Source organism: Isoptericola sp. MSGPD8_1_ISO-PGPR-S23-394 (assembly GCF_058072785.1).
This window is the reverse complement of sequence record NZ_CM176517.1, coordinates 2,891,623-3,115,229: the sequence shown is the minus strand read 5'-3', so window position 1 is coordinate 3,115,229 and position 223,607 is coordinate 2,891,623. Positions and strand designations below refer to the sequence as shown.

The following is a 223,607-nucleotide window of genomic DNA, read 5'->3' as shown; positions in this document are numbered from 1 at the left end:
GCGCCTGTTCGTCATCTTCTACACCTTCCTGAGGTATGCGTGCCGCGGCACCGGCTGATCCGGGCCGCCGTGATGTTCATTGCCGCCGCCGCCTCGATTGCCACATGTGACCGGCCAGCGTTATCGGTTCGTTACCTACAGTCATGCGTCGGCTTGTCGCGTTGGAGTCTGCCCACTGCGACACTCCGGTCACCCGGGCGCGCACCCCAGCGGTCAGCGGTCGGCTACGCCCGCGTGTCGAGCACCGACCAGAACCTCGCCCGCCAGATCGAGGCGCTCGGCAGCGTCGACCGGCTGTTCACCGAGAAGCAGTCCGGCGCCCAGCGGACCGGGCGCACCGAGCTGGCCGGGATGTCTCCTCAGCCCGGGCCGGTGACACGTGCTGGTGTCCTCCATGGACCGGCTTGCGCGTTCGATGGTCGACCTGAACCGGATCGCCTCCGAGCTCGTGGCCAAGAGCGTCGTGGTCGAGTTCGTCGCCGAGCGCGTCACTTTTCGCCCCGGCGCCACCGACGCGTTCGCCGAGTTCCAGCTCAACATCATGGCCTCGTTCGCCCAGCTCGAGCGCGCCATCGCCAAGGAGTGCCAGGCCGACGGCATCGCGGCGGCCAAGGCGCGCGGGGTCTACACCGGCCGTGCCCGCAAGCTGGACGCCACCCAGCTCGCCCAGGCGCGCGACCAGATTGCCGCCGGCGTGCCGAAGGCGCAGGTCGCTCGCCAGCTCGAGGTCGACCGCACCACCTTGTGTCGCACGCTGGCACGGGCCACGCCGCGGCCTCGCGGTCAGCTCGATGTCCTCGCGATCTCACCGAACAGGCTCGCACCGTCTGCGCAACAGGCGCAGGGGCGACCTGGACGCTGACACCGCGGGTTGAGTGCGCTGGCGCCCGGCCCTCGGCGGTCGACCAGGTCGCGGCATCGTTGCACCGCGCCATCGGTAGTGCCCTCGGTGGCGGAGATGCTGGCGCCGCGCGCGCTCCTGGACGAGCCTCGGTGGGATCGAAGGCCCGGCCGGACAGGGGTCGTCGGCAAATCAGTGGGGAGTCCGGCCCTTCTCTTCGGGCTCGGCGAGCGGGCCGCCGCGGGCGTCGAGGCGGTCCAGCAACTTCGTGAACACGTCGCCGGCGCGCAGGCCGTCGTGCTCGAACTCGTTGGTGACCCACGCACGGGCGTTGCCGACGCGGGCGGCGGTGTCCAGGGACAGGCCGGCGTCGACGAACATGTCGTCGTGGTAGACAGCTGCCTCGAGCGGCACCTCGTTCGCGGCGAGCACGTCGAGGTCGTAGAGGTTGCGCCAGTCGTCGCGTGCCGCGAGCGCCTCCGCGGCCGCGCGGAACGGACGCAGGGCGGCGACCTGGTCGAACATCCAGGGGTAGATCATCTCGCCGGTGAACAGCAGCGGCCGGGCGTCCGTGGCGAAGGTGGGATCGCCGTCGCGCACGCGCTGCGCGGCCCATGCCGTCGGACCGGTGCCCGCCTGGGCGTAGATCGACTCGTGCAGCACCGCGTAGAGGGGGTTGGTGGCGAACCCGGTGGCGGACTCCACCTCGGCGAGGAACGTGTCGGTGAGGGTGTCGCCGGCGCCCGGTGCGGACAGGTCGTCGAACGCCTCGTCGACGATCCAGTGGACGCGCTCGAAACCGGGCCCCATCCCGAACGCCATGCCGAGGGACTGGAAGCGCTCGACGCTCAGCAGGTCTCCGCCCGGCAGGCGCACGTCGCCGACGGCGATCCGGTCCGCGATCCGGCCGATCCGTTCGACGTCCTGCGGGTACCGCTCCCGGTAGAGCGCGTTCTTGGCGACGACGCGCGCTTGCGTGCGTCCGTAGACGTCGTCCGCGCTCGCGGTCAGCCCGGCCAGCCCGCCGGTGACGTACGACGCCGCCACGCCCTCCGGTGCGAGGGACAGGTAGGTGAGGGTGAGGAACCCGCCGTAGGACTGGCCGAGCGTGGACCAGCGTCGTCCGTCGTAGACCTCGCGGCGCACGTGCTCCGCGTCCAGCACGATCGAGTCCGCGCGGAAGTGGCTCAGGTGCTCCGCCTGGGTGTCCGCGTCCCCGAGCGCCTGCAGCGCCGCGGCACGCACCGCTGTCGACCGTCCGGTGCCGCGCTGGTCCAGCAGGACGACGCGGAACCGTTCGAGGGCCTTGCCGAGCCAGCCGTCGGGGCCGGTGGGGCGTGGCCCCTTGCCGCCGGGGCCGCCCTGGAGGAAGACCAGCAGCGGCAGGTCGTCCCCATGGCGCTGCGGGGCGACCACCTCGCGCACGAACAGCGAGAGGGTGCGGTCGTCGTCGGGGTCCGCCCAGTCGAGCGGGACCGTGAGGGTGCGGTCGGTGACGTGGGCGCCGGGGATGGTGTACTCGGAGGTCGAGGTGATGGCCACGGAAGCAGCCTATGCGGCTCGGCGTTGCATTCATGGAGTAGTCACTCCAATAATGAGGTCATGGCACCGACCGAGCTGCGCCAGCACCGCGCCGTCCCCGTCCTCCTGGGCCTCGCGGTCCTCGTGCTCGGGGTGGTGCTCGGGTTCGCGCTGCCACCGTTCGCACGCTGGCTGCAGGACGTCCTCGAGAGCACGCCGCTGCCCGTCCACGGCGCCGTCGGGCTGGTCGCCGACCTGTCGCCGGCCTGGTCGGTGTCGATCCTCTCGGTGCTCGGGCTCGTCGGGGGTGTGCTTCTCGCGCTGATGGCCGAGGGGGAGGCTCTGCGGCTGACGGTCGCCGCCGACCACGTCGAGCACCGCACCGACGACCGCGAGGGCTGGGTCGAGCGCGACCGCGTCACGGCCGTCCACCGCGACGGGAAGGATCTCGTGTTCCTCGGCGCGGGCGGCCGGCCCCTGGTCCGGATGGCTGCGGACAGCCTGGACGCGTCGACGCTCGCGAGCACCCTGCGCCGGCACGGCTGGCCGTGGCACGACACGGACCCGTACGAGGACGACTTCTCGCCCTGGGTCCACGGCCGCCCGGGTTTCGACGACGCCGAGCAGAGGCTGCTGCGCCAACGGCTCGACGAGCGCAAGGACGCCGCCGCCGTCGTCCGTCTGAACGACGAGCTCGCCACGGTCGGGCTGGCAGTGCGCGAGCGTGACGGCCGGCTGCAGGTCCGCCGTTGCGCAGCGGCCGAGGGTAGAGAGCCGGGCCGTGGCGCGTCCCGTTGATCCCGAGCGCCACGCGGCCCGTCGTCTCCAGATCATCGACGCCGGGCTGACGGTCTTCGCCGAGCGTGGGTACGACGGCGCCACGACCGCGCGCATCTGCCGGCGGGCCCGGATCGGCTCGGGGACCTTCTTCCACTACTTCGCCACGAAGGCGGACCTGCTGCTCGCCATCCTCGAGCTCGGCACGGTCGAGACGAGAGAACGGGCGGAGGCCCTCGAGGGGCGGACGGACGCGCTCGGCGTCCTCCTCGAGCTGGTCGGTGCGACGGCGGACGACGCGGCCGACGCGCGGATACCCGGCTTCGTCCGGGCGGTGGCCGGGGTGATGCACGTACCGCGGATCGCCGAGGCGCTGGCGGCCGACGACGCCGCCCAGCGCGAGGTGCTGCTGGTGTGGGTCGAGCGAGGTCAGGCGAGGGGCGAGGTACGCACCGACCTGACGGCCGCCCGCCTCGTGTCCTGGCTGGTGCTACTGACCGGTGGCTTCCTGGAACGGGTGGCCGTCGACGAGGCGTTCACCGCCGAGCGCGAGCGGGGCGTCCTGGTCGACACCGCCCGTGGCTTCCTGCGCGGCGGTTGAGAGAGCCGCCGCCCGCCCCGACGCGTCCCGGACGCACGACGGCGGGGACCGGCCGCGATGGCCGGCCCCCGCCGTCGGCGGTGCGGGACTACTCGCCCGAGTCCTCGTCCACCCAGTCGAAGGTCTTGGTGACGGCCTTCTTCCACTGCCGGTAGAGACGCTCGCGCTCGTCCTCCGCCATCGACGGCGTCCAGCGCTTGCCCTCGGCCCAGTTCTCCGTGACGTCGGACTCGCCCTGCCAGAACCCGACGGCGATGCCGGCCGCGTACGCGGCACCGAGCGCCGTCGTCTCGGCGACCTCGGGACGGACGACGTCGACACCGAGCTGGTCGGCCTGGAACTGCATGAGCAGCTCGTTGGCGACCATGCCGCCGTCGACCTTGAGCTCGGTGAGGTCGACCCCGGAGTCGGCCCGCATGGCGTCCATGACCTCACGGGTCTGGTACGCCGTCGCCTCGAGGGCGGCGCGGGCGATGTGGTTGCGGTTCACGAACCGGGTCAGGCCGACGAGCGCACCGCGGGCGTCCGGGCGCCAGTAGGGGGCGAACAGCCCGGAGAACGCCGGGACGAAGTACGCACCGCCGTTGTTCTCGACCTTGCTGGCGTAGTACTCGACGTCCGGGGCGTCCTCGAACAGCCCCAGGTTGTCACGCAGCCACTGCACCAGGGATCCGGTCACCGCGATGGATCCCTCGAGCGCGTAGACGGCGTCGGCGTCGCCGATCTTGTAGCAGACCGTCGTGAGCAGCCCGTTCTCCGACGGCACCTTCTCGGTACCGGTGTTGAGCAGCATGAAGTTGCCGGTGCCGTAGGTGTTCTTGGCGGTACCGACCTCGAAGCACGCCTGGCCGAACGTCGCGGCCTGCTGGTCGCCGAGGATGCCGGCGATCGGGACGCCGGGGACCATCCCGCGGGGTCGTCCGCGGCCGTACACCTCGGACGAGGAACGGATCTCCGGCAGCATCGACAGCGGGATGCCCATGTCGGTGGCGATGTCTTCGCGCCAGCTCAGGGTGTCGAGGTCCATGAGCATGGTGCGCGAGGCGTTGGTGACGTCGGTGACGTGCACGCCGCCGTCGGTACCGCCGGTCATGTTCCACAGCACCCACGTGTCTGTGTTGCCGAACAGCAGGTCGCCGCGCTCCGCGGCCTCCCGGGCGCCGTCGACGTTGTCGAGGATCCACTTGATCTTCGGCCCGGAGAAGTAGGTCGCCAGCGGCAGGCCGACGACCGACTTGTACTTCTCCGGGCCCTCGTCGCCGCCGAGCTCATCGACGATCGCCTGCGTGCGGGTGTCCTGCCAGACGATCGCGTTGTAGACCGGCTTGCCGGTGTTCTTGTCCCAGACGACGGCGGTCTCGCGCTGGTTGGTGATGCCGACCGCCGCCAGGTCCTCGTGCGAGATGTTGCCGCGGGTCAGAGCCAGCCCGACGACCTCCCGCACGTTGTTCCAGATCTGCTCGGCGTTGTGCTCGACCCAGCCGGCCCGGGGAAAGATCTGGTCGTGCTCGATCTGACCCGTCGAGACGCTGCGTCCCGAGTGGTCGAAGATGATGGCACGCGAGCTCGTCGTGCCCTGGTCGATGGCGAGGACGTAGTCGGCCATGCTGTGCTCCTTTGCGTTGACGTGAGCGGGATGAGTGGGTGGCGGGTCAGCCGAAGGCGACGGCCGAGGCGAGCAGGCCACCGAGGATGCCGCCGACGATCGGGCCGAGGACGGGGACCCACGAGTAGCCCCAGTCGCTGGAACCCTTGCCCTTGATCGGCAGCAGGGCGTGCGCGATCCGCGGGCCGAGGTCACGGGCCGGGTTGATGGCGTACCCGGTGGGGCCACCGAGGCTGGCACCGATGCCGACCACGATGAGGGCCACGGCCAGCGGACCCATGTCACCGGGCCAGTTGGCGAACGACAGCACGAGGAAGACGAGGAAGAAGGTGCCGATCACCTCGGTGACGAAGTTCCACGCGTACGAGCGGAGCTCGGGGCCGGTCGAGAAGACGGCGAGCTTCGTCGCGGGCGGCGCCTCCTCGTCGAAGTGCTTCTTGTAGGCGAGGAACGCCAGGGCCGAGCCGACGGCGGCGCCGGCGATCTGGGCCGAGATGTAGATGAACCCGTTCGCCGCGGTCACCGGGATCCCGGGGCCGAACTCGGTGGCTCCGTTGGCCCAGAGCCCGAAGGTCACGGCGGGGTTGATGTGGGCACCGGACTTGAAGGCCACGAACACGCCGGCGAACACGGCGAGGCCCCAGCCGAAGTTGATCAGCAGCCAGCCACCGTTGAACCCCTTGGTCTTGGGCAGGACGACGTTGGCGACGACGCCGGCACCACCCAGCAACAGGATCATCGTGCCCAGGAACTCGGTGATGAAGAGCTCACCTGACGACATTGTCGTACTCACCTTCTGTCGGACTTCGTTGTCGGAGCCCCGGCGGGCGCCGGGGTCGTGCAGGTCGTGCGGGGTCGTACGGCGGCCGCCCGCGGGCGACCGCCGGGTTCAGGAGCCGCGCAGCGGCTGCATCGGCGCGACGTCGGGCGCCTGCGAGCGCGCCTCCTCGGCCGAGGCGTCGTCGGACTGGCGCGCGGCCGCGTCCTCGGCGTCGGCGCGGGCCCGGTACGCCTCGATCTCGGACCGGCGCGTCTGGTCGTCCCAGCCGAGCAGGGGCGCGGCGATCTCGGCGATCTCGTCGAGGGCCGCACGGCCCTTGTCCGGCACCTCGTAGACCAGCCGCGTGCGGCGCAGGAGCAGGTCCTCCAGGTGCAGGGCGCCCTCGTGGCTGACGGCGTAGTGGATCTCGGCGCGCAGGTAGGCGGGGGCGTGCTCCAGCGGCCGGGCGAGCGAGGGGTCCTCCTCGCAGAGGGTGACCAGCTCGCGCAGCGCGGAGCCGTAACGGTGCAGCAGGTGGTCGAGCATGGCGGGGCTCCAGCGGTAGCGCTGGGACCAGGCGCGGGCCTGCCTGCGCACGGCGGACAGCCCGACGGCGCCGACGAGCGGGATCTGGTGCGTCACCGACGGCAGCGCGTGGGCACGCTGGCCGATCGCGAAGTCCACGGCGTCCTTGGCCATGACCCGGTACGTGGTGAGCTTGCCGCCCGCGATGACCGTGAGGCCCGGCGCCGGGGAGGCGACGGTGTGCTCACGGGACACCTTGGAGGAGCCGGTGCCCTCCTTCGTGCCCGGCTGCAGCAGCGGCCGCAGGCCGGCGTAGGTGCCGATGATGTCGTCCCGGGTCAGGGGGTGGGCCAGCACCGCGTTGGCGTGGTCGAGCACGTAGTCGATGTCCGTGGCCGTGGCGACGGGGTGCACCGGGTCCTGCTCCCACGGGGTGTCGGTGGTGCCGATGACCCAGTAGCGCGACCACGGGATGATGAACAGCACGGACTTCTCGGTCTGCAGGATCAGCCCCACCGTGCCCTTGATGCGCTCCCGGGGGACCACGATGTGGATCCCCTTGGAGGCTAGCACCCGCAGACCGCCCTCGTCGCCGGCGAGCGCCTCGGTGTCCTCGGTCCACACGCCCGTCGCGTTGATGACGTGCCGGGCACGCACCGGGATCTCCCGGCCGGTCTCCAGGTCGACGACGACGGCACCGTTGACGGCGCCGGTGGCGCTCTTGGTCAGGGCGACCACCTGGGTGCGGGACGCGGCGTGCGCGCCGTAGTCGGCGGCGGTGCGCACGAGCGTGCTGACCAGCCGCGAGTCGTCGACCGAGGCGTCCCAGTACTGGACGGCGCCGATGGCGGCCTCGTGGGCGAGGTCGGGGAACTTCTGCGCGATCTGGCGGCGGCTGAGGTGCCGGTGGATCGGCATCGCCCGGCGGCCCGGCGCGACGGCGGCGAGGGTGTCGTACAGGGCGATGCCGGCGCCGACGTAGGCCCGCTCCCAGACGCGGTGCTCGAGCGGGTACAGGAACGGGACGGGCTTGACCAGGTGCGGCGCGAGCTCCTTGAGCAGCAGGTCGCGCTCGGTCAGGGCCTCGTGGACCAGGGAGAAGTCGAGCATCTGCAGGTAGCGCAGGCCGCCGTGGACCAGCTTGCTGGACCAGCTCGACGTGCCGGCGGACCAGTCCTGCGCCTCGACGATCGCCGTGGACAGGCCGCGGGTGACGGCGTCGAGGGCGATGCCCGCACCCGTGACACCGCCACCGATGACGAGCACGTCGAGCTCGGTGGCGGGCTCCTGCGAGCTCTCCAGGGCTGCCAGGGCCCTGGTGCGTGACTCTGCGGTGAGTCGGGAGGCCATCGGTCGTGCTCCTCTCGGTCGGGTTCCCCACCAGAGCACCATCGCGGGAACGTTCTCGCAAGCCAGGTGCACGAACGTGCAAACCGGGTCGTCTCGCGTCATGCTGGGGCGGTGACGACCTCTCGGGAACGCGACGTGGTGATGGCCGCGACGATGTACTACCTCCAGGACATGAAGATGGAGTCGATCGCGCGCCACCTGCGCACGTCGCGCTCCACGGTCTCGCGCCTGCTCAAGCGAGCACGGGACACCGGCGTCGTCGAGATCACGCTGCGCCCGGCGCACTCCCGCGCCCCCGGGCTGGGACGCGAGCTGGCCTCGCGGCACGGCATCGAGGTGTACGTGGTGCCCGTCGCGGACTCGGCCGACGAGACCGAGCGGCTCGGCCAGGTCGCCCGGACCGCGGCTCGCCTCGTGTCGCGCTGGTTCGACTCCGACATGGTGCTCGGCGTCGCCTGGGGCACCACCCTGGCGGCGGTGGCCGAGCACCTGACGCACAAGGCCACCCGCGGCTCGTCGGTGGTGCAGCTCAACGGCGCGGCGAACACCCGCACGTCCGGGGTGAGCTACGCCGGCGGGCTGATCGACCAGATCGGGAGCGCTTTCGAGGCGAACGTGCACCACTTCCCGGTGCCGGCCTTCTTCGACTACGCCGAGACACGGGCCGCGATGTGGCGCGAGCGGTCCGTGCGCCGGGTGCTGGACGTCCAGACGCGCACCGACCTGGCGGTGTTCTCCGTGGGCGCGCTCACTGGCGTGCCCTCGCACGTGTACTCCGCCGGCTACCTCGACCCGGAGGACGTCGCGACCCTGGACCGCGCCGGGGTGGCCGGGGACGTGTGCACGGTCTTCCTGCGACCGGACGGCACCTACCGCGACATCGCGATCAACGCCCGGGCGACGGGCCCGACGCCGGACCAGCTGCGCCGGATCCCCCGGCGCCTGTGCGTCGTCGCCGGGGACAACAAGGTCGTGCCGCTGCGGGCGGCGCTCGCGGCCGGGGTGGTGACGGACCTCGTGGTCGACGAGGCGACGGCGGCCCGGCTCGCCGACTCCGGCGCGTGAACGTTCGTGCGCCCCGGCGGGTGAGCGACGTGACGCGCGGGCCGCGTCCTACAGTGGCGACGTGCCCGCAGCGAGCTTCTCCGTCCGCCCGGCCCTCCCGGCCGACGTCCGCGTCATACGGGACCTCGTCGAGCCGTACGCCGCCGAGCGGATCCTGCTCGCCAAGGAGATGGTCGGCTACTACGAGGCCGTCCAGGAGTTCGTCGTGGCCGACGCCGGCCCCGACGGCGGCGTGGTGGGCTGCGGTGCGCTGCACGTCATGTGGGAGGACGTCGCCGAGATCCGGACCCTGGCCGTCGACCCGGCCTGGACCGGCCGCGGCGTCGGTCACGCCCTGGTCACCGAGCTGATCGGCCGGGCGCGCGGCATGGGCCTGCGCCGCTTGTTCTGCCTCACGTTCGAGGTCGACTTCTTCGCGGCGCACGGCTTCGAGGAGATCGACGGCACCCCCGTCACGCACGACGTCTACGCCGAGCTCCTGAGGTCGCACGACGACGGCGTCGCGGAGTTCCTCGACCTCGCCCGCGTCAAGCCCAACACCCTCGGTAACACCCGGATGCTCCTCGAGCTCTGAGCCCGTGCGGAGGGTCCCGCTGATTCGTCACACCGGCAGCAGGTAGCGCCCCGCCTCGTCGGTCTCCGCCAGGCCGTCCTCGACGAGCCCGGCGAGGCACCGGTCGAGCTGGGCCGGTGGGCCGGCGTCGGTGAGCAGCGCGCGGGGGACCGGGGTGTCAGCGCCGCGCAGGGCGGCCATGACGCGGCCACGGACCTGCCGATCCGTCCCCTCCCAGGCCTGGGTCCGTCGTCGGGCGGCGTGCTCGTCCGCGGGGAAACCGGCGAGCCGCCAGGCGCAGGTCGACCGCAGCGGGCAGGCCTCGCACCGTGGCGCGCGGGCGGTGCACACCAGCGCGCCGAGCTCCATGGAGGCGGCGGCCCAGGCTGACGCCGTCGCGTCGTCGTCCGGCGCCAGCGAGGTGGCGAGACGGCGTTCGGCCGCCGTGTACGACGGTGCGGGCAGCGCGACGCCGGTGACGGCCCGGGCCTGCACCCGGCGGACGTTCGTGTCGACGACGACGGCACGCCGCCAGAAGGCGAACGCCCGCACCGCCGCTGCGGTGTACTCGCCGACACCCGGCAGCGCCAGCAACGAGGCCTCGTCCGACGGCACCAGGCCGTCGTGCCGGTCCACGACCGCCCGGGCGCAGTCCGCGAGCCGCAGCGCCCGGCGGGGGTACCCGAGGCGCCCCCACGCCCGCAGCACGTCGGCCGTCGGGGCCGTCGCGAGGTCGGCAGGCGTGGGCCAGCGCTCCATCCACTCCCGCCACACCGGTTCGACCCGCACGACGGGCGTCTGCTGGAGCATCACCTCGCTCACCAGGACGCCCCACGGCGTGCGGTCGGTGGCCCGCCACGGCAGTGCCCGGGCGGCGTCCTCGTACCACGCGGTGACCCGCTCGACCAGTTCCTGCACGGCGCCATTGTGCCTGGTCCGGGCCCCCGGGTGATCCCGCCGGTACCGCGGCGCGGCTTCGTGGAGGAGCGCGCGCGACGACGTAGCGTTGCCGCGGAAGGACGTGTCAGGAGGCAGGGGCGTAGTGGCGGCAGCGAAGGACCGGGGTCGGAGCGACCCCTCGCGCGGACGGCGGACGACGCCGTCGGCGCGCTCGGCGGCGGGCGGCTCCGGCGGGTCGTCGCGGTCCTCGACGTCCCGGTCGACGTCCTCGCGGTCCTCGTCGGCCCGCGGTACGAGCGGCACGGCCGCGAAGAAGTCGCCGCCCCGCAAGCTGGCGGCCAAGGGGTCGGCTACCGGGAAGGCGTCGGCCGCCAAGGGATCGACCGCGAAGAAGCCGGCGTCCGGGTCGAAGACGTCCGCCGCGAAGAAGCCCGCGTCGGCCGGACAGCGGTCGGGGCAGCGACCGGCGGCGAAGAGGTCTGGCGGCCAGCGACCGGCCTCGGCCACGAGCGGCTCGGCGAGCTCCCGCGGTGCTCGCGGCCGGACCGGCCCCGCGCCGCGCAAGCCGGCGGCAGCCCGCTCCGGGCGCAAGGTGACGACGAACGGGCTGGTCGCCCCGGGCGCGACGCCGCGCCCCCGCGCCAAGCCGTCCGCGCGCACCGCACCGCGGCCCCGGCCGAAGAAGCCGACGGCGCGTGAGCTGCGCCGTCGTCGTGCGCTGCGCAACGGGACGCTGCTCGTCCTGCTCGGCGTCGGCCTGCTCGTCGGGCTCGGCACCGCGAGCGGGTACGGGATCGGCCGGGCCGTCGACGTCGTCCGGGAGGCGTGGCCCGAGCCGCGCCCGGACCTGAGCGCCGACAAGGTGTCGCCGCCGGAGCCGATCGACCTGTTCGGCCCCGCCGAGACCTGCCTGCCGAGCGCCGTCGTCCTGGACGTCACCCCGGGCACGGGCACGCTCAGGTCAGGTGAGGTGCTGTCGTTCACGCTGCGCGTCACGAACGACGGACGGATGCCGTGCCTGCTGGACGGGCGGGGTTCCAGCATGCAGCTCGTGGTGACGGACGCCGAGGGAGAGCGTGTCTGGTCGTCCGCCGACTGCGGGAGCGCCGGCGGTGACGACCTCCTGCTCGGCGTGGGGCAGGCCTGGGACCGGACCGTGCGGTGGAGCGGGTCGTCCTCGTCGCCGGGCTGCGAGGGCAAGCGGGAGCGGGTCCCGGCGGGGGACTACTCGGCCACGATGGCCCTGGCGGACGTCCCCGACGCGGCCGGCGACCCTGCGTCGATCACCGTCGCCGAGCCGCCGGCTCCCGAGCCTGAGAAGTCGGCCGAGACCGAGAAGTCGACGGAGCCGGAGAAGTCGGCCGCGAGTGACGATGAGGACGACACCTCGAAGGACGTCGCCGACACCGAGGGTGACTCGGGCGAGACGAAGGACCCGCCGGCCGGGGACGACGAGAAGAAGGACTGATCCCTACACGTAGCGTTCGAGGATGCTGGACTCGGCCAGCCGGGACAGCCCCTCGCGGACCGCACGGGCCCGCTGGTCCCCGACCCCGTCGACGCCCATGAGGTCCTCGGCGCTCGCCGCCAGGAGCTTCTGCAGCCCGCCGAAGTGGGCGACCAGCCGGTCGATGATCGACGTGGGCAGCCGGGGTACCTTCGACAGGAGCCGGTACCCGTGGGGGGCCACGGCCGCGTCGAGGGCGACGCCGCCACCGGGCAGGTCGAGCACGCGGCCGATCTGCGACAGGTCGAGGAGCTGCGCCGAGTCGAGCGCCGCGAGATCGGCGTGGACGTCCTGGATGGTGCGCCCCGGTCGGTCCACGTCGACGTAGTCGCGCACGACGAAGTCGCGGTCGGCGCCGATCCCGCCGAGGAGCTCGTCGAGCTGGAGCCGCAGCAGCCGGCCGTCGGTGCCGAGCTCGACGACGTAGCCGTCGATCTCGTCGGAGATCCGGCGCACCATCTCCAGGCGCTGGACGACCGCGCAGACGTCGCGGATCGTGACGAGGTCCTCGATCTCGAGGGCGGAGAGGGTCCCGGAGACCTCGTCGAGGCGTGAGCGGTACCGCTCCAGGGTGGCCAGGGCCTGGTTGGCGCGCCCGAGGATCGTGTCGGAGTCCTCCAGGACGTGCCGCATGCCGCCGATGTAGATCGCCACGATCCGCATCGACTGGCTGACCGAGACGATCGGCAGGCCGGTCTGCTTCGCGACGCGCTCGGCGGTGCGGTGCCGGGTGCCGGACTCGCTCGTCTCGATCGTCGGGTCGGGCAGGAGCTGGACGGCGGCGCGCCGGATGCGGGTGGAGTCCCGGTCGAGGACGACGGCGCCGTCCATCTTGGACAGCTCGCGCAGCCGGGTGGCGGAGAACTCGACGTCGAGCACGAACCCGCCGGAGCAGATCTCCTCGACGGTCTTGTCCAGGCCCAGGACGATCAGTGCGCCGGTGCGGCCCCGCAGGATGCGTTCGAGGCCGTCCCGCAGCTCGGTGCCGGGGGCGACCGCGGCAAGGGTCTCCCGCAGCAGGGCGTCGGGGTGCGCGTTCGAGGGAGCCACCTGCGCATTCTACGACGGACTGTCCTCCCGGGGACGGGTTGTCCGCGTGGTGTCGCCCTGAGCCGCGAGCTCGACCGCCTCGGCGATGTGTCGCGCCTCGGCCAGGCGGAGACCAGCAGGTGCCTTGACGGAGGTGCCGGCCGGTACGACGGCGCGGCTGAACCCCAGCCGTGCGGCCTCGGTCAGGCGTCGCTCCAGCCCTGTCACCGGCCGGATGTCGCCCGCGAGCCCGACCTCGCCGACCGCGACCGTCCCGGCCGGCAGGGCGTCCCCGGTACGCGCCGAGACGATGGCCAGCGCGGTGGCGAGGTCCGCCGCCGGTTCCGTGACCCGGGCGCCGCCGATGGTCGAGGCGTAGACGTCGGAGTCCGCGAGCCGCAGGCCGGCGTGCCGGTGCAGCACCGCGAGGATCATGGCGAGGCGCTGGGACTCGACCCCGCTCGTCGCCCGCCGCGGGTTGGCCAGGGGGGACGGCGCCACGAGCGACTGGATCTCCAGGGCCAGCGGACGGCGACCCTCGAGCGTCACCGTGACACAGGTGCCCGGCACGCCCGCGCCGAGGTGGGACAGGAAGAGCCCGCTGGGGTCGCTGAGCCCCACGATCCCCGACTCCGACAGGTCGAAGCAGCCGACCTCGTCCGTGGGGCCGAACCGGTTCTTGACCGCCCGCACCATCCGGAGCCGCGAGTGGCGGTCGCCCTCGAACTGGCACACCACGTCGACCAGGTGCTCGAGCGTGCGGGGTCCCGCCACCGTGCCGTCCTTGGTGACGTGCCCGACCAGCAGCACCGGCACCTGACGGACCTTGGCCGCCGCGATGAGCGCGCCCGCGACCTCCCGCACCTGGCTGACGCCGCCGGGCGCGCCGTCGACCTCCGCCGAGGCGATGGTCTGCACCGAGTCGACCACCAGCAGCGCGGGGTCGGCGGCCTCCAGGTGCCCGAGCACCGTGGCCAGGTCGGTCTCGGCCGCCAGCAGGAGCGTGTCCGCCAGCGCGCCGATGCGTTCGGCCCGCAGCCGGACCTGCCCGGCCGACTCCTCGCCCGTCACGTACAACACGGGGCGGGCCACGCCGTCGGCCCCCCGGGCAGCGTTCGAGGCGACCGAGAGCAGCAGCGTGGACTTGCCGACGCCCGGTTCGCCCGCGAGCAGCACCACCGCCCCGGGCACGAGACCGCCGCCCAGGACCCGGTCGAGCTCCTCCACGCCGGTCGGGGTCGCCCGGGCGGCGTCGACGTCGATCTCCGCGATCGGGCGGGCGGCCGAGCGCACCGGGTTGACCGCCGTCGTGCGCGGTCCCGCCGAGGCCGGACCCTCCTCGGCGACGGTGCCCCACTCCTGGCACTCCCCGCAGCGGCCCACCCACTTCGCGGTGGTCCAGCCGCACTCGCTGCAGCGGAATGCCGGACGGGAGGACTTGGCGCGCGAGCGCGCGGAGGTGGTGGTGCTCACGGGGCCACGCTAGGTCCCGTCACCGACACCGGACGGAGCCCGGTCCCGACACCGGTGCCGGGACCGGTGCCGTCGCGGACGCCAGGCCGTAGGCTGCTGCGCGACACCCTCGTCGGCAGCGCCGCGCGAGGGGAGAGCAGGAGGACGTCGATGGTCGACCAGAGGCCCGGGTACATGTCCCCGGGATTCCGGACCCCGGGGGACAAGGTGCACCAGAAGAAGTCGCGGGCCGCCGTCGTCCGTCGCCGCAAGGTCGGGCTCGTCGTCGCCCTCGTGGTGATCGCGGCCGTCGCCGTGGTCACCGCGTTCGTGTGGCCGGGGTTCGCCCGCCAGGACGCGGACCCGCAGCCCGACACCACGGTGACCGCCGCCCCGCCCACGCCGACGGCCGAGCCCGCGGAGCTCCCCGAGGACGCCACCGAGCTCCTCTCCGCCCTGCCCGACGACGTGCTGCAGCTCGTCCGGCTCGACGTCGCCGAGAGCGACTGGGTCGAGGGCGCCGACGCCATCGAGGCGTGGGAGGTGACCTACGGCGACGGCTCCGACGGCGGTGCGCAGGTGGCGCTGGTGGCCGGCCAGTGGGCCGAGCCGGAACCCGCCGCCGAGGTGCACTCCGCGCTGCTGGAGGCCGCCGGCGACCCCGTCGCGGAGGGCGACGTCACCGTCGACGGCGAGACCGTCGGCCCGTACGTCGTCACGCCGGGCGCGGCCGCGGGCGAGTCCGTGGTGACCTGGCGCAACGGCACCGTGGTGTTCCAGGCGACCGGCCCCGACCAGCTCGTCCAGGACTTCTACCAGGCCTTCCCGCTGTAGGGCACCGTCACAGGAGAGAGCAGATGACCACGCAGATCGCCGGCACGAGAGTCGCCTTCCTCGGCACCGGGAACATGGCCGAGGCGGTCCTCGCCGGAGCGCTGACGTCGGGCCTCGCGCCGTCCGACGTCGTCGCCACGGTGCGCCGTCCCGAGCGCGGCGCCGAGCTCGCCGAGCGGTACGGCGTCGGGACGACGACCGACAACGCCGAGGCCGTCGCGGGGGCGAAGGTCGTCGTCGTCGGCGTCAAGCCGAAGGACGTCGCCGCGATGCTCGACGCCGTGGCGGGCTCCCTCGCCGCGGACGCCGTCGTGGTGAGCGTCGCCGTCGGCCTGCCGCTGTCGGTCTACGCCCGCCACCTGCCAGAGGGGCAACCGGTGGTGCGGACCATGCCGAACACGCCCGCGCAGGTGGGTGGCGGGGTGACCGCCGTCGTCGCGGGCCCCACGGCCGCGGAGGCGGACGTCGCGCTGGTCGAGGCCCTGCTGGGCGGCACCGGAGAGACGCTCCGGATCACCGAGAAGGAGATCGACGCGTTCGGCGCGGTCGCCGGTTCGGGGCCCGCCTACGTGTTCTACGTGGTCGACGCCATGGCCGAGGCGGGGGTCCTCCTCGGGCTCACCCGCGACGTCGCCCGCCGGCTGGCGGTGCAGACCGTGCTCGGGTCGGGCCTGCTGCTCGCCGAGACCGGCGAGCACCCTGCGATCCTGCGCGAGAAGGTGTCCTCGCCCGGTGGCACCACCATCCAGGCGTTGAAGCGCCTGGACGACGGCGGCGTGCGGGCCGCGTTCCTCACGGCGATCGAGGCGGCGCGGGACCGTTCGCGCGAGCTGGGTGCCGAGCTCGGGACGGAGCCGCAGGCTCGGCCGACGCAGCGAGGCTGAGCCGTGTCGGACGGAGCGACGTCGCGTCGTGGTCGGCGGCCCGCCGGTCATGGGACGCGCGAGCTCGTGCTCGACGCGGCCCGGGCGGAGCTCCTCGAGCGGGGCTACGACGCCGCCTCGGTCCGGGGCGTCGCGCGGCGTGCGGGCGTGGACCCCGGCACGGTGCGGCACTGGTTCGCCGGCAAGCGGGAGCTGTTGACGGCCACGCTGGGCATCTCGCCCGTCGATCCGGCGGCGATGGTGCAGGGGGCGCTGAGCGGCCCGGTCGACGAGCTGGGGGAGCGCCTGGTGCGAGGCGTCCTGGAGCTGTGGGACGGCGACGGCGGCGCGACCGTCCGGCTCGTGATGCCGGCGGTGATGGCGGATCCAGGGCTGCGGGCCCTGCTGCCGGGCTTCCTGGGCTCCGAGGTGCTCGGCCCGATCGTGGAGCGGCTCGGCGTCTCCGACGCGCGACGACGCAGCTCCCTGGTCGCCTCGCAGGTCGCCGGGGTGCTGCTGACCCGGTATCTGGTCCCGATCGACCCGCTGGCGTCGATGCCTGCCGACGAGGTCGCCCGACTGGTGGGCCCCACGATCCAGCGCTACCTCACGGGCGAGCTGGCCTGAACCTCTTGCGCGGCGGCTCTGCCAGGAGCAGAATTCACCACATGGCGAAAAAGTGGACGGGCCCGGTGGTCCGGACCCGCGGGCTGGGCGTCGAGCGCGGTGGGCGCCAGGTGGTCGACGGCCTCGACCTGGACGTTCCCGCCGGGCAGGTCGTCGGCCTGCTCGGCCCCTCCGGTTCCGGCAAGACCACGCTCCTGCGCGCTCTCGTGGGCGTCCAGGACCACGTCACCGGTGAGGCGACCGTCCTCGGTGAACCGGCCGGCACCGCGATTCTCCGACGCCGCGTCGGGTACGTCACGCAGGCGGCATCGGTCTACACCGACCTCACCGTGGCCCAGAACCTGCGGTACTTCGCCCGCCTGGCCGGCGTGCCGGCGTCGGGCACCGCGGACGCCGTCGCGGCCGCCGTCGACACCGTCGACCTCGCCGGCCACGAGGACCAGGCCGTGGGCACCCTGTCCGGCGGGGAACGCTCCCGCGTGTCCCTCGCCGCCGCGCTCGTCGGGGACCCCGAGGTGCTCGTCCTCGACGAACCGACCGTCGGGCTCGACCCCGTGCTGCGCCGCGACCTGTGGGCCACCTTCCGGGCGCTCGCCGCCGAGGGCCGCACGCTGCTGGTGTCGAGCCACGTCATGGACGAGGCCACGCAGTGCGACCGGCTGCTGCTCCTGCGTGCCGGGGCGCTCGTCGCCGACACGACCCCGGACGAGCTGCTCGCCACCACCGGGGCCCCCGACGCCGAACGGGCGTTCCTCGCGCTCGTCGACCGCTCGACCCAGGAGTCCCGATGATGCTCGTCACCGCCGGCCGGGTGCTCGCCCAGCTGCGCCGCGACCACCGCACCGTCGCCCTCATCCTCGCGCTGCCCTGCCTGCTGCTCGGGCTGATCGCCTGGATGTTCGACGGCACTCCCGTCCTCGACCAGTTCGGGCCCCTGCTGGTCGGGATCTTCCCGCTCATCGTCATGTTCCTCGTCACCAGCGTCGCCACGCTGCGCGAACGGCAGTCCGGCACGCTGGAACGCCTCATGACCACCCCCGTGCGCCAGGGGGACCTCGTGGGCGGCTACGCGCTGGCGTTCGGCGCGCTGGCGCTGCTGCAGGCGCTCGTCGTGGTCGGCTTCGCGCTCGTCGTCGGCATGGAGGTCGCCGGCCCGGTCTGGCTCGTGGTCCTCGTCGCCCTGCTCAACGCCCTCCTGGGATCGTGCCTGGGCCTCGCCGCCTCCGCCCTCGCCCGCACCGAGTTCCAGGCCGTCCAGATGATGCCCGCCCTGATCTTCCCGCAGCTCATCGTCTGCGGGCTGCTCATGCCGCGCGACCAGATGCCCGAGGTCCTCGAGTGGATCTCTCGCGCGTTCCCCCTCACCTACGCCGTCGACGCCATGCAGCAGATCGCCGCCGGTGCCGGGTGGGCCGACGTCGCCGGCGCGGTGGGGGTCACCGTCGCGTTCATCGTCGGGGCCGTCGTCCTCGGTGTCGTCACCCTGCGCCGACGGACCCCGTGAGGTTCGCGCCCGACGCGGCGCTGCCGAGGGACGTCAGGGCCTCGCCGAGAACCGCTCCAGCAGGTCCGCGTGACCCGAGCACACCAGCAGGTCGTTCGCGCTGACGCGCGTCTCCGGCGTCGCGTAGGCGAAGTCGATCCCCGGGGACTTCACCCCGATCACCGTCACCCCGTACTTCTTGCGGATGTCGGACTGCGCGAGCGTGAACCCCTGCATCTCGCGGGGCGGGCGCATCTTGACGATCGTGAACCCGTCCTCCACCTCGATGTAGTCCAGCATCTTGCCGCTGACCAGGTGCGCCACCCGCGACCCCGCGTCGGACTCCGGGAACACGACGTGGTGCGCCCCGATGCGCGTCAGGATGCGACCGTGCTCGGCGGAGACCGCCTTCGCCCAGATCTGCGGCGTCCCGAGGTCCACCAGGTTGCCCGTGATGAGCACCGACGCCTCGAGCTGCGTCCCGACCCCGACCACCACGACGCCGAAGTCCCTCGCGCCGAGCTGCTCCAGCGCCTCCGGGTTCGACGCGTCGGCCTCCACCACGGGGAGCCGGCCCGACCACTGCGCGACGAGACGGTCGTCGGTCTCCACGGCGAGCACGTCCTGGCCGAGCCGGTCGAGCGTCGTCGCGATCGCCGACCCGAACCGGCCCAGCCCGATCACGAGCACACCGGCGTCCCGCTCGGACGCCTTCTTCTCAGCCACCTGTTGTTCCTCCAGCTCGTCTCAGCGGTCTACCTGGCGTGTCTGCCGGGTGGGTCTGCGGTTTGCTTCGCTGCACCTCCGTCTCACCCGATGACCGGGCGCTCCTCGGGGAAGCGTACGACGCGCCGCCGGTCACGCAGCGCGATGGCGCCGAGGACGGAGATCGTCCCCACGCGGCCGAGGTACATCAGCGCGCACAGCACGTACTTGCCGCTGTCCGGCAGGTCCCCGGTGATGCCGGTGGACAGGCCCACGGTGGCGAACGCCGAGATGACCTCGAACAGGATCTCCGACAGCGAGAAGTCCGTGATGCTGAGCAGGGCGATGCAGGAGGCGAGCACCATCGTCGCGCCGATGAACACCACGGCGATGGAGAGTCGCAGCGTGTCGCGCGGGATGCGACGGCCGAACACGTCGATGTCCCGGTCGCCGCGGGCCTCCGCGAGGATCGCCAGGAGCATGACCGCCAGGGTGGTCACCTTGATGCCGCCCGCCGTCGACGCCGACCCGCCGCCCACGAACATCAGGGCGTCCATCACCAGCCAGGACTCGCCGTTCATCTCGCCGGTGTCGACCGTGCTGAACCCGCCCGACCGCGGCATGACCGACGCGAACGCCGCGGACAGGAGCTTCGTGGGCACGTCCTGCTCGCCGAACGTGCGCGGGTTGGTCCACTCCATCGCCCCGATGGCCACGAATCCCGCCACGAACAGCGCGACGCTCGTGCTCACGGTGAGCTTAGTGTGCAGCGAGAGGTGGCGGTACCAGCGCCGGCCGTACCTGCGCGCCTGCAGGAGATTCGCCATCACCGGGAAGCCCAGCGCCCCCACGAACACGCCCAGGCCGATCGGCACGACGACGAGCCAGTCCGAGGTGTACGGCATCAGGCCGTCGGTGGTCGGGACGAAGCCCGCGTTGTTGAACGCCGAGACCCCGTAGAAGACGGCGTGCCACAGCGCCGAGCCGAAGCTCTCGCCCAGTGCCAGGAACCGGGGGAGCAGGATCGCCGCGACCGTCGCCTCGATGCTGACCGAGACGACGACGATGAGCCGGATGAGGTAGCCGACCTCGCCCAGGCTGCTGGTGCGCACCTTGGCCTCGGAAGCCGTCAGCAGCTTCTGGGTGAGACCGATGCGCCGCGAGACGGCCATGCCGAGCAGGGAGGCGAGGGTCATCACCCCGAGCCCGCCGATCTTGATCCCGGCCAGGATGACGGCGTGCCCGTACTCGGACCAGTAGGAACCGGTGTCCACCACGACGAGCCCGGTCACGCACACCGCCGAGACCGCGGTGAACAGCGCGTCGACGAAGCGTGCCCCCTCGCCGGACCCCGTGGCCCACGGAGGCAGCAGCAGGAGGGTGAAGACGACGATGACCGCGCCGAAGACGGTCATCGCCAGGCGCGCCGGGTACTCCCGGGCCGTGCGGTCCGTCCACTCCCGGAGCGTCGCACCGCGGTCCCGCCACCTCGTCGCCACCGACCGGTTCCTCCGTCGTCTCATCCGCCAGGCGTCTGGCCCAGCCTGCCACGGGTTCGGCTACCGTGGCGGGATGTCCGTCGCCCGGCTGCTGTGGAGCCCCGAGCTCCTGACCTACGACTTCGGCCCGGGGCACCCGATGGCGCCGGCCCGGCTCGACCTCACCCTGCGGCTCGTCACGGCGTTCGGTCTGCTGGACCAGCCCGGGCTCGGCCTGGCGCCGATCCCTCCGAGCAGCGACGCGCTGGTCCGCACGGTGCACGACGCGGAGTACATCGCCGCGGTGCAGCACGCGGCGCGGACCGGCGAACCGGACCTGGCGCGCGGCCTCGGCACCGAGGACGACCCCATCTTCACCTCGATGCACGAGTCCGCCTCCCGGCTCGTCAGCGCGTCGGTGGCGGCCGCCGAGGCGGTGTGGACGGGCGAGGTGCAGCACGCGGTCAACGTCGCCGGCGGGATGCACCACGCCCGTCGGGGTGCCGCCTCGGGGTTCTGCGTCTACAACGACGCCGCGGCCGCGGTGCAGCGGCTGCTCGACCTGGGTGCCGAGCGGGTGGCGTACGTCGACCTGGACGCCCACCACGGCGACGGGGTCGAGTCGATCTTCTGGGACGACCCTCGCGTGCTGACGGTGTCGGTCCACCAGGACGGTCACACCCTCTTCCCGGGCACGGGCAACCCCGCGGACACCGGTGGCCCCGGCGCGGAGTGCTCCGCCGTGAACGTCGCCGTGCCGCCCCGTACCGACTCGGCGCGCTGGCTGCGGGCGGTCGACGCCGTGGTGCCCCTGGTGCTGCGAGAGTTCCGGCCGGACGCGATCGTGTCGCAGCACGGCACGGACGCGCACGGCAACGACCCGCTGACGGACCTGAACGTGGGGATCGACGCCCAGGTGGAGGTGGCCTCGTGGGTGCACGCGCTGGCGCACGAGCTGTGCGACGGCCGGTGGGTCGCGCTGGGCGGGGGCGGCTACGCCGTCGTCGACGTGGTGCCGCTCGTGTGGTCGGCACTGGTGGCGGAGGCGGCCCACGTGCCGATCTCGCCGGGCAGACCGCTGCCCGCGACGTGGCGCACCGCCGCCGAGGAGATGTCCGGGCTGGTGCCCGCGACGGCGCTCGGGCGCGGCGAGGTGGCATGGCGGTCCTGGAGCGAGGGCTACGACCCCTCGGACGCGGTGGACCGAGCGGTGCTGGCGACCCGCCGGCACGTCTTCCCGGGCCTGGGTCTCGACCCGTTCCTCGACTGAGCCGGAGGAGCGGAACCGCAGGTTCGATCGACAGCGGCTCGACCGACGTTCGGGGCACCGCCTCGGGTCGGGTATTCTGGGGGACGGACTTTTTCGCGTTGGTCGGCAGTGCTTGGTCCTGGGGTTCGTGCACACGGACACCGGGCACAGGATCGTCGGGACCAACCGGCCTCCATCACCGATCAGCATTGTGAGGACCTCATGGGCTCCGTCATCAAGAAGCGTCGTAAGCGCATGGCGAAGAAGAAGCACCGCAAGCTGCTTCGCAAGACGCGCCACCAGCGCCGCAACAAGAAGTGACGCCGCGCCCGCCGATGGCGGGCCGCGCGCACCGAGCCCGGACCCCGTTCAGGGGTGCCGGGCTCTTTGCGTGCCCTCAGCGTCCCCGCAGCCGGCGGCGCACGCTGCGCTGGGCGGCACGCAGCACGAGGCCCAGGACCCAGGCGGCGCCGGCCCAGGACGCCGTGCGCATCCCGCGACCTGCGACCCGCTGGCTCCGTCCGCGGAACTCCCGGATCGGCCAGCCGACCTCCTTGGCGTGCCGGCGCAGGCGGGCGTCGGGGTTGATCGGGCAGGGGTGCCCGACCGACCGCATCATCGGCAGGTCGTTGAGCGAGTCGCCGTAGGCGAACGACGCGTCGAGGTCGAGGCCCTCGCGCTCGGCGAGCTCGCGGACGGCGGCCCCCTTGGCCTCGCCGTGCATGAGGTCGCCGACGAGGGCGCCGGTGTAGTAGCCCTCGGAGTGCTCGGCGATCGTGCCGAGGCAGCCGGTGGCGCCGAGCCGGCGCGCGATGAGGCCGCCGATCTCCACGGGCGTGGCGGTGACGAGCCAGACCTCGTCGCCGGCGGCGAGGTGCTCGTCGAGGAGGCGCTTGGTGCCGGGGAAGATGCGCAGCTCCAGCACGGTGTCGTACACCTCCTCGCCGACCGCGGTGATCTCGGCGACGGAGCGGCCGGCGATGAGGGACAGCGCTCGCGTGCGGACGGTCTCGATCTGGGAGCGCGACTCGCCGAAGACGAGGTACTTCGCCTGGATCCAGCCGAAGCGCAGCAGGTCCCGGGTCCCGAAGAACTTGCGCTGGTACAGCGCCCTGGCCAGGTGGAAGGCGCTGGCGCCCCGGATGATCGTGTTGTCGACGTCGAAGAAGGCTGCTGCCGTCGGTCCGACCGGGGGCGCAGCTTGAGACGACATGCCGCCCACTGTAGTAGCGCCGATACGCTGTGCTCGTGAGCAGGACCTCGACCCGACCAGACGCGTCCCGGGTGGTCGTGTACAGCAGGGCGGACTGCCACCTGTGCGACGAGGCACGGGCGGTGGTCGCCGCGGTGTGCGCCGAGATGGGCGAGACCTGGCAGGAGATCGACATCGACGCCGAGCCCGCTCTGGTGGAGCGGTACGGCGACTACGTGCCCGTCGTCGAGGTGGACGGCGTGCAGCAGGGGTTCTGGCGGATCGACGCGGCACGGTTGGCGCGGCGGCTGGCCCGGCCCCCGGGAGGGAAGAACACGTGATCGAGATCGGCGAGGTGACGGTGCCCGCGGCGACGGTGGCGCGGTTGCCGTACTACCTGCGCGCCCTGCGGGACCTGATGCGCGAGGGGGTGGCGACGACGTCGTCGTCCGATCTCGCGGACCGGTCGGGGGTGGGGTCGGCGCAGCTGCGCAAGGATCTGTCGTACCTGGGGTCGTTCGGCACGCGAGGGGTCGGGTACGACGTCGAGTCGTTGTCGTCGTACATCGCCGCCGCCCTGGGCCTGGGGTCCGAGCACCGGCTGGCGATCATCGGCGTCGGCAACCTGGGGCACGCGCTGGCGAACTACTCGGGGTACGCCGCGCGGGGGTTCCAGGTGGTGGCGCTCCTGGACGCGGACCCTGCCGTGGTCGGTGGCCGGGCGGCCGGGCTCGAGGTCGAGCACGTCGACGGCCTGGAGCGCATCGTGGTGGAGCGGCACGTGTCGATGGTCGTGCTCGCCACGCCGGGTCCCCCGGCGCAGGAGATCGCCGAGCGCGTGGTGGGCGCGGGGGTGCGCGAGATCCTGTCGTTCGCACCCGTCGCGCTCCACGTGCCCGACGACGTCGTGGTGCGCAGCGTGGACGTCGCGGGCGAGCTGCAGATCCTGGCTTTCCACGCCGCGGCCCGCCACGCCAACGGTGTGGCGGACGGCGCGGCGAGCCAGGCCGGTCGGGCGGCGGCGCGGTAGCGCGGTATCGCTCCGCCGGGTGTCGGGTCCCGTGCACGGTCGCGTTCACGGGCGCTGCGCGCCCTCCACTTCGGGTCTGACGACCGTGCACGGGACCCGACACCCGACTTCGCCCGCGTGGTGCAGCACCTCGCGCCTCGGGGGTGCTACACCACTGGGGAGAGGTCAGCTCTGGGCGATCGCGGAGATGTCGAGCGCGATCTTGACCTTGTCGCCCACGAGGAAGCCGCCGGTCTCGAGCGCGGCGTTCCACGTGAGGTCGAAGTCCTTGCGGTTGATCTCCAGCTCGGACTCGAACCCGGCGCGGTCGTTGCCGAAGGGGTCCTTCGCGGTGCCGGCGAACTCGGTCGGCAGGGCGACCGCCTTGGTGACACCGTTGATCGTGAGGTCGCCGGAGATGACGTAGTCGTCGCCCTCGTTGTCGATGCTCTTCGAGGCGAAGGACCACACGGGGTTCTCCTCGGCGTGCCAGAAGTCGGCGCTCTTGAGGTGGCCGTCGCGGTTCTCGTCGCCGGTGTTGACCGACGCGGCGTCGAGCTCGGCGGAGACCGAGGTGGACTCGAGGTCGTCGCCGACGGTGATCTCGCCGGCGGCGATGCCGATGGTGCCGCGGACCTTGGAGATGCCCGCGTGGCGGACGGAGAAGGACGCGGTGGAGTGCGCGGCGTCGATGACGTAGGTACCGGAGTTGAGACCTGCGGGCAGCGGCGTGGCCATGAGTGATGCTCCTTGTGAGTGGCTGTCGGGTGCGATGTGGTCGCCCCACCGGGCGATTCCATCGAAATGCATGAACCGTCGGTCGTCAACGGGTATTCCCGGACCGGGGGACCGGCGTCCACGACCGTGAGGCCCGTCACGGAGGGGCTGGGACGAGCCTGGACCGGACCTGAGGACGCCTCCGGTCTGGGACACTGGGGGCCATGGCCACCACCACCGTCCATCTCCTGCGGCACGGCGAGGTCCACAACCCTGACGGCGTCCTGTACGGGCGCATCGCCGGCTACCGCCTGTCCGACCGCGGCCAGCGGATGGCCGAGCGCGTCGCGGAGCACCTGTCCGACGGCGGCCGGGACGTCGTCGCCGTCGTCGCCAGCCCGCTGCAGCGTGCTCAGGAAACGGCTCGGCCGACCGCGTCGGTGTTCGGCGTCGAGCTCGCGACCGACGACCGGCTCCTCGAGGCCGGCAACAGCTTCGAGGGCACCACGATCGGCAAGCGTCCCGGACAGCTCGCGCACCCCCGGTACTGGAAGTATCTGTGGAACCCGCTGCGGCCGTCCTGGGGCGAGAGCTACGCCGCGCAGGTCGCCCGGATGCGGGCCGCCGTCGACGACGCGCGCCGCGCCTACGCCGGACACGAGGTCGTGCTGGTCAGCCACCAGCTCCCCGTCTGGGTGACGCGGCGGGCCTTCGAGGGGCGCCGGCTCGCGCACGACCCGCGTCGCCGCGAGTGCGCCCTCGCCTCCCTGACGTCCCTGACGTTCGACGACGACCGGTTCGCCGGTCTGCACTACTCCGAGCCTGCCGGTGACCTGATCGCCGGTGCCGACCCCGTGCCGGGCGCCTGATGCGCCGCGACACCCGGTCCCACGTCGGGGCGCTCGCCCTGGCGGCCTGCCTCGGGCTGCTCGCTGCGTGCGGGCCCGCCGACTCCGGGGCGGGCGACGTCGTCGGGCAGGGCTTCGTCTCCGGCGACGGCTCCGTCCAGCAGTGGGAACCCGACGAGCGCGGCGACGCCGTCGTCGTCGAGGGCACGTCGTTCGAGGGGGACGAGGTCTCCACCGCCGACTGGGGCGGCGACGTCGTCGTGCTCAACACCTGGTATGCGGGGTGCGCGCCCTGCCGCGCCGAGGCTCCCGACCTGGTGGCGCTCGCCGAGGACCGCGCGGACGACGGCGTGCACCTGCTCGGCATCAACACCGAGGACGACGCCGGCACCGCCCTGGCCTTCCAGCGCACGTTCGACGTGGGCTACCCGTCGATCGAGGACCGCAGCGGACAGGTGGTCGCCGGGTTGTCCGGCGTCGTGCCGCTGCAGGCCGTCCCGTCCACCGTGGTGCTCGACGGCGAGGGACGCGTCGCCGCGCGCGTCGTCGGACAGGTCGCCGGCTCCACCCTCGACGGGATCGTCGACGACGTGCTCTCCGAGGACGGCGGAGACGTCGCGCAGGGTGAGGGCCGAGGGACGAGGCACTCGGCCGGAGCAGAGGCGCAGGTGTCCGCGGTGACCAGTTCCGAGGACGGCTGACCCATGGGTGAGGTCTTCGCGACGACGGCGGTCAGCGGCTCCCTGCTGCTGGCGGTGCTCGTCGCGCTGCTCGCCGGCCTGGTGTCGTTCGCCTCGCCGTGCGTCCTGCCGCTGGTGCCCGGGTACGTGGGGTACGTCGGTGGTCTCGCCGCGGCCCACGCGGGGCCGGCGCGTCCCGCGGGCTCGTCGGGCACGGCGGAGCCGGCCGGAGCGACGACGACGACGGCACCGCCGCGCGCTCCCGGCCGCGGCCGCGTCCTGCTCGGGGTCTCGCTCTTCGTGCTCGGCTTCACGGCGGTGTTCGTTGCCCTCATGGCCGCCGCAGGGGCCGTGGGCGCCTACCTGGTGCGCTACGAGGACGTGCTCGTCCGGGTGCTGGGCGTCGTCGTGATCCTCATGGGGGTCGCGTTCCTCGGCGGCATCGGGTTCCTGCAGCGGGAACGGCGGCTGCACGTCAGCCCTCGCGCGGGCCTGTGGGGCGCGCCGCTGCTCGGCGTGGTGTTCGGGCTCGGCTGGACCCCGTGCCTCGGACCTACGCTCGCCGCCGTGCAGTCCCTCGCCCTCAACGAGGCGTCGGCCGGGCGAGGCGTGGTCCTCGGGATCGCGTACTGCGTCGGGCTCGGCGTGCCGTTCCTCCTGGTCGCCCTCGGTCTGCAGTCCTCCCAGCGCATGCTCGGGTTCCTGCGCCGGCACCGGCTCGCGATCATGCGGCTCGGCGGCGGGCTGCTCGTCGCCATCGGGCTGGCCATGGTCACCGGCCTGTGGGGCTCGCTGACGAGCGTCCTGCAGAGCTGGATCAGCGGATACACGACGGTGGTGTGATGAGCGGTCGCAGCTATCGTCCCGAGGGGATCGCGGACGAGTTCACCCAGGGCGCCCGCGGCGGCGAGGCGACCGACGCCGAGGCCGGGCCGCCGGCCGGTGCGCCGCCGTCGGGCACCGCGCGGGCACCCAGGATCGGATGGCGCGGCATGCTGCGTTGGACCTGGCGCCAGCTCACGAGCATGCGCGTGGCGCTCATGCTCCTCATGCTCCTCGCCGTGGCCGCGGTGCCGGGGTCGATCCTGCCGCAGCGCAGCCAGGACCCCGCGGCCGTCCTCGAGTACCTGGGCGACTACCCCACGTCCGGGGAGTGGCTCGACAAGTTCGGGTTCTTCGACGTCTACTCGTCGGCCTGGTTCTCGGCGATCTACCTGCTGCTGTTCGTCTCGCTGGTGGGCTGCATCGTGCCGCGCACGATCGCGCACGCCAAGGCGCTGCGGAACCGGCCCCCGCGCACGCCGGCGCGGTTCGCCCGGTTCCCCGCCCAGGCGTCCGGGACGACGTCCGCGTCGCCGCAGGAGGTGACCGACGCCGTCGCGCAGCACCTGCGCGGCCGGTCGCGGTGGCTCCCGACGTTCCGCGTGGACACGGCGGACGAGGAGGCGCGCGCGGCGCGCGGCCGGGTGCCCGCCCGGCCGGCGGCCCGCACCGTGGCCGCCGAGCGTGGCTACCTGCGAGAGAGCGGCAACCTGCTGTTCCACCTGGCGCTGCTCGGCCTCGTCGTCGCCGTCGGCGTCGGACAGCTGATGCACTACCGCGGTCAGGCGATCATCACCGAGGGGCGCGGGTTCGCCAACGCCGTCGTCGACTACGACACGTTCGAGAGCGGTGCCTGGTTCCAGCCCGAGTCGCTCGTCCCGTTCTCCATGACGCTGGACGAGTTCACGTCGGAGTTCGCGACCGACGGCGCGGCGTTCGCCCAGTCGCGGGACTTCACGGCCTCGGTGACGGTGACGGAGCCGGACGGCTCGGCGTCCGAGGAGACCATCAAGGTCAACCACCCGCTGGTGATCGACGGGTCCAAGATCTACCTGCAGGGCAACGGCTACGCCCCGGAGATCACGGTGGAGGACGCCGAGGGCGAGGTCGCGTTCTCCGGACGGGTGCCGTTCATCCCGGAGGACCAGCTCTACACCTCGCGCGGCGTCGTCAAGGTCCCGGACGTCTCGGGCGGGCTCGACCAGGTGGGGCTCATCGGCTACTTCCTGCCGACGGCGGTCATCGACCCCGACGGCTCGGCCCGCTCCGTCTTCCCCTCGCCGGAGGACCCGCTGCTCGTGCTCGAGGTGTACCGCGGCGACCTCGGCCTGGACGACGGCGTGCCGCAGAACGTGTACCGCCTCGACACCGAGAACCTCACGGCCTCCGTGGACGAGGACGGCGAGCGGGTCACCCTCCTGCTCGAACCGGGGGACAGCGTCGAGCTGCCCGACGGTCTCGGGACCGTCATGCTCGGCGAGGACGTCCCGCGGTACGTCGCCCTGGACCTGCGCCACGACCCCTCCCTGGGCTGGGTGCTGGGCTTCTCCCTGGCCGCTCTCGTCGGCCTGACCGGCTCGTTGTTCCTGCCGCGCCGCCGCGTCTGGGTGCGATCCTGGGTGCACGACGGTGTCACGCACGTCGAGGTCGCGGGCCTGGCCCGCGGGGACGACCTCGGCTTGCAGCCGGAGGTGGACCGCACGCTGGCCGCGGTCCCCGAGCTCGATCCTTCGCTCGATCCCGTACCGACGCACGACCTTGAGAGAGGCTGACCATGGAGATCGCCGAGCTGAGCGACCTGCTCGTCTGGGCTGCCGCGACCGCGCTGGCCGTCGCGATGATCGCGTTCGCCGTCGACCTGGGCCGGCGCACCGACGAGCGCGTCGGCGCCCGCACGCAGGAGCGAGCGGTCGTCGGTGCCGGGCCGACGACGAGCGTGACCGCCGGCGCACCGGTCGGGGCCGAGCCGCGCCGTCGGGCCGCCGGGATCGCGATGTCCACCACCTGGCTGGCGACGGCGATGCTGCTGGCCGCGATCGTCCTGCGCGGGCTCGCCGCGGGGCGGGCGCCGTGGGCCAACATGTACGAGTTCACGATGGTCGGCTCGTTCATCGCGCTCGCCGTGTTCCTCGTGCTCAACCTGCGTCGCGACGTGCGGTTCCTCGGGGCGTTCGTCACCGGGCTCGCCGCCCTCTTCCTCGTGGTCGGCCTCAACTCGTTCCACGTCGCCGCGACCGGTGTGCAGCCGGCGCTGCAGAACTACTGGCTGGTGCTGCACGTCGGTGTCGCCATCGTGGCGACCGGCATCTTCACCGTCTCGTTCGTGATGTCGGCGCTGCAGCTCCTGCGCGACTCCCGCGATGCCGGCAGCCCGTTCCTCACCCGGCCGGGCTTCCGGTGGCTGGACCGCACCCCGGGCCCGACCGCCCTGGAGTCGATGTCGTTCCGGCTCAACGCGGTCGGGTTCGTGCTGTGGACCTTCACGATCATCGGCGGCGCGATCTGGGCGGAGGACGCCTGGGGCCGCTACTGGGGCTGGGACCCCAAGGAGGTCTGGAGCTTCGTCATCTGGGTCGTCTACGCGGCCTACCTGCACGCACGCACGACGCGGGGCTGGTCGGGGCGCCGGGCGGCGTGGTTCGTCGTGGTCGGCTACGCCTGCGTGCTGTTCAACTTCACCGGCGTGAACCTGATCTTCAACGGCAAGCACTCATACTCCGGCATCAGCTGAACCGAACCGCGAGGTAGCGCAGGCCCCCGCGAGGTGGCGCTCACGGACCGCGAGGTAGCGCGCGCCACCTCGCGGGACCGGGCGTCAGCTCGCGTCGTCGCCGCCCTCGCGGCGCTGCTGGCGGCGCTTCTCCTGCTCCAGCCGCCACAGGAAGTCCGGGTCGTCGTCCGGGGCCACCGGGCCGGACGGCCGGCGCGGACCCCGGCCGGGTCGAGCCCCGCGTCCGCCGGATCCGCCGCGGCGTCGCGACTGCTTGGTGGCGATCCAGGTGATCGGGCCGAAGATCGGCAGCAGGACGATGATGACGACCCACAACCACTTCGGCAGGCCGGCACGATCCTCCTCCTCGGACGCGGAGAGGTCGGCGAGGCTGTACACCAGCAGGCCGACGACGGCGAGGCCGACCAGGACGCGGAACATTCCTCCAGCCTAGTTCGCCCACGGACCGGCGCCGAATCGCGGCTGGTCCGGGCGGGACCGCCCGGACCAGCGACCGGGGTGCCGGACGTATCCTGGGACGGTGCCTCTCGTGATCTACACCCTGCTCCGCGTGCTGCTGTTCGCCGTCGCGCTCGGCGTCGGCTACCTGGTCGGACTGCGGAGCTGGCTCCTGGTGCTGGTGGCCGTCGTCGTCGCGTTCGCGGTGTCCTACCTGGTGCTGCCGAAGCAGAAGGACGCGGCCGCGCGCTGGCTCGCCGAGCGTGCCGAGCGTCGTCGCGCCGGCCAGGAGGGGCTGGGCCGGATCATCGACGAGGACGCCGCCGCGGAGGACTGGGACGACGATCCCGGCCGCACCGACGCGCCGAACAGGAACCTGGGCCCGCAATAGCGGCCCGTTCCGGGCCCAGCTTCCTGGTCGACGTCGGGAGGCGGGACTACAGCGCCAGGCCGAGCCCGAGCAGTACACCGTAGGCGAGCTCGAACATCCCCGTGCCGGCGAGCACCGGGACCAGCGCCCTGCCGCGTGCGCCGGCGAGCACCGGGACGGCGAGCAGCGCGGCGGGCAGCAGGAGCAGGGCGACGAGGAACGCCCACGGGTTCCAGGCCGCGCAGGCGAGCCCGAGGAGCACCGGCAGCACCACCCACAGCGCGTACAGCCGCCGGGCCCGGTGGTCGCCGAGGCGCACCGCCAGCGTCCGCTTGCCGGCCACCACGTCGGTGGGGATGTCCCGGATGTTGTTGACCATCAGCAGGGCGCAGGCGATGAGCCCCACCCCGACGGCGCCCAGCACCGCGGGCCAGGTGAGCCGGTCCGCCTGGGTGTACGTCGTGCCGAGGGCGGCCACCAGCCCGAAGAACACGAACACGCCGACCTCGCCGAGACCCGCGTACCCGTACGGCCGCTTGCCACCCGTGTAGTACCACCCGGCGAGCATGCTCACCGCGCCGACGGCGATCAGCCACCAGTGCCCGCTCACCGCGCACAGCGCCAGCCCGAGCACCCCCGCGACGCCGAACGCGCCGAACGCGGCGGCCTTGACCTGCCCCGGCCGCGCGATACCGGAGGCGGTGAGTCGCAGCGGGCCCACCCGGTCCAGGTCGGTGCCACGGACGCCGTCGGAGTAGTCGTTCGCGTAGTTGACGCCGACCTGCAGCGCGAGGGCGACGCCCAGCGCGAGCACGGCGGCCAGCCAGTCGAAGGCGTCGACCTGGGCGGCGGCACCGGTGCCGATCGCCACCGGTGCGGCGGCGGCGGGCAGGGTCCGGGGGCGCGCTCCGGCGACCCAGTCGGCCGTGGTGGCCATGCGTGCTCCTCTCAGTCGCGCGCCGTACGGGCGCGCACCAGGTCGACGACGGCGGCACGGTCGACCTTGCCGGGACCGCGCAGCGGCAGGGCGGCCACCCGCAGGATGCGGCGGGGCGCGGCGGCCGGGCCGAGTCTATCCGCGACGGTGGACCGCACCCGGGCCAGCTCGGCCTCCTCCCACGCGCCAGCCCCTGTGGGTGCACGACGCGCCGCTGCGCCGGGCGTCTCGACGGCGTGTCGTGCACCCACAGGGTCGGAGAGTACGGCCACGAGCTCCTGACCCCACTCCTCGTGGGGCACGCCGACGACGCACACCTCGGCGCCGAGCAGCTCGCCGAGCACGGACTCCACGGCCGCGGGGGCGACGTTCACCCCGCCGGTGACCACGACGTCGTCGGCGCGGCCGAGCACGCGCAGCACCCCGTCGGTCAGCGTGCCGAGGTCGCTGGTGCGGAACCAGCGCCCGTCCGCGTCGTCGTGGAACGCCGCAGCCGTGGCGTCGTCGTCACCGAGGTAGCCGGCAGCCAGCGTCGGCCCCGTGAGCTCCACCACCCCCACCGAGCTGTCAGAACGAGCAGTCGGTCTACCCCGACCGCGTTCTGACACCTCGGAGGGGGGAGCGAGCCGGGCCCGTACGCCCGGCAGCGGCACACCGTCGTACACGCACCCGCCGGCGGTCTCCGACATGCCGTAGGTGCGGACGGCCGGCACGCCGGCGTCCCGGGCGCGGTCCAGCAGCAAGGGCGGTGTCGCGGCCCCGCCGAGCAGCACCGCACCACAGCGGGCCAGCGCCTCCAGCGCGGCCGGTGCACCGCCGTCGGCGGCCTCGACCACGCGGTGCAGCTGCGTCGGCACGAGGGAGACGTGCACGGGGTCGCCGGTGGCCAGCGGGGCGGCGAGCAGGTCGGCGAGCCCCGCGGGCGTGAAGCGGCCCTCGGGGGCGACGGTCAACGGGGTGCCGGCCAGCAGCGCGCGGACGATCACCTGCATCCCGGCGACGTGCGTGGGGGGCAGGGTCAGCACCCAGCGACCGGCGGCACCGAGGCGCTCGCGGGTCGCGGCGGCGGAGGCGCGCAGCGCCGCGGCGGTCAGGGCGACCTCGCGCGGCGCTCCCGTCGAGCCGGACGTGCGCACCACCAACGCGGTGCCCGACGGCGGTGCCTGCGCCGTGAGGCGGGGCAGCGGCGCGACGGGTGGGCCGCCGTCCAGCGCACGGCGCATGTCGTCGACGAGCGCGGCCAGGTCGGGAGTGCTCACCGGCTCACGATAGGCCGCCGGGCCGCTGCCCATCTGGTCCACCCGCACAGCACGCCCGAGCGGTCTCTGGCGGGCCTGCCTGCTCCGGCGAGTTCAGGTTCCTGCCAGTGCAGGTTGTGCTGGGCACGGAATTCTGGATAAGTTCTTGCCCATTCGTCGGACGGAGGTGTCCACGATGAGTAGCACAATGGGGTGATCGCAAGTCAATGACTAGAACTGTTCCACGCACCAGTATATTTGCCTTATTCTGGCCGTCGGTCTGGGGTGTACCCATTTTCGGCTCGCTGCTCGCGGTGCTTGACATGATGGGGAAACTCGAGCTTGGCGGTCTTGTTGTGTTCCTGTATGTCGCAAGTTCTTGGTGTTTTCCGTTGGGTCTCGTGTGCCTCTTGGATCGAAAGTGGGCGTAGGCATCGCGGCGACACGAACGCAGCTTGGCGTGGGATTCTTGCTCGCCACCTCGGCGATCATCACGGTTGTCGGAGGCGTGCTCATATGGACGGTTGCTTCCTGGCTTTGGTTTGTCTTCTTGCCGGCACTGTTCGGAGTGTCGTTCGAGGTGTCGCGACGAGTGCTTGCGCGAATGTACTTGAAGGACGGTAGTGCGTGGCGAATGGGGGTTGTTCGCTAGTTCGGACCGTGGAAGTAGGAGTAGCGGTTGAGGGCTCTTGGGGGCCTGCTCCGGTTTCACGGGCAGGTGAGGTTGGTCGATCATGCCGCGTCCCGGCCCGCGGCACCCGGTGCGGGCGGGAGTGAACGATGTATATCCGAATTCGTCCGGCGGGCCACATCTCGCCACAGTTGAGGTCCTGCATTACATCAAGAGTTGGCGTTCATGTAGTCCCGAGTCGAGCGAGGAGATGCGTTGATGGAGAGCCTGGACTTCAGGATTCGAGCGCTCCTATCCATTCAGAGGTCTCTGTGGGATCTGGTTACGCCCAATCTTCGCGCCGTCGCTCTTGCCGTCGACAGGGATGTCCCGAAGATATCAGCACGGTTCGTGTTCGCGGAGGGTCCTTCCAGCGAAGATGTTCTGGACACTTCGGAGGCAGAGGCGTATACGATTGCAGATTTCGGGCCCGACATGTCGGTCAAGTTTGTTGCTGTTCAGTGCCCGACGGCGACGCCGCGCGAGGTGCTGCCGGGTGAGGAATGGGTATACCTTCGCAAGGAGGTGGCTGCACAGTAGGGGCCTGCTGGGCGGTGCCTTCTGCGAGGAGCCGCGCCTGGCGTGCCTGCCGGCCCGCTACGGACGCCTCGTGCACGGCTTGGGTCAGGCGCAGGAGCTGGCGGGCCAGGACCGCCTGGGCGACGCGGCCTCGGTCGCCGTGGGCTGCGCTGGCTAGCGGCATCGCGGCTCCCGAGAGTGCGGCCGCACCGGCCTTGGCCGGCCGCGGGGCGCCGGTAGGTCTGCGCCGAGCGCGACAGCGTCTCGGACGCCGCAGCGAAGTCTCTGGTGGTCTCCTTGGTGGCGTTCGACCACGCCGCCAGGGCGCTGGCCGTCTGGCGTGCGACCGAGGACCGCGTGGCGCGGTCCTCGACCGGGCCCGAGCGCAGCCTGTTCACCAGGGCCAGGTGACACTCAGTGCTTGGGATGCGACGGGCTGCGCCGACAAGGTCGGTGCTCACCGGACTCACGATAGGCCGCGCCGGGAGCGCGGCGTCGGGCGGACGGCCAGGCTCCGCTCGTCGGCCTGCACCGTCACGTACCGTGTGCGGCAGAACACACCGTTGGAGGACTGATGACCGCACGGTTGACGCGGCTGGCGGCGCCCGGCGCGCTCCTCGGGACCGCCCTGCTCCTGGCCGCCTGCAGCGCGGAGGAACCGGCCCCCGCGCCGACGACGACCGTCCCGGCTGCCGTCGACGGCGCCCAGAAGGCGTCGCCACCCACGCCGGAGGTGCCGACGGTGTGGCCGCTGACCGGCGTCGAGGCGGACGAGGTCGCGGACCGCCCGGCGCTGGCGATCAAGATCGAGAACTCGCGCGAGGCGCGGCCGCAGACCGGGCTGACCCAGGCCGACATCGTCTGGGAGGAGGTCGTCGAGGGCGGCATCACCCGCTACGTGGCGGTGTACCACTCGAGCATCCCGGAGACCGTGGAGCCGGTGCGCTCGGTGCGGCCGATGGACCCGGCGATCGTCGCCCCGCTGGACGGCATCCTCGCCTACTCCGGCGCCCAGCCACCGTTCATCGACGCGGTGAACGACGCCGGCACGCAGTCGGTGATCATGGACGCCGGTGATGCCGGGTTCAGCCGTGACCCGAACCGGTACGCCCCGCACAACGTGATCGGCGACCCGGAAGCCTTCTTGGCCCAGGCCGACGGCGAGCGGACGGTCCCGCCGCCGGAGCAGTTCGTGTTCGCGGACGAGCCGGGCGAGAGCACCGCGGAGACCGACGGGAAGCCGGCCGCCGGTCTGGAGGTCGTCATGTCCCGCATGCAGACCACCGGGTGGGCGTGGGACGAGGACTCGGAGACCTGGCTGCGCAGCGAGGGCACCAGCGCGTCGATGTCGACGTCGGGGGACCAGCACGCGGCGACCAACGTGGTCGTGCTCGAGACGGAGGTCGTCGACACCTCCTACAAGGACCCGTCCGGCGCGGCGGTGCCCGAGACGAAGCTCGTCGACTCCTCCGGTTCCGGTGTGGTGGCGAGCGCGGGCAGCGCGATCAAGGTCAAGTGGTCCAAGGGCGCGCTCGGCGACCCGATCGAGCTGACGGCCGGCGGCGAGGCGGTCGAGCTGGAGCCGGGCAGCACGTGGATCGGTCTGCTGCCGCAGGCCACGGGGTCGTACGCGGTCTCGCGGTGAACCGCCGGCGGCGTCGCCACGCGGGGGGCCGTCAGTAGGCGTACGGGAAGCCCGACCAGTCGGGGTCGCGCTTGGCGAGGAACGCGTCGCGACCCTCGACGGCCTCGTCCGTCATGTACGCCAGGCGGGTCGCCTCCCCGGCGAACACCTGCTGGCCCATGAGCCCGTCGTCGGCGAGGTTGAACGCGAACTTCAGCATCCGGACGGCCTGCGGCGACTTCCCGGCGATGGTCCGGGCGTACTCCACCGCGAGGTCCTCCAGCCCTTCGTGGTCGGCGACCTCGTTGACGCCGCCCCAGCTCTCGGCGTCGTCCGCCGAGTACTCCCGGGCGAGGAAGAAGATCTCCCGCGCCCGCTTCTGCCCGACCTGGCGCGCCAGGTAGGCGGACCCGTACCCGCCGTCGAACGACCCGACGTCGGCGTCCGTCTGCTTGAACTTCCCGTGCTGGCGGCACGCGATCGACAGGTCGGCCACCACGTGCAGCGAGTGCCCGCCCCCGGCGGCCCAGCCGTCGACGACGGCGATCACCACCTTGGGCATGGTGCGGATGAGGCGCTGCACCTCCAGGATGTGCAGCCGCCCGGCGCGGGCCGGGTCCACGGCGTCGGCCTCGTCACCGAGGCGGCCCGCGTCGTCGGGCGTCGTGTACTGGTAGCCGGAGCGCCCCCGGATGCGCTGGTCCCCGCCGGAGCAGAAAGCCCACCCGCCATCCTTGGGGGACGGCCCGTTGCCGGTGAGGAGCACGGTCCCGACGTCGGACGTCATGCGTGCGTGGTCGAGCACCCGGTACAGCTCGTCGACGGTGTGCGGGCGGAATGCGTTGCGCACCTCGGGACGGTCGAACGCGACCCGGACGACCGGCAGGTCGCGCACGACGGCGCCCCCTGTGTCGCGCTCCACGCCCCGGTGGTACGTGAGGTCCGTCAGGTCGTCGAACCCGGCGACCGTGCGCCAGCGGGCGGCGTCGAACGTCTCGGAGACGGGTGCGGGGAGGTCGCTGTTGCTCACGCGAGCCAGCGTAGTGCGCTCCACGGGCTGTCGGCCGCTCCGGTCCCTGTCTGCAGAGTGACGTCCAGAACCTCTGCAGAAGGCAGCCTGGATGGCCTGCAAGCACGCCGCGAGTGCTGTCTACCTCCAGAACGACGACGCCGCGCGCGGCCCTCGACGGAGATCCACGGCTCGTCATGGCCGGCGCGACACCGCATCTCCTGGACGAATGGCAGAGTCGAGCGGTGCGATGTCGTTGCGAGCACTGCTCCACGGTCGTCGTCCCTCTGGGAATGCTCGGTGTCTGACCTGCCTGCCCACAGGGTCCGCCTCACAGGTGGATGGTCACGTCACCCTCGTCACGGAGCGTGGCCACGATCTTGTCGACCGCCGCGCTCTGCTGCTCGCCCATCGCCTGCTGGGCCAGCTGGTCGCGGACGTCCTCGAAGGGCGGGATCTCGGCCTGCGAGGCACCGTCGCCACCCTGGGACTCCATCTGCCCGACGATCGTGTCGTACTGCTCGCGCAGCTCGTCCTCGCTCGGTTCCTCGACGTCCGCCTCGGCCTCGATGTAGGCGTTGACCTCGAACTGCGAGGCCGCGTCCGAACGCACCTCGTCCTCCGAGATGCCCTGCTCGCCGAGAGCGGCGATCACCTCGTCCGCGGACTGCATCCCGTTCTGCGTCGCGATGCCGTCGAGTGTGGTCTGGACGTCCTCCTCGGTCGCCTCGATGCCGGACTGGTCGGCCGCCTGCGTCAGCAGCCGGTTGCCCACCAGCTGCTCGACGACCTGCTTCTTGAGGGTGTCCTGGTCGACCTCCTGGCCGGTGCTCTGCTGGGACATCGCCGCCTGCTGCAGCTGACCCTCGTAGGTGGTGACGAACTCCTCACGCTCGACCTTCTCGCCGTTGACCTCGGCGACGACGTCGGGCACGTCCTCCAGGTCGGCCTCGGGCACGCCGGCGCCGGTCTCGGGCGCCCCGGCGCTCGGGCTGGCGCTCGGGCTGCTCTCAGGATTCTGGTCGTCGGTCTCGGACGTGCAGCCGGCGAGCGCGACGACCGCGGCCACGGAGAGCGCGACGAGCGGGCGCTTGATCGACATGGTCACTCCTCGTGATGGGTGCTGGTCGACCGACCGTAGTCACACGAACCTGGGAGCGGGTCGACCGGATGATCAGGTCCCGTTCAGGAACGGGGCGGGGCGCGGCGCCCTCGGCACTCCAAGCTCTTGCAGGGCGTGCCGAGCATCCGCGCGCGTCGTCCTGAAGATCTGCACATGCGGGAGGCACCATGGAGGCATGAACACGATGCCACCTCGAGACACCGAGGTCGCCGACCCGGACGAGGTCGTCGACGAGCTCATCGCCTACGACGCCGCCTCCTTGCGCCGTGCGACCGCCGCCACGCAGTCGGTCCCGGTGACGACGGCGCGCGGGAACCGCTGGACGTACCGCACGCCGCCCGAGGAGTTCACGGACTGACGGAGGGACCTGTGCGGCACCGGCCGCGCGGCCCGGCCCGCTCGTCCTACCCTGAGGACGTGCCTGCCACCCTCTCCGCGACGAGACAGGACCGGTTCGCCTGGTCGTCCCCGCTGCGCACCCGGTTCCGCCACCTCGACGTCCGCGACGGCGTGCTCCTGCGCGGCGAGGCCGGCTGGGGCGAGCTGAGCCCCTTCTGGGAGTACGACGACGCCGAGTCGGCCGCGTGGCTGCGCGCTGCCCGGGAGGCGGCGGACCACCCGTTCCCCGTGCCCGTCCGTGACCGTGTGCCGGTGAACGTCACCGTGCCGGCCGTCGAACCGGAGCGCGCCCGCGAGATCGTGCTCGCCTCCGGTGGCTGCCGCACGGCCAAGGTCAAGGTCGCGCAGCGCTCTGCCGGTGCCGGGCCGGGTCCGGTCGAGCCCGTCGGTGCGGAGATCGCCCGCCTCGAGGCCGTGCGGGCCGCCTTCGACGAGGCCGGGATGCCCGACGCCGCGATCCGCGTCGACGCGAACGGCTCCTGGTCGCTCGACGAGGCGCTGCACCGCATCCCGTTGCTGGACGCCGCGGCCCGCGGGCTCGAGTACGTCGAGCAGCCGTGCGCGACGGTCGCCGAGCTGGCGGCGGTCCGCCGCGGCACCGACGTGCCCGTCGCGGCCGACGAGTCGATCCGCCGTGCCGCCGACCCGCTGCGGGTGGTCCGCGAGGAGGCCGCCGACGTCGTGGTCCTCAAGGTGCAGCCGCTCGGCGGCGTCCGGGCCTGCCTGGAGCTCGCCGAGCAGGTCGGGCTGCCGGTCGTCGTGTCCTCGGCGATCGAGTCGTCCGTGGGGCTCGCGGCCGGCGTGGCGCTCGCCGCCGCCCTGCCCGAGCTGCCGCACGCCTGCGGGCTCGCGACCTCCCAGCTCCTCGTCCGCGACGTCACCGACGTCCCGCTCCTGCCCGTGGGCGGCAGCCTGCCGGTGGGTCGCGCCGCCCCGCAGGCGCAGGCCCTGTCGGCTGCCGCGGCGTCGCCCGAGCTGCGCGAGAGGTGGTTCGCCCGCCACGACCGGTTGACCGCCCTGCTGGACGCGGGGCGGGCCGCATGACCGCCGTGCCGCCGTCGGACGCGAGCCCGGCCGTGGACGCGGCGCGTGCGCTGGTCGCCGACCTCGTCGCCCAGGGCGTGGGCGACGTCGTGCTGGCACCCGGCTCGCGCTCCGCCCCGCTGGCGTACGCCCTGGCCGAGGCGGACGCGCGCGGCGACCTCGTCCTGCACGTGCGGATCGACGAGCGTTCGGCCGGCTTCCTGGCGCTCGGCCTGTCCCGCGGGTCGGCCGTCGGTCCCGTGGACGACGGCGGCGCCCCCGCCGCGCCGCGACCTGTCGTTGTCGTGACGACGTCGGGCACCGCGGTGGCGAACCTGCACCCGGCGGTCCTCGAGGCGCACCACGCCCGGCTGCCGCTGGTCGTGCTGACCGCCGACCGGCCGCACGAGCTGCGCGGGACCGGCGCGTCCCAGACCACCGACCAGGTGGGGATCTTCGGGACCGCGGTGCGCGCCGCCGTCGACGTCCCTGCCCCGGACGGCCGCCCCGGGGAGGTTCGCGACCTGCTCGCCACGGCTCGCCGGGTGCTGGCTGCCGCCCGCGGGCTGCGCGACCGGTACCCGGGCCCTGTCCACCTCAACCTGGCCTACCGCGACCCGCTGCACCCCCCGAGCTGTCAGGACGTGGGCGGTGCCAACCTCGCGGAGAGTCTGACAGCTCGCGCGACCCCCGAGCTGTCAGAACGGGGGCGACGCATACCTCGGGGAGAGTCTGACAACTCGTGGGGGGCGGTCGACGTCGTGCCGCCCGCCGCCGGCCCGGGGGCCGACCCGGCCCTGCCCGGGCACCCGTCCCGCACCCTCGTGGTCGCGGGGGACGGCGCCGGACCGGACGCCCGGCGGCTCGCCGAGGCGCAGGGCTGGCCGCTGCTCGCCGAACCCTCCTCGGGCAGCACCGGCGGACCGCTCGCCGTCGTCGCGCACCGCTCGGTGCTCGGGGCTGACGACCTGGCCGACGACGTCGAGCACGTCGTCGTCCTGGGGCACCCCACCCTGTCCCGCCCGGTGCAGCGGCTGCTCGCCCGGCCCGACGTCGCGGTCACCGTCGTCGCCCCCGGGGGCGGCCCCTGGCCGGACGCCGCCCGCAACGCGCGCCGCGTCGTCGAGTCGCTGCACGAGCGGTGGTTCGTGCCCACCGGACCGGCCGACGGCGGGGCCTTCCGTACCCGATGGCGCGCGGCCAGCGACGCCGCGGCCGCCGTCGTCGACGCGGCGACGTGCGACGAGGCCGTGGCGGACGGGCTGCTCACCGCCCCCCACGCGGCGCTCGCGGTCGCCCGCGCCGTCGTCACGGTCTCCGCCCCGCACGACGTGCTGGTGGTCGGGGCCTCGAACCCGGTCCGCGACGTCGACCTCGTGCTCGGCCTGCGGACCGAGTCGTCGCCGCTGGTCCTGGCGAACCGGGGCCTGGCGGGCATCGACGGCACCCTGTCCACCGCCGCGGGCGTCGCGGTCGGCGCCGCGCGCACCGGGCGCCGCACCCGTGCCCTCGTCGGAGACCTGACGTTCCTGCACGACGTCGGCGGGCTGCTGCGAGGCCCGGGCGAGCCCGCCGTCGACCTCGACGTGGTCGTGGTCAACGACGACGGCGGCTCGATCTTCGCGACGTTGGAGCACGGGGCGCTCGCGGCGACGGGGCCGACGGCGGCCGCGACCTTCGAGCGCGTCTTCGGGACCCCGCACGGGGCGAACCTGGCCACGCTCTGCGCCGGGTACGGCGTCGACCACCAGCTCGTCGAGGACGTCTCCTCGCTGCGGCACGCGCTGGCCGGACCCTCGCACGGGGTGCGGGTCGTGGAGGTGCACGTGCCGCGCGCCGACCGGCTCAGCGAGTCGCGCGACCTCACGGGGCGCATCCACGCCGCGGTGGTCGGCGGCGCGAGCCTCTGACGGCCTCGGTCGGCACCTGAGCGCGCACGTCTCAGGCGATTCACAGGTTCGCCCAAGGGGTGCCCCAGGGTAAGGGTGTTGTCTGGTGCCAGGACATCGAGGAGAGGGCACATGAGCACCGACAACACGTCACCGCAGAACCCGTCGAACGACGAGCACCCGGTCGAGCACCCGACCGTGCCGTTGCCGCCCGTCCAGCAGGCCCAGCCCGCGCAGTTCGCGCACCCGACGGCGCCCGCGCAGCCGACGGCACCCGTGCCGCCGGAGCAGCAGCGGACGGCCGCACCGTCGTCCCAGGGCGGCCCGCAGGCACCCACCGCGACCGGAGCGCCGTCGTCGTACCCCGGCGCCTACCCGCAGCAGCCGCCGGCACCGTACGGAGCCGCGGAGCAGCGCCCGCAGCGTCAGCGCGGGGTGTGGGTCCCGGTCGTCGCCGCCGCGGCCGGTGCCGCGGTCCTGGCGAGCGGCGCGACCTACGCGCTCACCGGCCCCCTGGCCGGGGACGACGCCTCGTCGCTCGCGGACGTCGGCACGCCCGAGCAGAGCACCACCGCTCCCGTCGCGAGCTCGTCCGACCAGAACCCCGACTGGCAGGCGGTCACCGCGGCCGTCGCGCCGTCCGTCGTCGCCATCCAGGTTGCCGGGCAGGCCGGCGGGCAGGGTGGCGGGTCCGAGGGCTCCGGCGTCGTCCTCGACGCCGAGGGGCACATCCTCACGAACAACCACGTCGTGTCCGGGGCCGCCGACGGCGCCGTCCAGGTCACCCTCAGCGACGGCCGCCTCTACGAGGCGTCGATCGTGGGCACGGACCCGACCACCGACCTCGCCGTCGTGCAGCTCGACGACGCCCCGGACGACCTGGAGCCTGCCACCTTCGGCGACTCCGACGCTGTGCAGGTGGGCGACTCGGTCCTCGCGGTGGGCAACCCGCTCGGGCTGGCGAACACGGCGACCACCGGGATCGTCTCCGCCCTGGACCGGCCCGTGGCCGCCTCGGGCGACGACTCCGGCGAGGTCGTGGTCACCAACGCGATCCAGATCGACGCCGCCATCAACCCCGGCAACTCCGGCGGGCCGCTGTTCGACGCCCAGGGCCGCGTCGTGGGCATCACGTCGTCCATCGCCACGCTCTCCGGCGGTGGGCAGTCCGGCTCGATCGGTCTCGGGTTCGCGATCCCCGTGAACCTCGGGACCGACGTCGCCGAGCAGCTCGTCGAGGACGGGACGGCCGAGCACGCGTTCCTCGGCGTCTCCCTCGGGGACGCCGCCGCGGAGGCCGACGGCGTGACGCGCCGCGGGGCCGAGATCGGCCAGGTCACGGACGGCTCGCCCGCCGCCGAGGCCGGCCTGCAGTCCGGCGACGTCATCGTGGCCATCGACGACGACGCCGTCAACGGCGCAGAGTCGCTCACGGCCTACGTGCGCGAACGGTCCGCCGGCGAGCAGGCCACGATCACGTACGTGCGGGACGGGCAGACCCAGACCGCCGACGTGACCCTCGCCGTCCGCGAGGAGACCACGGGCTCGCAGGGCTCCCAGGCCCCGGAGCAGGGCGGCCCCCAGGACGGCCAGGGCCCGCAGGACGGCCAGGGCAGCCAGGACGGGCAGGACGACTCGTCCTCCGACCCGACGCAGCCCGACAACATCCCGGGCTGGTTGCACGAGCTGTTCGGCGACTGACCCCCACCCTCCCGCGGCGCACCGGTGTCCCCCTTCGTCCGTCGCTGCCGCGGGACCGGGCCGGGCCTCCTCGGTCCGGCCGATCGCGGCTGGGTCGGCACAGTGCCGACCCGGCCGCGTCATGCGTGCGCGCCGGAGGCTGCGGTTGCGCTGCGGGCGAGTCGGCTCGTACCTCGCCGCCGCACCCTCCGCTGCACCTCCGCCTCAGGGGTGCTGGTGCGCGCCGGAGGCTGCGGTTGCGCTGCGGGCGAGTCGGCTCGTACCTCGCCGCCGCACCCTCCGCTGCACCTCCGCCTCAGGCGCCGAGGGCCCATCGCATGGGGACCAGCTTCGCCTCCGACTCGGCCAGCTCGGCCTGCGGGTCCGACGCCGCGACGATGCCGCAGCCCGCGAAGAGCCGCACGTGGCGCGGGTCGTCACCGAGCTCCGCGGACCGCAGCGCGATGCCCCACTCGCCGTCGCCGTCGGCCCCGACCCACCCGACCGGCCCGGCGTACCGTGAGCGGTCGATCCCCTCGATCTCGCGGATGAGGTCCCTGGCCGCCGTCGTCGGGGTCCCGCACACCGCGGCCGAGGGGTGCAGCGCCGCGGCGAGCGTCAGCGAGCTGGCGTGGGTCGCGGGGTCGAGCACCGCCGTGACGTCGGACGCGAGGTGCATGACGTTGGGCAGGTGCAGCACGAAGGGCGCGTCCGGGACGTTCATCGACGAGCAGAACGGTTCCAGGGCGTGGGCGACCGAGCGCACCGCGAACTCGTGCTCCTCGAGGTCCTTGGAGGACCGGGCGAGCTGAGCCGCGTGCAGCAGCGCGTCGTCGTCGCTCATGCCCGGTTCCCGGCGGATGGTGCCGGCCAGCACCCGCGACGTCACCAACCCCTTCTCGCTGCGCAGCAGCAGCTCCGGCGTGGCCCCGACCATCCCGGCCACGGAGAAGGTCCAGCACGAGGCGTAGGCCTCGGCGAGCCGCGCGAGGACCCAGCGGGGGTCGACCGGCCGTTCGGTCGTCGCGAGCACCTCGCGCGCCAGGACGACCTTCTCGAGCTCGCCCGCCTGGATGCGCTCCACCCCCTCGGCGACGACGGCGGGCCAGTCGCGGGCGGCCACCGCGCCGTCGGACAGGGTCACCCGTCCCGGGTCGCCGACCGGGGCGCGCGTCGCGCGCGCGAGGGCCTCGGAGCCCGGCGCGTCGAGCTGGTCGGCGCGGGAGATCGTCGTCATCCAGCACACGTCGCCGCGCCGTCCGACGGCCACACGGGGCACCACCAACGTGCCCTCCGGGCGGGCGCCGCCGAAGTGGTCGCCGGTGCCGCCGTCGTCGAACGCGAAGGTGCCGAACGCGACGGGCCCGGTGCCGGGCAGCCCCACCTCGTCGCGCACGACGGCGTGGTCGAGCGTCGCGCGCCAGGCCGCCTCCGCGTCGGCGAACCGGCCCGGCCCGAAGGTGTCGAGGCGGAGCACCTCGCCCCAGCCCACGATCCCGTCGCCGCGGCGCACCCACGTCAGGGGACGGGTGTCGGGAAGGAGGTCGACCAGCGCGGTGAGGTCGGCGGGCAGGCGGTCGACGCGGGTGGTGCGCACGACGAGCGGCTGCGGCTCGGGGGCCTGCGCGTGGCTGCCGGAGGACGCGCCCGACGGCGGGACCGGCGCCGGGTAGGGCGTGGCGGACATCGGTCCCAGGATACGCCGCGCACGGTGACCGGCTGGCGCGGGTGCCCGGCCGGGCGGGCCGGTCGCCGACGGCGTCAGCGTCGTCGTGGGACGATGTGGCCCATGTCCCGCGCCAGCCTGGAGAAGAACCCTGCCGAGGTCGCGTCGATGTTCGACGGGATCGCCCGGCGGTACGACCTGACGAACGACCTCATCTCGCTCGGCCAGGACCGCCGCTGGCGCCGAGCCACCGTGGCGGCGGTCGGGGCGGGGCCGGGGGAGAAGGTGCTCGACCTGGCCGCGGGGACCGGGACGTCGAGCGAGCCGTTCGCGGACGCGGGCGCCGTCGTCGTGCCCTCCGACTTCTCGCTGGGCATGCTGCGGGTCGGCAAGGAACGCAGCGCGGACCTGCCGTTCGTGGCGGGGGACGCTACCCGGCTGCCGTTCGCCGACGGCGCCTTCGACGCGGTGACGATCAGCTTCGGGCTGCGCAACGTCGTCGACACCGCGGGGGCGCTGGCCGAGATGCTGCGGGTGGTGCGGCCGGGCGGGCGCGTGGTGATCTGCGAGTTCTCGCACCCCACGTGGGCGCCGTTCCGCACCGTCTACATGGAGTACCTGATGCGCGCGCTGCCCCCCGTGGCCGCGGCCGTCACGCGCGACAAGGGCTCGTACGAGTACCTCGCCGAGTCGATCCGGGCCTGGCCCGACCAGGAGGCGCTGGGCCGGCTGATGGTGGGGGCTGGCTGGTCGCGGGTCGGCTACCGGAACCTCTCGGGCGGCATCGTGGCCCTGCACCGAGGAACTCGGCCCGCCTGACCCGTCGCGCGTCCCGGTCTGCCCCGTCCACGGTCGCCCGGCCCGACGTGGAGCGCAGCGCCCGTGGACGGGCGGGCCGGGACGCGCGGGGCGGGGTCAGCTCTTGCTGAACTCCGCGACCTTCTCCTGGACACGGGGGTCGTTCCAGGTCTCGGTGGCCCATCCCTTGGCCTGGTCGAGGGTCGAGCGGCCCTTCTCCGTGCCGAGGAAGTAGCCCAGCGCGGCGCCGATGACCAGCGCGGTGGTTGCCTTCATGGTGCGGTGCCTCCTGTGGCAGATGCGGGTGGAACGGTGCGCGGATGCGGTTCGACCGTATGCCGCCACCTGGCCCGACGCCACCCTGCACGCCAGGGAAGGGTTGCCTTCCTACACATCTGCCGAGGAACGTGACTAGAGTGACGGCTGAACGTTGTGACTGAGTTCACAAGACGTCCCCGGCAACGGAGTCGGGGTCTCTCGTCAGGGAGGTGAGGCAGTGCGTGCATCGCATCGCGACGACGCCGACGTGATCGTCGTCGGCGCCGGCCCGGCCGGTGCCTCGACCGCGCACTGGTGCGCCTCGGCGGGCCTGGACGTGCTGCTCCTCGACAAGGCGTCCTTCCCTCGCGACAAGGTCTGCGGCGACGGTCTGACGCCGCGCGCCGTGGCCGAGCTCGCCCGGATGGGCGTCGACACCCGCGCCGACGACGGCTGGATCCGCAACGAGGGCCTGCGGGTGGTCGCCGGCGGACGGTCCTGGGAGCTCGCCTGGCCCGAGCTCACGACGTACCCGGGCTACGGGATGGCGCGGTCGCGCATGTCGCTCGACCACCGCCTGGTCCAGCACGCCCAGGCCTCGGGCGCCAAGCTCGTCGAGCGCACCCGCGTCGCCGGTGCGCTGACGGACGACGTCACGGGCCGGGTGGTCGGGGTGGCGGCGCAGCCGCTCGACGGCCGCGGCCGTGCCGACGGTCCTGCGACGACCTACCGCGCCCCCGTCGTCGTCGCCGCCGACGGCGTGTCCTCCCGGTTCGCGACGACGCTCGGCATCACCCGCCGCGACGATCGCCCGATGGGCACCGCCGTGCGCACCTACTTCCGTACGGAGCAGTCCGGAGGCGCGACCACGCGCCACGAGGACGCCTTCATGGAGTCCCACCTCGAGCTGTGGGACGGCGTGCCGGGGGAGTCGAACCTGCTTCCCGGCTACGGCTGGATCTTCGCGCTCGGGGACGGCACCGCGAACGTCGGGCTGGGCTCGGTGAGCTCGACGCCCGCGCGGCAGTCCGCGACCGGGCACGACTACCGCGCGCTCATGGCCGCGTGGATGCGCAACACGCCGGCGGAGTGGGGCTTCACCGAGGAGAACCAGGTGGGCCCCGTCCGCGGCGCCGCGCTGCCGATGGGCTTCAACCGGTCGCCGATGTACTCGGCCGGCGCGCTGCTGGTCGGCGACTCCGCCGGCATGGTCAGCCCGTTCAACGGCGAGGGCATCGCCTACGCGCTGCAGGCGGGCCGCGTCGCGGCCGACGCGATCGCGCAGGCCCGCACCCGGATCACCGACGACGCCCGCGAGCGCACCCTGGCCACGTACGCCGACCGGATGCGCGACGACCTGGGCGGGTACTACACGCTCGGGCGCTGGTTCGTGCGGCTCATCGAGCACCCCGCAGTGATGCGGCTGTGCGTGCGGCACGGGCTGCCGCGCCGGGTGGTCATGCAGTTCGTCCTCAAGCTGCTCTCGGACTGCTACGAGCCCCGTGGCGGTGACTGGGTCGACCGGGTCATCGCGGGGCTCACCAGGGTGGTGCCCCGTGCGTGAGGTCGAGGAGTCCTCGCGCAGGGACGCCGAGGGACGAGGTGTGCCGGTGCGAGGCACCGCAGAGCTCTCGTGGAGGAGCTGGGCATGAGGACCGACGTGGCACGAGGGAGTGACACCGACGTGATCGATCCAGGCGAGGAGATCCGATGAGCAACCCGTACGTCCCGGTGCTGGTCCTCATGGGGATCGCGGCCGTGCTCGCCCTGGGCGGCGTGGCGGCGAGCGCCGTCATCGGTCCGAAGCGCTACAACCGCGCCAAGCTCGACGCCTACGAGTGCGGCATCGAGCCGACCCCCCACGCGATGGGCGGCGGTCGTCTGCCCATCAAGTACTACCTGGTGGCCATGACGTTCATCGTCTTCGACATCGAGGTGGTCTTCCTCTACCCGTGGGCGGTGGACTTCGCCGTCCTGGCCGGGTTCGGGCTGGCGGCGATGCTCATCTTCCTGGTGCTGATCACCGTGCCGTTCGTCTACGAGTGGCGGCGCGGCGGGTTCGACTGGGTCTGACAGGCAGTTCGGCAAGGGTGCCGCCCGCGGCGGCACCGACGCTCCGCGAAGGAGGAGACATGGGGCTGGAGGAATCGCCGTCGGGCTTCCTGCTCACGACGATCGAGGACCTCGCGGGCTACCTGCGCAAGGCGTCCGTGTGGCCGGTGACGTTCGGACTGGCGTGCTGCGCCATCGAGATGATGGCGGCCGGTGCGTCGCGGTTCGACCTGTCCCGGTTCGGCATGGAGGTCTTCCGTGCCTCGCCGCGCCAGGCGGACCTGATGATCGTGGCGGGCCGGGTGAGCCAGAAGATGGCACCCGTGGTGCGCCAGGTCTACGACCAGATGAGCGAGCCCAAGTGGGTGCTGTCGATGGGCGTGTGCGCGTCCAGCGGCGGCATGTTCAACAACTACGCGATCGTGCAGGGCGTCGACCACATCGTGCCGGTCGACATCTACCTGCCGGGCTGCCCGCCCCGTCCGGAGATGCTGATCAACGCGATCCTGGCGCTGCACCAGCAGATCCAGGACACCCCGCTCGGGGTCAACCGGGTCGAGGCGGCGAAGGCGGCGGAGGCGGCGGCCCTGGAGGCCACGCCCACCTCGCAGATGATCGGGCTGCTGCGATGACCGCGGACGACGGGCGCGAGGTCGCCCGGGGCGGCCACGACCTGCCCGAGCCGACGGCGGAGCTCGTCGCCGAGCGCACCGGCATGTTCGGGGCGCACGGCACGGGGGACACGTCGGGCTACGGCGGGCTGGTGCGCACGGTGACGATGCCGCCGGCCGCGTCGCGGCCGTACGGCGGCTGGTTCGACGAGGCGGTCGACGTCCTCGCGGAGGTCCTGGACGAACAGGGTGTCGCCTTCGCCGACGCCGTCGAGCGGGTGGTGGTCTTCGACCCGCGTCGGCGGGACGACGCCGGCCCGGGCACGGACCCGAGCGACGACGCGGAGCTGACGCTGTCGGTCGCCCGCGAGCACCTCGTGGCGGTGTGCCAGGTGCTGCGCGACGACCAGGACCTGCGCTTCGAGCTCTCGCTGGGCGTCTCGGGCGTGCACTTCCCGGACGACGTCGGCCGTGAGCTGCACGCCGTCTACCACCTGACGTCCGTGACGCACGCCCGGCGGCTGCGGCTCGAGGTGACGTGCCCCGACGAGGACCCGCACGTGCCCACCACCACGGGCGTGTACCCGACCAACGACTGGCACGAGCGCGAGACGTGGGACTTCTTCGGGATCGTCTTCGACGGGCACCCCGGGCTGGCACGCATCGAGATGCCGGACGACTGGCCGGGTCACCCGCAGCGCAAGGACTACCCGCTCGGTGGCATCCCCGTGGAGTACAAGGGCGCCACGGTCCCGCCGCCGGACACGAGGAGGCAGTACTCATGAGCGCGCCTGCCAGCGACATGCCGCGCACGCCGCCCCGTGCTCGCTCCACACGGCCGCCCGAGGAGGACTACGGTCCCGGGGTGCCGGGCTTCGAGGCCTCCGGGGGCGACTGGGACGAGATCGCCCGCGAGGCCATCGGCGAGGAGCGGATCGTCGTCAACATGGGCCCCCAGCACCCGTCGACGCACGGCGTGCTGCGGCTGATGCTGGAGATCGACGGCGAGACGGTCACGGAGGCCCGCTGCGGCATCGGCTACCTGCACACCGGCATCGAGAAGAACATGGAGTTCCGTACCTGGACCCAGGGCACCACGTTCTGCACCCGGATGGACTACCTCGCGCCGCTGTTCCAGGAGACGGCCTACTGCCTGGGCACCGAGCGGCTGCTCGGCATCACCGACGACGTCCCTGAGCGCGCGAGCGTCATCCGCGTGCTGATGATGGAGCTCAACCGCGTCGCCTCCCATCTGGTCTGCCTCGGCACGGGCGGCAACGAGATGGGCGCCACGACGGTCATGACGATCGGCTTCACGGCGCGCGAGGAGATCCTGCGGCTCTTCGAGGCGATCACGGGGCTGCGGATGAACCACGCCTACGTGCGTCCGGGCGGTGTCGCGACGGACACCCCGGACGGCTTCACCGACCAGGTGCGGGCGGCGCTGCCGAAGGTCCGCGGCTACCTGGGCCAGCTCGGCGACCTGATGCTGGCCAACCCCATCTTCAAGTCGCGGCTCACCGACGTCGGGGTGCTGAACCTGGCCGGCTGCTTCGCGCTCGGCATCACGGGCCCGGTGCTGCGCTCGGCGGGGCACCCCTACGACGTGCGCAAGACCTTCCCGTACAGCGGCTACGAGACGTACGACTTCGACGTGCCGACCGACACCGCGGCCGACTCCTACTCGCGGGTCGTGCTGCGCCTGGAGGAGTGCTACCAGTCGCTGAAGATCGTCGAGCAGTGCCTGCAGCGGCTCGACGACACCACCGGCGCCCCCGTGATGGTGGCGGACAAGAAGATCGCCTGGCCCGCCCAGCTCGCCGTCGGCGCGGACGGCCAGGGCAACTCGCTCGACCACATCCGCCACATCATGGGCACCTCGATGGAGGCCCTCATCCACCACTTCAAGCTGGTGACCGAGGGGTTCGGCGTCCCCGCCGGGCAGACCTGGCAGACGATCGAGCACCCGCGCGGCGAGCTCGGCGTGCACCTGGTCTCCGACGGCGGCACGAGACCGTACCGGGCGCACTTCCGCGACCCGTCGTTCAACAACCTCCAGGCCGTGTCGGTGCTGTGCGAGGGCGGCCAGGTGGCCGACGTCGTCGTCGCCGTCGCGTCCCTGGACCCGGTGCTGGGAGGGGTGGACCGATGACGGCCGAACCGGTGGGGGCGCGTTCTCGCACGGGCTACGACGCCGAGACGCTGGCCGCGCTGACGGCCGACGCCGAGCAGATCGTGGCCCGGTACCCCGACCCTCGTTCAGGCTTGCTGCCGCTGCTGCACCTGGTGCAGTCCGTGGACGGCTACGTGAGCCGCGACGGCATCCTGTTCTGCGCCGAGCAGCTCGAGATGACCGCGGCGGAGGTCTCGGCCGTGGCGACGTTCTACACCCAGTACAAGCGGCACCCCAACGGCACGTACACCGTGGGGGTGTGCACCAACACGCTGTGCGCCGTGATGGGCGGGGACGCGATCTTCGACCGGCTCTCGGAGCACCTCGACGTCGGGCACGACGAGACGACCGAGGACGGCTCGATCACCCTCGAGCGCGTCGAGTGCAACGCCGCCTGCGACTACGCGCCGGTGATGATGGTCAACTGGGAGTTCTTCGACAACCAGACGCCGGACTCGGCCGTCGAGGTCGCCGACCGCCTGCGGGCGGGCGAGCAGGTCGCCCCGACGCGCGGCGCGGCCAGCGTGTGCTCGTTCCGGCAGACGAGCCGGGTCCTGGCCGGGTTCACCGACGGTCGCGCCGACGAGGGCGTCGGGGCGGGAGGTCCCACCCTCGAAGGGCTGCGGATCGCGCGCGAGCAGGGGTGGACGGCGCCCTCCGCGGACCGCTCCGAGCCCGCCGGCGAGCCCGCGACCGAGGTGCCGCCGGAGACCGGCACCGCGCAGTCCAGCGCCGAGCGTAAGCCCGCGACGACGCAGGACGAGAAGCCGGGCTTGCCGGACGCCGCGGAGCCCGGCAAGGGAACGGAGGGTTCCGATGACTGACATGCTCACCCCCGTCCTCACCGAGACCTGGGACGCCGAGCGGTCCTGGAGCCTGGAGACCTACCTGGCCCACGGCGGGTACGAGGGCCTGCGCACCGCGCTCACGCGGGACCCCGCCGACCTGGTGCAGCTCGTCAAGGACTCCGGCCTGCGCGGGCGCGGCGGTGCCGGCTTCCCCACCGGCATGAAGTGGGGGTTCCTGCCCCCGCCCGACGGCGGGCCGCGCTACCTCGTGGTCAACGCCGACGAGTCCGAGCCGGGCACCTGCAAGGACATCCCGCTGATGCTGGCCAGCCCGCAGCACCTCGTCGAGGGCGTGGCGATCACCAGCTACGCCATCGGGTGCCACCACGCGTTCATCTACGTGCGCGGCGAGGTGCTGCACGTCTACCGGCGGCTGCTCGCCGCCGTCCAGGAGGCCTACGACGCCGGGTACCTGGGCACCGACATCCAGGGGTCGGGGTACGACCTCGAGGTCACCGTGCACGCCGGGGCCGGCGCCTACATCTGCGGCGAGGAGACGGCGCTGCTCGACTCCCTCGAGGGCAAGCGGGGTCAGCCCCGCCTCAAGCCTCCGTTCCCCGCCGTCGCCGGGCTGTACGCGCGGCCCACGGTCGTCAACAACGTCGAGTCGATCGCGTCCGTGCCGGGGATCGTGACCCAGGGCGCCGACTGGTTCGCGTCGATGGGCACCGAGAAGTCCCAGGGCCACGGCCTGTTCTCCCTGTCCGGGCACGTCACCCGGCCCGGCCAGTTCGAGGCACCGCTGGGCATCACCCTGCGCGAGCTGCTCGACCTGGCGGGCGGGGTGCGAGAGGGCCACGAGCTGAAGTTCTGGACGCCCGGCGGGTCGTCGACGCCCCTGTTCACCGCCGAGCACCTGGACGTGCCGCTGGACTACGAGTCCGTGGGCGCCGCGGGTTCCATGCTCGGCACGCGGGCGCTGCAGATCTTCGACGAGACGACGTGCGTCGTCCGCGCGGTGAGCCGGTGGACCGACTTCTACGCCCACGAGTCCTGCGGCAAGTGCACGCCCTGCCGGGAGGGCACCTACTGGCTCAAGCAGGTGCTGCACCGCATCGAGGCCGGTGACGGCACCGGTGCCGACATCGACCTGCTGCTCGACCTGTGCGACAACATCCTGGGGCGTGCGTTCTGCGCGCTCGGCGACGGGGCGACGTCGCCCATCACGTCGAGCGTCCAGTACTTCCGCGAGGAGTACGAGGCGCACCTCGACGGGCGCGGGTGCCCGTTCGACCCGGCCCGGTCCACCCTGTTCGACGACACGCCCCAGGCGCCGCCGGCGCTCGCGGGCGCGGGAGGCCACTGATGACCGCCACCACCGAGAAGACGAGCGCGGGCGGCCCGGCGGAGCGACCTGTCGAGACCGTGACGTGCACGATCGACGAGGTCGAGATCACCGTGCCGAAGGGCACGCTGATCATCCGTGCCGCCGAGCAGGTCGGCATCGAGATCCCCCGGTTCTGCGACCACCCGCTGCTCGAGCCGGCGGGTGCCTGCCGCCAGTGCCTCGTCGAGGTCTCCATGCCGGACCGCGAGGGCAACCTGCGGGCGATGCCGAAACCCCAGGCGTCCTGCACGATGACGGTCACCCCGGGCATGGTCGTCAAGACCCAGCGCACCTCGGCCGTCGCCGAGAAGGCGCAGGAGGGGGTCATGGAGCTGCTGCTCATGAACCACCCGCTCGACTGCCCGGTGTGCGACAAGGGCGGCGAGTGCCCGCTGCAGAACCAGGCGATGAAGAACGGGCGGGCGACCTCCCGGTTCGCGGACGTCAAGCGGACCTTCCCCAAGCCGATCCAGGTCTCGTCGCAGGTGCTCCTGGACCGCGAGCGCTGCGTCCTGTGCCAGCGGTGCACCCGGTTCAGCGAGGAGATCGCGGGCGACGAGTTCATCGCCCTGCAGGAGCGGGGCGCGGACCAGCAGATCGGCCGGTTCGACGAGGAGGTCCTCGACTTCGCGCCGCCCGGGGGCGACCGTTCGAAGGTGGTCGACGTCCCGCTCGGCATCGCCCAGCCGGACGCCTCCGGCCAGCCCTTCGCGTCGTACTTCTCCGGCAACACCGTCCAGATCTGCCCGGTGGGTGCGCTGACCGGGGCGAGCTACCGGTTCCGTTCGCGCCCGTTCGACCTGGTCTCCACGCCGGGCGTCGCGGAGCACGACGCGTGCGGGGCGGCGATCCGCGTCGACCACCGGCGCGGCAAGGTGATGCGGCGCCTGGCCGGCGACGACCCGGCCGTCAACGAGGAGTGGATCACCGACAAGGACCGCTTCGCGTTCACGTGGCAGTCCGCGCCGGACCGGATCGCGACCCCCCTGGTGCGCCAGCACGGCGAGCTGCGGCCCGCGTCGTGGGTCGAGGCCCTCGAGGTCGCGGCGCAGGGACTGGCCGAGGCCCGCGACGACGGCGGCGTCGGCGTCCTGCCGGGCGGTCGGCTGACCGTCGAGGACGCGTTCGCCTGGTCGCGGTTCGCCCGCACCGCGCTGCACACCGACGACGTCGACCAGCGGGCCCGGGTGCACTCGGTCGAGGAGGCGGCGTTCCTGGCCCATGCGGTGGCGGGGACGGGCGTCGGCGTCACGTTCGCCGACCTCGAGGCCGCCCCCGCGGTGCTGCTCGCGGGGCTGGAGGCCGAGGAGGAGGCCGGGATCACGTTCCTGCGCCTGCGCAAGGCCGCCCGGGCCGGCGCCCGCATCTTCTCCGTCGCGCCGTTCCGCAGCCGGGGTCTCGCCCGTCTCGACGGGACGCTGCTGCCGACGGCACCCGGCACCGAGGCCGACTGGCTCGGCACGCTGGCCACCCAGGCCGCCGGCGACCTGCCGCCGGCGGGGGCCGACCGCGGCTCCCTCGAGGACGTGGCGGGCGCGCTCGGCCAGGAGGGCGCCGTCGTGCTGGTCGGCGAGCGTCTCGCCGGAGCACCGGGAGGCTACTCGGCGGCGCTGCGGCTGGCCGCGGCGACCGGTGCCCGGCTGGCGTGGATCCCCCGGCGTGCGGGGGAGCGCGGCGGTGTCGAGGCGGGTCTGCTGCCCGGCCTGCTGCCCGGCGGCCGGCCGCTCGTGGACGAGGACGCCCGCGAGCAGGTCGCCGCGGCGTGGGGCGTCGACCCGTCGACGCTGCCGGAGAACCCCGGGCTGGACACGGACGGCATCCTCGACGCCCTCAGCGTCGGGCAGCTCTCCGGGGCGCTGGTCGGTGGTCTCGAGCTGGCCGACCTGCCTGACCCCGAGCACGCGCGGCGTGCGCTGGGCGCGGCCCGGTTCGTCGTCGCCCTGGAGGTGCGGCGCACCGAGGCGACCGACCTGGCCGACGTGGTGCTGCCCGTCGCCCCGCCGGTCGAGCGGGCCGGCTCGTACTGGAACTGGGAGGGTCGTGTGCGGTCGTTCGGACAGGCCCTCGACTCCTCGGCGCTGCCGGACCACCGGGTGCTCGACGCGCTCGCCGCGCAGCTCGACGTGGACCTCGGGGCGGCCGAGCCCCTGGCCGCGCACCGGGCCGTCGCGGCGTTCGGCGCCTGGAACGGTCCGCGGACGGACGCCCCCCGGGCACGGGCGGCCGAGCCGCCCGCCGTCGCCGCCGGCACGGCCGTGCTCGCGAGCTGGCACCTGATGCTCGACGACGGGGCCCTGCAGGACGGCGAGGAGCACCTGGCGGGGACGGCGAAGCGACCGGTGGCACGGATCAGCGCCGTCACCGCTGCCGGGTTCGACGTCTTCGACGGGGACCTCGTGACGGTCTCCACGGACCGCGGTGCGATCACCGTGCCCGTGGCCATCACCGAGATGGTGGACCACGTGGTGTGGCTGCCGACGGCGTCGCGGGGCTGCCGGATCCACGACGACCTGGGCGCCAGGCCCGGCGACCCGGTCCGGATCGCCCCCGCCGAGAAGGGAGCGGACGCATGATCCCCGGAGTCGCCGCGGACTTCAGTGCGGACACCCTCGTCACGAGCATCGTCAAGGCCGTGCTCGTCGTGGTGTTCCTGCTGACCAGCGTGCTCTTCGCGATCTGGTTCGAGCGCAAGGTCGTGGCCCGCATGCAGGTGCGTCCTGGCCCGAACTGGCACGGGCCCAAGGGCCTGCTGCAGTCGTTGGCCGACGCGATGAAGCTGCTGCTCAAGGAGGACCTGTCGGTCACGCGCGCCGACCGGGTGACCTACCTCCTGGCGCCGATGATCTCGGTGTTCTGCGCCCTGCTCGTCTTCGCCGTCATCCCGTTCGGTCCCAGCGTGACGATCCCGTTCACCGACTACTCGACCCCGGCGCAGCTGACGGACTTCCCCGTGGCGACCCTCTACGTCCTGGCGTGCGCGTCCATCGGCGTCTACGGCATCGTGCTCGGCGGCTGGTCCTCGGGTTCGACGTACCCGCTGCTCGGGGCGGTGCGGTCCACCGCGCAGGTCATCAGCTACGAGCTCGCGATGGGGCTGTCCCTGGTCAGCGTGTTCATCATGGCCGGGTCGATGTCGACGTCGTCGATCGTGGAGTCGCAGACGCAGCTGTGGTGGTTCCTCCCGCTGGCGCCGGCCTTCGTGGTCTACGTCATCTCGATGGTGGGCGAGACGAACCGGTTGCCGTTCGATCTTCCCGAGGCGGAGGGCGAGCTCGTCTCGGGTTACATGACCGAGTACTCCTCGATGAAGTTCGCCTGGTTCTTCCTCGCGGAGTACATCGCGATGATCAACGTCTCGGCCGTGGCCACCACGCTGTTCCTCGGCGGGTGGCGCGCCCCGTGGCCGCTGTCCACGATCGGCGACGGCGTGCTCAACACCGGCTGGTGGCCGGTGCTGTGGTTCCTCGCCAAGGTGTGGCTGCTGATGTTCTTCTTCGTGTGGGTGCGCGGCACCCTGCTGCGCCTGCGCTACGACCAGTTCATGGTGTTCGGCTGGAAGGTGCTCATCCCGTTCGCGCTGGTGTGGCTGGTGGCGCTCGCGACCTTCCAGTGGCTGGGGATCGCGGGCATCACGCGAACCCAGATGATCGTGGCGATCGTCGCGGTGGCCGTCCTGGTGATGCTGCTCCTGTGGCTGTGGCCCGACCGGAAGGTGCCCGACAGACCGGCGGACGAGGACGACGCCGGCGAACGCTTCGACGCCTTCGCCGACGGATACCCGGTGCCGCCCCTGCCCGGGCAGCGCCTGCCCGTCTCGCCGCGGGCCCGCCGCACGGTGCCCCCGGCGGCGCACGGCGAACCATCTCCGGCAGACGTCGACGCGGAGGAGACGCGATGACCGACAAGCCCTACGAGCCGCTGCGCCCGACCAAGGGTCCGGTGGGGGAGTTCTTCGCCCCGGTCGCCGGGTTCGGCGTGACGTTCTCGTCGATGTTCAAGCCGACCGTCACCGAGGAGTACCCCCGCAAGAAGACCCCGCCGCAGGCCCGGTACCACGGCCGCCACCAGCTCAACCGGTACGCCGACGGCCTGGAGAAGTGCATCGGCTGCGAGCTGTGCGCGTGGGCGTGCCCGGCCGACGCGATCTACGTCGAGGGTGCGGACAACGCAGACCTGGCGGAGAACGACGGCTCGGCCGAGCCGGTGCACATGTCGCCCGGGGAGCGGTACGGCCGCGTCTACCAGATCAACTACCTGCGGTGCATCTTCTGCGCGCTCTGCATCGAGGCGTGCCCGACGCGGGCGCTGACGATGAGCAACGACTACGAGATCGCCGGACCCAGCCGCGAGGGGATGATCTACGAGAAGCAGGACATCCTCGCGCCGCTGTCCGAGGGGATGCTCGCGGGGCCGCACCCCATGGTCGAGGGCACCACGGACACCGAGTACTACCGCGGCGAGGTCACGGCACCTACGGCCGCCCAGGTCGACTGGGTGCGTGAGCACCGCCCGGACGAGCCCACGCTCGACGCCGCGGCCGCCGTCGTCGCCGGGGACGCCCCCCCACCCACGCCGGACCAGCACCGGCTGCGCCCCGACCAGGACCGGGCCGCGGCCACGCGGGCCGCGGCGCAGGAGTCGAACCTCGACGGTCGGACCGCGCTGGGGACGGAGGCGCACCCGTGACCGGCGGCGAGGAGGTCCTCTTCTGGGTGCTGGCCCCGCTCATGGTGATCGCCGCCGCGGGGCTGCTGGTGGTGCGGCGGGCGGTGCACGCCGCGGTCTGCGTCGTCTTCGTGATGATCGGCCTCGCGGTGCTCTACGTCGCGCAGGAGGCGCCGTTCCTCGGGATCGTGCAGGTGGTCGTCTACACCGGCGCCGTCATGATGCTGTTCCTCTTCGTGCTGATGCTCGTCGGGGTCGACGCCGCCGACTCGCTCACCGAGACCATCCGCGGCCAGCGCTGGATCGGGCTGCTGCTCGGTGCCGGGCTCGCCGCGGTGCTGCTCGGCGTCGTCGCCCAGGCGACGTTCCCGCCGTCGGCAGGGCTGGCCGGGGCCAACGCGGTCACGAACCCGGTGGCGCTGGCGCGGGTGCTGCTGCAGAACTACGTGGTGGCGATGGAGGTCGTGGGCATCCTGCTCGTCACGGCCGCGCTCGCCGGGCTGGTGCTCACGCACCGGCGCCGGCTCGGGAAGAAGCCGACGCAGCGGGCGCTGGCCGAGGCGAAGGTCGCGCTGCTGCCGACCGGCCGCCAGCTCACCCCCCTGCCGGCACCGGGGGTCTATGCGCAGAACAACGCGATGGACACCCCGGCCCTCGGGCCGGACGGCCGCCCTCTGGAGCACTCGGTGCCGCGGGTGCTGCGCATCCGGGGCCAGCAGCGCTCGGCCACGGAGCTGCTCACGGCCGGGGAGACGCTCGTGCAGCAGATCGAGCCGGGTTCCCGGCCGGACGAGAACGGGGAGGACCGCTGATGGACCTCGTCAACTACCTCTACCTCGCGTCGATCCTGTTCGCGCTCGGTGCGACCACGGTGCTGCTGCGGCGCAACGCGATCGTCGTGTTCATGGGGGTGGAGCTGATGCTCAACGCCACCAACCTGGCGCTCGTGACGTTCGCCCGCATGCACGGTGACATCACGGGCCAGGTCCTCGCCTTCTTCGTGATGGTGGTGGCCGCCGCGGAGGTCGTCGTGGGCCTGGCGATCATCGTGACGATCTTCCGTGCCCGCCGGTCGGCCTCGGTCGACGACGTCAACCTGCTCAAGAGCTAGAGGGGCCGACGACTTCGATGATGCAGACTCTTTCCCTCGCGCCCTGGCTGGTCGCCACGCCGCTGATCGGTGCGGCGCTGCTGCTCCTGGTGGGCCGGCGCAGCGACCGCTGGGGCCACTGGCTCGGCCTGCTGGCCTCCACGGCCACGTTCGTGATCGGCCTCGTGATCCTCCTGGACATGCTCGCCGCGGACCCCGAGCAGCGCGTCGGCGTGCACACGGTGGCGAGCTGGATCGACGTCGGTCCGCTGCAGGTGGACCTCGGGTTCCAGGTGGACCCGCTGTCGATGACGTTCGTCATGCTGATCACCTTCGTCGGCTCGCTGATCCACCTGTACTCGGTGGCGTACATGTCGCACGACCGCGACCGCCGCCGGTTCTTCGCCTACCTCAATCTGTTCGTCGCGGCGATGCTGCTGCTCGTCCTCGCGGACTCCTACCTGCTGCTGTTCGTCGGCTGGGAGGGCGTGGGCCTGGCCTCGTTCCTGCTCATCGGGTTCTGGGACCACCACCTGCCCAACGCCGTGGCGGGCAAGAAGGCGTTCGTCATGAACCGCGTGGGGGACATGGGCCTCATCGCGGCGATGATGCTCATGCTCGCGAACGTGGGGGCGGTGGACTTCGCCACGGTGCTCGGCAGCACGGAGGCCGACGGCGTCCCTGGGGCGGGTCTGCCCGAGGGGACCTGGACGGCGATCGGCCTGCTGCTCCTGCTCGCCGCGTGCGGCAAGTCGGCCCAGCTCCCGCTGCAGGCGTGGCTCGGCGACGCGATGGCGGGCCCGACGCCGGTCTCCGCCCTCATCCACGCCGCCACGATGGTCACGGCCGGCGTCTACCTGCTGGTGCGTTCCGGCCCGGTCCTCGAGGCGGCGCCGGACGCACAGCTCGTCGTCGCGATCGTCGGCGCGCTGACCCTGCTGTTCGGGGCGGTCGTCGGCTGCGCCAAGGACGACATCAAGAAGGCGCTGGCCGCCTCGACGATGTCGCAGATCGGCTACATGATGCTCGCGGCGGGCCTCGGCCCGGTCGGCTACGCGTTCGCGATCTTCCACCTGCTCACGCACGGGTTCTTCAAGGCGGGGCTGTTCCTCGGGGCCGGGTCCGTGATGCACGCGATGGACGACGACGTGAACATGCGCCGCTTCGGTGGCCTGTCCCGATTGCTGCCGGTCACGGCGATCACCATGGGGCTCGGCTGGCTGGCGATCCTCGGCGTCCCGCCGTTCTCGGGCTTCTACTCGAAGGACAAGATCATCGAGACGGCGTTCGTGGGCGAGGGCTGGCGGCCGTGGGTCTTCGGGATCGTCGCCCTCGTGGGCGCGGGCATCACCGCCTACTACATGTCGCGGCTGTTCTTCATGACGTTCATGGGCCGACGACGCTGGGCCACCGAGCTCGCAGGCGGTGCGGGCCGTGACGGTGCGGGCGGCGACGGGGCCCCCGTGCGGCACCCGCACGAGTCGCCGTGGCTCATGACGCTGCCGATGATCGTGCTCGCGATCGGTTCCGTCGGGCTCGGCTTCGTGCTGAACGCCGGCGACCGGTTCGTGCACTGGCTGGAGCCGGTGACGGGCCACCCCGAGCACCACGAGCCGGTCCTGCCGATCTGGCTGATCATGACGCTCACGCTGCTCCTTGTGGCCGTCGGCCTGGCGCTCGCCTTCTGGCAGTACGCGACGCGCCCCGTGCCGACGACGCCGCCACCCGCCCCGGCGCTGGTGCGTGCGGCCCGGGTGGACCTGCACCAGGACGACGTCAACGAGGCGGTCGTCATGCTCCCCGGCAAGGTCGTGACCCGCTCGTTGGTCTACGCCGACCGCACCGCGGTCGACGCCGGGTGGCTGGGGCTGGCCGGAGGCGTGGGACGGCTCGGTACGGCCCTGCGCGGTCTGCAGTCCGGGTACGTCCGGCAGTACGCCGCGATGACCCTCGGTGGTCTGGGCGTGATCGTGCTCGTGATCTGGCTGTTCTCCGGCCAGGGGGCGAGCTGAGACATGGAAGGGATGACGATGTCCAGCTTTCCCTGGCTGACCGCCCTGGTGGTGTGGCCGCTGGTCGCCGCGCTGGCCACGGTGCTGACGGGCGCCGGGCGCGGACGCCCGGCCGCGGGCGCCACGACCGGCGGTGGAGCGTTCAGCGCCGGGTCGGCGCGCACGGTGGCCCTGGTCGGCGCGCTCGTGGAGGTGGCCCTGCTGGTCGGTGCCTTCGCGGCGTTCGACACCGCGGCGGCGGGCACCCACCAGCTCACCGAGACGTACGCGTGGATCCCGGCGCTCGGGGCGAGCTACGCCGTCGGCGTCGACGGGGTGTCGCTCCTGCTCGTGGCGCTGAGCGTGGGGCTCGTGCCGTTGGTGATCCTCGCGGCCTGGCACGAGCAGGGCGGCGACCACGTCCGGCTGCGGCGCTACCTCGCCACGGTGCTCGTGCTGCTCTCCTTCATGGTCGTGGTCTTCACGGCGCGGGACGTGTTCCTGTTCTACGTGGTCTTCGAGGCCATGCTGATCCCCGCCTACTTCCTCATCGGCGGCTTCGGGCAGGGCGCGCAGCGCCGGTACGCCGCCGTGAAGTTCCTGCTGTTCTCGCTGGCCGGCGGACTGGTGATGCTGGCCGCCGTCGTCGCGCTGTACCTGCAGGTCCCGGTCGACGCCGCGACGGGGCTGCGTCCGGACGACGCGTTCCTGACGGACAACGTCACGGGGCTCGCGCTCGACCCCACCGCCGAGCGCCTGATGTTCTGCGCCTTCTTCCTGGCGTTCGCGATCAAGGCGCCCATGTTCCCGGTGCACACCTGGCTGCCGGACGTCACCCAGAACGCGACGCCGGGCACGTCCACGCTGCTCATCTGCGTGCTGGACAAGGTGGGCACCTTCGGGATGCTGACGCTGTGCCTGCCGCTGTTCCCGGAGGCGAGCCGCTGGGCCGCCCCGGCGATCATCGTGCTCGCCGTGATCTCCATCCTGTACGGCGCGATCCTGGCGATCGGCCAGACGGACGTCCTGCGGCTGATCGGCTACACGTCGGTCTCCCACTTCGGGTTCATCATCCTGGGCATCTTCACCTTCACGTCGCTGGGGATCTCGGGGTCGAGCTTCATGATGCTCAACCACGGCATCTCGACGGGTGCGCTGTTCCTCGTCGCCGGGTTCGCGATCGCCCGGCACCCGCGGCGCAGCCAGCAGATCGCCGACTACGGCGGCATGCGCAAGGTCGCGCCGGTGCTCGGCGGGACGTTCCTCGTCGCCGGTCTCTCGGCCCTCGCGCTGCCGGGTCTGGCCACGTTCGTCTCGGAGATCATGGTCTTCCTCGGCGCCTACGCGCGCTGGCCCGCCGCCGTGCTCGTCGCGGTGCCCGCCGTCGTGCTGGCCGCGGTCTACGTGCTGCTGACCTACCAGCGCATGTTCACCGGGGAGGTCGCCTCGGACCTGAGCGGCGCGAAGGACCTGGACGGGCGTGAGGAGACGGTCGCGGGCGTGCTCGTGGCGGCCCTGGTGGTGCTCGGGCTGGTACCCGGTCCGGCGCTGGACTACGTCCGCGACCCGGCCGGCGTCTCCGTCGAGCACGTGGGTGAGACCGATCCGGAGCCCGTGCTCGGGGCTCTCGAGGGGAGCGAGCAGTGAACGCGTTCGAGGCACCTGAGATCGACTGGGCCGTCCTGGCGCCCGTCCTCGTCGTGCTGGCCGCCGGTGTGGTCGGCGTGCTCATCGAGGCCTTCGTCCCGGACCGGGTGCGGCGCACCACGCAGGTCGTGCTCACGCTGGCGGCGCTGGCGGGCTCGCTGACGGCGGTCGTCCTCCTGTGGGACACCGTCGCGACCGACGGCTACGCGTTCGTCGTCGACGGGACGTTCCTGCTCACCCCGTTCACCCTGGGGATCCAGGCCGTGGTGGCGATCCTCGCGATCCTCGGCGTGCTGGTGATCGCCGACCGCACCCGCACGGGGGAGGACGCCTTCGCCCCCACGGCGGCCGCCGTGCCCGGCACCAGGTACGAGGACGCCGCCCGGGAGGCGGGGCTGCAGCAGACCGAGGTCTATCCGCTGGTGCTGTTCGCGACCGGCGGCATGCTCCTGTTCCCGGCGACCGACAACCTCATCGTGCTGTTCATCGCGCTCGAGGTGCTGTCGCTGCCGCTGTACGTGCTGTGCGCGACGGCCCGCCGTCGTCGGCTGCTGAGCCAGGAGGCCGCGTTCAAGTACTTCCTGCTCGGGTCCTTCGCGAGCGCGATCATGCTGTTCGGCATCGCGCTGGTCTACGGGTTCGCCCGCACCGTGAGCCTCGAGGGGGCCCTGGGGGCCCTGGTGGACCCGAGCAGCCCGGTGCTCGAGCTCATGCCGACGCTGGTGATCGCCGGCGTGCTGCTCATCACCGTGGGTCTGCTGTTCAAGATCGGCGCCGCGCCGTTCCACACCTGGATGCCGGACGTCTACCAGGGAGCCCCGACCCCGATCACCGGGTTCATGGCGGCCTGCGTCAAGGCGGCCGCCGTCGGGGCGCTGGTCCGCGTGGTCTTCACCCTCGCGCTGGGCCTCGACGAGCCGTTGCGCCGTGACCTGGAGGTGGGCTTCTGGGCGGTGGCGATCCTGACGATGCTGGTCGGCACGGTCGCCGGTGCGGTGCAGACGGACGTCAAGCGCATGCTGGCGTACTCCTCGATCGCGCACGCGGGGTTCCTCACGGTGGCGTTCGTGGGCTTCTCCGAGACCGGGTCGCAGGCGGTCCTCTTCTACGTCCTGGCCTACGGGCTGGCGACGCTCGGCGCGTTCGCGGTCGTGACGCTCGTGCGCGAGCAGGACGCCGACGGCGTGGTGCTCGGCGAGGCGACGCACCTGTCGCAGTGGGCGGGGCTGGCGCGCCGGTCGCCGTGGCTCGCGGCGGCGTTCTCGCTGTTCCTGCTGTCGATGGCGGGGATCCCGCTCACGGCGGGCTTCATCGCCAAGTTCGAGGTCTTCTCCGCCGCCGTGGCGGCGGGTGCCTGGCCCCTGGCGGTGCTCGGCGTGCTCGCCTCGGCGGTCGCGGTGTTCTTCTACGTGCGCCTGATCGTGCTCATGGTGCTGACGCCTCCCACCGAGGAGACCGAGGGCGTCACGGAGCCTGCTGGGCCCGGATCCCCGTCGGCCGAGAACGCCGACGGCGCCGCACCGGCGACCGGCACCCTCACCGCCGCGCCGGCCACCCTGGCCCGGGCGGCCGTGGTCGTGGTGCGCTCCCGCGGCCTCGCCACGACGGCGATCGTGGCCTGCGCCGTCGGGGTGGTGCTGCTCGGCATCCTGCCGCAGGTCGCACTGGACTGGGCCTCGCAGGCGGCCACGTTCCGGCCGCTGCTGCCGTGACGTCCGGTTCGCCGCTCCCGGGCCCGGGCAGATAGGTTCGGACCGTGACCCGTGCTTCTGACGCCTCGGCCGGTGCTCCTGCCGCGCTGCCGACCGCGATCCCCGTGAGCGACCCCGCGCTGGCCGACCGTCTCGCGGGACGGCTGGCGCAGGTCGACGCCACGCTCGCCGACGCCGTGGCGTCGACCGACGCGCTCGCCGACGACGCGTCGCGCCACCTCATCGCGGCCGGCGGCAAGCGGTTCCGCCCCCTGCTCACGCTGCTCGCCGGCGAGCTCGGCGACGGCGCCGACCCCCGGCTCGTCGACGCGGCGGTCGTGGTCGAGCTCACCCAGGTCGCGTCGCTCTACCACGACGACGTCATGGACTCCGCGCCCGTGCGCCGCGGGGCACCGTCGGTGCACTCGGTGTGGGGCAACACCGTCGCGATCCTCGTGGGGGACCTGCTGTTCGCCCGGGCGTCGGCCCTGGTGGCGGGTCTCGGGCCGGAGGCGGTCGTGCTGCAGTCGCGCACCTTCGAGCGGATGTGCCTGGGCCAGCTCCACGAGACCACCGGCCCGGCCGCCGGGGCGGACGCCGTCGAGCACTACCTGCAGGTGCTCAGCGACAAGACCGCGTCGCTGCTGGCCACCTCCGCCCGGCTCGGCGCCATGTTCGGCGGGTGCGCCGACGACGTGATCGACGCGGTGACGGGCTACGGCGAGAAGGTGGGCGTCGCCTTCCAGCTCGCCGACGACGTGCTCGACGTCGCGTCGTCGGGCGACGAGTCGGGCAAAACCCCTGGCACGGACCTGCGCGAGCACGTGCCGACCATGCCGGTGCTGCTGCTGCGCCGGCGCGTCGAGCGCGGCGAGGCGACGCCGTCGGACATCGACCTGCTGGCCCGCCTGGACGGCGACCTGTCCGACGACGCCGCGCTGTCCGCCGTCGTGGCGGACCTGCGGGGGCACGGCGTGCTGGCCGAGACGCGCGAGCTGGCCGTGCGCTGGGCACGCGAGGCGGCCGCCGAGCTGGCGCCGTTGCCCGACGGGCCGGTGAAGCAGGCGTTCGACGACCTGGCCACGGCGCTGGCCGACCGGGCCGTCTGAGGCCGTGCTCCTGAGCCTGTCCGCCTGAAGTCGTCCGCACCGGCTGACCGGCGGCGGTGCCGGTCAGCCGGTGCGTGTCACGACCGCGACGTCACGACGGCTGCCTCACGACACCGTGATGCCGGTCGTGTAGGCACCCGAGCCCGCGTAGGCGTGGACCACGACGCGGTAGTAGCCCGACGACGCCGAGTACGTCAGCGAGTCGAGGTGCGACGTCGTCGTGCCCTGGGCGACGCTCGACCAGCCGCTGCCGTTCCAGCGCTGCAGGTAGACGTCGTAGTCGCCGGTCGAGGGGCCCTCGACGCAGGCGCTGATCGTCGCCGAGCTGCTCTGGTTCCAGTAGCTGCCGTCGGGGTGCACGGCCTGCCCGCCCTGGTTCAGGGAGCCGTCGCCCGTGTAGGACGAGCCGGAGCAGGCCGGGTCCTCACCGCCGCCGCCAGCGCCGCCGCTGGTGACGAGCGTGAGGTCGTAGCGGTTCAGGATCGGGTTCACCGGCTGGAAGAAGGTGGTGCCGCCGGTGCTGCAGCTGCCGGACCCGCCGGAGGTCACGCCCTGCGCCTGGTCGCCGGCCAGCAGCGAGCCGCCGGAGTCGCCGGGCTCGGCGCAGACCGTGGTCCGGATCAAGCCGCTCACGCTGCCCTGCGGGTAGGTGACGGTGGCGTTGTAGGCCTGGAGGGTGCCGCAGTGCCACCCGGTGGTCGAGCCGGAGCGGCACACCTGCGAGCCGACCGGCGCCTGCGTGGAGCCGGCGACCTCGACGACGCCACCGGCGTAGTCGTTGACCGCGCCGACGGGGGTGTTCCCCGCCGCGGTGCGCACCCAGGCCATGTCGCTGCCGGGGAAGACGGAGCCGGCGAAGGTGCCGCTCGGCTGCGACGTCGTCGTACCCGTGGACCCGCAGTGCCCGGCGGTGACGAAGCCGGTGGTCACAGCGAAGCCGACGGAGCAGCGTGACCCGCCGCCGGTGTAGTAGGCGTTGCCGCCGACCACGTCCTGGTAGGTCCGCGGCTCCTCGGTCGTGACCTCGAAGGTCACGGCGCGCTGGGGGACCCCGGCCGCTCGGGCGGCCTGGCGGGCCTCGCCGCGGGACCCGCGGTGGACCTGCACGACGAGGGTGTTCTCGGCGAGGTCGACGTAGGTGCCGGGGACGCCGTCGACCTCGGACAGGGGCGCGGTGAGGGAGGCCTGCCACTCCTCGAGGTCCTCGAGCGAGTAGCGGGCGGTGACGGCCTTCGCCCCGGCCTGGCGGACGGTCGAGACCTGGGCCTGGTCGGTGACGGCGGCGTAGACGACGTCGTCGTCGGTGTCGAGCCACAGCCCCGCGAAGTCGTCGCCGAGCGCGTCGTCGAGCTCGTCGAGGGTCACGGAGGCCTCGGCCTGGAAGTCCAGACGCTCGACGGCACGGTCCTCGGTCACGTCCAGGTCGTCCTGCATGGCCTCGAGCAGCTCGTCGGGGTACTTCTCCGCGAGGTCCGCGCCGCCGATCGGCTCGTCGGCGTCGGGGGTGGGGGGCGCGGCGTGGGCGGTGAACGCCGAGGTCGCGAGCGTGAGCGTCGCCGTGGTGGTGGCGAGCCGCCTGAAGGTCGTACGTCTCATGGAGCTTCCTTCCGTCAGGTGCCGGGCCGGTTGCCCGGCTCTCCCACGGTAGGCTCCATCTTCAGTTTCTGCTCAGATAACACTCAGGTCATACCGAGGCGATATGCAGGCTGAGCCAGTAGCCTCGAGCATCGATCGGAGCTCCGGGACCAGCCTCTCCGGTGCGATCGGATCTCGCCCGTCGAACCGCACTCAGGCGGCGGCGAGCCGGGCGGCCGTGAGGGCGAGCGCCGTGCCGACGAGCATCGCCGGGCCGAACGCGATCGCCGTCTTGCGGGTGGCCCGCCGCGCGACGATGAGGGCGAGCGCCACGAGACCGCCGACCAGGAACGGCAGCACGGTGGCGGCCCACAGCACGGACCAGCCGTACCAGGCGCTGACCATGCCGAGGAGGACGGCCAGCTTGACGTCTCCGAGGCCGAGCCCGGACGGGCTGACGAGGTGCAGCAGCAGGTACCCCGCACCGAGGGCGCCGGCGCCGAGCAGCGCGCGCAGGGCGGCGTCCCAGGAGTCGTCGGCGAGCGCGGCCGTCGCCAGGAGCGCGCCGACGACGGCGGTCGCCGGGTAGGTGAGCGCGTCGGGCAGGCGGTGCGTCGCCGCGTCGATCACGCCGAGCGCGACGCCCGCGACCGCCGCCACCGCGAGCGCCGGCGTCGACCACCCCGGACCGCTCGCCCAGATCGCCCACACCACGGCGAGCGCTCCCCCGACGGCGACGCGGCGCCGGTACGGCGTGACCTCGAGGCGGGCTCGTGCGAGGAGGGTGGGCACGCGAGGATCGTAGGCGAGATGCCACGACCGCAGGTCGGTCGTCCACAGGCCCGACGGCGGGCCCGTCGCCTGCGGTAGTGTCCGTGCCCGTCCAGCCGTCGACGGAGAGGCCTGATCTCGTGAACGCCCGGAACAAGCGCGCCCTCTACGTCACGGCGCTGGTGGTGGTCGCCGTGGTCTCCCTCCTGCGGTTCGCCCTGGACCTGCGGGACGGCGCCACCGACGCCGCGGCGATCTGGATCGCGCTGCTCGTCGTCCTGGTGACCGTGGGGGCTGTGCTCGGGACGTTGCGGCACCGGGTCGCGGGGTGCGCCGCCCACGCCGCCCGGCGGCGCCCGGGCATGGTGGTGGTGCCGGGCTTCACGACGGCGGAGATGCCGGACATCGCTCGCCACCAGGGTGCGTCGGCGCGGGGCTGGCTCGCGATGGGCGGCAGTCCGATGGCCGTCGTCGTCACGCCGACCGAGCTCGAGGTGTGGGCCCGGCGCGAGGACGGCCCGCGGTGGGTGGTGCAGCGCACGCCCGACGGCGTCACCGACGGCCCCGCGGTGTTCGGCGGACGCGAGGTACCCGCCGTGTGGGCGCACGACGGGCTCACGGCCGTGGTCCTGGTCCCCGCCTACCGCCCGCTGCGCGCCGCGGCCGGCACGGTCGGCGAGGACGTCGCCCGAGCCGTGGCCGAGCTGAGCGGCGCGGTGCCCGTGACCGGCGCGCGCTGAGCCCTCCTGCCGCGGGCCGGCCGCCCGGTGGCCACCCGGTCACCACGGCGCCTACCCGGCACCCACCCGGCGCCTACCCGATGATGTGGTCCCCGGCCGCGACGATCTGCACCACGCACAGGCCCGCGACCGCCATGGAGAGCAGGAATGGCGCCCGGCTGCGGGGCCGTGCCACCCCGAGGACGCCGGCCCCGACCGCCAGGGCGAGGGCGACGACGGTCAGCGCGGTGCGCGTCACCGTCGGCTGACCCGGCGGCCCGAGGAGGGTCACGAGGCTTCCCGCGCCCAGGACCGCCGGGGCGAGCACGCTGGACCCCCGCCGGCCGAGCCGGTGCGGCAGCCCGCGCACCCCGGTGGCGGCATCGTCGTCCAGGTCGGGCAGCACGTTGGCGACGTGGGCGCCGACACCGAGCAGCGCTCCGGCGAGCACCGCCCAGCCGGCCACGACGCCGCCGCCTCCGCTCGCGGCGACGACGAACGCGGGCAGCAGCCCGAACGCCACGGCGTAGGGCAGCCACGACCAGACCGTCCGTTTCAGCCAGAGGTTGTAGGTCCAGCCGCCGGCGACGACGCCGAGGTTGGCGAGCCCGGCGACCAGGCCGGTCGAGAACCCGAGCACCGTGCTGAGGACCAGGGCGCCCCACGCCGCCGTGCGCAGCGTCCCGGGGTCGACCAGGCCGGAGACGGTCGGCTTGTCGACCCGCCCCACCTGGCGGTCGCGGGCGGCGTCGAGCCAGTCGTTGCTCCACCCGATGGCGAGCTGGCCCGTGCCGACGGCCGTGGTGACCAGGGCGGCTCGGGCGAGGCCGGCCCCGACCCCGAGCGCCAGGGCGGCGGCGAACAGCGTGACGGTCAGGGCCGGTGCCGGGTGGGTGGCAGCCACCATCCCGCGGGTGCGTGTACCGAGTCCGGTCATGCCCATGAACGTAGTGCCCGCGCGTCGTGGCCGCTGAGGTGCCACGATGCCAGCATGCCCCGTGTGCTGGCCGTCGCCCCCGCACTACCCCCGGACGTCTACCCGCAGCAGCAGATCTCGGACGCCATCGTGCCGCTGCTCGCGCCCGAGGGCCCGCGTCGTCGGCTGGCCCACCGGGTGCACGCCGCCTCGGGGGTCGACACCCGTCACCTGGCGCTGCCGATCGACGAGTACGCGGGCCTGACGTCGTTCGGCGACGCGAACGGCCACTTCGTGCGCGTCGGCACCGGCCTGGCGGAGCAGGCGTGCCGGGCGGCGCTCGCGGACGCGGGTACGGCGCCCGCGGAGGTCGACCTGGTGCTCTTCACGTCGGTGACGGGCATCGCCGCCCCGTCGCTGGACGCCACCCTGGTGCACCGTCTCGGCCTGCGTCCCGACGTGCGGCGCCTGCCGTCCTTCGGGCTCGGCTGCGCCGGGGGCGCGGCCGGGCTGGCGCACCTGCACGAGTACCTCGTCGGCCGTCCGCGCCAGGTCGCCCTGCTCGTCTCGGTGGAGCTGTGCTCCTTGACGTTCCAGCGCGACGACACCTCGACGGCCAACCTCGTGTCGTCGGGGCTGTTCGGCGACGGAGCGAGCGCCGTCGTCGTGGGCGGTGACCGGGCCCGCGCCGTCCGCGACCCGGGCCCGGCAACAGCGCGGAGGCGGACCCCCCACGTGGTCGGCGCCCGCAGCCACCTGTACCCGGGCACGGGGGACGCGCTGGGTTGGGACGTGCGGGACACCGGGTTCGGCATCGTGCTGTCGCCCGAGCTGCCCCGGCTGCTCGGCGCGCACCTGGCGGGGGACGTGAAGGACCTCCTGGCGCCCCACGGGCTGACGGCGGACGACGTCGGCACGTGGGTGGTGCACGCCGGCGGCCCCAAGGTGGTGGACGCGGTGCGCGACGCGCTCGACCTGCCCGAGGCTGCCGTGGCACGCACGCGGGCCACGCTCGCGGCCGAGGGCAACCTGTCGTCGTCGTCGGTGCTGCACGTGCTGGCGGCGACGCTGGCCGACGGCGAGCCGAGACCTGGGGAGTGGGCCGTGCTCATGGCGTTCGGGCCGGGTGTCGCCGCGGAGCTCGTGCTGCTGCGCGGCGACCGGGGGGCGGTGGGCTCATGAGCGTCGCGCTGTACGTCGCCCTCGTCGTGGCGACCGGCTTCGAACGGCTGGCGGAGCTCGTCGTCTCCGCGCGGCACGCCCGCTGGTCGTTCGAGCGCGGCGGCGTGGAGTCCGGGCGGGGGCACTTCGGTCCGATGGTCGCTCTGCACACCGGCCTGCTGGTGGCCTGCGTGGTGGAGGTCGTCGCGCTGGACCGGCCCTTCCTGCCGTGGCTGGGCTGGCCGATGCTGGCCCTCGTGGTCGCGAGCCAGGGTCTGCGGTGGTGGTGCATCGCCACGCTCGGGCCGCAGTGGAACACCCGCGTGATCGTCGTGCCCGGACTGTCGATGGTCCGGCGCGGGCCGTACCGGTGGATCCCGCACCCCAACTACGTCGCCGTCGCGCTGGAGGGCATCGCGCTGCCGCTCGTGCACTCGGCGTGGATCACCGCCGTCGCGTTCACCGTGCTGAACGCCTGGTTGCTGCTCGGCTTCCGGATCCCGGCGGAGGAGCGCGCGCTGCGCGGGGCGCTGGGACCGGGGCCGGACCCCGGGCGTCGGTGAGCGCCGACACCGACGTCCTGGTGGTCGGGGGCGGGCCGGTCGGGCTCGCCGCGGCGGTCGAAGCGCGCCGGGCCGGGTTCGACGTCGTCGTCCTCGAACCGCGCGGCGTCCCCGTCGACAAGGCGTGCGGCGAGGGTCTGCTGCCCGGAACGCTCGCCGCCGTGCGACGCCTCGGGGTCGACCCGGCGGGCTGGGACCTGCGGGGGATCTCCTACCGGCAGGACGGCACGGTCGCCGACCACCGGTTCCGCGACGGCCCCGGCCGCGGGGTGCGGCGCACGGTGCTGCACACCGCGCTGCACGAGGCGGCGCTCGCGGCGGGCGCTGCCGTCGTGCCCGGCCGCGTCGGCACGGTGGGGCACGACGACGACGGCGTCACGGCGGGGGGCGTGCGGGCCCGCTGGCTGCTGGCGTGCGACGGGCTGCACTCGCGCGTGCGCCGGGAGGTGGGGCTCGAGGTGGCGCCGGGGCGCCGGGCGTCGAGGCCCTGGCCGTCCGGCGGCCGGCGCTTCGGCCTGCGGCGGCACTACCGGGTGGCCGCGTGGTCGGATCGGGTGGAGGTGCACTGGGGCCCCCGCGTCGAGGCGTACGTGACCCCGGTGGCGCCGGATCTCGTGGGGGTGGCCCTCCTCGGGCCGCCCGGCATGGTGTTCGACGACGAGCTCGCGACGCTCCCCGAGCTCGGGGACCGGCTGGCGGGCGCCGGGCCGGCCGGGCCGGTGCGCGGGGCCGGGCCGTTGCGGGTGCGGTCGTCGGCCCGCGCGCGGGGTCAGGTACGGCTGGTCGGCGACGCCTCCGGGTACGTGGACGCCTTGACGGGCGAGGGTCTGCGGGTCGGGTTCGCGCAGGCGCGGGCCGCCGTCGTGCACCTCGACGACGCCGCGTCGTACGAGCGGGCGTGGCGGCAGGTCACGCGGGACTACCGCCTGCTGACGGGCGGGCTGGTCGCCGCCGCGACGTCGCGGGTCCGGCGCGGCGTGGTGCCGACGGCGGCGCACCTGCCGGGGGTCTTCGGTGCGGTGGTGGAACGGCTCGCACGGTGAGTGGTCAGGAACTGCTCGCCATGTGAGACGACCTGTTCACCTCTCGGGACGAATGTGAGAACCTGGCGTCGTGCCAGCACCGGACGTGAGGTAACCCTCACCTCGGTGCCTGGAGTTCCTCGTAGAATCGAAACCCACGCAAGCCCCGATCCGGAAGGCGTACCTCGCAGTGAGCAGCTCCCGACCCCTGCGCGTCGCGATCGTCGGTGCAGGACCCGCGGGCATCTACGCCGCGGACATCCTGTCCAAGACGGACCTCGACGTCAGCATCGACCTCTTCGAGCGTCTGCCCGCCCCGTTCGGTCTCGTGCGTTACGGGGTCGCCCCCGACCACCCGCGCATCAAGGGCATCATCGGCGCCCTGCACAAGGTGCTGAGCAAGGGTGACGTGCGGCTGCTGGCGAACGTCAACTACGGCGTCGACCTCAAGCTCGAGGACCTGCGTCAGTACTACGACGCGGTGATCTTCTCGACGGGTGCCATCCGGGACGCCGACCTGACGATCCCCGGCATCGACCTCGACGGCTCCTACGGCGCCGCGGACTTCGTGTCGTGGTTCGACGGGCACCCCGACGTGCCGCGCACCTGGCCGCTGGAGGCCCAGGAGGTCGCCGTGCTCGGGGCCGGGAACGTCGCCCTCGACGTCGCGCGCATCCTGGCCAAGCACCCGAAGGACCTGCTGTCCACGGAGATCCCGGCCAACGTGCAGGCCGGTCTCGAGGCGTCGCCGGTCACCGACGTGCACGTGTTCGCCCGTCGCGGCCCCGCGCAGGTGAAGTTCTCCCCGCTGGAGCTGCGCGAGCTCGGGCACGTGCCCGACGTCGACATCGTCGTCTACCCGGAGGACTACGACTTCGACGAGGGCTCGATGGCCGCCATCGAGGCGACCAACCAGACCAAGCAGGTCGTCAAGACCCTCACGGACTGGACGCTCGTCGAGCCGTCGCAGCAGACGGCGTCGCGGCGCATCCACCTGCACTTCCTGCAGGCGCCGGCCGAGGTGCTGGGCGAGGACGGGAAGGTCGTCGGCCTGCGCACCGAGCGCACCGCCCTGCAGGGCGACGGCACGGTCAAGGGCACGGGCGAGTTCCACGACTGGCCCGTCCAGGCCGTCTACCGCGCGGTCGGCTACTTCGGCTCCCCGCTGCCGGAGATCCCCTTCGACGACCTCAAGGGCGTCATCTCCAACCGGGAGGGCCGCGTCGTCGACCTCGACGGCGAGCACCTGCCCGGCGTCTACACCACCGGGTGGATCAAGCGCGGCCCGGTCGGTCTGATCGGGCACACCAAGTCGGACGCCTCGGAGACGGTGCGTCACCTGGTGGAGGACGTCGCCGACGACGGTCGGACGGCACCGCACGGCGAGCCGCAGCAGATCATCGACTTCCTCGCCGAGCGCGGCGTCGACGTGGTCACGTGGGACGAGTTCTCAGTCCTCGACGCGCACGAGCTGTCGCTGGGCGAGCCGCACGGGCGCGAGCGCATCAAGGTCGTCCCCCGCGAGGAGATGATCGACATCGCGAAGGGTCGCTCCTGACCTGACCCACGCACGAGGCCCGACGGCGGTGGGAACCGCCGTCGGGCCTCGTGCGTTGCACGGGTGTCGCCTGGAAGGAGAACGCACGTGGGTCATCGGCACTTCAACGGTCTCAAGACCGTGCTGCTGTTCGGGGTGCTGTGGGTGGTGCTCCTGGGTCTGTGGGCGGTGTTCTTCCGCGGCAGCCAGGGGATGCTCTTCCTGTTCACCGCTCTCGGCCTCATCGGCACGTTCGTCGGGTACTGGAACTCGGACAAGATCGCCATCAAGGCGATGCACGCCTACCCGGTCACCGAGCTCGAGGCGCCGGAGATGTACCGGATCGTGCGCGAGCTGTCGACGGTCGCCCGCCAGCCCATGCCCCGGCTGTACATCTCGCCGACCCAGGCGCCGAACGCCTTCGCCACCGGCCGCAACCCGAAGAACGCCGCGGTGTGCTGCACCGAGGGCATCCTGCGCATCCTGGACGAGCGCGAGCTGCGCGGCGTCCTGGGCCACGAGCTCATGCACGTCTACAACCGGGACATCCTCACGTCGTCCGTGGCCTCGGCCCTGGCCGGCGTCATCACGTCGCTCGCCCAGTTCCTGCTGATCTTCGGTGGCGGCGACCGCCGCGAGGGCGGCAACCCGCTGGCCGCGCTCGCGCTCGCCATCCTCGCCCCGTTCGCCGCGATGCTCATCCAGATGGCGATCTCCCGCACGAGGGAGTACGACGCCGACGAGGACGGTGCCAAGCTCACCGGTGACCCGCTGGCCCTCGCCTCGGCACTGCGCAAGCTCGAGCAGGGCACCGCCGCGGCGCCGCTGCCGCAGACCCGCGACCTCGAGAACGTCTCGCACCTCATGCTCGCCAACCCGTTCCGTGGCGGGGGCCTGGCCAAGATGTTCGCCACCCACCCGCCGATGGCCGAGCGCATCTCCCGCCTCGAGAAGATGGCCGGCGGCACCGGGTTCGGCCCGGGCGGCATCACCCGGTACTGAGCTCCGAGGTCGGCCCGACCGGCGTCCGGGCTTCGCTACCCTGAGGCGCGATGACCGACCACACCCCGCCGTCCCGCCCTCCGTCACCGCCCCTCGCCGAGGATCCCCGCGTCGCCGACTGGGAACGCCGCATGGAGTGGCCGCTGATCGCGGTCGCGGGCGTCTTCCTCGTCGCGTACGCCGTCCCCATCGTGTGGCCGCAGGCGTCCGCCACCGTGCAGTCGGTGTGCGCGGCGGTGGTCTTCGGGTCCTGGCTCGTGTTCGTCGTCGACTACGTCGCCCGGCTGCTGCTGTCCCAGCAGCGCTGGCGGTTCGTGCGCGGGAACCTGCTTGACCTGGCCATCGTCGCCGTGCCGCTGCTGCGACCCCTGCGGCTGCTGCTGCTCGTCAAGGCGATCAGGCGGCTCAACCGCGCCGGTGCCACGGCGATGCGCGGGCGCGTCGTGCTCTACGCCGTGGCCGGGTCCGCGCTCCTGGTGCTCGCCGGGTCGCTGGCCGTCACCGACGCCGAGCGCGGCGCCGCCGACAGCACCATCCAGAACGTCGGGGACGGGTTCTGGTGGGCGCTGGTGACGATGGCGACCGTCGGGTACGGCGACACCTACCCGGTGACGATCACCGGCCGGTTCGTGGCGGTCGGCATGATGCTGGGCGGCATCGCCGTGCTCGGCGTGGTGACGGCGACGCTGTCGTCCTGGCTGGTGCAGAACGTCGAGGAGCGCAGCGACGAGCAGCGCGCCGAGCGCCGGGACAGCACCGACGACCTGTGGGCCCGCCGTGGGGATGTCGAGGGCCTCGTCGCCGAGGTCCGCGCGCTGCGCGAGGAGGTCTCGCGGTTGCGGTCCGACGACGGCGTCGGCGCGACGAGCGGCTCGACACGGGGGCACGCCCCGCCCGGCTGACTCAGGCGCGCGTCAGCAACGCCTCGAGCGCCTCGGCGACGCCGTCGTCGGCGTGGTGCCCGACGACGGCGTCCGCCTCCGCGAGCACGTCCGGGTGGGCGTTGGCGACGGCGTGGCCCCGGCCGGCCCACCGCAGCATCGGCACGTCGTTCGGCATGTCGCCGAACGCCCAGACGTCGGCGGCCGCCACGCCCCGGCGGGCGCACCACCGGGCGAGCGCGGCGTCCTTCGTGACGTGCGGCGCGAGCAGCTCGGCCAGCCCGGCGGCGCCCGAGAAGGCCAGGTGCGCACGGTCCCCGACGGCGGAACGCACCGCGGCGAAGAAGGCCTCCTGGGCGTCGTCGCGGGCCGAGCCGCCCTGCTGCACGTCACCGCCCTGCTGCACGTCGCCGGGGCGGGTCGAGCCCGCCACCCGCGGTCGCACCGCGAGCAGCTTGCCGACCGGGGTGCCGAGCGTGGCCGGGGTACCGCCGTCGGGCAGCGTCTCCTCCACCGGGACGGCGCGGACCGTCTCCGGCAGGCCCTTCTCGTCGCGCGGGAACCACGGGTCGAACGCCGGGCCCTCGGTCCGCTCGAACGCGAGGGCGACGTCCGGGACCGCCGCGCGCAGGTCCGCGACCAGCCCGCGCAGGTCCTGGTCGGCGAAACCGTCGACCTCGAGCGCCGCGCCGGTCGCGAGATCCCACACGGCGGCGCCGCCGAGGCAGACCACGCGGCCGTGACCGCCCACGCAGTGGGCCAGGCCGGGCAGCCAGCGCGGCGGGCGGGCGGTGACGAACACGATCTCGATCCCGGACTCCTCGACGGCCCGCAGCGTCGCGCGGGTGCGCTCGGACACCGTGCCGTCGGGGCCGAGCAGCGTGCCGTCCAGGTCCGTGGCGACGAGGCGGGGGGTGCTGGCGCCGGTCATGTGCCGACCCTAGCCCGAACGTCCGACTCGCCCCGCGCCCTCGGTGGCGCGACCAGTGGCCAGGCCGACGGTGACACCGACCTGCGAGGATCCGCCGCGCTCAGCGTCTGGCAACGCGCCGGTGGTCACGGGGGACATCCGGGACGGGTGCGCGTAGCGTGCCCGTGTGGCTGGCCCCGCTCCGTATCGACGCGTCGACGTGTCCTCGTGGCCCGTCGTGAGCGAGGAACAGGTCGGGGCCGAAGCGAAGCTCTGGTTGCAGAGCAAGGACGAGCGCTACTGGTTGTTCAAGCCTGTGCGCTACTGGAAGAACGGCGAACGGCGAGATCTCGACGTCGCCGAGAAGGTCGCTGCCGAGATCGCTGGGCTCCTGGACCTCCCTCATGCCACTGCCGAGCTCGCGACCCGCAACGGCGAGGAGGGTGTGATCTCGCGCGATGTCCGACCTGGCGGCGACGACCTGTTCAGTCTGCGGGACGGAGCAGACCAGCTGCTCGACATCGGCGCCGAGGGGTTCGCTCCGTCGGCGTCTCTCGGCCCGAAGGAGAAGAAGCTCCGACCCGGTCACTCGCTGCCCGGCATCGAGTGCGCGCTGCGTGACGTCGTACCGCCCGAAGGGTGCGCGGCAGGTCTGACCGCCTTCGACGTGTTCGCTGGCTACCTGCTCTTCGACGCATGGATCGGGAACGCGGACCGTCACGACCAGAACTGGGCCGTGCTTGAGCCGCTCGTGGACCTCGACGCGAAGCGCGCGCTCAGTCCTACCTACGACCACGGCAGCGCCCTGGGATCGAGCGTCGATGCAAGTCAGCGGCGTTCGCTCGCTGACGACGCGGGACGCATGCAGCGGTTCGCCGAGAGAGGTCGTGCGACGTCGTTCGAGAACACAGGGAAGGACGCCGTGCCGACGCTGGTCGCTCTGGCGGCCGAGGCATTGCGAAGGTGCTCTCCCCAGGGCACCGAGCACTGGAACGTCGTGGCAGGCGCACTTCCCGTCGAGGCGGCGCGTACGGTGGTGACAAGTGTTCCCGGGATGTCGGAGGGTACGCGTAGATTCACGATCCGGCTGTTGGAGACGAACGCGAGGAGGATCAGAGATGGGTGCCGCGGCGACACTTGACTCCCCGTTCGTGCCCGGCGACGCCGTGTCGACGGAGCGCCGGATGATCGTCGCCTGGCAGCAACCGAGCACGGGGACCATCCGACCTGTCGGCGTCCTGTCCCAAGACGCCCACGGGTATGCCTTCGCCTACCTCGAGGCGGTTCGCGACATCGTCGGCTTTCGCCCGCTCGTCGGTTTCCCGGATCTCACCACCCGCTACCGGCAGCGCGAGCTGTTCCACCTCTTCGCGCAGCGCGTGATGAGTCCACGCAGGAGCGACTATCGGCGCTATCTGCACGAGCTCGGTCTCGGTCCAGAGGATGCCGAACCGTGGGAGCAGCTTGCCCGCTCGTACGGGCGCCGCGCTGTCGACCGCCTGCAGCTCTTCCCCGTGCCCCGCGTCGTCGATGGTTCCGTCCGATGCCGGTTCCTCGTCCACGGCGTGCGGCACGTGCCGCAGCACCCGGTCTTCGTCGAGGGAGAACCTCGACAGATCAGCCTCGAGGAGCATGAGGCGACGCTGTCGCACCTGACGCCCGGCACAGCACTTCGAGTCGTCCCGGAGCCCGAGAACGACGTCAACCCTCGGGCGTTGATCGTCGTCCACGGCGAGGATCAGCCGATCGGCTGGATACCGGATCTTCTTGTCGACGACCTGCACGCACTGCGCCGCGTTGCCGCCGACGTCTCCGCCCGAGTCGTTCAGGTCAACGGTCCCGACGCGCCGCCGCACCTTCGGGTGCTGGCCGAGCTACGGGCCGAAGGTGCTGACGGATTCACGTTCTTCACCGGTCCCGCGTGGCGGGAGATCACTGACGGACCGGCTCAGTAGGCGTAGACGTCATCGATCCCACGCTGCGCAACCGCAGTGCGGAAAGGCAGGAACGCGCAGCACGCGTCGTAGAGGTCGCGCAGGCCCGCCTCGGCCAGCTCCCTCATGAGAACGTCGAGAAGATCGAGGAGGTGTGCGACGTCGCCCGCCGCGTAGGCGACCTGCTCGTGTGAGAGCTGCTCAGCTCCCCAGTCACCGGTGCGGACAGCACCCTTGCCGAGGCTGACTCCCAGGCGTGATTTCACGAGCGAGGACAGACTGTGCACAGAAGTGTCGTGCGGATCCAGCAGCTTGGACGCGATCTTGGTGCACCGGACGTTGACGGCGTCTACGCCCCAGGCGGCGCGCATGAAGGAGAGATCGAATGGCGCGTGGTGCAGCACTTTGCAAACCGTAGGGTCGGACAGCAAGGATGCCAGACCGGACGGACACTCATTGTCGATCCGCACCAGCGCCGTCTCTGCTCCCCGAGCGGCAAGCTGACAAAGACGGAGTGAGTCCTCGATCGCGTCGAGCCCACTGGTCTCGGTGTCCCACGCGATGGAGCCGGCGGCACGGAACTCCTCGACCATGTGCGGTGGGGGGTCGTGGTCGTAGACCGCGATGCGGTGGGAGCCGGCGGCCATGACGTGAGCGTAGTCCTCCCCCGACTACCGGTAGTTGACGAACTGCAGCGCCACGTCGAGGTCCGCGCCCTTGAGCAGGGCGATGACGGCCTGCAGGTCGTCCCGCTTCTTGGAGCTGACACGTACCTCGTCGCCGGTGATCTGGGTCTTGACGCCCTTCGGGCCCTCGTCGCGGATCAGCTTGGTGATCTTCTTGGCGTCCTCGCTGCTCAGACCCTCCTTGAGGGTGGCGGGCAGGCGGTACTCCTTGCCGGAGGCCTGTGGCTCGCCCTCCCCGGTGTCGATCGCCTTGAGCGAGACGCCGCGTCGGATCAGCTTCGTCTGGAAGACGTCGAGGACGGCGTTGACGCGCTCCGCGGAGTTGGCGACGAGGACGATCGCGTCCCCGCTCCAGGAGATGGAGGCACCGACACCGCGGAAGTCGTAGCGCTGGTTGATCTCCTTGGCGGCCTGGTTGAGGGCGTTGTCGACCTCCTGGCGGTCGACCTTGGAGACGATGTCGAACGACGAGTCGGCCATGGCGGGTGCTCCTTCGGCTGGTGCGGGGGACGTGTGGACACGGTAGTCGGCGCGCCGAGGATCGTGCTGCCCCCGTGGGGGAGCGCGGCGCTCCGACCTGCCGATACCACGATAATTCGGGCGGGTCGGATGGGGAGTGCTGCCCATGAGATACCCCTGTCCGATCTCCCTGGGCAACGGTAAGGTTCCGTCCGGAGTCGTCGCGCCTCGTGGCCGCCGGCACCGGCAGGGGGGCCTTCCGGAAAGTGTCGCGCAGTGCGCGAGGACGCGCTCCTGCGCGCGCTCGGCCACGGGCCGCACCTGTGCTGGCAACTACTGAAGGGCCCTCGCATGAGCCTGGTCTCACGCGTCTACGAGCACCGCCGGTCCGTCGCGTCCGGGGGCGTCGTCGCGCTCTTCGGCGCCGGCCTGGCAGGGTTCGCCCTCTGGTACGACGGTGAGGCCACGGCCGACATCGACCTCAACGACTCCGGCGTGTGGGTCACGCAGACCTCCACCGGCACGCTCGGACGCTTCAACCACGAGGCGCAGGCGCTCGACGGCACGCTGCTCGCCAACTCCGTCAGCTTCGACGTCCAGCAGAACGCTCAGCGGGTTCTGCTGGAGAGCGCGGGCGACGCCACCGCCAGCCCGGTGGACCCGGCCCAGCTCGCCCTGCTCGGCACGATGAAGTTCCCCGCGGGCTCCGAGGTGACGACCGGCGCCTCGACGACGGCCGTCCACGACGTCGAGGAGGGGCGGGTCTGGGTCCTGCCCTTCGACGGCACGGCGGCGTTCGACGAGGAGGAGATCGATCCCGACCTCGAGGCCGGTGCCGGGGGGTCGACGGTCGTGGCCGAGGACGGCACCGTGTTCGTCGCCGTCCCCTCCGACGGGGCGCTCTACACGATCGAGACCGGTGCGCAGGGCACGGCGGTCGAGCAGACCGAGGACTCGCTCCCCGTCGCGACCGACGCCGAGGTCCAGACCACGACGGTGGGCGGCGAGGTCGTCGTCCTCGACCGCTCCACCGGTCGGCTCGTCCTGCCCGGGGGAGACACCCTCGAGATCGACGGCGGCGCCGAGGCGCAGCTCCAGCAGCCCTCCGCGGCGTCCGACGTCGTCGTCCTCGCCTCCTCCCGCGGCCTGATCTACCAGCCGCTCGACGGCGGCACCGCGACGACGCGCTCGGCGAACGGCACGCCCGCGCGGCCCGTGCAGCTCGGCGGCTGCACGTACGGGGCGTGGTCGATCTCCGGGCAGGTGATCCGCGACTGCCCCGGCGTCGACCTGGACGAGGACCTCGTCCTGGAGGGCATCGACGACACCACGTCGCTCGCCTACCGCGTGAACCGCGACGTCATCGTCCTCAACGACATGGTCAACGGCACGCTGTGGATGGCCGCGGAGGACTTCCAGAAGGTGGACGACTGGGAGCTCACCATCCCTGAGGACGCCGAGGGCGAGGAGGCCGAGTCCGAGGAGACGATCCCGGAGCAGGTCGACCAGTTCGTCGCGGAGCGTGACAAGGAGAACCGTCCGCCCATCGCGTCCGACGACTCGTTCGGCGTCCGGCCCGGCCGCACCACGGTGCTCGACGTGCTGGGCAACGACGTCGACCCCGACGGGGACGTCATGACAGCGACCGTCGAGTCCGACCCGGAGGGCGACCTCTCCGTGGACCGCGTCCTGGACGGCGCCGCGCTGCAGGTCGACGTGCCGCGGGACGCAGAGGGCAGCGTGACCTTCACCTACCAGGTGGACGACGGTCGCCCCGGCGGGACCGACACCGCCTCGGTGAAGGTGCGGGTGGTGCCGCTCTCCGAGAACGAGGCTCCGGTGCAGTCGGGCGAACCGGTGCTCCAGGTCGGCCAGGACGGCTCCGGGACCATCAAGATCCTGCCGTACTTCCAGGACCCCGACGGGGACGACCTCTTCCTGTCCCACGCCGGCACCACCGACCCGAACGACGAGGTCCGGTTCCGGCCCGACGGCACCGTGGAGTTCCGCGACGGGGGCTCGGCCACCGGGCGCAAGATCGTCGACGTCACCGTCTCGGACTCGCACGGCCGCCCCTTCGAAGGGCGGCTGCTGGTCGACGTGGTCGCCACCAACGTGCCGCCGATCGCCGTGCAGGACCACGTCACCGTGCTCGCCGGGCAGCCGGTCACGGTGTCGCCGCTGACGAACGACCGCGACCCCAACGGCGACACCCTGCGCCTGGTGCACGTGGCCGAGCGCGACGACATCACGATCACGAAGAACCTCGCGGCCGGCACGTTCGCGGTGCAGGGCGAGGAGCCCGGCTCCTACGACATCACCTATCAGATCAGCGACGGGCCGAACTCGACCATCGGGCTGGTGCGGGTGGACGTCATCGCCCCGCCGGACTCGGACGCGGCACCCGTGGCCGTGTCCGACCAGGTGCTGCTGCCCACCAACGGCACGGCGCTGCTGGACGTGCTGGCGAACGACAGCGACCCGGCGGGCGGCGTGCTCGTCGTACCGTCCGTGGACGTGCCGGAGGACGCCCCGGTCGACGTCTCCGTGCTCAACCACCACGTCCTGAAGATCTCGGAGACCAAGCGGCTCGACGAGCCGATCACCTTCGAGTACACCGTGGCGAACGCCTCGGGCTCCACCACGGGGCAGGTGCGCGTGGTCCCGATCCCTGCCCCGGACGTGCTGCGCCCGCCGGAGGCCGGGCCGGACGAGGCAGTCGTCCACACCGGCGACGTCGTGACGGTGCCGGTCCTCGACAACGACAGCCACCCGGACGGGCTGCAGATCACGCTCAACGACGAGCTCCAGGAGGAGCCCGACGCGGCGCTCGGCGAGGCGTTCGTCTCCGAGGACACGGTGCGGTTCCGCGCCGGGTCGGAGGCCGGGACGGCGCACCTGGTCTACGAGGTCGTGGACAGCAACGGACAGAAGGACTCCGCCCAGGTGACGGTGACGATCCTGGACGGCGAGGAGAACGCGGCGCCCCAGGTGCCCGACACCGAGGCGCGGGTGCTCAGCGGCCGCACGGTCCGCATCGCGCTCCCGCTGGACGGCGTGGACCCGGACGGAGACGCCGTCGTGCTCTCCTCGATCGCCTCCGCGCCGGGCCAGGGCCGCGCCGTGATCACCGACGGCTTCATCGACTACACGGCGGACAAGGACGCGACCGGCTTCGACACCTTCACGTACGAGGTGACGGACACCCGGGGCGCCGTCGGGCGCGGCACCGTGCGCGTCGGCGTCTCCGGCCCGCCGGCGAGCAACCAGGCGCCGCAGGTGGTGGACGACGAGAGCGTCGTGCGCCCGGGCCGGACCGTCGCCGTGCGCGCCCTGGAGAACGACTCCGACCCGGACGGCGACGAGATCGGCCTGGTCACCGACGGCTTCAGCGGGATGCCCGAGGGCATCGAGCCGGAGGTCGTGGACGACGACGTCGTCCTCGCCGCCCCCGAGACGGAGGGCACCTCCGCCTTCTACTACACGGTCCAGGACTCGTTCAAGGCCCGCTCCACGGGAGCGATCACCCTCGAGGTCGACGACGAGGCGCCGCTGCTGCACCCTGTCGCGGCCGACGACGTCGTCTCCGCCGACCAGGTGGAGGGCGCCACGCAGGTCGCGGTGGACGTGCTGGCCAACGACGTCGACCCGGACGGGGTCGCGGCCGATCTCACGGTGAGCGTGGAGGAGGGTCTCGACGGCGTCGAGGTCACGCAGGACGGGCAGGTCGCGGTGACGCTCGCCGCGCAGGCTCGCGTCGTCACGTACACGGTGACGGACGTCGACGGGCTGGAGGCCCAGGCGTTCGTCCGCGTGCCGGGCGACCAGTCTCGCCCGTACCTCGAGCCGGGGCTGGAGCCCCTGGAGGCCACGAGCGGCGAGCCGCTGACGATCGACCTCGCGGAGTACGTGGTGGTGCGCGAGGAGCGGGAGCCGCGCATCACGGAGGAGAGCACGGTCCAGGCCGCCGAGGGCTCCACGACGGTCGAGGACCACGACACCCTGGTGTACACCTCCACCGAGGACTACGCCGGCGCCGCGTCGGTGAGCTTCGAGGTGACCGACGGCGACGGCCCGGACGACGCGGACGGGCTGACGGCGGTGCTGACCCTGCCGATCGACGTCGTGCCGGCGGAGAACCTGCCCCCGGAGATCCTCGGCTCGCCCGCGTTCGAGGTGGCGGCCGGCGAGGAGGGCGCCGTCGAACTGTCTCGCTACGTCGAGGACCCGGACGGTGACCCCGTGACGTTCGAGGTCGAGGGCGCCGACGGCGTCTCGACCTCCGTGACCGGCGGGACCGTCACGGCGCAGGTCGACCCGTCCGTGCCCAAAGGCACCGTGACGAGCCTCCCCTTCACGGTGTCCGACGGCGAGAACTCGCCGGTGGACGGCAGCCTGAGCCTCACGGTGGTCGGCTCCACGCGACCGCTCGTGCAGACGGCACCGGACGAGGTGCCGGACGCCCACCAGGGCGAGGAGGTCCGCGTCCCGGTGCTGGAGAACGACACCAACCCGTTCCCCGAGGACCCGCTGACGATCGTCGGCGCCTACGGCGAGACCGGTCAGGGCGAGGTGACCTTCGACGACTCGGAGGTGATCGTCACCCCGGGGGCCGACTTCCACGGCGTGCTCACGGTGCGGTACACCGTGCAGGACGCCACGGAGGACCCGGACCGGCAGGTCGACGGCGTGCTCACCGTGACGGTCCTCGGCCGGCCGGAGCCGCCGCGCGCCCCGGTGGTCGAGGAGGTGCGCTCCGAGACGGTCGTGCTGAGCTGGGAGCAGCCGAACGACAACGGCGCGGAGATCACGGGCTACACGCTGCGCACCAACGACGGCGAGTCGACCGAGTGCACGACGACGACGTGCACGTTCGGCGGGCTGACGAACAACGTCACGTACACGTTCACCGTGGCGGCGATCAACGACGTCGGCGAGTCCGAGGAGTCGCCGGCGTCCGACGAGGCCCGCCCGGATGAGAAGCCGGACCCGCCGGAGCCGCCGACCCTGGAGTTCGGCGACGAGTCGCTGACTGTCACGTGGGAGAACCGCACGTACACCGACCGGTCGCCGATCGAGTGCGTCAACCTGGAGATCAGCCCGGCACCCGCCGACGGCCGGATCCAGCAGACGTGCCTGACCTCGACCTCGGTCGAGTGGGAGGGCCTGACGAACGGCACGGCCTACACGGTGCGGGTCCAGGCGGTCAACGCCGCCCCGGACCCCTCGGAGTGGTCCGAGCCGTCCGCCGAGGAGATCCCGGCCGGCCCGCCGTTCCAGCCCGCCGCGCCGACCGCCACCCGTGTCGACACCGCCGTGGGTGGCCAGACGACCGTGACCTGGGACCAGCCGAACACCAACGGTGACGCCATCAAGACGTACTACCTGGACGTCATTGAGAACGGGTCGGTGGTGCGGACGGTCGAGGTGCCCGGCACAAAGACGTCGCAGACCCTCCAGGACCTGACGACCACGTCGACCTACACGTTCACCGTCTCGGCGGAGAACAAGGCGGGGACGTCGGAGACCAGCGCGGCCTCCAACGCGGTGATCCCGTACGGCACGCCCGAGGTGCCCACCGGCGTCTCGGCGAGCCTCGGCAGCAACACCAGCGGGCGTGCGGACGTGAGCTGGAACGCCTCGGCGGACTTCCGCGGGCCGGGTCCGTACTACCAGGTGCGCGCGAACGGTTCCGGGGCCAAGAACGCCGGGAACGAGACCGGCTACCGGTACACCGGCCTGAGCAACGGCACCTCGTACACGTTCCAGGTGCGGGCCTGCAACGACTTCACCTGCTCGGCATGGTCCGGGCAGTCGAACGCGGTCACGCCGTACGGCGCCGTCCCCAAGCCGAGCCTCTCGGTGTCCGGGGGCAACCAGAAGATCACCTACTCGTGGAGCACCTCGACCAACGGCCGTCCGATCACGGTGAAGGTCACCTCCGGTGGCGACACGCTGTCCACCCAGCGGAGCGGCAGCGGCACCATCTCGGTGGGCCACAGCAAGACGCGGAAGGTGTGTGTCACAGCGTCGGACAGCGAGGGGCAGTCGAACCAGAACTGCAAGTCCGCGACGTCCGACCCGCCTCCGGACCCGCGTGCCGTGGTCTCGCGAGGCAACGGCTACGTCGACCCCAACCAGTGCAACGACGGCACGTGCGCGACGCTCAGGGTGACGACGCACGACTTCCAGGACACGGGCAGGCAGAGCATCGCCTGCTGGACCGACGCCGACGGCAACGCCCATCAGTTCTACGGCACCTCGGCCTACACGGAGAACATCCCAGCGAACGGGACGATCGATCTGCGGTGCTTCATCGGCAGCGCGGCCCCGAAGTTCCCCGGGCACAACGTGTGGGTCGTGATCAACGGCAAGCACTACGAGAAGACGTTCTGGCGGACCAACTAGGCATGGCACGGAAGAGGAACACGAGATGACGATGACCCCCGAGCAGGCGGCCTGGTTCGCGCAGACGTTCGACCGCCTCAGCGGCAACGTCGGCCTGGCAGTGCTGGGCAAGGCGCCCGTGGTGCGGCTGGCCCTGACGTGCATGCTGGCCGAGGGCCACCTGCTGCTGGAGGACGCCCCGGGCACGGGCAAGACGGCGATGGCCCGCGCCATCGCGGCCTCGGTGCAGGGCACGCAGAACCGCGTGCAGTTCACCCCGGACCTGCTGCCCTCCGACGTCACTGGCGTGATGATCTACGACCAGAAGACGGGCACGTTCGACTTCCGGCCGGGCCCGATCTTCGCGTCCATCGTGCTCGCGGACGAGATCAACCGCGCCTCGCCCAAGACGCAGTCGGCGCTGCTCGAGGTGATGGAGGAGGGGCGCGTGACTGTCGACGGCACGGCGCACGAGGTCGGCCGTCCGTTCATGGTGATCGCCACGCAGAACCCGATCGAGCAGGCGGGCACCTACCGGCTGCCCGAGGCTCAGCTCGACCGGTTCCTCATGAAGACGTCGGTGGGCTACCCGGACCACGCGTCCACGGTGGAGATCCTCTCCGGCGCGGCGACCCGCGACCGCAGCGCGGCGCTGAACCCGATCATCACCACCAAGGCGGTCGCGGACATGGCCGACCTGGCCGCCACCGTCCACACGGACCAGGCCGTGCTCGAGTACGTGAGCCGCCTCGCCGAGGAGACCCGCAACGCGCCCGAGGCGCGGATCGGCGTCTCGGTCCGTGGTGCGCTGGCGCTGGTGCGTTGCTGCAAGGTGTGGGCGGCGGCGCACGGCCGCAACTACGTGCTGCCCGACGACGTCAAGCAGCTCGCCCAGCCGGTGTGGGCCCACCGGTTCGTGCTCGACCCGGAGGCCGAGTTCACCGGCGCCCGGGCCGAGGTCGTGCTGGCCCGCATCCTGTCCGACGTGGCGGCACCGCAGGAGCGCGCCGGCGTATGACGACCTCAGCACCCGGGCGGCCGACCTCGCGCGTCGCGGCCTCCCGACTGCGGACCGGGCGGTGGTGGACCAGCGCCGTCGCCGCCCTGCGCGACGCCTGGGCGACCGTGGTGCGCGTGTGCGCCCCGGTGACCCGGGCGTTCAGCACGTTCGGCGTCGCCGTCATGGTCGTGGCCGTGGGTGCGTGGGTCGCCGGGCTGGTGCTCGGCTGGCTCGAGGTCCTGGTCGCCGCGATCGTGCTGACCGTGGCGCTCGTCGCCGCGATCGTGTTCGTCCTGGGCCGGCTGCGCTACGACGTCTCCCTGACGCTGACCCAGTCGCGGGTCACGGTCGGGGACCCGGCCGTGGGCCGCCTCGACGTGCGCAACGCCGCGGCACGTCCTCTGCTGCCGTCGGTCATGGAGCTGCCGGTCGGTCGCGGCGTGGCTGCGTTCCCGGTCCCGCGCCTGCGCGGCGGCGGCACGCACGAGGAGATCTTCCGGATCCCGACGCGGCGCCGCAGCGTCATCACGGTCGGGCCGGTGAAGTCGGTGCGGGCCGACCCGCTCGGGCTGCTGCGCCGCGAGGTGACGTGGACCGACGAGCAGGAGCTGTACGTCCACCCCGCCGTGAAGAACCTGGCGAGCTCCTCGACGGGTCTGCTCCGCGACCTCGAGGGTCGCGCCACCACCGACCTGACGGACTCGGACGTCTCGTTCCACGCCCTGCGCGAGTACGTTCCGGGCGACGACCTGCGCCACGTGCACTGGAAGACGACGGCGCGCACCGGCACGCTCATGGTGCGTCAGTTCGAGGAGACCCGGCGTTCGCACCTGGCCGTGCTGCTGTCCACCCGCGCGCAGGACTACGCGGACGACGAGGAGTTCGAGCTCGCGGTCTCGGTGTGCGGGTCGCTCGGCCTGCAGGCGATCAAGGAGGACCGCGGCGTCACCGTGCTGGTCCACAGCGGCAGCCTCCGCGGCGACCACCACACCCGCCTCCTCGACGACCTCTCGCGGATCGAGCCGGTCGCGTCCCGCAGCAAGCTGGTGGACCTGGCCCGCGGCGTCGGGTCCAGCGCGGCGAGCGCGTCGGTGATTGCGTTCGTCGTGGGCAGCAAGGTCACCCCGACCGAGCTGCGGGCGGCGTCCGCCCGGCTGCCCGCCGGGGTGACGGTCATGGCGATCCAGTGCGTCCCGGAGGCCAACCTGGCACGGCACACGATCGCCGAGGTCGGGGTGCTCACCCTCGGCAGGCTCGGCGACCTGCCGCTCGCGCTGAAGAAGATGAGCGACGCATGAACGACGAGACCACCCGGGGCGGAGGGGTCGCCCCCCAGGACACGAGCGCGCGGGCGGACCTCCGCACCGGCACCGGCCGGGGCACGACCCGCCGTCACCAGGACGCGGTGCCTCGGGCGACGACCCTGCCGGCGCTGGTCGACCTGGCGGCGCTGCTGGTGCTGCTCGGGGTCGTCGCCGTGGGCTTCGGGCCGGTCTGGGGCACCGCCGGCTACCTGCTGCCCACGCTCGGCGGGGTCGCCGTGGGTCTCGGCGTCGCCTGGATCGGTGCCTGGCGACGGCTGTCCGCCGTCACGGTGACGGGCCTGGCGGTACTCGGCTACCTGCTCCTCGGCGGGCTCCTGGCGCTGCCGCACACCACGGTCGCCGGTGTCCTGCCCACGCTGGACACCCTGCGGAGCCTGCTGCTCGGCGCGGTGGAGGGGTGGAAGGAGTTCATCACGACGGCGCCGCCGCTCAGCTCCTTCCCGGACCTGGCGGTCGTGCCCTTCGCCCTGATGCTCGTCGTCTCCCTGGTCGCCGGCACGATCGCCTGGCGAGCCCGGCACGCGGTGTGGGCGCTGGCCCCGGTCACGGCGGGGCTCGTCGCGGTCATCCTGCTCGGCACGCTCGACGAGGCGTGGCCCGTCGTCCAGGGCGGCGTCATCGCGCTGGTGGGCCTGCTGTGGGGCGGGGTGCGGGCCATGGACGCGCGCGTCGGCACCCACTCGATCGCCACCGAGTCCAGCAGCGCCGCGATCCGGCGCCTGCGCTGGTACCGGGTCCGCACCGGCGCCGCCATCCTGGGCGTGGCGGCGGTCACGGCGGCGTTCGTGGCACCGGCGATCATGCCGGAGCAGCCCCGCACCGTGCTGCGCGAGACCATCGTGCCGCCGCTGGACCTGCACCGGTACGCCAGCCCGCTCGTCGCGTTCCGCCAGTACGCCAAGGAGCGGCGCACCGACGAGCTGTTCACGATCAGCAACCTGCCCGAGGACGGCCGGGTCCGGCTCGCCACGCTCGACGAGTACGACGGCGTGGTCTTCGACGCGTCCGGCGAAGGCGGCGACACGGGGGTGTACAGCCGGGTGGGCGCGGACATCGCCACCGCCGCGACCGGGGAGCCCCGCGAGGTGGAGGTGACCGTCACGGGGTACGACTGCGTCTGGGTGCCCGAGGTGGGCGCGCTCACCGGCATCACCTGGACCGGTCCGCGCGCGGCCGCGCAGGACGACTCGACGTACTACAACTCGGCCACCCGCACCGCCGTCACCACGGCCGGCCTGCAGCCGGGGGACACGTACCGCCTGAGCACCCTCGTGCCCGAGGCGCCCGACGAGGAGGAGCTCGCGCAGGGCACCGTCCTGGAGGCCGACCTGCCCGACGTGCCGGACACCGCCGTCCCTCGCGGGCTGCCCGCCAAGACGGCGCAGTTCACCGGTGAGGAGATCGACCCGGCCACCAAGCTGTTCCTGCTGCGCGACGCCCTGGCCGCGTCCGGCGTGCTGTCCAGCGGCCTCGAGGGCGAGCCACCGTCGCGTCCCGGACACTCCGCCGAGCGGATCGACACGCTCGTCCAGGAGGAGAAGATGGTCGGCGACGACGAGCAGTTCGCCGTCGCCCTGGCGCTCATGGCACGTCAGTCGGGCATCCCGGCGCGGGTCGTGATGGGCTTCGCGCCCGACGAGGACAGCGGCTACACGCCGGGCGAGCCGTGGACGGTGCTGGGCAGCGACGTGCGGGCCTGGGTCGAGATCCCGTTCGAGGGGCACGGCTGGGTCCCGATCGAGGCGATCCCCGAGGAGAAGCCGCAGATCCAGCCCGAACCGCAGTCCGAGGAGGTCCCCAAGCCCCCGGTGCTGCAGGACCCGGAACCGCCGGAGGAGCCCGACCAGGCGAAGGCCGGCAGCGTCGAGGACGACGAGGAGGAGGAGGTCGAGAACGAGGCCTTCGACTGGGGCCGGCTCGCGCTGATCGTGCTGACCGCCGGCATCCCGCTGCTGCTCGTCGTCGGCCCGGTCGTCGCGATCCTGGCGTACAAGGCCCGCCGGCGGGCCCGCCGGCGGCTGGCCGAGGAACCCGCCGCACGCTTCAGCGGCGGGTGGCACGAGGTCGTCGACGTCGCCACCGACCTCGGTAGCACCGTGCCCGTCTCCGCGACGCGGCGCGAGAGCGCGGACCTCATCGCCGCCGCGCACCAGGCACCCGGTACGCTCGCTGTCGCCCACCGCGCGGACGCGACCGTCTTCGGGGCGGGCGAGTCCAGCGCCGCGGAGGCCGAGGGGTACTGGCAGGACATCGACCAGCTCGTCGGCGGGATGCGTGCAGGGGTGCCGCGGGGCCGCCGGCTCCGGGCGGCGCTCTCCCTGCGCTCAATCCGCGCGCGCAGTCGCTGGAGCAGGAGCGAGGAGAAGCGATGAGTGACGTGGTCTGTGCGGGCTGCGGGTCGACCCAGCGGGTGGGCGCGCCGTTCTGCGCGGTGTGCGGGCGCGAGTTCCCGCGCACGGGCCGGCCGGTGGAGATCTCGCCGGACGGTCCCCGCGGTGCCGTCCAGGGGTCGTACGGCCAGACCGGGCATCCGTACGGCGGGCACCCGTACGGCGGGGACCCGGGCGACCCGGCCTCGATGCTGCACACCGGGACCACGGAGCCGGAGCACCTGACCGCGACCCAGGTGCCGTCCTCCTACCGCCAGGCACCGGCGGCGCCGCCGGTGAACCCGTCGTTCGCGCACGTGGGGCGGCGGTTCGTCGCCCACCTGATCGACGGTGCCTGCGCCGGCCTGCTGTTCGGGGTGGTGTACGGCGTCGGTCTCGCGTTCGTCGACCTCCCCACGGGCGTCTACACGCCCGCGGACCCGGAGTTCGCCGCGATCCTCGGCCCGATCCTCACCGTCCTGGTCGTCGCGCTCGCCGTCCTGCTCGCCTTCGGCGTGTTCCAGCTCGTCTGGGAGGGACGCGCCGGCCGGACGGTCGGGCATGCCCTCCTCGGCATGCGGGTCCAGGGTGCCGACGGCGGGATGCCGATCGGCGTGGGCCGGGCGTTCCTGCGGTACCTGGTGGTCGCTGCCGGGTCCCTGGTGCTCGGCATCGGCCAGCTCGTCGTGCTGCTCAGCCCCCTGTGGGACGCGGGCGGCCGCCGGCAGGGCTGGCACGACAAGGCCGCCAAGGCCGTCGTCGTGGACGCCCGCGCGACAGCGCCCCGCGCGACAGCGCCCCGGGCGGCAGCGCCCCGGTCGGCCCCGCAGCCGTCACCCCCGACCGTCACACCGGCTCCGGCGGCGCACCCGGCCGCCGCGCCGTACCCGACGCCGACGTCGGCCCCTGCGCCCGGCATGGCGCCGTCGCCGTCGTTGGCGGGTCCGGTGCCGCCGCCGGCCGGCGTCAGCACCCCTGCCCCCTCCCACGCCCCGGCCGGGACGCCGGGCCACCCGGTCGCACCCACGAACGGCGGGGACAGCCTCATCACCGGGGTCCCCGGCGTGGCCGAGAGCCCCGAGCCGGCACCCGTGGCGCTGCCGACCCCCGCGCCGGCACCGATCCCGACCTCCGCGGCCGAGGCCGCGGCCCCGTCTGCCGAGCAGGCTTCGCCCGCCGAGCCGGACCTCCCCGCGGAGCACACGTCGTTCGGCGAGACCCGGATGCAGGCGCCGGCGCAGCGCCAGGCCCTGTCGCCCGCCGCAGTGGCCGCCGTCGAGCTCGAGCTCGAGTCGGGGGCCCGTCAGCGCGTGGACGGCCTCGCCCGTCTCGGCCGCAACCCGGAGGCCAGGGCCGGCGAGCACGTGCTGCTCATCCGCGTCGATGACCCGAGCCGATCGGTCTCCAAGAACCACGCCGACCTGGGTGTGGACTCCGCGGGCCTCTGGCTCACCGACCGGGGCTCCACCAACGGCACCGTCATCTCGGCGGCGGGCCTGCCGCCCCGCGTGGCGGAGCCGGGCACCAAGGTGCGGGTGCCGATGGGGTCGACGATCCACGTGGGCGACCGCCGGGTCGTGGTCCACCCGGGACGCCGCGCATGACCGCCGGTGAGCTCGTGCTGAGCTGGGGTGCCGCGACGCACGAGGGCCGCCGGCGGCGGGTCAACGAGGACTGCTACCTCGCGGGCGACGGGGTCTTCCTCGTCGCCGACGGCATGGGCGGCCACGACGCCGGGGAGGTCGCCAGCGCGCTGGCCCTCGAGGCGCTCAGCCCGCTGCGGGGCGTCACGCAGGTCGACCCCGACGTCGTCGTCGGCCTGGTCGCCACGGCGCAGGCCCGGGTGCGCGGCATCGACACCGGCCCCGGTGGCCGGGGCGCAGGGACCACCCTCACCGGCGCCGTCGTCGCCTACCAGGACGAGGTGCCGTACTGGCTGTTCGTCAACGTCGGTGACTCGCGCACCTACCTGATGTCCGGCGGGACGCTGGACCAGGTGAGCGTCGACCACTCCGAGGTCCAGCAGCTCGTCGACGCGGGGCTGCTCACGGAGCAGGAGGCGCGGCGGCACCCGCGCCGCAACGTCGTCACCCGGGCGCTCGGCGCCGACGACACGCCCGACCCCGACTTCCGCTACGTCCCGGTGGTCCTCGACGACCGGCTCCTCGTCTGCTCCGACGGGCTCACCGTCGAGCTGACCGACGAACGGATCGCCCAGGTCCTGCTCGACCACCCCGACCCGCAGCAGGCGGCCGGCCGGCTCGTCGACGAGGCGATCGCTGCCGGCGGACGGGACAACATCACGGTGGTCGTCGTCGACGTGACCGGCGCCGGGGACGCCCGCGACCGGTCGGCCACCAGCCCCCGCGAGGCCTGGGGTGAGCCCGACGAGGACACGGTGCCGAGCGGTGCCCCGGCGTGGGGCGCCTCGACGTCAGGACAGGAGGACGCATGACGACCGTCGAGTACACCGAGGGCGCCGCACGGGCGATCGTGCGCGGCGACACCGTGGTGCTGCTGCCCGACCCGGTCGGCACCGAGCTCGTCGACCAGGTCTGGGCGGTGCTCCCCGACGCGAGCACCGGAGGCCGGCACGCCGGCACCGGCCCCTCGGATGGTGTCGTGGCCGTCGTCGGGGTGCTCGCCCAGGTGTCGGGCACGCTGACGGACATCCCCCCGTTCGCCGTCGCGACCTGGGACCCGGTGCACCGCACGGCCCGTGTCGCGGTGCGGGGCACCACGGCGTCCGTCGTCGTCGCGACGTCGACGGGCGAGGTCGAGGTGACAGGTGCGGACGTCCTGATGTGGGCGGAACGGGTGGTCGACGACGCGACGTCCGTGGACGTGCGCACCGCGGCCGCGGACCCGGCCGCGCCGTTCTGGCCCCTGGTCGGTGGCGTGGTCCGGGCGGCCGGGGTGCGGCGCGGCGAGGTCCGGGCCGCGGCCGGAGCGGGCGCCGCCGGAGTCAGCCGGCCGGAAGCTGCCGATGCTCCGGCTGCTCCTGATGCTGCCGATGCTGCCGAGCCCTTCGCCGACCCGGGCGCGTGGCCGGTACCGGGCCAGCGGACCGTCGCGCCGACCGGGGCCCCGCCCAGCCAGGAGACCATCGTCGGCACCGTCGAGGCGCCGTCGGCACCCGCGGCCGATCCCGCCGCGCAGGTGGGCGCGTGGGCCGCCGGACCGTCCGAACCCGCTGAACCGGCCGCACCCGGTGAGCCCGCCGAGCCGGCGGCCGGCGCGGGCGGCGAGCTCGGTACCGAGCCCGGCGAGGCCCTCTCCGAGGACACCGTGCTCGGCGACGACGGCGACGGCTACGAGCACCTCTTCGGCGACACCGTGTTCCGCCGGGTCGAGGATGCCGCCGTCCGGGCCGTCGACGAGGACGAGGAGGCGGACGCCGAGCCGGCGACGGGCGCCGTGCCACCGAGCACGGCGGCCCCGAGCCCCGCACAACCGGACGCTGCGCCGTCGGACGCCGCACAACCGGACGCGGCGCCGTCGGGCTCCGCACCGCAGATCCCCGCACCGGCCGGCGCGCCCGGCCTCATCGCCGAGGTGCCGGGGGCCGCAGCTCCGCCGCCGTCCCCGCTCGCCGGCACGCCCGCTGCCGCCTCGCGGGCGGCCGCCGTCGGTGCCGGGTCCCCGGCGGGTTCGCCGTCCGCCGACGAACCGGTCGACGAGCCCGGCGGGTTCGACGACCACGACGGGCACACCATCATGTCCGGGGAGCTCGCCGCGCTGCGCGAGGCCGCCGGGGGCGTCCCGCAGTTCAGCGTGCCGGCACCGTCGGGCGCCCAGGACGTGCTGGCGCTCACCTGCCCGCAGGGCCACCCGAACCCGCCGACGCGCGAGCACTGCCGCACGTGCCGCACGCCGCTCGAGGGCGACCCGCACCTGGTGCCGCGCCCGCTGCTGGGGCGCATCCTCGTCTCGGCCGGCACCGCGACCGGTGGCACGGTCGACGTGGAGGGCGGCCAGGCGGTGGAGCTGGACCGGGACGTCGTCGTGGGCCGCCGTCCGCGCACGTCGACCACGTCCGCGGACCGGATCCCCCGCCTGGTGACCGTGAACAGCCCGCAGCACGACATCTCCCGCTCGCACGTCGAGGTCACCCTCGAGGAGTGGCACGTCCTGGTCGAGGACCTCGCCACCACCAACGGCACGATGCTGCTGCGGCCCGGACAGGAGCCACGGCGGCTGCACCCGAACCAGAAGGAGATCGTCGCTGACGGCGACGTGGTCGAGCTCGGCGACGGGGTGGCCCTGACCTTCGAGGGGATCTGGTGAGGCGCTGATGAGCAGCAAGCGCGCGCCGTCCGCGCCCCCCGAGATCCCCGGCTACGAGTTCCGCCAGCTCATCGGCTCCGGCGGGTTCTCCGACGTCTTCCTGTACGAGCAGCGCCGGCCGCGTCGGCAGGTCGCCGTGAAGGTCCTGCTCAAGGAATGGTCGAGCGACACGCAGCGGGCCGCCTTCGACGCCGAGGCCGACCTCATGGCCACGCTCGGCAACCACCCCTCGATCGTCACGATGTTCGAGGCCGGGGTGACGCCGGACAACCGGCCGTACCTCGCGATGGAGCACTGCTCCCGGCCGAACCTCGGGTCGCGCTACCGCCGCGAACGGTTCTCCGTGGCCGAGGCCATGCGGACGACGATCCAGATCGCCGGCGCGGTCGAGACCGCGCACCGGCTCGGGATCCTGCACCGGGACATCAAGCCCGCGAACATCCTGGTCACGCAGTTCGGTCACCCCGTGCTGACCGACTTCGGCATCTCGTCCACCGTGGACTCCGCCTCGGTCGCCGAGGGCATGTCCATCCCGTGGTCGCCGCCCGAGTCGTTCGGCGACCCGCCGGTCAGCGGCATCGCGACCGACGTGTGGGCCCTGGGCGCCACCTGCTACACCCTGCTCGCCGGCCGGACCCCCTTCGAGGTGCCCGGCGGGTCGAACGCGTCGGCGGACCTCATGAGCCGGATCGCCACGGCGCCGCTGCCCGGCACCGGCCGCGGGGACGTGCCCGACTCCCTGGAGCGTGTGCTCCGGATCGCGATGGCCAAGCAGCCCGCCTCGCGGTACCCGACGGCGCTCGCCTTCGCTCGTGCGGTGCAGCAGGTCCAGGTGGAGCTGGCCCGTGACATGACGCCGATCGACATCCTCGACGAGTCCGGCGGGGTGCACGCCGAGGACGACGACGCCGCGGACGGCACGCGCATGAACCGGATCACCGCGATCGACCCCGGCCAGGCGCCGTCGGCCGGGTCGTCGGGATCCGCGGGGAGCGCCGCCTCGGCCGGGTCGGCCGCCGGCCCCGACGTGCCACTCGTCGGCGGTCCGCCCGTGCCGCACGGCGGTGGACCGGCGCCGCGGCGACCCGAGGCGCGACCCGTGCCCGTCGCCTCCGGCAGCGCCGACGTCGTCCCGGGCGCCGGACCGGGCGGTGTGCCCACCGTGCACGGCTCCGCGCCGTGGGCCGGGCCTCCCGTGGACGAGACGGTGCACCGTGCCCCCGCGCCGTCGTCGGACGCCCCGGACGAGGGCGACGACGCCAAGACGGCATCCCGGTCCTGGTGGCCCCTGGCTGGCGGGGCGGTCGGGCTGCTGGCCGTCGGCGTCCTCGCCTGGTGGCTGGTCGGCGGGGCGGGCGACGCGGAGGAACCCGACCCCGGCGCCGAACCGACCGCCGCGAACCCGGTGGAGGCCGTCGGTGGGTACGTCCCGCCGGTCCAGGAGCTGGACGCGCAGGTCAGCGGCGACGAGGTCGTGGTCACCTGGGAGCCGCCGCGCGAGACGGCGGAGGGCGACGTCTACGGGTGGCGGCAGCTGTCCCTCACCTCGGAGTCGAGGTTCGAGGAGACGGACGAGACGACCGTGCAGGTCCCTGCCGACCCGTCGCAGGAGGTCTGCGTGGAGGTCGTCGTCGTCCGGGACGGCAAGCGGTCCGCGCAGGCCGAGCAGGTGTGCGTCGGGTCCGACGAGGCGTGAGGGCGAGGACGGGGGAGAGATGAGCGAGCTGGCGATCGAGTTCTGCGGCGAGTGGTTCCACCCTCAGCCCGGCGAGCCCTTCGACGTGGGGCGCGAGGGCGACCTCGCGATCGACGACAACCTCTACCTGCACCGCCGCTTCCTCCGGTTCGCGCGGGAGGACGGCATCTGGTGGCTGAGCAACATCGGGTCCGCCGTCGCGGCGACCGTCTGCGACCAGCGTGGCGGCGTGCAGTCCTGGCTGCCCCCGGGGAACCGGCTGCCGGTCGTGTTCCCCACGACGTCGGTCGTCTTCACCGCCGGGCCCACCACCTACGAGCTGACCGCCACCCTCACCGACGCCCCCTACGCCGAGGTCAGTGCCGAGGAGCCCGCCACCGGGGACACCACGATCGGGGCGGTCCAGTTCACCACCAGCCAGAAGCAGCTCATCGTCGCGCTCTCCGAGCCGATGCTGCGCCGCGAGGGGACCGGGCTCAGCGAGATCCCGTCCAGCGCCGACGCCGCACGGCGGCTGGGGTGGGCGACCACCCGGTTCAACCGCAAGCTCGACAACGTCTGCGACAAGCTCGACCGCCTCGGCGTCAAGGGGCTGCGCGGCGGTCCCGGCGGGGCGGCGACCAACCGCCGGGCGCGGCTCGTGGAGCACGCGGTCACCTCGCGCCTCGTGACCCAGGACGACCTGCCCCTCCTCGACCTGAAGGACTCCGTCTGACGTGCGCATCAAGCTGACCCTGAGCCGGCCCGACGAGTCCGCCGTGAACGTCGCCGTCACCGCCGACGCCACGGCGACCGTCCGCGACGTCGCCGAGGTGCTGTACTCCGCCGACCCGACGCGCCACGGTGCCGCCGCGCCGGACAACCTCACCCTGCAGGTCCTGGGCGACAGCTCCGCCCAGCGCAGCGTCACCGCCGGACGTGTCCTGACCCCCACCAGCGACCTCGTGCAGGCCGGGCTGCGGTCCGGCTCGGCGGTGTCGATCGTGCGGGTCTCGGAGCAGTTCGTCCACCCGGGCCAGGAGCGCGGTGCGGCCGTCGCCGTCCTGCGCGTGCTGGAGGGGCCCGACGCGGGGCGGGAGTTCCACCTGCCGGTCGGCACGTCCTACCTCGGGCGCGACCGTGACATGGACGTGCGCCTGCAGGACCCGCAGGTCTCGAAGCGGCACGCGCGGATCATCGTGGGCGAGCAGGTCGAGATCCACGACCTGGACTCGGCGAACGGGCTCGTGATGGGCGGGCAGCGCATGACCCGGTCCGCGCTGACGTCGTCGGACACCGTCGCCCTGGGTGGCAGCGTCGTGTCCGTGGTGAGCCTGCACCGGTCGTCGAGCCTGGCGCCGACCAGCCCGGTCGTCGAGTTCAACCGGTCGCCGCGCGTGGTGGCACGCTTCGGCGACGTCAAGATCGCGGCTCCCAAGCCGCCGCGCCCGAAGACGCCGCGCGGGCTCCCCTGGCTGCCGATGATGGTCCCGGCCCTCATGGGGCTGGCGCTGTGGGCCATCTTCCAGAACCCGCGGATGCTCGTCTTCATGTTCATGAGCCCGATGATCATGGTCGCGATGTACCTGGACCGCAAGCACAACGCGAAGAAGGAGTTCGCCGAGGCCTCGCGGCAGTTCGAGGAGTCCGTCGCCGCCACCCGCGAACGGATCACCAAGACGCACGCCGTGGAGCGGGCCGTCCGGCGTGCCGAGGCGCCCGCGCTGGGCGAGGCGATCGACGCGGTGCGCCGGCTCGGCGGGCTGATGTGGACGCACCGACCGGAGCACCGGGGCTTCCTGACCCTGCGGCTGGGGACCGGCAGCGCCCCGGCGCGCACGGAGTTCGCTGAGCCCCGGGAGAACGAGGCGATCCCCGAGCACTGGGACATGGTCCTGGACCTGCAGGAGCGCTGCTCGGTCATCGACGACGTCCCCACCGTCGCCGCCCTGCGGTACGGCGGGAGCCTCGGGCTGGCCGGGCCCAGCGGTGTGGTCGAGTCCGTCGCCCGGGCTGCTCTCCTGCAGCTCGTCGCCCTGCACTCGCCCTCCGAGATGGTCGTCGCGGCGCTCACGTCGCACCGCTCGCGCGAGGACTGGGAGTGGTTGCAGTGGGTGCCCCACACGGGTTCGCCGCACAGCCCGCTCGGCGCCTCGGACCACCTCGCGGGCGACCCCGGGCGAGGAGCGTCGCTGCTCGCCCGCCTCGAGGGGCTCATCGAGTCGCGGGGCGTCGTGCTCGACGGCCCGCCCCCGATCGAGGGGGAGCGTGACGCCCAGAAGGACCGCGAGGAGCGTCCCCCGAAGCCCGTGCTGCCCGCCGTCGTCGTCCTCGTGGAGGACGACGCCCCGCTGGACCGTTCGCGCCTCGTCCGGCTCGCCGAGCGGGGTCCGGCGGCGAACGTGCACGTCGTGTGGGTCGCGCCGACGGTCGAGCAGCTCCCGGCGGCGTGCCGCACCTTCGTGCTGCTCGACCCGCAGTCGCGCGACGAGAACGGGATGACCGGCGAGGTGCACTACGGCCGCCTCACCTACCCGGTGACCTGCGAGACGGCGGACCTGGCGACCGCTGCGGAGGTCGCCCGCATCCTGTCCCCGGTGGTGGACGTCGGCGCCCCGGTGGACGACGAGTCCGACCTGCCGCGCGCCGTGTCCTACCTGGCGCTCGTCGGCACCGACCTGGGGTCGGACGCCGCCGGGGTGGTCGACCGGTGGCGGGAGAACCTGTCGCTCACGCCGCGGGACGGGTCGCCACCGGTGCGCCGCAAGAGCCCGACCGACCTGCGCGCGCTGGTCGGGCACAACGGGGTGGAGGAGTTCTACCTGGACCTGCGCACGCAGGGCCCCCACGCGCTGGTGGGCGGGACCACCGGTGCGGGCAAGTCGGAGTTCCTGCAGTCGTGGGTCCTCGGCATGGCCGCCGCGCACAGCCCGGACCGCGTGACCTTCCTGTTCGTCGACTACAAGGGCGGCGCGGCCTTCGCGGACTGCGTGGACCTGCCCCACACGGTCGGCCTGGTCACCGACCTCTCGCCGCACCTGGTGCGGCGTGCGCTGTCCTCGCTGCGCGCCGAGCTGCACTACCGCGAGCACCTGCTCAACCGCAAGAAGGCCAAGGACCTCGCGTCCCTGGAACGGACCGGTGACCCGGAGGCGCCCCCGAGCCTGATCATCGTCGTCGACGAGTTCGCGGCGCTCGTGGGCGAGGTCCCGGAGTTCGTCGACGGCGTCGTCGACGTCGCCCAGCGCGGGCGGTCGCTGGGTCTGCACCTGATCCTCGCGACCCAGCGCCCCGCCGGCGTCATCAAGGACAACCTGCGGGCGAACACGAACCTGCGGATCGCGCTGCGCATGGCCGACGAGTCGGACTCCAAGGACGTGCTCGGCGACGAGATGGCCGCCCACTTCTCGCCGTCGGTCCCGGGGCGCGGGGCGGCGAAGACCGGTCCCGGCCGGATCACGACGTTCCAGACCGGGTACGCCGGTGGCTGGACGCGCGACGAGCCGGAGCCCACCCAGGTCGAGGTCGAGGAGATGGACTTCGGGACCGGCCGCCGGTGGGAGATGCCGGCCCCCGAGCGCCCCGAGGCCGGCGACCCGGGGCCGAACGACATCGCGCGGATGGTCGCCACGATCCGGCAGGCGGCCTCGAGCGCCGGGGTCCCGGCGCCGCGCAAGCCGTGGCTGGAGGAGCTGGCGGCGACCTACGACCTCGCCCTGCTGCCCAACCCCCGCACCGACTCCCGGCTGCTGCTGGGCGTCCTGGACGATCCGCACGCCCAGGCCCAGCCGACCGTGCACTACGAGCCGGACGCCGACGGCAACCTCGCGGTCTACGGCGCGGGCGGCACCGGCAAGAGCACGACGCTGCGCACGATCGCCGTCTCGGCGGGACTGACGGCGCGTGGTGGTCCCACGCAGGTCTACGGCATCGACTGCGGCTCCGGCGGTCTGTCGATGCTCGAGAACCTGCCGCACGTGGGTGCGATCATCTCCGGCGACGACGAGGAGCGGATCACCCGGCTCCTGCGGCGGCTGACCGGGCTGCTCGACGAGCGCTCCGCGCGCTACGCGGAGGTGCGCGCGAGCACGATCGACGAGTACCGGCGCATCGCGGACCGTCCGGACGAGCCGCGCATCATCGTGATGGTGGACGGCATCGGGAGCTTCCGGGACTCCTACGAGGTGTCCTCGGCGCGCGGGTTCTCCATCTTCGGGGCGTGCACGCAGCTCGCCACCGACGGGCGTCCGGTCGGCATCCACCTCGTCATGACGGGCGACCGGGCCGTGTCGGTCCCGCCGTCGTTGACCTCGACCGTGCAGAAGCGCATCGTGCACCGGCTCGCCCGCGAGGACGACTACCTCATGCTCAACGTCCCCCGGGACGTGCTGTCGCCCGCCTCGCCGCCAGGTCGCGCGATCATGTACGGCCAGGAGGCGCAGATCGCCGTCCTGGGCGGGGAGTCGAACGGGGCCGTGCAGTCCCGAGAGCTCGCCCGGCTCGAGCAGACGATGCGGCGGATGGGTACGCCGCGGGCGCCCGGGGTGGCGCGGCTGCCCGACAGCTTCACGCTCGACACGCTGCCGCCGTTCGTCGGCGAGCACGCCACCATCGGTCTGCGCGACATCGACCTCGCACCTGTCGGCCTGCCCTTGCGCTCGCCGTTCATGCTCGCGGGTCCGCCGGGCTCCGGGCGCACGACGGCGTTCGTCACCCTCGCCACGACGCTGCGGCGCGCGGGCCGCACCCGGCTCGTGTACCTGTCCTCGCGGCGTTCGAGCCTCGGCGCCCTGGACCTGTGGGACCAGCAGGCGACCGACCCGGAGGACGTCGTGGAGCTGCTCAAGGAGCTCACGGCGGGCCTGCAGGAGGACCGGTTCGCGCCGGGCGGGCTGACCGTCATGGTCGAGAACTACACCGAGATGACGGGCACGCCGGCGGAGAAGCCCCTGGAGGCGTTCGTCAAGCTCGCCGTCCGCCGCGAGCAGCTCGTCGTCGGGGAGGCCGAGACCTCCACGTGGGCGAAGGCCTTCACTCTCGCGGGGCCGTTCAAGTCCGGCCGCAACGGCATCCTGCTCACGCCGGGCGACACGGACGGCGACGTCCTGATGAACACCGGGCTCGGCCGCATGCGGCGCAAGGACTTCCCGCCCGGGCGCGGGTTCCTCCTCACGGCCGGCCGGGCCGCCAAGATCCACGTCGCCCTGCCGGGGTGACGCCGGGATGGGGAGCGCTCCCCATTCCTTGCCGCCGCGGGCTCTGGTTGAGTGCGTGGTGTCGAAGCGAAGAGCTGGTTGTCCGTGGGGCAGCCCTGAACGAAGGAGCATGGCATGGTCGCAGAGGGTGGCAACGTCTTCGGTCTTGATGTCGAGGCGGTCCGGAGCCTGGCCGGGGTCCTGCGGGACCAGGCGGAGGTCGTGCGCACGACGGTGACGACGGTGACGAACCAGATGTCGCAGACGGAGTGGAACGGTCCGGACGCGGTGCAGTTCCAGGAGGAGTGGGACGGGACGCACGCGGCGAAGCTGAACGAGATCGCGGCGGCGCTGGACGGGTACGCCACGACGGCGGACACGAACGCCTCGCAGCAGGAGGACACCTCCAACGCGTACTGAGCGTGAGGTGCGCCCCGCAGGGGGCGCGGACGGCGCTCCCGCGGGGGCGTGCGAGGGGTGCGGTGCCGGCGGTGCCGCACCCCTCGCCGGTGGCGACAGCAGAAGTCAGAGGATGGTCCCGGGCGCGATGCGTGACGGGGGCATGAGGAGGAGCTGTGAGCGGAGGGATGTACGGCGCCGACATCGAGGCGCTGCGCCTGCTCGCTGACAAGATCGCGGAGGGCGGTGACACCCTGGACACCGTCGTGCTGACGGTGGAGGGGGCGATCCCCGGGCCGGACGGCTGGGAAGGTCCGGACGGCGACGGCTTCCGCGCCGAGTGGGGCGACACCCACGTCGTCCAGCTCCGGTCCACGGCCGACCTGCTGCGCGACGTCGCGTCGAAGGTCCGGGAGAACGCCGACGACCAGCAGGGCACGTCCGACGACTACACCGGCACGGCCGGCGGGCCCGGCGGGTCGGGTGGTTCCGCCGGAGGCGGCGGAGGCGGTGGAGGAGGCGGCGCGGGCGACGCTGCCGGGGACGACGGCGGGAACCCGCTGCCGACGCCCGGTGCGGACCCGACGCACCAGCCGGACCCGAACGACCCGCTCGACCAGAGCGTCCACCGGGACGCGGCTCCAGGGACCCTGCCGGCCCACCACAGCGAGGCGCACGGCACGTTCGACGACCAGGGCAACTTCACTCCGAGCCAGAACGGGCAGGATGCCGCGACCCCCGTCGAGCGCGGCGACATCCACCACACGTTCGTCGAAGGCGAGACCGGAGGCTTCGCGGGCTACGAGCAGGGCGTCGACGGCGAGTTCGGCACCGAGGACGGCGCCCACGGTTCCGGCGAGTCCGGGGTGTCGGCGGGTGCCGGGTACGACGCCTCCGGATCTGTCACCGCCTCCGAGAACGGGATCGTCGCCGAGGGGACGGTCGGCGTGAACGCCGGAGCGGGTGCGAGCGCGAGCGGCGAGGTCGGCTACGGCGACCATCTGGGCGCCCAAGGCTCGGCCGAGGCCTTCGTGGGTGCCCGGGCCGAGGCGACGGGTGGCGTGTCCGTCGGCCCGCACGGGCTCGGTGTCGGCGCCGGCTTCGACGCCTTCGCGGGTGCGGAGGCCTCCGCGGAGGGCTCGGTCACCGCCGCAGGTGTCACGGCCGAGGCGGGGGTGACGGGCTACGCGGGCGTCGGCGTGACGGCGAACGCCGACGTCAACGTCGGGCTCGACAGCGTCGCCGTCGACCTCGAGCTCGGCGCGGCACTGGGCATCGGCGCCGGCTTCGACGTCTCGTTCGACTGGTCGCCGGCCGACACGGTGGACGCGATCACCGATGTCGGAGGGGACTTCGTCGACGGCATCACCGGCGGATGGTGGTGACCGTCTGTGGCACCGACTGATTGGATGGAACCATGAGCACCGTCTCCTATCCCAGCGAGGACTTCCCCGCCTTCCCCCACGTGACGATGGACTGCCCGGAGGGCTGGTCCGCGCAGGCGGTCCCCCCGGCGCAGATGGCGATCACCCAGGAACGCCCGGCTGGCGAGTTCCGGCCGAACGTGATCGTCGTCATGCAGCGCCTGCAGCCGCAGCAGACGTTCGAGGAGGTCGTCCAGCAGGCCGTGGACAAGCTCGCTGCCAGCCCTGGCTACGAGGAGGTCGGCCGGGCGAGGACGACCCTCGCGGGACTCCCGGCCGCCAGGGTCGAGGGCGCGTGGACCACGGAGCAGACCGGCACGATCGCGCAGGCTCTGCGGATCGCGGTGGTCGAGCACGACGGCGTCCGCGACGTCGTGGAGATCACCGGGACCTGCGCGGGCCAGCAGGCGACCGAGGTGTGGCCGACGATCCGTGCCATCCAGGACAGCTTCGCGGTGGTGGACCGGTGACGGGCGGCGAGTCGTCGGACCGCACGGCGCGGGTCGCCGTCGTCAGCAGGCAGGTCGTCTTCGTGGTCGGCATCGTGCTGATCGCCCTCGGTGTGCTGGCCCTCCTGAACGACCGCCTCGTCCTGGGCGTCGCCGCCATCGTCGTCGCCGGAGTGATCGTCTTCGTCCGGGGCATGTGGACGCTGCGCCGCGGTCTGCAGAGCGCGGCCGCGCGTGAGCGTGCCGACGTGCCCGAGGCGCCCGTCGTCGCGCCTGGTGCGGCGACAGGCGTGGACGGCGTCGTCGCCGACCTCGTCGGGATGAACTCCGAGGGCCTTCCCTATCTCATCGAGGCGACGAGGACCGCCGAGGGCGTCCGGGTCGAGGTGCGGTGGAAGGTGGAGGAGATGCGTTGGCAGACGCTCTTCGTGGCGGGGAAGGTCGCCCACCACTGGCGGATGGAGGTCGACCTGGACCCCGCCCGGTCGCAGTACAGGTTCACCGAGTACTCGGGCAAGGCCGACGCGCGGGCCGCTGTCGGGCCCGGTGGCGTCGCCGCCGACGCGAGCTGGACCTGGCACCGCGGCAAGACGTCGGGTCAGCGCAACCTGACCATCGTCGAGGGCGCGGACGGACAGGTCACCGTCGCGGGTGCGGGCGGCCCCCGCACATCGTGGGAGGGTGTGGTCTCGATCCGGCCGTCCGACGCGAAGGTCCCGGTCTTCACCGTGCTGCGCAACCACGGCTGGCGGCCGCGGTTCGACTGGTTCGGTGCCCGGATGGTCGAGAAGTAGCTCCACCCACGACAGAGGAATCACATGAATCGCATCAGGAACCGCCGTCGGCTGGCGGCCGCGCTCACCGCGCTGGTCCTGGCCCCGTCGCTGGCCGCCTGCTCGTTCGAGGTCGGCGAGATCGAGCCGGTCGGTGAGGACGCCGAGGCGTCGGAGACCGCCGCCTCGGACGAGTCCGACGCCGGCACGGATGCCGAGGAGCAGACCACGGAGACCGACGCGGCCGACGAGCCGGCGTCCACCACCGAGCTGGCGACCGTCCACGCCGAGCACGTCGCCGCGCGCATCCCCGCGAGCTGGGAACCGCTCGGTGACGCCGACGGCTGGTCCTACGTCCACCAGCTCTCGAACGACAGTGGCGGGGTCGCGGCCCGCATCGGGTTCATGCCCGGGGGAGCGGAGATGCCGGCCGAGGAGGCGGTCGACTGGTTCATCAGCCAGGTCGAGGGCCAGGGCGTCACGGACGAGAACTACGCGCCCGTGACGACGCTGCGTGACGAGGACGGGCGAGCGAACACCTCGTACACCTACACCTCCGACGGCCAGCAGTACGTGGCGGTGGTCTGGGCGCTCGTCGACGGCAACGGCATCCCGTCCCTCGTCCAGCTCTCCGGTGCGACCGACGTCGTCACGCAGGACCTCGTCGCGACCGTCGACCAGAACCTCAACCTCAACGGTGACTGGGAGGGGACGGCGGGCTGACCCGGCTGTCCCTGCCCGGCCCCGCCGGTCAATCCTCCCGTCTGGCCGTCGCCGCACCCGCGGCGGCGGCCAGACGTGTGGCACGGGCCGCCTGCGTGCCGTCCACGGTGAGCACGACCAGGGCGACCCACACGAGCCCGAACCCGATCCAGCGGGTGGGGGACATGTGCTCGCCGAACACGAGCAGCCCGACGAGGAACTGCAGGGTCGGGGTGAGGTACTGCAGCATCCCGACCACCGACAGCGGCAGGCGCCGGGCGGCGGCGCCGAACAGCAGCAGCGGCACACCGGTGACGATGCCGGCGGACATCAGCAGCAGGGCGTGGCCGACGCCGTCCTGGCCGAACGTGGAGACCCCGGTCGCCGTCAACCAGCCGAGGTAGGCGAGGGCGAAGGGTGCCGCGACGGTGGTCTCGACGGCCAGCCCGGGCAGGGCGTCCACCGACCGCCCGGCCCGGTTCTTCATCAGCGAGTAGGAGCCGAACGAGAACGCCAGCACCAGGGAGATCCAGGGCAGCCCGCCGACCCCCGTGGAGATGACCACGACGGCGGCGGCGCCGAAGCCGAGCGCGATCCACTGGGCGGGTCGCAGGCGCTCACGCAGGGCGACGACACCGAGCAGCACCGTCACCAGGGGGTTGATGTAGTAGCCCAGCGCCGCGTCCAGGACGTGGTCGCTCAGGACGGCGTAGACGTACGTGACCCAGTTGGCCACGATGAGGACGGACGCGACGGCGAGGACGCCGAGCGTGCGGGGCTGCCGGAAGACGGCCGTGTAACGGGTCAGCGTGCGCGTCCCGGCGAGCAGCGCGAGGCAGAAGACGAGGGACCACACGACCCGGTGGGCGATGATCTCCAGCGAGCCGGCGGGTTCGAGGAGCGGGAAGTACAGGGGCATGGCGCCCCACAGGAGGTACGCCCCCAGCCCGAGAGGGAGGCCACCGCGGGCCGGTGTCGGGGTGGGGGTGTGCGTCACCAGCGCAGGATATGCCGTGGGGTGACCAGGGCCACGGCGGACGGATTTCCGCCGCGGGCGTCGGGCCGCTATGGTTGTCTCCGCAAGGCCGTCCGCGGCCTTGCTCGGCAGGTTGCCCGAGCGGCCAAAGGGAGCTGACTGTAAATCAGCCGTCATCGACTTCGGGGGTTCGAATCCCTCACCTGCCACCGCACGGAGCGGTTCTCATCTCGGTGAGGTTCCTCCGGCACCCGGGGAGGGTGCACGTGCGGCATCGGGGTCCGGATTTCGTCGGGACCGTGGTGGCCGTGTAGTGTTCTCTCCGCGCCCCGATAGCTCAGTCGGTAGAGCATCTCCATGGTAAGGAGAAGGTCAAGGGTTCGATTCCCTTTCGGGGCTCTGTGACACGACGCGGGTCCACCACCCGGACAACGGGTGGATGGTCTCGCGCTGAGTCACGCGCGGCGGGGTAGCTCAGCTGGTCAGAGCGCACGACTCATAATCGTGAGGTCGCGGGTTCGAGCCCCGCCCTCGCTACCATCCACACGGCAACACACGGTTCGACGGCCGGCGTCGGACCACCCAGTTCCTTGACGCACGTTGCGCCTTCCGGGGGCGCGAGAGGTGACACACCATGGCTGCCAAGAGCGCGGACGTCCGCCCGAAGATCACGCTGGCCTGCGTGGACTGCAAGGAGCGGAACTACATCACGAAGAAGAACCGCCGGAACAACCCGGACCGCCTGGAGATGGCGAAGTTCTGCCCGCGTTGCGGCAAGCACACCGCGCACCGCGAGACCCGCTGAACCAGCGGTAGGACGACCCCGACGTGGCGAGCACGCTCCCCGATCCTGCCTACGCCGGTCGCGAGTACCCGGCCACCGCCCCGTACTCCGTCGGCCGCGAGAAGATTCGTGAGTTCGCCGCCGCCGTCGGTTCCCAGCACCCCGCGCACCACGACCTCGTGGTGGCGCGGGGTCTTGGCTATCCGGACCTGGTCGCGTCGCCGACGTTCGCCGTCGTGGTCGCCCAGCAGGCCGAGTCCCAGTACGTCGCGGACCCGGCGGCCGGGATCGACTTCTCGCGCGTGGTGCACGCCGACGAGAAGTTCGAGCACCACCGGCCGGTCGTGGCTGGGGACGAGCTCGTGACGGTCCTGCACGTCGACGCGGTCACCCAGCGCTCGAGCATCTCGATGGTCACCACGCGCTGCGAGATCTACGCCGCCTCCGGGCCTGACGACGCCACCCCGGGTGAGCACGTCGCCACGGTGACGTCGAGCCTCGTCGTCCGCGGGGAGGAGCCCTGATGACCACGCAGCGACCGGAGCTGGCAGCGCTGTCGGTGGGTGACGTCGTCGCCACCCGTTCGATCGAGCTCGACCGCGCCACGCTCGTCCGCTACGCCGGTGCCAGCGGCGACTTCAACCCCATTCACTGGGACGAGGCCTTCGCCACCGAGGTCGGCCTGCCCGGGGTCATCGCCCACGGCATGTGCACGATGGGCTCCGTGATCGGTGTCGTCGAGGACTGGGCCGGCGACCCGGGTGCGATCGTCCGCTACGGCACACGTTTCACCAAGCCGGTGCCCGTGCCCGCACGAGGTGCCACCGTGGTCGAGGTGACCGCCACCGTCGGCGCCTTGGACGCGGAGGCCGGTACCGCCCGCGTCGATCTCGCCGTCGTGCACGACGGCGCCAAGGTGCTGGGCCGCGCCCAGGCCGTCGTCCGCCTCTCCTGAGCGGACCTCCTCTCAGCGGCGTGCGCCGCGACGCGTGGTCCCTTCACAGCGGCGAGTGACACGAGTAACCTTCGAGGTGCGTCCCCAACGGTGGGGGCGCGGACATCGAAGGAGATGCTCATGCCCAGACGCGTCCTCACCCCTGCCGCCGAGATCGCCACCGACCCGTCCGCCCGCCCGGCAGGCGTCTCGCGCCGCGGCGTGCTCGTCGCGGGCGCCGCCGGGGCCCTCACGCTCGCCACCGGCGCCGAGGCGTGGGCCGCCGGGCACACCGGAGCGGGTCGCCCCTGGCCTGGCCACGCCGGGGGGTCCGCCGGATCCGTGCGGCGCGCCCACGAGTTCCTCGGCGTGATGACCGACGCGTACCCCGAGGTCGACACCGGGCCCCGCCTGGCCCAGTCCTACGCCGACCAGCTCGGGCTCTTCTCGACCGCCTTCGTCTACGACGTCGCCCTGATGATCTGCGCCTCGCTCGCCGGGGGGCACGTGGAGCGGGCCACCACCCTGGCCGACGGCCTCGTCTTCGCCCAGGAGCACGACCCGGCCCACGACGACGGACGCCTGCGCCAGGGCTACAACGCCGGCCCGTACACGTTCTACGACGGCTCCGCACAGGCCTACGGGCTCGAGCTGCCCGACGGCACCGCGAACATCGGCTGGCAGTTCGGGTTCCTCGGGACCGCGGTCGGAGACATGGCCTGGCCTGGCATCGCCCTGCTGCACACCTACGAGGCGACCGGCGACCGGCGCTATCGGGACGCCGCGGTGCGGATCGGCGAGTGGATCCTCGACAACACCTGGTCGGAGCGCACGCTCGGCGGGTTCTCCTTCGGGGTCGACGGCGGCAACGCCCCGATCCCCAACGGCTCGACCGAGCACAACGTCGACTGCGTGGCGTTCTTCCGCCAGCTCGACGCGCTGGCCGGCGGCCGGCGCTGGCGCCGGGCGGAGCGTCACGCCCGCGAGTTCGTCGACCGCATGTGGGACCGGCGTGGCGGCTACTTCTACACCGGGACGAACGACGGCGAGGAGATCAACACCGACCCGCTGCCCCTGGACCCTGCGACCTGGGGCTGGCTCGCGCTGCGGGCGAACCGGTACGGCCGTGCCGTCGACTGGGCGGCCTCGGACCTCGCCGCCCGCGACGTCGCGGGTGCCGGGAGCTCGCAGCTCCCCGAGGGGACCGCGATCTCCGGCGTGACGTTCTCTAGCGCGAGCCTGACCACGACGGCCTCGTACGAGGGCGTCCAGGCGCACCCGGACGCCGTCTGGCTGGAGGGCACGGCGCAGCTCGCCTGCGCGCTGGCCGACCGCGGGCGCGGGCGTCGTGACGCCGCCCGGGCCGAACGGCTGCTGGCCGAGGTCCGCCGGACGCAGGACCTGCTCGGTGGCGGGCAGACGGTGGGAGGGGACGCGCTGCCGGAGCGCTCCGGTGTCGTGGCCGCCACGAGCCTCGTCGACACCGGGTTCGGATTCGGCTACTTCCAGGTGCAGCACACCGGCGCCACGTCCTGGTACCTCCTGGCCGCCGCCGGTGCCAACCCGTTGCAGGTCGGCGGGCTCCGCCGTCGTCGTCCCTGACCCCCGACGCTGTGGGTTTGAAATCTACGGATCCGCATCCCTTGAGTCCGTAGATTTCATACCCACAGCGAGGTGGGGGGCGTGCGTGCTACGTTGCGGGTGATCCCACGGGAGCCTCACGCAGGGGCTGAGATCGGGCTGACGCGGCCCGGACCGTTGAACCTGACCGGGTCATGCCGGCGTAGGAAGATGGAGTACACATGTCGCACGACGCACCGTCGCGCGCGCTCGCCTTCGAGCGCGACACCGAGACCGGGATCGTGGTCCCGGTCACCGAGATCACCCTGGCCGACGCCCCTGACGGGTCGGCCAACCCTCCGGTGCGGATCTACCGCACCGACGGCCCGGGGGGTGACCCCACCGAGGGGATCCCGGGCCTGCGCACGGCGTGGATCGCCGCGCGGGAGGACACCGAGGAGTACACGGGCCGCGAGCGGTCCCTGGCCGACGACGGCCGGGGGGCCGCCCGGCGCGGAGCCGCCTCGGCCGAGTGGCGGGGCGAGCGTCGTCGTCCGCGCCGCGGCCTCGACGGCCGCACCATCACGCAAATGCACTACGCCCGCCGGGGCGAGATCACCCCGGAGATGCGCTTCGTCGCGATCCGCGAGGGGGTCGACGTCGAGCTGGTGCGCTCCGAGGTCGCGGCGGGCCGCGCGATCATCCCGAACAACGTCAACCACCCCGAGTCAGAGCCGATGATCATCGGGCGGGCGTTCACGGTGAAGGTCAACGCCAACATCGGCAACTCGGCCGTCCACTCCTCGATCGCCGAGGAGGTGGAGAAGCTGCAGTGGGCCACGAAGTGGGGCGCGGACACGGTCATGGACCTGTCCACGGGTGACGACATCCACACCACGCGCGAGTGGCTGCTGCGCAACGCGCCCGTGCCGATCGGGACGGTGCCGATCTACCAGGCCCTCGAGAAGGTCGACGGGGACGCCTCGCGCCTCACCTGGGAGATCTACCGCGACACGGTGATCGAGCAGTGCGAGCAGGGCGTCGACTACATGACGGTGCACGCCGGGGTGCTGCTGCGCTACGTGCCGCTCACCGCGAACCGGGTGACCGGCATCGTCTCGCGCGGCGGGTCGATCATGGCCGGCTGGTGCCTGGCCCACCATCAGGAGAACTTCCTGTACACCCACTACGACGAGCTGTGCGAGATCTTCGCGCGGTACGACGTCGCGTTCTCCCTCGGGGACGGCCTGCGGCCCGGGTCGATCGCGGACGCGAACGACGAGGCCCAGTTCGCCGAGCTCGACACCCTGGCCGAGCTCACCAAGCGGGCATGGCAGCACGACGTGCAGGTCATGGTCGAGGGTCCCGGGCACGTGCCGCTGCACCTGGTGCGCGAGAACGTCGAGCGTCAGCAGGAGCTGTGCGACGGCGCCCCGTTCTACACCCTGGGGCCGCTGGTGACGGACATCGCCCCGGGGTACGACCACATCACCTCCGCCATCGGTGCCACGGAGATCGCCCGGTACGGCACGGCGATGCTCTGCTACGTCACGCCCAAGGAGCACCTGGGGCTGCCGAACCGCGACGACGTGCGCACCGGCGTCGTGACCTACAAGATCGCCGCGCACGCCGCGGACGTCGCCAAGGGCCACCCGGGGGCGACCGAGCGGGACGACGCGCTGAGCAAGGCCCGGTTCGAGTTCCGGTGGCGCGACCAGTTCAACCTGTCTCTGGACCCGGAGCTGGCCGAGTCTTACCACGACGAGACGCTGCCGGCGGAGGCGGCCAAGACGGCGCACTTCTGCTCCATGTGCGGACCCAAGTTCTGCTCGATGCGCATCTCGCAGGACATCCGCGACGAGTTCGGCGACGCGGGCGCCCAGCAGCGAGTGGTGGCCGAGGCCGAGGCCGGCATGGCGGAGAAGTCCGCCGAGTTCCGCGCCGCCGGTGGCGAGGTCTACCTGCCGACCCCGACGGTGAGATAGCCCCACGCCCCTGCGGGTGCACGACACGCCGCGACCCGGTCGCGCCCGACAGCGTGTCGTGCACCCGCAGGGGTGTCGTCGGTCTCGGATGCTGACCCGTCTGGACCCGAGGCTTAGGTGAGGCTAAGTTAGGCAAGCCTGCCCATCTCACCCACTCCCGCGAGGAGCACACGGACGTGACCACCACTCCGCCCGAGACCACGCTGACCAGCACGGACATGCTGCTTCACGGTGCCTCGGCGCACGCCTACGCCCGCGCCACCCACCGCGTCGTCGACGACGTCGCCGCCCGCCTCGCCACCGTCGAGCAGCCCTGGAGCGGGACCAGCCGTCCCGAGCTCGCCGCACTCGTCGACGCCGTCGACCTGGACGGTGCTGGCGCCGGGACCGACGAGGCGCTGCGGGAGACCGCCGAGCTCTACGCCACGCACGCCGTCTGGTTCCACGACCCCGCCTACGCGGCCCACCTCAACTGCCCGGTGGCGATCCCCGCCGTCGCGGCCGAGGCGATGCTGGCAGCGATCAACACCTCCGTCGACACCTACGACCAGTCGACCGTCGCCACCCTCATGGAACGCCGGCTGGTCGGCTGGACCAACGCGCGGATCGGGTTCCACGGAGGAGACGGCGTCTTCACCTCCGGCGGCACCCAGTCGAACCTGCACGCCCTGCTGGCCGCCCGCGAGCGTGCCCTCACCGGCCCGGACGGTTCCCGGCTGCGCGGGGTCGCCCGCCACGGCCTCCAGGACCGGCTGCGCATCCTGACCACGGGCAGCAGCCACTTCTCCGTGGCGAAGTCCGCGATGATCCTCGGGCTGTCCGACGACGCGGTCGTGACGGTGGGCACCGACGACGACGGCCGGATGGACCCGGGCGCCCTGGCCGCCGCGCTCGCCACCACGGAGCGGGCCGGCGACGTCGTCATGGCGGTGGTCGCCACGGCCGGCACGACGGACCGCGGCCTCGTCGACCCCCTCGGCGCGATCGCCGACCTCGCCGACGCCACCGGTGCCTGGCTGCACGTCGACGCCGCCTACGGGGGAGGGCTGCTCCTGTCGCGTGCGCGCCGGCACCTGCTCGACGGGATCGAGCGCGCCCGCAGCGTCACCGTCGACTTCCACAAGACGTTCTTCCAGCCGGTCTCGGCGAGCGCGGTCCTCGTGCGCGATCCCGCGGACCTGGCCCGCACCGCCTGGTACGCGGACTACCTCAACCCGGCCTCGGAGGCCGACGGCGCCGAGGAGATCAACCAGGTCGACCGGTCGTTGCAGACCACCCGCCGCTTCGACGCCCTCAAGCTGTGGGCGACGCTGCGCGCGGTCGGCGCCGACGGCATCGGCGAGATGGTCGACGCGGTGTGCGACCTCGCTGCGGCCGTGCACCGCGACCTGGCCGGCGACCCCGAGCTGCACGTCGTCTCCCCGACGGACCTGTCCACCGTGCTATTCCGCTACCAGCCCGAGGGTGTCACGGCCGCGCAGTCCGACGCGCTCGTGGCCCGGGTGCGTCGGGTGCTTTTCGACTCGGGCCGGGCGAGCGTGGCGCGCACGGTCGTCGACGGGCGCCCGTGCCTCAAGCTCACCCTGCTCAACCCGACCGTGACCCTGGCCGACGTCCGCCGGGTCCTGGGCCTCGTGCGGGACGCCGCGCACGGGATCCTCGCCGGCCAGGCCCTGATGGACGACGCGCCGCCGTGCCGGGACGTGCACCCCCACCTGGACCGCGCGGACGCCCGCCTCGCGACGGGGGAGCAGCGATGAGGACCTACGACGTCGTCGGCATCGGCATCGGACCGTTCAACCTGGGGCTGGCCGCGCTCGCGGACCCGCTGGCGGACGTGGAGGCGGTGTTCCTGGACCAGGCCGCCGAGTTCCGCTGGCACCCCGGCATGATGATCGAGGGCGCGACCATCCAGGTGCCGTTCCTCGCGGACCTGGTGACGATGGCGGACCCCACCTCGCCGTACTCGTTCCTCGCCTTCCTCAAGGACACGGGGCGGCTCTACCCGTTCTACGTGCGCGAGTCGTTCTACCCGCTGCGCGCGGAGTACGACGAGTACTGCCGGTGGGTCGCGGCCCGCCTGGACACGCTGCGGTGGGGGCGGCGCGTCGTCGCGGTCGAGCACGACGCCGCCACCGACGACTACGTCGTGACGGCGGAGCGCACCGACGACGCCGGCACGCACCGTGAGCAGTACCGGGCCCGGCACGTCGTGCTCGGCGTGGGTACCACCCCGCGTCTGCCCGGTCCGCTCGCCGCCCTGGCGCAGGACGCCCCGGCCGGCGCGGGCCCGGTGGTCCACACCGCCGACTACCTGACGCACCGTGAGGCCCTGCGGGCGAGCGGGGCGGTGACGGTGGTGGGCTCCGGCCAGTCGGCCGCCGAGGTCTACCGCGACCTGCTGGAGGACGCCGGCGACTACCGGCTGGACTGGGTGACGCGTTCGCCGCGGTTCTTCCCCATGGAGTACACCAAGCTCACCCTGGAGATGACCTCCCCGGAGTACACCGACCACTTCCACGGGCTGCCGCCGGAGCTGCGCGACCTGGTCGGCCGGGAGCAGCGCAACCTCTACAAGGGCATCAGCGCCGACCTGGTCGACGACATCTACGACACGCTGTACCGCCGCACGGCGCTCGGCCGTCAGGTCCCCACCACCCTGCTCACCGACACGGAGGTGGTCGACGCCCGCGCGGAGGCGGTCGACGGCGGGACTGAGTACGTGCTCACCCTGCGGCACGCACAGCTCGGCACGACGGCGGAGCACCGCACCCGCGCCGTCGTCGCCGCCACGGGGTACGCCGCCGGTGTGCCCGGGCTGCTCGACCCGGTGCGCGACCGGCTGCGCCTCGACGAGCGGGGTCGCTTCGACCCGACGCGCGACTACGCGGTGTCCGTCGACGGGCGGATCCACACGCTCAACGGCGAGGAGCACTCCCACGGCGTCACCGCCCCCGACCTCGGGTTCGGGCCGTGGCGCAACTCCGTGGTGCTGGCGAAGATCACCGGCCGGGAGCCCTACGCCGTCGAGCGGCGGATCGCGTTCCAGCAGTTCGGGCTGCCGGGGGGAGCGCCCGCCGGGATGTCCGACGGCGGAGCCGCGGCGAGCCGGTCCGCTGCGGGAGAGGAGATGGCCCAGTGACCGCTGTGACCCCTGTGACCCCTGTGACCCCTGTGACCCAGACGGCCCCGGTGACCAGCGCCTTCACCGCGTCCACCCGGCTCGGTGACGTCGTGCTCGCTCCCGTCGTGCCCGCCCACGACGCCGCGACGGTGCACTCCTGGCTGACGCACCCGGCGTCGGCGGCGTGGCACATGGGCGACCTCGGCGTCGACGACGTCCGGGACCATCTGGCCGGCCTCGCCGCGGACGACGCCCAGCACGGCTGGCTCGGCCGGCTCGACGGCGACCCCGTCGTCTACGTCGAGACCTACGACCCGGCCCGCGTGCTGCTCGCCGACGTCCACGCCGCCGCCCCTGGTGACGTCGGGATGCACCTGCTCGTGGCCCCGCCCCCCGACGACCCCGCCGCGCGGCGCCGCGGGCTGACCGACGCGGTGATGTCCGCCGTCGTGGGCTTCTGCCTGGCCGACCCGGCCGTGGGCGGTCGCGGGGGCGCTCGCGTCGTCGTCGAGCCCGACGTGGCGAACGCCCCGATCGCCGCGAAGAACGCTGCCGCGGGGTTCCGGGTGCTGCGCGAGGTCGAGGTGACCGACGGCGGGCACACCAAGACGGCGGCGCTGAGCGTGTGCACCCGGGCGGACTTCGCGGCCTCGCCGCTGGGCGGCGGCGTGCCGGCGGCCGCGCACCTGCGCGGCGACCTCGCCGGGCCCGCGCACCGGCACCTCGCGGCCAAGGCGCTCGCGGAGCTGGCGCACGAGCGGCTGTTCGCCCCGGTGCCGGACGGCCCCGAGGGTGCCGGGCGGTACCGCCTCGACCTCGACGGCGGCACCTACACCTTCGCCGCGCGGACGTTCGCGCTGGAGCACTGGGTCGTGGACCCGGCGTCGATCGTCCGCACCGGGCCCGACGGCGACGACTGCCCGGTGGACGTGCTGGACCTCGTCGTGGACCTGCAGCCCCGGCTCGGGATCCCGGACGACCTGCTCGCCGTCTACCTCGAGGAGCTGTCCAGCACGCTCGCCGCCGCGATGGCCAAGCGCGACCGCGAGCTCTCCGGGGCGACACCCGACGTGTCCCGCCTCGTCGCGGGGCTCACGGCACCGGCCGTCGGACGCGACGGCTCCGCGGGCGACGACCCGGGCGAGGAGCGCCGCCGGACCGCCGAGACGTACCAGGCCGTCGAGGGAGCCATGTCCGAGGGGCACCCGGGGTTCCTCGCGAACAACGGCCGGATCGGCTTCTCGCTGCCCGACTACGAGCGGTACGCGCCCGAGCGCGGCGGCCGGCTACGGCTGCAGTGGGTCGCCGCCCGGCGGGAGCACACGCACCTGGCGCTCGCGGCCGACCAGTCCGAGGCGGGGCTGTACGAGGACGAGCTGAGCGGGGCCGAGCGCGCGGCGTTCGCCGACCGCCTCGGGGCGCGGGGCCTCGACCCCGCTGACTACCGCTACCTGCCCGTCCATCCCTGGCAGGCCGAGCACCGGCTTCCGGTCACCTTCGCCGCCGACGTCGCGCGCGGCGACCTCGTCCCGCTCGGGCCCGGCGCCGACGAGTACACGCCCCAGCAGTCGATCCGCACGATGTTCAACCGGACCCGCCCCGGCCGGCACTACGTCAAGGTCGCCCTGGCGATCCAGAACATGGGGTTCCTGCGCGGGCTGTCGCCCGCCTACATGCGCGCCACGCCCGCGATCAACGACTGGGTGGCCGCGCTCGTGGACGGCGACGACACGCTGCGCGCCGCAGGGTTCGGCGTGCTGCGCGAGCTCGCCGCCGTCGGCTACACGGGTGACGTCTACCACCGCACCCCGCGCCCCAACCCGCACCGCAAGATGCTCGCCGCGCTGTGGCGCGAGTCCCCGCTGCCGCGCACGGCGCCGGGGGAGCGGCTGGCGACCATGGCATCGCTGCTGCACCGCGACGCCTCGGGCACCGCGCTGGCCACGGAGCTTGTCCGAGCCTCCGGCCTCGGCGCCGAGGCGTGGGTACAGGCGTACCTGGACGCCTACCTGTACCCGTTGGTGCACTGCCTGCGTGCCCACGACCTGGCCTTCATGCCGCACGGGGAGAACCTCGTGCTGGTGCTGCGCGACGGTGTGGTGCGCCGGGCGTTCATGAAGGACATCGGCGAGGAGGTCGCGGTGCTCTCGGACCGCGCCCTGCCGGAGCAGGTGGCCCGGGTCGCCGCGCCCGTGGACGACGCGGAGGCCGCGTTGGCGATCTTCACGGACGTCTTCGACGGGGTGCTGCGCCACCTGGCGGGGATCCTCGCCGTCGACGGCGTCCTGCGCGAGGACCGGTTCTGGGAGCTCGTCGCCGCGACGATCGACCGCCACCACGCCGAGCACCCGGACCTGGCCTCCGGCGTGGACCTGCGTGCCGCACGGTTCGCGCACTCGTGCCTCAACCGGCTGCAGCTGCGCAACACCCTGCAGATGGTGGACCTGGCCGACCAGTCGAGCTCGCTGCTGTACGCCGGGACGCTCGCGAACCCGGTGGCCCGCCCGTGAGGTTCGAGGTCTTCCGCGACACGTGGGGCGTGCCGCACGTCCGGGCCGCCGACGAGCGCGACCTCGCGTTCGGCCAGGGGTACGTGACCGCGCGCGACCGCGGCTGGCAGCTCGAGTCCGACCGCTGGCGCGCGGAGGGCCGGCTCGCGGCGCGGCTCGGGCCCGGCGGGCTGGGGTGGGACCGGTTCGCGGTCCGCGTCCGGCTGGCCGACACCGCCCGGCAGGTGCTCGCGGCGCTCGACGAGCCCGAGCGTGCCTGGCTGGCCGCCTACACCGCCGGGGTGAACGCCGGGCTGTCCGACGGCGGCCGCGACGTGCCGGAGATGGACGCGCTCGCGACCGACGGCGCGATGCCCGGCGAGCTCCCGCCGCACACCCCGTGGCCGGACTGGATGCCGCTCGGGGTGTTCCTCACGAACCACGTTCTGTTCGGCGCCTGGCCGCACCTGCTGTGGCGCGAGCACGTCGAGCACGCGCTCGGCCCCGGGCACGCCCTCGGCGCGATCCTCTCCGGCGCCGACGACGGTGCCGGGTCCGGGTCTAACGCCTGGGCGCTCGCGGGCACGCGGACCGCGTCCGGGAAGCCGCTGCTGGCCGGTGACCCGCATCGGCTGCTCGAGCTGCCGGGGCCTTACCAGCAGGTCCGTCTCGCCTGCGACGCCTACGACGTCGTCGGGCTCGCCTTCCCGGGGGTGCCGGGCGTCCTGCACTTCGCGCAGGCCCGACGGCCCGACGGCGGGACGACGGCGGAGGCCACGGGCGACGGCGAGGCCTCGGTCGCCTGGGGTATCACGAACGCGGTGGCCCACCAGGCCGAGCTGTTCGTCGAGACGCCGGAGACCCTCGCGGCGGCGGTCACGGGAACCGAGACGGTGCCGGTCCGGGGTGCGCCGTCGGTCGAGGTCTCCTGGGCCGAGACTCCGCGCGGTCCGCTGGTCACCGACCGGCACGCGCTGCGGTGGCCCGTGCGGGTGGACGCCGACCTCGGGGTCGCGTCCTGGCGTGCTCTGCAGCGCGCTCGCTGCGCCGCCGACGTCGCCGCGGCGTTCGCCGGCTGGGTCGAGCCGGTCAACCGGGTGCTGACGGCGGATTCGTCGGGCGCGGTGCTGAGCCTGACGGCCGGTCGGGTGCCCGACCGGCCGCGCGCGGAGCGGGTGCTGCCCCACGTCGTCGAGCCCGGGCGGACCGCCCTGCCTGCCTGGAGACCGCCGTCCGACCCCGTGCCGGTCGACGATGTGGCCGTCGACGCGAACGAGCGCCCGGAGACGTCGGCCCGGGTGCCCGACCTCGGGCTGACGTACGCCCCGCACCGCGCGGACCGGATCCGTGAGCTGCTCGCCGACGTGTCGCACGAGAGCCCCGACGGGCAGGCGAGGATCCACGGTGACGTCCGGGACCCCGGCGCCGCGGACCTGCTGCGCTGGCTGGACGGCGTCGCGGCCGAGGACGACGGCGTCGGGCCCGCGGCCGCGCGGTTGCGGTCCTGGGTGGCGGACGGTGCGCGGATGTCCGCGGACTCGGCCGACGCCGCGCTGTTCGCCGCGTGGCGCGACGTGCTGACGCGCCGGGCCGCGGACCACCCGGCGCTGGCGGCAGCGCGGGACCTGCCCGCGCTGCCTGAGGTGCTGGCCCCGTGGTTCGACGTGCGGGCCCGCGCGGGGCAGGTGCTCGGCGCCCTCCTCGCGGCGGGGGAGCCCGGCACGCCGGGCGACGGGCCGCGCCTGGACGCCCGTGCCGAGGCCGTGGCCGCCCTGCGCGACCTCGCGGCGTCCCGGACGGGCGACGCACGCCCTCCCTGGGGCGCGGTGCACCCCGTGCTGCCGCTGCACGCTCTGGCCGACGCCCCCGTCGACCCGGCACTGGTTCCTCAGGTACCTCGCGACCGACGGGCGCCCGTCGGGGGAGCCGTCGACACGGTGTGCTGCACCGGGTCGGTCCCCGGGGTCTCCGCCGCGTCCCGGCGAGGTGCGGTGGCGCGCTGGGTGTGGGACCTGTCCGACCGGCGTCGCAGCCGCTGGGGAGCGCCCTTCGGGGCGTCCGGGGACCCACGGTCGGAGCACTTCGCGGACCAGCACCCCGAGTGGGCGCAGGCGGGGACGCACGAGATCGAGACGGACTGGGCGCGCCTGCGCCGGGAGACCTGGGAAGGCGCATGGACGAGCGGCTGCTGACGGGAGCACCCGGCGAGGAGGTCTGGCACGACGGCGCCGGGACGGCCGTGCACATGCTCGACCCGGCGGCCGACGTCGACCTCCTGCACGCCTGGGTGACCCGGCCGGACGCGGGGTTCTTCGGGCTGGGGGAGCTCGGTCGCGACGAGCTGCGCGAGACCTACGAGTTCGTCGCCTCGCTGCCGACGCACCACGCCTACCTGGTCCGGGCGGCCGGGGAGCCGGTGGCACTCGTGCAGCTCTACCACCCTGAGGACGACCCGGTCGCGACCGCCTACGACGTCAGGCCGGGCGACGTAGGGGCGCACTTCTTCAAGGGCGCGGACCTCGACTGGTCGGTGGTCGGCGCGTCGCTGCTGGCGTTCGCCTTCGCCCGCCCGGCGGTGCGACGGATCGTGGTCGAGCCGGACGTGCGGAACCGCGCCGCGGTCGCCCGGACGGCGGCGATGGGGTTCGAGCTCGCCGGTCAGGTGCGCTTCGAGTCGCCGCACGGGCCCAAGGTCGCCCGGCTCGGGTTCCTCACGCGCGACCGGGCCGAGAGCCTCCTGGCCGCGTCGCGCTGAACCCGCCCGGGTGGCCGGCTACGGCTGCCCGGGCACCGGCGCCGGGCCCGTCGTCGTGCCGGGGACCAGCCCGACGGGCAGCGCGACCGACGTCGGTTCGTCGCCCGCGACCAGGTCGATCGCGGCGCGGCCGAGCCGCGTGCCCTTCTCCCGCAGCGGCTGGTGCACGCTGGTCAGCACGTCGGGGGAGAGCCACGGGAGATCGAGGCCGTCGAACCCGGCGATCGAGACCTCCTCGGGGATGCGCAGCCCGAGCTCGCGGGCGCCGATGACGGCCCCGGCCGCGAGGAGGTCGGAGTGCGCGACGATCGCCGTCGGGCGTTCGGAGGCCGGCACCCACGTGCCCAGGATCTCCGTGGCGGCGTCGCGGCCGTGCTCCACCAGCGAGGCCGGGGTCTCCCAGGTGATGACGGGTTCGACGACGTCACGGATGCCGGCCATGCGGTGCGCCGTCGGCGTGCGGTCCACGCGGGCGAGCCGCTCGGCGTCGACCGGGCCGGACCGTTCGCCGCGGCCCAGTGGCAACGCGATCTCCGCGATCCGGGTGTGCCCGAGGTCGAGCAGGTGACGCACGGCCTCCGCGGCGCCGGACCGGTCCTCGAGGGACACGAGCGGGGCGCCCTCGACGGCCCGCCCCTCACCGACGACGACGGGCACGTTGCGGCGCCGCAGGGCCGCGAGCGTCGGGTCGTCGCGCAGCACGCCCCACACGAGCACGGCCACGTCCATCGCGGCGGTCTCCAGCAGCGGGTCGACGGCCTCGTCCCCGAGGTCGACCCCGGGGATGAGCAGTACGCCGAGACCCTCCGTGCCCAGGACGTCCACCAGGCCGTCGAGCACCTGCACCGCGACGGGGTCGCGGAAGGCCCGGCCTGGATGGTCGCCGATGACGACCCCCACGATGCCGGACCGTCCCCGCCGCAGCTGGCGCCCCAACGGGTTGGGACCGGTGTAGCCGAGGTCGGCGGCGGCGGCGAGGACCTTGTCGCGGGTCTCCGGCGTGATGGGACCGGAGCCGGAGAAGGCGAGCGAGGCCGTCGAGACGGACACCCCGGCGCGCTCGGCGACCCGGGCGAGGGTGGGGCGGTTGCCCGGTGTGCGGCCCATGCAGCTCCTTCCCGGCCGGCGAGTGGCGACAGCCTACCGGCGCGACGCTGTCGAAACGATTTGACCGCGCAGGGAGCGGTCGTGGATCGTCAGTCCGTGAACACCCCCGCACCTCGCGGCGCGACCCCGCGCCCGCTGCGCTCCGCCGTCGTGGCGGTCTACGGCGTCTTCGTCGCCGCCGGCTTCGGCATGGCCACCTGGGCGTCCCGCATCCCCGCCGTCCGCGACGGTCTCGACTTCAGCGAGGCGCAGATGGGGGTGCTGCTGCTGACCGCGTCGATCGGCTCCATCACGGCGCTGCCGCTGTCCGGCATGATCGCCTCGCGCCTCGGCGCCGCCCGCACCGTCCTCGGCTTCGCCGTGCTCGCGGCGGTCGGGTTCACCCTCGCCACCGTCGCGATCGACGTCGACCTGCCCTGGCTCGTGCGCGGCGGGCTGTTCCTCGCCGGGATGGGCATGGGTGTGTGGGACGCCGCGATGAACCTCGAGGGCGCCGTCGTCGAGCAACGCCTCGGCAAGGCGATCATGCCGAGGTTCCACGCGGCCTTCTCCTTCGGCACGGTCGCGGGCGCGGGCGTCGGGGCGCTCGCCGCCTGGGCCCAGGTGCCCCTCACCGCGCACCTCATCGCTGTCGTCGTCGTCGACGCCACGGCCGTCGCCCTGTGCGTGCGAGCCTTCCTGCCCGCGCACGACGCCGGACCGGACGTCTCCACGGCGGGGGCGCAGGATGCCACGGCCGACCCGGCCACCGCCGTCGAACCCTCCCACGGCCACTCCGTCAAGGACACGCTGGCCACCTGGCGGGAGCCGCGCACGCTGCTCGTCGGGCTCATCGTGCTCGCCGCCGCGCTGACGGAGGGAGCCGCGAACGACTGGGTCGGTCTGGCCACCGTCGACGGGTTCGAGACCGGCGACGGGATGGGCGCGGTGGCGCTCGCGGTGTTCCTCGTCGCGATGACCGTCACCCGGCTGGTCGGCACCGAGATCATCGACCGGTACGGGCGCGTGCCGGTGCTGCGGGTCAGCGGCGTGGCCGCCCTGGTCGGGGTGTCGCTGTTCGCCCTGGTCCCGAATCTGCCGGTGGCGCTGGTCGGCGTCTTCCTGTGGGGCGCGGGCTCCGGGCTCGGGTTCCCGATGGGCATGTCGGCCGCCTCGGACGACCCGAGGCGTGCCGCCCTGCGCGTCGCCGTCGTCTCCACCATCGGGTACTCGGCGTTCTTCGTCGGTCCCGCGCTCATCGGGTTCCTCGCCCACTACACGGGCTACCGGCCGGCGCTGCTGGTCCTGGCCCTGCCCGTCGTCGTCGGGCTGTTCGTCGCGAGCGCGGCACGGCCGCCGCGCGCGTCTACGCTGGAGTCGTGAGCCAGACCGCTGCGAAGCCCGCCGAGGACGACCCGACGACCACCGCCGGGGAGCGCGCCGCCACCCCGAGCCTGTCGGAGCTGACGACCCTGCGCGTCGGCGGACCGGTCGACCGGTACGTCGAGGCGACCACCGAGACCGAGCTGATCGAGTCCGTGCGATCGGCCGACGACGCCGGGGCGCCGCTGCTCGTGGTGGGCGGCGGGTCGAACCTGCTCGTCGCGGACGAGGGGTTCGACGGGGTGGTGGTCCGCGACGTCCGCCAGGGCCTGGACGCCGACCTGTCGGCCGCCTGCGACGTCGAGGAGGGTGCCTGCGGCGGTGCGACGGTCACCCTGCCGGCCGGTCAGGACTGGGACGCGTTCGTCGCCCAGGCGGTGGCGAACGAGTGGGTGGGCGTCGAGGCGCTCTCCGGCATCCCCGGGACCATGGGCGCGGCGCCGGTGCAGAACATCGGTGCCTACGGCCAGGAGGTCGCCGGTGTCGTGGCGGCGGTCCGCACCTGGGACCGCGCCACGGGCCAGCGCCGCACGCTGACGCTGTCCGAGCTCGGGTTCGGGTACCGCACCAGCATCCTCAAGCGCACGATGCGCGGCACGGCGTCCGAGATCTGGTACCCGACCCCGCGGTACGTGGTGCTGGACGTCCGGCTGCAGATGCGCATGGGGTCGCTCTCGGCCCCGATCGGGTACGCCGAGCTGGCCCGGCGCCTCGGGGTCGAGGTCGGCCAGCGGGCTCCCTCGGCGGACGTCCGTGCCGCCGTGCTCGAGCTGCGCGGCGGCAAGGGGATGCTGCTCGACGGCGTCGGTGGAGCCGACGCGCCGGACCACGACCGCTGGTCGGCCGGCTCGTTCTTCACCAACCCCGTCCTGTCGGCCGAGGCTGCCGAGGCGCTGCCCGACGACGCGCCGCGCTTCCCGGTGCGCTCGGCGACGCCGACCACCACGACGGGACCCGCGCTGGGCGAGATCGACCCGTCGGTGGTCAAGACGTCCGCGGCGTGGCTCATCGAGCACGCGGGGTTCACCAAGGGCTTCGGGGTCGCGGGGGAGCACTCGCCGGCCCGGCTCTCGACGCGGCACACCCTCGCGCTGACGAACCGTGGCGGCGCGACGGCTCAGGACCTGGTGGCGCTCGCCCGCGCGGTGCGCGACGGCGTGCGCGACGAGTTCGGCATCGAGCTGGAGCCCGAACCGGTGCTGGTCGGCCTGGCCCTCTGACCCTCCCTCCCACGCTGTGGGTGCACGACACGCCGTGTCGTCGCTCGGTCCACCCGCGCGTCGTGCACCCACAGCGGGAAGGGGTCAGTAGACGATGACGGTCGTGCCCTGGGGCATGCCCCAGTCGTCCCAGAGCCAGTTCATCGCCGAGTTCGACACCCGGATGCACCCGTGCGAGGCGGGCCACGGCGGGATCGACGGCGACCCGTGCACGGCGATGCCGCCGGTGAAGTACTTCGGCCGGTACATCGCCCCGAGCTCCAGGGTCGACTCGTGCAGGTAGTCGCGCTCCATGTAGACCGCGAACGTCCCCCGCGGCGTCGACGCCCGGTAGCTGCGGCCCTTGGCCTCGAACGTCTCCCCGTTGCCCGACGACGCGTTGATGGTGCGGACCACGCGGCCGTCCTCCACGGCCAGCAGGAGCTGGCGGTCGAGGTCGATCTCGACGACCTTGCCCTGCGACGAGCGGGCCGTCGGGCGGGCGCCGTCCTGCAACGCCTGCCGGGTCTTCGGTCCGACGACGGCGTCGCGCCCCAGGCCCGCCGCCTTCTGCAGCGCCCACACGGCCTGCTGTGTCTGCGGGCCGAACGCCCCGTCGGCCTCGGGCAGGAAGTACCCGAGCTCGATGAGCCGCTCCTGCAGCACGCGCACCTTCTTCCCGGACGCGCCGTGCTCCGGGTAGGAGGGTTCCTCCTTCTGCTCGTCGGCGTCCTGTTCCGCCTGCTCGTCGGCAGGTGCGTCGTCGGCGTCCTCCTCCGGGGTGGGCGAGGGCTCCGGCGACGGCTCGTCGCTCGGCTCTGGGGACGGTGACGACGTCGGGCTCGTCGACGGTGCGGCCGACGGGCTCGCCGAGGGCGGAGAAGGGGTCGGCGTGGCACTCGGCGTGGCACTCGGCGTGGCGGTCGGCGCGTCGGAGGTCGCGGTCGCGGTCGCCGACGGCGTCGCCGGCGAGTCCGCCGCCGGCCCGGTCCCGCCGAGCTCGGCGAGGGCCGCACAGCCGGGCACCACCAGCAGCGTGAGCGCCACGGCGGCCGCGGTGGTCGCGCGGCGCAGCGAGGTCGTGGTCGTCATGATGGTGTCACCTCTCCCGGGACGGCCGCCGGCGGACCGTGCCCGCGATCGCGGATCCCTACCTTGCCGCGACCCGGGTCGCCCGGCGAGCCGACGGCGCCGATCGACACCGTCTCGTGACCTGATCTCCCCGCTCCGGGCATCCCGAATCTCCCCGCTCCGGGCATCCCGACCGGCAGGACGCGCGACGACCACGGACCGTTGGGGTGGATGAGAGAGCTCTCATCCGGTTCTCACCCACCGCACGCGGAGCCCCCGTGAGATGGGCGCATGACGGCTTCGACCACCGCCCGTGCGACCGACGACCGGCGTGAGCGCCAGGAGCTGCTGACCGGCCCGGTCGCCGGGGACGTCCTGGCGGCGGCGCTCGCGGCCGACGGCGCAGTGCTCGACGACTGGTGGGTCCGGGAGGTCTGGCCGCGCCCCGGCGCGGAGACGACGGTCGCCTACGACGTCGTCGCCCACCGTCGCCACGACGGTGCCGACCTGGTCGCACGAGAGCACCTGTACGCCACGGATGCCACGGACCGTGACCTCGGTCGCCGCCCGCAGGACGGGGTGCCGCAGCCTGTCGACGGCGTCGTCCGGCTCGACGGCGGGGCCCGGACCCTGCACGTGTGGAGCCACCCGCACGACCCCGCCCTGCCCGGCCTGGCGGTCGCCGCCGTCCCCGCCCGCATCGGTGGCCGTCTGGTCGCCGCGGGGATCCACGACGGCGTCCGGTCGCTCGAGACGGTGGCCTACCGGCCGCTGCGGCGAGCGGTGCTGCGGGCGCGGACGGACAGCTCGACGGTGTACGCCAAGGTCGTGCGTCCGGGCCGGACGGACGACCTCGTGCGCCGGCACGAGCTGTTCGACGACCTCCCGGACCTGGCCGCTCCGGCCGTGCTGGCCGCCGGTGCTGACGGAGTGGTGATCCTCGCCGAGCTGCCGGGACCGTCCCTCGCCGCACACCTGGCGAGCACCCCGGCCGGCCGCCAGGTGGACGCGTTCGACCCCGCGGAGCTCCTGCGTGTCACCGGCACCCTGCCGCCCGCGGGGGTCGCGATGCGTCGTCGCGCCCCGTGGGCCGACCGGCTGGACCGGTACATGACGGAGCTGACGGCCCGGCACGACGTCGACCGCCGTCGCCTGGGAGAGCTCGCCACCGCCATCACGTCCGCCCAGCAGGGTCGCGACCCGGGCCCCGTCGTGACGACTCACGGCGACCTGCACGCGGCGAACCTCGTGCTGGCCGACACGACGGCGGCCGACCCGATGGCGGCCGACCCGATGGCGGCCGACCCGACGGTGGTCGGCGTGCTGGACGTCGACACGCTCGGGCCCGGCCACCGCGTCGACGACCTGGCGTGCGCGGTCGCGCACCTGGCGGTGCTGCCCGACCTGGCACCGGGGACCTACGAGGGTGTGCCAGGTCTGGTCGACCGGTGCCTGGCCGTCTTCGGCGAGGCGGTGGACCCGGTGCTGCTGCGGGCCCGCGCTGCCGCCGTCGTCGTCTCCCTGGCCGTCGGAGCGCCCGGCGCGGCGCTCGCGGAGGCGTGGATCGGCGTCGCCGGACGGCTGCTGGGCGCCCGCCACGAATTCTGAGAGTGCTCTCACCGACGGCTCCTCGCCGTCTCACCCGGGCCGACGAGTCTGGGGTCATCAGGCAGCCGGAGGGCTGCACATCACGGACCGTTCGGTCCCTGCACGAAGGAGCTGGAACTCATGAAGGCACGCAACGTCTGGATCGTCAGCGGCGCCCTCGGAGCGGTCGCGCTCGGCACCACGGTCGCGGCGGCGCAGGGCACCTTCGACGCCCCGGCCGACGACGAGCTGTCCTCGGCCGTGACGGTCACCACGGACCGCTCGGCGGCTGAGGACGAGGCGACGCCCTCGCAGGCCGTGTCGCCGTCGCCGGCCGCCGTCCAGAACGGCACGTCGATCACCACGGTGACGGCCGGTTCCGTCGCGAGCGCCACGACCGCCCCCACCACGCAGACGGCGGGCTCCCCGGCCAGCCCGGTCTCGGCCACGAGCCCGGTGAGCCCGGTGACCCCCCAGTCCGCCCAGTCGGCCCAGTCGGCCCAGAGCGCCCAGTCGGCCCCCTCCGCCCCCTCGGCTGGCTGACGCCCGACCGAGCGGAAACGACAAGGAGGGCGAGGACGGCAGACGCCGCGCGGTCGTCAGGCGGAAAGCGCAGGTCGCGCAGCGACCGTGAGCGCGACCGCGCGGGGTCTGCCGTCCTCGCCCTCCGTCGTGCCCGCACAGGGCGTCGGGCGCGTCACGCCAACCGGTACCCCATCCCTCGCACCGTGACGAACCGCTCCGCACCGAGCTTGTTGCGCAGGTAGCGCACGTACACGTCGACGACGTTCGAGCCGGGGTCGAAGTCGTACCCCCACACCCGCGAGAGCAGCTGCTCACGGCTGAGCACCTGGCCGGGGTTGCGCAGGAACGCCTCGGCGAGCGCGAACTCGCGGGCCGACAGGTCGACCTCGACGTCTCCCGCGCGGGCCCGGCGGCTACGCAGGTCGAGGCTGAGGTCGCCGTGGCTGAGGACCGTGACCTCGCCGCCGGGCTCCGCCCGCAGGCGCAGCCGGATGCGGGCCAGGAGCTCCTCGAAGCGGAACGGCTTGGGCATGTAGTCGTCGGCCCCGCCCTCGAGCCCGGCGACGGTGTCCGAGACGGAGGTCCGGGCGGTCAGGATGATGACGGGCAGCGCGACCTTGGCCTCGCGGAGCCGCCGCAGCACGGTGAACCCGTCCTGGTCCGGCAGGCCGAGGTCGAGCACCAGCAGGTCGAAGTCGCCGGAGGCCGCGAGGTCGAACGCCTCACGGGCCGTGGCGACGGTGGTGCTCGCGTAGCCGGCGGACCGCAGGCCCTTGGCGACGAACGAGGCGATGCGGGACTCGTCCTCCGCGACGAGGATCTGGCTCACGGGTGGTTCCTTCCGTCGGACGGGGGCTCGAGCGCGGGGGCGGACGCCTCGGCGTCCACCGGCAGGTCGATGACGAACGTCGCGCCGCGGCCGGGGGCGGAGTCGACGGTGATCGTCCCGCCGTGACCGTCGACGATCGCGGCGACGATCGCGAGCCCGAGCCCGGACCCTTCGCGGCGGGCCTCGCCGTGGTCGCCGCGGGCGAACCGTTCGAAGATCCGGGCGGCGTCGTCGGGGGCGATGCCGACCCCTTCGTCACGGACCCACAGGTGCACGCGCGTGCCGTCGTCGGAGGCGCGCGAGCCGATCGCGATGGTGCTGCCGGGCGGGGAGAACTTCACGGCGTTGGCGGCGAGCTGCAGCCACGCCTGGGTCAGCCGCTGGGCGTCGGCGAGCGTGGTGGCGCCGGTGCGGGCGTCCACGAGCCAGCGGCGGTCGCCGAGGGTGCGGGCCTTGTCGTGCACGTCGTCGGTCAGGCGTCCGAGGTCGACGGGTGCGGGGCGGACGAAGTCGGGCTGGCCGACGGTGGCCAGCGTCACGAGGTCGTCGACGATGCGCCGCATCCGGTCGAGCTCGTCGAGCGTGAGGTCGCGGGTCTCGTCGGCGTCGACCGGGTCGTGGGGGTCCATGACTTCGAGGTGCCCGCGCACGATCGTCAGCGGGGTGCGTAGCTCGTGGCCGACGTCGTCGAGCAGGCGGCGCTGCGCCTCGAAGGACTCCTCGAGCCTGCCGAGCATCCCGTTGAAGGCGCGGGTGAGGTGGGTGAGGTCGTCGTTGCCCGACTCGGGGATGCGGGCAGACAGATCCGTCTCGCCGATCTGCTGCGCCGTGCGGGCCAGGAGCCGGATCGGGCGCAGGAGGCGACCGGCGACCAGCCAGCCGACGACGCCGGTGACCACGAGGGCGGCGAGCGCCACGAGGGCGTAGGTACGGAAGACCGCCTGGGTCTCGGCGTGCTGCGTGCTGCGGTCGTAGGCGAGGACGAGCGCGGCGGGTGCGGCGTCGGGCCCGGTGGGGCCGTCCGGCGCCGAGACGACGGGGACGACGACGGCGCGGTACTCGGTGGTCGCGGTCGGCACCAGGCGCAGGACCGGTCGGTCGGCGGAGACGAGGGGTGAGACGGCCTCGACGAACGCGGCGTCGTCCTCGAGGTGCACCGTGACCGCCTGCTGGCTGACGAGGGGGCTGCGGCCCTCGCGCAGGCCGATGACGCCCTCGTGCCGGGACGGGACGGTCAGCTGGATCGCGGCGACGACGACGTCCTCCGGCGAGGCGAAGGGCTCACCGGTCGCGGGGTTCACCCCGGAGGCCGCCAGCGCCTTGAGCTCGTCGACGTCCTGGACGAGGTCCGCGTCGATCCGGGCGTCGACCTGCTGGTAGGCCAGCAGGTACGCGGCGCTGCCGGCGAGGGTGAGGGCGAGCAGGGTGAGGGCGAGCAGGGCGGCCAGGATGCGCGTGCGGACGGTGAGCCCCCGGGCGGGTGCCGGGTCGACGGGGTGCGCCATCAGTCGTCACCGTCGTCATCGTCACCATCGTCACCATCGTCACCATCGTCACCATCGTCACCATCGTCACCATCGTCACCATCGTCACCATCGTCACCATCGTCATCACCGTCAGCGTCGTCGTCGCTCGCCGGGGGGACGGGCGCGACCACGCCGTCCTCGTCCCCGTCGTCGTCCCCGTCGCTGTCGGGCCCGGACGTCGGTGGGCCGGACGGCGTCGGTCTGGTGGTCGGCTCGGTGGACGGCGACGGTGCGGGGGAGACGACGACGACGTCCCCCACGTCGAGGTCCTCCGGCTCGCCGACCGTGGCGACGGCCGCACCGAGTCCGCCGGCCGCGACCGCCAGGCCCACGACCACCCACAGCAGCAGGCGGCGCGAGGAGGTCATGCGCAGATCATCCCGCGGTCCGATGAGACGAAGATGAGAGCCCGCGGGTCGGTGCTTCATCGGTCGGCACGTCGACCGGCCGGTCGGCCGGCTCGTCGGCCAGCCACGCGTCGACGCCGGTGAGCAGACGCTGCCGGGTGCTGTCGGACGCGCGCGAGCCGCGGATCGAGGCGCGCGCCAGGTCGGCGAGCTCGTCGTCCGTGAACCCGTGGACGGTCCGCGCCGTCTCGTACTGCGCCACGAGACGTGAACCGAAGAGCAGCGGGTCGTCCGCCCCGAGCGCCACCTGGGCGCCGGCGTCGACCAGCTCCCGCAGCGGGACGTCGTCGGCGCTCTCGTAGACGCCGAGGCTGACGTTGGACGCCGGGCAGACCTCGAGCGCCACCCCGGACTCGACGAGCGACGCGAGCAGCGTGGGGTCCTCGACGGACCGGATCCCGTGGCCGAGGCGGTCGGGGGCCAGCGCGCCGACGACCTCACGTACGTGGGCGGGGCCGAGCAGCTCGCCGCCGTGGGGGACGGACGCCAGCCCGGCACGCCGTGCGATGCGGAAGGCGTGCGCGAACTCGCCGGTGTCGCCCCGTCGTTCGTCGTTGCTCAGGCCGAAGCCGACCACCTCGCCCGGGCCGTCGCCGGCGTACCGGGCGGCCAGGCGGGCGAGCGTGCGGGCGTCGAGCGGGTGGCGCATACGCGAGGCGGCGACGACGACGGCGACCTCGACGCCGTGCCGGGCGCTCGCGGCGCGGGCCTCGTCCAGGACGATCTCGACGGCGGGGGTGATGCCGCCGACGAACGGCGCGTACGACGTCGGGTCGACCTGGATCTCGAGGCGCCCCGACCCCTCGGCCGCGTCGTCCGCGGCCGCCTCGTCGACCAGCCGGCGCATGTCCGCCTCCGAGCGCACGCAGTGCCGGGCGGCGTCGTAGAGGCGCTGGAACCGGAACCAGCCGCGCTCGTCGGCGGGCACCCGCAGGGCGACGCCGTCGGTGAGGGCGGAGGGCAGGCGCATCCCGTGCTCCTCGGACATCTCGCGCAGCGACGAGACCCGCAACGACCCCGTGAAGTGCAGGTGGAGATGGGCCTTGGGGAGCTTCGCCAGGTCACGCATCCGCTCAGTGTGGCACCGACGGACGGGGACGTCCCGGGACCGTGCCGCCCGGGTGACGCCCGTCGGGCCGGTGATGGTTCGACCCACGGCGCGGCTTCGCGTAGAGTTGTCCCTCGGTGGTTGACGGCCGCCATGCTGGACCGCGCCCACGGGAGCGAGCCGGGTGCCGTCAGGCACGAAGGGTAGTGGCGCAATTGGTAGCGCAGCGGTCTCCAAAACCGCAGGTTGCAGGTTCGAGTCCTGTCTACCCTGCCAGCGTGATCCCCCGCGGGGCCGCGCGCAGCGGGGCCATGCGACACGTATGACCCGGAACGCCAGGAGTCTGTGCCGTGGGTGCGTCGCCGGCAGGCGGCGTGGCTGCGGTGTGATCGCGAAACGGGGTAGGTCGAAGTGAGCGAGTCGCCGGCTGAGGCCGCTGGGACGCACGGTGCCGGAACGGGCAAGGAGCGTCGAGGCGTCTTCGGCCGCATCGCGCTGTTCATCCGTCAGGTCGTGGGAGAGCTCCGCAAGGTGGTCACCCCGACCCGGTCGGAGCTGATCAACTACACGATCGTCGTGATCGTGTTCGTCACGGTGGCGATGCTGTTCGTCACCGGGCTCGACCTCGTCGTCGGCCAGGGTGCCGGGTGGCTCTTCGGGAACTGATCCCGACCAGCCGCCGTACCGCCCGGGTCGCAACCCACATCCGAAGTCAGAAAGCAGGTTCGTTCGTGTCCCAGGATCCTCTGGAGCAGGCGGAGAACGTCGACCCCACGCAGCCCGACGCCCCCGGCGTCGAGGCCGACAACGACGTGCCCGGGACCGACGAGGAGACCGCGACCGCTGCTGACGACGCCGCGGACGCCCCGGACGCCGAGCCGGTCGAGACCGACGAGGCGGAGGGCGAGCCTGCCGAGGCAGACGTCACCGCCGAGATCGAGGACCCGGCCGAGGAGCTCCGGCGCACCCTGCGCGGGCAGTTCGGTGACTGGTTCGTCATCCACTCCTACGCCGGGTACGAGAACCGTGTGAAGGCCAACCTGGAGAACCGCATCCAGAGCCTGAACATGGAGGACTACATCTTCCAGGTCGAGGTGCCCATGGAGGAGGTGACCGAGATCAAGAACGCGCAGAAGAAGACCGTCCGCCGCGTCCGCATCCCCGGTTACGTCCTGGTGCGCATGGACCTCACCGACGAGTCGTGGGGCGCCGTCCGGCACACCCCGGGCGTGACCGGTTTCGTCGGGCACACCCACCAGCCCGTCCCGCTGTCGCTGGACGAGGTGTTCGGGATGCTCGCCCCCACCATGCTCGAGGAGACGCCCGCCAAGAAGGCGGCCGCCGGCGGTGGCGCCACCGGCGGGGGCGCCACCGCGCAGCCCTCCATCGAGGTCGACTTCGAGGTCGGCGAGTCGGTCACCGTCACGGACGGCCCGTTCGACACGCTGCCGGCCACGATCTCCGAGATCAACGCCGAGGCCCAGAAGCTCAAGGTCCTCGTCACCATCTTCGGCCGGGAGACCCCGGTCGAGCTGTCGTTCAACCAGGTCGCCAAGATCTGACCGGGGCGCCGGGACCCCGGCGCTCCGCGCGAACGACGTCATGCAACCGGGTCATCGCCCACGGCGTCGGCCCATGACACAGAGAGGGGAAGCAGCATGCCTCCCAAGAAGAAGGTCGCCGGTCTCATCAAGCTCCAGATCCAGGCCGGGGCCGCGAACCCCGCCCCGCCGATCGGCCCCGCGCTGGGTCAGCACGGCGTGAACATCATGGAGTTCTGCAAGGCCTACAACGCGGCCACCGAGTCGCAGCGCGGCAACGTCGTGCCGGTGGAGATCACGGTCTACGAGGACCGCTCCTTCACCTTCATCACGAAGACCCCGCCGGCCGCGGAGCTCATCAAGAAGGCTGCCGGCGTGGCCAAGGGCTCGGCGACCCCGCACACGACCAAGGTCGCGCAGCTCACGCAGGACCAGGTCCGCGAGATCGCCGAGACCAAGATGCCGGACATCAACGCGAACGACATCGAGGCCGCGAAGAAGATCATCGCCGGCACCGCCCGCTCCATGGGCATCACCGTCGCGGAGTGACGGAGCGCAGGCGGAGGGAGGACGAGCGCAGCGAGTCCTACCGAAGCCGGAGCGCAGTTGCTCCGCGAGGACAAGCCTCTGGAGTGACGGAGCGCAGGCGGAGGGAGGACGAGCGCAGCGAGTCCTACCGAAGCCGGAGCGCAGTTGCTCCGCGACAGCAGGAATCGTCGCGGAGTGGCACCCCAAGACCCGACGACAGTCGTCGGGCACGTGGGAGGGTCCGCGCAGACCCGTCGACCACGACTGCAGAAGGAGAACGCAGATGGCACAGCGCAGCAAGGCGTACCGCGCCGCCGCGGCGAAGATCGACCGCGACAACCTGTACACGCCTCTCGAGGCCGTGAAGCTGGCGAAGGAGTCCGCCACGTCGAAGGCGGACGCGACCCTCGAGGTCGTCTTCCGGCTCGGTGTCGACCCCCGCAAGGCGGACCAGCTGGTCCGTGGCACCGTCAACCTGCCGCACGGCACGGGCAAGACGGCTCGCGTGATCGTGTTCGCCAACGGCCCGAAGGCCGAGGAGGCCATCGCCGCGGGCGCCGACGAGGTCGGCGGCGACGAGCTGATCACCAAGGTGGCCGGTGGCTACACCGACTTCGACGCGGCCGTCGCCACGCCGGACCTCATGGGCAAGGTCGGTCGTCTGGGCAAGGTGCTGGGCCCCCGCGGTCTCATGCCGAACCCGAAGACCGGCACCGTCACCATGGACGTCACCAAGGCCGTGTCCGACATCAAGGGCGGCAAGATCGAGTTCCGCGTCGACAAGCACGCGAACCTCCACTTCATCATCGGCAAGGCCTCGTTCTCCGAGGAGCAGCTGGTGGAGAACTACGGCGCCGCGCTCGACGAGGTCCTGCGTCTGAAGCCGTCGTCCTCGAAGGGCCGCTACATCACCAAGGCGACGCTCGCGACGACGTTCGGCCCGGGCATCCCGCTCGACCAGTCGCGCACCACGCGTCTGCTGGAGAGCTGAGCACCGCTTCCGCGCACCGACGGCCCGGCACCCTCCTCGCGAGGGTGCCGGGCCGTCGTCGTCCCCGGACCCGTGGCGGGCCGCCGACCCGTCGGATCTCCCGACCGATGTATCAGGGAGCCGGGGCCGCCCTCCCTACTTCGCGACAGAGCTGATCGTGCGGAGGGTGAAATCTCATGGGTGGACCCGGGGCGCGCCGCGAGGCGCACCGTGCCGCCCTAGGCTCGTGGCAGACCGTCGAGGCATCCGCCTCGGACCACGAGGTCGTGCGAGGAGAGATGACGAGCCCCCCCGAGACGGAGAGCCTGGGTGACCGCGCCGCGGCAGCCCTCGTCGGGTATCGCGAGGGCCGCAGCGAGGCGATGAGCGAGTTCGTCCGTGAGGCGACGCCGGTGCTGTGGCGGGCCGTGCGCGCCCAGGGTGTCTCGCGCGAGACGGCCGACGACGTCGTCCAGCAGACCTGGGCCGCGCTCGTCGGGCACGCCGAGACGATCGCGGAGCCGCGGGCGACGCTCAAGTGGCTGCTCGTGACCGCCCGTCGCGCCGCGTGGGAAGCGGTGCGCAAGGGGCGTGCCGACGAGCAGCGGCGTGCGGACCTCCCGGACGACGTGGCGGAGACCGCGACGGTGCTGCCCGACCCTGCTCCAGGCCCGGAGGCCGAGGTCCTGCGCGACGAGCGGGACCGGCTGCTGTGGAGGGCGCTGGGCGAGCTGCCGGACCGGTGCCAGGAGCTGCTGCGACTGGTCTCCCTCGCCGACCGGCCGGACTACCGGTCCATCTCCGCCGCGATCGGCATGCCGGTGGGGAGCATCGGCGCCACCCGGGGGCGGTGCCTCGCCAAGCTGCGGGCCGTCCTCACCGAGCAGGGGGAGACCTTGTGGACATGACCTACTCCGACGACGTGCCGGGCGCCGACCAGCCGCTGGACGCGTCCGACGCCGCCCTCCTCGCCAGGGTCGCCGAGCTCGACGACCGCGTCGACCCGGTACCGGAGGGCCTCGTGGAGCGGTCGCGCTTCGCCATGACGCTGGCGGGCCTGGAGTCGGAGGTCATGGATCTCATGGTCCTCGAGGCGCCCGCCGGGACCGTGCGCAGCGACGCGCCGCCGCTGGAGACCCGCACCATCACCTTCACGCACGAGCGGCTGACTGTCATGATCGCGCTGTCTCCCGGCGACGCGCCGCGGACCGTGCGCGTCGACGGCTGGCTCGCCCCCGCGGAGACCCTGACGATCGTCCTGCGCCGTCCGGACGGTGACCACACCACCACGGCGGACGACGACGGCCGGTTCGTCCTGGAGGACGTCCCGCGGGGGCTGGCCAGCCTGCTCGTCGAGCAGGACGACCTCCCCATCACGACGCCTGTCATCGAGCTGTAGACCCGAGCACCCTGTCTGACCTGCGGGCGCGAGCGTGCCCGACACCGAGGAGGAGCACGTGAGCGAGACGACCATCGCCGACGCCGCCGGAGGCCGCCGCCCTGTGCGTCATCTGGACCCGGACCGGGTCCGCCGGAGCCCGGGCGCCTCGCGGGTCGCGGAGACCACCTACGTCGCGGACCGGCTCATCGTGCGCGGCGCCCCACCGGCGGGTCTGCGGGGGCAGCTCGCCGAGGCGGTGCCGGCGCTCGTCGCGGGGGGCGGGAACGCACAGGCTGCTCTGGACACGTGGACCGAGGACGACGAGCCGCAGACCTGGATCGACGGGGTGCGACGTATCGCCACGCAGATGGGCTACCGGGTCGTCTACGACGGCACGCTGGGCGACCTCGCGGTCGACGACGTCGACGACGAGTCGTTCGGGTACGCGCTGCGCCTGGTCCCGCTGCGCGACGACGACGTCGAGGTGGACGCCTGGCAGGTCCTCGAGCGGATCGCCGGCGAGCTCGGTGAGCTGGACGCTCGCGACGACGGTGACGAGGGGGAGGAACGGACCCCGCGCGTAGGCCTCGATCACGTGATGCGGGCGCAGCGCGCCCGGTCCACGCCGATGCCCTTCGTCCCCGTCGCTCGTGCTCGAAGCACCCCGCTGCCGTACAGCGCCGTCGACGAGTACGGGCGTCCCGGGACGGGCGGACTGACGCCTGTGCGCTATCTCGGCGGTGCACCGCGTCGTGAGCTCGCCGACGGTCCGACGCCGTGGGTGGCCGCGGACGGCACACGGAGGCCGGTCGTGGCGATCGTCGACACCGGGATCGGGTCGCACCCCTGGTTCGGCGAGTACGACCCGCACGATCCCCAGGACAGCCCGGTCGTCGTGCGGACCGCGTCCCTCGACGGTCGGCCGGTGGGGCTGTTCCCCGTGTCCCGGTTCGACTCCGAGGACGCGGAGTTCGGCGGCCTCGGTGTCGACCCGCTGACGGGGCCGCTGGACCCGGTGGCAGGGCACGGCACCTTCATGGCCGGGGTCGTCCACCAGGTCTGCCCGGACGCGGTGCTCATGGCCGTGCGTGCGTTCGGAGGCTCGGGGGACATCCCGGAGTGGCAGGTGCTCCACACCCTGTGGAGGTTGCTGCGCTACCACCGGCGAGGACTGGCCGGCAGGGACGGCTACCACCAGGTCGACGTCGTGGTGCTGGCGATGGGCTACTACCACGAGCAGCCGGTGGACTACGGGTACGACGGACCTCTGCGGAGGGTGCTGCGCGAGCTGCGCCGTGCCGGGGTCGTCGTGGTCACCGCGGCTGGCAACGACGGGACCACCAGGCCCCTGTTCCCTGCCGCGTGGGCACCTCACCTGGAGCACCGGGAGGGCGGCCCGGTCCCGGTCGACGACCTCCAGCTCTCGTCGACGTACCCGCCCCTCCTGGTCGCCGGGGCCACCAACCCGGACGGCACGATCGCGGTCTTCAGCAACGACGGACCGTGGGTCACGTGCGTCCGGCCGGGGGCCGCCGTCGTCTCCACGATGCCGACGACGTTGGACGGGCCGGAGACCCCGGAGGCCCGAGTGGCCGAGCGGCTGAGGCCCGGGGTCCGGGCGTCGGTCGACCCGGACGACTTCACCGGGGGGTACGCCACGTGGAGCGGGACGTCGTTCGCGGCGCCGTACCTGGCAGCCCAGGTCGCCGCGGCACGTCTGGGACGGCCGCGGACCGACAGGGCTCTCGCGTCGGCGACGTGGGATGCTGTCGCGCAGGCGACGGGCCTCGGTCCTGTCGGGAGCAGCGCGTCCGGCTAGGAGGAGGCAGGGATCGACAAGGCGGCGTACGACTCGCGGCTCCGGGAGGCCCAAGAGCTCAACGCGGCCTCGCATGTCCGACGGGCCTCGCGTGCCTACCAGGCTCTCCTGCGCGACGTCCTGCCGCTGGAGGCATCGATCCACGGCGACTGGGTCGTCGAGATGCGTGTCCGCGCACTGATCGGTGAGGCGTCGTGCGTCTACGGGCTGACCGGCGACCTGGCCGGTGCCCGGCGGCTCGTGGACGAGGCGCTGACCACCGCAGCACAGGTGCCCGAGCTGGCTGCTGTCGCGCACGCCCAGGACGGGCTCCTGCTGCTGAGGTCCGGAGACGCCGTCGCGGCGGCGCGCACCTTCGACCGCGCACTGTCGACCGCCGATCCGGAGAACCACCGGGACCTCGCGGTGGTGCACATCAACCGGGGGGCCGCGGCAAGTGAGATGGGTGATCTCGACGCGGACCTCCGCCACCACGAGCTGGCGCTGCACCACGCGCGTCGCGCCGGGCACGACCTGTACGCGGCTTTCGCGCTCTTCAACCTGGGCTTCGGGAACTACCTCCGAGGTGACATCCCCGCGGCCCTGAGGCAGATGGAGGAGGCGGCGGCGCTCCAGCCCGGCGGGCCTGACGGCTGGTCGGAGGTGGGCCGTGCGGCGGTCCTGCTCGATGCGGGACTTATCACCGATGCGGAGAAGGTGCTGGCGGGCGCGGTCGACCTGCTGACGTCGGAGGACCTGACCGGGGAGCGGGGCGACGCCGCGCTCGGCCGGGCACAGTGCGCGATCCTGCTGAGTCGGTACGACGAGGCCGTCCGGTGGGCCGACAGGTCTCGCCGGGCGTTCCTCCGGGTCAGGAACGAGGCCTGGGCGCTGCGCGCGACAGCGGTCGGTCTCGAGGCGCAGCTGGCGGCGGACCGGGACGGGGGTCGCTCCCGCCGTGCGACCCGGCGTGCTCGTCGGGAACGGTCGTTGGCGCTCGCGGGTGATGCCGAACGTCGCGGTCGGGGTGCGGGCGCCGTCGTCGCGGTGACGGGCCGTCTGCTCGCTGTCGAGTGGTCCCTGCTGGCCGGGGACGTCGGCCGTGCCGGAGAGGTCGCCAGGACTCTGCCTCCGCGCCTGAGTGCCGACAACCCGCTCCCGCTGCGGGTGCACCACCAGTCCGTCCTGGCGCAGGTGGCCTTCGCGCGGGGCGACCGACGTGCCGGGTTGCGTGCGGTGCGCCGTGGGCTGGAGATCCTGGCCGACCACCGGGCGCGCGTCGGGTCGGTCGAGGCGGTGGCCGCGGCGGCGGCGCACGGGGGCCGCCTCGCACGGGTGGACGTGGAGGCGGCGCTCGCCACCGGGCGGGCCCGAGCCGTGTTCGACGCCACCGAACGAGGCCGTGCGGCGTTCGCAGGGGCGGCCCGGGTGCGTCCGCCCGAGGACCCCGAGCTCGCCGACCTCCTGACCCGTGCCCGGCAGGCGGGCGAGGAGGCCCGTGAGCTGGTCGCCGGTCCCGACGTCGCCGACCGGGAGCTCGGTGCCCGGCGTGAGGTCGAGTCGCGCAAGCTCCAGGAACGTGCCCGACGCCGGTCCTGGCAGCTCGCCGGCGCGGGCGAGGGGATGCCGACGGCGGCGACGGCGACGGCGGTGATCGACCGGCTCCGGCGCGGCGCGCCCGATGCCGTGCTCGTCTCCTACCTGCTCACCGACCGTGTGACGGCGCTCCGCGTCGCGCCCGACGGCGTTCGGTCGTCCGAGCTGTGCCCTGCCGCCGACGTGCTCGAGCTGGCCCGCCGTGTGCGCCAGGACGTCCAGGTCCTGGCGAACCGGCTCATCCCGGTGCCGTTGCGGGAGATCGCGGCCGCGTCCGCGCGACGTTCCCTCGCGCGGATCGACGAGATGCTCCTCGAACCGCTCGGCCTGCCGGGGACGCTGCACGTCGCGGCCCGGGGCCCGCTGCTGGGGATCCCCTGGGCAGCGCTGCCGTCCCGGGCCGGACGCGCCACCTGGGTCAACTCGTGGGTCGACCTCGTCCCCGTGAGCAGGCCTGCCGGCCCGGACCGTGCGGTGGTCGTCGCCGGTCCGGGACTCGTGGCCGCGGAGGAGGAGGCGCGGCTGGTGGCCGGGGTGTGGGACGACGTCCAGCTGCTCACCGGGCTCGGCGCCACCTGCGCGGCCACGACGGCGGCGTGGGTGGGTGCGGGGGTGGTCCATCTCGCCGCCCACGGGACGCACGAGCCGGACAACCCGTTGTTCTCCTCCGTGCGGCTCGCGGACGGTGCCCTGTACGCGCACGAGCTGGACGGCGCGAACCTGCGGGGGGCCGTGGTCGTCCTCTCGGCGTGCGAGGTGGGCCGGTCCTCGTCGCGCGTGGGCGGGGAGCCGCTGGGGCTGACGAGCGTCCTGCTGCGGCTCGGCGCCCGCGCGGTCGTCGCGGCGGTCGCGCCGCTGCGTGACGACGTCGCGGCCCGGGTGGTGCACCGGCTGCACGTCGGGCTGCGGGAAGGCCGGGACCCCGCCTCCGCCCTGGCGCACGCCGTCGGGCCGGAGCCCGAGCCGGTACCGCTCGTCTGCTTCGGGCCCCTGTGACGCGTGCCTCCCTGCTCGGCGTACCGTTCCGCCGTCGTCGTCGTGTAAGGTTCTCGGGTAACCCAAGACCGCCGGTCGTCAGATGCTGCCCGGAGATTGCTCCGAACGGTTGAAGACCGAAGTCCCGCGAAGAGCGGGGGCCTGCGCAGGTGACACGACGACGAACCACAGCCCTGCTGTGTGCTCCGAGCCCCGTGCGCCTGCGCCGGGGCTCGTTCTCTTTCCCGGGGTGACCGGTGGCTCCACCACCGGAAGGATTGCCATGGCGAGGCCGGACAAGGCAGCCGCCGTCGCGGAGATCGCGGACAAGCTCCGTGAGACCAACGCGGCCGTGCTGACCGAGTACCGCGGGCTCACCGTCACGCAGCTCCAGGAGCTGCGGCGGTCGCTGCGCGGCAACGCAACCTACGCCGTGGTGAAGAACACGCTGACCACGATCGCGGCCAAGGAGGCGGGTGTCGAGGGTCTCGACGCCGACCTCAAGGGCCCCTCTGCGATCGCGTTCGTGACCGGGGACCCGGTCGAGGCCGCCAAGGGCCTGCGTGACTTCGCCAAGGCGAACCCTGCACTGGTCATCAAGGGCGGTGTCCTCGACGGGAACCCGCTGACCGCTGCGGAGATCACGAAGCTCGCGGACCTCGAGTCCCGCGAGGTTCTCCTGGCCAAGGTGGCTGGTGGGCTGAAGGCCACGCTGACGCGTGCTGCCTACGCCTTCTCCGCCAAGCCGACCCAGGTCGCCCGAGTCATCGATGCCCTGCGTCAGAAGCAGGACTCGGAGGGCGTCGCCGCCTGACCTGGCGGACGCCCTGACACCCCCAACCCCTGCTTCTGGCGGGCCGTCCGGCCTGCGAAGCGCTGATTGAAAGGAACGCCACATCATGGCGAAGCTCAGCACCGACGAGCTCCTGTCCGCCTTCGAGGAGCTCACCCTCATCGAGCTCTCCGAGTTCGTGAAGGCCTTCGAGGAGAAGTTCGACGTCACCGCCGCCGCTCCGGTCGCCGTGGCTGCCGCGGGCGCCCCCGCCGGTGGCGGCGAGGCCGAGGCCGCCGAGGAGCAGACCGAGTTCGACGTCATCCTCGAGTCGGCCGGCGACAAGAAGATCCAGGTCATCAAGGAGGTGCGCGCGCTCACGTCCCTCGGTCTCAAGGAGGCCAAGGACCTGGTCGACGGCGCGCCGAAGCCGGTCGTCGAGGGCGTCGACAAGGACGCCGCGGAGAAGGCCAAGGAGGCGCTCGAGGGCGCCGGCGCCACCGTCACCCTCAAGTGAGCGTCGCGGCCTGAGCCGCACTCACGGTGACGCGCGGCGACCCCGGTCGTCGCGTCCCGCCGCACGAAGGCCCGTCCCCTCCGGGGGCGGGCCTTCGTCGTGCTCCCGTGAGGGACCTGTGAGGGGCCGGGGGAGTGTGAGCAACGGCTCCGCCGTGGAGGTGGCGACGGGGGCGGACCGGCGGTAACGTCGGCAGGTACCGTTTCTTGGGCGGCATATGGCGGCCACCGAGACAACGTCCTCACGACCCACGAAGCCGAGGACGTCTGCTCGCGCGCCCACGCGGGTGGACTTGCTCCACGGTTTCGGTTACGCTAGCGCTTTGCGCTCGCCTGTGCCCAGACGCCCCTCCCGCCGATGACGTCCCGCTCGCTGAGACCACCGTGGTCACCCTCGGATGGCTCGTGGAGCGGTCCCTCTCGCCGCGGCTCGGCGCCCCGTCGCAGGACCGAGCGTACAGCGTGCCATCGAACTGCAGGGAAGGACCCCTCTTGGCTGCCTCGCGCACCCCTTCTGCTCCGTCCGCCGACGCTATCGCGAACCGCACCGCCTCCCGCCGCGTCTCCTTCGCCCGAATCCACGAGCCGCTCCAGGCGCCCGACCTGCTCGGGCTCCAGGTCGAGAGCTTCGACTGGCTCCTGGGGAACGAGTCCTGGCAGGCCCGGGTCGAGGCCGCGGTCGAGGCCGGTCGTCACGACGTCCCGGACGCCTCCGGGCTGGAGGAGATCTTCGAGGAGATCTCCCCGATCGAGGACTTCGGCCAGTCGATGTCCCTCTCCTTCTCCAACCACCGCTTCGAGCCGCCGAAGTACACGGTGGACGAGTGCAAGGAGAAGGACTTCACGTACGCGGCGCCGCTGTTCGTCACGGCCGAGTTCGTCAACTACACCACCGGTGAGATCAAGAGCCAGACGGTGTTCATGGGCGACTTCCCGCTCATGACCGACCGCGGCACGTTCGTCATCAACGGCACCGAGCGCGTCGTCGTCTCGCAGCTCGTCCGTTCCCCGGGCGTCTACTTCGAGCGGACGCCGGACAAGACGAGCGACAAGGACGTCTACTCGGCGAAGATCATCCCGTCGCGCGGTGCGTGGCTCGAGTTCGAGATCGACAAGCGCGACGCCGTCGGCGTGCGTGTCGACCGCAAGCGCAAGCAGCCCGTCACCGTGCTGCTCAAGGCCCTGGGCCTCACCGAGTCGGAGATCCGCGAGGAGTTCGCGGACTTCCCGACGATCCTCGACACGCTCGAGAAGGACCACGTCCACACCCAGGACGAGGCCCTGGTCGACCTGTACCGCAAGATCCGTCCGGGCGAGCCGCCGACGGTCGAGGCGGGCCGCGCCCTCGTCGAGAACTTCTACTTCAACCCCAAGCGCTACGACCTGGCGAAGGTCGGCCGCTACAAGATGAACAAGAAGGTCGGCGTCTCGGCCGAGCTCAGCGAGAGCACGCTGTCGGTGACCGACGTGGTCGCCACCATCAAGTACCTCGCTGCGCTGCACGCCGACAAGAGCAGCATCGACGGCACCCGCGACGGCGAGCCGTACGAGGTGCGCGTCGAGACCGACGACATCGACCACTTCGGCAACCGCCGCATCCGGGCCGTGGGCGAGCTCATCCAGAACCAGGTGCGCACGGGTCTGTCCCGCATGGAGCGCGTGGTCCGCGAGCGCATGACGACGCAGGACGTCGAGGCGATCACCCCGCAGACGCTGATCAACATCCGCCCCGTGGTGGCGTCGATCCGCGAGTTCTTCGGCACCTCGCAGCTCTCGCAGTTCATGGACCAGAACAACCCGCTCGCCGGTCTGACGCACAAGCGGCGTCTCTCCGCGCTGGGTCCGGGTGGTCTGTCCCGCGACCGCGCCGGCATGGAGGTCCGCGACGTCCACCCGTCGCACTACGGCCGCATGTGCCCGATCGAGACCCCCGAGGGCCCGAACATCGGTCTGATCGGCTCGCTGGCGTCGTTCGGTCGCATCAACCCGTTCGGCTTCATCGAGACCCCGTACCGCAAGGTCGTCGCCGGCCGCGTCACGGACGAGGTCGTCTACCTCACCGCCGACGACGAGGACCGTCACGTCATCGCCCAGGCGAACACGACCCTCAACGAGGACGGCTCCTTCGCGCTCGACCGCGTCCTGGTCCGGACGAAGGGCGGCGAGACGGACGACGTCCTCGCCTCCGACGTCGACTACATGGACGTGTCCCCGCGCCAGATGGTGTCCGTGGCGACCGCGCTCATCCCGTTCCTGGAGCACGACGACGCCAACCGCGCCCTCATGGGTGCCAACATGCAGCGTCAGGCCGTGCCGCTGGTGCGTTCCGAGGCGCCGCTGGTCGGTACCGGCATGGAGCGCCGTGCCGCCGTCGACGCCGGCGACGTGATCGTCGCGTCGAAGCCCGGTGTGGTCACGCAGGTCTCGGCCGACCTCATCACGGTCGCCAACGACGACGCGACCACCACGACGTACCGCGTGGCGAAGTTCCGCCGCTCGAACCAGGGCACGAGCTACAACCAGCGCGTGCTGGTCGACGCCGGTCAGCGGGTCGAGGTGGGCTCGGTGCTCGCCGACGGTCCGGCGACCGACGAGGGTGACCTCGCGCTCGGCCGCAACCTGCTCGTGGCGTTCATGTCGTGGGAGGGCCACAACTACGAGGACGCGATCATCCTGTCGCAGCGCCTCGTGGAGGACGACGTGCTGTCCTCGATCCACATCGAGGAGCACGAGGTCGACGCGCGCGACACCAAGCTGGGCCCCGAGGAGATCACGCGGGACATCCCGAACGTCTCCGAGGACGTCCTGGCCGACCTCGACGAGCGCGGCATCATCCGCATCGGCGCCGAGGTCGGTGCCGGTGACGTGCTGGTCGGCAAGGTGACCCCGAAGGGTGAGACCGAGCTGACCCCGGAGGAGCGCCTGCTGCGCGCCATCTTCGGTGAGAAGGCCCGCGAGGTCCGCGACACCTCTCTCAAGGTGCCGCACGGCGAGTCCGGGACGGTCATCGGTGTGCGCGAGTTCAACCGGGAGGACGGCGACGAGCTGCCCGCCGGCGTGAACCAGCTCGTGCGGGTCTACATCGCCAACCGCCGCAAGATCACGGTCGGCGACAAGCTGGCCGGCCGTCACGGCAACAAGGGCGTCATCTCCAAGATCCTGCCGCAGGAGGACATGCCGTTCCTTCCCGACGGCACCCCCGTGGACATCGTGCTCAACCCGCTCGGTGTGCCCGGCCGGATGAACGTCGGTCAGGTGCTGGAGACCCACCTCGGGTGGGTCGCCAGCCGTGGGTGGGACGTCGAGCTCGCCGAGGGCGACGACCTCCAGTGGCGCGAGAAGCTGCCGGAGCACGCCAAGCGCTCGGAGCCGGGTGTCCCGGTGGCGACGCCGGTGTTCGACGGCCTGGAGGAGGACGCCCTGCGCGGCCTGATCTCCACGACGTTGCCGAACCGCGACGGCGACCGCATGGTCGGCCTCGACGGCAAGGCGCCGCTCTTCGACGGCCGCTCCGGCGAGCCGTTCCCGGACCCGGTCGCGGTCGGCTACATGTACATCCTCAAGCTGCACCACCTGGTCGACGACAAGATCCACGCCCGGTCGACCGGTCCGTACTCGATGATCACCCAGCAGCCGCTCGGTGGTAAGGCGCAGTTCGGTGGTCAGCGGTTCGGCGAGATGGAGGTGTGGGCGCTCGAGGCGTACGGAGCGGCGTACACGCTCCAGGAGCTGCTCACGATCAAGTCCGACGACATCCCCGGCCGCGTCAAGGTGTACGAGGCGATCGTCAAGGGCGAGAACATCCCCGACTCGGGCATCCCGGAGTCCTTCAAGGTGCTCCTCAAGGAGATGCAGTCGCTCTGCCTGAACGTCGAGGTGCTCTCGAGCGACGGCTCCCAGATCGAGATGAAGGAGTCGGACGACGAGGTGTACCGCGCCGCGGAGGAGCTCGGCATCGACCTCTCGCGCCGGCCGAACTCCGCCACCACGGTCGACGAGATCTGATCCCAGCGACGAGCTGACTTAGACCACATCTGCTGCATCAGGAAGTAGGACATCTTGCTCGACGTCAACGTCTTCGACGAGCTGCGTATCGGTCTGGCCAGGGCCGACGACATCCGTGCCTGGTCGCACGGCGAGGTGAAGAAGCCCGAGACCATCAACTACCGCACCCTCAAGCCGGAGAAGGACGGGCTCTTCTGCGAGAAGATCTTCGGCCCCACCCGTGACTGGGAGTGCTACTGCGGCAAGTACAAGCGGGTGCGCTTCAAGGGCATCATCTGCGAGCGCTGCGGTGTCGAGGTCACCCGCTCCAAGGTCCGCCGTGAGCGCATGGGCCACATCGAGCTCGCCGCCCCGGTGACGCACATCTGGTTCTTCAAGGGTGTGCCGTCCCGCCTGGGCTACCTGCTCGACCTCGCGCCCAAGGACCTGGAGAAGGTCATCTACTTCGCGGCCTACATGATCACGTGGGTCGACGACGAGGCGCGCCAGGAAGACCTCCCCAACCTCCAGAACGAGATCGACCTGGAGAAGAAGGAGATCACCGACCGGCGCGACAACGACATCAACGCCCGCGCCCAGAAGCTCGAGGCCGACCTGGCCGAGCTCGAGGCCGAGGGTGCCAAGGCCGACGCGCGCCGCAAGGTCCGCGACTCGGCCGAGCGCGAGATGGCGCAGCTGCGCAAGCGCTCGGACGCCGAGCTCGACCGCCTGGAGCAGGTCTGGGACCGGTTCAAGAACCTCAAGGTCGCCGACCTCGAGGGCGACGAGATGCTGTACCGCCAGCTCGTCGACCGGTACGGCACGTACTTCGAGGGCTCGATGGGCGCCGCGGCGATCCAGAAGCGCCTCGAGAGCTTCGACCTGGAGGCCGAGGCGGAGACGCTCCGTGAGCTCATCCGCACCGGCAAGGGCCAGCGCAAGACCCGTGCCCTGAAGCGGCTCAAGGTCGTCAACGCGTTCCTGACGACGACGAACTCGCCGTCGGCCATGGTGCTCGACGCCGTGCCGGTCATCCCGCCGGACCTGCGCCCGATGGTGCAGCTCGACGGTGGCCGCTTCGCGACGTCCGACCTCAACGACCTGTACCGCCGCGTCATCAACCGCAACAACCGCCTCAAGCGGCTGCTCGACCTCGGCGCGCCGGAGATCATCGTCAACAACGAGAAGCGGATGCTGCAGGAGGCCGTCGACTCGCTGTTCGACAACGGCCGCCGCGGTCGTCCGGTCACCGGGCCGGGCAACCGTCCGCTGAAGTCGATCTCCGACATGCTCAAGGGCAAGCAGGGCCGGTTCCGCCAGAACCTGCTGGGCAAGCGCGTCGACTACTCGGGCCGCTCGGTCATCGTGGTCGGTCCGCAGCTCAAGCTGCACCAGTGCGGTCTGCCCAAGCAGATGGCGCTCGAGCTGTTCAAGCCGTTCGTCATGAAGCGGCTCGTGGAGCTCAACCACGCCCAGAACATCAAGTCGGCCAAGCGCATGGTCGAGCGCACCCGTCCCGTCGTGTGGGACGTGCTCGAGGAGGTCATCACCGAGCACCCGGTGCTCCTCAACCGTGCACCCACGCTGCACCGTCTGGGCATCCAGGCCTTCGAGCCGCAGCTCGTCGAGGGCAAGGCGATCCACCTGCACCCGCTCGTGTGCGGCGCGTTCAACGCCGACTTCGACGGTGACCAGATGGCCGTCCACCTGCCCCTGAGCGCGGAGGCGCAGGCCGAGGCCCGCATCCTCATGCTCTCGAGCAACAACATCCTCAAGCCGTCGGACGGCCGTCCGGTCACCATGCCCTCCCAGGACATGATCATCGGTCTGCACCACCTCACGGCGGACCGCCCCGGGGCGAAGGGCGAGGGCCGTGTGTTCTCGTCCCAGGCCGAGGCGATCATGGCGTTCGACCGGGGTCAGCTCGACATCAACGCCACGATCAAGGTGCGGATGTCGGACCTCGTGCCGCCGCTGCGCGGCTTCGAGGCCCCGGAGGGCTGGGAGCCCGGGCAGACGCTGCTGTTCGAGACGACCCTCGGGCGCACGCTCTTCAACGAGGCGCTGCCCGTCGACTACCCGTTCCAGAACGAGATCGTCGGCAAGAAGGAGCTCTCGGCGATCGTCAACGACCTGGCGGAGCGCTACCCGAAGGTCGACGTGGCGACGGCGCTCGACGCGCTGAAGGACGCCGGCTACCGGTGGGCCACCCGCTCGGGCGTCACGATCTCGATCACCGACGTCGCGATGCCGGCGGAGAAGGACGAGATCCTCGACGAGCACGAGGCGCGCGCGCTCAAGGTGCAGGGCCAGTACGAGAAGGGCCTGATCACCGACGACGAGCGGCGTCAGGAGCTCATCGAGATCTGGACCCAGGCGACCGACAAGATCGCCGCCGTCATGCGCCACCACCTCGAGAACGACGAGCGGAACACCCTGTACCGCATGGTCTCCTCGGGTGCCCGTGGTAACTGGATGCAGGTGCGTCAGATCGCCGGTATGCGCGGCCTCGTGGCGAACCCGAAGGGCGAGATCATCCCGCGCCCGATCAAGTCCAACTACCGTGAGGGCCTGTCCGTCCTCGAGTACTTCATCGCCTCCCACGGTGCCCGCAAGGGCCTCGCGGACACGGCGCTGCGTACCGCGGACTCGGGCTACCTGACCCGACGGCTGGTCGACGTCTCGCAGGACGTCATCATCCGCGAGGAGGACTGCGGCACGGAGCGAGGTCTGCCCCTGCCGGTGGCCGAGCGGATCGGCGACCAGCTGCTGCCGCACCCCCGTGTCGAGACCTCGATCTACTCGCGGACCTTCGCCACGGACGTCGTGGCGGAGGACGGCACGGTCATCGCCGAGGCCGGCTCCGACGCGGGCGACATCATCATCGGCAAGGTGCTCGACGCCGGGATCGAGGAGGTCAAGGTCCGTTCGGTCCTGACCTGCGAGTCCCGCGTCGGTACCTGCGCGAAGTGCTACGGCCGGTCGCTGGCCACGGGCAAGCTCGTGGACATCGGCGAGGCCGTGGGCATCATCGCGGCACAGTCGATCGGTGAGCCGGGCACGCAGCTGACGATGCGTACCTTCCACACCGGTGGTGTCGCCTCCGCGGAGGACATCACGCAGGGTCTGCCGCGTGTCACCGAGCTCTTCGAGGCCCGTACCCCGAAGGGTGAGGCGCCCATCGCGGAGTACACCGGTCGGGTCACGATCGAGGACACCGAGCGCACGCGTCACCTCGTGCTCACGCCGGACGACGGCGGCGAGGAGATCCGCTACCCCGTCACCAAGCGTGCGCGCCTGCTGATCGCGGACGGCGACCACGTCGCCGTCGGGACCCAGATGGTCCAGGGTGCGGTCGACCCCAAGAAGGTCCTGCGCATCCTCGGCCCCCGGGCCACGCAGAAGCAGCTCGTGGACGCCGTGCAGGACACGTACCGCTCGCAGGGCGTGGACATCCACGACAAGCACATCGAGGTCATCGTGCGGCAGATGCTGCGTCGCGTGACCGTGCTGGACGCCGGGGACGCCGCGCTGCTGCCGGGTGAGCTCGCCGAGCGCACCCGCTTCGAGGACGCGAACCGCAAGGCCGTGGCGGAGGGTGGCCAGCCGGCTGCCGGCCGTCCGGAGCTGATGGGTATCACGAAGGCCTCGCTCGCCACCGACTCGTGGCTCTCGGCCGCCTCCTTCCAGGAGACGACCCGGGTGCTCACCGAGGCGGCGATGAGCGGTCGTCGGGACCCGCTGCTGGGCCTCAAGGAGAACGTCATCATCGGTAAGCTCATCCCCGCCGGCACGGGTCTGCCCCGCTACCGGAACATCGAGGTGGAGCCGACCGAGCAGGCCAAGGCGGAGCTCTACCCGAGCTTCGGCTACGACGAGATCGACTTCCCGACCCTGGGCATGGGTTCGGGCGAGGCGATCCCGCTGGAGGACCTGGACTTCGGCGACTTCCGCTGATTCCTGTGCGGCGCGGGGAGGCCCGCTGTCGTTCCGGTCGCGTTCACGCGCCCCTGGGGGCGCTCCACTTCGGGAATGCGCACGACCGGAACGACGGCAGGCCTCCCCGCGCCGTCGTCGTTCTCTCCTGAGGGTCGCGGGGACGACGGCGCAGGCCGCTCGGGTGCATCGGTGCGGGTCGGGGGCGGTCGCCGGGCGGGGCGACCGACGTCACAGCAGGGCCGTCGTCTCGCCCTTTGACCCCGCTTGTTTCCGCGGGTAGCCTAGGAAGCCGTGCCCGTGCCGTCGCGCCGTGCATCCCGCTGGTCGTCCGAGCGTTGCTTCCGAGCATCGCTCGGGAGAGCCGCCGGAGGCGCCGCCGATGCGTGCACGAGCATCCCGGATGACTGCTCGGACCGTTCGTGAGGACGGGGGAGCGGACCCGGGCCATCGAGCCGGTGGTAAGTGGCGTTGCGGTCCGTGAGGATCGCGGGTGCCGCCTGCGATCGGCACGCACAAGCCAGACAGACCACCGTCGAGGGCCACGAGGCCCTCGTGAGCTCGAGAGACGACGGAGACGTAGTGCCTACGATCCAGCAGCTCGTCCGCAAGGGCCGGACCTCGAAGGCCGGGAAGTCCAAGACCCCGGCCCTCAAGGGTTCCCCCCAGCGGCGCGGCGTGTGCACCCGTGTGTACACCACCACCCCCAAGAAGCCGAACTCGGCGCTCCGCAAGGTCGCGCGTGTGAAGCTCTCCTCCGGCATCGAGGTCACGGCCTACATCCCCGGTGTCGGCCACAACCTCCAGGAGCACTCGATCGTGCTCGTGCGCGGCGGCCGTGTGAAGGACCTTCCCGGTGTCCGCTACAAGATCGTGCGCGGCGCGCTCGACACCCAGGGTGTCAAGGGCCGTCAGCAGGCGCGTTCCCGGTACGGCGCGAAGAAGGAGAAGGCCTGATGCCTCGCAAGGGTCCGGCCCCCAAGCGGCCGCTCATCGTCGACCCCGTCTACGGGTCGCCCGTCGTCACGCAGCTGATCAACAAGGTCCTGCTCGACGGCAAGAAGTCCACCGCCGAGTCGATCGTCTACGGCGCCCTCGAGGGTGTCCGCGACAAGACCGACCAGGACCCGGTCGTCGTCCTCAAGCGTGCGCTCGAGAACGTCCGTCCGGCCCTCGAGGTCCGCTCCCGCCGTGTCGGTGGTGCGACCTACCAGGTTCCGGTCGAGGTCCGTCCCTCGCGGTCGACCACGCTCGCGCTGCGCTGGCTCACCGACTTCTCGCGCGCCCGTCGTGAGAAGACGATGACCGAGCGGCTCATGAACGAGATCCTCGACGCCTCGAACGGCCTCGGTGCCGCGGTCAAGCGCCGCGAGGACATGCACAAGATGGCCGAGTCCAACAAGGCCTTCGCGCACTACCGCTGGTGATGCGCACGGACGACCTCGGGAGCTCCCCGGGGTCGTCCGCGGATCTGGAGCCGGCAGAGGCCGGGTCTCCGCACCGGTTCCCGACGTCCCACTGACCCGAGGGGTAAGACACCGTGGCACTCGACGTGCTGACCGACCTGAAGAAGGTCCGCAACATCGGCATCATGGCCCACATCGATGCCGGCAAGACCACCACCACCGAGCGCATCCTGTACTACACGGGTGTCAACTACAAGATCGGTGAGACGCACGACGGTGCGTCGACGATGGACTGGATGGAGCAGGAGCAGGAGCGCGGCATCACGATCACGTCCGCCGCGACGACCTGCTACTGGGGCGACAACCAGATCAACATCATCGACACCCCGGGGCACGTGGACTTCACCGTCGAGGTGGAGCGCTCGCTCCGTGTCCTCGACGGTGCCGTCGCCGTGTTCGACGGCAAGGAGGGCGTCGAGCCCCAGTCGGAGACCGTGTGGCGCCAGGCCGACAAGTACGACGTGCCGCGCATCTGCTTCGTCAACAAGATGGACAAGCTCGGTGCCGACTTCTACTTCACGGTCAAGACGATCGTCGAGCGCCTCAAGGCGAAGCCGCTGGTCATCCAGCTGCCGATCGGTGCCGAGAACGACTTCACCGGCGTCGTCGACCTGCTGCAGATGAAGGCGCTGGTCTGGCACGGCGAGACCAAGCTCGGCGAGACCTACGACGTCGAGGAGATCCCCGCCGACCTCCAGGCCAAGGCCGAGGAGTACCGCAACGAGCTCATCGAGGCCGTCGCGGAGTCGGACGAGGAGCTGCTCGAGAAGTACCTCGGCGGCGAAGAGCTGACGATCGACGAGATCAAGGGCGGCATCCGCAAGCTCGTCGTCAACTCCGAGGCCTTCCCGGTCCTCTGCGGCTCGGCGTTCAAGAACAAGGGCGTGCAGCCCATGCTCGACGCCGTGATCGACTACCTGCCCTCGCCGCTCGACGTCCCGCCCGTCCAGGGTCACGACGCCAAGGACGAGGAGAAGATCATCGAGCGTCACTCCGACGCCTCGGAGCCCTTCTCCGCGCTGGCGTTCAAGGTCGCCTCGCACCCGTTCTTCGGCAAGCTCACCTACGTCCGGGTGTACTCGGGCAAGGTCGAGCAGGGCGCCCAGGTCTACAACACGACCAAGGGCAAGAAGGAGCGCATCGGGAAGCTCTTCCAGATGCACTCCAACAAGGAGAACCCGGTCCCCGAGGCACAGGCCGGCCACATCTACGCGTTCATCGGGCTCAAGGACACCACCACCGGTGACACCCTGAGCGCGTCGGACTCCCAGGTCATCCTCGAGTCGATGACCTTCCCGGAGCCGGTGATCGACGTGGCCATCGAGCCGAAGACCAAGGCGGACCAGGAGAAGCTCTCCACGGCGATCCAGAAGCTCGCCGAGGAGGACCCGACGTTCCGCGTCAAGCTGGACGAGGAGACCGGCCAGACCGTCATCGGCGGAATGGGCGAGCTCCACCTCGACATCCTCGTCGACCGCATGAAGCGGGAGTTCAAGGTCGAGGCCAACGTCGGCAAGCCGCAGGTCGCGTACCGCGAGACGATCCGTCGCAAGGCGGAGAAGATCGACTACACGCACAAGAAGCAGACCGGTGGCTCGGGTCAGTTCGCGAAGGTCCAGGTGACCTTCGAGCCGCTGGAGACCACGGAGGGCGAGCTCTACGAGTTCGCCAACGCGGTCACCGGTGGACGGATCCCGCGTGAGTACATCCCGTCGGTGGACGCCGGTATCCAGGCGGCCATGCAGCAGGGTGTGCTGGCCGGCTTCCCGGTGGTCGGCGTCAAGGCCACGCTCCTCGACGGTGCGTACCACGACGTCGACTCCTCGGAGATGGCGTTCAAGATCGCCGGCTCCATGGTGTTCAAGGAGGGCGTCCGCCGTGCCGACCCGGTGCTGCTGGAGCCCCTCATGGCTGTCGAGGTGCGGACGCCCGAGGAGTACATGGGCGACGTCATCGGCGACATCAACTCGCGGCGTGGACTGATCCAGTCCATGGAGGATGCCACGGGCGTCAAGGTCGTGCGCGCCCAGGTACCGTTGAGCGAGATGTTCGGGTACATCGGGGACCTGCGTTCCAAGACGCAGGGCCGCGCCGTGTACTCGATGCAGTTCGACAGCTACGGCGAGGTTCCCAAGGCCGTGGCTGACGAGATCATCAAGAAGACCCGGGGCGAGTGAGTCCCCACAGGTCGAACACCTGCACAACCATCAACCTGTAGGAAACCGCAACGCCCCGAGGGTTAGGCTTGATCGGCCGACACTCGCAACGTTCGGAACATCTACCCAAGTCCCAGGAGGACCCCAGTGGCTAAGGCCAAGTTCGAGCGGACCAAGCCGCACGTCAACATCGGCACCATCGGTCACGTCGACCACGGTAAGACGACGCTGACGGCCGCGATCTCGAAGACGCTCGCCGAGACGTACCCCGACCTCCCGTCGAACACGCTGAAGAACTTCGACGAGATCGACGCCGCGCCGGAGGAGAAGCAGCGCGGTATCACGATCAACATCGCGCACATCGAGTACGAGACGCCGAACCGTCACTACGCTCACGTGGACGCGCCGGGTCACGCCGACTACATCAAGAACATGATCACCGGTGCGGCGCAGATGGACGGCGCCATCCTGGTGGTCGCCGCGACGGACGGCCCGATGGCCCAGACGCGCGAGCACGTCCTCCTGGCCCGCCAGGTCGGCGTCCCCTACCTGCTCGTGGCGCTGAACAAGTCCGACATGGTCGAGGACGAGGAGCTCCTCGAGCTCGTCGAGATGGAGGTCCGCGAGCTGCTGTCGTCGCAGGAGTTCGACGGCGACAACGCTCCGGTCGTGCGCGTCTCCGGCCTCAAGGCCCTCGAGGGTGACCCCGAGTGGACCAAGAAGGTCCTGGAGCTCATGGAGGCCGTGGACGAGAACGTCCCCGAGCCCGTCCGCGAGCTCGACAAGCCGTTCCTCATGCCGATCGAGGACGTCTTCACGATCACCGGTCGTGGCACGGTCGTCACCGGCAAGGTGGCGCGTGGCACGCTCGACATCAACTCCGAGGTCGAGATCGTCGGTATCCGTTCGCCGCAGAAGACCACGGTCACCGGTATCGAGACGTTCCACAAGCAGATGGACCAGGCGCAGGCCGGCGACAACACCGGTCTCCTGCTGCGTGGTCTCAAGCGCGAGGACGTCGAGCGCGGTCAGGTCGTCGTGAAGCCGGGTTCGATCACCCCGCACACGAACTTCGAGGCGCAGGTCTACATCCTGGGCAAGGACGAGGGTGGCCGCCACAACCCGTTCTACTCGAACTACCGTCCGCAGTTCTACTTCCGGACCACGGACGTCACCGGCGTCATCACGCTGCCCGAGGGCACCGAGATGGTCATGCCCGGCGACAACACCGACATGTCGGTCGAGCTGATCCAGCCGATCGCCATGGAGGAGGGCCTCGGCTTCGCCATCCGTGAGGGTGGCCGCACGGTCGGCTCCGGCCGTGTCACCAAGATCATCAAGTGATCTGCTGATCGCTCGATGATCCTGGGGAGCTGAGCTCCACCGGTTCTCTGCCCGAGGCCCGGACCCCCTGCGGGGCCGGGCCTCGGGTGCGTCCGGGGTCACACCCGGAACGACTTGGCCTCCTGCCTCTTCGTATGGCAAGATGGTCAAGTTGCCTGTCACGGGCGCGTTCTTTCTCGTGTCGAACAGTGTGTAGCACCGCGGTGCACGCCCCGGCCTTCTGGCCGCCGGCGGCGCCTGGAGCGGCCCCTCCTTCGAGGGGTTCGTGGGGATGCCTGCTGTCGATACGCGGAACGCCCCACGAGACACACGTCTCGACAGGCTGGACATACGTCGTGGTCCGCGCAGCGGTCCACAATCAACGGCCCCGCCGCCGATCAGGTGTGCGCTCGAGCATGTCGCACTAGCGACACGCCCGAGCGCGGGGGTCGGACAGTAGCGGTTCGAGAGAGAGAGTCAGACGACGCCATGGCGGGACAGAAGATCCGCATCCGGCTCAAGTCCTACGACCACGAGGTCATCGACAGCTCGGCGCGCAAGATCGTCGACACGGTGACGCGCGCTGGTGCGACGGTCGTGGGTCCGGTGCCGCTGCCGACGGAGAAGAACGTCTTCACCGTCATCCGGTCGCCTCACAAGTACAAGGACAGCCGTGAGCACTTCGAGATGCGCACGCACAAGCGCCTGATCGACATCATCGATCCCACGCCGAAGGCGGTCGACTCGCTCATGCGCATCGACCTGCCGGCTGACGTGAACATCGAGATCAAGCTCTGAGGCTGGAAGAGATCATGACCAACCAGCAGAAGAACATGACCGCGGTGCTCGGCACCAAGCTCGGCATGACGCAGACCTGGGACGACGCGGGCAAGCTCGTTCCCGTCACCGTCGTCGCCGTCCCCACGAACGTGGTGACGCAGGTCCGTGCCGCGGAGTCCGACGGCTACGCGGCCGTCCAGCTCGCCGCCGGGCAGATCGACCCGCGCAAGGTCACGAAGCCGCTCAAGGGCCACTTCGAGAAGGCCGGCGTCACGCCGCGCCGTCACGTCGTCGAGGTCCGTACCGACAACGCCGGTGAGTACACGACCGGCCAGGAGATCACCGCCGAGGCCTTCGAGGCCGGCGTCGTGGTCGACGTCGTCGGAACCACCAAGGGCAAGGGCACCGCCGGTGTGATGAAGCGTCACGGCTTCTCCGGCGTGGGCGCCTCGCACGGTGCGCACCGCAACCACCGCAAGCCGGGTTCGATCGGCGGCGCCTCCACGCCCTCGCGCGTGTTCAAGGGCATGCGGATGGCCGGTCGCATGGGCCACGCCCGCAAGACCGTCCAGAACCTGACCGTCCACGCGGTCGACGCGGAGAAGGGCCTGCTGCTCGTCAAGGGCGCGGTCCCGGGCCCCAAGGGCGGCATCGTCCTCGTCCGTACCGCCGCGAAGGGAGCCTGAGACAGATGGCTAACCTGAACGTCGACGTGCTCGACGCCACCGGCAAGAAGTCCGGCACCGCCGAGCTGCCCGCCGAGGTCTTCGACGTCGCCACGAACGTCCCGCTGATCCACCAGGTGGTCGTCGCCCAGCGTGCCGCGGCGCGCCAGGGCACGGCATCCACCAAGACCCGCGGCGAGGTCCGCGGCGGTGGCCGCAAGCCGTACAAGCAGAAGGGCACCGGTCGCGCCCGTCAGGGTTCGACCCGCGCCCCGCAGTTCGCCGGCGGTGGCACGGTCCACGGGCCGCAGCCGCGCAGCTACGACCAGCGGACCCCGAAGAAGATGAAGGCGGCCGCCCTGCGCGGCGCGCTGTCGGACCGCGCTCGCGCCGGTCGTGTGCACGTGGTGTCGGGCTTCGGCATCGACGGCGTGCCCTCGACCAAGACGGCCGTCAGCACGCTCGCCACGCTGACCGACCGCCGGCACGTGCTGGTCGTCACCGAGCGTTCGGACGAGCTGACCATCAAGTCGCTCCGCAACGTCGAGCAGGTCCACCTGCTGACGGCGGACCAGCTCAACACCTACGACGTGCTCGTCTCCGACGACGTCGTCTTCACCTCGGGCGCGCTCGACGCGTTCCTGGCGGGCCCGTCCACGGGCAAGTCGGTGAAGGCCGTCGCTTCCGAGTCCGAGGCCGAGGCTGCGTCCGAGAAGGAGGCCACCAAGTGACCGCCGTGACGAAGGACCCGCGCGACATCCTGATCGCGCCGGTCGTCTCCGAGAAGTCCTACAACCTCCTCGACGAGGGCAAGTACACCTTCGTCGTGGACCCGGACGCCAACAAGACCGAGATCAAGATCGCGGTCGAGCAGGTCTTCGGTGTCAAGGTCGCCTCGGTGAACACGATCAACCGCAAGGGCAAGACGCGTCGTACGCGTTACGGCCTGGGCAAGCGCAAGGACACGAAGCGTGCGATCGTCACCCTCCGCGAGGGTTCGATCGACATCTTCGGCGGTCCGGTCGGCTGAGCCGGACGAGAGCAGATCGAGGACAACTTCCATGGGAATCCGTAAGCACAAGCCGACGACGCCCGGCCGCCGTGGCTCGAGCGTTGCCGACTTCGTCGAGATCACGCGCTCCGCGCCGGAGAAGTCGCTGGTTCGTCCGCTGTCGAAGACCGGCGGCCGCAACAACTCCGGCCGGATCACGACCCGCCACAAGGGTGGTGGCCACAAGCGCGCCTACCGAGTGATCGACTTCCGTCGTCACGACAAGGACGGCGTGCCGGCCAAGGTCGCGCACATCGAGTACGACCCGAACCGCACGGCGCGCATCGCGCTGCTGCACTACGCGGACGGCACGAAGCGCTACATCGTGGCGCCGAACAAGCTGTCGCAGGGCGACACCGTCGAGGCCGGTCCCGGCGCCGACATCAAGCCCGGCAACAACCTGCCGCTGCGCAACATCCCGACGGGTACGGTCATCCACGCCGTCGAGCTCCGCCCTGGTGGCGGCGCGAAGATCGCCCGTTCAGCGGGCGCCTCCGTGCAGCTCGTCGCGAAGGACGGCCCGTACGCCCAGCTGCGCATGCCGTCCGGCGAGATCCGCAACGTCGACCTCCGCTGCCGCGGCACGGTCGGCGAGGTCGGGAACGCCGAGCAGTCGAACATCAACTGGGGCAAGGCCGGCCGCAACCGGTGGAAGGGCATCCGCCCGACCGTCCGCGGTGTCGTCATGAACCCGGTCGACCACCCCCACGGTGGTGGTGAGGGCAAGACCTCCGGTGGTCGCCACCCGGTCAGCCCGTGGGGCCAGCCCGAGGGCCGGACCCGCCGCCCGAACAAGTCGAGCGATCGGATGATCGTCCGCCGTCGCCGCACCGGCAAGAAGCGCTGATAGGAGCCTGACAGATGCCTCGTAGCCTGAAGAAGGGCCCCTTCGTCGACGACCACCTCCAGAAGAAGGTGGACGCGCAGAACGAGAAGGGGACCAAGAACGTCATCAAGACCTGGTCCCGCCGGTCGGTCATCACGCCCGACTTCCTCGGCCACACCTTCGCCGTGCACGACGGGCGCAAGCACACCCCGGTCTTCGTGACCGAGGCCATGGTGGGCCACAAGCTCGGCGAGTTCGCTCCCACGCGGACCTTCCGCGGCCACGTGAAGGACGACAAGAAGGGCCGCCGCCGCTGAGCGGCGCGACCCTGACGGTCTGAGAAAAGGAAGCAGGACAGCAATGGAAGCCAAGGCGCAGGCGCGGTTCGTCCGTGTCACGCCCCAGAAGGCCCGGCGCGTCGTGGACCTCATCCGTGGCAAGCAGGCCGTCGAGGCCGTCGCGGTGCTGAAGTTCGCGCCGCAGGCCGCGAGCGAGCCGGTCCGCAAGGTCGTCGAGTCCGCTGTGGCGAATGCCCGGGTCAAGGCCGACCGCGCGAGCGAGCGCTTCGACGAGACCGAGTACGTGGTCTCCGAGGTGTACGTGGACGAGGGGCCGACGCTCAAGCGGTTCCGTCCGCGGGCGCAGGGGCGTGCGAGCCAGATCCTCAAGCGCACCAGCCACATCACCGTGGTCGTCGCACCGCGTGAGCAGAAGGAAGGGGCCCGATAGTGGGGCAGAAGATTCACCCGCACGGGTACCGCCTCGGCATCACCACCGACCACCGGTCGCGCTGGTTCGCCGACAGCACCAAGCCTGGTCAGCGGTACCGCGACTACGTCCGTGAGGACGTGGAGATCCGCAAGCTGATGAGCACGGGGCTCGAGCGCGCCGGCATCGCCAAGGTCGAGATCGAGCGCACCCGCGACCGCGTCCGCGTGGACATCCACACGGCGCGCCCCGGCATCGTCATCGGCCGGCGCGGCGCCGAGGCGGACCGCATCCGCGGTGAGCTCGAGAAGCTCACGGGCAAGCAGGTCCAGCTCAACATCCTCGAGGTCAAGAACGCGGAGATCGACGCCCAGCTCGTCGCGCAGGGCATCGCTGAGCAGCTGGCGAGCCGTGTCTCGTTCCGTCGTGCCATGCGCAAGGGCATCCAGTCCGCGCAGCGCGCCGGCGCGAAGGGCATCCGTGTGCAGGTCGCCGGTCGTCTCGGCGGCGCCGAGATGAGCCGGTCGGAGTTCTACCGCGAGGGGCGCGTGCCGCTGCACACCCTGCGCGCGAACATCGACTACGGCTTCTTCGAGGCCCGCACGACCTTCGGCCGGATCGGCGTGAAGGTCTGGATCTACAAGGGCGACATGACCGAGAAGGAGTTCGCCGCGCAGCAGGCGGCCGCCGGCCCGCGCCAGGGCCGTGGCGGAGCCCGCGGTGGCGAGCGCCGTGGCGGTCCCCGTCGCAACGACCGCAACGAGCGTCCGTCGCAGCCGAAGCAGCAGCCCGCTGCCGAGGCCCCCGCCGCGTCCGACGCGCCGGCCCCGGCCGAGCAGGCCGCGGCCCCCGAGTCCGGAACGGAGGCCTGAGTCATGCTGATCCCGCGCAGGCTCAAGCACCGCAAGCAGCACCACCCGAAGCGCTCCGGCATGGCCAAGGGTGGCACCACGATCTCGTTCGGCGACTACGGCATCCAGGCTCTCGAGCCCGCCTACGTCACCAACCGCCAGATCGAGGCTGCTCGTATCGCGATGACCCGCCACATCAAGCGTGGCGGCAAGGTCTGGATCAACATCTACCCGGACCGCCCGCTCACCAAGAAGCCGGCCGAGACCCGCATGGGTTCCGGTAAGGGTTCGCCCGAGTGGTGGGTCGCCAACGTCAAGCCCGGCCGCATCGTCTTCGAGCTGGCCGGAGTCCCGGAGGAGCTTGCTCGCGAGGCGCTGCGCCGCGCGATGCACAAGCTCCCGATGAAGTGCCGTTTCGTGGTGCGCGAAGGTGGTGCGAACTGATGGCAATCGGTACCCAGGGCCTTGCCCCGGCCGACCTCGACGGCTTCGATGACGAGACTCTCGTCGCGAAGCTCAAGGAGCAGAAGCAGGAGCTCTTCAACCTGCGCTTTCAGGCCGCCACCGGCCAGCTCGAGTCGCACGGCCGCCTCAAGGCGGTCAAGCGTGACATCGCACGGATCTACACGGTCCTGCGTGAGCGCGAGCTCGGCATCCGTACGGCCCCGAGCGTGAGTGAGTGAGGCACTGATGAGCGAGAACACCGAGACGGTGACCACCGAGGAGCGGGCAACCCGCAAGGTGCGCCGCGGCTACGTCGTCAGCGACAAGATGGAGAAGACCATCGTCGTCGAGGTCGAGGACCGTGTGAAGCACCCCCTCTACGGCAAGGTCATGCGCCGTACCAACAAGGTCAAGGTGCACGACGAGCAGAACACCGCCGGCATCGGCGACCTGGTCGTCATCATGGAGACCCGCCCGCTGTCCGCGACCAAGCGGTGGCGCCTGGTGGAGATCCTCGAGAAGGCCAAGTAAGACAGTCCTTCCCGGTGGGGGCGCGGTGTGACACACGTATGCGCCGGGTCCCCACCACAGCAACTATCCGTTCGGCAAGGCTCGCCCGGGAAAGCCCGGGCCGAGAACCGGCTCGACGACAGGAGATCAATCGATGATCCAGCAGGAGTCGCGACTGCGGGTCGCCGACAACACGGGTGCCAAGGAGATTCTCTGCATCCGCGTTCTCGGTGGATCCGGACGTCGCTACGCCGGTATCGGCGACACCATCGTCGCCACCGTCAAGGACGCGATCCCGGGCGGCAACGTGAAGAAGGGCGACGTGGTCAAGGCCGTCATCGTCCGGACCGTCAAGGAGCGCCGTCGTCCCGACGGTTCCTACATCAAGTTCGACGAGAACGCCGCCGTCATCCTCAAGACCGACGGCGAGCCGCGCGGTACGCGCATCTTCGGCCCGGTCGGGCGCGAGCTGCGCGACAAGCGGTTCATGAAGATCATCTCGTTGGCCCCGGAGGTGCTCTGACCATGGCGAAGATCAAGAAGGGCGACCAGGTCCAGGTGATCTCTGGTCGCGACAAGGGACTGACGGGCCGTGTGCTGGAGGTGCTCACCGACAGCGACCGCGTCGTCGTCGAGGGCGTCCAGCGCGTGACCAAGCACGTGAAGGCCGGCCAGACGTCGCGTGGTACCCGCACGGGTGGCATCGAGACCGTCGAGGCGCCGATCCACGTCTCCAACGTGATGCTGGTCGACCCCGAGAGCAAGAAGCCGACCCGCGTCGGGTTCCGCCTCGAGGAGGTCGAGCAGGACGGTCGCACCCGTACGGTGCGCGTCCGCTACGCCAAGCGTTCCGGGAAGGACATCTGATGACCGAGACGACTCTCGACGAGGCGCTGGTGGCCCCGGCCACGCCGCGTCTCAAGCAGAAGTACCGCGAGGAGATCCTTGCCGCGCTCCAGGAGGAGTTCGGTCACTCGAACCTCCACCAGGTCGCCGGTCTGACCAAGATCGTCGTCAACATGGGTGTCGGGGACGCGGCCAAGGACTCGAAGCTGATCGAGGGTGCGATCCGCGACCTGACCGCGATCACGGGTCAGAAGCCGCAGATCAACCGTGCGAAGAAGTCCATCGCGCAGTTCAAGCTGCGTGAGGGGATGCCGATCGGTGCGCATGTCACGCTGCGTGGCGACCGCATGTGGGAGTTCCTCGACCGGCTGCTGTCGATCGCGCTGCCGCGCATCCGCGACTTCCGCGGTCTGAGCCCGAAGCAGTTCGACGGGCACGGCAACTACACGTTCGGTCTCACGGAGCAGTCGATGTTCCACGAGATCGACCAGGACAAGATCGACCGGGTCCGCGGTATGGACATCACGGTCGTGACCACGGCGACGACCGACGACGAGGGCCGCTCCCTGCTGCGCCGTCTCGGTTTCCCTTTCAAGGAGAGCTGACATGGCGAAGAAGGCCCTGATCAACAAGGCGAACGCCAAGCCGAAGTTCGCCGTGCGCGCCTACACCCGGTGCCAGCGGTGCGGTCGTCCGCACTCGGTCTACCGCAAGTTCGGCCTGTGCCGGATCTGCCTGCGGGAGATGGCCCACCGTGGTGAGCTCCCCGGCGTCACCAAGAGCAGCTGGTAAAACAACTACGCCGTAGGTCCGTGCGGCGCTCCGAGGAGCGCCGCACGGATACCCCGGCGAGGAAGGGCTGGAGCCCGATATGACTATGACCGACCCGATCGCAGACATGCTGACGCGTCTGCGCAACGCGAACTCGGCGCACCACGACACGGTCACGATGCCGTTCTCGAAGCTGAAGTCGCGGATCGCGGACATCCTGCAGGCCGAGGGTTACATCACCGGCTGGACCGTCGAGGACGCGAAGGTGGGCAAGGACCTCACCATCAACCTCAAGTACGGCCCGAGCCGCGAGCGCGCCCTGACGGGCGTGCGCCGTGTGTCGAAGCCCGGCCTGCGTGTCTACGCGAAGTCCACCAATCTGCCCAAGGTCCTCGGCGGCCTCGGCGTGGCCATCCTGTCCACCTCTTCCGGCCTCCTGACCGACCGTCAGGCGCAGGACAAGGGTGTGGGCGGCGAAGTCCTCGCCTACGTCTGGTAATCGGAAAGGAGAGACGCCAATGTCTCGAATCGGCAAGCTCCCCGTTCCGGTCCCGGCCGGCGTGGACGTCACCATCAGCGGAGCACTCGTGACGGTGAAGGGCCCCAAGGGGTCCCTCGAGCACACGGTGCCCGCCCCCATCACGGTCGAGCAGGAGGACGGCACCCTCAAGGTCGCCCGTCCCGACGAAGAGCGTGAGTCCCGTGCCCTGCACGGCCTCACCCGCACCCTGCTGGCCAACATGATCACCGGCGTGACCAACGGCTACGAGAAGAAGCTCGAGATCGTCGGCACCGGGTACCGCGTGACCGCCAAGGGCAGCGACCTCGAGTTCGCCCTCGGCTTTTCGCACCCGGTGAAGGTCAGCGCCCCCGAGGGCATCACCTTCGCGGTCGAGAGCCCGACGAAGTTCTCGGTGTCCGGCATCGACAAGCAGCAGGTGGGCGAGGTCTCGGCGAACATCCGCAAGATCCGCAAGCCCGAGCCCTACAAGGGCAAGGGTGTGCGCTACGCCGACGAGGTCGTCCGTCGCAAGGTCGGAAAGGCTGGTAAGTGATGGCTCTCAAGGTTCTGGGCAAGGGCAAGAGCGTCGCTCGTCAGCGCCGTCACCTTCGCCTGCGCAAGAAGATCAAGGGCACCGCAGCGCGTCCGCGCCTCGTCGTGACCCGTTCGTCCCGCCACATGGTGGCCCAGGTCGTCGACGACACGGTCGGCAAGACCGTGGCCTCGGCCTCGACGCTCGAGGCCGACCTGCGCGCCTCGAACGACGACAAGACCGCCAAGGCCCGCAAGGTCGGCGAGCTCGTCGCCGAGCGTGCCAAGGCCGCCGGGATCGACGCCGTGGTCTTCGACCGCGGCGGCAACAAGTACCACGGTCGGGTGGCTGCGGTCGCCGACGGCGCCCGCGAAGGCGGTCTGGCGCTGTGATGACGACCACGCTCGCACGGAAGATGAGGATCCTCTGATGGCTGCAGGGCAGCGCACCACCGGCGCCCCCCAGGGCGCCAACGAGTCCAAGAACGACGGTCGCCGCTCCAACCGGCGCGACGACCGCCGCAACAACCCCCGCGACGACAAGAACGCCTTCGTCGAGCGCGTGGTGTCGATCAACCGCGTCTCCAAGGTCGTCAAGGGTGGTCGTCGCTTCAGCTTCACCGCCCTGGTGGTCGTGGGCGACGCCGACGGGACCGTCGGTGTCGGCTACGGCAAGGCCAAGGAGGTGCCGTCGGCGATCGCCAAGGGTGTCGAGGAGGCGAAGAAGAACTTCTTCCGCGTCCCGCGCATCCAGGGCACCATCCCGCACCCCATCCAGGGTGAGGAGGCGGCCGGCGTCGTGTTCCTGCGCCCGGCCTCCCCGGGTACCGGTGTGATCGCCGGCGGTCCGGTGCGTGCCGTGCTGGAGTGCGCCGGCATCCACGACGTGCTGAGCAAGTCGCTCGGCTCGTCGAACGCGATCAACATCGTCCGCGCCACCGTCGCGGCCCTCAAGGGCCTCGAGGAGCCGGCCGCCGTGGCCGCGCGTCGTGGTCTCCCGCTCGAGCACGTGGCTCCGGCCCCGCTGCTGCGGGCGCAGGCCGCCGGCCTCGCCGCGAAGGGCGACAAGAAGGCCGACGAGAAGGTGGGTGCGTGATGGCTCGCCTGAAGGTCACCCAGGTCAAGTCCGCCATCGGCGGCAAGCAGAACCAGCGTGACACGCTGCGGACCCTCGGCCTCAAGCGGATCGGCGACACCGCCGTGAAGGAGGACCGCCCGGAGATCCGTGGCATGGTCACCACGGTGGCGCATCTCGTCACCGTCGAGGAGGTCGAGTGATCATGGCCGACAGCACCGACAAGAAGGCGGCCCAGCCGCTGAAGGTCCACCACCTGCGTCCGGCTGCCGGCGCCAAGAAGGCCAAGACCCGTGTGGGTCGAGGCGAGGCGTCGAAGGGTAAGACGGCGGGCCGCGGTACCAAGGGTACGAAGGCTCGTTACCAGGTGCCCGCGGGCTTCGAGGGGGGGCAGGTTCCCCTGCACATGCGCCTGCCGAAGTTGCGCGGCTTCAAGAACCCGTTCCGCGTCGAGTACCAGGTCGTGAACCTGGACAAGCTCGCCGCGCTGTACCCGGAGGGTGGCTCCGTCACCGTCGAGGGCCTCGTCGCCAAGGGCGCGGTCCGCTCGGGTCAGCCGGTGAAGGTGCTCGGCACGGGCGACGTCACCGTGAAGCTCGAGATCGCCGTCGACGCGGTCTCGGCGTCCGCCAAGGAGAAGATCCTGGCTGCCGGTGGCTCCGTCTCGGAGGACTGAGAGCTGACGAAGGGCCGGTGGCGCACGTGCGCCACCGGCCCTCCGTGCTGTCCCGGGCGGGTGACGACCGTCCACGGACCACCAGTCGGGGAGACCGGATTCGGGCGATCTGCTAGTTTCGTTCGACGCACGTGGCCCAGGTCACCTCCCGAGGCACGTAGAATCCGTCACGGTCCGCACTGCACGCGGCGCGCGCGGTGACCGTCGGGAACCGGCCGGACCACGACCGAGTCGGTGCGTCGACGCCGCGGCAACGTCCGCGACGGCGACGTGCCACACCTCGCCGGACTCCGGCGACACGACACCCCGCCGCGGCGGGTCAGGAGGATAGGTGCTCAGCGCATTCGGCCGGGCTTTCCGGACACCGGACCTGCGGCGCAAGCTGCTGTTCACGATCGCCATCATGGCGCTCTTCCGCGTGGGGTCGTTCATCCCGACCCCGGGCGTCGACTATGCCAACGTGCAGCAGTGCGTCGCGACGCTCGAGGGGGAGACCTCCCTGCTGGGCCTGGTCAACACCTTCAGCGGTGGCGCGCTCCTGCAGCTGTCGATCTTCGCCCTCGGGATCATGCCGTACATCACGGCGAGCATCATCACGCAGCTGCTGCGCGTGGTGATCCCGCGGTTCGAGGCGCTCCACAAGGAGGGGCAGTCCGGCCAGGCGAAGCTGACGCAGTACACCCGCTACCTGACGATCGCGCTCGCCATCCTGCAGTCGACGACGATCGTCACGACGGCGCGCACCGGGCTGCTGTTCCCGGGCTGCCAGCTCGACGTCGTCGTGAACGACAGCTTCCTGACGGCCGCGCTCATGGTCGTGACGATGACCGCCGGTACCGGCCTGGTCATGTGGATGGGCGAGCTCATCACGGAGAAGGGCATCGGCAACGGCATGTCGCTGCTGATCTTCACGTCGATCGTCGCGAGCTTCCCGACCGCCCTGTGGTCGATCGCCGGTGGCGCCAACGGGCCGCTGAACTTCATCATCATGATCCTGGTCATCGTCCTCGTCATCGGGATGGTCGTCTACGTCGAGCAGTCGCAGCGACGGATCCCGGTGCAGTACGCCAAGCGCATGGTCGGACGGCGGATGTACGGCGGGACGAGCACCTACATCCCGATCAAGATCAACATGTCCGGCGTGATCCCGGTGATCTTCGCGGCCTCGATCCTCGCGATCCCCGCGCTCCTCGCCCAGTTCGGCGACCAGAGCGCCGACTGGGTCATCTGGATCTCCAACAACATCGCTCAGCAGGACCAGGCGCTGTACATCGTGCTGTACGTCCTGATGATCGTCTTCTTCGCGTTCTTCTACACGTCGATCACGTTCAACCCGGACGAGGTCGCGGACAACATGAAGAAGTACGGGGGCTTCATCCCCGGCATCCGCGCGGGCCGGCCCACGGCCGAGTACCTCGACTTCGTGATCACCCGGATCACGTCGGCAGGTGCGCTCTATCTCGCCATCATCGCGCTCATCCCGACGCTGGTGCTGGTGTTCCTGGGAGCTGCGACGAACATCCCGTTCGGCGGCACGTCGATCCTCATCATCGTCGGCGTCGGCCTCGAGTTCGTGAAGCAGGTCAACTCCCAGCTCCAGCAGCGACACTACGAAGGGTTCCTCCGTTGACCGAGACGACCACCCCGACCACCCGACGCGAGCTCCACGGCGCCCCCGGCGACGAGGGACGCGTGACGCGTCTGGTGATCATGGGCCCGCAGGGGGCCGGCAAGGGTACCCAGGCGGCCCGCCTCGCGGAGATCTTCGCGATCCCCGCGATCTCGACCGGCGACATCTTCCGCGCGAACATCGCCGGGGGCACGGAGCTGGGCAAGCTGGCCCAGGAGTACTCGTCCCAGGGGGAGCTCGTCCCCGACGAGGTGACGGACTCCATGGTGCGTGACCGCCTCGCCGAGGAGGACGTGCACGGCGGTTTCCTGCTCGACGGGTACCCGCGCAACGCGCACCAGGTCGAGGCGCTGGACGGGATCCTGAGCGACCTGGGCTGGGAGCTGGACGGTGTCATCGAGCTGACGGCCGACCGGGACGAGCTGCTCGAGCGGATCGCCAAGCGCGCGGAGGTCGAGGGCCGGGAGGACGACACCCCCGCGGCCATCGAGCGTCGGCTGGACATCTACGACGCGGAGACGGCGCCGCTCACCGCGGCCTACGCCGAGCGGGGCATCCTCGCCCGGGTCGACGGCCTCGGCGAGATCTCCGAGGTCACCGACCGCATCGTCGCCGCCCTCGCTCAGCAGCTCGGCTGAGCCGGCGTGTTCCGTTCGCGCCCGCGGATCGAGCTCAAGAACCTCGACCAGGTACGTCTCATGCGACGTGCCGGGCTGGTCGTGGCGAAGGCACTCGCCGCGGTGCGGACGGCTGCTCGACCGGGCATGACGACGGGTGACCTGGACGCCGTCGCCGCCGCCGTGATCACCGCGGCCGGCGCGGAGCCCTCCTTCCTGGGGTACCACGGGTTCCCGGCGTCGATCTGCACCTCGGTGAACGAGGAGGTCGTCCACGGCATCCCGGGCCGGCGGGTGCTCACATCGGGCGACCTCGTCTCCGTTGACTGCGGCGCGGTCGTGGAGGGTTGGCACGGCGACTCGGCGCTCTCCTTCGTCCTGGGGGAGCGGGGTGCGGTGGACGTCGACGGCGCCCCGGGCGTCGCGGACGTGGCCGCTCAGGGGCTTGTGCGGGCCACCCGGACCGCGATGTGGGCAGGCATCGCCGCGCTCGCCGAAGGCCGTCGTGTCGGTGACGTCGGGGTGGCCGTCGAGGCCTCCGTCGACCTGTCCGCCGAGCTCCTCGGGACCGAGCTCGGTCTCGTCGAGGAGTACACGGGCCACGGCATCGGCACGGCCATGCACCAGCCGCCCGACGTGCTGAACTTCGCCGCCACCGACCGGGGGCCGCGGTTGCGTCCGGGCATGTGCCTGGCCGTGGAGCCGATGGTCACGCTCGGTGGTGCGAGGACCGACGTGCTGCAGGACGGCTGGACCGTGGTCACCGCCGACGGTTCGCGGGCCGCGCACTGGGAGCACACGGTCGCGGTCCTCGACGGGGGAGTGGCGGTGCTGACGGCCCAGGACCTCGGTGCGGAGGGCCTCGAGCCCTTCGGCGTGCGACCCCTTCCCCTGTGACGGACGTCAACGGGCACCGTGGTTGCCCTCAGCGAGGTATGGAGTAGGATGGTCTGTCGGGTGTAGTCCGTTCGATCGTGCCCGTCCTGAGCCCGAGGTGCCCGGTGCAGACCTGGTCCTCGCGGTGACGGGCGACGGCCTGGCCAGCGGAAGCACGCGATCCACGTTCCCGACGTCCTGTTGTGGTGCCGCCACGGCTGGTCGAGGGTGCGCGGCAGCAGTCCGTCGAGAGACACAGACGAGAGTTAGCGGAGGACATGGCAAAGAAGGACGGTGTCATCGAGATCGAGGGCAGCGTGGTCGAGGCCCTGCCGAACGCGATGTTCCGCGTGGAGCTGGCCAACGGGCACAAGGTTCTCGCACACATCTCGGGCAAGATGCGGCAGCACTACATCCGGATCCTCCCCGAGGACCGGGTCGTGGTGGAGCTCAGCCCGTACGACCTGTCCCGTGGCCGGATCGTCTACCGCTACAAGTAGTCGTCATCCCCCCACCCGATCTACATCGCCGCCTGTGCGGTCGGCCTCGCGGCTCGGCCAGGGAGGCGGCGGAGGAACACTGATGAAGGTCAAGCCGAGCGTCAAGAAGATCTGCGACAAGTGCAAGGTGATTCGCCGGCACGGTCGCGTCATGGTGATCTGCGAGAACCAGCGCCACAAGCAGCGCCAGGGCTGATCGCCGCAGCATGACTCCGTGGCCGTCCTGAGGGACGCGCCACGCACAGCGCACCAGCACGAACCCGACCGTCTCACGAGGCGGCGGGGGAACCTCCGGTCCAGGGGCCGGGGCCCGCGGTCATCGCGGGAGGCCGGTGCGGGAGACCTCTGGAGAGCAGTACAGGAGCCGAGAGGCACATGGCACGTCTTGTCGGCGTCGACCTCCCCCGCGAGAAGCGGATCGTGGTCGCGCTCACCTACATCTACGGCGTCGGTCGTACCCGCGCCGAGCAGACCGTCGCAGCGACGGGGATCTCCCCGGACGCTCGCGTGAAGGAGCTCGCTGACACCGAGCTCGTCGCGCTGCGCGACTACCTCGAGGGGAACTACCAGATCGAGGGTGACCTCCGTCGCGAGGTCGCTGCCGACATCCGCCGCAAGGTGGAGATCGGTACCTACCAGGGTCTGCGCCACCGTCGCGGACTGCCGGTGCGCGGTCAGCGCACCAAGACCAACGCGCGCACCCGCAAGGGCAAGAAGCGCACCGTCGCGGGCAAGAAGAAGGCCCGCTGACGTCAGCAGTCCGTGGAGCGGGTCAGCACCGCTGACCTCCGCCCCGGTCCGACGACCTCGTACCAGGAGAACTTTCACCTATGCCTCCCAAGACCCGCGCCGGCTCCGGTCCGCGCAAGCCCCGCCGCAAGGACAAGAAGAACGTCCCGCTCGGCCAGGCGCACATCAAGAGCACCTTCAACAACACGATCGTGTCGATCACCGACCCGTCGGGTGCCGTCATCTCGTGGGCGTCCGCCGGCCACGTCGGCTTCAAGGGCTCCCGCAAGTCCACGCCGTACGCCGCGCAGCTCGCTGCGGAGTCGGCGGCCCGTCGCGCCCAGGAGCACGGCGTCAAGAAGGTCGACGTCTTCGTCAAGGGCCCGGGCTCCGGTCGTGAGACCGCGATCCGCTCCCTGCAGGCGACCGGCCTCGAGGTCGGCTCGATCCAGGACGTGACGCCGCAGGCGCACAACGGCTGCCGCCCCCCGAAGCGTCGCCGCGTCTGACTGTCTGATGCCGTCCGGACCGCCGGCTCGGGCGGGACGAGGACCGAGAGGTGCTCGCCCGCCCGCACCGGGTCCGGACGGCAACCTGCCCGGGCGGGTGGACCGAGTCCCGCCCGGGACCGCGCCAGACCGCGGATGCGTGATGCGTCATATAGCGGACGCACACTGAAAGGACCAACACAGTGCTCATCGCACAGCGCCCCACACTGACCGAAGAGGTCATCTCGGAGTACCGCTCGCGCTTCTCCGTCGAGCCGCTCGAGCCTGGCTTCGGCTACACGCTCGGCAACTCGCTGCGTCGCACGCTGCTGTCGTCCATCCCGGGCGCGGCGGTCACCTCCATCCGCATCGACGGTGTGCTCCACGAGTTCACCACCGTGCCGGGTGCGAAGGAGGACGTCACCGAGATCATCCTCAACATCAAGAACCTCGTCGTCTCCTCGGAGAACGACGAGCCGGTCGTGATGTACCTGCGCAAGCAGGGCGCCGGTGCGGCGACCGCAGCGGACATCGTGCCGCCTGCGGGTGTCGAGGTGCACAACCCCGACCTGCACATCGCCACGCTCAACGACGAGGGCAAGCTCGAGATCGAGCTCACCGTCGAGCGTGGACGTGGCTATGTGTCCGCCGCCCAGAACAAGGCGCTGGACGCCGAGATCGGTCGGATCCCCGTGGACTCGATCTACTCGCCCGTCCTGAAGGTCACCTACAAGGTCGAGGCGACCCGTGTCGAGCAGCGCACGGACTTCGACAAGCTGATCGTCGACGTCGAGACCAAGCAGGCCATCGCACCGCGTGACGCGCTCGCGTCGGCCGGCAAGACTCTCGTCGAGCTGTTCGGTCTCGCCCGGGAGCTCAACGTCGAGGCGGAGGGCATCGAGATCGGTCCGTCGCCCACGGACACCGCGCTGGCCGCGGACCTGGCACTGCCGATCGAAGAGCTCAACCTCACCATCCGGTCGTACAACTGCCTCAAGCGCGAGGGCATCCACCAGGTCGGTGAGCTGGTCGCGCGCAGCGAGGCGGACCTGCTCGACATCCGCAACTTCGGTGCGAAGTCGATCAACGAGGTCAAGGAGAAGCTGGCCGAGCTCGGCCTCGCGCTCAAGGACTCGCCGCTCGACTTCGACCCCTCCGGCGCGCAGTACTTCGGCGGCGGGGACGACGAGACCTCGTACAGCGACGAGCAGTCGTACTGACGCACCGCGCCCGCAGCGGCCCCGCTCGACATGACGGGGCCGCGCGGCGCGGTACCACCCTCAAGGAGAACCAGAAATGCCTACCCCCACCAAGGGTCCGCGGCTCGGTGGCAGCCCGGCTCACGAGCGCCTGATCCTCGCGAACCTGGCGACGGCGCTCTTCGAGCACGGTCGCATCACCACGACCGAGACGAAGGCCAAGCGTCTGCGTCCGACCGCCGAGCGTCTCATCACGCTTGCCAAGCGGGGCGACCTGCACGCCCGCCGTCGGGTCCTGACCGTCGTGCGTGACAAGTCCGTCGTGCACACGCTGTTCACCGAGATCGCCCCGGCCATGGCCGAGCGCAACGGTGGCTACACGCGCATCACGAAGGTCGGCAACCGCAAGGGCGACAACGCCCCCATGGCGGTCATCGAGCTCGTGACCGAGCCGGTCAGCCCCAAGCAGGCAGTCGTCGCGGAGGCCACGAAGACCGCCGAGAAGTCGGCGAAGGACGAGAAGCCGGCCAAGGACGAGAAGGCTGCCGAGGCGCCGGTCGAGTCGACCGAGACCGAGGCCCCGGCCGAGGAGAAGAAGGAGGACTGAGTCCTCTCTCCGCCTGATCCGCGAGGGCCCCGCACCACCTGAGGTGGTGCGGGGCCCTCGTCGTCCCTACCGTGGTGGCATGCTCCCCGTGGTGCTGCTGCACGGCTCCCGGACCTCGTGCACCATGTGGCGGCGCCAGGCCCGGGCGCTGCGGGCCGCCGGCATCCCGACGGCCGCTCCCGACCAGCCCGGCCACGGTGCCCGGCGCGGCGAGCGGTTCACCCTCGACGAGGCGGTGGAGACGGTGCGTGCCGCGGTGGCGGACGTCGGCGGCCGGGCCCTGGTGGTGGGCCTCTCGCTCGGCGGCTATGTCGCGATCGAGCACCGCGCCCGCTTCCCCGAGCAGTCCGCGGGGCTCGTAGCCGCGTCCTGCAGCACCAGCACGGACGTGCCCCTGCGTGGAGGCTGGCTGCGGCTCGCCCGCTGGATCGAGCGCTGGCCGGACTCCGGAGCGCGCCTCAACGAGGCCTTCGTCCGTGGGCTGCTCGACACGGAGTCCGGTCAGGACCTCGCGGCGGGAGGCTTCGCTCTCGACGTCATGGCGGACGTCCTCAGCGAGGTGGGCCGGATCGACACCCGTGCGGCCCTGCGGGCCACGGACAGCCCGGTGCGGCTCGTGAACGGGCAGTGGGACCACTTCCGCGGTCAGGAGCGCTCGATGCTCGCCGCGGCCCGCGCAGGGGGAGCCGAGGCGCGTCTCGTCGTGGTGCCGCACGCACGTCACCTCGTGAGCCTCGACCAGCCGGTCGCCTTCAGCCGAGCGGTCCTGGAGGCGCACGCCGAGATGGACGCCCAGGAGAGCGCGCGCGACGCCGCCGGGTGGCAGGGCCTCAGTCCACGAGCAGGTCCCACGCCCGCGCGCCGCCCACCAGTGCGGCCGAGTTCGGCACCACCACCACGTCGTCCCCGAGCCGCTCGAGGGCCGACGGCGTGATCCGGCGCGCGTTGCCGCCACCCAGGTAGAGGCGGTCCCACCAGAACACCGGCCGGAGCCCCTCGACGACGGCGACCACGCGGCGCGACCACAGGCCGTCGCCCAGGCGACGTCGCTCGGGCTCGCCGACGTAGGCGTCGTACGTGGTGCCGCGGCGCACCGGTGCCCGCGACCACTCGAGGTGCGGGGCGAGCCGGCCGCCGTCGAACAGCGCCGAGCCCAGACCTGTCCCGAGCGTCAGGACGAGCTCGACGCCGGACGACGCGATCACCCCGGCGCCGTGGACCTCGGCGTCGTTGAGGACCAGGGTGGGCATCGCGAGCCGGTCGCCCAGCGCCGCCCGCACGTCGAAGCTGCGCCAGGCCGCCACGAGCTCGGGGACGACTCGGGAGCGGGGCCCGGAGCGGGTGACGTAGTGCGGCGTGTGCACGACGACGCCGTGCCGCACCATGCCGGGCATCCCGAGCGTCAGCCGATCGGCGGGCGGCAGGTCCGCAGCGATCCCGGCCACGGTGTCGACGAGCAGCGCGGGCGGGAGCGGGTACGGCGTCGGGACACGGACGGGTGCGGCGTGGGCGGTGCCGGCCGAGTCGAGGACGTTCGCCTTGATGCCGCCGCCACCGCAGTCCACCGCGAGGGTCATGAGATCGGCCACCGGTCCATCATCCGGTCAGAATGGTCCGGTGAGCACCTCGACACCCCCTGACGCCGCCGGCCCCCCGACATCGTCGCCGGAGACGGTGCCCGACGGCGGTACCGTCCGGGTGCGGCTCGACCTCGCCTACGCGGGGACGCACTTCGCCGGCTGGGCGACCCAGCCACGGCTGCGCACGGTGCAGGGCGTGCTCGAGGACGCCCTGGCGACGATCCTCCGGGTCGAGCCGCTCGGCCTGCCGCGCCCTCGCCTGACGGTCGCCGGCCGGACCGACGCGGGCGTGCACGCACGAGGTCAGGTGGCGCACGTCGACCTTCCCGTCGCGCGGTGGGAGACGTTGCCCGGCCGGTCAGACCGGTCACCCGGGCGGGCCCTGGTCGACCGGCTGGCGGGCGTGCTGCCGCCCGACGTCGTCGTGCACGGAGCGTCTCCCGCGCCCGCCGGGTTCGACGCGCGCTTCTCCGCGGCCGGGCGGACCTACCGCTACCGCGTCGCCGACGACCACGCCCTGCGCGACCCGTTGGCGCGCGAGTGGGTGCTGTGGCATCGCCGCGAGCTCGACGTCGCGGCCATGCACGCCGCCGTGCAGCCGCTCGTCGGCCTGCACGACTTCGCCGCCTACTGCAAGCCACGGGAGGGCGCGACGACGATCCGTGAGCTGACGCGCTTCGACTGGTCGCGTCCCACGACCGGGGCGGACGCCGGGCTCGTCGTCGCCGTCGTCGAGGCGGACGCCTTCTGCCACTCGATGGTGCGCGCGCTCGTGGGGATGTCCATGGCGGTCGGGGAGGGCCGCCGCCGGCCGGACGACCCGGAGCAGGTGCTGGCCGGGGGGAGCCGGTCGGCGGCCGCGGCGGTCGCACCGGCGCGCGGGCTCACGCTCGAGCGCGTGGACTACCCACCCGACGAGGAGCTCGCCGCGCGCGCCGCGCGCATCCGGGCGCGACGCTCGCCCGACGACCTGAGGTAGCGCTGGGTTCGGCGAGGTAGCGCTGGGGTAGCGCTCCGCGTGCGGTGCGGGACCACACACCCAGGCTCGGCCGTCCTTCCCGTGCTACCTCGCGGCTGGGTGCGCTACCTCGCCCGGTTGCTGCGGCTCACGGCTCCTCGACCCAGTGGACGGCGGCCTCCTCGGCGGTCGCCCCCGCGCCGTCGATCCCGGCGTCCGTCCCGTACACGTCGTTGTCGCGCGTGCCGTCGGCGTTCGGGTCGGCGTGGTCGTCCTCGACGAGGCGGCCCGCGCGGGAGGTGTCCGGCCGGTCCAGGGGGTCTTCCTCCCAGGTCTCGGGTTCTTCCTCGGCGAGGCGCCGGTCGAGCGGTTCGCCGTGCGTCTCCTCCCAGGACGTCTCGCCCCAGTGGTTGCGCCGCGGGCGTTCCGGCGGGGAGTAGCCCTCGTCCAGCGCGTCCTGGGTGCCCCGGTCGAGGAGGGTGTCCTCGGTGGGCAGCTGGTTGCCGTCGCCCTCGGTGACGAGCTCGGGGTCCGCACGGGTTCCTGGAGTGTCTTCCGTCATGCCTCCACGGTGCACCGGCTGCGCCGGGCCCGCGAGGTGACCGAGGTCGCTTTGACCGCTGCGAGAGCGTGCCGCTAGACTGAACAGTCGTTGTGCTATGCCCCGTCGTCCCGCGTCGTCTGCGTTCCCACCGTCAGACCTCGCAAGGCCAGGACGCCACCAGGGCCCCGCGCACGACATCTGACTCATCGGGCGCCGCTTCTCGCCCGACGACACCGACCATGAAAAAGGTTACGAACCGTGCGTACGTACACCCCGAAGCCCGGCGACATCCAGCGCGACTGGCACGTCGTCGACGCGACCGACGTCGTCCTGGGCCGCCTGGCCAGCCAGGTCGCCACGCTCCTGCGCGGGAAGCACAAGCCGACCTTCGCGCCGCACGTCGACGGCGGTGACTTCGTCATCGTCATCAACGCGGACAAGGTCGCCCTCTCCGGCAACAAGCGCGAGGACAAGCTCGCCTACCGCCACTCCGGTTACCCGGGCGGCCTCCGTTCCGTCAAGTATGGCGACCTCCTCGAGAACAACCCCGAGGAGGCCGTGGAGAAGGCCGTGCGCGGCATGCTCCCCAAGAACACGCTCGGGCGCGAGCAGATCAAGAAGCTCAAGGTCTACCGCGGTGCGGAGCACCCGCACGCGGCCCAGACGCCCCAGCCTTTCGAGATCACCCAGCTTTCGCAGCAGGCCTGAGCCGCTGCCCGATGCCGAGCGAAGGAAACACCGTGGCTGACACCACCGTCGACACCGAGCTGGACGAGAACACGCCCAGCAACTACACCACCGAGACCGCGGCCCCTGTGGCCAACGGCGGTCAGTCCGTCACTGCCCCGGGCCAGGCCCTGGGTCGCCGCAAGGAGGCCGTGGCGCGCGTGCGCCTCGTCCCCGGCACCGGCCAGTGGAAGATCAACGGTCGCACCCTCGAGGACTACTTCCCGAACAAGGTGCACCAGCAGCTGGTCAACGACCCGCTGAAGCTCGTCGAGGTCGAGGGGCGTTTCGACGTCATCGCCCGCATCACCGGCGGCGGCCCCTCGGGCCAGGCCGGTGCGCTGCGTCTGGGCATCTCCCGCGCCCTCAACGAGATCGACCGGGACGCGAACCGCGCGGCCCTGAAGAAGGCCGGCTTCCTCACGCGCGACCCCCGCGCCGTGGAGAGCAAGAAGGCCGGTCTCAAGAAGGCCCGCAAGGCTCCGCAGTACTCGAAGCGCTGATCCGTCGCTTCCGCGCACGGCCCCGTCGGTCCTCCGGCGGGGCCGTCCGCATGTCCGGACGCACTACGATCGTCCGAGCGCCCCACCCCCGAGAGGACAAGAACCGATGGCACGACTCTTCGGCACGGACGGCGTCCGTGGCCTGGCCAACCGCGACGTGACGGTCGAGCTCGCGCTCGACCTCGGCAGCGCCGCCGCCCATGTGCTGGGTTCGCGCACGGTGCCAGGGCACCGCCCGAAGGCGGTCGTCGGGCGGGACCCGCGCGCCTCGGGTGAGTTCCTCTCCGCCGCGGTCTCCGCGGGCCTGGCGGCCTCCGGCGTCGACGTCGTGGACCTCGGCGTGGTGCCGACCCCCGCGCTCGCCTACCTCGTGAGCGCGATGCACGCCGACCTCGGTGTCATGGTGTCCGCCTCGCACAACGCCATGCCCGACAACGGCATCAAGTTCTTCGCCCGCGGCGGGCTGAAGCTCGACGACAGCGTCGAGGACGAGATCGAGGCGGCGCTCGGCAACGGCTGGGAGCGGCCGACCGGTGCCGACGTCGGGCGCATGCGGACCGACACGGGCATCGCGGCCGAGCAGTACGTCGAGCACCTGACAGCCAGCATCGGCACGACGCCCGACCTCCGTCCGCTCGACGGCCTGCGGATCGCGGTGGACGCGGCCAACGGCGCGGCCAGCCACGTCGGGCCCGACGCGCTGCGGGCGGCGGGTGCCGACGTCGTCGTCATCAACGCCAGCCCCGACGGGCGCAACATCAACGAGAAGGCCGGTTCCACCCACCCCGAGCAGCTGCAGGCCGTCGTGGTGGCCGCCGAGGCCGACTTCGGGGTGGCGTTCGACGGCGACGCCGACCGGTGCCTCGCCGTCGACCACGGGGGCGTCCTGGTGGACGGTGACCAGATCCTCGGCATCCTCGCCAAGTCGCTGAAGGACGAGGGGCGGCTCGCGGGGGAGACGCTCGTGGTCACCGTCATGAGCAACCTGGGACTCCTCCTGGCCATGAAGGACGCCGGCATCACGACCGTCCAGACGGGCGTCGGCGACCGGTACGTGCTCGAGGAGATGCGGGCGCACGGCTACGGGCTGGGCGGTGAGCAGTCCGGACACATCATCCTCGCCGAGCACGCCACGACGGGCGACGGCGTGCTCACCGCCCTGCACCTCGCCGCGCGGGTCAAGGCCACCGGCAAGCGGCTCGCCGACCTCGCCACGGAGATTCCCCGGCTGCCGCAGACCCTCGTCAACGTCAAGGGCGTCGACAAGGCGCGCACGGACACGGACGAGGACCTGCGCGCGGCGGTCGAGAGCGCCGAGTCCCTGCTGGGCGAGACCGGGCGCGTGCTGCTGCGCCCGTCCGGCACGGAGCCTGTCGTGCGGGTCATGGTCGAGGCCGCGACCCAGACGCAGGCCGACGGTGTCGCGGAGTCGCTCGCCGGTGTCGTGCGGGAGCGGCTCGGCCTGTGAGCACGTGGTCCGGCGGGCCCGCGCGGGCCCTGGCGGACGCCGTGGGCGAGCTCCTCGACGTGGCCTTCGACCGCCGGGACGCTCCCGGCGTCCTCCCGGTCGTGCAGGCCGGCGACCCCGTGCTGCGCACCCCCGCCACGCCGTACGTCGGGCAGCTCGGCGACGAGCTCCCGCGGCTGCTGGAGGCGATGCACCGGACCATGCGGGCGGCGCCCGGCGTGGGTCTCGCCGCCCCGCAGGTCGGCATCGGGCTCGCCCTCGCCGTCTGCGAGGACGCCGGCCTGCCCGGTGACGAGCGAGAGCGCCTGCCGATGCCGTACCGCGTGCTGGTGAACCCCTGCTACGTCGCGGTGGAGGACGACGGCGGGGCCGGGGACGACAGCGCCTCCGCGTCGGCGCCCTCACGGGTCGCGTTCTTCGAGGGATGCCTGTCCGTGGCCGGCTGGCAGGCCGTCGTCGCGCGTCCCCGTCGCATCCGGCTCACCGGCCAGGACGAGACCGGCGCGCCGTTGGACGAGGTGCTGACAGGGTGGCCGGCGCGGATCGTGCAGCACGAGACGGACCACCTGCGCGGTGAGCTCTACCTCGACCGTGCCGAGACCCGTTCGCTGACCTCGAACGAGAACCTCGCCCGGTACTGGGGACGGTCGCCCGACCCGGCGCCGGCCGCGGAGCTGCTCGGCTTCCCGCTGCCCTGACCGCTCCGGGGTGCGCTGAACAGATGCTGTGAAGCGGGCGTGAACGTTCGACGCTCAGGGGCGGCCGGGGGATCTCCCTGATGTCCCGGGCTCCCACGCAGCCCTACCCTGGTACCCGTGGCACCGGACGGTGCCGACGCCGCCGCCGGCTCGTGTCGGCCGACGAACGAGGGACCGCGTGCCGGGAATCACCGCGATGCTGGACCAGGTGGAGGCCTGGATCCTCGAGATCGCCGCGTCCTTGTGGATCTATCCCGCGATGTTCGCCTCGGCGTTCATCGACGGGTTCTTCCCACCGGTCCCCAGCGAGTCCGTGCTCGTGACGCTCGTCATCTCGGCCCAGGCGACCGGGATGCCCTGGCTGTGGCTCATCATCCCCATCGCGGCGGTGGGTGCGTGGCTCGGCGACCAGACCGCCTACCTCCTGGGGCGCCGGTTCGGCACCGAGCGGCTGCTGTCGATGCGGAGCACACGAGGCCGCAAGACGGTGTCGTGGGCGCGCCGAGCGCTGGCCCGTCGCGGCGCCGTGTTCATCATCGCGGCGCGGTACATCCCCGTCGGCCGCGTGGCCGTGAACATGACCGCCGGGGCGCTCGGGTACCCGCAGCGGCGGTTCATGGCGTTCTCCGGCGTCGCCGCGGTGCTGTGGGCCGGCTACTCGACGCTCATCGGGATCGCCGCCGCCGAGGTGCTGGGGCACGACCCCCTGCTCGCGATGGTCGTGGGCGTCGTGGGCGGTGGCCTGCTCGGGCTCGTGGTCGACCGTGTCGTCCAGGCGTTCACCCCGCGCGAGGAGGTCCTGGAGGAGATGCGCCACCAGGTGCCGGTGGGTGCCCCGGCACGCGACGGCGACCGCGACGACGAACCCGCTGACGGACCTGCCGACCAGGGCGGCCACCGGCCGTCAGAGCTTGCGTAGCCGCACGCGCTGCACGGAGTGGTCCGAGCCCTTCGTCAGCACGAGTGTGGCGCGCCCGCGCGTGGGCAGGACGTTCTGCTCGAGGTTGGGCGCGTTGATCGACTCCCAGATGCTCAGCGCCCGCTGCGTGGCCTCGGCGTCGGACAGGTCGGCGTAGCGGCGGAAGTAGGACTCCGGCCGGCTGAACGCCGTCCGGCGCAGCTTGAGGAACCGGTCCACGTACCACTGGCGGATGTTGCGGGTCCGGGCGTCGACGTAGATCGAGAAGTCGAAGAAGTCGCTCACCGCCACCGTGGGGTCGGTGGCCGAGGTGGGGCGGGCGGGCTGGAGCACGTTGAGACCCTCGACGATAAGGACGTCCGGGCGGTGCACCACCGCCTCCTGGTCGGGCACGATGTCGTAGGACACGTGCGAGTACACGGGGGCGTAGACCTCGGGGTGGCCGGCCTTCACACGGGACAGGAATCGGACGAGCGCCCGGCGGTCGTACGACTCGGGGAACCCCTTGCGCTCGAGCAGGCCCCGGCGCTCCAGCTCGGCGTTGGGGTACAGGAACCCGTCGGTGGTGATGAGCTCGACGTGCGGTGTCTCAGGCCAGCGCGCCATCATCTCGCGCAGCACGCGCGCCGTCGTCGACTTGCCGACCGCGACCGACCCGGCGACGCCGATGACGTAGGGGGTGCGCGGCGGCTCCTCGCCCAGGAATGTCGACGTCGCCTGGTGCAGCCCGGCCGTGGCCGTGACGTAGAGGTTGAGGAGCCGGGACAGCGGTCGGTAGACGGCGTCGACCTCCGCCAGGTCGATCGGGTCGCCGAGGCCGCGCAGCCGCGTGACGTCGTCGTCGGTGAGCGGCAGGGGGGTCTGCTCGGACAGGGCGCTCCAGGCGGCTCGGTCGAAGTCGACGTAGGGGGAGGCCGGCGCGAGCCGCGGCAGGTGCTCCGACAGCGGAGGGAGCGACGTCGGTCCACCGTTGCCGGCAGCGGGCGTCGCGGACGAGGAGGTCACTGGTCGATTCTGCCCGAGGTCCCCACCGGCGACGCAAACCGCGGCCCCGGGAGACCGGCAGGTCGTCCACCGGGTCGCCCCGGCACCGGGCGGCACCGGGCGGCACCGGGCGGCACCGGGCGGCACCGGGCGGCACCGGGCGCCGCAGCGGCCGGACGGCGTGGGTAGAATCCCGCGCATGTGCGGCATCGTCGGTTACACCGGATCAGGCTCCCGCTCGGCCAGCGCCTCGGGCAGCGGTGCGGGCAGCACCGCGGCGCGGGATGCGCAGGACGGCGACGCGGCCGGGCTCACCGTGTCGACGCGACCGCTGGAGATGGTGCTCGAGGGGCTGAAGCGGCTCGAGTACCGCGGCTACGACTCCGCCGGTGTCGCCCTCGTCGGGCCGGGCAGCGAGCACGTCGCCGCCGCGAAGAAGGCGGGCAAGCTGGTCAACCTGCAGACGGAGCTCGCGGAGCGCCCCCTGCCGGAGGCCACCGCCGCCGTCGGGCACACCCGGTGGGCGACCCACGGCGGTCCCACCGACGGCAACGCCCACCCGCACCTCGCCGACGACGATCGCCTCGCCGTGATCCACAACGGCATCATTGAAAATTTTGCCGAACTTCGCCAACTACTCGCCGCCGACGGCGCCACCTTCCGTTCCGAGACGGACACCGAGGTCGCCGCGCAGCTGCTGGCCCGCGAGTACCGGGCCGCTGGCGACCTGACGGCCGCGATGGCGGCCACCGCCCGTCGCCTGCGCGGGACGTTCACGCTCCTGGCGGTGCACGCGGACGCGCCGGGGACGGTGGTCGGGGCGCGGCACGACTCCCCGCTGGTCGTGGGTCTCGGCGAGGGCGAGAACTTCCTGGGGTCCGACGTCGCGGCGTTCGTCGCGCAGACCAAGGAGGCGATGGAGCTCGGGCAGGACCAGGTCGTCACGATCACGCCGACGTCGGTGACGGTGGTCGACTTCGACGGTCTGCCCGCCGAGGGCAAGCGGTTCACGGTCGACTGGGACGCCGCCGCCGCGGAGAAGGGCGGCTTCGACTCGTTCATGGACAAGGAGATCCACGACCAGCCGCACGCGGTGGCCGACACGCTGCTGGGGCGCACGGACTCCTCGGGACGCATCGTCCTGGACGACCTGCGCATCGACGAGTCGGTGCTGCGCGCCGTCGACAAGATCATCGTCGTCGCCTGCGGCACAGCCGCGTACGCCGGGCACGTCGCGAAGTACGCCATCGAGCACTGGTGCCGCATCCCGGTGGAGGTCGAGCTCGCGCACGAGTTCCGCTACCGCGACCCGATCGTCGACGCCCAGACCCTGGTCGTGGCGATCTCGCAGTCCGGCGAGACCATGGACACGCTGATGGCGGTGCGGCACGCGCGCGAGCAGGGGGCCAAGGTGGTCGCCGTGGTGAACACCAACGGGTCCACGATCCCGCGCGAGTCGGACGCCGTGCTCTACACGCACGCCGGCCCCGAGATCGCCGTCGCCTCGACCAAGGCCTTCCTGGCGCAGATCACCGCCGCCTACGTCCTCGGGCTCTACCTCGCCCAGCTGCGCGGCAACAAGTTCCCCGACGAGATCGCGGCCACGTTCGACGAGCTGCGGGACATGTCCCGCAAGGTCCAGACCGTCATCGAGCGCGGCGAGTACGTCCGGGCGACGGCACGGTCGATGGCGGGCGCCGACAAGGTCCTGTTCCTCGGCCGGCACGTCGGCTACCCCGTGGCCATGGAAGGAGCGCTCAAGCTCAAGGAGCTCGCGTACATCCACGCCGAGGGCTTCGCGGCCGGTGAGCTGAAGCACGGACCGATCGCGCTGATCGACGAGGGGCAGCCCGTGTTCGTCGTCGTGCCCTCGCCGCACGGCCGCGACCAGCTGCACTCGAAGGTGGTCTCGAACATCCAGGAGATCCGGGCCCGCGGGGCGCGCACGCTCGTCATCGCGGAGGACGGCGACGACGACGTGCGCCCCTTCGCCGACGAGATCTTCTGGATCCCGAAGGCCCCCACCCTGCTCCAGCCGCTGCTCGCGGTGGTTCCCCTGCAGATCTTCGCGATGGCGCTCGCCACGGCGAAGGGCCTCGACGTCGACCAGCCGCGCAACCTCGCCAAGTCCGTCACCGTCGAGTGAACGGGTCGACGGAGGAGCCGGCGATGAGCGATCCGCGCACCGGCACCACCCTGGCCGCGCTCGCCGACGAGGTGGAGATCATCTCGCGCGTCTACGAGCGCCGGTTCGGGGTGCCACGGTCGGACGACTGGCTGGTGCTCAAGCTCCACGAGGAGGTCGGCGAGCTGACGCAGGCGTACCTGGCCCGGTCGGGGCGCTCGCGGGACCGGGGCGAGGGCGCCGGTGCGGTGGACGCCGCGTTCCGGGCCGAGCTGGCGGACGTCCTCGCCCAGCTGCTCCTGGTCGCCCGGCGGTTCGACGTCGACCTGGAGGCTGAGCTCGAGAGCAAGTGGTTCCGGTTCCGCGACCTCGTGGAGCCGCAGGACGAGGCGGGGGTGCGCCGGTGATCATCGGGGTGGGCATCGACGTCGTCGACGTCGCGCGGTTCATGGCCACGCTGGAGCGGACGCCGCGGCTGCGGGAGAAGCTCTTCACCGAGGCGGAGCGGGACCTGCCCGCCTCGTCGCTCGCCGCGCGGTTCGCCGCGAAGGAGGCGATCGCCAAGGCGCTGGGCGCTCCGGGGACCATGCACTGGCACGACGCCACCGTCCACCGGGTGGTCGGCGGGCCGCCCGAGGTGGAGCTGCGGGGCACCGTGCAGGCCCGCGCCGACGAGCTCGGTGTGCGCCACTGGCACCTGTCGATCTCGCACGACGCCGGGATCTCCTCGGCGATGGTCGTCGCCGAGGGATAGCCCCTGGGTGCCGACCCTGCCGTGACGCCCGTCCGCAGAGTCAGACGGGCCATCACGGCAGCGTGGGGACCCGAGGGGTCAGTCCTGGAGCTCCGGGATGACCTGCCGCTGGAAGAGCTCGATCTGGTCCCGGTCCCCGGCCGCGTTCGCGAAGTACGTGATCGCGTAGGTCATGCCCAACGACCGCATCTCCGTGAGCTTCTCGACGATCTGCTCCGGCGTGCCGACCATGAGGCCGTGGCGCCACAACGAGCTCTCACGGTGACCCTGGTCGCCCGGCGCATAGCGAGCGAAGTGGTCGTCGATCCAGGCGAGCTTGTCGTCGATGGCGGCCTGGTTCTCGCCGATCACCACGTTGTAGTTGGCCGAGCGCGTGATCTCGCCGAAGTCGCGGCCCACGTCGGCGCAGTGCTGCTCGAGGATCCGCGACTTGTGGGAGAACTCCTCCGGGGTGCCAGAGAAGTTCGTGTACTGGGCGTGCTGCGCGGCGATACGCAGCGTCTTCTTCTCGCCGCCGCCGGCGATCCACAGCGGGATGCTCGGGACCTCCGAGCCCCCGACGCCCACCGGCAGCTGCTGCAGCGGCTGCGGGTAGCACAGCGCCCCGTCGACCTGGTAGCGATGGCCGTCGAACCGGCCGGACGAGCCGGTGCGCCACATCTGCTCCATGATCTGCACCCCCTCGTCCAGCGCGCGCAGCCGCTCACCGGCGGTGGGGAAGCCGTAGCCGTACGCCCGCCACTCGTGCTCGTACCAGCCGGCACCGATGCCCATCTCGACGCGCCCGCCGGAGATCGCGTCCACCGTGGAGGCGACCTTCGCCAGGTACGTGGGCTCGCGGTAGGCCATGCAGGTGCACATCTGACCCAGGCGCACCCGCTGCGAGGAGGCGGCGAAGGCGGCCATGAGCGACCACGCCTCGTGCGTCGCCTCGGTGCTGGGGGTCGGGACCGTGTGGAAGTGGTCGTAGACCCATACGCTCTCCCACGCCCAGGGACCGCCGGGCACGGCCTCGCCGGCCGCGGCGTTGTCGGCGTAGTGAAGGAGAGACAGCATCGTCTCCCAGTGCTGCTCCGGGGGGATGTCGGTGAGCGACATACGCCAGCCCTGCGGGATGAAGAGTCCGAATCGCATGGTCCTGAGCCTATTCCCCTGCTGCACCGGTGCGCGCGTCGCGGGAGGATGCGGGCATGATCGCCGCCTGGAACACCGCCGACGTCCGTGCCGCCGAGGCCCCCCTGCTGGAGGCCGGAGCCCCGCTGATGGAACGCGCGTCCTTCGCGCTCGCGCTGCATGTGCTCCAGGACGTCCGGGCCCGACGGCGGCACGTGCGGGGCGCGCGCGTCGTGCTGCTGGTGGGCGCGGGGAACAACGGCGGGGACGCGCTGCACGCCGGTGCGGCGCTGGCCCGTCGGGGGCTGCGGGTCGACGCGGTCCGCACCTCGGATCGGGCGCACCCCGGAGGCCTGGCGGCCCTGCGTGCCGCGGGCGGCGTCGTCGTGGACCTGGCGCGAGCCCCCGAACGGCTCGGGGCCGTCGCGGCGGACGTCGCCCGGGCGGACGTCGTCGTGGACGGGCTCGTGGGCATCGGCGCCCGCGGGCCGCTCCGCGGGCTGCCCGCCGACCTCGTCACCGCCCTCTCCGACGCTGCGGCCCCCACCGACGCTGTGGGTATGGAATCTCCCGGTCTGCGTGGTGGTGAAGAGGGATATTCCATACCCACAACAGGTGGCGAGCGGCCGTGGGTCGTCGCGGTCGACCTGCCCTCCGGGATCGGGGCCGACGACGGCACCCTCCCGGGGCCGGTCCTGCCCGCCGACCGCACGGTCACCTTCGGGGCAGTGAAGCCGGGGCTCGTGCTGCCGCCGGCGGCCCGGGTGGTGGGGGAGCTGACCGTGGTCGACATCGGCCTCGACCTGACCGGACCGCCGGCGGTCCACCGGCTGGTTCGGGACGACGTCGCGTCCGCCTGGCCCGTCCCCGGCCAGGCCGACCACAAGTACACGCGCGGCGTCGTCGGCCTGGTCGCCGGCACGGCGGCCTACCCGGGCGCCGCCGTGCTCGCGGCCTCGGCGGCCGTCCGCACGGGCGCCGGGATGGTCCGCTACCGCGGGCCGGACGCCGTGGGGCGGTCCGTGGTGGCGGTGCGGCCCGAGGTGGTCGTCGGGCCGGGCCGGGTGCAGTCGTGGGTCGTGGGACCCGGTGTCCCCAGCGGCCCCGACCAGCCGGACGGTGCCGACGACGGCCAGCACGAGAGAGGTGGCGCGGGTCTGGCCGCCGCCCGCGGCGACCTTGCCGGGATGGGTGACCCGGCACCCGCCGTCGTCGACGCCGGTGGCCTGGCCCTCCTCGGGGACCGGTGCCCCCCGTGGTTCGTCCTGACCCCGCACGCCGGCGAGCTGACCACGCTCCTGCGGTCGCGGGGCGAGGACGTCCGCCGCCGCGACGTCGAGGCCGCCCCGCTGCGCTGGGCGCGCCGGGCGCACGAGCTGACCGGCGCGACCGTGCTGCTCAAGGGTGGCGTGACCGTCGTCGTCGGGCCGTCGGTGGCCTACGCGCAGGCTGACGCACCGGGCTGGCTGGCCACGGCCGGTGCCGGTGACGTGCTGGCCGGCCTGCTGGGGGCGATGCTCGCGGCGCGCTCCACGGACGTGGTGGAACGGCCGGCGCTCGCGGCGGAGGTCGCCGCCGCCGCCGCCCTAGTGCACGGCACGGCCGCCCACCGCGCGAACCCCGGAGGCCCGGTCTCGGCGCTCGACGTGGCCGAGGCGATACCGGCCACCGTGGCGGAGCTCGTCGCACGATGACGGCTTTCGCGCGCTTCGATCCGCACCCGCACGGGACGCCGGCCCCGGTCGCCGGCGGGGCGGGGCTGCTCCTGGCGGCCGACATCAGCGGGTCGTGAACGCGCCGCCGTCCACGTGCAGGGTCTGGCCGGTGAGGTGCCGGGCTCCGGGGGAGGCGAGGAACGCGACCAGGGCGGCGACGTCGTCAGGAGTGCCGGCGCGCTTGTCGTGGGTGGCGGCGACGAGGCGCTCGTAGCGCTGGTCGGTGAGCCGGCCCTTGAAGTAGTCGGTGCCCTCGACGTAGCCCGGTGCGACGCAGTTGGCGGTGATGCCGCGCGGTCCGACCTGCGCAGAGAGTCCGGCGGTCCACGCCTGGACCGCGGCCTTCGCGACGCCGTACGAGCCGCCGGCGTACTCGGCGCCGATCGACCCTACGGTGACGATCGTGCCGCCCGGACCCATGGTGCGCAGGGCGGCCGTGACGGTCAGGACGGTGCTCACGAGGTTGGCGTCGAGGTTGGCGCGCCAGGCAGCGGCCAGGTCGGCCAGCGTCGGGTCGGTGGCGGCGCCGTCGGCCGGGCGGTCGAAGTCCCGGTTGCCGCCGGCCATGGCGACGACGACGTCGAGCGGCGCGTCGAGCTCGTCGACGAGGGCCTCGACGGCGGCCGGCTCGGACGCGTCGCACACGACCGGCCGGGCGCCGGTCTCCGCGGCGGCCGCGTCGAGCGGTCCGGGCCGGCGCCCGGTGATGACGACGTCGTCGCCGGCGGCGGTGAAGGTGCGGGCGATCGCACGGCCGATGCCGCCCGAGCCCCCGGTGATCAGAATCTGACGGCCCACGTGGTCCTCCGTTCGGATATGTTTAGATCTAAACATAAAGGAGGACGGGATGCCTGACTACCCCTTCGACGCGACGGCAGCCCTGCCGGCGGGCGAGATCGCCGCGGCGTGGGACCGTGAGCTGCCCGGTGTGCCGACGTCGTCGATCGAGGTGATCACGCCGCTGTGGCGCGTCGCCAAGCGTCTGGCCGACGAACGCCGTCGGACGCTGGCCCGGCTCGGCGTCGACGGCGCGACGCTCGACCTGCTCAGCACGCTGCGCCGATCCGGCGAGCCCTGGACCCTCACCACCCGCGAGCTCACGGCCCAGACTCTCGTCACCGCCGGGGCGGTCTCGCAGCGGGTCGCGCGCGCCGAGCGCGACGGGCTGGTCACCCGGGCGCCCTCGACGGCCGGACGGCGAGCCGTCGCGGTCACGCTCACGGCCGCGGGGCAGGGGGTCGTCGAGCGCGTGGTGCGCGAGCTGCTCGAGCACGAGGAGCGGCTCCTCGGCGCGCTCGACGCGGACGAGCGGGCCGCGCTCGGACGCCTCCTCGGGACGCTGCTGGCCTCGCTGCCGCTGGTCGAGGACTCCAGGTGAGGTACTGCCTTCCTCGGCCGGGCCGGCGCTGGCCCGGGTACTACCTCGGCAGGTGGGTCTCGATCGCCTCGATGATCTCGGGGTCGTCCGGCACCGTCTTGGGGGAGTAGCGGCGCACCTCGCCGCCGGGCAGCACGAGGAACTTCTCGAAGTTCCAGCGGATCCGGCCGTCGTGCCCGCCGGCGTCGGGGACCCTGGTGAGCTCCTGGTAGAGCGGGTGGGCGTTCTTCCCGTTGACCTTGACCTTCGACACCACGGGGAACGTGACCCCGTAGGTGGTGGAGCAGAACTCCGCGATCTTCTCGTCGCTCGACAGCTCCTGGAGGAACTGGTTGCTCGGGAATCCGACCACCGTGAAGCCCCGGTCGGCGTACTTGCGCTGCAGGGCCTCCAACGTGTCGTACTGCGGCGTCAGCCCGCAGCGGGAGGCGACGTTGACGATCAGCACCACGTCGTCGCGGTGCTCGGCGAGGGTCGCGGACGTGCCGTCCATGCGGTCGAAGGGGATGTCGTAGAGACTCATGCGTCCATCTTCGCCCGCCGGCGGCGGTGCCACCAGGTTCCGAGCCCCGCGACGACGACCAGCGTGACCAGCAGCCCGACCCATCCGAAGCCCTGCGCGGCCTCGGCGAGCCACCGCTGGACGGACGCCGCGGCGCCGACCACCGGGTCCGCCGTGACGTCGCCGGACAGCACTCGCAGCTCCCAGAACCCGTACCAGGCGACGTATGCGCCGGCGAGCAGCAGGATCGCCCCGCCGACGCGGGCGAGGACCGGCCCGGCGCTCCGCGCCCGGCCCACGACGCCGGCTCCGGCGGTCGCCACGACGACGGCGGCCGTCCCGACGAGCAGTGCCATCCCGGCCGCGTAGGTGGCGAACAGGGCCACACCCTGCCCGACCGACCCGGCACGGAACGCCGTCACCACGACGGCGAGGAACGGGGCGATCGTGCACGTCAGCGACGCCAGGGCGTACGAGGCGCCGAACCCGACCACCGACCACCAACGGTCCGTCAGCGGCTTGCCACTGCCCGTGCGCAGCAGCCGCAGACCGGGCAGCTCGCGGCCGGCCAGCACCCAGACACCTGCGGCGGCCAGCACGACGCCGAGCACCAGCGTGAACGCCGGCAACCAGCGCTGGACGGAGCTCGCCACCGGCGCGACGACGAGGCCGAACACCCCGAAGACCGCCACGAACCCGAGCGTGAGGGCCGCCGTGGAGCGCAGCGCCCGCCCGACGGCGGAGGCACGACCGTCCTCGGGGCGGACCAGGGTGGCAAGGTAGGCGGGCAGCAGCGCGAAGCCGCAGGGATTGACGGCCGCCACGAGGCCCGCGCCCAGGGCCAGCGCGAAGGCGCCGTCGTCGAGCACCGGCTCAGCCCGCGAGGTCGGCGACGGCGGCCTCGAGCTCGGACTCGGGCACGGAGCCCTCGAGCACCACCTCGCCGGCGGCGTCCAGCACCACGAACGTGGACTGCTGCGTGATGCCGAAGTGCTGCCACACCTCACCCGCGTCGTCGACGACGTGCGTGATCCCGGAGATGTTCTGCTCGGCCATGTCGCTGATGGCAGCGGCGTCGTCGAGCCCTCCGATCCCGACGACGGCGACGTCGTCGCCGTAGGTCTCGGCCAGGTCGGTGACGGCCGGGATCTGCATGATGCAGGTGGGGCACCACGGCGCCCAGAACCACAGGACGGCCGGGCTGCCCTCCAGCGACGCGCCGTCGAACGGCTCGCCGTCCAGCGTCGTGCCGGAGAAGTCGTAGACGGCGGGGCTCATGGTCTCGGCCGCCATGTCCTCGCCCGCCTCGTCGTCCATGGGCTCGTCGTCCATGGGTTCGGCCATGTCCTCCTCGCTCATGTCGGTCTCGGCCGTGTCGTCGGCCGGCATGTCGGAGGCCATGTCCTCGCTCGCGCCGGAGGCGGGCTCGGCGGTCTCCGGGTCGGCGGCACAACCCGCGACGGTGAGGGTGGCGGCCGCGGCCAGGGCCACGGCGGTGCGGTGCAGTCGGCGGTTCATGCTCCCAGTCTTGCCCGCGGGTCGCGGCAGGCCCACCCCTGGGTGCCTTACGAGGTCATGACACCGCGCTGGTCCCGTCCGCCCGAACGCGTCGCGTCGTGGCGCGACAATGGGCCCATGCCGTCCCCGCGCCCGCACGTCCCGCCGCTGCCCGTGCGCGACGGCCTCAACCCGACGCGCCTGGTGCTTCCGCACGACGACGTCAGCCGGGCGCGGTTCGCCACTGCCGTCGCCTACCTGCTGGACCGCTTCCCCGACGACGGCGCCCGCCTGCGCGAGAAGGTCTCCGCGGGGGAGGTGGTCACCGGATCGGGCGCCGTCGTCACCGAGGACACGCCCTACGAGCCGCGCGGCTTCCTCTACCTGTACCGCGACCCGCCCGACGACGAGCCCGTCGTCCCGGCGCTGGCGGACGTCGAGGTGCTGCACCGCGACGAGAACCTGCTCGTGGTGGACAAGCCGCACCTGGTCGCGACGATGCCGCGCGGGCGCTGGGTGACCCAGACCGTGCTGACCCACCTGCGGGTGACGCTCGGGCTGCCCGAGCTGGTGCCCGCGCACCGTCTCGACCGGCCCACGGCGGGGGTGCTCGTGCTGACCGTGCGGCCCGAGGTGCGCGGCGCCTACCAGCTCGTGTTCCAGGAGCGCAGGGTCCGGAAGGTCTACGAGGCCGTCGCGCCGCTGCCGGCCGCCGACCCGGGCACGGTCTCCCCGCGCACCGGGTTCCCACGCACCGTGCGTTCACGCATCGTCAAGCGTCGCGGCGTCGTGCGCGCCGAGGAGGTGCCCGGCGAGCCGAACGCGGAGTCGCGCATCGACCTCGTCGGGCGTGACCCTGCCCGCGGGCTGGGCCTCTACCGGCTCGAGCCGCGCACCGGCAAGACGCATCAGCTGCGCCTGCACATGGCGTCGATGGGCCTGCCGATCCTGCACGACCCCTTCTGGCCGGAGCTGCGCCCGGACGCGCCCGACGACCCCGCGCGGCCGCTGCAGCTGCTGGCCAGGTCGCTCGTGTTCGACGACCCGCTGACCGGCGAGCGCCGCGAGCTCGTCTCCCGACGCTCGCTGTCGGCCTGGCCCCCCGCCGCCCCGTTGCGGGTATGAAATCTGCCGGTCTGTCGCGGCAGATCCTGGAGATCTCATACCCACAGCGCGCCGGACCAGCGTGCCCGCCCGGTCAGGGCGCGGGCGGTGAGAGAATCGCTGATCGTGAGCCTCCCTGCACTCGGCGACGGCACCCCGGCCCAGGCCGTCGTCGACCTCGACGCGATCAGCGACAACGTGCGCGCCCTGCGCGGCCACGCGCCGTCGTCGGACCTCATGGCCGTCGTCAAGGCGGACGGCTACGGGCACGGGATGCTGCCCGTCGCCCGGGCGGCGCTCGCGGGCGGCGCCCGCTGGCTCGGTGTCGCGACCGCCTCCGAGGCCCTGGCGCTGCGGGCCGGGCTCGGCCCGACCGACGTGCGCGTGCTCGTGTGGCTGCTCACGCCGGGTACACCGTTCGCGGACCTGGTCCGGGCCGACGTCGACGTGACCGCCGGCGCCCCGTGGGCGATCGACGAGATCGCGGCCGGGGCACGAGCGGCGGGCCGCGTGGCGCGCGTGCACCTCAAGGTCGACACCGGGCTCTCGCGCGGTGGCGTCGCGATGCGCGACCTACCCGACGTCGTCCGGCGGGCGGCCGCCCTCGAGGCCTCGGGCGAGCTGCGGGTCGTCGGTGTGTTCTCGCACCTGGCGTGCGCCGACGAGCCCGGCCACCCCTCGATCGCCCGGCAGGCGGCGGCGTTCGGCGACGCGCTCGACACCGTGCGGTCCGGCGGCCTGCACCCCGAGGTGCGCCACCTCGCGAACTCTGCGGCGACCCTGACGCTGCCGGAGCTGCACCACGATCTCGTCCGCACGGGGATCTCCGTCTACGGGTTCTCGCCGGGCCCGCTCCTGGGTGCACCGAGCGAGCACGGCCTGCGCCCCGCCATGACCTTCCGTTCCCGGCTCGCGGGCGTCAAGCAGGTCGCGGCCGGGGAGGGTGTGTCCTACGGGCACCTGTACACCACGACGCAGGACACCACCGTCGGCCTCGTGCCCGTGGGGTACGGCGACGGGGTGCCTCGGCAGGCCTCCGGCGGGTCCGCGGGCCCGGGCGGTCCGATCACCGTCGGGTCCGGTGCCGACCACCGGGTGCTGCGCGTCGCGGGCCGGGTCTGCATGGACCAGCTCGTGCTCGACCTCGGACCGGGCGCCCGGGAGCGGGCCGGGGACGTCGTGACCCTGTTCGGCTCCTCCGACGGCGTGGCGCACGGTGCGGACGTGCCCAACGCCCAGGACTGGGCCGACGCCGTGGGCACCATCAGCTACGAGATCGTCACCCGCCTCGGCGCGCGCGTGCCGAGGCTCTACACGTCCGAAGGAGAAGTGCTGCCGTGAGCGACGCCGTCGTGCAGACCGAGACCGACCTGCCGGACGCCGAGTCCACGCGGGCGCTGGGGGCGGCCCTGGCCGGGGTGCTGCGGGCCGGGGACCTCGTGATCCTCACCGGTGACCTGGGTGCGGGCAAGACGACCCTGACCCAGGGGCTGGGCGCCGCGCTCGGCGTGCGCGGGCAGGTCGCCTCGCCGACGTTCATCGTGGCGCGCGAGCACCCACCGCTGCCGGGCTCCGTCGCGGCCGACGGGTCGCCGGGGCCCGCCCTCGTGCACGTCGACGCCTACCGGCTCGGCGACCTGTCCGAGCTCGACGCGCTCGACCTGGACTCCTCCCTCGACGAGTCCGTCACCGTGGTCGAGTGGGGCCGGGGACTGGCCGAGGCACTCACCGACGAGCGGCTCGAGATCGACCTGGTCCGGCCGCGCGGGGGGCTCGACGGGTCGGCCGGCGACGCGGAGGCCGGCACCCGGCACGCGGTGCTGCGCGGCATCGGGCCCCGGTGGTCCGGCGTGGACCTGGGTTCCCTGCTGCCCTGAGCCGTGATGCGGTCCGGCAGAACGTTTCGCGCCGTAGGCTGGGACCGTGGCAGTTCTCGCACTCGACACCTCAGCGGCCGTGTCCGTGGCGCTCGTGGACGACGACGGTGGTCGTCTCGCCGCCCGGACGTCCACCGAACGCCGGCGGCACGCCGAGTCCCTCGCCCCGCTCCTCGCCGAGGTCCTGGCCGAGGCAGGTCTCGACCGCACGGACCTCACGGTCGTCGTGGCCGGCACCGGGCCCGCACCCTTCACCGGGTTGCGCGTCGGACTCGTCACGGCGCGCACGCTCGGCCTGAGCCTCGGCATCGACGTCCTCGGCGTGCCCAGCATCGACGCCGTGGCCGTCCAGGCGGTCGCCGACCTGGGGCTGTCCCCGGGTGACGAGGTGCTGGCCGCGACCGACGCCCGGCGCAAGGAGGTCTACTGGGCGCGCTACCGCGTCGTCGCGCACGAGGGGCCGCACGGCGTGCCCGTGCTCGAGACGCTCGCCGGCCCGGCGGTCGCGCGCGCGGCGGACGTCCCGGCCCCGGACGCGGCGGAGGCGGGCGGCCGGCTCGTCGTCGTGGGCGAGGGGGCGGCGCTCTACCCGGACCACCTGGACCTCGCCGAGGACGCACCGCTGGTCCCGGACGCGACCGTCCTGGCCCGCGTGGCCCTGGCCCGTCGCGCCGCGGAGCTCCCGCTGCCTACGGAACCGCTCTACCTACGCCGTCCCGACGTGCAGGAGCCCGGCGGTGCGAAGCGGGTGCTGCACGCCGCCGGGGGTGCGGCATGACCGACGACCCGATCGACGTGCGGTTGCGTCCCCTGGCCAGCGCCGACTTCGACCGGGTGCTGGACCTCGAGCACGAGCTCTTCGGGGCAGGCGCGTGGACGTACGGGATGCTCGCCGACGAGCTGGCCGGGCTGGGCCGCTGGTACGTGGTGGCGGAGCCCGCCGACGCCGCCGAGCGCTACGGCGTCGGGAAGCGACCGGTGATCGGGTACGCGGGCCTGTGGTTCGACGGTGAGGTCGCCCAGGTCATGACGATCGGCACCGCGCGTGCCTACCAGGGCCGTGGTGTCGGCCGGCGCCTGCTGCAGGCGCTCGTCGACCGGTCCCGTGCGCTGCGGGCGCGCGCGCTGTTCCTCGAGGTCGCCGTCGACAACGCGCACGCCCTCGCGTTGTACGAGCAGTTCGGGTTCGAGCGCCTGGCCGTGCGCAAGCGGTACTACCAGCCGGAGGACAAGGACGCGTACACGATGCGGATGGACCTCGAGCTTCCGCAGGCGGGGACGCCGGCCACAGACCGCGACGACGCGGCGTGAGCGCGCCGGTGGGGGGCTCCCGGGACGAGGTGCTGGTCGACGTCGCGACGCTGGCGGCGGACCTGCAGCTCGGAGGCGTCGACGACCCGCTCGGTGGCGCCCCGGTGCTGCTCGACGTGCGCTGGGAGCTGGGCCGGAGCGACGGCCGCGAGCAGTACGAGGCGGGGCACCTGCCGGGCGCGGTGTTCGTGGACCTGGAGACGGAGCTCGCGGCGCCGCCGTCGGCGGCCGAGGGTCGGCACCCGCTGCCGTCGGCGACGGCCTTCCAGGAAGCCGCGCGGAGCTGGGGCGTGCACGCGCACTCCCGGGTGGTCGTCTACGACGCCGTGGGCGGGACGTCCGCAGCGCGCGCCTGGTGGCTGCTGCGCTGGTTCGGTCACGAGCGTGTGCGGCTGCTCGACGGCGGCCTGACGGCGTGGCTGGACGCCGGGCTCCCGCTCGAGGCCGGCCCCGTGGAACGCGAGCCCGGCGACGTCGTCGTGCACCCGGGCGGGATGCCGGTGCTGGACGCGGACGGGGCCGCCGAGGCCGCCGCCCACGGGGTGCTCCTCGACGCCCGGGCGGCGGAGCGGTACCGGGGAGAGGTCGAACCCGTCGACCCGCGCGCCGGCCACGTCCCGGGAGCGGTCTCGGCGCCGACCGTCGAGAACCTGTCCGGCGAGGGGACGTTCCGGCCGGCCACGGAGCTGGTGGAACGCTTCGCGGGCCTGGGCGCGACGGGGGAGCGGCCCGTGGGCGTCTACTGCGGTTCGGGGGTGACGGCGTCGCACGAGGTGGCCGCGTTGGCGACGGTCGGGGTGTCGGCGGCGCTCTACCCCGGGTCCTGGTCCCAGTGGTCGAACGACCCGGCCCGCCCCGTCGCCACCTGATCGCCCCCCGCCGTCGCTGTGGGTAGGGAATCGACACGTTGGACGGCCCGGAAGTCGTCGATCTCCTCCCCACAGCGGCGGGTGGTGGGTCGGGTCAGAGGGAGCGGGCGACCTGCTCGAACGACAGGCGCGGGTTGCGCGGGTACGGCGAGCCCTCACCTTCGGCGACGCCGACGTTGACGACCATGAAGGACTTCCAGCCGGACTCGGCGAAGAACTCGCCGTCGACCCCGTCGAAGTCCATCCCGTCCATGGGGCCCGCGGCCAGACCGACCGAGCGCAGCGCGACGACGAGGTAGCCGGCCTGCAGCAGCGCGTTCTTGCGCGCCATCGCCTCGCGGGCCTCGGTGGCCGGCGCCAGCTGCTCCCGGATACCGGGGTAGACCGGGAAGAGCTCGTCGAGGTGCTCGTGGAAGGCGGGGTCGGCGGCCAGCACGAGGGAGACCGGTGCGGCCTCGACCTTCGGCCTGTTCCCCTCCGCCATGTGCGGCACCAGACGCTGCTTGGCCTCGCCGGAGCGCACCACCAGCAACCGCAGCGGCAGGGTGTTCATCGCGGTGGGACCGAGCTTGGCCAGGTCCCAGGCGGTCTCCAGCAGGGTGTCGGTGACCCCCGTGTCGGACCACTGCGAGGTGGTGCGGGCATGACGGAAGATGCGGTCGGCCGCTGCCTCGTCGATGGCGAGGGGAGCGGTCTCGAGAACGGTGTCGGTCATGACCCGGGCAACGTGTCCATGCGTCCGGATGATTCCTGGGGTGGCGGTGACGTGCGGCACACGGCTCACAGCGCAGTGAGCAGCTCGAAGTCCACACCGTCGGCGCGCGCCAGGTACAGCCGCTGGTCGGCGTGGTTGCCGTTGAACGTCACGGTGCCGCGCGGACCCTCGTAGACGAGTCCGTCCACCGCCCGGTCGGTGGCGTCGACGGCGGAGCTCCCGGCGCGCTGCACGATCGAGCGCAGCGCGAAGATCCCCTCGTAGCAGGCCTCCGCCGCCGCGCCGACCGCCGGGGCGTGCAGCCCGTGGTGGGCCGTGTACCGGCCGATGAGGTCGAGCGCCTGGCCGGTGGCCAGGCTGCGGAACCAGCCGCCCGCCGAGAACAGGTCCCCCGTCGCGCCCACCCCGCTGCCGAGCAGCATGTTCTCCTCCATCAGGGTGCTCAGGCGCACCATCCGCTCGTGCAGGCCGCGGCGGGCGAACCCGCGGTTGAAGCGGACCCCGTTCTGCCCGACCATCAGCAGCAGCACCCCGTCCGCACCGGCCGCCTCCACCGTGTCCAGCGTCGCGGCGAGCTTGGCCGCGCTCGCCCCCGCGGCGGGGAGGAACCGTGCCCCGGCGAACTGCGCGTCCAGCCCGGCGATCTGCCCGGCCAGGACATGGAAGGTGCCCCGGGGCCAGGCGTAGTCGTCGCCCACCACGAACCAGCGCCGTACCCCTCGCGTGGTGCGCAACCGACGGATCGCGGGGAAGAGCTGTGCGGACGGGACCTCACCGGTCACGTAGAGGCCGGAACGGCTCTCCGCCCCCTCGTAGGCGGCCGGGTAGACGTACGGCACCCGTTGCTGGACGACCGGCACGACGGCGTTGCGCACGGCGGAGGTGTGCCAGCCGGTCACCGCGTGCAGCCGCCGGGCGTCCAACGCGGCACCGAGCTGGCGCCGCAGCTCCGCCGGGGGCTGCCCGGCGTCGAGCAGCTCCGCGCGCAGCGGGCGGCCGAGGACACCACCGGTGGCGTTGATCTCGGCGACGGCGAGCTCCGTGACCGCCTGGCACGACGGGCCGTAGATCCCGCCGGGACCCTGGAAGTGCAGCAGGACGCCGACGACGAAGTCAGACATGACGCCCCGTCCCCGCGGGGGACCCGCGGGCCCCGGCCTGTGTTGGCGGGTATTCTACGAGCACCGAGAGGGAGAGATCAGCATGCGGACACGACCTGACACGCTCGGCGGGCCCGGCACCGACGTCGAGTCGGCCATGGCTGCGGCCGTCCTGCGCGAGTCCGTGCTGGGGGCCCGCCGTGCGGCCCGTCGGGCGGCCGAGGTGCTGCGTGCCGAGGGGTTCACCCTCGACGAGTGGCTCGTGCTCGACACCCTCGAGGACGGCGACGGGCTGACGATGTCGGAGCTGCGCGAGGCCACCGTCACGGACAAGGCCACTCTCGGGCGCCGGGTCGACTCCCTGTCCACGCGCGCCCTGGTCTACCGCGAGGTCGACGGCCTGGACCGGCGGGTCATCCGGGTGTTCCTCTCCACGCGTGGCCGGGACGTCCTGTCGCACCTGACGACGTCGCTGGCGCAGGACCGACGCCCCGGCGACCCGGACGGGTAGCAGGGCCGCGGTCAGCGCCGGGCGAGGGCGCGCTCGACCGGGCTGAGGTGGGTGGACGCCCCCAGCCAGCGGGTGACGCTCCCGCCGCGGTCCAGCCGCAGGGTGGTCGCCCCGGGGATCGCTCCCGTCGTGTCCGGCTCCTCCGGGGGCTCGTGCACGTCGGTCGCGTGCACGTCGGTCAGGGTGTCCAGCACCCGGTGCGGTCCCAGGACGCCGGGGACCGGGCGGGTCCCGTCGGCGACCACCTCCTCGACCAGCACGGGACCGTCGTCGTCCGCCACGTCGGTGCGCAGCACCACGCGACCACCGCGCTCGCCGTCACGGCCCAGGACGACCGTCTCGCGGAGGACGAGGCGCGCGCCCGCCCCGAGCCGGACCGTGGTCGTGCGCTCGACGTCGGCGCCGCCCGCCACCACGAAGGGCATGCCGTACCACTCCAGGCGGGCGCCGCGGCCGAGGCCGATCTCCACGTCCCAGCGGCACCCGGAACCCTCGCCGTCGTAGGCGACGGTGCCGCCCACGTCCGTGACCCGCAGCGCGCAGCCGTCGGCGACGTCCACCCGCACGACGACGTGGTCGCCGCCGAGCAGCACCGCCCCCGTGGCGACCAGGGCCACCTCGGCCCGGTCCGCACCCCGTGAGACCGTGCGCGCCGCGAGCAGCCCGTCGCGGGCGACGACGCGCGCCGGGGCACCCGGGGTGCTGCCCCGCGCGAGCCCGACGGCGGTCGTCACCCGGGTGTCAGCGGGCGGCGACGTCGTGGTCATCGGCGTGCGAGTGCGCGTGGTCGCCGTCGGCGTGGCTGTGCAGGACGCCGCCGTCCTCGTCGGCGTGGAAGTGCGGTGCCATGGGCCCCGGGTCCTGCGCCACGTGCGCTCCGCTGCGGTAGGAGGCCAGTACGTCCAGCAGCCAGGAGCGCAGGGCCGCCACGGACTCCTCGTCGGTGCGCGACAGGGCGACGACCGCCCGGCCGTCGCGTGCCGCGGAGGCGTCGGCCACCATCCGTTCGACGTCCACGCCCACGTGCGGGGCGAGATCCGTCTTGTTGACGACGAGCAGGTCGGCTCGGCCGATCCCGGGCCCGCCCTTGCGGGCGACGTCCCCGCCGCCGGCGACGTCGAGCACGAAGATCTGCGCGTCCACCAGGGCGGGGGAGAAGGTCGCGGTGAGGTTGTCGCCGCCCGACTCGATGATGACGACGTCCAGCGGCGCGAAGTCCGCCGCGAGGTCCTCGGCTGCCAGCAGGTTCGCCGTGACGTCGTCGCGTATCGCGGTGTGCGGGCAGGCTCCTGTCTCGACGGCGCGGATCCGCTCGGGCTGGAGCACGCCGGCGGAACGCAGGAACCGGGCGTCCTCGTCGGTGTAGATGTCGTTGGTGATGACGCCGATCTCGAGCTCGGCGGCCAGGGCACGGCACACGGTCGCGATGAGCGACGACTTGCCGACGCCCACGGGGCCCGCGACGCCCAGGCGCAGGGGCCGGGTCGCGGCAGCGGGCGTCGTCGGGCGGGTCGGGTTCTCAGGCACGGAACAACCTCTGGTTCGTCAGGGCGTGGGCCTCGGCCCAGCCTTCGGTCAGGGGGGCACCGGACGACGGGATGTCGTCCGGGGTGGTGCACGCCGCCACCCGGGCCACGTGGGCCTCGGCGGCGGCGCAGGCGTCGAGGACCCAGCGTGCGGGGACGAGCGGGTCCAGCGGTTCGAGCTTGAGCAGCGCCGACGCGGCCGTCTGGGCGTCGTCGTACACGGTCAGGCGCACGACGTCGGCCGGTGCGAGACCAGCCGCGGCGGCCACGGCACCGAGGACGACGGCGCGCGGGACGCTGCCGTGGCGGGTGGCCTGCTCGACGGCGGCCACCACGGCGGGGTGGTTCCCCCACAGGGTCCGGGCGACGCGCAGGTACCCGCGCCCGAGCACTCGGGAGGCATCCCGCAGCGCGGCCGAGGGCGTGCGCGCGGCCCACGCCCGCTCGACGGCGGCGAGCAGGGTGGCGCTGTGGTCGCCCGTCTCCCGGCCCGGCCCCCCGCCGAGCAGGTGCGCGGCCACGACGGCCGTGCCCGCCTCGACGAGGCTGACGGTCGTCGCGCGTCCCGCCATCCAGGCGGGCACGTCGGCGGCGGGCAGCCCGCCGAGCAGCGCGGGTTCGAGGCTCGCCGAGTGGGCGTGCCCGCCGCCCGGGAGCCGGGCGTCGGCGAGCAGCAGGGCGACCGAGCGCGGGTCCGCTCGGGCCGTGGCAGGCAGTGGGGTCGTCACGGGTCTAGAACATCGAGTAGAGCTGCGCCAGGGGCAGCCGGACGGCGGGGGCGGGTTCGACGAGGTCGCCGTCGATGCGGATCTCGAAGGTGTCGGGGCGGATGTCGATCCGGGGCAGGGCGTCGTTGTTGCGCATGGCGGACTTGCCCACGCCGCGGGTCGATGTGATCGGCGCGAGGCGGCGGCGCAGGCCGAGCCGGTCGCCCAGCCCGTCCTCGATCGCGGCGGGCGCCACGAAGGCGAGCGACAGGTCGGCCGCGATCGCGTCGCCGAACGCGGGCCGCTGGAGGACGGGCTGCGGCGTCGGGATGGAGGCGTTCGGGTCGCCGAGCGCCGCCCAGGCGATCACCCCGCCCTTGACGACGAGCTCGGGCCGGACGCCGAAGAACCGCGGGTCCCACAGCACGAGGTCGGCGAGCTTGCCGGGTTCGACCGACCCGATCTCGCCGTCGACGCCGTGGGCGATGGCCGGGTTGATCGTGTACTTCGCGACGTACCGCCGGGCGCGCTCGTTGTCCGCCGGTTCGCTGCTGCCGAGCGACCCGCGGCGGTGCTTCATGACGTGCGCCACCTGCCACGTCCGGGTGATCACCTCACCGATCCGCCCCATCGCCTGCGCGTCCGAGGAGGTGATGGAGATCGCGCCCATGTCGTGCAGGACGTCCTCGGCGGCGATGGTGCTCGCACGGATCCGCGACTCGGCGAAGGCCAGGTCCTCGGGCACCGCCGGGTTGAGGTGGTGGCAGACCATGAGCATGTCCAGGTGCTCGGCCACCGTGTTCACGGTGTGGGGCAGGGTCGGGTTCGTCGAGCCGGGGATCACGTGCTCCAGCGAGGCGATCGTCAGGATGTCGGGGGCGTGCCCGCCGCCGGCACCCTCGACGTGGTAGGCGTGGATGCCGCGGCCGTCGATCGCGTCGATCGTGGACTGCACGAACCCGGCCTCGTTGAGGGAGTCCGAGTGCAGGGCGACCTGCAGACCCCACTCGTCGGCCGCCGTGAGGGCCGCGTCGATCGCGGCGGGGGTCGATCCCCAGTCCTCGTGCACCTTGTAGCTCCCGGCACCGGCGAGCGCCTGCTCGGCGAGCGCCTCGGCGCTGACGGTGTTGCCCTTGCCCAGCAGCATCACGTTGAGGGGGACCGGGTCGAGCGCCCGCAGCACCTGGCGCAGGTGCCAGGCCCCCGGGGTGACGGTGGTGGCCTTGGAACCCTCCGACGGTCCGGTGCCGCCGCCGGCGACGGTCGTGATGCCGGTGGCGAGCGCCTCGTGCAGGGCCGAGGGGGACAGCAGGTGGACGTGCGGGTCGAAGCCGCCCGCCGTGAGGATGCGCCCCTCGCCCGAGATGACGTCGGTGGACGGCCCGATCACGAGGTCCGGGTGCACGCCGTCCGCGACGTCCGGGTTGCCGGAGCGGCCGAGCGCCACGACGCGGCCGTCGCGCAGGCCGACGTCCGCGCGCACGACGCCCCACCAGTCGAGCACGACGGCGTTGGTGATGACCGTGTCCAGCGCCCCCTGGGCCCGGGTACGGGTGGACTGCGCCATCGACTCGCGGATCGTCTTGCCGCCGCCGAACACGGCCTCCTCGCCGCCGACGGTGCGGTCCTCGGTCACCTCGATCCACAGGTCGGTGTCCCCGAGGCGGACCTGGTCGCCGACGGTCGGGCCGTAGAGGGCGGCGTAGCGCTCGCGGTCGATCCAGACCATCAGCGCACCTGCCCGTCGCTCTTGCCCCGCTGGAGGCCGGGGACGCGTCGAGCACCCCGCAGGGCGACGGCGTCGACCTCGCGGCTCACCCCGGGCTCGAACCGCTGCGAGGTGCCGGCGGGCACGTCCAGCCGGAAGCCGTGCGCCGCGGTCCGGTCCAGGCGCAGCGCCGCGTTCGCGTCGGGCAGGTGGACGTGGGACCCGACCTGCACGGGACGGTCCCCGGTGTTGGTGACCACGAGGCGCAGGCGCTCGGCGGGGGTGCGGTCGGCGTTGAGCTCGAGGCGACCCGGGGCGACCCGGACCGCGCCGGGACCGGTGGGGCTGGCAGCGGACACGGGCGCTCCTAGGGGATGGGGTGGTGGAGGGTGACGAGCTTGCGGCCGTCGGGGAACGTGGCCTCGACCTGGACGTCGGTGAGCATGTCGGGCACGCCGTCCATGACCTGGTCACGGGTGAGCACGGTGGTTCCCTCGCGCATGAGTGTGGCGACGTCGGAGCCCTCGCGGGCCCGCTCGATCACCCAGCACGACAGCAGGGCGACCGTCTCGGGGTGGTTGAGGCGCACCCCGCGGCGGAGCCGGTCGCGCGCGACCATTCCGGCGACGGCGAGGAGCAGCTTCTCGGTGTCGGCCGGTGTCAGGTGCACGGGGTCTCCTGCCGCTCGGGTGTGCGGCGGTGGCTCGCGCGGTTCACAGGGCCATCGCCTCGCGAGCGTCGTGGACGGCGGCGGAGCCGCCCGGTGCGCGGCGCGTGATCCGGCCGGACGTCATGACGAGATACTCCGCCGCGTGCTCGACGGCGTAGCCGATGTGCTGCTCGACGAGCAGGACGGACAGGTCGCCGGAGGCCTTCAGCGTGGTGATCGCGTCGTAGATCTCCCGGACGACGTTCGGCTGGATGCCCTCGGTCGGCTCGTCGAGGACGAGCAGCCGGGGGCCGGTCACGAGGGCCCGGGCGATCGCGAGCTGCTGGCGCTGCCCGCCCGACAGGAGCCCGGCGGGGCGTGCCAGCAGCGGGCCGAGCGCGGGGAACAGCTCGAGGGCCTCGGTGGTGCGCCGGCGGCCGGCCGCGCCGTGCGCGTCCGCCACCACCTGGAGGTTCTCCCGGGCGGTGAGCTGACCGAAGGACTGCTGGCCCTGGGGGACGTAGGCGATGCCGCGCCGTACCCGACGGTGCGGCGGCCACCTCGTGACGTCCTCGCCGGCGAGCCGGACGGTGCCGGCCCGCACGGGCAGCAGGCCCAGCACGGCCCGCAGCAGGGTCGTCTTGCCGGCCCCGTTGTGGCCGAGCACCGCCGTCAGACCGCCCTCGGGGACGGTGGCGTCGACGTCGTGCACCACGGCCGTGCGGCCGTAGCCGGTGCTGATGCCGGTGAGCTCGAGCATCATCCCTCCTCGGGGGTCGCGGGCTCGGTGGGCGAAGGCTCGGTGGGCGCGGGGGCGCCGAGGTAGACCTCGACGACGGCCGGGTCGTCCTGCACCTCGGCGACCGTCCCCTCGGCCAGCACCCGGCCCTGGTGCATGACCGTCACGGAGTCCGCGTACGACCGCAGGAACTCCATGTCGTGCTCCACCACCACGACGGCCCGCTGGGAGCCGATGCGTCGCAGCAGCTCACCCGTGGCCTCCCGCTCACCCTGGGTCATGCCGGCGACGGGCTCGTCGAGCAGCATGAGGTGAGCGTCCTGGACGAGCAGCATGCCGATCTCGAGCCACTGCTTCTGCCCGTGGGCGAGCACTCCTGCCGTCGTGTCGCGCAGGGCGGCGAGTCCGATCAGCTCCAGCGCCTGTTCGACCGCCTCGGGCGTGCCCCGGCGTAGTCGGAGCAGTGCGGCAGGGCCGCGCCGGGCACCGGCGGCGATGTCGAGGTTCTGTAGGACGGTCAGCTCCTCGAACACGCTGGCCGTCTGGAACGTCCGGCCGACGCCGTCGCGGGCGATCCGGTGCGTGCCGCGGCCCAGCAGCTCGGTGCCGCCGAACCGCGCCGAGCCGGTGGCGCCCACGAGCCCCGTGATGGCGTCGATCAGCGTGGTCTTGCCGGCGCCGTTGGGGCCGATGAGGAACCGCAGGTCGCCCTGCGTCACCGTGAGGTCGACGTCGCGCACGGCGACGAACCCGCCGAACGCGACGCGCAGCCCGCGCACCTCGAGGTAGTCGTGGCGGAACCGGACGTCGTCGCTGCCGAGGAGGGCGTCCGCGAGAGCCTCGGTGGGCTGCTCGATGGTGGGCTGCTCGCTGGTCGGGACGGTGGTGGCCGGGACGTCGGTCATGCCGGTCTCCCCTCGGTCTGCGGGACGGATGGTTCGGCAGCGCTCCGCCGTCGTCGGCGCACGAGCGAGGCGAGCCCGCCGGGCAGGAACGCGATGACGAGGATGAACAGCGCGCCCTGGAAGTAGATCCAGCCGGAGGGGAACTGCTCGGAGATGGAGGTCTGCGCCCAGCTCACGGCGACCGAGCCGAGGACGGGACCCAGCAGGGTCGCCCGTCCGCCGATCGCCACCCCGACGAGGAACCCGATGGAGGGCACGACGCCGACGTCGGCGGGCGAGATGATCCCGACGATCGGGACGAACAGCGCCCCGCCCACGGCCGCCATCACCGCGGCGACGACGTAGGCGACGGTCTTGACCGCCGCGGGGTTGTAGCCGAGGAACCGCACGCGGTCCTCGGCGTCGCGCACCGCGACGAGCAGCTCGCCGAAACGCGAGACCATGAGCTGGCGGGCCACGAGCACCATGACCAGCAGCACGCCGGCGGCGATCAGGTAGAGCATGCGCTGGTTCACCGGGTCGGTGAGGTCGTAGCCGAAGAAGGCCCGGAAGCCGTTGAGCCCGTTGGTGCCGCCGGTGGTCTGCTGCTGGCCGATCAGCAGGATGGCGAACGCGGCCGCCAGGGCCTGGGAGAGGATCGCGAAGTACGCGCCGCGCACCCGCCGGGTGAACACCGCCCAGCCGAGGACGAACGCGAGCGCGGCCGGGACGAGCACGATGAGCACCACGGTGGCGACGGGGGAGCGCATCGGCTCCCACCACCACGGGACCTCGCCGGTCCCGTACAGGCTCATGAAGTCGGGCACCCCGCCGGGTCCGGCGTCGGCCAGCTTGAGGTGCATGGCCATGAGGTAGGCGCCGAGCCCGAAGTAGACGCCCTGGCCGAGGGTCAGGAGCCCGCCGCGGCCCCAGGCGAGCCCGATGCCCACCGCGACCATCGCCAGGCAGAGGAACTTGGCGAGCAGGCTGAGCCGGAACGGGCTGAGCAGCACGGGGGCGACGGCGAACAGCACGACCGCGGCGAGGGCGAAGCCGGCCAGGACGCGTGTGCGTCCGGGACGCAGCAGCGCGCGCAGCCGTCCGGTGGGGGGATGGGTGGTGGTCATGCCAGGCTCCTCGTCCGCACGGTGACCAGGCCCTGGGGTCGGACCTGCAGGAAGGCGACGATCACGACGAACACGAGCACCTTGGCGACAGACGCCGTCGTGGAGTACTCGAAGAACGCCTGCATCAGACCCAGCGCGGTCGCGGCGATCACCGTGCCCTTGATCTGGCCGATGCCGCCGGCGACGACCACCAGGAAGGCGTCGACGATGTAGCTCGTGCCGAGCGTCGGGCCGATCGACCCGAGCAGCGTGAGGGCGACGCCGGCGATCCCGGCCATCCCGGAGCCGATGAAGAAGGTGAGCCGGTCGGTGGCGCGCGACGAGATCCCCGACGCCTCGGCCAGGTCGCGGTTCTGGACGACGGCGCGGATCCGCCGTCCCAGCGACGTCGCCTTCAGCACGACCGACAGGGCGGCGACGCAGACGATCGCGACGGTCAGGATGAACAGCCGCGTCTTGGGCAGCGCCACGTCGCCGATCGTGACCGCGCCGGAGAGCCACTCCGGCGCGGTCACGTCGACGTTCGGGGCGCCGAACACGTCGCGGGCCACCTGCTGGAGCACCAGGGCCACGCCCCAGGTGACGAGCAGGGTGTCCAGCGGACGGTGGTACATGCGATGGATGAGCGTCGCCTCGAGCACGAGCCCGAGGACCCCGCCGACCGCGAACCCGAGCGGCAGCGCGACCAGCAGGCTCACCCCCGCGCTGCCGACGACGCCCTGCACCACGAACGCGGTGTAGGCGCCGGCCATCATGAACTCCCCGTGGGCCATGTTGATCACGCCCATCTGCCCGAACGTCAGCGCGAGGCCGAGCGCGGCGAGCAGGAGCACGGAGCCGAGGCTCAGGCCCGCGAAGAGCTGGGAGAGGAGGATGTCCATCGTCGGTGTCCGATCGTCGGCGGCGTCGGGTCGGTGGTCAGGACAGGCCGTCGGCCCAGTCGTAGCCCTCGAGGAACGGGTCGGGCTCGATGGGGCCGTCGGAGCTCCACTCGGTGTGGATGAGCCCGTCGGCGCCGATGCGGCCGATGAGCGCGGTCTTGGCGATGTGGTGGTTGTCGCCGTTCACCGTGACGGTGCCCTCGGGCGCGTCGAACGAGACGCCGTCGGCGGCCTCCTGGACGTCGGCGACGTCGAAGGACTCGGCCTTCTCGACCATGCCCCGCCACAGGTGGAGCGAGTCGTAGGCGGCCTCCATCGGGTCCGAGGTCACGCGGTCGGCGCCGTACTCGGCCTGGAAGGCCTCGACGAAGGCGGCGTTCTCCGGGGTGTCGACGGTCTGGTAGTAGTTCCAGGCGGTGAGCTGACCCTCGACGTTCTCGACGCCGATGCCGCCGATCTCCTCCTCGGCGATGGACACCGACATCACGGGCATGTCGGCCGGGACCAGGCCGGCGTTGGAGTACTCCTTGAAGAACGCGACGTTCGAGTCGCCGTTGAGGGTGTTGAACACGGCGTCGGCGTCGGCCGACTTCACCTTGTTGACGATCGTGGAGAAGTCGGTGTGGCCGAGCGGCGCGTACTCCTCGCCCACGACCTCGATGCCGTGCGCCGCGGCGTAGGCGTTGATGATCTTGTTCGCGGTGCGCGGGAACACGTAGTCCGACCCGACCAGGAACAGCGACTCGACGTCCTGCTCCGCGAGGTAGTCGAGCGCGGGCACGATCTGCTGGTTCGTGGTGGCACCCGTGTAGAAGATGTTGGGCGAGGACTCCAGGCCCTCGTACTGCACCGGGTAGAACAGCAGGGAGTCGTTCGACTCGAAGACCGGCAGCATCGCCTTGCGCGAGGCGGAGGTCCAGCCGCCGAAGACCGCGGCGACGCAGTCGCTGGTGATGAGCTTGGTGGCCTTCTCCGCGAACACCGTGGGCTCGGACTGGCCGTCCTCGGTGACGATCTCGAGCTCCTTGCCCAGGACCCCGCCGTCGGCGTTGATCTCGGCGGCGGCGAGCTGCAAGGAGTCGTGGACCGTCTGCTCGGAGATCGCCATCGTGCCCGACAGCGAGTTCAAGAAGCCGATCTTGACCGTGTCGCCCGAGGTGTCGACACAGCTGGCGGCCGTGGAGCCGGACGGCTCGCCACCCGCCGTGTCGACCTGGGCCCCGCAGGCGGTGAGAGCGCTGACGGTCAGTGCTGCGATCGAGAGGACGCCGAGACTTCTCGTGCCGGCGTGTGTCCGTGGACGCATGACGTGCTCCGTTCGTGGCGGGCCCCTCGGGGCCGGTTAGGTTCAGATGAACCTAAGTACGCCGAGGTGTCCGATCTGTCAGGTCCACGTAACTTTCGTGTTTCCGTCGCGGCCGGCGATGCCATCATGGGGGCCATGACTGACCAGACCGGTGGCGAGCCCCTGGTGCTCGGGATCGAGACCTCCTGCGACGAGACCGGCGTCGCCCTGGTGCGTGGCGACACGCTGCTGTTCGACGCCGTCGCGAGCTCCATGGACGAGCACGCCCGGTACGGCGGCATCATCCCGGAGGTCGCCAGCCGAGCCCACCTCGAGGCGATGGTCCCCACCATCCGCCGCGCCCTCGGTGCGGCCGACGTCGACCTGTCCGAGGTCGACGCGATCGCCGTCACCGCCGGACCGGGTCTCGTCGGCCCGCTGACCATCGGGGCGAGCGCGGCCAAGGCGCTCGCGATCGGGCTCGACAAGCCGCTGTACGGCGTCAACCACGTCATCGGCCACGCCGCCGTCAACCAGCTCGTCGACGGCCCGTTCACCGGACGCGCGATGGCGCTGGTCGTCTCCGGCGGCCACAGCTCGCTCCTGCTCGTCGACGACATCGCCACCGGTGTCACCGAGCTCGGCTCCACCCTCGACGACGCGGCGGGGGAGGCCTTCGACAAGGTCGGCCGGCTGCTCGGCCTGCCCTACCCCGGCGGCCCGCACATCGACCGGCTCGCCCGCGAGGGCGACCCCGAGGCCATCCGGTTCCCGCGCGGGCTGACGGCCCGCAAGGACCAGGCCAAGCACGCCTACGACTTCAGCTTCTCCGGCCTCAAGACGGCGGTGGCCCGGTGGGTGGAGACCTGCCAGGACGCCGGGCGCGAGGTGCCGGTCGCCGACGTCGCCGCCTCCTTCGCGGCCGCCGTCGTCGACGTGCTCACCGCCAAGACGATCGCCGCCTGCCGGGCGCACGACGTCGACACGCTCGTCATCGGCGGCGGGTTCTCCGCCAACAGCCAGCTGCGCGAGCTGGCCGCCGCGCGCTGCGCCGAGGCGGGCATCGACCTGCGCATCCCGCCGATCCGCTACTGCACCGATAACGGGGCGATGATCGCCGCGCTGGGGTCCGCCGTCGTGCGGGCCGGGGTGGCGCCGTCGGACCTGGACATCGGCGTCGACTCCTCGATGCCGCTGACGGCCATCACGGTCTGACCGCGTGCGGGCGCTGTACGTCGAGGTGGTCGTGCGCACGACGCTCGACCGGCTGTGGGAGCTGACCCAGGACCCCGAGCAGCACGTGCGCTGGGACCTGCGGTTCAGCAGGATCGCGCCCACCGGCACCACGGCCACGGGCGCCACCCGGTTCCGGTACGAGCGGGCGCTGGGACCGCACACGATCCGCGGCACCGGCACCTCCCTGGGTGAGCGCCACGGCCCCGACGGCACCTGCACGTCCGCGCTGCGCTTCGACACCGACGACCGCAGCTCGCCGTTGCGGGACGGGCGCGGGTACTGGCGGTACACCCCGGTCGAGGGCGGGGTCCGCTTCGTCACCGGGTACGACTACACCCCGGGTCTCGGCCGCGCGGCGGACCGGCTGCTGCGCCCCGTGGTGCTGTGGATGACGGCGTGGAGCTTCGACCGGCTGCGGATCTGGGCCGAGACCGACGTGCCGCCCGAGCGATGGCCCCTGCGCTCCGTCCTGGCGTTCTGGCGCCGGGACCGGCCCCGGGCGTCCCGCTGCCGCACCCGTCGTCCGGGCCGCGACGCGGCGCGGGACCCCATGCACGACGCCCCGCGCTCCCTCGACACCCTGGAGGCACCGTGACCGAGACGCCTGACGAGACACCAGGCCGGAACGGTGCGAGCATCTTCCGCCGCGCGCTTGGTTCGGACTTCGACCGGCTGCACCCGCAGCTCCGGCGACGCTTCGGGGTGTCGACCGACGGCGGGTACGCGTGCGTGGGCCGGGGCACCATGCGGCGCATCCGCCGCGGCCCGTGGTGGACGGTGCCGTTCCTGCAGATCGGTCGCCTGCGCAACATCCTCGTCGCGGACGTCGGCGAGGACGTGCCGTTCGTCGTGGAGAACTACCCCTACCGCGACCCCCACGGGCGCGAGACGGTGACGTTCGTGCGCGAGTACAGCGTCCCGGGCCGCCCCCGTCCCAGTCGCTTCGACGCGACGATGGTCCTGGACGCGACCCGCGGCACGATCGTCGACTACCTCGGCACGCACCAGCACCTCGCCGTGGACCTCGACCTGCGGGTCGAACCCGACGGGTCGCTGCTCCTGCGCTCGGGCGCCCAGCGCTTCTACGAGGGACTGCTCGGCTTCCGCTTCCCGATGCTGTTCTCGGGCCGGGCGACGCTGCGCGAGGTCTACGACGACGAGGCCGGCGTCTTCCGCATCGACCTCGAGGTCCGCAACCGCCTGTTCGGCTTCCTCTTCGGCTACGACGGCACCTTCACCTGCGAGTACCCCGAGGCGACGACGGCGCCCGCGCGGCTCCTGCCCGTCCGCCACGAGCGCCGGCTCTGACCCGTCAGCCGACCGGCAGGGGCCGCCCCGCCCGCAGCTCCGCGACCAGGGAGCGCACCACGGCCTCGAGGCCGGGCTGCCCGCCGCCGTGCGCCGCGGACACCGCGCGCTGGCGCTGGTAGGAGGCCCCGGCGCGCACGATCTCGCGGACACCGTCGAGCTCGGCGGCGCAGCCCAGGCGGTCGGCCACGGGGGCGAGCTCGTCGAGCAGGCGCGGCAGGGCGTCGGTGACCAGCTCCTCGTTGCCCTCGGCGTCCAGGATGATGATCGCGTCCAGGCCGTACCGGGCCGCGCGCCACTTGTTCTCGTGCACGAACCAGCGGGGCATCGTGGGCAGCGGCCGGCCCTCGTCGAGCAGGGTGGAGAAGTGCTCCACCAGGCAGTGCACGAGCGCCCCGAGAGCCGCCAACTCGAGCACGTTGGACGTGCCGTCGCAGACCCGGACCTCCACCGTGCCGAAGTGCGGGGCGGGGCGGATGTCCCAGCGCACCTCGGTGAAGTCGTCGATGACGCCCGTCCTGAGCATGTCGTCGACGTACTGCTCGAGCTGGTCCCACTCGGCGAACTGGTACGGCAGGCCCGCGGTGGGCAGCTGCTGGAAGATGAGGGCCCGCATCGAGGCGTAGCCCGTGTCGTCCGCACCCCAGAACGGCGACGACGCCGACAGCGCCTGCAGGTGGGCGACGTACACGAGCAGGGACCGCACGATCGGCAGCACCTTGGCGCGGTCCTCGATGCCGACGTGCACGTGCACCCCGTAGACGACCTGCTGGCGCCCCCACACCTGGGTGCGGTCGACCACGGTGGCGTACCGCTGCTTGTCCGTCACCTGCTGCTGGGACCAGTGCGCGAACGGGTGGGTGCCCGCGCCCATCATCTCGGCACGCATCGGGCCGATGACGTCCTGGACGGCGGCGATCCCCGCCTCCAGGTCCGAGATCGCCGCACCCACGGTGTCGCACACCCCGGAGACGACCTCAAGGGTGTTGCGCAGGAACTCCGGCTTGACGTGCCTCGACCGGGGGTCGGGGCCGAGCGCCTCCATCACCGCGGGCGCGACCTGGCGCAGGTTGCCCGAGTCGGCGTCCACCAGCGCGAGCTCCCACTCGAGCCCGACGCTCGAGCGCCGGGACGGCGCGAAGTCCAGCGACATGGCCCCATGCTTCCACGCCGTGGGCCGGAGTGTCCTACGCGCGGCCGGCGAGCGGTTCCACGACGAGCACGTGCTGGCGGCCCGCCACCCGGGTGAGGACGAGCGTGGCCGAGGCGTCGCCCTTGAGAGCGAGCTGCGCACGGAGCTGTTCCGGCGTGACGGCCGTGCCGCGCTTCTTCACGGTGAGCCGCCCGACGCCCCGCTCGCGCAGGTACGCCTTCAGCTTCTTGAGGTTGAAGGGCATCACGTCCAGCACCCGGTAGCCGGTGGCGAGGGGTGCGGTGCCCGACGGCGGGGCGGTGGCCGGGGCGTCCGCCGTCACGTAGGCGATGGTGCGGTCCACGAGACGTCCGCCCAGCTCGGCGGCGGCGTGCGCCACCAGCCCGGCGCGCACGACGGCGCCGTCCGGCTCGTACAGGTAGGCGCCGACGGGACCGACCTCGGGGACGAGCTCGCCGTCGGTCTCCTCGCCGGCGTCGGCGCCCTCCGTGCGTCCGGTCCGCAGGGTTCGCGACGCGGTGCCCTCCGCCGTCGTGCGCAGGACGTGCGCGGACCGCCCCGGTCCGTCGGGGGCGAGCGGACCGAACCAGAGCCCGGCCTCGACGACGTCGCCGTCGACCGAGACCCACTGCGTCTCGGCGTCGGCCGGCAGCCCGTGGTGGGGGATGCCGGGACCGACCTTGATGCCGAGCGCGGGCACCTGGTCCCGCAGCGCCCACACCGCGTCGAGCGGGGGCGCGTAGGCGGACGGGTCGAAGATGCGCCGCCCGCCGCGGGTGCGTCGTGCGGGATCGGCGTAGACGCCGTCCACGCCCTCGGCGGCCAGGTCGAGCGTGAGCCCGTCGGCGTGTCGGACCTCGGCCTCGGGGAAGGCGCGGAGGTTGACGGTCGCCATGGCGGCGGTCATCTCGTCCACGTCCGTGGCGAGCACGTCGAGGCCCACGCCCGCGAAGGCGAGGGCGTCCGCGCCGACGCCGCTGGTGAGGTCGGCGACCTTGGCGACGCCCGCCGCGAGGTAGCGGCGGGCGTGCAGGCCGGCGACGATCAGCCGGGTGGCCTGCTCGACGCCGTCGGGGGTGAACAGCATGCCGTCGGCGAAGGAGCCGAGCTTGGTCCGCGCCTTCGCCCGCAGCCGGGACTGGGTGAGGACGGCGGCGGCGAGGTCGGGATCGACCCCCTCGGCACGGAGCCGCGTGGCCAGCACCATCGCCTGTCCCTCGTCGTAGGGCGGGAGGGCGTTGAGCAGCGCCCAGCCCTCGGGGCTGAGCAGCTTGGTGAGGGAGGCCGCGTCCATGGAGCCATCGTCTCAGGCGGCGTGCGGGACGTGCGCCGATGACGCCCGCAGAGGAATCCTGGCACTCGACTTGTCAGAGTGCTAACGGCTGCCTAGATTTGGTCCCAGCGCACGACGCTGAGCCGGCACCCGCGACGACGGCCAGCGACAGGGCGCGTCCCAGTCCAGCAAGTCATCGCGAACAAGGAGGTCCGACGTGTCGGTCCCCATCAAGCCGCTCGAGGACCGGATCGTCGTCAAGGCCGTCGAGGCCGAGACCACGACCGCTTCCGGCCTGGTCATCCCGGACACCGCCAAGGAGAAGCCCCAGGAGGGCGAGGTCCTGGCTGTCGGTGACGGCCGCTTCGACGACCAGGGCAACCGCGTCCCGGTCGACGTGAAGGTCGGCGACAAGGTCATCTACAGCAAGTACGGCGGCACCGAGGTCAAGTACGCGGGCGAGGAGTACCTGGTGCTCTCCGCGCGCGACATCCTCGCCGTCGTCGTGGGTTGATCCTCAGCTCTCGACGCTGACGCACGAAGCCCCGCATCATCCGTGGTGCGGGGCTTCGTCGTGTGCGGGGAACGTCAGTGGTGCCGCTGTCGGCCGAGCCTGCGGTTCCGCGCCGTGCGGGTGCCTCGTGCCTCGGCCCCCACCCGTCGCTGCACCTCCGGCTCAGCCGTGTCTCTGTCGGCCGAGCCTGCGGTTCCGCGCCGTGCGGGTGCCTCGTGCCTCGGCCCCCACCCGTCGCTGCACCTCCGGCTCAGCCGTGTCTCTGTCGGCCGAGCCTGCGGTTCCGCGCCGTGCGGGTGCCTCGTGCCTCGGCCCCCACCCGTCGCTGCACCTCCGGCTCAGCCGTGTCTCTGTCGGCCGAGCCTGCGGTTCCGCGCCGTGCGGGTGCCTCGTGCCTCGGCCCCCACCCGTCGCTGCACCTCCGGCTCAGCCGACCTTGCGCTCGCGACCGGCGAGCGCGGCGCTGCGCTCGTCCTCGCTGAGCCCGCCCCAGACGCCGTACGGCTCACGGACCCGCAGCGACTGCTCGCGGCACTGCATCATCACCGGGCACGAGTGGCAGATCGCCTTCGCGGCCTCGGCCCGCCGTCGGCGGGTCGAACCGCGCTCGCCCTCGGGGTGGAAGAACAGGGTGTCGTCCGCGTCGCGGCACGCTCCCTGGTACTGCCACTCCCACAGCTCCATCACCGGCCCTGGCAGTCTCGAGATCTCCGTCATGGCGAACAACCTACAAGTTGTGCAGAGGTTGTTCAAGGGGTCGATGCAAGTTGGGCGTACCTGTCGCACGCGGATCATCTGACCAGGCCATGAACCGATTTCCCGGAGCGATGACTTGCTTGGCGGCAAGATCCTGGCTCGGATCGTGACGCGCCGGGAGGTGCAGTGGCGGTCGGGCGAACCCCTGGCAGAATCGAGGCATGACCTCCTCGCGACCGGCCCAGGACTCGGGCGGGTCACGCCCGTCCGGACCCGGACTCGCCGTCGCGGCCGTGGCGCGGCGTCTCGGGGTGGCCCCGGCGACGCTGCGGACCTGGGACCGGCGCTACGGTCTGGGCCCGTCCGACCGGACGGCCGGCTCGCACCGGCGCTACACCCCCGACGACGTCGCCCGGCTGCTCGTCATGAGACGGCTCACCCTCGAGGGCGTGGCACCGGTGGACGCCGCCGAGGCAGCCCTGGACGCCGACGTCGAGGAGCTCGACAGGGCGCAGAAGGCCGCGCCGCCCGTGCCTCCTGAGCCGTCGGAGTCCGACGGTGGCTCCTCCGGGGACCCCGACGAAGCCGCCGGCCGGCCCGGCCGTGCCCACCTGCGTGCCCTCCCCGGCGGCGGGCAGGGCGGCGCCGGTGCCCCGACCGGGTACGGGGCCGCCGGCCAGAACGCGTCCGGCAAGGTCTCCGCCGTCGTCGACGCGGCCCTCGCCTACGACCAGGGGCGCTGCGACGACCTGCTCCGGATCCCTGCCCACGGCGATCCCGCGATGTGGTGGGCCCACCTGCTGGAGCCGGCCTGGAACCGTGTCGCCGAGCGCACCGTGCTCGCCGGGTCCGGCGCCGTCCCCGAGGTGGTGCTGGCCACCGCGGCCCTGCACGCGCTGCGCTCCTTCACCGAGGCGTTCGAGCAGGCCGTCGTCCAGAACGGCGGGCCGCCCGCCAACCACCCGAGCCGCATGCGCAACATCGTGCTGATCTTCGCCGCCCCGGACGAGGTCGTACCGCTGTCCGCGCACGCGTTGGCGGCCGCCCTGACGGCCAAGGGGAAGACCGCGCGGATCGTCACCGGCCCCGCCAGCATCCGGCGCTCGCTCGAGCTGGTCACCATGGTCCGGCCTGCCGCCCTGGTGCTGGCGACGACGCAGCGGCGGCCGGACCTCGACGTCGTGCACGCGGTGCACGAGGGGTTCCCCGACCTGCCGATCTTCGTCGGTCTGCGCCGCGACGACGCCGCGACCGAGATCCCGCTCGCGCCCCAGGTGCAGCGCGTGCGGTCCTTCACCGGGCTGCTCCACGAGGTCCTCGCCGTCGTCTCCTCGTGAACCGGGCCACCGGCCCGACCGCCGGGCCGGAGCGACGACCGGCTGTCGGGCGACCGGCTCTCACCAGGTGACGGACGGCACCACCGGAGCCCGCTCGTCCCGCCGTAGACTCGGGACATGACGGAGACGACCTCGCCAGCGCACGACCCGTTCGGATTCCTCGGCCTCACCTACGACGACGTCCTGCTGCTGCCGGGGTACTCGGACCTGGCACCCACGGACATCGACACGACGTCGCGGCTGACCCGCGAGATCTCGCTGCGGGTGCCGCTGGTGTCCGCGGCGATGGACACCGTCACCGAGTCGCGGATGGCGATCGCGATGGCGCGGCAGGGCGGGCTCGGGGTCCTGCACCGCAACCTGTCGATCCAGGACCAGGCTTATCAGGTCGACCTGGTCAAGCGGACCCAGACCGGCATCATCTCCAACCCGGTCACCATCGGCCCGGACGCGACGCTCGAGCAGCTCGACCAGCGCGCCGGGCAGTACCGGGTCTCCGGGTTCCCCGTGCTGGACGAGGGTGGCAAGCTCGTCGGCATCGTCACCAACCGCGACCTGCGCTTCACCCCCGTCGCCGAGTGGGCCACCACGACGGTCTCCGACGTCATGACGCCGCAGCCGCTCATCACGGGGCGTGCCGGGATCTCTCGCGAGGACGCGACGGCGCTGCTGCGCAAGCACAAGCTCGAGCGCCTGCCGCTGGTGGACGACGAGGGTCGACTGGCCGGGCTGATCACGGTCAAGGACTTCGTGAAGTCCGAGCAGTTCCCCGACGCGTCGAAGGACGGGCAGGGCCGGCTCATGGTCGGCGCGGCCATCGGGTACTTCGGAGACGCCTGGGAGCGGGCGACCACCCTCATCGACGCGGGCGTGGACGTGCTGGTCGCGGACACCGCGCACGGCAACGTCCGGATGCTCATCGACATGGTCCGCCGGCTCAAGTCGGACCCGGCCACGCGCGACGTCCAGGTGATCGGCGGCAACGTCGCCACCAAGGAGGGCGCCCGGTCGTTCGTCGAGGCGGGTGCGGACGCCATCAAGGTCGGTGTCGGACCCGGCTCGATCTGCACCACGCGCGTCGTGACCGGCGTCGGCGTGCCGCAGATCACCGCCGTGTACGAGGCCTCGCTGGCCGCGCGGGAGGCCGGTGTGCCGGTCATCGCCGACGGCGGGATGCGGCACTCCGGCGAGATCGGCAAGGCGATCGTCGCCGGTGCGGAGTCCGTGATGCTCGGCTCGATGCTGGCCGGCACCGAGGAGGCCCCCGGTGACCAGATCCTCGTCAACGGCAAGCAGTTCAAGGCCTACCGGGGGATGGGTTCGATGGGAGCCATGTCCTCGCGCGGCAAGAAGTCCTACTCGAAGGACCGCTACTTCCAGGCCGAGGTCACCAGCGACGACATGATCGTGCCCGAGGGCGTCGAGGGTCAGGTGCCGTACAAGGGGACGCTGGCCACCGTGGTGCACCAGCTCGTGGGCGGGCTGCACCAGACGATGTTCTACGTCGGTGCGCGCACCGTGCCGGAGCTGCAGGCCAACGGCCGGTTCGTGCGGATCACGTCGGCCTCCCTCAAGGAGTCCCACCCGCACGACATCATGATGACCGTCGAGGCACCCAACTACAAGGTGTCCTGAGTCAGCCGGCCGCGGGCGGCTCGACCGGCCAGGCCGGGGAGGCTCCCGGGCCCGGTAGGCCCTGCGTGCGGCGCCACTCGTTGAAGTTGTCCGCCCAGCGGCGGTGGGCGTCCTGCTGCGCGGAGTGCAGGGCGTCGAGGGCCACGGCCCGCAGGTCGGGGTACTGCAGGAGCTGGGCGTCGAGCACGTCGAGGGTCGCCAGGACGTCGACGTCGGCGCTGTGCAGCTCACCCTCCCCGGCGATGCCGTAGAGGTCCACCAGGTCGCCCAGGCGGCGCTTGCCCTGGCGGTAGCGGTCCCGCCACCGGTCGATGACCAGGGGGTCCAGCACGGGCGCCACCGGACGGCCGAGCCGCTCGGGCAGCGTGGGGAGCCCGTGCCGGGCCAGCTCGGCGTCGAGCAGGGTCAGGTCGAACGCCGCGTTGTACGCCACGACCGGTACCCCGGCGTGCGTGTGCTCCGCGAGGACCGCCGCGATCTCGGCCAGCGCCTGCCGCGGCGGCGCCCCGTGGGCGCGGGCGTGCTCCGTCGTGACCCCGTGGATGGCCGCGGCCTCGGCCGGGATCTCCACCCCGGGATCGATCAGCCAGGTGCGCACGTCCGTCGTCGTGGCCGTGCGCAGCACGACGGCGGCGGTGACGATGCGGTCGGAGTGCACGTCGACGCCGGTCGTCTCGGTGTCGAAGCCGAGCAGCGGGCCGCCGGCCCATGTGGTGTGGACAGCGGTGTCGTCCATGTCGGGGAAGTCCTTCCTCACGTCCTGGGCCCGGACGATGCCACCCGCCTCCGACACCCGGGGACAGGAGCTGCGGAAGCTCCGGTCGGGCGCGGGTGGCGTGACGGGCCCGGGCGCCCGGGCTCCGGCCGGTACGCTTGCGGGGTGAGCAACGAGATCGAGATCGGACGTGGCAAGCGCGGTCGCCGCGCGTACTCCTTCGACGACGTCGCGGTGGTGCCCTCGCGCCGCACCCGCGACCCGAAGGACGTGTCCACGGAGTGGCAGATCGACGCGTACCACTTCGACCTGCCGATCATGGCGGCGCCGATGGACTCGGTGATGAGCCCGGACACCGCGGTCGCGCTGGGCAACCACGGCGGTCTCGGCGTGCTGGACCTCGAGGGTCTGTGGACCCGCTACGAGTCCCCGGAGCCGCTGCTCGCGGAGATCTGCGACCTGCCCGCCGACCAGGCGACGCGCCGCATGCAGGAGATCTACGCCGAGCCGATCAAGCCGGAGCTCATCACGCAGCGCCTCAAGGAGGTCCGCGCGGCCGGCGTCACCGTCGCCGGGGCGCTGTCCCCGCAGCGCACCCAGGAGCACTACCAGACGGTCGTCGACGCCGGGGTGGACCTGTTCGTCATCCGGGGCACCACCGTCTCCGCCGAGCACGTCTCGGGCAACGCCGAGCCGCTGAACCTCAAGCGGTTCATCTACGAGCTCGACGTCCCCGTGGTGGTCGGCGGGGCCTCGACCTACACCGCGGCCCTGCACCTCATGCGGACAGGTGCTGCCGGCGTGCTCGTCGGCTTCGGCGGGGGAGCGGCCCACACCACCCGCGTCAGCCTGGGCATCCACGCACCGATGGCGACCGCGGTGTCCGACGTCGCCGCCGCACGCCGCGACTACCTCGACGAGTCCGGGGGCCGGTACGTGCACGTCATCGCGGACGGCGGGGTGGGCCACTCGGGCGACATCGTCAAGGCCGTGGCCTGCGGGGCCGACGCGGTCATGCTCGGCGCCGCCCTGGCCCGGGCCTCCGATGCGCCCGGAAAGGGCTGGCACTGGGGCCCGGAGGCGCACCACTCGCAGCTCCCGCGCGGTGAGCGGGTCGCGGTGGGCACCGGTGGCACCCTGGAGGAGATCCTCTTCGGGCCCGGGCGCCAGGCGGACGGCACCACGAACCTGGTCGGTGCCCTGCGGCGGGCGATGGCCACGACCGGCTACTCGGACCTCAAGGAATTCCAGCGGGTCGAGGTCGTCATGTCGCCCTACCAGCCGCGGTGACCGCGCCTGGCCCGCAGCAGACGGACCTGCGGGAGATCACGGACGACGACGTCGAGCAGGTCGTCGCGCTGTGGCGCGAGTGCGACCTGACACGGCCGTGGAACGACCCGCACCGGGACATCGACGACGCGCGGCGCAACCCCACGTCCACGGTGCTGGTCGCGCTCGACGCGACCTCCGCCGTCGTCGGGTCGGTGCTGGCAGGGTATGAGGGGCACCGCGGATGGCTGTACTACGTGGCCGTGGCGCCAGGGCTCCAGGGGACCGGGCTCGGCCGCCGGCTCGTCGGGTCCGCGGAGGAGTGGCTGCGGGGCGCCGGGGCGAGCAAGGTGCGGCTGATGGTCCGCTCCACGAACACCACGGTCCGAGGGTTCTGCGCGACCCTCGGCTACGAGGACGTCGAGTGCACGGTGCTGGGCCGCACGCTCGACCCCTCGCGCTGAGAGCGAACGACACGGACATCTGACGCATCGTTCACCGGGCCGTCACCAGCGCCGCATAGAGTGTCGCCCATGGCAACTGCGCACGAGAGCGACGGTGCTCTGGACGACGTGATCGACCCCGAGCTGCCGGCATCCACGTACGTCCTCGAACCGGACGTCGTCGAACCACTGGTCCGCCGGGTCGTCACGTCGCACGACGCCGGCACCCACCGCAGCACGTCGCCGTTCACGGGCGCACCGCTCGCCGCGGTCCCGCTCTCCGGGACCGACGACGTCGCCCGTGCCGTCGACGCCGCTCGGGCGGCCCAGCACGACTGGGCCGCTGCGCCGCTCGCCGCGCGCACCCGGGTGCTCGACCGGCTCGGCTCGCTGGTCCTGGAACGTCAGTCCGAGATCCTCGACCTGATCCAGATGGAGTCCGGCAAGTCCCGGCGCAGCGCCTTCGAAGAGGTCGCCGACATCGCGCAGACGTGCCGCCACTACGTGGTGCGCGGGCCGCGCTACCTCGCCGACCGGCGCGTCCCCGGTGCCCTGTCGGTGCTCACCGGGGCCCGGGTGCACCGGCGGCCGCTGGGCGTCGTGGGCGTCATCGCGCCGTGGAACTACCCCCTGACGCTCGCCCTGTCGGAGGCGATCCCCGCGTTGCTGGCGGGCAACGCCGTCGTGCTCAAGCCCGACCCGCAGACCACGCTGTCCGCGCTGTGGGCCGCCGAGCTCCTGGCCGAGGCCGGCCTGCCCGACGACCTGCTCGCGGTCGTGGCGGGTGGCGGCGAGGTCGGGGCCGCGCTCGTGGACCACGTCGACCACGTCGCCTTCACCGGGTCGACGGCGGTGGGCCGGAAGATCGCCGCACGGGCGGGGGAGCGGCTCATCGGCGCGACGCTGGAGCTGGGTGGCAAGAACCCGCTGTACGTCGCGGCCGACGCCGATCTCGACGCGGCCGTGCCGGGCGTGGTGCGGGCCTGCTTCTCCAACGCCGGCCAGCTCTGCATGTCGATCGAGCGCCTGGTGCTGCACGAGCGCGTCGCCGACGAGTTCCTGGAGCGCTTCGTCCCGGCGGTGCGCGCGCTGGCGCTCGGCGCGGGCCTCGACTACACGGCCGACGTCGGTTCGCTGGTGTCGGCCGACCAGCTCGAGAAGGTCGCGGCGCACGTCGACGACGCCCTGGCCAAGGGAGCACGGGCGCTGGCCGGTGGGGTGCACCGTTCCGACGTCGGACCCTACTTCTACGCCCCGACGGTGCTGGACGACGTCCCGGAGGACGCCGTCTGCCTGCGCGAGGAGACGTTCGGACCCGTCGTGGCGGTGACGCGAGTCGCCAGCGACGACGAGGCCGTGCACGTCATGAACGACACGGAGTTCGGCCTCAACGCCTCGATCTGGTCCCGCGACGTCGCGCGTGCGCGAGAGGTCGCCGCGCGCGTCCAGGCGGGCACGGTGGTCATCAACGACGGCTACCTGCAGGCGTGGGGTTCCGCGGGCGCGCCCATGGGCGGCATGAAGGCCTCAGGCCTCGGACGGCGGCACGGCCGCGAGGCCGTCGAGGCGGTCACCGAGGTCCAGAGCGTGGTGGCGCAGCGTGGCCTGAGCGCCGGGCTGTCCCTGGACACCCTCTACGCCCTCGGCGGGGACGTGCCCAGCAAGGTGCTCACCGAGGCGATGCGGGCGATGCGCAGGCTCCGCCTGCCCTGACGGGCGAGCTCAGAGGCCGTCGAGCTCGGCGCGCAGGTTCCGCTCGGCCGGCGCGGCCCAGCGGCCGCGGGCGGCGGGCGTGCGGAACAGGCCGCGACCGGTGTGCAGCGTGAGCAGCTGCTCGAGCACGGCGCCGCGTCCGGCCCGGAAGTCCGCGTCACCGACGTGCCCGTACTCGGCGCGCACCTGGGCCACGTAGCGGGCGTAGCGCCCGGGGTCGGCACCGAGGATCGCCAGGTCGGCGTCGCTGACCAGACAGCCCGCGAGGTCGCCCGGGTCGGGGTTGTGGGTCACCGTGACCAGCACGAGCCGCTCGACCTCCGCCACCTCCTGAGCTGTCAGGTTCTCGTGGGGGAAGACCTGCGCGAGAGTCTGACAGCTCGTGAGGGGTGTGAGCAGCTCGACCGCCAAGGCTGCCGATCTCTCCTCGTCGCCCGGGGTGGCGCCGTCGTGCACCGCGTCGTGGAACCACAGCGCGACCGCCGCGAGCCACCCCGCCCGCGAGCTGTCAGAACCACGACCCGGTATGCCTCCACGAGCTTCTGACAACTCGGGGAGCAGGAGGGGCAGGGCGTCGAGGACGGCGGCCAGGTGCAGGCGACCGTGGTAGACGCGGTGCGGCTCGCGCCAGCGGTCGACGACGTCCTCGCCGACGGCGGTGGAGAGTGCGGTGTCCGGCCAGAGCGAGGCCCAGCGGGCGAGGAGGGCTGGACGCTTCGCTTGGTGTCGCTCGCGGCCAGGAACCCGCAGGACCGAGCCCGCGAGCCGACGCGCGAGCTCGCGGCCGTCCACCGGGGTCGCCCCGGCGGCCACGAGGTCGTCGTACCGCTCGTCCGGGACGTCGTAGTGGTCGAGGTCGAAGGCGCGGTCGGGGATGCCGGCCGCGCGCGCGAACGTGCGCAGCTCGTGCAGCGACGAGTCCGAGACGAGGTGCGACCAGAGTCGGTCGTGCGCGGGCCAGGCGGGCGGGTCGAGCAGGACGGTCATGGTGTCCCCGTGCCTGCGGTCGTCGCGTCGAGGGCACGCCGAACCTCCCCGACGAGTGCGGCCATCGCGGCCTCGGCGGCCGCGGCGTCGCCCTGGGCCACGGCATGCGCGACGGCCTCGTGCTGGTCGAGGGCCTCGGGCACGGGGGAGGCGGGCATGAGGCCCAGGTGGGTGCGGCCGGCGAGCACCTCGGCGACGACGGCGGCCAGCGCGCCGAACATCTCGTTGCCGCTGGCCCGCAGCAGGAGCTCGTGCAGCCGGATGTCCAGGTCGAGGAACTCGGCGAGATCGCCGCGGTCGCCGAGCACCCGCATGCGGGCGGCGAAGTCGAGGAGCTCGGCGCGCTCGTCGTCGCTCGCGTGGCGTGCGGCTCCGGCGGCGGCCAGGGGTTCGACGGCGTGGCGGAGCTCGGTGAGGGTGCGGAGCTGGTCGTCGCGTCCCGGGCCGGCGAGGCGCCAGCGGATCACGCGGGGGTCCAGGACGTTCCACTCGGTCATGGGCAGCACGACCAGGCCGACCCGGCGGCGGGACCGGACGAGGCCGAGGCCCTCAAGCATCCGCATGACCTCACGGGCCACGGTGCGGGACACGCCGTGCTGTGTTCCGATCGCCTCGAGGGTGAGGGGGGTGCCCGGTGCGACGTCCCCGCTGGTGACGGCCCGCCCGACTGCGTCGAGGACGGCGCTGTGCAGGGCTGGGGTCGGCATGGGGTGAGCCTACCGAGGCACACCGCTCCCGCAATTGGTGACACCAATAGCTTGCCAAAGGTGCTACCAATCATGCATCCTCGGGGAACTGACCCGCCGACACGGAAGTCGAACCGATGGACACCGACGTCACACCTGCTGAACACGGTCCCGAGCAGGACCCCCGCGACGAGGCGGCCGACGCCGTCGTGCACATCGTCGTCATGGGGGTCGCCGGCTCGGGCAAGACCACCGTCGCCCGCCTGCTCGCCGAACGGATCGGCGTCGCGTTCGCCGAGGCCGACCAGTTCCACTCCGAGGCGAACATCGCCAAGATGACCGCGGGGACCCCGCTCACCGACGCCGACCGGGCCCCGTGGCTCGAGGCGATCCGCGACTGGCTGACCGCCGAGGCCGACGCCGGACGCACCGCCGTCGTCACCTGCTCCGCCCTCAAGCGCTCCTATCGCGACGTGCTGCGTTCCGCCCGCGGCCAGGTCAGGTTCCTGCACCTGGACGGGGCGCCCGAGCTGCTCGCCGAACGCATCACCGGACGGTCCGGCCACTTCATGCCCACCTCGCTGCTGCCCTCGCAGCTCGCCACCCTGGAACCCCTGGACGACGACGAGGACGGCCTCACCGTCGACGTCGCCGCCGCGCCCGAGGATCTCGTCGACGACGTCGTCGCGCGATGGTCCACCACGACGACGAGGAGCGAGTCATGACACCGGACGACTGGACCCAGACCCTCACCGCCGGCCCGCTGCTCGCCATCGCGGCAGCCGCCGTCGCGCTGCTGCTGCTGCTCATCATCAAGGTGCGCCTGCACGCGTTCGTCGCCCTCATCCTGGTGAGTTTCCTGACCGCCGTCGCGGCCGGGCTGCCTGCGGGCGGCATCGTCGACGTGCTGCTCGACGGCTTCGGCTCGACGCTCGCCGCCGTCGCGCTGCTCGTCGGCCTCGGTGCCATGCTCGGCCGGCTGGTCGAGACCAGCGGCGGCGCGCAGGCCCTGACCGACGTGCTCATCCGCCGGTTCGGCGAGCGCCGGGCACCGCTCGCACTGGGCATCGCTTCGCTGCTGTTCGGGTTCCCGATCTTCTTCGACGCCGGTCTCGTGGTGATGCTGCCCATCGTGTTCGCCGTCGCGCGGCGGCTGGGCGGCTCCGTGCTGCTCTACGGGCTGCCGGTCGCCGGTGCGTTCTCCGTGATGCACATCTACGTGCCCCCGCACCCCGGCCCCGTCGCGGCGTCGGAGTTCCTCGGCGCGGACGTCGCCATGGTGCTCCTCGTCGGTCTCGTGGCCGCGCTGCCCACCTGGTACGTCACCGCCTACCTCTTCGGCCGGTGGGCCGGCCGCCGGTTCCAGCTCCCCGTGCCGGAGATCCTCGGCCGGGCCGACGACGCGCAGATCGCGAACCCGCCCCGCTTCGGCACCGTCGTCGCCATCCTGCTGCTGCCCCTGATCCTCATCTTCGCCAACACCGGGCTGGAGACCGCGGCGTCAGCCGGATGGGTCGACGGCGACTCGGCGGCCGTGGCCGTCGCCGGGCTGGTCGGCGCGACCCCGGTGGCCCTGCTCATCACGGTGCTCGTGGCCGCGTGGGTGCTGGGCCGCCGGCGCGGGGTCGAGGGCATCGCCCTGGAGAAGAGGCTGGACTCCGCGCTCGGACCCGTCGCTTCGGTCATCCTCATCACCGGCGCCGGTGGCATGTTCGGTGGGGTGCTGCGGGCCACCGGCATCGGCGACGCCCTGGCGGAGGTCCTCGGCGACCTCGGCCTGCCGGTCATCGTGGCCGGCTTCCTCATCGCCGCGGTGCTGCGCGTCGCCCAGGGCTCCGCGACGGTCGCGCTGACCACCGCGGCAGGGCTCATCGCCCCGGCCGTGGCCGCCGGAGGCTACGGAGCGGTCGAGCTCGCGGCGATCGTCGTCGCCGTCGCGGCCGGGTCCGTCGTGCTCAGCCACGTCAACGACTCCGGCTTCTGGCTGGTCGGCCGGTTCTTCGACATGGACGTGCGCACGACCCTGCGTACCTGGACCGTCATGGAGACGGGCATCGGCGTGATGGGTTTCGCGATCGCGGGCCTGGTCTTCGCCGTCGCCTGAGCCGGAGACGTAGAGGAGGGTGTGGGCCGAGGGACGAGGCACGCGCCTGGAGCGGAGTCGCAGGCTCGGGCGACGACAGGATCCGCCTGAGCCTGAGGGTGGTCAGCCGGTGGTGACCGCCGCCGTCGGCTCCCGGCCGTCGACCGCCTCCACGCACTGCCGGGCGATGGCGAGCTCCTCCATGGTGGGGACCACCATGACGAGGGTCTTCGCCCAGTCGGGGGAGATGATGCGCTCACCGCCCCTGGCCGCGTTGCGGTCCTCGTCGACGGCGATCCCGAAGTTCTCCAGGCCCGCGCAGACGGCGGCGCGCACCACGGCGTCGTTCTCGCCGACGCCGGCCGTGAAGGCGATGACGTCCACCCGCCCCAGCAGGGCGGCGTAGGCGCCCACGTACTTGCGCAGCCGGTGGACGTAGACGTCGAACGCGAGCGTCGCGTCCTCGTCGCCGTCGTCGATGAGACGCCGCAGCTCGCGGAAGTCGTTGACGCCCGACAGTCCCAGCATCCCCGAGCGCTTGTTGAGCAGCGTGTCCAGATCGTCGATGTCCATGCCGGCGTTGCGGGCGAGGTGGAAGACCACGGCCGGGTCGATGTCGCCGGAGCGGGTGCCCATGACCAGGCCCTCGAGCGGCGTCAGGCCCATGGACGTGTCGATCGGCACGCCCCCGCGCACCGCCGACGCGGAGGCGCCGTTGCCCAGGTGCAGCACGATCGTGTTGAGGTCCTGCACGCGCCGGCCCAGCACACGGGCCACCTTGCCGGCCACGTACTGGTGGCTGGTGCCGTGGAACCCGTAGCGGCGCACGTCGTGCGCCGCGGCGACCTCCCGGTCGATGGCGTAGGTGTAGGCCTCCGCGGGCAGCGCCTGGAAGAACGCCGTGTCGAAGACGGCGACGTGCGGCACGTCGTCGAGCAGCTCGCGGGCCACGCGGATGCCCTGCACGTTGGCGGGGTTGTGCAGGGGGGCGAGCGGCACGAGCGCCTCGATGCGGTCCACGACGCCGTCGTCCACGACCACCGGACCGGAGAACTCGGCGCCGCCGTGCACCACGCGGTGGCCGACGGCGTAGATCCCGGCGTCAGCGAGGCGCGGGCCGATCTCGTCGAACATCCCCAGCGCCAGGCGCAACGCTTCCCCGTGGTCCGGGACGTCGAGCTCGCGGCGGGTGCGGTTGCCGGCGAAGGTGTGCGTCACGATGCCCGTCGAGCCGCCGGACTCCCCGATGCGCTCGACCGTGCCGGCGGCGATCGCCTCGCCCCCGACCGGGTTGACGAGCTGGTACTTCAGCGACGACGAGCCCGAGTTGAGCACCAGCACCGAGCCGTGCGCCCCGTAGGCGCTGTACGGGTTGGGCCGTTCGGCCTCCGGGAGGATGCTCATGCGGGCGCTCCGTTCGTGGTGGTGGCGGACTGCGCCTGGATCGCCGTGATCGCCACGGTGTTGACGATGTCGGGGACCAGTGCGCCGCGGGAGAGGTCGTTGACGGGCTTGTTCAGGCCCTGCAGCACCGGCCCGATCGCCACGGCGCCCGCCGAGCGCTGCACCGCCTTGTAGGTGTTGTTGCCCGTGTTGAGGTCCGGGAAGATGAACACGCTCGCCCGGCCGGCCACGGACGACTCGGGCAGCTTGGAGGCCGCCACGGACACGTCGACCGCGGCGTCGTACTGGATGGGGCCCTCGACGCTCAGCCCCGGGTGGCGCTCGCGCACGAGGTCGGTGGCCGCACGCACCTTGTCGACGTCGGCGCCCGTGCCGGAGGTGCCGGTCGAGTAGGACAGCATCGCGATCTGCGGGTCGACGCCGAACTGCGCGGCGGTGGCCGCGGACGACGCCGCGATGTCGGCGAGCTGCTCCGCCGTCGGGTCCGGGTTGACCGCGCAGTCGCCGTAGACCAGGACCCGGTCGGGCAGGCACATGAGGAACACCGAGGAGACCACGGATACGCCCGGGCGGGTCTTGATGATCTCGAAGGACGGCCGGATCGTGTGGGCGGTGGTGTGCGCCGCGCCCGAGACCATGCCGTCGGCCAGGCCGAGGTGGACCATCATCGTGCCGAAGTAGGACACGTCCGTGACGATCTCGCGCGCGCGCTCGACGGTCATGCCCTTGTGTGCCCGCAGCCGGGTGTACTCGGCGGCGAACTGTTCGACGTGCTCGGGGTCCGTGGGGGCGAGCACCACGGCGCCGTCGATGTCCAGGCCGAGCTCGGTGGCCCGGGCCCGGATCGCCGTCTCGTCGCCCAGGATGACCAGGTCCGCGATCCCGCGCGCGAGCACCGTCGAGGCGGCACGCAGG

Annotated in this window: 218 protein-coding genes, 4 tRNA genes and 1 riboswitch (1 of these 223 running past the window's edge); of the genes, 162 read left to right on the top strand and 60 right to left on the bottom strand. The window is 72.6% G+C overall.

Going from position 1 to position 223,607, the window contains the following annotated elements:
* The first annotated feature begins 394 nt into the window (after positions 1-394).
* Positions 395-862: a recombinase family protein gene (locus AC3RJ8_RS14320; RefSeq protein ID WP_489713233.1), complete on the top strand. Its 468-nt coding sequence runs from the start codon at positions 395-397 to the stop codon at positions 860-862.
* A gap of 171 nt (positions 863-1,033) precedes the next feature.
* Here AC3RJ8_RS14320 and AC3RJ8_RS14315 read toward each other — a convergent pair whose 3' ends face one another.
* Positions 1,034-2,383, bottom strand: coding sequence for an alpha/beta fold hydrolase (locus AC3RJ8_RS14315; protein ID WP_489713232.1), 1,350 nt, complete (start codon positions 2,381-2,383; stop codon positions 1,034-1,036).
* A 60-nt stretch (positions 2,384-2,443) separates the two neighbouring features.
* Here AC3RJ8_RS14315 and AC3RJ8_RS14310 point away from each other — a divergent pair, with 60 nt between their 5' ends.
* Both AC3RJ8_RS14310 and AC3RJ8_RS14305 read left to right on the top strand, forming a co-directional pair.
* Entirely contained in the window at positions 2,444-3,160 is a 717-nt protein-coding gene (locus AC3RJ8_RS14310; RefSeq protein ID WP_489713231.1) for a YqeB family protein, read from the top strand.
* Positions 3,144-3,740: a TetR/AcrR family transcriptional regulator gene (locus AC3RJ8_RS14305; RefSeq protein WP_489713230.1), complete on the top strand. Its 597-nt coding sequence runs from the start codon at positions 3,144-3,146 to the stop codon at positions 3,738-3,740. Before AC3RJ8_RS14310 ends, AC3RJ8_RS14305 begins: the two co-directional genes overlap by 17 nt.
* 88 nt (positions 3,741-3,828) lie before the next feature.
* Here AC3RJ8_RS14305 and glpK read toward each other — a convergent pair whose 3' ends face one another.
* The 3 genes from glpK to AC3RJ8_RS14290 form a co-directional block, all read right to left on the bottom strand.
* A complete protein-coding gene (gene glpK / locus AC3RJ8_RS14300) occupies positions 3,829-5,346 on the bottom strand; it encodes a glycerol kinase GlpK (protein WP_489713229.1) in 1,518 nt (505 codons plus the stop codon).
* Between the two features lie 46 nt (positions 5,347-5,392).
* A complete protein-coding gene (locus tag AC3RJ8_RS14295) occupies positions 5,393-6,127 on the bottom strand; it encodes an MIP/aquaporin family protein (protein ID WP_489713228.1) in 735 nt (244 codons plus the stop codon).
* 108 nt (positions 6,128-6,235) lie between these two features.
* Positions 6,236-7,981 carry a glycerol-3-phosphate dehydrogenase/oxidase gene (locus tag AC3RJ8_RS14290; RefSeq protein ID WP_489713227.1) on the bottom strand — a complete coding sequence of 582 codons (1,746 nt, stop codon included), beginning with the start codon at positions 7,979-7,981 and terminating at the stop codon, positions 6,236-6,238.
* A 111-nt stretch (positions 7,982-8,092) separates the two neighbouring features.
* Here AC3RJ8_RS14290 and AC3RJ8_RS14285 point away from each other — a divergent pair, with 111 nt between their 5' ends.
* Both AC3RJ8_RS14285 and AC3RJ8_RS14280 read left to right on the top strand, forming a co-directional pair.
* The gene (locus AC3RJ8_RS14285) at positions 8,093-9,046 is read left to right on the top strand and encodes a sugar-binding transcriptional regulator (protein ID WP_489713226.1); all 954 of its coding nucleotides are present in this window, start codon (positions 8,093-8,095) and stop codon (positions 9,044-9,046) included.
* A gap of 61 nt (positions 9,047-9,107) precedes the next feature.
* Positions 9,108-9,620 (top strand): amino-acid N-acetyltransferase, encoded by a 513-nt coding sequence (locus tag AC3RJ8_RS14280; protein ID WP_489713225.1) that lies wholly within the window; start codon positions 9,108-9,110, stop codon positions 9,618-9,620.
* Between the two features lie 27 nt (positions 9,621-9,647).
* On the opposite strand, the gene AC3RJ8_RS14275 is transcribed toward AC3RJ8_RS14280, so the two are convergent.
* On the bottom strand, positions 9,648-10,517 hold the full coding sequence (locus tag AC3RJ8_RS14275; RefSeq protein ID WP_489715647.1) for an HhH-GPD family protein: 870 nt from the start codon (positions 10,515-10,517) through the stop codon (positions 9,648-9,650).
* Positions 10,518-11,091: 574 nt separating this feature from the next.
* Here AC3RJ8_RS14275 and AC3RJ8_RS14270 point away from each other — a divergent pair.
* Positions 11,092-11,967 (top strand): hypothetical protein, encoded by an 876-nt coding sequence (locus tag AC3RJ8_RS14270; RefSeq protein WP_489713224.1) that lies wholly within the window; start codon positions 11,092-11,094, stop codon positions 11,965-11,967.
* Between the two features lie 3 nt (positions 11,968-11,970).
* Here the strand turns inward: AC3RJ8_RS14270 and disA are convergent, their stop codons facing one another.
* Together disA and radA are read right to left on the bottom strand one after the other, a co-directional pair.
* The gene (disA, locus tag AC3RJ8_RS14265; protein ID WP_489713223.1) at positions 11,971-13,056 is read right to left on the bottom strand and encodes a DNA integrity scanning diadenylate cyclase DisA; all 1,086 of its coding nucleotides are present in this window, start codon (positions 13,054-13,056) and stop codon (positions 11,971-11,973) included.
* A gap of 9 nt (positions 13,057-13,065) precedes the next feature.
* Positions 13,066-14,508: a DNA repair protein RadA gene (radA, locus tag AC3RJ8_RS14260; RefSeq protein WP_489713222.1), complete on the bottom strand. Its 1,443-nt coding sequence runs from the start codon at positions 14,506-14,508 to the stop codon at positions 13,066-13,068.
* Positions 14,509-14,658: 150 nt separating this feature from the next.
* Here radA and AC3RJ8_RS14255 point away from each other — a divergent pair, with 150 nt between their 5' ends.
* Genes AC3RJ8_RS14255 through AC3RJ8_RS14235 form a run of 5 tightly spaced genes read left to right on the top strand, consistent with a single transcriptional unit; the run spans position 14,659 to position 18,315 of the window.
* Positions 14,659-15,321: a hypothetical protein gene (locus tag AC3RJ8_RS14255; protein WP_489713221.1), complete on the top strand. Its 663-nt coding sequence runs from the start codon at positions 14,659-14,661 to the stop codon at positions 15,319-15,321.
* A 23-nt stretch (positions 15,322-15,344) separates the two neighbouring features.
* A complete protein-coding gene (gene proC / locus AC3RJ8_RS14250) occupies positions 15,345-16,205 on the top strand; it encodes a pyrroline-5-carboxylate reductase (RefSeq protein WP_489713220.1) in 861 nt (286 codons plus the stop codon).
* A gap of 3 nt (positions 16,206-16,208) precedes the next feature.
* On the top strand, positions 16,209-16,811 hold the full coding sequence (locus AC3RJ8_RS14245; protein ID WP_489713219.1) for a TetR/AcrR family transcriptional regulator: 603 nt from the start codon (positions 16,209-16,211) through the stop codon (positions 16,809-16,811).
* Positions 16,812-16,852: 41 nt separating this feature from the next.
* Entirely contained in the window at positions 16,853-17,602 is a 750-nt protein-coding gene (locus AC3RJ8_RS14240; protein WP_489713218.1) for an ABC transporter ATP-binding protein, read from the top strand.
* Entirely contained in the window at positions 17,599-18,315 is a 717-nt protein-coding gene (locus AC3RJ8_RS14235) for an ABC transporter permease (protein ID WP_489713217.1), read from the top strand. Before AC3RJ8_RS14240 ends, AC3RJ8_RS14235 begins: the two co-directional genes overlap by 4 nt.
* 33 nt (positions 18,316-18,348) lie before the next feature.
* On the opposite strand, the gene AC3RJ8_RS14230 is transcribed toward AC3RJ8_RS14235, so the two are convergent.
* Together AC3RJ8_RS14230 and AC3RJ8_RS14225 are read right to left on the bottom strand one after the other, a co-directional pair.
* The gene (locus tag AC3RJ8_RS14230; protein ID WP_489713216.1) at positions 18,349-19,020 is read right to left on the bottom strand and encodes a potassium channel family protein; all 672 of its coding nucleotides are present in this window, start codon (positions 19,018-19,020) and stop codon (positions 18,349-18,351) included.
* Between the two features lie 83 nt (positions 19,021-19,103).
* Positions 19,104-20,522 (bottom strand): TrkH family potassium uptake protein, encoded by a 1,419-nt coding sequence (locus AC3RJ8_RS14225; protein WP_489713215.1) that lies wholly within the window; start codon positions 20,520-20,522, stop codon positions 19,104-19,106.
* A 49-nt stretch (positions 20,523-20,571) separates the two neighbouring features.
* On the opposite strand from AC3RJ8_RS14225, the gene AC3RJ8_RS14220 reads away from it, so the two are divergent.
* Both AC3RJ8_RS14220 and AC3RJ8_RS14215 read left to right on the top strand, forming a co-directional pair.
* Positions 20,572-21,747 carry an acetoin utilization protein AcuC gene (locus AC3RJ8_RS14220; RefSeq protein WP_489713214.1) on the top strand — a complete coding sequence of 392 codons (1,176 nt, stop codon included), beginning with the start codon at positions 20,572-20,574 and terminating at the stop codon, positions 21,745-21,747.
* 201 nt (positions 21,748-21,948) lie between these two features.
* A complete protein-coding gene (locus AC3RJ8_RS14215; RefSeq protein ID WP_003792170.1) occupies positions 21,949-22,047 on the top strand; it encodes a 30S ribosomal protein bS22 in 99 nt (32 codons plus the stop codon).
* 76 nt (positions 22,048-22,123) lie between these two features.
* Here the strand turns inward: AC3RJ8_RS14215 and AC3RJ8_RS14210 are convergent, their stop codons facing one another.
* Positions 22,124-22,939: an HAD family hydrolase gene (locus AC3RJ8_RS14210; protein WP_489713213.1), complete on the bottom strand. Its 816-nt coding sequence runs from the start codon at positions 22,937-22,939 to the stop codon at positions 22,124-22,126.
* Between the two features lie 35 nt (positions 22,940-22,974).
* Between AC3RJ8_RS14210 and AC3RJ8_RS14205 the strand changes: the two genes are divergently transcribed.
* Complete coding sequence (locus AC3RJ8_RS14205; protein WP_407319067.1) at positions 22,975-23,259, top strand: glutaredoxin family protein; 285 nt, start codon at positions 22,975-22,977, stop codon at positions 23,257-23,259.
* The gene (locus tag AC3RJ8_RS14200; protein WP_489713212.1) at positions 23,256-23,948 is read left to right on the top strand and encodes a redox-sensing transcriptional repressor Rex; all 693 of its coding nucleotides are present in this window, start codon (positions 23,256-23,258) and stop codon (positions 23,946-23,948) included. The genes AC3RJ8_RS14205 and AC3RJ8_RS14200 overlap by 4 nt, the downstream gene beginning before the upstream one ends.
* Positions 23,949-24,113: 165 nt before the next feature.
* On the opposite strand, the gene AC3RJ8_RS14195 is transcribed toward AC3RJ8_RS14200, so the two are convergent.
* Positions 24,114-24,665, bottom strand: a complete 552-nt coding sequence (locus AC3RJ8_RS14195) for a YceI family protein (RefSeq protein WP_489713211.1) — start codon at positions 24,663-24,665, stop codon at positions 24,114-24,116.
* Between the two features lie 203 nt (positions 24,666-24,868).
* On the opposite strand from AC3RJ8_RS14195, the gene AC3RJ8_RS14190 reads away from it, so the two are divergent.
* The 5 genes from AC3RJ8_RS14190 to ccsB are packed head-to-tail and all read left to right on the top strand — an operon-like array spanning position 24,869 to position 29,725.
* Entirely contained in the window at positions 24,869-25,513 is a 645-nt protein-coding gene (locus tag AC3RJ8_RS14190) for a histidine phosphatase family protein (protein WP_489713210.1), read from the top strand.
* Positions 25,513-26,193: a TlpA family protein disulfide reductase gene (locus tag AC3RJ8_RS14185; RefSeq protein WP_489713209.1), complete on the top strand. Its 681-nt coding sequence runs from the start codon at positions 25,513-25,515 to the stop codon at positions 26,191-26,193. Before AC3RJ8_RS14190 ends, AC3RJ8_RS14185 begins: the two co-directional genes overlap by 1 nt.
* Positions 26,194-26,196: 3 nt before the next feature.
* On the top strand, positions 26,197-27,015 hold the full coding sequence (locus AC3RJ8_RS14180; RefSeq protein ID WP_489713208.1) for a cytochrome c biogenesis CcdA family protein: 819 nt from the start codon (positions 26,197-26,199) through the stop codon (positions 27,013-27,015).
* Positions 27,015-28,766: a cytochrome c biogenesis protein ResB gene (gene resB / locus AC3RJ8_RS14175; RefSeq protein WP_489713207.1), complete on the top strand. Its 1,752-nt coding sequence runs from the start codon at positions 27,015-27,017 to the stop codon at positions 28,764-28,766. Before AC3RJ8_RS14180 ends, resB begins: the two co-directional genes overlap by 1 nt.
* 2 nt (positions 28,767-28,768) lie before the next feature.
* On the top strand, positions 28,769-29,725 hold the full coding sequence (ccsB, locus tag AC3RJ8_RS14170) for a c-type cytochrome biogenesis protein CcsB (RefSeq protein ID WP_489713206.1): 957 nt from the start codon (positions 28,769-28,771) through the stop codon (positions 29,723-29,725).
* 84 nt (positions 29,726-29,809) lie between these two features.
* On the opposite strand, the gene AC3RJ8_RS14165 is transcribed toward ccsB, so the two are convergent.
* The gene (locus AC3RJ8_RS14165; RefSeq protein ID WP_489713205.1) at positions 29,810-30,145 is read right to left on the bottom strand and encodes a PLD nuclease N-terminal domain-containing protein; all 336 of its coding nucleotides are present in this window, start codon (positions 30,143-30,145) and stop codon (positions 29,810-29,812) included.
* Between the two features lie 100 nt (positions 30,146-30,245).
* Here AC3RJ8_RS14165 and AC3RJ8_RS14160 point away from each other — a divergent pair, with 100 nt between their 5' ends.
* Positions 30,246-30,554: a DUF4229 domain-containing protein gene (locus AC3RJ8_RS14160; RefSeq protein ID WP_489713204.1), complete on the top strand. Its 309-nt coding sequence runs from the start codon at positions 30,246-30,248 to the stop codon at positions 30,552-30,554.
* A gap of 46 nt (positions 30,555-30,600) precedes the next feature.
* On the opposite strand, the gene AC3RJ8_RS14155 is transcribed toward AC3RJ8_RS14160, so the two are convergent.
* Positions 30,601-31,470 carry a 1,4-dihydroxy-2-naphthoate polyprenyltransferase gene (locus tag AC3RJ8_RS14155; protein WP_489713203.1) on the bottom strand — a complete coding sequence of 290 codons (870 nt, stop codon included), beginning with the start codon at positions 31,468-31,470 and terminating at the stop codon, positions 30,601-30,603.
* Between the two features lie 11 nt (positions 31,471-31,481).
* On the bottom strand, positions 31,482-32,729 hold the full coding sequence (locus AC3RJ8_RS14150) for an AMP-binding protein (RefSeq protein ID WP_489713202.1): 1,248 nt from the start codon (positions 32,727-32,729) through the stop codon (positions 31,482-31,484).
* Positions 32,730-33,597: 868 nt separating this feature from the next.
* Here AC3RJ8_RS14150 and AC3RJ8_RS14145 point away from each other — a divergent pair.
* Positions 33,598-33,918 carry a MafI2 family immunity protein gene (locus AC3RJ8_RS14145; protein WP_489713201.1) on the top strand — a complete coding sequence of 107 codons (321 nt, stop codon included), beginning with the start codon at positions 33,598-33,600 and terminating at the stop codon, positions 33,916-33,918.
* A gap of 553 nt (positions 33,919-34,471) precedes the next feature.
* The gene (locus tag AC3RJ8_RS14140; protein WP_489713200.1) at positions 34,472-35,542 is read left to right on the top strand and encodes a DUF3048 domain-containing protein; all 1,071 of its coding nucleotides are present in this window, start codon (positions 34,472-34,474) and stop codon (positions 35,540-35,542) included.
* Between the two features lie 31 nt (positions 35,543-35,573).
* Here AC3RJ8_RS14140 and AC3RJ8_RS14135 read toward each other — a convergent pair whose 3' ends face one another.
* Positions 35,574-36,551 (bottom strand): 1,4-dihydroxy-2-naphthoyl-CoA synthase, encoded by a 978-nt coding sequence (locus AC3RJ8_RS14135; RefSeq protein WP_489713199.1) that lies wholly within the window; start codon positions 36,549-36,551, stop codon positions 35,574-35,576.
* Between the two features lie 310 nt (positions 36,552-36,861).
* Positions 36,862-37,632 (bottom strand): SurA N-terminal domain-containing protein, encoded by a 771-nt coding sequence (locus AC3RJ8_RS14130; protein ID WP_489713198.1) that lies wholly within the window; start codon positions 37,630-37,632, stop codon positions 36,862-36,864.
* A gap of 196 nt (positions 37,633-37,828) precedes the next feature.
* On the opposite strand from AC3RJ8_RS14130, the gene AC3RJ8_RS14125 reads away from it, so the two are divergent.
* The 4 genes from AC3RJ8_RS14125 (at position 37,829) to AC3RJ8_RS14110 (ending at position 42,665) form a co-directional block, all read left to right on the top strand.
* Positions 37,829-38,011, top strand: a complete 183-nt coding sequence (locus AC3RJ8_RS14125) for a hypothetical protein (protein WP_489713197.1) — start codon at positions 37,829-37,831, stop codon at positions 38,009-38,011.
* A 59-nt stretch (positions 38,012-38,070) separates the two neighbouring features.
* On the top strand, positions 38,071-39,096 hold the full coding sequence (locus AC3RJ8_RS14120; RefSeq protein ID WP_489713196.1) for an o-succinylbenzoate synthase: 1,026 nt from the start codon (positions 38,071-38,073) through the stop codon (positions 39,094-39,096).
* Positions 39,093-40,985 (top strand): 2-succinyl-5-enolpyruvyl-6-hydroxy-3-cyclohexene-1-carboxylic-acid synthase, encoded by a 1,893-nt coding sequence (gene menD / locus AC3RJ8_RS14115; protein ID WP_489713195.1) that lies wholly within the window; start codon positions 39,093-39,095, stop codon positions 40,983-40,985. Before AC3RJ8_RS14120 ends, menD begins: the two co-directional genes overlap by 4 nt.
* A gap of 111 nt (positions 40,986-41,096) precedes the next feature.
* Complete coding sequence (locus tag AC3RJ8_RS14110) at positions 41,097-42,665, top strand: S1C family serine protease (RefSeq protein WP_489713194.1); 1,569 nt, start codon at positions 41,097-41,099, stop codon at positions 42,663-42,665.
* 295 nt (positions 42,666-42,960) lie between these two features.
* Here the strand turns inward: AC3RJ8_RS14110 and AC3RJ8_RS14105 are convergent, their stop codons facing one another.
* The gene (locus tag AC3RJ8_RS14105; RefSeq protein ID WP_489713193.1) at positions 42,961-44,331 is read right to left on the bottom strand and encodes an isochorismate synthase; all 1,371 of its coding nucleotides are present in this window, start codon (positions 44,329-44,331) and stop codon (positions 42,961-42,963) included.
* Positions 44,332-44,433: 102 nt separating this feature from the next.
* Between AC3RJ8_RS14105 and AC3RJ8_RS14100 the strand changes: the two genes are divergently transcribed.
* Positions 44,434-45,129 carry a demethylmenaquinone methyltransferase gene (locus tag AC3RJ8_RS14100; RefSeq protein ID WP_489713192.1) on the top strand — a complete coding sequence of 232 codons (696 nt, stop codon included), beginning with the start codon at positions 44,434-44,436 and terminating at the stop codon, positions 45,127-45,129.
* A 96-nt stretch (positions 45,130-45,225) separates the two neighbouring features.
* Here AC3RJ8_RS14100 and AC3RJ8_RS14095 read toward each other — a convergent pair whose 3' ends face one another.
* Complete coding sequence (locus AC3RJ8_RS14095) at positions 45,226-45,384, bottom strand: hypothetical protein (RefSeq protein WP_407319046.1); 159 nt, start codon at positions 45,382-45,384, stop codon at positions 45,226-45,228.
* A 220-nt stretch (positions 45,385-45,604) separates the two neighbouring features.
* On the opposite strand from AC3RJ8_RS14095, the gene AC3RJ8_RS14090 reads away from it, so the two are divergent.
* The 16 genes from AC3RJ8_RS14090 to AC3RJ8_RS14015 all read left to right on the top strand — a co-directional run bounded on the left by AC3RJ8_RS14090 (position 45,605) and on the right by AC3RJ8_RS14015 (position 64,570).
* Positions 45,605-46,930, top strand: coding sequence for a geranylgeranyl reductase family protein (locus AC3RJ8_RS14090; RefSeq protein WP_489713191.1), 1,326 nt, complete (start codon positions 45,605-45,607; stop codon positions 46,928-46,930).
* A 146-nt stretch (positions 46,931-47,076) separates the two neighbouring features.
* Positions 47,077-47,439, top strand: a complete 363-nt coding sequence (locus AC3RJ8_RS14085; protein ID WP_489713190.1) for an NADH-quinone oxidoreductase subunit A — start codon at positions 47,077-47,079, stop codon at positions 47,437-47,439.
* Positions 47,440-47,498: 59 nt separating this feature from the next.
* Positions 47,499-48,050 (top strand): NuoB/complex I 20 kDa subunit family protein, encoded by a 552-nt coding sequence (locus AC3RJ8_RS14080; protein WP_171782371.1) that lies wholly within the window; start codon positions 47,499-47,501, stop codon positions 48,048-48,050.
* A complete protein-coding gene (locus AC3RJ8_RS14075; protein WP_489713189.1) occupies positions 48,047-48,814 on the top strand; it encodes an NADH-quinone oxidoreductase subunit C in 768 nt (255 codons plus the stop codon). The genes AC3RJ8_RS14080 and AC3RJ8_RS14075 overlap by 4 nt, the downstream gene beginning before the upstream one ends.
* Positions 48,811-50,181, top strand: coding sequence for an NADH-quinone oxidoreductase subunit D (locus AC3RJ8_RS14070; protein ID WP_489713188.1), 1,371 nt, complete (start codon positions 48,811-48,813; stop codon positions 50,179-50,181). The genes AC3RJ8_RS14075 and AC3RJ8_RS14070 overlap by 4 nt, the downstream gene beginning before the upstream one ends.
* Positions 50,178-51,026 (top strand): NADH-quinone oxidoreductase subunit NuoE, encoded by an 849-nt coding sequence (gene nuoE, locus AC3RJ8_RS14065; protein ID WP_489713187.1) that lies wholly within the window; start codon positions 50,178-50,180, stop codon positions 51,024-51,026. Before AC3RJ8_RS14070 ends, nuoE begins: the two co-directional genes overlap by 4 nt.
* Entirely contained in the window at positions 51,019-52,356 is a 1,338-nt protein-coding gene (nuoF, locus tag AC3RJ8_RS14060; RefSeq protein WP_489713186.1) for an NADH-quinone oxidoreductase subunit NuoF, read from the top strand. The genes nuoE and nuoF overlap by 8 nt, the downstream gene beginning before the upstream one ends.
* Positions 52,356-54,950 (top strand): NADH-quinone oxidoreductase subunit G, encoded by a 2,595-nt coding sequence (locus AC3RJ8_RS14055; protein ID WP_489713185.1) that lies wholly within the window; start codon positions 52,356-52,358, stop codon positions 54,948-54,950. Before nuoF ends, AC3RJ8_RS14055 begins: the two co-directional genes overlap by 1 nt.
* Complete coding sequence (nuoH, locus tag AC3RJ8_RS14050) at positions 54,947-56,275, top strand: NADH-quinone oxidoreductase subunit NuoH (protein WP_489713184.1); 1,329 nt, start codon at positions 54,947-54,949, stop codon at positions 56,273-56,275. The genes AC3RJ8_RS14055 and nuoH overlap by 4 nt, the downstream gene beginning before the upstream one ends.
* Positions 56,272-57,063 (top strand): NADH-quinone oxidoreductase subunit NuoI, encoded by a 792-nt coding sequence (gene nuoI / locus AC3RJ8_RS14045; RefSeq protein ID WP_489713183.1) that lies wholly within the window; start codon positions 56,272-56,274, stop codon positions 57,061-57,063. Before nuoH ends, nuoI begins: the two co-directional genes overlap by 4 nt.
* Before the next feature lie 41 nt (positions 57,064-57,104).
* Entirely contained in the window at positions 57,105-57,854 is a 750-nt protein-coding gene (locus AC3RJ8_RS14040; protein WP_489715646.1) for an NADH-quinone oxidoreductase subunit J, read from the top strand.
* Complete coding sequence (nuoK, locus tag AC3RJ8_RS14035; protein WP_277208319.1) at positions 57,854-58,153, top strand: NADH-quinone oxidoreductase subunit NuoK; 300 nt, start codon at positions 57,854-57,856, stop codon at positions 58,151-58,153. Before AC3RJ8_RS14040 ends, nuoK begins: the two co-directional genes overlap by 1 nt.
* Before the next feature lie 20 nt (positions 58,154-58,173).
* Positions 58,174-60,144 carry an NADH-quinone oxidoreductase subunit L gene (nuoL, locus tag AC3RJ8_RS14030; RefSeq protein ID WP_489715645.1) on the top strand — a complete coding sequence of 657 codons (1,971 nt, stop codon included), beginning with the start codon at positions 58,174-58,176 and terminating at the stop codon, positions 60,142-60,144.
* Between the two features lie 12 nt (positions 60,145-60,156).
* Positions 60,157-61,770, top strand: a complete 1,614-nt coding sequence (locus tag AC3RJ8_RS14025; protein ID WP_489715644.1) for an NADH-quinone oxidoreductase subunit M — start codon at positions 60,157-60,159, stop codon at positions 61,768-61,770.
* Positions 61,767-63,482 carry an NADH-quinone oxidoreductase subunit NuoN gene (gene nuoN / locus AC3RJ8_RS14020; RefSeq protein ID WP_489713182.1) on the top strand — a complete coding sequence of 572 codons (1,716 nt, stop codon included), beginning with the start codon at positions 61,767-61,769 and terminating at the stop codon, positions 63,480-63,482. The genes AC3RJ8_RS14025 and nuoN overlap by 4 nt, the downstream gene beginning before the upstream one ends.
* A gap of 44 nt (positions 63,483-63,526) precedes the next feature.
* Positions 63,527-64,570 (top strand): polyprenyl synthetase family protein, encoded by a 1,044-nt coding sequence (locus AC3RJ8_RS14015; RefSeq protein WP_489713181.1) that lies wholly within the window; start codon positions 63,527-63,529, stop codon positions 64,568-64,570.
* Between the two features lie 105 nt (positions 64,571-64,675).
* Here the strand turns inward: AC3RJ8_RS14015 and AC3RJ8_RS14010 are convergent, their stop codons facing one another.
* Positions 64,676-66,166 (bottom strand): S1 family peptidase, encoded by a 1,491-nt coding sequence (locus tag AC3RJ8_RS14010; RefSeq protein ID WP_489713180.1) that lies wholly within the window; start codon positions 66,164-66,166, stop codon positions 64,676-64,678.
* A 192-nt stretch (positions 66,167-66,358) separates the two neighbouring features.
* On the bottom strand, positions 66,359-66,937 hold the full coding sequence (locus tag AC3RJ8_RS14005) for a prepilin peptidase (RefSeq protein WP_489713179.1): 579 nt from the start codon (positions 66,935-66,937) through the stop codon (positions 66,359-66,361).
* Between the two features lie 119 nt (positions 66,938-67,056).
* On the opposite strand from AC3RJ8_RS14005, the gene AC3RJ8_RS14000 reads away from it, so the two are divergent.
* Positions 67,057-67,656, top strand: coding sequence for a hypothetical protein (locus AC3RJ8_RS14000; protein ID WP_489713178.1), 600 nt, complete (start codon positions 67,057-67,059; stop codon positions 67,654-67,656).
* Positions 67,657-67,729: 73 nt separating this feature from the next.
* On the opposite strand, the gene AC3RJ8_RS13995 is transcribed toward AC3RJ8_RS14000, so the two are convergent.
* Positions 67,730-68,572: a UbiA family prenyltransferase gene (locus tag AC3RJ8_RS13995; protein WP_489713177.1), complete on the bottom strand. Its 843-nt coding sequence runs from the start codon at positions 68,570-68,572 to the stop codon at positions 67,730-67,732.
* A 54-nt stretch (positions 68,573-68,626) separates the two neighbouring features.
* Between AC3RJ8_RS13995 and AC3RJ8_RS13990 the strand changes: the two genes are divergently transcribed.
* The 6 genes from AC3RJ8_RS13990 to AC3RJ8_RS13965 all read left to right on the top strand — a co-directional run bounded on the left by AC3RJ8_RS13990 (position 68,627) and on the right by AC3RJ8_RS13965 (position 74,738).
* Positions 68,627-69,733, top strand: a complete 1,107-nt coding sequence (locus AC3RJ8_RS13990) for a type III polyketide synthase (RefSeq protein ID WP_489713176.1) — start codon at positions 68,627-68,629, stop codon at positions 69,731-69,733.
* A complete protein-coding gene (locus AC3RJ8_RS13985; RefSeq protein ID WP_489713175.1) occupies positions 69,730-70,275 on the top strand; it encodes an isoprenylcysteine carboxyl methyltransferase family protein in 546 nt (181 codons plus the stop codon). Before AC3RJ8_RS13990 ends, AC3RJ8_RS13985 begins: the two co-directional genes overlap by 4 nt.
* Entirely contained in the window at positions 70,272-71,318 is a 1,047-nt protein-coding gene (locus AC3RJ8_RS13980) for an NAD(P)/FAD-dependent oxidoreductase (protein WP_489713174.1), read from the top strand. The genes AC3RJ8_RS13985 and AC3RJ8_RS13980 overlap by 4 nt, the downstream gene beginning before the upstream one ends.
* A 169-nt stretch (positions 71,319-71,487) precedes the next feature.
* A complete protein-coding gene (locus AC3RJ8_RS13975) occupies positions 71,488-72,855 on the top strand; it encodes an FAD-dependent oxidoreductase (protein ID WP_489713173.1) in 1,368 nt (455 codons plus the stop codon).
* 87 nt (positions 72,856-72,942) lie between these two features.
* Positions 72,943-73,836 carry a zinc metalloprotease HtpX gene (gene htpX / locus AC3RJ8_RS13970; protein WP_489713172.1) on the top strand — a complete coding sequence of 298 codons (894 nt, stop codon included), beginning with the start codon at positions 72,943-72,945 and terminating at the stop codon, positions 73,834-73,836.
* Positions 73,837-73,886: 50 nt separating this feature from the next.
* On the top strand, positions 73,887-74,738 hold the full coding sequence (locus AC3RJ8_RS13965; protein ID WP_489713171.1) for a potassium channel family protein: 852 nt from the start codon (positions 73,887-73,889) through the stop codon (positions 74,736-74,738).
* Position 74,739: 1 nt separating this feature from the next.
* Here AC3RJ8_RS13965 and AC3RJ8_RS13960 read toward each other — a convergent pair whose 3' ends face one another.
* Positions 74,740-75,648, bottom strand: a complete 909-nt coding sequence (locus tag AC3RJ8_RS13960) for an HAD family hydrolase (protein ID WP_489713170.1) — start codon at positions 75,646-75,648, stop codon at positions 74,740-74,742.
* Positions 75,649-75,865: 217 nt separating this feature from the next.
* Between AC3RJ8_RS13960 and AC3RJ8_RS13955 the strand changes: the two genes are divergently transcribed.
* Both AC3RJ8_RS13955 and AC3RJ8_RS13950 read left to right on the top strand, forming a co-directional pair.
* On the top strand, positions 75,866-76,768 hold the full coding sequence (locus tag AC3RJ8_RS13955) for a HipA domain-containing protein (RefSeq protein WP_489713169.1): 903 nt from the start codon (positions 75,866-75,868) through the stop codon (positions 76,766-76,768).
* Positions 76,769-76,811: 43 nt separating this feature from the next.
* A complete protein-coding gene (locus AC3RJ8_RS13950) occupies positions 76,812-77,582 on the top strand; it encodes a hypothetical protein (RefSeq protein ID WP_489713168.1) in 771 nt (256 codons plus the stop codon).
* Here the strand turns inward: AC3RJ8_RS13950 and AC3RJ8_RS13945 are convergent.
* Both AC3RJ8_RS13945 and AC3RJ8_RS13940 read right to left on the bottom strand, forming a co-directional pair.
* Positions 77,576-78,208 (bottom strand): ribonuclease D, encoded by a 633-nt coding sequence (locus tag AC3RJ8_RS13945; protein WP_489713167.1) that lies wholly within the window; start codon positions 78,206-78,208, stop codon positions 77,576-77,578. The two genes, AC3RJ8_RS13950 and AC3RJ8_RS13945, sit on opposite strands and share 7 nt — an antisense overlap.
* A 24-nt stretch (positions 78,209-78,232) precedes the next feature.
* The gene (locus AC3RJ8_RS13940) at positions 78,233-78,727 is read right to left on the bottom strand and encodes a YajQ family cyclic di-GMP-binding protein (protein WP_171782394.1); all 495 of its coding nucleotides are present in this window, start codon (positions 78,725-78,727) and stop codon (positions 78,233-78,235) included.
* A gap of 330 nt (positions 78,728-79,057) precedes the next feature.
* Here AC3RJ8_RS13940 and AC3RJ8_RS13935 point away from each other — a divergent pair, with 330 nt between their 5' ends.
* From AC3RJ8_RS13935 to AC3RJ8_RS13865, 15 genes are all read left to right on the top strand, one after another.
* On the top strand, positions 79,058-85,114 hold the full coding sequence (locus AC3RJ8_RS13935; RefSeq protein WP_489713166.1) for an Ig-like domain-containing protein: 6,057 nt from the start codon (positions 79,058-79,060) through the stop codon (positions 85,112-85,114).
* A 25-nt stretch (positions 85,115-85,139) separates the two neighbouring features.
* A complete protein-coding gene (locus AC3RJ8_RS13930; RefSeq protein ID WP_489713165.1) occupies positions 85,140-86,111 on the top strand; it encodes an AAA family ATPase in 972 nt (323 codons plus the stop codon).
* Positions 86,108-87,391, top strand: coding sequence for a DUF58 domain-containing protein (locus AC3RJ8_RS13925; protein ID WP_489713164.1), 1,284 nt, complete (start codon positions 86,108-86,110; stop codon positions 87,389-87,391). The genes AC3RJ8_RS13930 and AC3RJ8_RS13925 overlap by 4 nt, the downstream gene beginning before the upstream one ends.
* On the top strand, positions 87,388-89,790 hold the full coding sequence (locus AC3RJ8_RS13920) for a transglutaminase TgpA family protein (RefSeq protein ID WP_489713163.1): 2,403 nt from the start codon (positions 87,388-87,390) through the stop codon (positions 89,788-89,790). Before AC3RJ8_RS13925 ends, AC3RJ8_RS13920 begins: the two co-directional genes overlap by 4 nt.
* The gene (locus AC3RJ8_RS13915) at positions 89,787-91,391 is read left to right on the top strand and encodes an RDD family protein (RefSeq protein WP_489713162.1); all 1,605 of its coding nucleotides are present in this window, start codon (positions 89,787-89,789) and stop codon (positions 91,389-91,391) included. Before AC3RJ8_RS13920 ends, AC3RJ8_RS13915 begins: the two co-directional genes overlap by 4 nt.
* On the top strand, positions 91,388-92,242 hold the full coding sequence (locus AC3RJ8_RS13910) for a PP2C family protein-serine/threonine phosphatase (RefSeq protein WP_489713161.1): 855 nt from the start codon (positions 91,388-91,390) through the stop codon (positions 92,240-92,242). Before AC3RJ8_RS13915 ends, AC3RJ8_RS13910 begins: the two co-directional genes overlap by 4 nt.
* Positions 92,239-94,074 (top strand): FHA domain-containing protein, encoded by a 1,836-nt coding sequence (locus AC3RJ8_RS13905; RefSeq protein ID WP_489713160.1) that lies wholly within the window; start codon positions 92,239-92,241, stop codon positions 94,072-94,074. Before AC3RJ8_RS13910 ends, AC3RJ8_RS13905 begins: the two co-directional genes overlap by 4 nt.
* 7 nt (positions 94,075-94,081) lie before the next feature.
* Positions 94,082-95,770, top strand: a complete 1,689-nt coding sequence (locus tag AC3RJ8_RS13900; RefSeq protein WP_489713159.1) for a serine/threonine-protein kinase — start codon at positions 94,082-94,084, stop codon at positions 95,768-95,770.
* Between the two features lie 19 nt (positions 95,771-95,789).
* The gene (locus tag AC3RJ8_RS13895) at positions 95,790-96,485 is read left to right on the top strand and encodes a hypothetical protein (RefSeq protein ID WP_489713158.1); all 696 of its coding nucleotides are present in this window, start codon (positions 95,790-95,792) and stop codon (positions 96,483-96,485) included.
* A gap of 1 nt (position 96,486) precedes the next feature.
* Positions 96,487-100,965, top strand: a complete 4,479-nt coding sequence (locus AC3RJ8_RS13890) for a type VII secretion EssC family protein (protein ID WP_489713157.1) — start codon at positions 96,487-96,489, stop codon at positions 100,963-100,965.
* Between the two features lie 114 nt (positions 100,966-101,079).
* Entirely contained in the window at positions 101,080-101,364 is a 285-nt protein-coding gene (locus AC3RJ8_RS13885) for a hypothetical protein (protein ID WP_407319011.1), read from the top strand.
* Between the two features lie 155 nt (positions 101,365-101,519).
* Complete coding sequence (locus tag AC3RJ8_RS13880; RefSeq protein WP_489713156.1) at positions 101,520-102,728, top strand: hypothetical protein; 1,209 nt, start codon at positions 101,520-101,522, stop codon at positions 102,726-102,728.
* A 32-nt stretch (positions 102,729-102,760) separates the two neighbouring features.
* Positions 102,761-103,237 (top strand): LpqN/LpqT family lipoprotein, encoded by a 477-nt coding sequence (locus tag AC3RJ8_RS13875; protein ID WP_489713155.1) that lies wholly within the window; start codon positions 102,761-102,763, stop codon positions 103,235-103,237.
* On the top strand, positions 103,234-104,010 hold the full coding sequence (locus tag AC3RJ8_RS13870) for a hypothetical protein (protein ID WP_489713154.1): 777 nt from the start codon (positions 103,234-103,236) through the stop codon (positions 104,008-104,010). The genes AC3RJ8_RS13875 and AC3RJ8_RS13870 overlap by 4 nt, the downstream gene beginning before the upstream one ends.
* Before the next feature lie 24 nt (positions 104,011-104,034).
* The gene (locus AC3RJ8_RS13865) at positions 104,035-104,712 is read left to right on the top strand and encodes a hypothetical protein (protein ID WP_489713153.1); all 678 of its coding nucleotides are present in this window, start codon (positions 104,035-104,037) and stop codon (positions 104,710-104,712) included.
* A 28-nt stretch (positions 104,713-104,740) separates the two neighbouring features.
* Here AC3RJ8_RS13865 and rarD read toward each other — a convergent pair whose 3' ends face one another.
* Positions 104,741-105,688, bottom strand: a complete 948-nt coding sequence (gene rarD, locus AC3RJ8_RS13860) for an EamA family transporter RarD (protein ID WP_489713152.1) — start codon at positions 105,686-105,688, stop codon at positions 104,741-104,743.
* 106 nt (positions 105,689-105,794) lie between these two features.
* Between rarD and AC3RJ8_RS13855 the strand changes: the two genes are divergently transcribed.
* The 13 genes from AC3RJ8_RS13855 (at position 105,795) to AC3RJ8_RS13795 (ending at position 119,298) form a co-directional block, all read left to right on the top strand.
* A tRNA-Tyr gene (locus tag AC3RJ8_RS13855) sits at positions 105,795-105,876 on the top strand.
* Positions 105,877-105,993: 117 nt separating this feature from the next.
* Positions 105,994-106,066: transfer RNA gene (locus AC3RJ8_RS13850), tRNA-Thr, on the top strand.
* Positions 106,067-106,130: 64 nt separating this feature from the next.
* Positions 106,131-106,207: transfer RNA gene (locus AC3RJ8_RS13845), tRNA-Met, on the top strand.
* 94 nt (positions 106,208-106,301) lie between these two features.
* On the top strand, positions 106,302-106,472 hold the full coding sequence (gene rpmG / locus AC3RJ8_RS13840) for a 50S ribosomal protein L33 (protein WP_171247884.1): 171 nt from the start codon (positions 106,302-106,304) through the stop codon (positions 106,470-106,472).
* 23 nt (positions 106,473-106,495) lie between these two features.
* Positions 106,496-106,975, top strand: a complete 480-nt coding sequence (locus AC3RJ8_RS13835; protein WP_489713151.1) for an FAS1-like dehydratase domain-containing protein — start codon at positions 106,496-106,498, stop codon at positions 106,973-106,975.
* Positions 106,975-107,406, top strand: coding sequence for a MaoC family dehydratase (locus tag AC3RJ8_RS13830; protein ID WP_489713150.1), 432 nt, complete (start codon positions 106,975-106,977; stop codon positions 107,404-107,406). Before AC3RJ8_RS13835 ends, AC3RJ8_RS13830 begins: the two co-directional genes overlap by 1 nt.
* 120 nt (positions 107,407-107,526) lie before the next feature.
* Complete coding sequence (locus tag AC3RJ8_RS13825; protein WP_489713149.1) at positions 107,527-108,987, top strand: Tat pathway signal sequence domain protein; 1,461 nt, start codon at positions 107,527-107,529, stop codon at positions 108,985-108,987.
* A gap of 99 nt (positions 108,988-109,086) precedes the next feature.
* Positions 109,087-109,192: riboswitch (TPP riboswitch) on the top strand.
* Complete coding sequence (gene thiC, locus AC3RJ8_RS13820; protein ID WP_489713148.1) at positions 109,188-110,930, top strand: phosphomethylpyrimidine synthase ThiC; 1,743 nt, start codon at positions 109,188-109,190, stop codon at positions 110,928-110,930. It overlaps the preceding riboswitch by 5 nt.
* A gap of 218 nt (positions 110,931-111,148) precedes the next feature.
* Positions 111,149-112,690 carry a pyridoxal phosphate-dependent decarboxylase family protein gene (locus AC3RJ8_RS13815; RefSeq protein WP_489715643.1) on the top strand — a complete coding sequence of 514 codons (1,542 nt, stop codon included), beginning with the start codon at positions 111,149-111,151 and terminating at the stop codon, positions 112,688-112,690.
* Entirely contained in the window at positions 112,687-114,072 is a 1,386-nt protein-coding gene (locus tag AC3RJ8_RS13810; RefSeq protein WP_489713147.1) for a lysine N(6)-hydroxylase/L-ornithine N(5)-oxygenase family protein, read from the top strand. Before AC3RJ8_RS13815 ends, AC3RJ8_RS13810 begins: the two co-directional genes overlap by 4 nt.
* A gap of 32 nt (positions 114,073-114,104) precedes the next feature.
* A complete protein-coding gene (locus AC3RJ8_RS13805; RefSeq protein ID WP_489713146.1) occupies positions 114,105-116,564 on the top strand; it encodes a GNAT family N-acetyltransferase in 2,460 nt (819 codons plus the stop codon).
* Positions 116,561-118,735 carry a penicillin acylase family protein gene (locus tag AC3RJ8_RS13800; RefSeq protein WP_489713145.1) on the top strand — a complete coding sequence of 725 codons (2,175 nt, stop codon included), beginning with the start codon at positions 116,561-116,563 and terminating at the stop codon, positions 118,733-118,735. Before AC3RJ8_RS13805 ends, AC3RJ8_RS13800 begins: the two co-directional genes overlap by 4 nt.
* Entirely contained in the window at positions 118,717-119,298 is a 582-nt protein-coding gene (locus AC3RJ8_RS13795) for a GNAT family N-acetyltransferase (RefSeq protein ID WP_489713144.1), read from the top strand. The genes AC3RJ8_RS13800 and AC3RJ8_RS13795 overlap by 19 nt, the downstream gene beginning before the upstream one ends.
* Before the next feature lie 18 nt (positions 119,299-119,316).
* On the opposite strand, the gene AC3RJ8_RS13790 is transcribed toward AC3RJ8_RS13795, so the two are convergent.
* The gene (locus AC3RJ8_RS13790; protein WP_489713143.1) at positions 119,317-120,405 is read right to left on the bottom strand and encodes a LacI family DNA-binding transcriptional regulator; all 1,089 of its coding nucleotides are present in this window, start codon (positions 120,403-120,405) and stop codon (positions 119,317-119,319) included.
* Positions 120,406-120,486: 81 nt separating this feature from the next.
* Between AC3RJ8_RS13790 and AC3RJ8_RS13785 the strand changes: the two genes are divergently transcribed.
* On the top strand, positions 120,487-121,767 hold the full coding sequence (locus tag AC3RJ8_RS13785) for an MFS transporter (protein ID WP_489713142.1): 1,281 nt from the start codon (positions 120,487-120,489) through the stop codon (positions 121,765-121,767).
* On the top strand, positions 121,764-122,987 hold the full coding sequence (locus AC3RJ8_RS13780) for a UDP-N-acetylmuramate dehydrogenase (RefSeq protein ID WP_489713141.1): 1,224 nt from the start codon (positions 121,764-121,766) through the stop codon (positions 122,985-122,987). Before AC3RJ8_RS13785 ends, AC3RJ8_RS13780 begins: the two co-directional genes overlap by 4 nt.
* An 84-nt stretch (positions 122,988-123,071) precedes the next feature.
* Here the strand turns inward: AC3RJ8_RS13780 and AC3RJ8_RS13775 are convergent, their stop codons facing one another.
* Positions 123,072-124,058 (bottom strand): L,D-transpeptidase family protein, encoded by a 987-nt coding sequence (locus AC3RJ8_RS13775; RefSeq protein WP_489713140.1) that lies wholly within the window; start codon positions 124,056-124,058, stop codon positions 123,072-123,074.
* 270 nt (positions 124,059-124,328) lie between these two features.
* Between AC3RJ8_RS13775 and AC3RJ8_RS13770 the strand changes: the two genes are divergently transcribed.
* Positions 124,329-125,645 carry a phosphotransferase family protein gene (locus AC3RJ8_RS13770; RefSeq protein WP_489713139.1) on the top strand — a complete coding sequence of 439 codons (1,317 nt, stop codon included), beginning with the start codon at positions 124,329-124,331 and terminating at the stop codon, positions 125,643-125,645.
* 120 nt (positions 125,646-125,765) lie between these two features.
* Positions 125,766-126,167, top strand: a complete 402-nt coding sequence (locus AC3RJ8_RS13765) for a hypothetical protein (RefSeq protein ID WP_489713138.1) — start codon at positions 125,766-125,768, stop codon at positions 126,165-126,167.
* Between the two features lie 154 nt (positions 126,168-126,321).
* Here the strand turns inward: AC3RJ8_RS13765 and AC3RJ8_RS13760 are convergent, their stop codons facing one another.
* Genes AC3RJ8_RS13760 through AC3RJ8_RS13745 form a run of 4 tightly spaced genes read right to left on the bottom strand, consistent with a single transcriptional unit; the run spans position 126,322 to position 129,980 of the window.
* Positions 126,322-126,978: a response regulator transcription factor gene (locus AC3RJ8_RS13760; protein ID WP_489713137.1), complete on the bottom strand. Its 657-nt coding sequence runs from the start codon at positions 126,976-126,978 to the stop codon at positions 126,322-126,324.
* Positions 126,975-128,483, bottom strand: coding sequence for a sensor histidine kinase (locus AC3RJ8_RS13755; RefSeq protein WP_489713136.1), 1,509 nt, complete (start codon positions 128,481-128,483; stop codon positions 126,975-126,977). Before AC3RJ8_RS13755 ends, AC3RJ8_RS13760 begins: the two co-directional genes overlap by 4 nt.
* Positions 128,483-128,872, bottom strand: a complete 390-nt coding sequence (locus AC3RJ8_RS13750) for a hypothetical protein (protein WP_489713135.1) — start codon at positions 128,870-128,872, stop codon at positions 128,483-128,485. The genes AC3RJ8_RS13755 and AC3RJ8_RS13750 overlap by 1 nt, the downstream gene beginning before the upstream one ends.
* A gap of 7 nt (positions 128,873-128,879) precedes the next feature.
* Positions 128,880-129,980, bottom strand: a complete 1,101-nt coding sequence (locus AC3RJ8_RS13745; RefSeq protein ID WP_489713134.1) for an adenosine deaminase — start codon at positions 129,978-129,980, stop codon at positions 128,880-128,882.
* 179 nt (positions 129,981-130,159) lie between these two features.
* Here AC3RJ8_RS13745 and AC3RJ8_RS13740 point away from each other — a divergent pair.
* The 48 genes from AC3RJ8_RS13740 (at position 130,160) to AC3RJ8_RS13505 (ending at position 170,717) form a co-directional block, all read left to right on the top strand.
* A tRNA-Trp gene (locus AC3RJ8_RS13740) sits at positions 130,160-130,235 on the top strand.
* A gap of 135 nt (positions 130,236-130,370) precedes the next feature.
* Positions 130,371-130,625 carry a preprotein translocase subunit SecE gene (gene secE, locus AC3RJ8_RS13735; protein WP_407318987.1) on the top strand — a complete coding sequence of 85 codons (255 nt, stop codon included), beginning with the start codon at positions 130,371-130,373 and terminating at the stop codon, positions 130,623-130,625.
* A gap of 65 nt (positions 130,626-130,690) precedes the next feature.
* Positions 130,691-131,521 carry a transcription termination/antitermination protein NusG gene (gene nusG / locus AC3RJ8_RS13730; protein WP_489713133.1) on the top strand — a complete coding sequence of 277 codons (831 nt, stop codon included), beginning with the start codon at positions 130,691-130,693 and terminating at the stop codon, positions 131,519-131,521.
* A 96-nt stretch (positions 131,522-131,617) separates the two neighbouring features.
* Entirely contained in the window at positions 131,618-132,049 is a 432-nt protein-coding gene (rplK, locus tag AC3RJ8_RS13725) for a 50S ribosomal protein L11 (RefSeq protein ID WP_489713132.1), read from the top strand.
* Between the two features lie 262 nt (positions 132,050-132,311).
* Entirely contained in the window at positions 132,312-133,019 is a 708-nt protein-coding gene (rplA, locus tag AC3RJ8_RS13720; RefSeq protein WP_407318984.1) for a 50S ribosomal protein L1, read from the top strand.
* Between the two features lie 278 nt (positions 133,020-133,297).
* Positions 133,298-133,906: an RNA polymerase sigma factor gene (locus tag AC3RJ8_RS13715; RefSeq protein WP_489713131.1), complete on the top strand. Its 609-nt coding sequence runs from the start codon at positions 133,298-133,300 to the stop codon at positions 133,904-133,906.
* A complete protein-coding gene (locus tag AC3RJ8_RS13710; protein ID WP_489713130.1) occupies positions 133,903-134,397 on the top strand; it encodes a hypothetical protein in 495 nt (164 codons plus the stop codon). The genes AC3RJ8_RS13715 and AC3RJ8_RS13710 overlap by 4 nt, the downstream gene beginning before the upstream one ends.
* 58 nt (positions 134,398-134,455) lie before the next feature.
* Entirely contained in the window at positions 134,456-136,198 is a 1,743-nt protein-coding gene (locus AC3RJ8_RS13705; RefSeq protein ID WP_489713129.1) for a S8 family peptidase, read from the top strand.
* Between the two features lie 162 nt (positions 136,199-136,360).
* Entirely contained in the window at positions 136,361-138,769 is a 2,409-nt protein-coding gene (locus AC3RJ8_RS13700) for a CHAT domain-containing protein (RefSeq protein WP_489713128.1), read from the top strand.
* A gap of 262 nt (positions 138,770-139,031) precedes the next feature.
* On the top strand, positions 139,032-139,562 hold the full coding sequence (rplJ, locus tag AC3RJ8_RS13695) for a 50S ribosomal protein L10 (protein WP_407318979.1): 531 nt from the start codon (positions 139,032-139,034) through the stop codon (positions 139,560-139,562).
* 85 nt (positions 139,563-139,647) lie between these two features.
* A complete protein-coding gene (gene rplL, locus AC3RJ8_RS13690) occupies positions 139,648-140,037 on the top strand; it encodes a 50S ribosomal protein L7/L12 (RefSeq protein WP_106267330.1) in 390 nt (129 codons plus the stop codon).
* A 491-nt stretch (positions 140,038-140,528) separates the two neighbouring features.
* Positions 140,529-144,041 carry a DNA-directed RNA polymerase subunit beta gene (gene rpoB, locus AC3RJ8_RS13685; protein WP_489713127.1) on the top strand — a complete coding sequence of 1,171 codons (3,513 nt, stop codon included), beginning with the start codon at positions 140,529-140,531 and terminating at the stop codon, positions 144,039-144,041.
* Between the two features lie 54 nt (positions 144,042-144,095).
* Complete coding sequence (locus AC3RJ8_RS13680; RefSeq protein WP_489713126.1) at positions 144,096-147,977, top strand: DNA-directed RNA polymerase subunit beta'; 3,882 nt, start codon at positions 144,096-144,098, stop codon at positions 147,975-147,977.
* A gap of 561 nt (positions 147,978-148,538) precedes the next feature.
* Positions 148,539-148,913 carry a 30S ribosomal protein S12 gene (gene rpsL / locus AC3RJ8_RS13675; protein WP_106267324.1) on the top strand — a complete coding sequence of 125 codons (375 nt, stop codon included), beginning with the start codon at positions 148,539-148,541 and terminating at the stop codon, positions 148,911-148,913.
* On the top strand, positions 148,913-149,383 hold the full coding sequence (gene rpsG, locus AC3RJ8_RS13670) for a 30S ribosomal protein S7 (RefSeq protein WP_407318975.1): 471 nt from the start codon (positions 148,913-148,915) through the stop codon (positions 149,381-149,383). Before rpsL ends, rpsG begins: the two co-directional genes overlap by 1 nt.
* A gap of 113 nt (positions 149,384-149,496) precedes the next feature.
* Positions 149,497-151,599, top strand: coding sequence for an elongation factor G (gene fusA / locus AC3RJ8_RS13665; RefSeq protein ID WP_407318974.1), 2,103 nt, complete (start codon positions 149,497-149,499; stop codon positions 151,597-151,599).
* Between the two features lie 126 nt (positions 151,600-151,725).
* Positions 151,726-152,922 carry an elongation factor Tu gene (gene tuf / locus AC3RJ8_RS13660; RefSeq protein WP_407318973.1) on the top strand — a complete coding sequence of 399 codons (1,197 nt, stop codon included), beginning with the start codon at positions 151,726-151,728 and terminating at the stop codon, positions 152,920-152,922.
* A 468-nt stretch (positions 152,923-153,390) separates the two neighbouring features.
* Positions 153,391-153,699 carry a 30S ribosomal protein S10 gene (gene rpsJ / locus AC3RJ8_RS13655; RefSeq protein ID WP_013837837.1) on the top strand — a complete coding sequence of 103 codons (309 nt, stop codon included), beginning with the start codon at positions 153,391-153,393 and terminating at the stop codon, positions 153,697-153,699.
* Positions 153,700-153,713: 14 nt separating this feature from the next.
* Entirely contained in the window at positions 153,714-154,367 is a 654-nt protein-coding gene (gene rplC / locus AC3RJ8_RS13650; protein ID WP_407318972.1) for a 50S ribosomal protein L3, read from the top strand.
* A 5-nt stretch (positions 154,368-154,372) separates the two neighbouring features.
* Positions 154,373-155,077 (top strand): 50S ribosomal protein L4, encoded by a 705-nt coding sequence (gene rplD, locus AC3RJ8_RS13645; RefSeq protein WP_489713125.1) that lies wholly within the window; start codon positions 154,373-154,375, stop codon positions 155,075-155,077.
* Complete coding sequence (rplW, locus tag AC3RJ8_RS13640) at positions 155,074-155,376, top strand: 50S ribosomal protein L23 (RefSeq protein ID WP_106267314.1); 303 nt, start codon at positions 155,074-155,076, stop codon at positions 155,374-155,376. The genes rplD and rplW overlap by 4 nt, the downstream gene beginning before the upstream one ends.
* A gap of 31 nt (positions 155,377-155,407) precedes the next feature.
* Positions 155,408-156,244 (top strand): 50S ribosomal protein L2, encoded by an 837-nt coding sequence (gene rplB, locus AC3RJ8_RS13635; protein WP_489713124.1) that lies wholly within the window; start codon positions 155,408-155,410, stop codon positions 156,242-156,244.
* Between the two features lie 14 nt (positions 156,245-156,258).
* Positions 156,259-156,540 carry a 30S ribosomal protein S19 gene (gene rpsS, locus AC3RJ8_RS13630; RefSeq protein ID WP_075829208.1) on the top strand — a complete coding sequence of 94 codons (282 nt, stop codon included), beginning with the start codon at positions 156,259-156,261 and terminating at the stop codon, positions 156,538-156,540.
* A gap of 43 nt (positions 156,541-156,583) precedes the next feature.
* Positions 156,584-156,952, top strand: coding sequence for a 50S ribosomal protein L22 (rplV, locus tag AC3RJ8_RS13625; RefSeq protein ID WP_106267310.1), 369 nt, complete (start codon positions 156,584-156,586; stop codon positions 156,950-156,952).
* Positions 156,952-157,803, top strand: a complete 852-nt coding sequence (gene rpsC / locus AC3RJ8_RS13620) for a 30S ribosomal protein S3 (protein ID WP_407318969.1) — start codon at positions 156,952-156,954, stop codon at positions 157,801-157,803. Before rplV ends, rpsC begins: the two co-directional genes overlap by 1 nt.
* Before the next feature lie 3 nt (positions 157,804-157,806).
* Positions 157,807-158,226 carry a 50S ribosomal protein L16 gene (gene rplP / locus AC3RJ8_RS13615; RefSeq protein WP_106267307.1) on the top strand — a complete coding sequence of 140 codons (420 nt, stop codon included), beginning with the start codon at positions 157,807-157,809 and terminating at the stop codon, positions 158,224-158,226.
* Entirely contained in the window at positions 158,226-158,465 is a 240-nt protein-coding gene (gene rpmC, locus AC3RJ8_RS13610; protein ID WP_106267305.1) for a 50S ribosomal protein L29, read from the top strand. The genes rplP and rpmC overlap by 1 nt, the downstream gene beginning before the upstream one ends.
* Before the next feature lie 7 nt (positions 158,466-158,472).
* Positions 158,473-158,757, top strand: a complete 285-nt coding sequence (gene rpsQ / locus AC3RJ8_RS13605) for a 30S ribosomal protein S17 (protein ID WP_407318968.1) — start codon at positions 158,473-158,475, stop codon at positions 158,755-158,757.
* 133 nt (positions 158,758-158,890) lie between these two features.
* Positions 158,891-159,259 carry a 50S ribosomal protein L14 gene (rplN, locus tag AC3RJ8_RS13600; RefSeq protein ID WP_106267302.1) on the top strand — a complete coding sequence of 123 codons (369 nt, stop codon included), beginning with the start codon at positions 158,891-158,893 and terminating at the stop codon, positions 159,257-159,259.
* Positions 159,260-159,261: 2 nt separating this feature from the next.
* Entirely contained in the window at positions 159,262-159,603 is a 342-nt protein-coding gene (gene rplX, locus AC3RJ8_RS13595; protein WP_407318967.1) for a 50S ribosomal protein L24, read from the top strand.
* Positions 159,603-160,187, top strand: a complete 585-nt coding sequence (rplE, locus tag AC3RJ8_RS13590) for a 50S ribosomal protein L5 (RefSeq protein WP_489713123.1) — start codon at positions 159,603-159,605, stop codon at positions 160,185-160,187. Before rplX ends, rplE begins: the two co-directional genes overlap by 1 nt.
* A gap of 1 nt (position 160,188) precedes the next feature.
* Positions 160,189-160,374: a type Z 30S ribosomal protein S14 gene (locus tag AC3RJ8_RS13585; RefSeq protein ID WP_013837851.1), complete on the top strand. Its 186-nt coding sequence runs from the start codon at positions 160,189-160,191 to the stop codon at positions 160,372-160,374.
* Positions 160,375-160,453: 79 nt separating this feature from the next.
* Positions 160,454-160,852 carry a 30S ribosomal protein S8 gene (gene rpsH, locus AC3RJ8_RS13580; RefSeq protein WP_171782456.1) on the top strand — a complete coding sequence of 133 codons (399 nt, stop codon included), beginning with the start codon at positions 160,454-160,456 and terminating at the stop codon, positions 160,850-160,852.
* A 19-nt stretch (positions 160,853-160,871) separates the two neighbouring features.
* Positions 160,872-161,408 carry a 50S ribosomal protein L6 gene (gene rplF / locus AC3RJ8_RS13575; protein ID WP_407318965.1) on the top strand — a complete coding sequence of 179 codons (537 nt, stop codon included), beginning with the start codon at positions 160,872-160,874 and terminating at the stop codon, positions 161,406-161,408.
* Complete coding sequence (gene rplR / locus AC3RJ8_RS13570; protein WP_407318964.1) at positions 161,408-161,779, top strand: 50S ribosomal protein L18; 372 nt, start codon at positions 161,408-161,410, stop codon at positions 161,777-161,779. Before rplF ends, rplR begins: the two co-directional genes overlap by 1 nt.
* A gap of 37 nt (positions 161,780-161,816) precedes the next feature.
* A complete protein-coding gene (gene rpsE, locus AC3RJ8_RS13565; RefSeq protein ID WP_489713122.1) occupies positions 161,817-162,482 on the top strand; it encodes a 30S ribosomal protein S5 in 666 nt (221 codons plus the stop codon).
* The gene (rpmD, locus tag AC3RJ8_RS13560; RefSeq protein ID WP_106267288.1) at positions 162,482-162,664 is read left to right on the top strand and encodes a 50S ribosomal protein L30; all 183 of its coding nucleotides are present in this window, start codon (positions 162,482-162,484) and stop codon (positions 162,662-162,664) included. Before rpsE ends, rpmD begins: the two co-directional genes overlap by 1 nt.
* Positions 162,665-162,666: 2 nt before the next feature.
* Positions 162,667-163,137, top strand: coding sequence for a 50S ribosomal protein L15 (gene rplO / locus AC3RJ8_RS13555; RefSeq protein WP_489713121.1), 471 nt, complete (start codon positions 162,667-162,669; stop codon positions 163,135-163,137).
* Between the two features lie 331 nt (positions 163,138-163,468).
* A complete protein-coding gene (gene secY, locus AC3RJ8_RS13550; RefSeq protein ID WP_489713120.1) occupies positions 163,469-164,767 on the top strand; it encodes a preprotein translocase subunit SecY in 1,299 nt (432 codons plus the stop codon).
* Between the two features lie 80 nt (positions 164,768-164,847).
* Positions 164,848-165,405, top strand: coding sequence for an adenylate kinase (locus tag AC3RJ8_RS13545; RefSeq protein WP_489715642.1), 558 nt, complete (start codon positions 164,848-164,850; stop codon positions 165,403-165,405).
* Between the two features lie 6 nt (positions 165,406-165,411).
* Entirely contained in the window at positions 165,412-166,281 is an 870-nt protein-coding gene (map, locus tag AC3RJ8_RS13540) for a type I methionyl aminopeptidase (protein ID WP_489713119.1), read from the top strand.
* Positions 166,282-166,538: 257 nt separating this feature from the next.
* On the top strand, positions 166,539-166,760 hold the full coding sequence (gene infA, locus AC3RJ8_RS13535; protein ID WP_012867920.1) for a translation initiation factor IF-1: 222 nt from the start codon (positions 166,539-166,541) through the stop codon (positions 166,758-166,760).
* Between the two features lie 82 nt (positions 166,761-166,842).
* Positions 166,843-166,956: a 50S ribosomal protein L36 gene (gene rpmJ / locus AC3RJ8_RS13530; RefSeq protein ID WP_088289657.1), complete on the top strand. Its 114-nt coding sequence runs from the start codon at positions 166,843-166,845 to the stop codon at positions 166,954-166,956.
* Between the two features lie 179 nt (positions 166,957-167,135).
* Positions 167,136-167,510, top strand: coding sequence for a 30S ribosomal protein S13 (gene rpsM / locus AC3RJ8_RS13525; RefSeq protein WP_407318960.1), 375 nt, complete (start codon positions 167,136-167,138; stop codon positions 167,508-167,510).
* A gap of 80 nt (positions 167,511-167,590) precedes the next feature.
* Positions 167,591-167,998 (top strand): 30S ribosomal protein S11, encoded by a 408-nt coding sequence (gene rpsK, locus AC3RJ8_RS13520; RefSeq protein ID WP_407318959.1) that lies wholly within the window; start codon positions 167,591-167,593, stop codon positions 167,996-167,998.
* 182 nt (positions 167,999-168,180) lie between these two features.
* Positions 168,181-169,197 carry a DNA-directed RNA polymerase subunit alpha gene (locus AC3RJ8_RS13515; RefSeq protein ID WP_407318958.1) on the top strand — a complete coding sequence of 339 codons (1,017 nt, stop codon included), beginning with the start codon at positions 168,181-168,183 and terminating at the stop codon, positions 169,195-169,197.
* Positions 169,198-169,273: 76 nt separating this feature from the next.
* Positions 169,274-169,783, top strand: coding sequence for a 50S ribosomal protein L17 (gene rplQ, locus AC3RJ8_RS13510; RefSeq protein WP_489713118.1), 510 nt, complete (start codon positions 169,274-169,276; stop codon positions 169,781-169,783).
* 79 nt (positions 169,784-169,862) lie between these two features.
* On the top strand, positions 169,863-170,717 hold the full coding sequence (locus AC3RJ8_RS13505) for an alpha/beta fold hydrolase (RefSeq protein WP_489713117.1): 855 nt from the start codon (positions 169,863-169,865) through the stop codon (positions 170,715-170,717).
* Here AC3RJ8_RS13505 and AC3RJ8_RS13500 read toward each other — a convergent pair.
* Positions 170,614-171,360, bottom strand: coding sequence for an ROK family protein (locus AC3RJ8_RS13500; RefSeq protein WP_489715641.1), 747 nt, complete (start codon positions 171,358-171,360; stop codon positions 170,614-170,616). The two genes, AC3RJ8_RS13505 and AC3RJ8_RS13500, sit on opposite strands and share 104 nt — an antisense overlap.
* Before the next feature lie 97 nt (positions 171,361-171,457).
* On the opposite strand from AC3RJ8_RS13500, the gene truA reads away from it, so the two are divergent.
* A complete protein-coding gene (gene truA / locus AC3RJ8_RS13495; RefSeq protein WP_489715640.1) occupies positions 171,458-172,342 on the top strand; it encodes a tRNA pseudouridine(38-40) synthase TruA in 885 nt (294 codons plus the stop codon).
* Positions 172,343-172,469: 127 nt separating this feature from the next.
* Here the strand turns inward: truA and AC3RJ8_RS13490 are convergent, their stop codons facing one another.
* A complete protein-coding gene (locus AC3RJ8_RS13490) occupies positions 172,470-172,883 on the bottom strand; it encodes a DUF5709 domain-containing protein (RefSeq protein ID WP_489713116.1) in 414 nt (137 codons plus the stop codon).
* A 240-nt stretch (positions 172,884-173,123) separates the two neighbouring features.
* On the opposite strand from AC3RJ8_RS13490, the gene rplM reads away from it, so the two are divergent.
* The 5 genes from rplM (at position 173,124) to AC3RJ8_RS13465 (ending at position 177,179) form a co-directional block, all read left to right on the top strand.
* Positions 173,124-173,573 (top strand): 50S ribosomal protein L13, encoded by a 450-nt coding sequence (gene rplM / locus AC3RJ8_RS13485; protein ID WP_407318952.1) that lies wholly within the window; start codon positions 173,124-173,126, stop codon positions 173,571-173,573.
* 32 nt (positions 173,574-173,605) lie between these two features.
* A complete protein-coding gene (rpsI, locus tag AC3RJ8_RS13480; RefSeq protein WP_489713115.1) occupies positions 173,606-174,094 on the top strand; it encodes a 30S ribosomal protein S9 in 489 nt (162 codons plus the stop codon).
* Positions 174,095-174,200: 106 nt separating this feature from the next.
* Entirely contained in the window at positions 174,201-175,562 is a 1,362-nt protein-coding gene (gene glmM, locus AC3RJ8_RS13475; protein ID WP_489713114.1) for a phosphoglucosamine mutase, read from the top strand.
* Positions 175,559-176,260 (top strand): peptide deformylase, encoded by a 702-nt coding sequence (locus AC3RJ8_RS13470; protein ID WP_489713113.1) that lies wholly within the window; start codon positions 175,559-175,561, stop codon positions 176,258-176,260. Before glmM ends, AC3RJ8_RS13470 begins: the two co-directional genes overlap by 4 nt.
* A gap of 178 nt (positions 176,261-176,438) precedes the next feature.
* On the top strand, positions 176,439-177,179 hold the full coding sequence (locus tag AC3RJ8_RS13465; protein WP_489713112.1) for a DedA family protein: 741 nt from the start codon (positions 176,439-176,441) through the stop codon (positions 177,177-177,179).
* Here the strand turns inward: AC3RJ8_RS13465 and coaA are convergent.
* Complete coding sequence (coaA, locus tag AC3RJ8_RS13460) at positions 177,165-178,124, bottom strand: type I pantothenate kinase (RefSeq protein ID WP_489715639.1); 960 nt, start codon at positions 178,122-178,124, stop codon at positions 177,165-177,167. The genes AC3RJ8_RS13465 and coaA overlap by 15 nt on opposite strands.
* A 238-nt stretch (positions 178,125-178,362) precedes the next feature.
* Here coaA and glmS point away from each other — a divergent pair, with 238 nt between their 5' ends.
* Genes glmS through AC3RJ8_RS13445 form a run of 3 tightly spaced genes read left to right on the top strand, consistent with a single transcriptional unit; the run spans position 178,363 to position 181,042 of the window.
* On the top strand, positions 178,363-180,309 hold the full coding sequence (gene glmS, locus AC3RJ8_RS13455; protein ID WP_489713111.1) for a glutamine--fructose-6-phosphate transaminase (isomerizing): 1,947 nt from the start codon (positions 178,363-178,365) through the stop codon (positions 180,307-180,309).
* Between the two features lie 23 nt (positions 180,310-180,332).
* Positions 180,333-180,695 (top strand): pyrophosphatase, encoded by a 363-nt coding sequence (locus tag AC3RJ8_RS13450; protein ID WP_489713110.1) that lies wholly within the window; start codon positions 180,333-180,335, stop codon positions 180,693-180,695.
* Complete coding sequence (locus AC3RJ8_RS13445; protein WP_489713109.1) at positions 180,692-181,042, top strand: holo-ACP synthase; 351 nt, start codon at positions 180,692-180,694, stop codon at positions 181,040-181,042. Before AC3RJ8_RS13450 ends, AC3RJ8_RS13445 begins: the two co-directional genes overlap by 4 nt.
* A gap of 78 nt (positions 181,043-181,120) precedes the next feature.
* Here the strand turns inward: AC3RJ8_RS13445 and AC3RJ8_RS13440 are convergent, their stop codons facing one another.
* Positions 181,121-182,176: a TIGR03560 family F420-dependent LLM class oxidoreductase gene (locus AC3RJ8_RS13440; protein WP_489713108.1), complete on the bottom strand. Its 1,056-nt coding sequence runs from the start codon at positions 182,174-182,176 to the stop codon at positions 181,121-181,123.
* A 56-nt stretch (positions 182,177-182,232) separates the two neighbouring features.
* On the opposite strand from AC3RJ8_RS13440, the gene AC3RJ8_RS13435 reads away from it, so the two are divergent.
* Complete coding sequence (locus AC3RJ8_RS13435) at positions 182,233-183,849, top strand: bifunctional ADP-dependent NAD(P)H-hydrate dehydratase/NAD(P)H-hydrate epimerase (RefSeq protein WP_489713107.1); 1,617 nt, start codon at positions 182,233-182,235, stop codon at positions 183,847-183,849.
* 84 nt (positions 183,850-183,933) lie between these two features.
* Here AC3RJ8_RS13435 and AC3RJ8_RS13430 read toward each other — a convergent pair whose 3' ends face one another.
* On the bottom strand, positions 183,934-184,668 hold the full coding sequence (locus AC3RJ8_RS13430) for an SDR family NAD(P)-dependent oxidoreductase (protein ID WP_489713106.1): 735 nt from the start codon (positions 184,666-184,668) through the stop codon (positions 183,934-183,936).
* A 49-nt stretch (positions 184,669-184,717) separates the two neighbouring features.
* On the opposite strand from AC3RJ8_RS13430, the gene AC3RJ8_RS13425 reads away from it, so the two are divergent.
* Positions 184,718-185,248, top strand: a complete 531-nt coding sequence (locus AC3RJ8_RS13425; RefSeq protein WP_489713105.1) for a MarR family winged helix-turn-helix transcriptional regulator — start codon at positions 184,718-184,720, stop codon at positions 185,246-185,248.
* Positions 185,249-185,288: 40 nt separating this feature from the next.
* Here the strand turns inward: AC3RJ8_RS13425 and AC3RJ8_RS13420 are convergent, their stop codons facing one another.
* From AC3RJ8_RS13420 to AC3RJ8_RS13410, 3 genes are read right to left on the bottom strand one after another with little or no spacing between them, the layout of a single operon-like run.
* On the bottom strand, positions 185,289-185,771 hold the full coding sequence (locus AC3RJ8_RS13420; RefSeq protein WP_489713104.1) for a glutathione peroxidase: 483 nt from the start codon (positions 185,769-185,771) through the stop codon (positions 185,289-185,291).
* On the bottom strand, positions 185,768-186,619 hold the full coding sequence (locus tag AC3RJ8_RS13415) for a cytochrome c biogenesis CcdA family protein (protein ID WP_489713103.1): 852 nt from the start codon (positions 186,617-186,619) through the stop codon (positions 185,768-185,770). The genes AC3RJ8_RS13420 and AC3RJ8_RS13415 overlap by 4 nt, the downstream gene beginning before the upstream one ends.
* Before the next feature lie 4 nt (positions 186,620-186,623).
* Positions 186,624-187,268, bottom strand: a complete 645-nt coding sequence (locus AC3RJ8_RS13410) for a TlpA family protein disulfide reductase (protein WP_489713102.1) — start codon at positions 187,266-187,268, stop codon at positions 186,624-186,626.
* 117 nt (positions 187,269-187,385) lie between these two features.
* On the opposite strand from AC3RJ8_RS13410, the gene AC3RJ8_RS13405 reads away from it, so the two are divergent.
* The 6 genes from AC3RJ8_RS13405 to AC3RJ8_RS13380 all read left to right on the top strand — a co-directional run bounded on the left by AC3RJ8_RS13405 (position 187,386) and on the right by AC3RJ8_RS13380 (position 192,408).
* Positions 187,386-188,372: a pseudouridine synthase gene (locus AC3RJ8_RS13405; RefSeq protein ID WP_489713101.1), complete on the top strand. Its 987-nt coding sequence runs from the start codon at positions 187,386-187,388 to the stop codon at positions 188,370-188,372.
* A gap of 105 nt (positions 188,373-188,477) precedes the next feature.
* Entirely contained in the window at positions 188,478-189,692 is a 1,215-nt protein-coding gene (alr, locus tag AC3RJ8_RS13400; RefSeq protein WP_489713100.1) for an alanine racemase, read from the top strand.
* Positions 189,689-190,228: a tRNA (adenosine(37)-N6)-threonylcarbamoyltransferase complex ATPase subunit type 1 TsaE gene (gene tsaE / locus AC3RJ8_RS13395; RefSeq protein ID WP_489713099.1), complete on the top strand. Its 540-nt coding sequence runs from the start codon at positions 189,689-189,691 to the stop codon at positions 190,226-190,228. The genes alr and tsaE overlap by 4 nt, the downstream gene beginning before the upstream one ends.
* A 46-nt stretch (positions 190,229-190,274) precedes the next feature.
* Complete coding sequence (tsaB, locus tag AC3RJ8_RS13390) at positions 190,275-191,006, top strand: tRNA (adenosine(37)-N6)-threonylcarbamoyltransferase complex dimerization subunit type 1 TsaB (RefSeq protein WP_489713098.1); 732 nt, start codon at positions 190,275-190,277, stop codon at positions 191,004-191,006.
* Positions 191,003-191,539, top strand: coding sequence for a ribosomal protein S18-alanine N-acetyltransferase (gene rimI / locus AC3RJ8_RS13385; protein WP_489713097.1), 537 nt, complete (start codon positions 191,003-191,005; stop codon positions 191,537-191,539). Before tsaB ends, rimI begins: the two co-directional genes overlap by 4 nt.
* Positions 191,536-192,408, top strand: coding sequence for a sulfurtransferase (locus tag AC3RJ8_RS13380; protein ID WP_489713096.1), 873 nt, complete (start codon positions 191,536-191,538; stop codon positions 192,406-192,408). The genes rimI and AC3RJ8_RS13380 overlap by 4 nt, the downstream gene beginning before the upstream one ends.
* Positions 192,409-192,502: 94 nt before the next feature.
* On the opposite strand, the gene AC3RJ8_RS13375 is transcribed toward AC3RJ8_RS13380, so the two are convergent.
* Together AC3RJ8_RS13375 and AC3RJ8_RS13370 are read right to left on the bottom strand one after the other, a co-directional pair.
* Positions 192,503-193,123: a malonic semialdehyde reductase gene (locus AC3RJ8_RS13375; RefSeq protein WP_489713095.1), complete on the bottom strand. Its 621-nt coding sequence runs from the start codon at positions 193,121-193,123 to the stop codon at positions 192,503-192,505.
* Between the two features lie 65 nt (positions 193,124-193,188).
* Positions 193,189-194,244, bottom strand: a complete 1,056-nt coding sequence (locus tag AC3RJ8_RS13370; protein WP_489713094.1) for a substrate-binding domain-containing protein — start codon at positions 194,242-194,244, stop codon at positions 193,189-193,191.
* Between the two features lie 82 nt (positions 194,245-194,326).
* Here AC3RJ8_RS13370 and AC3RJ8_RS13365 point away from each other — a divergent pair, with 82 nt between their 5' ends.
* Entirely contained in the window at positions 194,327-194,734 is a 408-nt protein-coding gene (locus AC3RJ8_RS13365; RefSeq protein ID WP_489713093.1) for a MarR family transcriptional regulator, read from the top strand.
* Positions 194,735-194,745: 11 nt separating this feature from the next.
* On the opposite strand, the gene AC3RJ8_RS13360 is transcribed toward AC3RJ8_RS13365, so the two are convergent.
* From AC3RJ8_RS13360 to urtA, 11 genes are read right to left on the bottom strand one after another with little or no spacing between them, the layout of a single operon-like run.
* Complete coding sequence (locus AC3RJ8_RS13360) at positions 194,746-195,501, bottom strand: urease accessory protein UreD (RefSeq protein ID WP_489713092.1); 756 nt, start codon at positions 195,499-195,501, stop codon at positions 194,746-194,748.
* Positions 195,476-196,261, bottom strand: a complete 786-nt coding sequence (gene ureG, locus AC3RJ8_RS13355) for an urease accessory protein UreG (protein ID WP_489713091.1) — start codon at positions 196,259-196,261, stop codon at positions 195,476-195,478. Before ureG ends, AC3RJ8_RS13360 begins: the two co-directional genes overlap by 26 nt.
* Complete coding sequence (locus AC3RJ8_RS13350; protein WP_489713090.1) at positions 196,254-196,988, bottom strand: urease accessory protein UreF; 735 nt, start codon at positions 196,986-196,988, stop codon at positions 196,254-196,256. Before AC3RJ8_RS13350 ends, ureG begins: the two co-directional genes overlap by 8 nt.
* Positions 196,989-196,992: 4 nt before the next feature.
* Entirely contained in the window at positions 196,993-198,696 is a 1,704-nt protein-coding gene (locus AC3RJ8_RS13345; RefSeq protein WP_489713089.1) for an urease subunit alpha, read from the bottom strand.
* Positions 198,696-199,034, bottom strand: coding sequence for an urease subunit beta (gene ureB, locus AC3RJ8_RS13340; RefSeq protein WP_489713088.1), 339 nt, complete (start codon positions 199,032-199,034; stop codon positions 198,696-198,698). The genes AC3RJ8_RS13345 and ureB overlap by 1 nt, the downstream gene beginning before the upstream one ends.
* Positions 199,035-199,042: 8 nt before the next feature.
* On the bottom strand, positions 199,043-199,345 hold the full coding sequence (locus tag AC3RJ8_RS13335; RefSeq protein ID WP_489713087.1) for an urease subunit gamma: 303 nt from the start codon (positions 199,343-199,345) through the stop codon (positions 199,043-199,045).
* A gap of 43 nt (positions 199,346-199,388) precedes the next feature.
* A complete protein-coding gene (locus AC3RJ8_RS13330; protein ID WP_489713086.1) occupies positions 199,389-200,084 on the bottom strand; it encodes an ATP-binding cassette domain-containing protein in 696 nt (231 codons plus the stop codon).
* On the bottom strand, positions 200,084-200,968 hold the full coding sequence (gene urtD / locus AC3RJ8_RS13325) for an urea ABC transporter ATP-binding protein UrtD (protein WP_489713085.1): 885 nt from the start codon (positions 200,966-200,968) through the stop codon (positions 200,084-200,086). The genes AC3RJ8_RS13330 and urtD overlap by 1 nt, the downstream gene beginning before the upstream one ends.
* Entirely contained in the window at positions 200,965-202,074 is a 1,110-nt protein-coding gene (urtC, locus tag AC3RJ8_RS13320; RefSeq protein ID WP_489713084.1) for an urea ABC transporter permease subunit UrtC, read from the bottom strand. The genes urtD and urtC overlap by 4 nt, the downstream gene beginning before the upstream one ends.
* A complete protein-coding gene (urtB, locus tag AC3RJ8_RS13315; protein WP_489713083.1) occupies positions 202,071-202,955 on the bottom strand; it encodes an urea ABC transporter permease subunit UrtB in 885 nt (294 codons plus the stop codon). Before urtB ends, urtC begins: the two co-directional genes overlap by 4 nt.
* A gap of 37 nt (positions 202,956-202,992) precedes the next feature.
* Positions 202,993-204,261: an urea ABC transporter substrate-binding protein gene (gene urtA / locus AC3RJ8_RS13310; protein WP_489713082.1), complete on the bottom strand. Its 1,269-nt coding sequence runs from the start codon at positions 204,259-204,261 to the stop codon at positions 202,993-202,995.
* Between the two features lie 135 nt (positions 204,262-204,396).
* Here urtA and tsaD point away from each other — a divergent pair, with 135 nt between their 5' ends.
* The 3 genes from tsaD to AC3RJ8_RS13295 are packed head-to-tail and all read left to right on the top strand — an operon-like array spanning position 204,397 to position 206,784.
* Positions 204,397-205,455: a tRNA (adenosine(37)-N6)-threonylcarbamoyltransferase complex transferase subunit TsaD gene (gene tsaD / locus AC3RJ8_RS13305; RefSeq protein WP_489713081.1), complete on the top strand. Its 1,059-nt coding sequence runs from the start codon at positions 204,397-204,399 to the stop codon at positions 205,453-205,455.
* Positions 205,456-205,459: 4 nt separating this feature from the next.
* Entirely contained in the window at positions 205,460-206,071 is a 612-nt protein-coding gene (locus AC3RJ8_RS13300) for an SRPBCC family protein (RefSeq protein ID WP_489713080.1), read from the top strand.
* Positions 206,068-206,784, top strand: a complete 717-nt coding sequence (locus AC3RJ8_RS13295; protein WP_489713079.1) for a DUF4166 domain-containing protein — start codon at positions 206,068-206,070, stop codon at positions 206,782-206,784. The genes AC3RJ8_RS13300 and AC3RJ8_RS13295 overlap by 4 nt, the downstream gene beginning before the upstream one ends.
* A gap of 4 nt (positions 206,785-206,788) precedes the next feature.
* Here AC3RJ8_RS13295 and AC3RJ8_RS13290 read toward each other — a convergent pair whose 3' ends face one another.
* Together AC3RJ8_RS13290 and AC3RJ8_RS13285 are read right to left on the bottom strand one after the other, a co-directional pair.
* Entirely contained in the window at positions 206,789-207,937 is a 1,149-nt protein-coding gene (locus AC3RJ8_RS13290; protein ID WP_489713078.1) for a glutamate--cysteine ligase, read from the bottom strand.
* A gap of 34 nt (positions 207,938-207,971) precedes the next feature.
* A complete protein-coding gene (locus AC3RJ8_RS13285; protein ID WP_489713077.1) occupies positions 207,972-209,231 on the bottom strand; it encodes a class I SAM-dependent methyltransferase in 1,260 nt (419 codons plus the stop codon).
* A gap of 196 nt (positions 209,232-209,427) precedes the next feature.
* On the opposite strand from AC3RJ8_RS13285, the gene groES reads away from it, so the two are divergent.
* A complete protein-coding gene (groES, locus tag AC3RJ8_RS13280) occupies positions 209,428-209,724 on the top strand; it encodes a co-chaperone GroES (protein ID WP_171782504.1) in 297 nt (98 codons plus the stop codon).
* A gap of 426 nt (positions 209,725-210,150) precedes the next feature.
* Here groES and AC3RJ8_RS13275 read toward each other — a convergent pair whose 3' ends face one another.
* Positions 210,151-210,441: a WhiB family transcriptional regulator gene (locus AC3RJ8_RS13275; RefSeq protein WP_407318913.1), complete on the bottom strand. Its 291-nt coding sequence runs from the start codon at positions 210,439-210,441 to the stop codon at positions 210,151-210,153.
* Between the two features lie 200 nt (positions 210,442-210,641).
* Here AC3RJ8_RS13275 and AC3RJ8_RS13270 point away from each other — a divergent pair, with 200 nt between their 5' ends.
* Positions 210,642-211,757, top strand: coding sequence for a MerR family transcriptional regulator (locus tag AC3RJ8_RS13270; RefSeq protein WP_489713076.1), 1,116 nt, complete (start codon positions 210,642-210,644; stop codon positions 211,755-211,757).
* 117 nt (positions 211,758-211,874) lie between these two features.
* On the top strand, positions 211,875-213,392 hold the full coding sequence (gene guaB, locus AC3RJ8_RS13265; protein ID WP_489713075.1) for an IMP dehydrogenase: 1,518 nt from the start codon (positions 211,875-211,877) through the stop codon (positions 213,390-213,392).
* A gap of 1 nt (position 213,393) precedes the next feature.
* Here guaB and AC3RJ8_RS13260 read toward each other — a convergent pair whose 3' ends face one another.
* Positions 213,394-214,128, bottom strand: coding sequence for an exonuclease domain-containing protein (locus tag AC3RJ8_RS13260; protein WP_489713074.1), 735 nt, complete (start codon positions 214,126-214,128; stop codon positions 213,394-213,396).
* 144 nt (positions 214,129-214,272) lie between these two features.
* Between AC3RJ8_RS13260 and AC3RJ8_RS13255 the strand changes: the two genes are divergently transcribed.
* From AC3RJ8_RS13255 to AC3RJ8_RS13245, 3 genes are all read left to right on the top strand, one after another.
* The gene (locus AC3RJ8_RS13255) at positions 214,273-215,397 is read left to right on the top strand and encodes a GuaB3 family IMP dehydrogenase-related protein (protein WP_489713073.1); all 1,125 of its coding nucleotides are present in this window, start codon (positions 214,273-214,275) and stop codon (positions 215,395-215,397) included.
* The gene (locus AC3RJ8_RS13250; protein ID WP_489713072.1) at positions 215,394-215,840 is read left to right on the top strand and encodes a GNAT family acetyltransferase; all 447 of its coding nucleotides are present in this window, start codon (positions 215,394-215,396) and stop codon (positions 215,838-215,840) included. The genes AC3RJ8_RS13255 and AC3RJ8_RS13250 overlap by 4 nt, the downstream gene beginning before the upstream one ends.
* A 69-nt stretch (positions 215,841-215,909) precedes the next feature.
* Complete coding sequence (locus AC3RJ8_RS13245; protein ID WP_489713071.1) at positions 215,910-217,532, top strand: succinic semialdehyde dehydrogenase; 1,623 nt, start codon at positions 215,910-215,912, stop codon at positions 217,530-217,532.
* 9 nt (positions 217,533-217,541) lie between these two features.
* Here the strand turns inward: AC3RJ8_RS13245 and AC3RJ8_RS13240 are convergent, their stop codons facing one another.
* Both AC3RJ8_RS13240 and AC3RJ8_RS13235 read right to left on the bottom strand, forming a co-directional pair.
* A complete protein-coding gene (locus AC3RJ8_RS13240) occupies positions 217,542-218,519 on the bottom strand; it encodes a DUF4031 domain-containing protein (protein ID WP_489713070.1) in 978 nt (325 codons plus the stop codon).
* Positions 218,516-219,226 (bottom strand): FadR/GntR family transcriptional regulator, encoded by a 711-nt coding sequence (locus tag AC3RJ8_RS13235; RefSeq protein ID WP_489713069.1) that lies wholly within the window; start codon positions 219,224-219,226, stop codon positions 218,516-218,518. Before AC3RJ8_RS13235 ends, AC3RJ8_RS13240 begins: the two co-directional genes overlap by 4 nt.
* A gap of 116 nt (positions 219,227-219,342) precedes the next feature.
* Here AC3RJ8_RS13235 and AC3RJ8_RS13230 point away from each other — a divergent pair, with 116 nt between their 5' ends.
* Positions 219,343-219,930, top strand: coding sequence for a gluconokinase (locus AC3RJ8_RS13230; protein ID WP_489713068.1), 588 nt, complete (start codon positions 219,343-219,345; stop codon positions 219,928-219,930).
* The gene (locus AC3RJ8_RS13225; RefSeq protein ID WP_489713067.1) at positions 219,927-221,309 is read left to right on the top strand and encodes a GntP family permease; all 1,383 of its coding nucleotides are present in this window, start codon (positions 219,927-219,929) and stop codon (positions 221,307-221,309) included. Before AC3RJ8_RS13230 ends, AC3RJ8_RS13225 begins: the two co-directional genes overlap by 4 nt.
* 102 nt (positions 221,310-221,411) lie before the next feature.
* Here the strand turns inward: AC3RJ8_RS13225 and AC3RJ8_RS13220 are convergent, their stop codons facing one another.
* On the bottom strand, positions 221,412-222,692 hold the full coding sequence (locus AC3RJ8_RS13220) for an acetate/propionate family kinase (protein WP_489713066.1): 1,281 nt from the start codon (positions 222,690-222,692) through the stop codon (positions 221,412-221,414).
* Positions 222,689-223,607, bottom strand: the end of a protein-coding gene (pta, locus tag AC3RJ8_RS13215; protein WP_489713065.1) for a phosphate acetyltransferase. 1,205 nt of this gene lie beyond the right edge of the window; the window shows 919 of its 2,124 coding nt (coding positions 1,206-2,124); its start codon lies off the right edge, out of view; it ends in the stop codon at positions 222,689-222,691. Before pta ends, AC3RJ8_RS13220 begins: the two co-directional genes overlap by 4 nt.

What these genes read in the sequence shown, in the direction of transcription:
- AC3RJ8_RS14320 (WP_489713233.1), top strand. Translation starts at nt 395, where the DNA reads ATGGACCGGCTTGCGCGTTCGATGGTCGACCTGAACCGGATCGCCTCC.
- AC3RJ8_RS14310 (WP_489713231.1), top strand. Translation starts at nt 2,444, where the DNA reads ATGGCACCGACCGAGCTGCGCCAGCACCGCGCCGTCCCCGTCCTCCTG.
- glpK (WP_489713229.1), bottom strand. Translation starts at nt 5,346, where the DNA reads ATGGCCGACTACGTCCTCGCCATCGACCAGGGCACGACGAGCTCGCGT.
- AC3RJ8_RS14295 (WP_489713228.1), bottom strand. Translation starts at nt 6,127, where the DNA reads ATGTCGTCAGGTGAGCTCTTCATCACCGAGTTCCTGGGCACGATGATC.
- AC3RJ8_RS14290 (WP_489713227.1), bottom strand. Translation starts at nt 7,981, where the DNA reads ATGGCCTCCCGACTCACCGCAGAGTCACGCACCAGGGCCCTGGCAGCC.
- AC3RJ8_RS14255 (WP_489713221.1), top strand. Translation starts at nt 14,659, where the DNA reads ATGGTCGACCAGAGGCCCGGGTACATGTCCCCGGGATTCCGGACCCCG.
- proC (WP_489713220.1), top strand. Translation starts at nt 15,345, where the DNA reads ATGACCACGCAGATCGCCGGCACGAGAGTCGCCTTCCTCGGCACCGGG.
- AC3RJ8_RS14240 (WP_489713218.1), top strand. Translation starts at nt 16,853, where the DNA reads ATGGCGAAAAAGTGGACGGGCCCGGTGGTCCGGACCCGCGGGCTGGGC.
- AC3RJ8_RS14235 (WP_489713217.1), top strand. Translation starts at nt 17,599, where the DNA reads ATGATGCTCGTCACCGCCGGCCGGGTGCTCGCCCAGCTGCGCCGCGAC.
- AC3RJ8_RS14225 (WP_489713215.1), bottom strand. Translation starts at nt 20,522, where the DNA reads ATGAGACGACGGAGGAACCGGTCGGTGGCGACGAGGTGGCGGGACCGC.
- AC3RJ8_RS14220 (WP_489713214.1), top strand. Translation starts at nt 20,572, where the DNA reads ATGTCCGTCGCCCGGCTGCTGTGGAGCCCCGAGCTCCTGACCTACGAC.
- AC3RJ8_RS14215 (WP_003792170.1), top strand. Translation starts at nt 21,949, where the DNA reads ATGGGCTCCGTCATCAAGAAGCGTCGTAAGCGCATGGCGAAGAAGAAG.
- AC3RJ8_RS14210 (WP_489713213.1), bottom strand. Translation starts at nt 22,939, where the DNA reads ATGTCGTCTCAAGCTGCGCCCCCGGTCGGACCGACGGCAGCAGCCTTC.
- AC3RJ8_RS14195 (WP_489713211.1), bottom strand. Translation starts at nt 24,665, where the DNA reads ATGGCCACGCCGCTGCCCGCAGGTCTCAACTCCGGTACCTACGTCATC.
- AC3RJ8_RS14190 (WP_489713210.1), top strand. Translation starts at nt 24,869, where the DNA reads ATGGCCACCACCACCGTCCATCTCCTGCGGCACGGCGAGGTCCACAAC.
- AC3RJ8_RS14185 (WP_489713209.1), top strand. Translation starts at nt 25,513, where the DNA reads ATGCGCCGCGACACCCGGTCCCACGTCGGGGCGCTCGCCCTGGCGGCC.
- AC3RJ8_RS14180 (WP_489713208.1), top strand. Translation starts at nt 26,197, where the DNA reads ATGGGTGAGGTCTTCGCGACGACGGCGGTCAGCGGCTCCCTGCTGCTG.
- resB (WP_489713207.1), top strand. Translation starts at nt 27,015, where the DNA reads ATGAGCGGTCGCAGCTATCGTCCCGAGGGGATCGCGGACGAGTTCACC.
- ccsB (WP_489713206.1), top strand. Translation starts at nt 28,769, where the DNA reads ATGGAGATCGCCGAGCTGAGCGACCTGCTCGTCTGGGCTGCCGCGACC.
- AC3RJ8_RS14165 (WP_489713205.1), bottom strand. Translation starts at nt 30,145, where the DNA reads ATGTTCCGCGTCCTGGTCGGCCTCGCCGTCGTCGGCCTGCTGGTGTAC.
- AC3RJ8_RS14155 (WP_489713203.1), bottom strand. Translation starts at nt 31,470, where the DNA reads ATGGCCACCACGGCCGACTGGGTCGCCGGAGCGCGCCCCCGGACCCTG.
- AC3RJ8_RS14145 (WP_489713201.1), top strand. Translation starts at nt 33,598, where the DNA reads ATGGAGAGCCTGGACTTCAGGATTCGAGCGCTCCTATCCATTCAGAGG.
- AC3RJ8_RS14140 (WP_489713200.1), top strand. Translation starts at nt 34,472, where the DNA reads ATGACCGCACGGTTGACGCGGCTGGCGGCGCCCGGCGCGCTCCTCGGG.
- AC3RJ8_RS14130 (WP_489713198.1), bottom strand. Translation starts at nt 37,632, where the DNA reads ATGTCGATCAAGCGCCCGCTCGTCGCGCTCTCCGTGGCCGCGGTCGTC.
- AC3RJ8_RS14125 (WP_489713197.1), top strand. Translation starts at nt 37,829, where the DNA reads ATGAACACGATGCCACCTCGAGACACCGAGGTCGCCGACCCGGACGAG.
- menD (WP_489713195.1), top strand. Translation starts at nt 39,093, where the DNA reads ATGACCGCCGTGCCGCCGTCGGACGCGAGCCCGGCCGTGGACGCGGCG.
- AC3RJ8_RS14110 (WP_489713194.1), top strand. Translation starts at nt 41,097, where the DNA reads ATGAGCACCGACAACACGTCACCGCAGAACCCGTCGAACGACGAGCAC.
- AC3RJ8_RS14105 (WP_489713193.1), bottom strand. Translation starts at nt 44,331, where the DNA reads ATGTCCGCCACGCCCTACCCGGCGCCGGTCCCGCCGTCGGGCGCGTCC.
- AC3RJ8_RS14100 (WP_489713192.1), top strand. Translation starts at nt 44,434, where the DNA reads ATGTCCCGCGCCAGCCTGGAGAAGAACCCTGCCGAGGTCGCGTCGATG.
- AC3RJ8_RS14095 (WP_407319046.1), bottom strand. Translation starts at nt 45,384, where the DNA reads ATGAAGGCAACCACCGCGCTGGTCATCGGCGCCGCGCTGGGCTACTTC.
- AC3RJ8_RS14085 (WP_489713190.1), top strand. Translation starts at nt 47,077, where the DNA reads ATGAGCAACCCGTACGTCCCGGTGCTGGTCCTCATGGGGATCGCGGCC.
- AC3RJ8_RS14080 (WP_171782371.1), top strand. Translation starts at nt 47,499, where the DNA reads ATGGGGCTGGAGGAATCGCCGTCGGGCTTCCTGCTCACGACGATCGAG.
- AC3RJ8_RS14075 (WP_489713189.1), top strand. Translation starts at nt 48,047, where the DNA reads ATGACCGCGGACGACGGGCGCGAGGTCGCCCGGGGCGGCCACGACCTG.
- AC3RJ8_RS14070 (WP_489713188.1), top strand. Translation starts at nt 48,811, where the DNA reads ATGAGCGCGCCTGCCAGCGACATGCCGCGCACGCCGCCCCGTGCTCGC.
- nuoE (WP_489713187.1), top strand. Translation starts at nt 50,178, where the DNA reads ATGACGGCCGAACCGGTGGGGGCGCGTTCTCGCACGGGCTACGACGCC.
- nuoF (WP_489713186.1), top strand. Translation starts at nt 51,019, where the DNA reads ATGACTGACATGCTCACCCCCGTCCTCACCGAGACCTGGGACGCCGAG.
- AC3RJ8_RS14055 (WP_489713185.1), top strand. Translation starts at nt 52,356, where the DNA reads ATGACCGCCACCACCGAGAAGACGAGCGCGGGCGGCCCGGCGGAGCGA.
- nuoH (WP_489713184.1), top strand. Translation starts at nt 54,947, where the DNA reads ATGATCCCCGGAGTCGCCGCGGACTTCAGTGCGGACACCCTCGTCACG.
- nuoI (WP_489713183.1), top strand. Translation starts at nt 56,272, where the DNA reads ATGACCGACAAGCCCTACGAGCCGCTGCGCCCGACCAAGGGTCCGGTG.
- AC3RJ8_RS14040 (WP_489715646.1), top strand. Translation starts at nt 57,105, where the DNA reads ATGGTGATCGCCGCCGCGGGGCTGCTGGTGGTGCGGCGGGCGGTGCAC.
- nuoK (WP_277208319.1), top strand. Translation starts at nt 57,854, where the DNA reads ATGGACCTCGTCAACTACCTCTACCTCGCGTCGATCCTGTTCGCGCTC.
- nuoL (WP_489715645.1), top strand. Translation starts at nt 58,174, where the DNA reads ATGCAGACTCTTTCCCTCGCGCCCTGGCTGGTCGCCACGCCGCTGATC.
- AC3RJ8_RS14025 (WP_489715644.1), top strand. Translation starts at nt 60,157, where the DNA reads ATGACGATGTCCAGCTTTCCCTGGCTGACCGCCCTGGTGGTGTGGCCG.
- AC3RJ8_RS14010 (WP_489713180.1), bottom strand. Translation starts at nt 66,166, where the DNA reads ATGAGACGTACGACCTTCAGGCGGCTCGCCACCACCACGGCGACGCTC.
- AC3RJ8_RS13995 (WP_489713177.1), bottom strand. Translation starts at nt 68,572, where the DNA reads ATGACCGGACTCGGTACACGCACCCGCGGGATGGTGGCTGCCACCCAC.
- AC3RJ8_RS13990 (WP_489713176.1), top strand. Translation starts at nt 68,627, where the DNA reads ATGCCCCGTGTGCTGGCCGTCGCCCCCGCACTACCCCCGGACGTCTAC.
- AC3RJ8_RS13985 (WP_489713175.1), top strand. Translation starts at nt 69,730, where the DNA reads ATGAGCGTCGCGCTGTACGTCGCCCTCGTCGTGGCGACCGGCTTCGAA.
- AC3RJ8_RS13965 (WP_489713171.1), top strand. Translation starts at nt 73,887, where the DNA reads ATGACCGACCACACCCCGCCGTCCCGCCCTCCGTCACCGCCCCTCGCC.
- AC3RJ8_RS13960 (WP_489713170.1), bottom strand. Translation starts at nt 75,648, where the DNA reads ATGACCGGCGCCAGCACCCCCCGCCTCGTCGCCACGGACCTGGACGGC.
- AC3RJ8_RS13950 (WP_489713168.1), top strand. Translation starts at nt 76,812, where the DNA reads ATGATCGTCGCCTGGCAGCAACCGAGCACGGGGACCATCCGACCTGTC.
- AC3RJ8_RS13945 (WP_489713167.1), bottom strand. Translation starts at nt 78,208, where the DNA reads ATGGCCGCCGGCTCCCACCGCATCGCGGTCTACGACCACGACCCCCCA.
- AC3RJ8_RS13940 (WP_171782394.1), bottom strand. Translation starts at nt 78,727, where the DNA reads ATGGCCGACTCGTCGTTCGACATCGTCTCCAAGGTCGACCGCCAGGAG.
- AC3RJ8_RS13935 (WP_489713166.1), top strand. Translation starts at nt 79,058, where the DNA reads ATGAGCCTGGTCTCACGCGTCTACGAGCACCGCCGGTCCGTCGCGTCC.
- AC3RJ8_RS13930 (WP_489713165.1), top strand. Translation starts at nt 85,140, where the DNA reads ATGACGATGACCCCCGAGCAGGCGGCCTGGTTCGCGCAGACGTTCGAC.
- AC3RJ8_RS13925 (WP_489713164.1), top strand. Translation starts at nt 86,108, where the DNA reads ATGACGACCTCAGCACCCGGGCGGCCGACCTCGCGCGTCGCGGCCTCC.
- AC3RJ8_RS13920 (WP_489713163.1), top strand. Translation starts at nt 87,388, where the DNA reads ATGAACGACGAGACCACCCGGGGCGGAGGGGTCGCCCCCCAGGACACG.
- AC3RJ8_RS13915 (WP_489713162.1), top strand. Translation starts at nt 89,787, where the DNA reads ATGAGTGACGTGGTCTGTGCGGGCTGCGGGTCGACCCAGCGGGTGGGC.
- AC3RJ8_RS13910 (WP_489713161.1), top strand. Translation starts at nt 91,388, where the DNA reads ATGACCGCCGGTGAGCTCGTGCTGAGCTGGGGTGCCGCGACGCACGAG.
- AC3RJ8_RS13905 (WP_489713160.1), top strand. Translation starts at nt 92,239, where the DNA reads ATGACGACCGTCGAGTACACCGAGGGCGCCGCACGGGCGATCGTGCGC.
- AC3RJ8_RS13900 (WP_489713159.1), top strand. Translation starts at nt 94,082, where the DNA reads ATGAGCAGCAAGCGCGCGCCGTCCGCGCCCCCCGAGATCCCCGGCTAC.
- AC3RJ8_RS13895 (WP_489713158.1), top strand. Translation starts at nt 95,790, where the DNA reads ATGAGCGAGCTGGCGATCGAGTTCTGCGGCGAGTGGTTCCACCCTCAG.
- AC3RJ8_RS13885 (WP_407319011.1), top strand. Translation starts at nt 101,080, where the DNA reads ATGGTCGCAGAGGGTGGCAACGTCTTCGGTCTTGATGTCGAGGCGGTC.
- AC3RJ8_RS13875 (WP_489713155.1), top strand. Translation starts at nt 102,761, where the DNA reads ATGAGCACCGTCTCCTATCCCAGCGAGGACTTCCCCGCCTTCCCCCAC.
- AC3RJ8_RS13865 (WP_489713153.1), top strand. Translation starts at nt 104,035, where the DNA reads ATGAATCGCATCAGGAACCGCCGTCGGCTGGCGGCCGCGCTCACCGCG.
- rpmG (WP_171247884.1), top strand. Translation starts at nt 106,302, where the DNA reads ATGGCTGCCAAGAGCGCGGACGTCCGCCCGAAGATCACGCTGGCCTGC.
- AC3RJ8_RS13830 (WP_489713150.1), top strand. Translation starts at nt 106,975, where the DNA reads ATGACCACGCAGCGACCGGAGCTGGCAGCGCTGTCGGTGGGTGACGTC.
- AC3RJ8_RS13825 (WP_489713149.1), top strand. Translation starts at nt 107,527, where the DNA reads ATGCCCAGACGCGTCCTCACCCCTGCCGCCGAGATCGCCACCGACCCG.
- thiC (WP_489713148.1), top strand. Translation starts at nt 109,188, where the DNA reads ATGTCGCACGACGCACCGTCGCGCGCGCTCGCCTTCGAGCGCGACACC.
- AC3RJ8_RS13815 (WP_489715643.1), top strand. Translation starts at nt 111,149, where the DNA reads ATGCTGCTTCACGGTGCCTCGGCGCACGCCTACGCCCGCGCCACCCAC.
- AC3RJ8_RS13810 (WP_489713147.1), top strand. Translation starts at nt 112,687, where the DNA reads ATGAGGACCTACGACGTCGTCGGCATCGGCATCGGACCGTTCAACCTG.
- AC3RJ8_RS13795 (WP_489713144.1), top strand. Translation starts at nt 118,717, where the DNA reads ATGGACGAGCGGCTGCTGACGGGAGCACCCGGCGAGGAGGTCTGGCAC.
- AC3RJ8_RS13790 (WP_489713143.1), bottom strand. Translation starts at nt 120,405, where the DNA reads ATGGGCCGCACACCGGGCAACCGCCCCACCCTCGCCCGGGTCGCCGAG.
- AC3RJ8_RS13775 (WP_489713140.1), bottom strand. Translation starts at nt 124,058, where the DNA reads ATGACGACCACGACCTCGCTGCGCCGCGCGACCACCGCGGCCGCCGTG.
- AC3RJ8_RS13770 (WP_489713139.1), top strand. Translation starts at nt 124,329, where the DNA reads ATGACGGCTTCGACCACCGCCCGTGCGACCGACGACCGGCGTGAGCGC.
- AC3RJ8_RS13765 (WP_489713138.1), top strand. Translation starts at nt 125,766, where the DNA reads ATGAAGGCACGCAACGTCTGGATCGTCAGCGGCGCCCTCGGAGCGGTC.
- AC3RJ8_RS13755 (WP_489713136.1), bottom strand. Translation starts at nt 128,483, where the DNA reads ATGGCGCACCCCGTCGACCCGGCACCCGCCCGGGGGCTCACCGTCCGC.
- AC3RJ8_RS13750 (WP_489713135.1), bottom strand. Translation starts at nt 128,872, where the DNA reads ATGACCTCCTCGCGCCGCCTGCTGCTGTGGGTGGTCGTGGGCCTGGCG.
- AC3RJ8_RS13745 (WP_489713134.1), bottom strand. Translation starts at nt 129,980, where the DNA reads ATGCGTGACCTGGCGAAGCTCCCCAAGGCCCATCTCCACCTGCACTTC.
- rplK (WP_489713132.1), top strand. Translation starts at nt 131,618, where the DNA reads ATGCCTCCCAAGAAGAAGGTCGCCGGTCTCATCAAGCTCCAGATCCAG.
- rplA (WP_407318984.1), top strand. Translation starts at nt 132,312, where the DNA reads ATGGCACAGCGCAGCAAGGCGTACCGCGCCGCCGCGGCGAAGATCGAC.
- AC3RJ8_RS13715 (WP_489713131.1), top strand. Translation starts at nt 133,298, where the DNA reads ATGACGAGCCCCCCCGAGACGGAGAGCCTGGGTGACCGCGCCGCGGCA.
- AC3RJ8_RS13710 (WP_489713130.1), top strand. Translation starts at nt 133,903, where the DNA reads ATGACCTACTCCGACGACGTGCCGGGCGCCGACCAGCCGCTGGACGCG.
- AC3RJ8_RS13700 (WP_489713128.1), top strand. Translation starts at nt 136,361, where the DNA reads ATGCGTGTCCGCGCACTGATCGGTGAGGCGTCGTGCGTCTACGGGCTG.
- rplJ (WP_407318979.1), top strand. Translation starts at nt 139,032, where the DNA reads ATGGCGAGGCCGGACAAGGCAGCCGCCGTCGCGGAGATCGCGGACAAG.
- rplL (WP_106267330.1), top strand. Translation starts at nt 139,648, where the DNA reads ATGGCGAAGCTCAGCACCGACGAGCTCCTGTCCGCCTTCGAGGAGCTC.
- rpsG (WP_407318975.1), top strand. Translation starts at nt 148,913, where the DNA reads ATGCCTCGCAAGGGTCCGGCCCCCAAGCGGCCGCTCATCGTCGACCCC.
- rpsJ (WP_013837837.1), top strand. Translation starts at nt 153,391, where the DNA reads ATGGCGGGACAGAAGATCCGCATCCGGCTCAAGTCCTACGACCACGAG.
- rplC (WP_407318972.1), top strand. Translation starts at nt 153,714, where the DNA reads ATGACCAACCAGCAGAAGAACATGACCGCGGTGCTCGGCACCAAGCTC.
- rplD (WP_489713125.1), top strand. Translation starts at nt 154,373, where the DNA reads ATGGCTAACCTGAACGTCGACGTGCTCGACGCCACCGGCAAGAAGTCC.
- rplB (WP_489713124.1), top strand. Translation starts at nt 155,408, where the DNA reads ATGGGAATCCGTAAGCACAAGCCGACGACGCCCGGCCGCCGTGGCTCG.
- rpsS (WP_075829208.1), top strand. Translation starts at nt 156,259, where the DNA reads ATGCCTCGTAGCCTGAAGAAGGGCCCCTTCGTCGACGACCACCTCCAG.
- rplV (WP_106267310.1), top strand. Translation starts at nt 156,584, where the DNA reads ATGGAAGCCAAGGCGCAGGCGCGGTTCGTCCGTGTCACGCCCCAGAAG.
- rplP (WP_106267307.1), top strand. Translation starts at nt 157,807, where the DNA reads ATGCTGATCCCGCGCAGGCTCAAGCACCGCAAGCAGCACCACCCGAAG.
- rpmC (WP_106267305.1), top strand. Translation starts at nt 158,226, where the DNA reads ATGGCAATCGGTACCCAGGGCCTTGCCCCGGCCGACCTCGACGGCTTC.
- rpsQ (WP_407318968.1), top strand. Translation starts at nt 158,473, where the DNA reads ATGAGCGAGAACACCGAGACGGTGACCACCGAGGAGCGGGCAACCCGC.
- rplN (WP_106267302.1), top strand. Translation starts at nt 158,891, where the DNA reads ATGATCCAGCAGGAGTCGCGACTGCGGGTCGCCGACAACACGGGTGCC.
- rplX (WP_407318967.1), top strand. Translation starts at nt 159,262, where the DNA reads ATGGCGAAGATCAAGAAGGGCGACCAGGTCCAGGTGATCTCTGGTCGC.
- rplE (WP_489713123.1), top strand. Translation starts at nt 159,603, where the DNA reads ATGACCGAGACGACTCTCGACGAGGCGCTGGTGGCCCCGGCCACGCCG.
- AC3RJ8_RS13585 (WP_013837851.1), top strand. Translation starts at nt 160,189, where the DNA reads ATGGCGAAGAAGGCCCTGATCAACAAGGCGAACGCCAAGCCGAAGTTC.
- rpsH (WP_171782456.1), top strand. Translation starts at nt 160,454, where the DNA reads ATGACTATGACCGACCCGATCGCAGACATGCTGACGCGTCTGCGCAAC.
- rplF (WP_407318965.1), top strand. Translation starts at nt 160,872, where the DNA reads ATGTCTCGAATCGGCAAGCTCCCCGTTCCGGTCCCGGCCGGCGTGGAC.
- rplR (WP_407318964.1), top strand. Translation starts at nt 161,408, where the DNA reads ATGGCTCTCAAGGTTCTGGGCAAGGGCAAGAGCGTCGCTCGTCAGCGC.
- rpsE (WP_489713122.1), top strand. Translation starts at nt 161,817, where the DNA reads ATGGCTGCAGGGCAGCGCACCACCGGCGCCCCCCAGGGCGCCAACGAG.
- rpmD (WP_106267288.1), top strand. Translation starts at nt 162,482, where the DNA reads ATGGCTCGCCTGAAGGTCACCCAGGTCAAGTCCGCCATCGGCGGCAAG.
- rplO (WP_489713121.1), top strand. Translation starts at nt 162,667, where the DNA reads ATGGCCGACAGCACCGACAAGAAGGCGGCCCAGCCGCTGAAGGTCCAC.
- AC3RJ8_RS13545 (WP_489715642.1), top strand. Translation starts at nt 164,848, where the DNA reads ATGGGCCCGCAGGGGGCCGGCAAGGGTACCCAGGCGGCCCGCCTCGCG.
- infA (WP_012867920.1), top strand. Translation starts at nt 166,539, where the DNA reads ATGGCAAAGAAGGACGGTGTCATCGAGATCGAGGGCAGCGTGGTCGAG.
- rpmJ (WP_088289657.1), top strand. Translation starts at nt 166,843, where the DNA reads ATGAAGGTCAAGCCGAGCGTCAAGAAGATCTGCGACAAGTGCAAGGTG.
- rpsM (WP_407318960.1), top strand. Translation starts at nt 167,136, where the DNA reads ATGGCACGTCTTGTCGGCGTCGACCTCCCCCGCGAGAAGCGGATCGTG.
- rpsK (WP_407318959.1), top strand. Translation starts at nt 167,591, where the DNA reads ATGCCTCCCAAGACCCGCGCCGGCTCCGGTCCGCGCAAGCCCCGCCGC.
- rplQ (WP_489713118.1), top strand. Translation starts at nt 169,274, where the DNA reads ATGCCTACCCCCACCAAGGGTCCGCGGCTCGGTGGCAGCCCGGCTCAC.
- AC3RJ8_RS13505 (WP_489713117.1), top strand. Translation starts at nt 169,863, where the DNA reads ATGCTCCCCGTGGTGCTGCTGCACGGCTCCCGGACCTCGTGCACCATG.
- AC3RJ8_RS13500 (WP_489715641.1), bottom strand. Translation starts at nt 171,360, where the DNA reads ATGACCCTCGCGGTGGACTGCGGTGGCGGCGGCATCAAGGCGAACGTC.
- AC3RJ8_RS13490 (WP_489713116.1), bottom strand. Translation starts at nt 172,883, where the DNA reads ATGACGGAAGACACTCCAGGAACCCGTGCGGACCCCGAGCTCGTCACC.
- glmM (WP_489713114.1), top strand. Translation starts at nt 174,201, where the DNA reads ATGGCACGACTCTTCGGCACGGACGGCGTCCGTGGCCTGGCCAACCGC.
- glmS (WP_489713111.1), top strand. Translation starts at nt 178,363, where the DNA reads ATGTGCGGCATCGTCGGTTACACCGGATCAGGCTCCCGCTCGGCCAGC.
- AC3RJ8_RS13450 (WP_489713110.1), top strand. Translation starts at nt 180,333, where the DNA reads ATGAGCGATCCGCGCACCGGCACCACCCTGGCCGCGCTCGCCGACGAG.
- AC3RJ8_RS13440 (WP_489713108.1), bottom strand. Translation starts at nt 182,176, where the DNA reads ATGCGATTCGGACTCTTCATCCCGCAGGGCTGGCGTATGTCGCTCACC.
- AC3RJ8_RS13435 (WP_489713107.1), top strand. Translation starts at nt 182,233, where the DNA reads ATGATCGCCGCCTGGAACACCGCCGACGTCCGTGCCGCCGAGGCCCCC.
- AC3RJ8_RS13425 (WP_489713105.1), top strand. Translation starts at nt 184,718, where the DNA reads ATGCCTGACTACCCCTTCGACGCGACGGCAGCCCTGCCGGCGGGCGAG.
- AC3RJ8_RS13420 (WP_489713104.1), bottom strand. Translation starts at nt 185,771, where the DNA reads ATGAGTCTCTACGACATCCCCTTCGACCGCATGGACGGCACGTCCGCG.
- AC3RJ8_RS13410 (WP_489713102.1), bottom strand. Translation starts at nt 187,268, where the DNA reads ATGAACCGCCGACTGCACCGCACCGCCGTGGCCCTGGCCGCGGCCGCC.
- AC3RJ8_RS13405 (WP_489713101.1), top strand. Translation starts at nt 187,386, where the DNA reads ATGCCGTCCCCGCGCCCGCACGTCCCGCCGCTGCCCGTGCGCGACGGC.
- rimI (WP_489713097.1), top strand. Translation starts at nt 191,003, where the DNA reads ATGACCGACGACCCGATCGACGTGCGGTTGCGTCCCCTGGCCAGCGCC.
- AC3RJ8_RS13375 (WP_489713095.1), bottom strand. Translation starts at nt 193,123, where the DNA reads ATGACCGACACCGTTCTCGAGACCGCTCCCCTCGCCATCGACGAGGCA.
- AC3RJ8_RS13370 (WP_489713094.1), bottom strand. Translation starts at nt 194,244, where the DNA reads ATGTCTGACTTCGTCGTCGGCGTCCTGCTGCACTTCCAGGGTCCCGGC.
- AC3RJ8_RS13365 (WP_489713093.1), top strand. Translation starts at nt 194,327, where the DNA reads ATGCGGACACGACCTGACACGCTCGGCGGGCCCGGCACCGACGTCGAG.
- AC3RJ8_RS13360 (WP_489713092.1), bottom strand. Translation starts at nt 195,501, where the DNA reads ATGACCACGACGTCGCCGCCCGCTGACACCCGGGTGACGACCGCCGTC.
- AC3RJ8_RS13345 (WP_489713089.1), bottom strand. Translation starts at nt 198,696, where the DNA reads ATGGTCTGGATCGACCGCGAGCGCTACGCCGCCCTCTACGGCCCGACC.
- AC3RJ8_RS13330 (WP_489713086.1), bottom strand. Translation starts at nt 200,084, where the DNA reads ATGCTCGAGCTCACCGGCATCAGCACCGGCTACGGCCGCACGGCCGTG.
- urtD (WP_489713085.1), bottom strand. Translation starts at nt 200,968, where the DNA reads ATGACCGACGTCCCGGCCACCACCGTCCCGACCAGCGAGCAGCCCACC.
- urtC (WP_489713084.1), bottom strand. Translation starts at nt 202,074, where the DNA reads ATGACCACCACCCATCCCCCCACCGGACGGCTGCGCGCGCTGCTGCGT.
- urtB (WP_489713083.1), bottom strand. Translation starts at nt 202,955, where the DNA reads ATGGACATCCTCCTCTCCCAGCTCTTCGCGGGCCTGAGCCTCGGCTCC.
- urtA (WP_489713082.1), bottom strand. Translation starts at nt 204,261, where the DNA reads ATGCGTCCACGGACACACGCCGGCACGAGAAGTCTCGGCGTCCTCTCG.
- tsaD (WP_489713081.1), top strand. Translation starts at nt 204,397, where the DNA reads ATGACTGACCAGACCGGTGGCGAGCCCCTGGTGCTCGGGATCGAGACC.
- AC3RJ8_RS13290 (WP_489713078.1), bottom strand. Translation starts at nt 207,937, where the DNA reads ATGTCGCTGGACTTCGCGCCGTCCCGGCGCTCGAGCGTCGGGCTCGAG.
- AC3RJ8_RS13285 (WP_489713077.1), bottom strand. Translation starts at nt 209,231, where the DNA reads ATGGACGCGGCCTCCCTCACCAAGCTGCTCAGCCCCGAGGGCTGGGCG.
- AC3RJ8_RS13275 (WP_407318913.1), bottom strand. Translation starts at nt 210,441, where the DNA reads ATGACGGAGATCTCGAGACTGCCAGGGCCGGTGATGGAGCTGTGGGAG.
- AC3RJ8_RS13270 (WP_489713076.1), top strand. Translation starts at nt 210,642, where the DNA reads ATGACCTCCTCGCGACCGGCCCAGGACTCGGGCGGGTCACGCCCGTCC.
- guaB (WP_489713075.1), top strand. Translation starts at nt 211,875, where the DNA reads ATGACGGAGACGACCTCGCCAGCGCACGACCCGTTCGGATTCCTCGGC.
- AC3RJ8_RS13260 (WP_489713074.1), bottom strand. Translation starts at nt 214,128, where the DNA reads ATGGACGACACCGCTGTCCACACCACATGGGCCGGCGGCCCGCTGCTC.
- AC3RJ8_RS13245 (WP_489713071.1), top strand. Translation starts at nt 215,910, where the DNA reads ATGGCAACTGCGCACGAGAGCGACGGTGCTCTGGACGACGTGATCGAC.
- AC3RJ8_RS13240 (WP_489713070.1), bottom strand. Translation starts at nt 218,519, where the DNA reads ATGACCGTCCTGCTCGACCCGCCCGCCTGGCCCGCGCACGACCGACTC.
- AC3RJ8_RS13235 (WP_489713069.1), bottom strand. Translation starts at nt 219,226, where the DNA reads ATGCCGACCCCAGCCCTGCACAGCGCCGTCCTCGACGCAGTCGGGCGG.
- AC3RJ8_RS13230 (WP_489713068.1), top strand. Translation starts at nt 219,343, where the DNA reads ATGGACACCGACGTCACACCTGCTGAACACGGTCCCGAGCAGGACCCC.
- AC3RJ8_RS13225 (WP_489713067.1), top strand. Translation starts at nt 219,927, where the DNA reads ATGACACCGGACGACTGGACCCAGACCCTCACCGCCGGCCCGCTGCTC.
- AC3RJ8_RS13220 (WP_489713066.1), bottom strand. Translation starts at nt 222,692, where the DNA reads ATGAGCATCCTCCCGGAGGCCGAACGGCCCAACCCGTACAGCGCCTAC.